General features: G+C 59.8%; 223 protein-coding genes and 5 tRNA genes (2 of these 228 cut by a window edge). 142 read left to right on the forward strand and 86 right to left on the reverse strand.

Annotated features, from left to right (window positions below; genetic code table 11):
• The 18 genes from ACZ5RT_RS05445 to ACZ5RT_RS05530 form a co-directional block, all read right to left on the reverse strand.
• Positions 1-1,606: the 5' portion of a hypothetical protein gene (locus tag ACZ5RT_RS05445; protein WP_464453777.1), read on the reverse strand. Its footprint begins 887 nt before the window's first position; only the first 1,606 of its 2,493 coding nucleotides appear in the window; it begins with the start codon at positions 1,604-1,606; its stop codon lies beyond the left edge, outside the window.
• Positions 1,607-2,059, reverse strand: a complete 453-nt coding sequence (locus ACZ5RT_RS05450; RefSeq protein ID WP_464453778.1) for a hypothetical protein — start codon at positions 2,057-2,059, stop codon at positions 1,607-1,609. It lies immediately after the preceding gene.
• A gap of 3 nt (positions 2,060-2,062) precedes the next feature.
• Entirely contained in the window at positions 2,063-2,353 is a 291-nt protein-coding gene (locus tag ACZ5RT_RS05455; RefSeq protein WP_464453779.1) for a hypothetical protein, read from the reverse strand.
• Positions 2,346-2,663: a hypothetical protein gene (locus ACZ5RT_RS05460; RefSeq protein WP_464453780.1), complete on the reverse strand. Its 318-nt coding sequence runs from the start codon at positions 2,661-2,663 to the stop codon at positions 2,346-2,348. The genes ACZ5RT_RS05455 and ACZ5RT_RS05460 overlap by 8 nt, the downstream gene beginning before the upstream one ends.
• Positions 2,664-2,667: 4 nt before the next feature.
• On the reverse strand, positions 2,668-3,042 hold the full coding sequence (locus ACZ5RT_RS05465; RefSeq protein ID WP_464453781.1) for a hypothetical protein: 375 nt from the start codon (positions 3,040-3,042) through the stop codon (positions 2,668-2,670).
• Between the two features lie 5 nt (positions 3,043-3,047).
• A complete protein-coding gene (locus tag ACZ5RT_RS05470; protein ID WP_464453782.1) occupies positions 3,048-4,949 on the reverse strand; it encodes a phage portal protein in 1,902 nt (633 codons plus the stop codon).
• Entirely contained in the window at positions 4,946-5,515 is a 570-nt protein-coding gene (locus ACZ5RT_RS05475; protein ID WP_464453783.1) for a hypothetical protein, read from the reverse strand. Before ACZ5RT_RS05475 ends, ACZ5RT_RS05470 begins: the two co-directional genes overlap by 4 nt.
• Before the next feature lie 74 nt (positions 5,516-5,589).
• Positions 5,590-5,781: a hypothetical protein gene (locus ACZ5RT_RS05480; protein ID WP_464453784.1), complete on the reverse strand. Its 192-nt coding sequence runs from the start codon at positions 5,779-5,781 to the stop codon at positions 5,590-5,592.
• Positions 5,778-6,047 (reverse strand): hypothetical protein, encoded by a 270-nt coding sequence (locus tag ACZ5RT_RS05485; RefSeq protein ID WP_464453785.1) that lies wholly within the window; start codon positions 6,045-6,047, stop codon positions 5,778-5,780. Before ACZ5RT_RS05485 ends, ACZ5RT_RS05480 begins: the two co-directional genes overlap by 4 nt.
• 3 nt (positions 6,048-6,050) lie before the next feature.
• Positions 6,051-6,455 carry a Mor transcription activator family protein gene (locus ACZ5RT_RS05490; protein WP_464453786.1) on the reverse strand — a complete coding sequence of 135 codons (405 nt, stop codon included), beginning with the start codon at positions 6,453-6,455 and terminating at the stop codon, positions 6,051-6,053.
• A complete protein-coding gene (locus ACZ5RT_RS05495) occupies positions 6,449-8,494 on the reverse strand; it encodes a phage terminase large subunit family protein (protein WP_464453787.1) in 2,046 nt (681 codons plus the stop codon). Before ACZ5RT_RS05495 ends, ACZ5RT_RS05490 begins: the two co-directional genes overlap by 7 nt.
• Positions 8,491-9,024: a hypothetical protein gene (locus ACZ5RT_RS05500; protein ID WP_464453788.1), complete on the reverse strand. Its 534-nt coding sequence runs from the start codon at positions 9,022-9,024 to the stop codon at positions 8,491-8,493. The genes ACZ5RT_RS05495 and ACZ5RT_RS05500 overlap by 4 nt, the downstream gene beginning before the upstream one ends.
• A gap of 116 nt (positions 9,025-9,140) precedes the next feature.
• On the reverse strand, positions 9,141-9,707 hold the full coding sequence (locus tag ACZ5RT_RS05505) for a phage tail protein (protein ID WP_464453789.1): 567 nt from the start codon (positions 9,705-9,707) through the stop codon (positions 9,141-9,143).
• Between the two features lie 4 nt (positions 9,708-9,711).
• Positions 9,712-9,933 (reverse strand): hypothetical protein, encoded by a 222-nt coding sequence (locus tag ACZ5RT_RS05510; protein WP_464453790.1) that lies wholly within the window; start codon positions 9,931-9,933, stop codon positions 9,712-9,714.
• A 173-nt stretch (positions 9,934-10,106) separates the two neighbouring features.
• Positions 10,107-10,559 carry a hypothetical protein gene (locus ACZ5RT_RS05515; RefSeq protein ID WP_464453791.1) on the reverse strand — a complete coding sequence of 151 codons (453 nt, stop codon included), beginning with the start codon at positions 10,557-10,559 and terminating at the stop codon, positions 10,107-10,109.
• Positions 10,556-11,539 (reverse strand): hypothetical protein, encoded by a 984-nt coding sequence (locus tag ACZ5RT_RS05520; RefSeq protein WP_464453792.1) that lies wholly within the window; start codon positions 11,537-11,539, stop codon positions 10,556-10,558. Before ACZ5RT_RS05520 ends, ACZ5RT_RS05515 begins: the two co-directional genes overlap by 4 nt.
• Positions 11,540-11,696: 157 nt before the next feature.
• A complete protein-coding gene (locus tag ACZ5RT_RS05525; protein WP_464453793.1) occupies positions 11,697-12,044 on the reverse strand; it encodes a hypothetical protein in 348 nt (115 codons plus the stop codon).
• A gap of 218 nt (positions 12,045-12,262) precedes the next feature.
• Positions 12,263-12,463 carry a hypothetical protein gene (locus ACZ5RT_RS05530; RefSeq protein ID WP_464453794.1) on the reverse strand — a complete coding sequence of 67 codons (201 nt, stop codon included), beginning with the start codon at positions 12,461-12,463 and terminating at the stop codon, positions 12,263-12,265.
• Between the two features lie 428 nt (positions 12,464-12,891).
• Between ACZ5RT_RS05530 and ACZ5RT_RS05535 the strand changes: the two genes are divergently transcribed.
• Positions 12,892-13,182 (forward strand): hypothetical protein, encoded by a 291-nt coding sequence (locus tag ACZ5RT_RS05535; RefSeq protein WP_464453795.1) that lies wholly within the window; start codon positions 12,892-12,894, stop codon positions 13,180-13,182.
• A gap of 110 nt (positions 13,183-13,292) precedes the next feature.
• On the opposite strand, the gene ACZ5RT_RS05540 is transcribed toward ACZ5RT_RS05535, so the two are convergent.
• On the reverse strand, positions 13,293-13,547 hold the full coding sequence (locus ACZ5RT_RS05540; RefSeq protein ID WP_464453796.1) for a YdaS family helix-turn-helix protein: 255 nt from the start codon (positions 13,545-13,547) through the stop codon (positions 13,293-13,295).
• An 85-nt stretch (positions 13,548-13,632) separates the two neighbouring features.
• Here ACZ5RT_RS05540 and ACZ5RT_RS05545 point away from each other — a divergent pair, with 85 nt between their 5' ends.
• Entirely contained in the window at positions 13,633-14,034 is a 402-nt protein-coding gene (locus ACZ5RT_RS05545) for a hypothetical protein (protein WP_464453797.1), read from the forward strand.
• A 121-nt stretch (positions 14,035-14,155) separates the two neighbouring features.
• Here the strand turns inward: ACZ5RT_RS05545 and ACZ5RT_RS05550 are convergent, their stop codons facing one another.
• Positions 14,156-14,719, reverse strand: a complete 564-nt coding sequence (locus ACZ5RT_RS05550; RefSeq protein ID WP_464453798.1) for a hypothetical protein — start codon at positions 14,717-14,719, stop codon at positions 14,156-14,158.
• A gap of 138 nt (positions 14,720-14,857) precedes the next feature.
• On the opposite strand from ACZ5RT_RS05550, the gene ACZ5RT_RS05555 reads away from it, so the two are divergent.
• The 13 genes from ACZ5RT_RS05555 to ACZ5RT_RS05615 all read left to right on the forward strand — a co-directional run bounded on the left by ACZ5RT_RS05555 (position 14,858) and on the right by ACZ5RT_RS05615 (position 19,649).
• The gene (locus tag ACZ5RT_RS05555; RefSeq protein ID WP_464453799.1) at positions 14,858-15,025 is read left to right on the forward strand and encodes a hypothetical protein; all 168 of its coding nucleotides are present in this window, start codon (positions 14,858-14,860) and stop codon (positions 15,023-15,025) included.
• Complete coding sequence (locus ACZ5RT_RS05560; RefSeq protein WP_464453800.1) at positions 15,022-15,495, forward strand: hypothetical protein; 474 nt, start codon at positions 15,022-15,024, stop codon at positions 15,493-15,495. Before ACZ5RT_RS05555 ends, ACZ5RT_RS05560 begins: the two co-directional genes overlap by 4 nt.
• Positions 15,492-15,776, forward strand: a complete 285-nt coding sequence (locus ACZ5RT_RS05565) for a hypothetical protein (RefSeq protein ID WP_464453801.1) — start codon at positions 15,492-15,494, stop codon at positions 15,774-15,776. The genes ACZ5RT_RS05560 and ACZ5RT_RS05565 overlap by 4 nt, the downstream gene beginning before the upstream one ends.
• Positions 15,773-16,132 (forward strand): hypothetical protein, encoded by a 360-nt coding sequence (locus ACZ5RT_RS05570; protein WP_464453802.1) that lies wholly within the window; start codon positions 15,773-15,775, stop codon positions 16,130-16,132. Before ACZ5RT_RS05565 ends, ACZ5RT_RS05570 begins: the two co-directional genes overlap by 4 nt.
• The gene (locus tag ACZ5RT_RS05575; protein WP_464453803.1) at positions 16,129-16,668 is read left to right on the forward strand and encodes a DUF7220 family protein; all 540 of its coding nucleotides are present in this window, start codon (positions 16,129-16,131) and stop codon (positions 16,666-16,668) included. Before ACZ5RT_RS05570 ends, ACZ5RT_RS05575 begins: the two co-directional genes overlap by 4 nt.
• On the forward strand, positions 16,665-17,036 hold the full coding sequence (locus ACZ5RT_RS05580; protein WP_464453804.1) for a hypothetical protein: 372 nt from the start codon (positions 16,665-16,667) through the stop codon (positions 17,034-17,036). Before ACZ5RT_RS05575 ends, ACZ5RT_RS05580 begins: the two co-directional genes overlap by 4 nt.
• A gap of 34 nt (positions 17,037-17,070) precedes the next feature.
• A complete protein-coding gene (locus ACZ5RT_RS05585) occupies positions 17,071-17,526 on the forward strand; it encodes a hypothetical protein (RefSeq protein ID WP_464453805.1) in 456 nt (151 codons plus the stop codon).
• Positions 17,523-18,035, forward strand: a complete 513-nt coding sequence (locus tag ACZ5RT_RS05590; protein WP_464453806.1) for a hypothetical protein — start codon at positions 17,523-17,525, stop codon at positions 18,033-18,035. The genes ACZ5RT_RS05585 and ACZ5RT_RS05590 overlap by 4 nt, the downstream gene beginning before the upstream one ends.
• Complete coding sequence (locus tag ACZ5RT_RS05595) at positions 18,032-18,268, forward strand: hypothetical protein (RefSeq protein ID WP_464453807.1); 237 nt, start codon at positions 18,032-18,034, stop codon at positions 18,266-18,268. Before ACZ5RT_RS05590 ends, ACZ5RT_RS05595 begins: the two co-directional genes overlap by 4 nt.
• 41 nt (positions 18,269-18,309) lie before the next feature.
• Entirely contained in the window at positions 18,310-18,504 is a 195-nt protein-coding gene (locus ACZ5RT_RS05600; RefSeq protein WP_464453808.1) for a hypothetical protein, read from the forward strand.
• A gap of 109 nt (positions 18,505-18,613) precedes the next feature.
• Positions 18,614-19,156: a hypothetical protein gene (locus tag ACZ5RT_RS05605; RefSeq protein WP_464453809.1), complete on the forward strand. Its 543-nt coding sequence runs from the start codon at positions 18,614-18,616 to the stop codon at positions 19,154-19,156.
• Complete coding sequence (locus ACZ5RT_RS05610) at positions 19,153-19,377, forward strand: helix-turn-helix transcriptional regulator (protein ID WP_464453810.1); 225 nt, start codon at positions 19,153-19,155, stop codon at positions 19,375-19,377. The genes ACZ5RT_RS05605 and ACZ5RT_RS05610 overlap by 4 nt, the downstream gene beginning before the upstream one ends.
• Positions 19,374-19,649, forward strand: coding sequence for a hypothetical protein (locus ACZ5RT_RS05615; RefSeq protein ID WP_464453811.1), 276 nt, complete (start codon positions 19,374-19,376; stop codon positions 19,647-19,649). The genes ACZ5RT_RS05610 and ACZ5RT_RS05615 overlap by 4 nt, the downstream gene beginning before the upstream one ends.
• On the opposite strand, the gene ACZ5RT_RS05620 is transcribed toward ACZ5RT_RS05615, so the two are convergent.
• Together ACZ5RT_RS05620 and ACZ5RT_RS05625 are read right to left on the reverse strand one after the other, a co-directional pair.
• Positions 19,646-20,656 (reverse strand): tyrosine-type recombinase/integrase, encoded by a 1,011-nt coding sequence (locus ACZ5RT_RS05620; RefSeq protein ID WP_464453812.1) that lies wholly within the window; start codon positions 20,654-20,656, stop codon positions 19,646-19,648. The two genes, ACZ5RT_RS05615 and ACZ5RT_RS05620, sit on opposite strands and share 4 nt — an antisense overlap.
• Positions 20,657-20,800: 144 nt before the next feature.
• A tRNA-Arg gene (locus ACZ5RT_RS05625) sits at positions 20,801-20,872 on the reverse strand.
• A gap of 57 nt (positions 20,873-20,929) precedes the next feature.
• Here ACZ5RT_RS05625 and ACZ5RT_RS05630 point away from each other — a divergent pair.
• Positions 20,930-22,591, forward strand: coding sequence for a PAS domain-containing hybrid sensor histidine kinase/response regulator (locus ACZ5RT_RS05630; protein ID WP_464453813.1), 1,662 nt, complete (start codon positions 20,930-20,932; stop codon positions 22,589-22,591).
• On the opposite strand, the gene ACZ5RT_RS05635 is transcribed toward ACZ5RT_RS05630, so the two are convergent.
• The 4 genes from ACZ5RT_RS05635 to ACZ5RT_RS05650 are packed head-to-tail and all read right to left on the reverse strand — an operon-like array spanning position 22,551 to position 25,443.
• On the reverse strand, positions 22,551-23,735 hold the full coding sequence (locus ACZ5RT_RS05635) for a vWA domain-containing protein (RefSeq protein WP_464453814.1): 1,185 nt from the start codon (positions 23,733-23,735) through the stop codon (positions 22,551-22,553). The genes ACZ5RT_RS05630 and ACZ5RT_RS05635 overlap by 41 nt on opposite strands.
• The gene (locus ACZ5RT_RS05640; protein ID WP_291923852.1) at positions 23,729-24,358 is read right to left on the reverse strand and encodes a GNAT family N-acetyltransferase; all 630 of its coding nucleotides are present in this window, start codon (positions 24,356-24,358) and stop codon (positions 23,729-23,731) included. Before ACZ5RT_RS05640 ends, ACZ5RT_RS05635 begins: the two co-directional genes overlap by 7 nt.
• Positions 24,355-24,591 carry a hypothetical protein gene (locus ACZ5RT_RS05645; protein WP_291923851.1) on the reverse strand — a complete coding sequence of 79 codons (237 nt, stop codon included), beginning with the start codon at positions 24,589-24,591 and terminating at the stop codon, positions 24,355-24,357. The genes ACZ5RT_RS05640 and ACZ5RT_RS05645 overlap by 4 nt, the downstream gene beginning before the upstream one ends.
• A 9-nt stretch (positions 24,592-24,600) precedes the next feature.
• Complete coding sequence (locus ACZ5RT_RS05650; RefSeq protein ID WP_291923849.1) at positions 24,601-25,443, reverse strand: AAA family ATPase; 843 nt, start codon at positions 25,441-25,443, stop codon at positions 24,601-24,603.
• Between the two features lie 106 nt (positions 25,444-25,549).
• Here ACZ5RT_RS05650 and ACZ5RT_RS05655 point away from each other — a divergent pair, with 106 nt between their 5' ends.
• Positions 25,550-26,209, forward strand: coding sequence for a c-type cytochrome (locus ACZ5RT_RS05655; protein WP_291923847.1), 660 nt, complete (start codon positions 25,550-25,552; stop codon positions 26,207-26,209).
• A 122-nt stretch (positions 26,210-26,331) separates the two neighbouring features.
• Here the strand turns inward: ACZ5RT_RS05655 and grxD are convergent, their stop codons facing one another.
• The 4 genes from grxD to hemA form a co-directional block, all read right to left on the reverse strand.
• Positions 26,332-26,655, reverse strand: a complete 324-nt coding sequence (gene grxD, locus ACZ5RT_RS05660; protein WP_108427560.1) for a Grx4 family monothiol glutaredoxin — start codon at positions 26,653-26,655, stop codon at positions 26,332-26,334.
• A 39-nt stretch (positions 26,656-26,694) separates the two neighbouring features.
• Positions 26,695-27,558 carry a peptide chain release factor N(5)-glutamine methyltransferase gene (prmC, locus tag ACZ5RT_RS05665; RefSeq protein WP_464453815.1) on the reverse strand — a complete coding sequence of 288 codons (864 nt, stop codon included), beginning with the start codon at positions 27,556-27,558 and terminating at the stop codon, positions 26,695-26,697.
• Positions 27,558-28,658 (reverse strand): peptide chain release factor 1, encoded by a 1,101-nt coding sequence (prfA, locus tag ACZ5RT_RS05670; protein ID WP_464453816.1) that lies wholly within the window; start codon positions 28,656-28,658, stop codon positions 27,558-27,560. The genes prmC and prfA overlap by 1 nt, the downstream gene beginning before the upstream one ends.
• 103 nt (positions 28,659-28,761) lie before the next feature.
• Entirely contained in the window at positions 28,762-30,033 is a 1,272-nt protein-coding gene (gene hemA / locus ACZ5RT_RS05675) for a glutamyl-tRNA reductase (protein ID WP_108427637.1), read from the reverse strand.
• A gap of 137 nt (positions 30,034-30,170) precedes the next feature.
• Here hemA and ACZ5RT_RS05680 point away from each other — a divergent pair, with 137 nt between their 5' ends.
• Together ACZ5RT_RS05680 and ACZ5RT_RS05685 are read left to right on the forward strand one after the other, a co-directional pair.
• Entirely contained in the window at positions 30,171-30,446 is a 276-nt protein-coding gene (locus ACZ5RT_RS05680; RefSeq protein WP_464453817.1) for a hypothetical protein, read from the forward strand.
• Positions 30,447-30,504: 58 nt separating this feature from the next.
• Positions 30,505-31,470, forward strand: coding sequence for a Bug family tripartite tricarboxylate transporter substrate binding protein (locus ACZ5RT_RS05685; protein WP_464454198.1), 966 nt, complete (start codon positions 30,505-30,507; stop codon positions 31,468-31,470).
• Between the two features lies 1 nt (position 31,471).
• Here ACZ5RT_RS05685 and ugpQ read toward each other — a convergent pair whose 3' ends face one another.
• From ugpQ to ugpB, 5 genes are all read right to left on the reverse strand, one after another.
• A complete protein-coding gene (gene ugpQ, locus ACZ5RT_RS05690) occupies positions 31,472-32,209 on the reverse strand; it encodes a glycerophosphodiester phosphodiesterase (protein ID WP_464453818.1) in 738 nt (245 codons plus the stop codon).
• 8 nt (positions 32,210-32,217) lie between these two features.
• Entirely contained in the window at positions 32,218-33,237 is a 1,020-nt protein-coding gene (gene ugpC / locus ACZ5RT_RS05695; protein ID WP_291923833.1) for a sn-glycerol-3-phosphate ABC transporter ATP-binding protein UgpC, read from the reverse strand.
• Positions 33,237-34,091, reverse strand: coding sequence for a sn-glycerol-3-phosphate ABC transporter permease UgpE (gene ugpE / locus ACZ5RT_RS05700; protein WP_108332447.1), 855 nt, complete (start codon positions 34,089-34,091; stop codon positions 33,237-33,239). The genes ugpC and ugpE overlap by 1 nt, the downstream gene beginning before the upstream one ends.
• A gap of 34 nt (positions 34,092-34,125) precedes the next feature.
• On the reverse strand, positions 34,126-35,007 hold the full coding sequence (gene ugpA, locus ACZ5RT_RS05705) for a sn-glycerol-3-phosphate ABC transporter permease UgpA (protein ID WP_422169809.1): 882 nt from the start codon (positions 35,005-35,007) through the stop codon (positions 34,126-34,128).
• A gap of 109 nt (positions 35,008-35,116) precedes the next feature.
• Complete coding sequence (gene ugpB, locus ACZ5RT_RS05710) at positions 35,117-36,421, reverse strand: sn-glycerol-3-phosphate ABC transporter substrate-binding protein UgpB (RefSeq protein WP_291923829.1); 1,305 nt, start codon at positions 36,419-36,421, stop codon at positions 35,117-35,119.
• 281 nt (positions 36,422-36,702) lie between these two features.
• Here ugpB and ACZ5RT_RS05715 point away from each other — a divergent pair, with 281 nt between their 5' ends.
• The 11 genes from ACZ5RT_RS05715 to ACZ5RT_RS05765 all read left to right on the forward strand — a co-directional run bounded on the left by ACZ5RT_RS05715 (position 36,703) and on the right by ACZ5RT_RS05765 (position 50,516).
• Positions 36,703-40,581, forward strand: coding sequence for a DUF3683 domain-containing protein (locus tag ACZ5RT_RS05715; RefSeq protein WP_464453819.1), 3,879 nt, complete (start codon positions 36,703-36,705; stop codon positions 40,579-40,581).
• Between the two features lie 38 nt (positions 40,582-40,619).
• Entirely contained in the window at positions 40,620-41,039 is a 420-nt protein-coding gene (locus tag ACZ5RT_RS05720) for a gamma-butyrobetaine hydroxylase family protein (protein ID WP_464453820.1), read from the forward strand.
• Positions 41,040-41,049: 10 nt separating this feature from the next.
• Complete coding sequence (gene ubiE, locus ACZ5RT_RS05725; RefSeq protein WP_108427570.1) at positions 41,050-41,781, forward strand: bifunctional demethylmenaquinone methyltransferase/2-methoxy-6-polyprenyl-1,4-benzoquinol methylase UbiE; 732 nt, start codon at positions 41,050-41,052, stop codon at positions 41,779-41,781.
• A 38-nt stretch (positions 41,782-41,819) separates the two neighbouring features.
• The gene (locus tag ACZ5RT_RS05730) at positions 41,820-42,812 is read left to right on the forward strand and encodes a Tim44 domain-containing protein (RefSeq protein ID WP_291923822.1); all 993 of its coding nucleotides are present in this window, start codon (positions 41,820-41,822) and stop codon (positions 42,810-42,812) included.
• Between the two features lie 48 nt (positions 42,813-42,860).
• Positions 42,861-43,409, forward strand: coding sequence for a hypothetical protein (locus ACZ5RT_RS05735; protein WP_291923820.1), 549 nt, complete (start codon positions 42,861-42,863; stop codon positions 43,407-43,409).
• Positions 43,406-44,983, forward strand: coding sequence for a ubiquinone biosynthesis regulatory protein kinase UbiB (gene ubiB, locus ACZ5RT_RS05740; RefSeq protein WP_464453821.1), 1,578 nt, complete (start codon positions 43,406-43,408; stop codon positions 44,981-44,983). Before ACZ5RT_RS05735 ends, ubiB begins: the two co-directional genes overlap by 4 nt.
• Before the next feature lie 24 nt (positions 44,984-45,007).
• A complete protein-coding gene (locus ACZ5RT_RS05745) occupies positions 45,008-46,483 on the forward strand; it encodes a high affinity choline transporter 1 (RefSeq protein ID WP_464453822.1) in 1,476 nt (491 codons plus the stop codon).
• 191 nt (positions 46,484-46,674) lie between these two features.
• A complete protein-coding gene (locus ACZ5RT_RS05750) occupies positions 46,675-46,986 on the forward strand; it encodes an FmdB family zinc ribbon protein (protein ID WP_464454199.1) in 312 nt (103 codons plus the stop codon).
• Positions 46,987-47,008: 22 nt separating this feature from the next.
• On the forward strand, positions 47,009-47,686 hold the full coding sequence (locus tag ACZ5RT_RS05755) for a DUF502 domain-containing protein (protein ID WP_464453823.1): 678 nt from the start codon (positions 47,009-47,011) through the stop codon (positions 47,684-47,686).
• A 47-nt stretch (positions 47,687-47,733) separates the two neighbouring features.
• Positions 47,734-49,545, forward strand: a complete 1,812-nt coding sequence (gene aspS / locus ACZ5RT_RS05760) for an aspartate--tRNA ligase (protein ID WP_464453824.1) — start codon at positions 47,734-47,736, stop codon at positions 49,543-49,545.
• Between the two features lie 65 nt (positions 49,546-49,610).
• Positions 49,611-50,516, forward strand: a complete 906-nt coding sequence (locus ACZ5RT_RS05765) for a restriction endonuclease (RefSeq protein ID WP_464453825.1) — start codon at positions 49,611-49,613, stop codon at positions 50,514-50,516.
• A 137-nt stretch (positions 50,517-50,653) separates the two neighbouring features.
• Here ACZ5RT_RS05765 and ACZ5RT_RS05770 read toward each other — a convergent pair whose 3' ends face one another.
• Positions 50,654-51,070, reverse strand: coding sequence for an RNA recognition motif domain-containing protein (locus ACZ5RT_RS05770; RefSeq protein ID WP_108427576.1), 417 nt, complete (start codon positions 51,068-51,070; stop codon positions 50,654-50,656).
• Positions 51,071-51,519: 449 nt separating this feature from the next.
• On the opposite strand from ACZ5RT_RS05770, the gene katG reads away from it, so the two are divergent.
• Positions 51,520-53,679 (forward strand): catalase/peroxidase HPI, encoded by a 2,160-nt coding sequence (gene katG, locus ACZ5RT_RS05775; RefSeq protein ID WP_464453826.1) that lies wholly within the window; start codon positions 51,520-51,522, stop codon positions 53,677-53,679.
• Between the two features lie 35 nt (positions 53,680-53,714).
• Here katG and ACZ5RT_RS05780 read toward each other — a convergent pair whose 3' ends face one another.
• Positions 53,715-54,332: an ABC transporter ATP-binding protein gene (locus ACZ5RT_RS05780; protein WP_464453827.1), complete on the reverse strand. Its 618-nt coding sequence runs from the start codon at positions 54,330-54,332 to the stop codon at positions 53,715-53,717.
• A 50-nt stretch (positions 54,333-54,382) separates the two neighbouring features.
• Between ACZ5RT_RS05780 and nudB the strand changes: the two genes are divergently transcribed.
• The 10 genes from nudB to ACZ5RT_RS05830 all read left to right on the forward strand — a co-directional run bounded on the left by nudB (position 54,383) and on the right by ACZ5RT_RS05830 (position 61,707).
• The gene (gene nudB / locus ACZ5RT_RS05785; protein WP_464454200.1) at positions 54,383-54,841 is read left to right on the forward strand and encodes a dihydroneopterin triphosphate diphosphatase; all 459 of its coding nucleotides are present in this window, start codon (positions 54,383-54,385) and stop codon (positions 54,839-54,841) included.
• Positions 54,838-55,593: an endonuclease/exonuclease/phosphatase family protein gene (locus ACZ5RT_RS05790; RefSeq protein WP_108427580.1), complete on the forward strand. Its 756-nt coding sequence runs from the start codon at positions 54,838-54,840 to the stop codon at positions 55,591-55,593. The genes nudB and ACZ5RT_RS05790 overlap by 4 nt, the downstream gene beginning before the upstream one ends.
• Positions 55,594-55,595: 2 nt before the next feature.
• On the forward strand, positions 55,596-56,822 hold the full coding sequence (clsB, locus tag ACZ5RT_RS05795) for a cardiolipin synthase ClsB (RefSeq protein WP_291923801.1): 1,227 nt from the start codon (positions 55,596-55,598) through the stop codon (positions 56,820-56,822).
• 85 nt (positions 56,823-56,907) lie between these two features.
• On the forward strand, positions 56,908-57,636 hold the full coding sequence (gene folE / locus ACZ5RT_RS05800; RefSeq protein ID WP_108427582.1) for a GTP cyclohydrolase I: 729 nt from the start codon (positions 56,908-56,910) through the stop codon (positions 57,634-57,636).
• Between the two features lie 2 nt (positions 57,637-57,638).
• Positions 57,639-58,061, forward strand: coding sequence for a BLUF domain-containing protein (locus ACZ5RT_RS05805; RefSeq protein ID WP_108427583.1), 423 nt, complete (start codon positions 57,639-57,641; stop codon positions 58,059-58,061).
• Positions 58,062-58,104: 43 nt separating this feature from the next.
• A complete protein-coding gene (locus ACZ5RT_RS05810) occupies positions 58,105-58,983 on the forward strand; it encodes an EamA family transporter (RefSeq protein ID WP_464453828.1) in 879 nt (292 codons plus the stop codon).
• Position 58,984: 1 nt separating this feature from the next.
• Complete coding sequence (locus ACZ5RT_RS05815) at positions 58,985-59,809, forward strand: DUF429 domain-containing protein (protein ID WP_464453829.1); 825 nt, start codon at positions 58,985-58,987, stop codon at positions 59,807-59,809.
• A 63-nt stretch (positions 59,810-59,872) separates the two neighbouring features.
• On the forward strand, positions 59,873-60,271 hold the full coding sequence (locus ACZ5RT_RS05820; protein WP_464453830.1) for a cupin domain-containing protein: 399 nt from the start codon (positions 59,873-59,875) through the stop codon (positions 60,269-60,271).
• 4 nt (positions 60,272-60,275) lie between these two features.
• Complete coding sequence (locus tag ACZ5RT_RS05825; RefSeq protein WP_464453831.1) at positions 60,276-61,244, forward strand: putative transporter; 969 nt, start codon at positions 60,276-60,278, stop codon at positions 61,242-61,244.
• 19 nt (positions 61,245-61,263) lie between these two features.
• Positions 61,264-61,707, forward strand: a complete 444-nt coding sequence (locus ACZ5RT_RS05830) for an SRPBCC family protein (protein ID WP_464453832.1) — start codon at positions 61,264-61,266, stop codon at positions 61,705-61,707.
• 6 nt (positions 61,708-61,713) lie between these two features.
• Here the strand turns inward: ACZ5RT_RS05830 and ACZ5RT_RS05835 are convergent, their stop codons facing one another.
• The 4 genes from ACZ5RT_RS05835 to ACZ5RT_RS05850 form a co-directional block, all read right to left on the reverse strand.
• Positions 61,714-63,399 (reverse strand): SulP family inorganic anion transporter, encoded by a 1,686-nt coding sequence (locus ACZ5RT_RS05835; RefSeq protein WP_291923788.1) that lies wholly within the window; start codon positions 63,397-63,399, stop codon positions 61,714-61,716.
• Positions 63,400-63,422: 23 nt separating this feature from the next.
• Positions 63,423-64,763, reverse strand: coding sequence for a sulfatase family protein (locus tag ACZ5RT_RS05840; protein ID WP_464453833.1), 1,341 nt, complete (start codon positions 64,761-64,763; stop codon positions 63,423-63,425).
• Positions 64,764-64,771: 8 nt separating this feature from the next.
• Positions 64,772-65,746: a Bug family tripartite tricarboxylate transporter substrate binding protein gene (locus ACZ5RT_RS05845; RefSeq protein WP_291923784.1), complete on the reverse strand. Its 975-nt coding sequence runs from the start codon at positions 65,744-65,746 to the stop codon at positions 64,772-64,774.
• Between the two features lie 65 nt (positions 65,747-65,811).
• Positions 65,812-66,789 carry a Bug family tripartite tricarboxylate transporter substrate binding protein gene (locus ACZ5RT_RS05850; protein ID WP_464453834.1) on the reverse strand — a complete coding sequence of 326 codons (978 nt, stop codon included), beginning with the start codon at positions 66,787-66,789 and terminating at the stop codon, positions 65,812-65,814.
• A 110-nt stretch (positions 66,790-66,899) separates the two neighbouring features.
• On the opposite strand from ACZ5RT_RS05850, the gene ACZ5RT_RS05855 reads away from it, so the two are divergent.
• Together ACZ5RT_RS05855 and ACZ5RT_RS05860 are read left to right on the forward strand one after the other, a co-directional pair.
• On the forward strand, positions 66,900-67,424 hold the full coding sequence (locus tag ACZ5RT_RS05855; RefSeq protein ID WP_464453835.1) for a MarR family winged helix-turn-helix transcriptional regulator: 525 nt from the start codon (positions 66,900-66,902) through the stop codon (positions 67,422-67,424).
• The gene (locus tag ACZ5RT_RS05860; protein ID WP_464453836.1) at positions 67,421-67,921 is read left to right on the forward strand and encodes a thermonuclease family protein; all 501 of its coding nucleotides are present in this window, start codon (positions 67,421-67,423) and stop codon (positions 67,919-67,921) included. Before ACZ5RT_RS05855 ends, ACZ5RT_RS05860 begins: the two co-directional genes overlap by 4 nt.
• Positions 67,922-68,025: 104 nt before the next feature.
• On the opposite strand, the gene ACZ5RT_RS05865 is transcribed toward ACZ5RT_RS05860, so the two are convergent.
• The 3 genes from ACZ5RT_RS05865 to gpmA all read right to left on the reverse strand — a co-directional run bounded on the left by ACZ5RT_RS05865 (position 68,026) and on the right by gpmA (position 71,108).
• Positions 68,026-68,784 (reverse strand): HesA/MoeB/ThiF family protein, encoded by a 759-nt coding sequence (locus ACZ5RT_RS05865; RefSeq protein ID WP_464453837.1) that lies wholly within the window; start codon positions 68,782-68,784, stop codon positions 68,026-68,028.
• Positions 68,785-68,814: 30 nt separating this feature from the next.
• The gene (locus ACZ5RT_RS05870) at positions 68,815-70,266 is read right to left on the reverse strand and encodes a S41 family peptidase (RefSeq protein WP_422172579.1); all 1,452 of its coding nucleotides are present in this window, start codon (positions 70,264-70,266) and stop codon (positions 68,815-68,817) included.
• A gap of 104 nt (positions 70,267-70,370) precedes the next feature.
• On the reverse strand, positions 70,371-71,108 hold the full coding sequence (gpmA, locus tag ACZ5RT_RS05875; RefSeq protein ID WP_422172578.1) for a 2,3-diphosphoglycerate-dependent phosphoglycerate mutase: 738 nt from the start codon (positions 71,106-71,108) through the stop codon (positions 70,371-70,373).
• Between the two features lie 114 nt (positions 71,109-71,222).
• Between gpmA and ACZ5RT_RS05880 the strand changes: the two genes are divergently transcribed.
• The 4 genes from ACZ5RT_RS05880 (at position 71,223) to ACZ5RT_RS05895 (ending at position 73,505) form a co-directional block, all read left to right on the forward strand.
• Complete coding sequence (locus ACZ5RT_RS05880) at positions 71,223-71,624, forward strand: rhodanese-like domain-containing protein (RefSeq protein ID WP_108427597.1); 402 nt, start codon at positions 71,223-71,225, stop codon at positions 71,622-71,624.
• Between the two features lie 17 nt (positions 71,625-71,641).
• Positions 71,642-71,902 carry a glutaredoxin 3 gene (gene grxC / locus ACZ5RT_RS05885; protein ID WP_090043552.1) on the forward strand — a complete coding sequence of 87 codons (261 nt, stop codon included), beginning with the start codon at positions 71,642-71,644 and terminating at the stop codon, positions 71,900-71,902.
• A gap of 125 nt (positions 71,903-72,027) precedes the next feature.
• Complete coding sequence (gene secB / locus ACZ5RT_RS05890) at positions 72,028-72,489, forward strand: protein-export chaperone SecB (protein WP_108286004.1); 462 nt, start codon at positions 72,028-72,030, stop codon at positions 72,487-72,489.
• 17 nt (positions 72,490-72,506) lie between these two features.
• A complete protein-coding gene (locus tag ACZ5RT_RS05895; protein WP_464453838.1) occupies positions 72,507-73,505 on the forward strand; it encodes an NAD(P)H-dependent glycerol-3-phosphate dehydrogenase in 999 nt (332 codons plus the stop codon).
• Between the two features lie 19 nt (positions 73,506-73,524).
• Here the strand turns inward: ACZ5RT_RS05895 and ACZ5RT_RS05900 are convergent, their stop codons facing one another.
• The 4 genes from ACZ5RT_RS05900 to metG all read right to left on the reverse strand — a co-directional run bounded on the left by ACZ5RT_RS05900 (position 73,525) and on the right by metG (position 78,496).
• Positions 73,525-74,382, reverse strand: coding sequence for a segregation and condensation protein A (locus tag ACZ5RT_RS05900; protein ID WP_108427601.1), 858 nt, complete (start codon positions 74,380-74,382; stop codon positions 73,525-73,527).
• A 63-nt stretch (positions 74,383-74,445) separates the two neighbouring features.
• Positions 74,446-74,652: a DUF3460 family protein gene (locus ACZ5RT_RS05905; protein ID WP_108427602.1), complete on the reverse strand. Its 207-nt coding sequence runs from the start codon at positions 74,650-74,652 to the stop codon at positions 74,446-74,448.
• Positions 74,653-74,693: 41 nt separating this feature from the next.
• The gene (locus ACZ5RT_RS05910) at positions 74,694-76,367 is read right to left on the reverse strand and encodes a SulP family inorganic anion transporter (protein ID WP_464453839.1); all 1,674 of its coding nucleotides are present in this window, start codon (positions 76,365-76,367) and stop codon (positions 74,694-74,696) included.
• A gap of 35 nt (positions 76,368-76,402) precedes the next feature.
• The gene (metG, locus tag ACZ5RT_RS05915; protein WP_464453840.1) at positions 76,403-78,496 is read right to left on the reverse strand and encodes a methionine--tRNA ligase; all 2,094 of its coding nucleotides are present in this window, start codon (positions 78,494-78,496) and stop codon (positions 76,403-76,405) included.
• A 142-nt stretch (positions 78,497-78,638) separates the two neighbouring features.
• Between metG and ACZ5RT_RS05920 the strand changes: the two genes are divergently transcribed.
• From ACZ5RT_RS05920 to ACZ5RT_RS05940, 5 genes are all read left to right on the forward strand, one after another.
• Complete coding sequence (locus ACZ5RT_RS05920) at positions 78,639-80,540, forward strand: site-specific DNA-methyltransferase (protein ID WP_464453841.1); 1,902 nt, start codon at positions 78,639-78,641, stop codon at positions 80,538-80,540.
• Position 80,541: 1 nt separating this feature from the next.
• Complete coding sequence (locus tag ACZ5RT_RS05925; RefSeq protein WP_464453842.1) at positions 80,542-80,940, forward strand: HI0074 family nucleotidyltransferase substrate-binding subunit; 399 nt, start codon at positions 80,542-80,544, stop codon at positions 80,938-80,940.
• Positions 80,937-84,005: a DEAD/DEAH box helicase family protein gene (locus tag ACZ5RT_RS05930; protein WP_464453843.1), complete on the forward strand. Its 3,069-nt coding sequence runs from the start codon at positions 80,937-80,939 to the stop codon at positions 84,003-84,005. Before ACZ5RT_RS05925 ends, ACZ5RT_RS05930 begins: the two co-directional genes overlap by 4 nt.
• Before the next feature lie 42 nt (positions 84,006-84,047).
• A complete protein-coding gene (gene apbC, locus ACZ5RT_RS05935) occupies positions 84,048-85,136 on the forward strand; it encodes an iron-sulfur cluster carrier protein ApbC (RefSeq protein WP_291923748.1) in 1,089 nt (362 codons plus the stop codon).
• A 116-nt stretch (positions 85,137-85,252) separates the two neighbouring features.
• Positions 85,253-87,649 carry a response regulator gene (locus ACZ5RT_RS05940; RefSeq protein ID WP_464453844.1) on the forward strand — a complete coding sequence of 799 codons (2,397 nt, stop codon included), beginning with the start codon at positions 85,253-85,255 and terminating at the stop codon, positions 87,647-87,649.
• 48 nt (positions 87,650-87,697) lie between these two features.
• On the opposite strand, the gene ACZ5RT_RS05945 is transcribed toward ACZ5RT_RS05940, so the two are convergent.
• Both ACZ5RT_RS05945 and ACZ5RT_RS05950 read right to left on the reverse strand, forming a co-directional pair.
• Positions 87,698-89,263, reverse strand: a complete 1,566-nt coding sequence (locus ACZ5RT_RS05945) for a benzoate-CoA ligase family protein (protein ID WP_464453845.1) — start codon at positions 89,261-89,263, stop codon at positions 87,698-87,700.
• 94 nt (positions 89,264-89,357) lie between these two features.
• Positions 89,358-90,926, reverse strand: coding sequence for a 3,4-dehydroadipyl-CoA semialdehyde dehydrogenase (locus tag ACZ5RT_RS05950; protein WP_464453846.1), 1,569 nt, complete (start codon positions 90,924-90,926; stop codon positions 89,358-89,360).
• Positions 90,927-91,135: 209 nt separating this feature from the next.
• Here ACZ5RT_RS05950 and ACZ5RT_RS05955 point away from each other — a divergent pair, with 209 nt between their 5' ends.
• The 21 genes from ACZ5RT_RS05955 (at position 91,136) to ACZ5RT_RS06055 (ending at position 118,149) form a co-directional block, all read left to right on the forward strand.
• Positions 91,136-92,050, forward strand: a complete 915-nt coding sequence (locus ACZ5RT_RS05955; RefSeq protein ID WP_291923740.1) for a helix-turn-helix transcriptional regulator — start codon at positions 91,136-91,138, stop codon at positions 92,048-92,050.
• 157 nt (positions 92,051-92,207) lie between these two features.
• Positions 92,208-93,866, forward strand: coding sequence for a 2,3-epoxybenzoyl-CoA dihydrolase (gene boxC / locus ACZ5RT_RS05960; RefSeq protein ID WP_464453847.1), 1,659 nt, complete (start codon positions 92,208-92,210; stop codon positions 93,864-93,866).
• An 89-nt stretch (positions 93,867-93,955) separates the two neighbouring features.
• On the forward strand, positions 93,956-95,383 hold the full coding sequence (gene boxB, locus ACZ5RT_RS05965) for a benzoyl-CoA 2,3-epoxidase subunit BoxB (protein ID WP_464453848.1): 1,428 nt from the start codon (positions 93,956-93,958) through the stop codon (positions 95,381-95,383).
• 313 nt (positions 95,384-95,696) lie between these two features.
• Positions 95,697-97,013, forward strand: coding sequence for a benzoyl-CoA 2,3-epoxidase subunit BoxA (boxA, locus tag ACZ5RT_RS05970; protein WP_464453849.1), 1,317 nt, complete (start codon positions 95,697-95,699; stop codon positions 97,011-97,013).
• 6 nt (positions 97,014-97,019) lie between these two features.
• Positions 97,020-98,738, forward strand: a complete 1,719-nt coding sequence (locus ACZ5RT_RS05975; RefSeq protein WP_464453850.1) for an NADH-ubiquinone oxidoreductase-F iron-sulfur binding region domain-containing protein — start codon at positions 97,020-97,022, stop codon at positions 98,736-98,738.
• 346 nt (positions 98,739-99,084) lie between these two features.
• Positions 99,085-101,877, forward strand: a complete 2,793-nt coding sequence (fdhF, locus tag ACZ5RT_RS05980) for a formate dehydrogenase subunit alpha (RefSeq protein ID WP_464453851.1) — start codon at positions 99,085-99,087, stop codon at positions 101,875-101,877.
• Between the two features lie 92 nt (positions 101,878-101,969).
• Positions 101,970-103,442: a sensor histidine kinase gene (locus ACZ5RT_RS05985; protein ID WP_464453852.1), complete on the forward strand. Its 1,473-nt coding sequence runs from the start codon at positions 101,970-101,972 to the stop codon at positions 103,440-103,442.
• A 24-nt stretch (positions 103,443-103,466) separates the two neighbouring features.
• The gene (locus ACZ5RT_RS05990) at positions 103,467-104,030 is read left to right on the forward strand and encodes a DUF3305 domain-containing protein (RefSeq protein ID WP_464453853.1); all 564 of its coding nucleotides are present in this window, start codon (positions 103,467-103,469) and stop codon (positions 104,028-104,030) included.
• Positions 104,027-104,716: a DUF3306 domain-containing protein gene (locus ACZ5RT_RS05995; protein WP_464453854.1), complete on the forward strand. Its 690-nt coding sequence runs from the start codon at positions 104,027-104,029 to the stop codon at positions 104,714-104,716. The genes ACZ5RT_RS05990 and ACZ5RT_RS05995 overlap by 4 nt, the downstream gene beginning before the upstream one ends.
• Complete coding sequence (locus ACZ5RT_RS06000; RefSeq protein ID WP_464454201.1) at positions 104,676-106,793, forward strand: 4Fe-4S binding protein; 2,118 nt, start codon at positions 104,676-104,678, stop codon at positions 106,791-106,793. The genes ACZ5RT_RS05995 and ACZ5RT_RS06000 overlap by 41 nt, the downstream gene beginning before the upstream one ends.
• A 9-nt stretch (positions 106,794-106,802) precedes the next feature.
• Positions 106,803-107,429, forward strand: coding sequence for a TorD/DmsD family molecular chaperone (locus tag ACZ5RT_RS06005; protein WP_464453855.1), 627 nt, complete (start codon positions 106,803-106,805; stop codon positions 107,427-107,429).
• A gap of 146 nt (positions 107,430-107,575) precedes the next feature.
• The gene (locus ACZ5RT_RS06010; protein ID WP_422172561.1) at positions 107,576-108,709 is read left to right on the forward strand and encodes a TRAP transporter substrate-binding protein; all 1,134 of its coding nucleotides are present in this window, start codon (positions 107,576-107,578) and stop codon (positions 108,707-108,709) included.
• 66 nt (positions 108,710-108,775) lie between these two features.
• Complete coding sequence (locus tag ACZ5RT_RS06015) at positions 108,776-109,402, forward strand: TRAP transporter small permease subunit (RefSeq protein ID WP_291925072.1); 627 nt, start codon at positions 108,776-108,778, stop codon at positions 109,400-109,402.
• Positions 109,399-111,351: a TRAP transporter large permease gene (locus tag ACZ5RT_RS06020; protein WP_464453856.1), complete on the forward strand. Its 1,953-nt coding sequence runs from the start codon at positions 109,399-109,401 to the stop codon at positions 111,349-111,351. The genes ACZ5RT_RS06015 and ACZ5RT_RS06020 overlap by 4 nt, the downstream gene beginning before the upstream one ends.
• Before the next feature lie 224 nt (positions 111,352-111,575).
• Complete coding sequence (locus ACZ5RT_RS06025) at positions 111,576-111,782, forward strand: formate dehydrogenase (RefSeq protein WP_416560434.1); 207 nt, start codon at positions 111,576-111,578, stop codon at positions 111,780-111,782.
• A 46-nt stretch (positions 111,783-111,828) separates the two neighbouring features.
• Positions 111,829-114,789, forward strand: a complete 2,961-nt coding sequence (locus tag ACZ5RT_RS06030; protein ID WP_464453857.1) for a formate dehydrogenase subunit alpha — start codon at positions 111,829-111,831, stop codon at positions 114,787-114,789.
• An 18-nt stretch (positions 114,790-114,807) separates the two neighbouring features.
• The gene (gene fdh3B / locus ACZ5RT_RS06035; RefSeq protein ID WP_108427624.1) at positions 114,808-115,410 is read left to right on the forward strand and encodes a formate dehydrogenase FDH3 subunit beta; all 603 of its coding nucleotides are present in this window, start codon (positions 114,808-114,810) and stop codon (positions 115,408-115,410) included.
• Positions 115,411-115,412: 2 nt separating this feature from the next.
• On the forward strand, positions 115,413-115,637 hold the full coding sequence (locus tag ACZ5RT_RS06040) for a hypothetical protein (RefSeq protein WP_291925063.1): 225 nt from the start codon (positions 115,413-115,415) through the stop codon (positions 115,635-115,637).
• A 17-nt stretch (positions 115,638-115,654) separates the two neighbouring features.
• The gene (locus tag ACZ5RT_RS06045) at positions 115,655-116,848 is read left to right on the forward strand and encodes a formate dehydrogenase subunit gamma (protein WP_464453858.1); all 1,194 of its coding nucleotides are present in this window, start codon (positions 115,655-115,657) and stop codon (positions 116,846-116,848) included.
• A 14-nt stretch (positions 116,849-116,862) separates the two neighbouring features.
• Positions 116,863-117,198, forward strand: a complete 336-nt coding sequence (locus tag ACZ5RT_RS06050) for a hypothetical protein (protein ID WP_464453859.1) — start codon at positions 116,863-116,865, stop codon at positions 117,196-117,198.
• 69 nt (positions 117,199-117,267) lie between these two features.
• Positions 117,268-118,149: a formate dehydrogenase accessory sulfurtransferase FdhD gene (locus tag ACZ5RT_RS06055; RefSeq protein ID WP_464453860.1), complete on the forward strand. Its 882-nt coding sequence runs from the start codon at positions 117,268-117,270 to the stop codon at positions 118,147-118,149.
• 230 nt (positions 118,150-118,379) lie between these two features.
• On the opposite strand, the gene ACZ5RT_RS06060 is transcribed toward ACZ5RT_RS06055, so the two are convergent.
• Entirely contained in the window at positions 118,380-118,823 is a 444-nt protein-coding gene (locus ACZ5RT_RS06060) for an REP-associated tyrosine transposase (protein WP_464453861.1), read from the reverse strand.
• Between the two features lie 347 nt (positions 118,824-119,170).
• On the opposite strand from ACZ5RT_RS06060, the gene ACZ5RT_RS06065 reads away from it, so the two are divergent.
• Positions 119,171-121,711 (forward strand): ABC transporter permease, encoded by a 2,541-nt coding sequence (locus ACZ5RT_RS06065; protein WP_464453862.1) that lies wholly within the window; start codon positions 119,171-119,173, stop codon positions 121,709-121,711.
• Positions 121,712-121,949: 238 nt separating this feature from the next.
• A complete protein-coding gene (locus tag ACZ5RT_RS06070) occupies positions 121,950-122,354 on the forward strand; it encodes a group II truncated hemoglobin (protein ID WP_108427630.1) in 405 nt (134 codons plus the stop codon).
• Positions 122,355-122,619: 265 nt separating this feature from the next.
• On the opposite strand, the gene ACZ5RT_RS06075 is transcribed toward ACZ5RT_RS06070, so the two are convergent.
• Positions 122,620-123,258: a Smr/MutS family protein gene (locus tag ACZ5RT_RS06075; protein WP_464453863.1), complete on the reverse strand. Its 639-nt coding sequence runs from the start codon at positions 123,256-123,258 to the stop codon at positions 122,620-122,622.
• A 401-nt stretch (positions 123,259-123,659) separates the two neighbouring features.
• Positions 123,660-124,487 (reverse strand): symmetrical bis(5'-nucleosyl)-tetraphosphatase, encoded by an 828-nt coding sequence (locus ACZ5RT_RS06080; protein WP_464453864.1) that lies wholly within the window; start codon positions 124,485-124,487, stop codon positions 123,660-123,662.
• An 820-nt stretch (positions 124,488-125,307) separates the two neighbouring features.
• On the opposite strand from ACZ5RT_RS06080, the gene ACZ5RT_RS06085 reads away from it, so the two are divergent.
• The 29 genes from ACZ5RT_RS06085 to ACZ5RT_RS06225 all read left to right on the forward strand — a co-directional run bounded on the left by ACZ5RT_RS06085 (position 125,308) and on the right by ACZ5RT_RS06225 (position 155,353).
• The gene (locus ACZ5RT_RS06085; RefSeq protein WP_464453865.1) at positions 125,308-126,612 is read left to right on the forward strand and encodes a hemolysin family protein; all 1,305 of its coding nucleotides are present in this window, start codon (positions 125,308-125,310) and stop codon (positions 126,610-126,612) included.
• 481 nt (positions 126,613-127,093) lie between these two features.
• Complete coding sequence (locus ACZ5RT_RS06090) at positions 127,094-127,378, forward strand: GIY-YIG nuclease family protein (RefSeq protein WP_464453866.1); 285 nt, start codon at positions 127,094-127,096, stop codon at positions 127,376-127,378.
• Between the two features lie 467 nt (positions 127,379-127,845).
• Positions 127,846-128,145, forward strand: a complete 300-nt coding sequence (locus tag ACZ5RT_RS06095) for an H-NS histone family protein (RefSeq protein ID WP_108428786.1) — start codon at positions 127,846-127,848, stop codon at positions 128,143-128,145.
• 161 nt (positions 128,146-128,306) lie between these two features.
• Positions 128,307-128,822 (forward strand): transcription termination/antitermination protein NusG, encoded by a 516-nt coding sequence (gene nusG, locus ACZ5RT_RS06100; RefSeq protein WP_464453867.1) that lies wholly within the window; start codon positions 128,307-128,309, stop codon positions 128,820-128,822.
• A 621-nt stretch (positions 128,823-129,443) separates the two neighbouring features.
• Entirely contained in the window at positions 129,444-130,139 is a 696-nt protein-coding gene (uppS, locus tag ACZ5RT_RS06105; protein ID WP_464454202.1) for a polyprenyl diphosphate synthase, read from the forward strand.
• Positions 130,140-130,817: 678 nt separating this feature from the next.
• The gene (gene rfbA / locus ACZ5RT_RS06110) at positions 130,818-131,690 is read left to right on the forward strand and encodes a glucose-1-phosphate thymidylyltransferase RfbA (protein ID WP_464453868.1); all 873 of its coding nucleotides are present in this window, start codon (positions 130,818-130,820) and stop codon (positions 131,688-131,690) included.
• A gap of 373 nt (positions 131,691-132,063) precedes the next feature.
• Positions 132,064-132,549: a helix-turn-helix domain-containing protein gene (locus tag ACZ5RT_RS06115; RefSeq protein WP_464453869.1), complete on the forward strand. Its 486-nt coding sequence runs from the start codon at positions 132,064-132,066 to the stop codon at positions 132,547-132,549.
• Positions 132,542-133,255, forward strand: coding sequence for a nucleotidyl transferase AbiEii/AbiGii toxin family protein (locus tag ACZ5RT_RS06120; protein WP_464453870.1), 714 nt, complete (start codon positions 132,542-132,544; stop codon positions 133,253-133,255). The genes ACZ5RT_RS06115 and ACZ5RT_RS06120 overlap by 8 nt, the downstream gene beginning before the upstream one ends.
• Before the next feature lie 146 nt (positions 133,256-133,401).
• A complete protein-coding gene (gene rfbC / locus ACZ5RT_RS06125; protein WP_464453871.1) occupies positions 133,402-133,950 on the forward strand; it encodes a dTDP-4-dehydrorhamnose 3,5-epimerase in 549 nt (182 codons plus the stop codon).
• Between the two features lie 190 nt (positions 133,951-134,140).
• On the forward strand, positions 134,141-135,601 hold the full coding sequence (locus ACZ5RT_RS06130; protein WP_464453872.1) for a phosphomannomutase: 1,461 nt from the start codon (positions 134,141-134,143) through the stop codon (positions 135,599-135,601).
• 6 nt (positions 135,602-135,607) lie between these two features.
• Positions 135,608-137,074, forward strand: coding sequence for a mannose-1-phosphate guanylyltransferase/mannose-6-phosphate isomerase (locus ACZ5RT_RS06135; RefSeq protein WP_464453873.1), 1,467 nt, complete (start codon positions 135,608-135,610; stop codon positions 137,072-137,074).
• A complete protein-coding gene (locus ACZ5RT_RS06140; RefSeq protein WP_464453874.1) occupies positions 137,075-137,866 on the forward strand; it encodes an ABC transporter permease in 792 nt (263 codons plus the stop codon).
• Positions 137,866-139,083, forward strand: a complete 1,218-nt coding sequence (locus ACZ5RT_RS06145; protein ID WP_464453875.1) for an ABC transporter ATP-binding protein — start codon at positions 137,866-137,868, stop codon at positions 139,081-139,083. Before ACZ5RT_RS06140 ends, ACZ5RT_RS06145 begins: the two co-directional genes overlap by 1 nt.
• Positions 139,080-140,354 (forward strand): class I SAM-dependent methyltransferase, encoded by a 1,275-nt coding sequence (locus tag ACZ5RT_RS06150; RefSeq protein ID WP_464453876.1) that lies wholly within the window; start codon positions 139,080-139,082, stop codon positions 140,352-140,354. Before ACZ5RT_RS06145 ends, ACZ5RT_RS06150 begins: the two co-directional genes overlap by 4 nt.
• On the forward strand, positions 140,351-142,900 hold the full coding sequence (locus tag ACZ5RT_RS06155; protein ID WP_464453877.1) for a glycosyltransferase family 4 protein: 2,550 nt from the start codon (positions 140,351-140,353) through the stop codon (positions 142,898-142,900). The genes ACZ5RT_RS06150 and ACZ5RT_RS06155 overlap by 4 nt, the downstream gene beginning before the upstream one ends.
• Positions 142,901-143,935 (forward strand): GDP-mannose 4,6-dehydratase, encoded by a 1,035-nt coding sequence (gene gmd, locus ACZ5RT_RS06160; protein ID WP_464453878.1) that lies wholly within the window; start codon positions 142,901-142,903, stop codon positions 143,933-143,935.
• Between the two features lie 13 nt (positions 143,936-143,948).
• Positions 143,949-144,902, forward strand: a complete 954-nt coding sequence (locus ACZ5RT_RS06165; RefSeq protein ID WP_464453879.1) for a UDP-glucuronic acid decarboxylase family protein — start codon at positions 143,949-143,951, stop codon at positions 144,900-144,902.
• Positions 144,899-145,861, forward strand: coding sequence for a glycosyltransferase (locus ACZ5RT_RS06170; RefSeq protein ID WP_464453880.1), 963 nt, complete (start codon positions 144,899-144,901; stop codon positions 145,859-145,861). The genes ACZ5RT_RS06165 and ACZ5RT_RS06170 overlap by 4 nt, the downstream gene beginning before the upstream one ends.
• The gene (locus ACZ5RT_RS06175; RefSeq protein WP_464453881.1) at positions 145,858-146,244 is read left to right on the forward strand and encodes a GtrA family protein; all 387 of its coding nucleotides are present in this window, start codon (positions 145,858-145,860) and stop codon (positions 146,242-146,244) included. Before ACZ5RT_RS06170 ends, ACZ5RT_RS06175 begins: the two co-directional genes overlap by 4 nt.
• Positions 146,241-146,843, forward strand: a complete 603-nt coding sequence (locus ACZ5RT_RS06180; RefSeq protein ID WP_464453882.1) for a hypothetical protein — start codon at positions 146,241-146,243, stop codon at positions 146,841-146,843. Before ACZ5RT_RS06175 ends, ACZ5RT_RS06180 begins: the two co-directional genes overlap by 4 nt.
• Positions 146,840-148,513 (forward strand): hypothetical protein, encoded by a 1,674-nt coding sequence (locus ACZ5RT_RS06185; RefSeq protein ID WP_464453883.1) that lies wholly within the window; start codon positions 146,840-146,842, stop codon positions 148,511-148,513. The genes ACZ5RT_RS06180 and ACZ5RT_RS06185 overlap by 4 nt, the downstream gene beginning before the upstream one ends.
• 37 nt (positions 148,514-148,550) lie before the next feature.
• Positions 148,551-149,717: a nucleotide sugar dehydrogenase gene (locus tag ACZ5RT_RS06190; protein WP_464453884.1), complete on the forward strand. Its 1,167-nt coding sequence runs from the start codon at positions 148,551-148,553 to the stop codon at positions 149,715-149,717.
• Positions 149,718-149,742: 25 nt separating this feature from the next.
• Complete coding sequence (gene gmd / locus ACZ5RT_RS06195; RefSeq protein WP_464453885.1) at positions 149,743-150,777, forward strand: GDP-mannose 4,6-dehydratase; 1,035 nt, start codon at positions 149,743-149,745, stop codon at positions 150,775-150,777.
• A gap of 41 nt (positions 150,778-150,818) precedes the next feature.
• Positions 150,819-151,241, forward strand: coding sequence for a hypothetical protein (locus ACZ5RT_RS06200; RefSeq protein ID WP_464453886.1), 423 nt, complete (start codon positions 150,819-150,821; stop codon positions 151,239-151,241).
• Between the two features lies 1 nt (position 151,242).
• Complete coding sequence (locus ACZ5RT_RS06205) at positions 151,243-151,677, forward strand: helix-turn-helix transcriptional regulator (RefSeq protein ID WP_464453887.1); 435 nt, start codon at positions 151,243-151,245, stop codon at positions 151,675-151,677.
• Entirely contained in the window at positions 151,670-152,116 is a 447-nt protein-coding gene (locus tag ACZ5RT_RS06210) for a DUF6941 family protein (RefSeq protein WP_464453888.1), read from the forward strand. The genes ACZ5RT_RS06205 and ACZ5RT_RS06210 overlap by 8 nt, the downstream gene beginning before the upstream one ends.
• Before the next feature lie 7 nt (positions 152,117-152,123).
• Positions 152,124-152,996, forward strand: a complete 873-nt coding sequence (locus ACZ5RT_RS06215) for a GDP-mannose 4,6-dehydratase (protein ID WP_464453889.1) — start codon at positions 152,124-152,126, stop codon at positions 152,994-152,996.
• A complete protein-coding gene (locus ACZ5RT_RS06220) occupies positions 152,980-154,173 on the forward strand; it encodes a glycosyltransferase family 4 protein (protein WP_464453890.1) in 1,194 nt (397 codons plus the stop codon). The genes ACZ5RT_RS06215 and ACZ5RT_RS06220 overlap by 17 nt, the downstream gene beginning before the upstream one ends.
• Complete coding sequence (locus tag ACZ5RT_RS06225) at positions 154,094-155,353, forward strand: glycosyltransferase family 4 protein (protein WP_464453891.1); 1,260 nt, start codon at positions 154,094-154,096, stop codon at positions 155,351-155,353. The genes ACZ5RT_RS06220 and ACZ5RT_RS06225 overlap by 80 nt, the downstream gene beginning before the upstream one ends.
• On the opposite strand, the gene ACZ5RT_RS06230 is transcribed toward ACZ5RT_RS06225, so the two are convergent.
• Positions 155,326-156,462, reverse strand: coding sequence for a glycosyltransferase (locus tag ACZ5RT_RS06230; protein WP_464453892.1), 1,137 nt, complete (start codon positions 156,460-156,462; stop codon positions 155,326-155,328). The two genes, ACZ5RT_RS06225 and ACZ5RT_RS06230, sit on opposite strands and share 28 nt — an antisense overlap.
• Before the next feature lie 183 nt (positions 156,463-156,645).
• Here ACZ5RT_RS06230 and ACZ5RT_RS06235 point away from each other — a divergent pair, with 183 nt between their 5' ends.
• From ACZ5RT_RS06235 to ACZ5RT_RS06290, 12 genes are all read left to right on the forward strand, one after another.
• Positions 156,646-157,755: a DegT/DnrJ/EryC1/StrS family aminotransferase gene (locus ACZ5RT_RS06235; protein ID WP_464453893.1), complete on the forward strand. Its 1,110-nt coding sequence runs from the start codon at positions 156,646-156,648 to the stop codon at positions 157,753-157,755.
• 1 nt (position 157,756) lies between these two features.
• A complete protein-coding gene (locus tag ACZ5RT_RS06240) occupies positions 157,757-158,338 on the forward strand; it encodes an acyltransferase (protein ID WP_464453894.1) in 582 nt (193 codons plus the stop codon).
• On the forward strand, positions 158,335-159,819 hold the full coding sequence (locus tag ACZ5RT_RS06245; protein ID WP_464453895.1) for a lipopolysaccharide biosynthesis protein: 1,485 nt from the start codon (positions 158,335-158,337) through the stop codon (positions 159,817-159,819). Before ACZ5RT_RS06240 ends, ACZ5RT_RS06245 begins: the two co-directional genes overlap by 4 nt.
• A complete protein-coding gene (locus ACZ5RT_RS06250) occupies positions 159,816-160,787 on the forward strand; it encodes a glycosyltransferase family 2 protein (RefSeq protein WP_464453896.1) in 972 nt (323 codons plus the stop codon). Before ACZ5RT_RS06245 ends, ACZ5RT_RS06250 begins: the two co-directional genes overlap by 4 nt.
• Before the next feature lie 6 nt (positions 160,788-160,793).
• On the forward strand, positions 160,794-161,810 hold the full coding sequence (locus ACZ5RT_RS06255; protein ID WP_464453897.1) for an acyltransferase family protein: 1,017 nt from the start codon (positions 160,794-160,796) through the stop codon (positions 161,808-161,810).
• The gene (locus tag ACZ5RT_RS06260) at positions 161,807-162,634 is read left to right on the forward strand and encodes a glycosyltransferase family 2 protein (RefSeq protein WP_464453898.1); all 828 of its coding nucleotides are present in this window, start codon (positions 161,807-161,809) and stop codon (positions 162,632-162,634) included. The genes ACZ5RT_RS06255 and ACZ5RT_RS06260 overlap by 4 nt, the downstream gene beginning before the upstream one ends.
• Complete coding sequence (locus ACZ5RT_RS06265) at positions 162,631-163,458, forward strand: glycosyltransferase family 2 protein (protein ID WP_464453899.1); 828 nt, start codon at positions 162,631-162,633, stop codon at positions 163,456-163,458. Before ACZ5RT_RS06260 ends, ACZ5RT_RS06265 begins: the two co-directional genes overlap by 4 nt.
• Positions 163,455-164,240 (forward strand): glycosyltransferase, encoded by a 786-nt coding sequence (locus tag ACZ5RT_RS06270; RefSeq protein ID WP_464453900.1) that lies wholly within the window; start codon positions 163,455-163,457, stop codon positions 164,238-164,240. Before ACZ5RT_RS06265 ends, ACZ5RT_RS06270 begins: the two co-directional genes overlap by 4 nt.
• A 60-nt stretch (positions 164,241-164,300) precedes the next feature.
• On the forward strand, positions 164,301-165,404 hold the full coding sequence (locus tag ACZ5RT_RS06275; RefSeq protein ID WP_464453901.1) for a glycosyltransferase family 4 protein: 1,104 nt from the start codon (positions 164,301-164,303) through the stop codon (positions 165,402-165,404).
• A 330-nt stretch (positions 165,405-165,734) separates the two neighbouring features.
• Positions 165,735-166,505, forward strand: coding sequence for a YdcF family protein (locus ACZ5RT_RS06280; RefSeq protein ID WP_464453902.1), 771 nt, complete (start codon positions 165,735-165,737; stop codon positions 166,503-166,505).
• A gap of 401 nt (positions 166,506-166,906) precedes the next feature.
• A complete protein-coding gene (locus ACZ5RT_RS06285; protein WP_464453903.1) occupies positions 166,907-167,185 on the forward strand; it encodes a type II toxin-antitoxin system RelE/ParE family toxin in 279 nt (92 codons plus the stop codon).
• A gap of 13 nt (positions 167,186-167,198) precedes the next feature.
• Positions 167,199-167,510, forward strand: coding sequence for a HigA family addiction module antitoxin (locus ACZ5RT_RS06290; protein ID WP_464453904.1), 312 nt, complete (start codon positions 167,199-167,201; stop codon positions 167,508-167,510).
• A gap of 376 nt (positions 167,511-167,886) precedes the next feature.
• On the opposite strand, the gene ACZ5RT_RS06295 is transcribed toward ACZ5RT_RS06290, so the two are convergent.
• Positions 167,887-169,017 carry a hypothetical protein gene (locus ACZ5RT_RS06295; protein ID WP_464453905.1) on the reverse strand — a complete coding sequence of 377 codons (1,131 nt, stop codon included), beginning with the start codon at positions 169,015-169,017 and terminating at the stop codon, positions 167,887-167,889.
• Complete coding sequence (locus ACZ5RT_RS06300; RefSeq protein ID WP_464453906.1) at positions 169,014-169,811, reverse strand: hypothetical protein; 798 nt, start codon at positions 169,809-169,811, stop codon at positions 169,014-169,016. The genes ACZ5RT_RS06295 and ACZ5RT_RS06300 overlap by 4 nt, the downstream gene beginning before the upstream one ends.
• 480 nt (positions 169,812-170,291) lie before the next feature.
• Here ACZ5RT_RS06300 and ACZ5RT_RS06305 point away from each other — a divergent pair, with 480 nt between their 5' ends.
• The 3 genes from ACZ5RT_RS06305 (at position 170,292) to ACZ5RT_RS06315 (ending at position 174,085) form a co-directional block, all read left to right on the forward strand.
• The gene (locus tag ACZ5RT_RS06305; RefSeq protein ID WP_464453907.1) at positions 170,292-170,897 is read left to right on the forward strand and encodes a YdcF family protein; all 606 of its coding nucleotides are present in this window, start codon (positions 170,292-170,294) and stop codon (positions 170,895-170,897) included.
• A 566-nt stretch (positions 170,898-171,463) separates the two neighbouring features.
• Complete coding sequence (locus tag ACZ5RT_RS06310; protein WP_464453908.1) at positions 171,464-172,618, forward strand: ATP-binding protein; 1,155 nt, start codon at positions 171,464-171,466, stop codon at positions 172,616-172,618.
• Positions 172,619-172,873: 255 nt separating this feature from the next.
• Complete coding sequence (locus tag ACZ5RT_RS06315; RefSeq protein ID WP_464453909.1) at positions 172,874-174,085, forward strand: O-antigen ligase family protein; 1,212 nt, start codon at positions 172,874-172,876, stop codon at positions 174,083-174,085.
• A 694-nt stretch (positions 174,086-174,779) separates the two neighbouring features.
• On the opposite strand, the gene purT is transcribed toward ACZ5RT_RS06315, so the two are convergent.
• From purT to radC, 3 genes are all read right to left on the reverse strand, one after another.
• Positions 174,780-175,916: a formate-dependent phosphoribosylglycinamide formyltransferase gene (purT, locus tag ACZ5RT_RS06320; RefSeq protein ID WP_464453910.1), complete on the reverse strand. Its 1,137-nt coding sequence runs from the start codon at positions 175,914-175,916 to the stop codon at positions 174,780-174,782.
• Entirely contained in the window at positions 175,913-176,917 is a 1,005-nt protein-coding gene (locus tag ACZ5RT_RS06325) for an adenosine kinase (protein ID WP_464453911.1), read from the reverse strand. Before ACZ5RT_RS06325 ends, purT begins: the two co-directional genes overlap by 4 nt.
• A 399-nt stretch (positions 176,918-177,316) precedes the next feature.
• Positions 177,317-177,988, reverse strand: a complete 672-nt coding sequence (gene radC, locus ACZ5RT_RS06330) for a RadC family protein (protein WP_464453912.1) — start codon at positions 177,986-177,988, stop codon at positions 177,317-177,319.
• Positions 177,989-178,118: 130 nt separating this feature from the next.
• Between radC and ACZ5RT_RS06335 the strand changes: the two genes are divergently transcribed.
• From ACZ5RT_RS06335 to ACZ5RT_RS06360, 6 genes are all read left to right on the forward strand, one after another.
• The gene (locus ACZ5RT_RS06335; protein ID WP_464453913.1) at positions 178,119-178,562 is read left to right on the forward strand and encodes an FKBP-type peptidyl-prolyl cis-trans isomerase; all 444 of its coding nucleotides are present in this window, start codon (positions 178,119-178,121) and stop codon (positions 178,560-178,562) included.
• The gene (ispH, locus tag ACZ5RT_RS06340; protein ID WP_464453914.1) at positions 178,562-179,491 is read left to right on the forward strand and encodes a 4-hydroxy-3-methylbut-2-enyl diphosphate reductase; all 930 of its coding nucleotides are present in this window, start codon (positions 178,562-178,564) and stop codon (positions 179,489-179,491) included. The genes ACZ5RT_RS06335 and ispH overlap by 1 nt, the downstream gene beginning before the upstream one ends.
• A 532-nt stretch (positions 179,492-180,023) precedes the next feature.
• A complete protein-coding gene (gene serS / locus ACZ5RT_RS06345; protein ID WP_464453915.1) occupies positions 180,024-181,331 on the forward strand; it encodes a serine--tRNA ligase in 1,308 nt (435 codons plus the stop codon).
• Positions 181,332-181,360: 29 nt separating this feature from the next.
• Positions 181,361-181,825 (forward strand): hypothetical protein, encoded by a 465-nt coding sequence (locus tag ACZ5RT_RS06350; protein WP_108428741.1) that lies wholly within the window; start codon positions 181,361-181,363, stop codon positions 181,823-181,825.
• Positions 181,826-181,862: 37 nt separating this feature from the next.
• Positions 181,863-181,952, forward strand: a tRNA-Ser gene (locus ACZ5RT_RS06355).
• A gap of 99 nt (positions 181,953-182,051) precedes the next feature.
• The gene (locus ACZ5RT_RS06360) at positions 182,052-182,225 is read left to right on the forward strand and encodes a hypothetical protein (RefSeq protein ID WP_422169849.1); all 174 of its coding nucleotides are present in this window, start codon (positions 182,052-182,054) and stop codon (positions 182,223-182,225) included.
• Between the two features lie 106 nt (positions 182,226-182,331).
• On the opposite strand, the gene ACZ5RT_RS06365 is transcribed toward ACZ5RT_RS06360, so the two are convergent.
• From ACZ5RT_RS06365 to ACZ5RT_RS06390, 6 genes are all read right to left on the reverse strand, one after another.
• Positions 182,332-182,934, reverse strand: coding sequence for a response regulator transcription factor (locus ACZ5RT_RS06365; RefSeq protein WP_422169848.1), 603 nt, complete (start codon positions 182,932-182,934; stop codon positions 182,332-182,334).
• Positions 182,935-183,019: 85 nt separating this feature from the next.
• Positions 183,020-184,336, reverse strand: a complete 1,317-nt coding sequence (locus ACZ5RT_RS06370; RefSeq protein ID WP_464453916.1) for a tryptophan--tRNA ligase — start codon at positions 184,334-184,336, stop codon at positions 183,020-183,022.
• A 37-nt stretch (positions 184,337-184,373) separates the two neighbouring features.
• Positions 184,374-185,042 (reverse strand): site-2 protease family protein, encoded by a 669-nt coding sequence (locus tag ACZ5RT_RS06375; protein ID WP_422169846.1) that lies wholly within the window; start codon positions 185,040-185,042, stop codon positions 184,374-184,376.
• A gap of 162 nt (positions 185,043-185,204) precedes the next feature.
• Positions 185,205-185,828 (reverse strand): L-threonylcarbamoyladenylate synthase, encoded by a 624-nt coding sequence (locus ACZ5RT_RS06380; protein ID WP_291925999.1) that lies wholly within the window; start codon positions 185,826-185,828, stop codon positions 185,205-185,207.
• A gap of 78 nt (positions 185,829-185,906) precedes the next feature.
• Positions 185,907-186,806 carry a DMT family transporter gene (locus tag ACZ5RT_RS06385; RefSeq protein WP_108428746.1) on the reverse strand — a complete coding sequence of 300 codons (900 nt, stop codon included), beginning with the start codon at positions 186,804-186,806 and terminating at the stop codon, positions 185,907-185,909.
• Positions 186,803-187,657 carry a 3',5'-nucleoside bisphosphate phosphatase gene (locus tag ACZ5RT_RS06390; protein ID WP_464453917.1) on the reverse strand — a complete coding sequence of 285 codons (855 nt, stop codon included), beginning with the start codon at positions 187,655-187,657 and terminating at the stop codon, positions 186,803-186,805. The genes ACZ5RT_RS06385 and ACZ5RT_RS06390 overlap by 4 nt, the downstream gene beginning before the upstream one ends.
• Positions 187,658-187,808: 151 nt before the next feature.
• Here ACZ5RT_RS06390 and ACZ5RT_RS06395 point away from each other — a divergent pair, with 151 nt between their 5' ends.
• The gene (locus ACZ5RT_RS06395) at positions 187,809-188,057 is read left to right on the forward strand and encodes a YfhL family 4Fe-4S dicluster ferredoxin (RefSeq protein ID WP_019430476.1); all 249 of its coding nucleotides are present in this window, start codon (positions 187,809-187,811) and stop codon (positions 188,055-188,057) included.
• Positions 188,058-188,072: 15 nt separating this feature from the next.
• Here ACZ5RT_RS06395 and pth read toward each other — a convergent pair whose 3' ends face one another.
• From pth to ACZ5RT_RS06430, 7 genes are all read right to left on the reverse strand, one after another.
• Positions 188,073-188,708 carry an aminoacyl-tRNA hydrolase gene (pth, locus tag ACZ5RT_RS06400; RefSeq protein ID WP_464453918.1) on the reverse strand — a complete coding sequence of 212 codons (636 nt, stop codon included), beginning with the start codon at positions 188,706-188,708 and terminating at the stop codon, positions 188,073-188,075.
• 115 nt (positions 188,709-188,823) lie between these two features.
• On the reverse strand, positions 188,824-189,453 hold the full coding sequence (locus ACZ5RT_RS06405; protein WP_464453919.1) for a 50S ribosomal protein L25/general stress protein Ctc: 630 nt from the start codon (positions 189,451-189,453) through the stop codon (positions 188,824-188,826).
• A 99-nt stretch (positions 189,454-189,552) separates the two neighbouring features.
• Entirely contained in the window at positions 189,553-190,530 is a 978-nt protein-coding gene (locus tag ACZ5RT_RS06410) for a ribose-phosphate pyrophosphokinase (protein ID WP_291925988.1), read from the reverse strand.
• Between the two features lie 41 nt (positions 190,531-190,571).
• Positions 190,572-190,648 (reverse strand) — tRNA-Gln (locus tag ACZ5RT_RS06415).
• Between the two features lie 34 nt (positions 190,649-190,682).
• Complete coding sequence (gene ispE, locus ACZ5RT_RS06420; RefSeq protein ID WP_464453920.1) at positions 190,683-191,528, reverse strand: 4-(cytidine 5'-diphospho)-2-C-methyl-D-erythritol kinase; 846 nt, start codon at positions 191,526-191,528, stop codon at positions 190,683-190,685.
• 37 nt (positions 191,529-191,565) lie between these two features.
• Complete coding sequence (locus tag ACZ5RT_RS06425; protein WP_464453921.1) at positions 191,566-192,084, reverse strand: lipoprotein insertase outer membrane protein LolB; 519 nt, start codon at positions 192,082-192,084, stop codon at positions 191,566-191,568.
• On the reverse strand, positions 192,081-193,802 hold the full coding sequence (locus ACZ5RT_RS06430; RefSeq protein ID WP_422169841.1) for a tetratricopeptide repeat protein: 1,722 nt from the start codon (positions 193,800-193,802) through the stop codon (positions 192,081-192,083). The genes ACZ5RT_RS06425 and ACZ5RT_RS06430 overlap by 4 nt, the downstream gene beginning before the upstream one ends.
• Positions 193,803-193,879: 77 nt before the next feature.
• On the opposite strand from ACZ5RT_RS06430, the gene mutM reads away from it, so the two are divergent.
• Positions 193,880-194,695, forward strand: coding sequence for a bifunctional DNA-formamidopyrimidine glycosylase/DNA-(apurinic or apyrimidinic site) lyase (gene mutM, locus ACZ5RT_RS06435; protein WP_464453922.1), 816 nt, complete (start codon positions 193,880-193,882; stop codon positions 194,693-194,695).
• A complete protein-coding gene (gene mutY, locus ACZ5RT_RS06440; protein ID WP_464453923.1) occupies positions 194,695-195,720 on the forward strand; it encodes an A/G-specific adenine glycosylase in 1,026 nt (341 codons plus the stop codon). The genes mutM and mutY overlap by 1 nt, the downstream gene beginning before the upstream one ends.
• 41 nt (positions 195,721-195,761) lie before the next feature.
• Here mutY and rapZ read toward each other — a convergent pair whose 3' ends face one another.
• Genes rapZ through ACZ5RT_RS06455 form a run of 3 tightly spaced genes read right to left on the reverse strand, consistent with a single transcriptional unit; the run spans position 195,762 to position 199,210 of the window.
• A complete protein-coding gene (rapZ, locus tag ACZ5RT_RS06445) occupies positions 195,762-196,625 on the reverse strand; it encodes an RNase adapter RapZ (RefSeq protein ID WP_291926052.1) in 864 nt (287 codons plus the stop codon).
• The gene (gene recN / locus ACZ5RT_RS06450) at positions 196,622-198,313 is read right to left on the reverse strand and encodes a DNA repair protein RecN (RefSeq protein WP_464453924.1); all 1,692 of its coding nucleotides are present in this window, start codon (positions 198,311-198,313) and stop codon (positions 196,622-196,624) included. The genes rapZ and recN overlap by 4 nt, the downstream gene beginning before the upstream one ends.
• 3 nt (positions 198,314-198,316) lie before the next feature.
• The gene (locus tag ACZ5RT_RS06455) at positions 198,317-199,210 is read right to left on the reverse strand and encodes an NAD kinase (RefSeq protein ID WP_422169837.1); all 894 of its coding nucleotides are present in this window, start codon (positions 199,208-199,210) and stop codon (positions 198,317-198,319) included.
• A 28-nt stretch (positions 199,211-199,238) separates the two neighbouring features.
• Here ACZ5RT_RS06455 and hrcA point away from each other — a divergent pair, with 28 nt between their 5' ends.
• A complete protein-coding gene (hrcA, locus tag ACZ5RT_RS06460; protein ID WP_291925963.1) occupies positions 199,239-200,243 on the forward strand; it encodes a heat-inducible transcriptional repressor HrcA in 1,005 nt (334 codons plus the stop codon).
• Between the two features lie 628 nt (positions 200,244-200,871).
• A complete protein-coding gene (locus ACZ5RT_RS06465) occupies positions 200,872-201,930 on the forward strand; it encodes a hypothetical protein (protein ID WP_464453925.1) in 1,059 nt (352 codons plus the stop codon).
• A gap of 61 nt (positions 201,931-201,991) precedes the next feature.
• On the opposite strand, the gene istB is transcribed toward ACZ5RT_RS06465, so the two are convergent.
• Together istB and istA are read right to left on the reverse strand one after the other, a co-directional pair.
• Positions 201,992-202,795, reverse strand: coding sequence for an IS21-like element helper ATPase IstB (istB, locus tag ACZ5RT_RS06470; RefSeq protein WP_422170718.1), 804 nt, complete (start codon positions 202,793-202,795; stop codon positions 201,992-201,994).
• The gene (gene istA / locus ACZ5RT_RS06475; protein WP_422170720.1) at positions 202,788-204,296 is read right to left on the reverse strand and encodes an IS21 family transposase; all 1,509 of its coding nucleotides are present in this window, start codon (positions 204,294-204,296) and stop codon (positions 202,788-202,790) included. The genes istB and istA overlap by 8 nt, the downstream gene beginning before the upstream one ends.
• Positions 204,297-204,676: 380 nt before the next feature.
• Here istA and ACZ5RT_RS06480 point away from each other — a divergent pair, with 380 nt between their 5' ends.
• Positions 204,677-204,865 (forward strand): hypothetical protein, encoded by a 189-nt coding sequence (locus tag ACZ5RT_RS06480; protein ID WP_464453926.1) that lies wholly within the window; start codon positions 204,677-204,679, stop codon positions 204,863-204,865.
• A 363-nt stretch (positions 204,866-205,228) separates the two neighbouring features.
• Here ACZ5RT_RS06480 and ACZ5RT_RS06485 read toward each other — a convergent pair whose 3' ends face one another.
• Positions 205,229-206,260 carry a P1 family peptidase gene (locus tag ACZ5RT_RS06485; RefSeq protein ID WP_464453927.1) on the reverse strand — a complete coding sequence of 344 codons (1,032 nt, stop codon included), beginning with the start codon at positions 206,258-206,260 and terminating at the stop codon, positions 205,229-205,231.
• Between the two features lie 43 nt (positions 206,261-206,303).
• Here ACZ5RT_RS06485 and ACZ5RT_RS06490 point away from each other — a divergent pair, with 43 nt between their 5' ends.
• The 7 genes from ACZ5RT_RS06490 (at position 206,304) to greB (ending at position 212,230) form a co-directional block, all read left to right on the forward strand.
• Positions 206,304-207,269, forward strand: a complete 966-nt coding sequence (locus ACZ5RT_RS06490; protein ID WP_464453928.1) for an ABC transporter permease — start codon at positions 206,304-206,306, stop codon at positions 207,267-207,269.
• Positions 207,259-208,104, forward strand: a complete 846-nt coding sequence (locus ACZ5RT_RS06495; protein WP_464453929.1) for an ABC transporter permease — start codon at positions 207,259-207,261, stop codon at positions 208,102-208,104. Before ACZ5RT_RS06490 ends, ACZ5RT_RS06495 begins: the two co-directional genes overlap by 11 nt.
• A gap of 2 nt (positions 208,105-208,106) precedes the next feature.
• Positions 208,107-209,111: an ABC transporter ATP-binding protein gene (locus ACZ5RT_RS06500; protein ID WP_291925953.1), complete on the forward strand. Its 1,005-nt coding sequence runs from the start codon at positions 208,107-208,109 to the stop codon at positions 209,109-209,111.
• Positions 209,108-209,947 (forward strand): ATP-binding cassette domain-containing protein, encoded by an 840-nt coding sequence (locus tag ACZ5RT_RS06505; RefSeq protein WP_464453930.1) that lies wholly within the window; start codon positions 209,108-209,110, stop codon positions 209,945-209,947. The genes ACZ5RT_RS06500 and ACZ5RT_RS06505 overlap by 4 nt, the downstream gene beginning before the upstream one ends.
• Positions 209,944-211,461, forward strand: coding sequence for an ABC transporter substrate-binding protein (locus ACZ5RT_RS06510; protein ID WP_464453931.1), 1,518 nt, complete (start codon positions 209,944-209,946; stop codon positions 211,459-211,461). Before ACZ5RT_RS06505 ends, ACZ5RT_RS06510 begins: the two co-directional genes overlap by 4 nt.
• Before the next feature lie 55 nt (positions 211,462-211,516).
• Positions 211,517-211,593 (forward strand) — tRNA-Arg (locus tag ACZ5RT_RS06515).
• A 64-nt stretch (positions 211,594-211,657) separates the two neighbouring features.
• Positions 211,658-212,230 carry a transcription elongation factor GreB gene (gene greB, locus ACZ5RT_RS06520; protein WP_283224675.1) on the forward strand — a complete coding sequence of 191 codons (573 nt, stop codon included), beginning with the start codon at positions 211,658-211,660 and terminating at the stop codon, positions 212,228-212,230.
• Between the two features lie 5 nt (positions 212,231-212,235).
• Here the strand turns inward: greB and ACZ5RT_RS06525 are convergent, their stop codons facing one another.
• From ACZ5RT_RS06525 to ACZ5RT_RS06540, 4 genes are all read right to left on the reverse strand, one after another.
• Positions 212,236-214,506, reverse strand: coding sequence for a RelA/SpoT family protein (locus ACZ5RT_RS06525; RefSeq protein WP_464453932.1), 2,271 nt, complete (start codon positions 214,504-214,506; stop codon positions 212,236-212,238).
• Positions 214,507-214,609: 103 nt separating this feature from the next.
• On the reverse strand, positions 214,610-214,810 hold the full coding sequence (rpoZ, locus tag ACZ5RT_RS06530) for a DNA-directed RNA polymerase subunit omega (RefSeq protein WP_108322400.1): 201 nt from the start codon (positions 214,808-214,810) through the stop codon (positions 214,610-214,612).
• Between the two features lie 30 nt (positions 214,811-214,840).
• On the reverse strand, positions 214,841-215,461 hold the full coding sequence (gene gmk / locus ACZ5RT_RS06535) for a guanylate kinase (protein WP_108428363.1): 621 nt from the start codon (positions 215,459-215,461) through the stop codon (positions 214,841-214,843).
• Between the two features lie 11 nt (positions 215,462-215,472).
• Entirely contained in the window at positions 215,473-216,375 is a 903-nt protein-coding gene (locus ACZ5RT_RS06540) for a YicC/YloC family endoribonuclease (protein ID WP_464454203.1), read from the reverse strand.
• Positions 216,376-216,551: 176 nt separating this feature from the next.
• Between ACZ5RT_RS06540 and rph the strand changes: the two genes are divergently transcribed.
• Genes rph through hemW form a run of 3 tightly spaced genes read left to right on the forward strand, consistent with a single transcriptional unit; the run spans position 216,552 to position 219,151 of the window.
• Positions 216,552-217,310 (forward strand): ribonuclease PH, encoded by a 759-nt coding sequence (gene rph, locus ACZ5RT_RS06545; protein WP_464453933.1) that lies wholly within the window; start codon positions 216,552-216,554, stop codon positions 217,308-217,310.
• An 18-nt stretch (positions 217,311-217,328) separates the two neighbouring features.
• On the forward strand, positions 217,329-217,943 hold the full coding sequence (rdgB, locus tag ACZ5RT_RS06550; protein ID WP_464453934.1) for an RdgB/HAM1 family non-canonical purine NTP pyrophosphatase: 615 nt from the start codon (positions 217,329-217,331) through the stop codon (positions 217,941-217,943).
• Entirely contained in the window at positions 217,940-219,151 is a 1,212-nt protein-coding gene (hemW, locus tag ACZ5RT_RS06555; protein ID WP_464453935.1) for a radical SAM family heme chaperone HemW, read from the forward strand. The genes rdgB and hemW overlap by 4 nt, the downstream gene beginning before the upstream one ends.
• Positions 219,152-219,175: 24 nt before the next feature.
• Here hemW and ACZ5RT_RS06560 read toward each other — a convergent pair whose 3' ends face one another.
• Entirely contained in the window at positions 219,176-219,733 is a 558-nt protein-coding gene (locus tag ACZ5RT_RS06560) for a hypothetical protein (protein WP_464453936.1), read from the reverse strand.
• Positions 219,730-220,098: a hypothetical protein gene (locus ACZ5RT_RS06565; protein WP_464453937.1), complete on the reverse strand. Its 369-nt coding sequence runs from the start codon at positions 220,096-220,098 to the stop codon at positions 219,730-219,732. The genes ACZ5RT_RS06560 and ACZ5RT_RS06565 overlap by 4 nt, the downstream gene beginning before the upstream one ends.
• An 83-nt stretch (positions 220,099-220,181) precedes the next feature.
• On the opposite strand from ACZ5RT_RS06565, the gene ACZ5RT_RS06570 reads away from it, so the two are divergent.
• The gene (locus ACZ5RT_RS06570; protein WP_464453938.1) at positions 220,182-221,147 is read left to right on the forward strand and encodes a Gfo/Idh/MocA family protein; all 966 of its coding nucleotides are present in this window, start codon (positions 220,182-220,184) and stop codon (positions 221,145-221,147) included.
• Between the two features lie 53 nt (positions 221,148-221,200).
• On the opposite strand, the gene ACZ5RT_RS06575 is transcribed toward ACZ5RT_RS06570, so the two are convergent.
• Both ACZ5RT_RS06575 and ureG read right to left on the reverse strand, forming a co-directional pair.
• Positions 221,201-221,288, reverse strand: a tRNA-Ser gene (locus ACZ5RT_RS06575).
• Positions 221,289-221,320: 32 nt separating this feature from the next.
• On the reverse strand, positions 221,321-221,727 hold the 3' portion of the coding sequence (gene ureG, locus ACZ5RT_RS06580) for an urease accessory protein UreG (protein ID WP_422171048.1). It continues 265 nt past the right edge of the window; only the last 407 of its 672 coding nucleotides appear in the window; its start codon lies off the right edge, out of view; it ends in the stop codon at positions 221,321-221,323.

The following is a 221,727-nucleotide window of genomic DNA, read 5'->3' on the forward strand; positions in this document are numbered from 1 at the left end:
CCACCAAATTCCAGCCAGAATAGCCAGTCAGGCGGTCGCCAGAGCCGGTGTAGATCTGCGCGTCCTTTACCGGTGTCTCGAAAGCCGCAGCCGTGCCCTGATACTTGTAGGCTTTTGTGACGTCGTACAGCTCCGACAGCGTGGCGTTGGCCAGCGCTGTGATCGTCTGGGTAGCCGGGTCAATGCTGAACTTGCTGCCGATCATCGCAAGTGCGTCGGTGCGCGAAAGTGTGACGTTCGTGTCAGAAAACAGCGTCCATCCAACCGTTTTGCCCACGTTGCCAAGCAGGGTCTGACGAGTGATGGCCGAATTGAACTCATAACCGCCAAGGTACACATTAAAGTCAACGGACGCGCTGCCGTAGTTGCCGCGATAGTCCTGCTTCACTGTGTTAGTGGCAGAGGGGTTCCGCATCTGCACGTTGACGAGAATGTCACCCAAGGACAGCACACCACCAGAGGTGGACGTTGCTACATACACCTGATCGCTGGTGTATGCGGTTAGTTGGTTCTCGTTTGTACGTGCGCCGTTGTTACTATCCTTAACGTAACCCACCACATTACCCGCTGAAACGCCACCAGCGTCTGACACGTTAAATGTCAGAGTTTCACGGGTTTCAACCACACCGTAAGCTCCAGTGTTTAACTGAGAGACACGAGGTACTACGTCAGGGTTTTTGACAATGGAAAGCGTTGAATTCGCCCCGCTTAACTGGTTGATGTAGAAGTCGGCGGGCGCTTGGTTGTTCGCAAATACAAAGTTGTCATAGGACTGCGTTGCCGACAAACCAGCGGGTGTTTGAATTGCCCCGTTCTCCAGCGCGGCTGAGATCGCGCCGTATGTCTGGGTTGTCCAGAAAAACACTTGGTTGACACCGGCCAGCTTGATCTTCTCGTAGCGCATGTTTGCGGGTGGAAGAATTGTCCGAAGCTGGATTTGTGTGCCTGTGTTGTTGTTGAAGGCAACAGACGTGTCGCCCTTTTGGATGAATGACCCGTTCGTGATCGACCATGCACCCCCAAAGCGCACGATGCCGCCTTTCCAGTTGAAAGTGCCGCCCGTCTGCTGAATTGGGAAGTTTGACGCGATGCCGCCGGAATAAGTCAGCTCAAGGCCGCAGCCTTTTGAAAAGCTGGACTTGCCGTTGACAACAGTTTCAATGCCGTAGTTATAGGTGCCGCTTTCAAGGCGGATAGCCATCTGCAACCCTGACATGATCGTGTGCTGATCGGGGTCGTGGGTGAACGTGCCTTGAATACGAAGCTGGTTTGTACCCAAGTCGTAGATGCCTTTCAGGCGCGTGCCAGTGCCAGAGGTGCTGGTCGTGACGCCAGTCATGGCGCTTAGTCCAGAGGGGTCGGCGTCTGTTCCAGTCTGCGTGATGTACTGGCCCGTGATGGTCACGCCTGTGCCTGTGGCGCTGGCCGTTTGACTCATGGTCACGGTCGTACCGGCAATGGCCGTAATAATTGTGTCGGCCTTAACACCCGTGCCGTAAACGCACATTCCAGTGAACAACTGCGCCGTGTTGCTGACGTTCAGAATCTGGTTGTTGTTCAGCGTCAGGTTGCCGGTGACACTTACGGCTGTTCTTGCAAATGACATTTATTTTTTCTCCAAGCTGCTTACCACAGCGTGCAGCACCCCAGGGTGCATGCGCCACGCTTCTTTGTGGCCGATCACGGTGGCGCACACTTCAGAGCAAAACCACTTGGTCTCATGCTCGCGGCTGACAAACGGCAGCACAGAGCGCACGCAGCCCACCAGGTCGTAAGGGCGGCCACGGTTGTCAAAGACAAAGCTCCAAAACGCACCTTCGCTCACATGCGGCAGCGCGATCACGTCCCACTTGGCCGGGTCCAGCTGCATGCGCTTGATGCGCACACCGCCCTCGGTGCCCACGCTGCTCAGGCAGTCCACTTCGGCCTCAAACGGGTTTCCCAGGCAGATTTCGCTGTGGCTGTATTGGCTCTTGGTGAAAAACCGGATCGCCCGGTTCACCAGGCCATGCCAGCCGGGGCGGGTGCCTTTGTACGATGCGAGGTGCAAGACAGTCATGGGTCAGTCCTTTTTGCAGCGAATGTCGAGCCAGGGCTTCGATGAAAACCGGCTGGCCACCAGGGCGTACAGCAGGGCCACGCTGATGGCGAATGTCACGTCCAGCAGGTAGGGCGCATACGCGCCCATCAAGATGGCCACGGGCGCAAACATGCCGATGACGGCGGGCGCCATGACGATGAGTCGCACCCAGCAGGGGTGGTCCCCGGTCAAGTGGTGGGCGCAATACGCGCCTGTGATGGCCATGGCCAACATGGCGGCGATGAATGCGGCTTGGGTGGGGTTGTCAAACATGGGGAGCAGTCCTTATCAGCTTCAAACCGAGGCGAATCACACAAAAAATGATGATGGACAGGCCCACATCCTTGAGGACCCAAACCGGGAACCATTCGTCGATCGGGTAGACGTTGAACTTGAGGTAATGGTTGGTGCGCCCCACCTGGGCGATCAGGCCGATGGTGGACAGGTAGATGCCCACAGCCATGAGCCGCCCAAAGCCAATGGCCCGCAGCAGCTTCATCAGCGGTGCGTGCAGCACCACCATGGCAATGGCGGGCACCTCGATCAGCAAAACGAGTACAAGCCAGATCTTGATCTCGAGCATGAGGTCAGATCCCGATCTTGGCTTTGAACTTGCCCGACAGCGCCGAAAACAGCGCGGGCAGCTGGTTGCTCATAAAGCCGATGCCCATGGCGATGATGCTGGGGGTGTAAGGCGTGTTCAGCTGCGGGATGACGCTGACCACCATGTTCATGGCACCCCAGCTCAGCACCAGCGACACGGTGACGCCGATGACCACAAAGCCGATGCTTTGCAGCACAGACTGGTTTTTGGTGCTGGACAGTGCAATGAAGCACCCGGCCAAGGCGCTGATGACGACCAGCATGACGTCGGCAGCCACAGGGCCAAACGCGCCGATCAGCAGCGCAAGGAAGCCAACGCTGGCCGCGCCGGTGGTGGTGGTGGAAATGGGCTCTGGCATGGTGCTTACTCTCTGGTTTCAATGGTGTATTCGGTGACGGTGCTGACGATTTCGTCAGCGCTGTCGCGTTTGACGGTTTGCACCGCTTTGGTGGGGTGCTGCACGACCACTTGGGCGGGCGGCACGGTGGCTTCAAAGGCGACTTGTGGCGCGGCCACGTTGATGGTCTGGGCAGGCACGGTGACGTTGACGACCGGAGCGGCTTGCTCTGGCACGTTGATGACGATGGGCATTTCGTTGGCCACTTCTTTGATGTGTGCTTGCATGGTGCCCACCAGGCCGCGCATTTGGGCCTCGATGTCGGCAGTGGACAGTTGCACGGTGGTGGATCGGTTCATGCCGGTCAGGGCAGCCATGAGCTCGGCGTGTTGGCGTTGGGCCTGGGCGGCGCGGTCTTCGGCGTCCAGGCTGCGGCCACCGTTGGGCTGGGCAGGCTGTGCGCCTGCGTTGGCGGCGGTTTGTGCGCCGGGTGCGCCTTCGTAGGCGGTCAGAGACACGCCAAATTCGGCGGCCAGTGCTTGCGCTTGGCCGATGGCTTTGATGGTGTCTTCGTAGTCGTAGCCCATGCTGGCGCACAGGTCTTGCGGGGCCATCAGGCCTGCTTTGACGGCCAGCACCTTGGCGTTCATGTCGCTTTGTGGGTCCACCCATTCCCAGCGTCGGGCCTGCCATTCGTGGCGGGCAAATTTGGCGGCTTTGCTGGCGGGCAGGGCCGAGCCGTTGGGCATGGTGATGGCGCCCGACAGCAGAGCCATTTGCAGCCACTGGCGGTAGACCGGCTCCACAAAGCAGCCGATGAACCATTCTTGGTCTTTGGTCCAGCGGTCGCGCTCTTCAAGTGTGCCGCTGCGGATGCTGCTGAAGCTGACGCCTTCCAGGTCGTTGGCCAGCGAGTGGTAGGCCACACCCCAGCCTGTGGCGATGCGCTGCAGGCAGGTTTTGGCAAAGGGGCCAAAGACTTCGTTGGGGTATTTGCTTTCGTGCGGCTGAAAGCTCACGCCCTGGGGCAGCGTGTCGTAAATACCGGGCTGGCTGGGGCTGATCTGCTGGCCGTTGTCTTGCTGGCCGATGGGGGCCATGCCGTCTGGCGTGGTGAAAAACCCGTAATGGTTGGCCCCGTGTTCGGCAGCCAGCAGGGCTGACAGCATGAACCCGCCCAGGTGGTGCAGGCTCAGCATGCCGGGGGCCATCCAGGGGATGCCGCGCACTTGTTCGGCGCGGGTGACTTTGAAGCGGTGCAGCGTTTCGTCGGTGCTGACGCGCACGCGGCGGCGGCTGCTGCGTGCGCCGTCGCTGGGGTGGGCCTCAAACAGGTGCAGGGCCACGGGGCGGCGGTAGTCGTTCACCTCCACGCCCATGATGACTGTGTTGCCGTTGTGGCTGCCGTTAAAGGTGGTGTCGATGCGGTCCACATCGATGACTTGCAGCGCAAAATTGAAGCGGTTGCCCGCGTCTGCGCCTTTGACGATGCGTACCAAAAACTCGCCATCGCTGGGCAGGCTGCCCATGATGCTGCGGCACAGGTCGGGAAAGCTCATTTGGCCGGTGACGTCGGCGGCTTGGCTCCATTCGGCCCAGGCGGTTTCGATGGCGGCGTTGGCCATGCGGTCTGGCTTGCCGGGGCTGTCCTCCACCCGCGCTTGCAGGCGTACGCCCACGGGGCCGACCACGTTGTTTTGCACCATGTCGACAAACTTGGCGGCATAGTCGTTGTTGTGCACCAGCTCGCGGCCACGGCGGCGCAGCAGGTCCAGGTCGGTTTGCAGCTCTTGGTTGATGCTGTTGGCAGTGGCAAACCAGTCGGCGGTGAGCCGGTCCACACGGGCAGCAGCAAAGCGGCGCACTTGCTGGCCGCTGGTTTTGCGCGTGAGCCAGTTGGCGGCGCGTTGGAAGATGGTGGGTTTCATGCGCCGAATCTCACAAAAATGCGGCCCGGCACACCGCCTGGTCTGCCGGTGCCGTTGGCGGCTTGCTGGGCGGCTTCTTCGCGGGCCACTTCGCCTTTGAGCCGGTCGCGCAGTTGCAGCAGTTCGCCCATGCTGTAGTGCTTGAGCCTGCGGCCTGCGATTTCGTATTCCTGCACGTTGGTGCTGGCGGTTTTGAGCATGACGGCCTCAACAGCGTCGAGCATCACGCGGCTGGGGCTGCGGCTGTCGAGTTTGGTGACGGCATCAAACGATGGGGCGATGGTGATGCGGCCAGTGCTTACGGTGTAGACCTCGCCCGCGTTGGTGGCTTGCGCCCGCCAGTCGTAGGCGCCCGCGTGCCAGGCGGTGGTGGTGGTGGCCGCCACGTTGACCAGGTGGTCATCGCCTTGCGCAGCGCTGGTGATGACGATTTTGTGGTCAGCGTTTATGAGGGTGTAGACCAAGGCCCACCCGGCGCTGGCCGGGTAGTCGGCCAAGGTCTTGAGCCACTTGGCGGTGTCGCCAGCGACGATGCTGGCCGGTTCGGTAGTGGGGATGGTGGTCACGGTGGTTTCGGGTTGTTGCCCGAAATGTCACCGAGGTCATGTTCACTTGTTAAGACAAACGAGTGAACAGTTTTTTATTTTGGCGTTTGCCCGTGAAAGTAGCGCATGGGCAGGGGTGTCAATTTGTCGGCATTGACCCGCTTGACCTCGCTCAACCCCCAGCCGTCAGCAGTGAGCACACGCACCCGCACCAACCCCGTGCCGTTTTGCATGGCCAACACGCGTGCCTGGTGGAATTGGTAAAGGTGGCCTTGTTGGGCGGTCACGGCTTGGTCACGACCTTAAACATGCCAGGTGGTATGGTTTCGTCGATGACCACGGGCAAGCCTGCAATAAGCATGGGCGCAAGCGGTTTTGGCATAAGTTGCCACGCCGTCACTTCTTTTTGGAAGTCTTCCCAGGTGTCATCGTTGCCCCACCCGCCAACGCTCGATTTTCGAGACACCGCCGGCCAAACCTCTGAGCCATCGGTCACCCAATACCAAGCGCCCTCCACGCGTTCGCCATTCGACTGCCAATCGAAAGATTTCATGCCTCACCCCTTGCTGTTGATGATTTTCCAAATTGCCGTGCGGCTCAAACTATACCGCCGCTCCAGCAGGGCCATGCGCTCACCGGCTTGGTGGTCGCGCTGGATGGCGCGGTTGCGGGCGCTGCGTTCGCGGCGGGCGCTTTCGGTGGTGCCGGGTATGTAAACCCGGTCGCCCGCATATTCCCGGTGCTTTTGGTCGCTGATGGCCAGGGCCATGGCGGCCAGCTGGTCGCGGTGCTCGGCCAGGGCGGCGCAAAAGCTGGGGGCCATTTGCAACACGGCGTCGAGCACGTCATCGATCAGGTCATCGGGCGCGGGTGCGAACGTGGTGGCGGGCTCGGCAGCCAGCAGGTCTGGCGCGGGGGCGGCAACTTGGGTGGCGGCTGGGGCGGCGGCTTTTTTCACCATGTTCGGGCGGGTCCTTGTTGGCGCGATGGGCGGCGCATGAGTGGGCGGGCGGGCGGTGTCTGGATCGCGCTGGGCGTGGCGTCCAAACTTTCAAATTTATCTGGTGTTGGCGTGTTTGTGTCGGTGTTTGTGATCGGGGACGCAAACAAATCCCCGCTGCGGGGTTGCACGGCCTCTTCCAGCTTGTCCCACATGGCGGTGGTGTAGGTGTGCAGGCCCAGCGCGTGGGTCACAAAGATGGCGTAGACCGAGCAGTCGAGCACTTCGTTGCGTGCCCGCTTGGTGTTTACCCACTTGTATTCAATGCCCCGGCTGGTCTTTTGCGGCACGCGGCTTTCGGCGGTCAGCTGCACATAAAACTCGGGCGGTAGGTCTTTGCTGAAGTGCACGTAGCCGGGGCCGGGCTGGGTGACCATGAGGCGGCCATAAACCAGGTCTTTGGCGGTGTCGGTGCCCACGTACCACAGGCGCACACCGCGCTTGAGCACTTGGCCGCGCCAGTTCACGTCTTGGATGGTGGCTTTGCCCTTGACCATCTTGCTGGGCTGGGGATCCCCGCGCACGGCAAACACGCGCTGGCGTTCGCGCAGGCGGCAGTAGTTGTACGCCTGGTGCGTGAAGTGGCCGCCCGTGTCCACGGCCATGGCCTCGATCTTCATGCCTCGCCCGTTGGCGTGGGTGAAGATGGTTTCGCGGTAGGCGTCCAGCTTGTCCCATTCGCGTTCGTCGGCAGGGTTGGCCATGATGATGGTGTAGTCCACCGCCCACATTTCCTCGCCCCGGCCAATGGCCCAGGTGACGCACTCGAACCGGTTGTCTTGCACGTCGCACCCGGTCACCAGCACCAGGCCGCCATAGGGCACGGTGAATCGGCGGTAGGCTTCGGCGCGGCGGCTCAGGGCGTTTTCGTCGGCTTTTTCGAGCGTTTCTTCCCAGCACTCGCCCAGCGTTTCGTTGACAAAGCCTTCCAGCGGCCCCGTCTCGCCCGCCTTGGCTTTGGTGCTGGCCTCGATGAATTCTCGCACGATGTCTGACCATTCGCGCTGCGGGCTGTAGGCCGTCCAGATGTGGAAGGCCACGTGGCGCGGTGCGCTGCGCTTGGCCCCGGTGGCATCGCGCCAGACGGCGTCATGGCCGTAGCGGTAGTCGCCGCAGCTGCTGACCCAGCAGGCACCCTGCTCCCAAAGGCGCAGGTAGTCGGCCTGGGTGATGCTGGCCCGGCAGTGCGGGCACACGTGGCGCACTGTGGCCGGGTCGGCCCCGTCCCACTTAAAGCCGTGGTCCACCTTGCGGCCACCCCACAAAATGGGGTGCTCGGCATCGCAGTGCGGGCAGGTGATGTGGTAGGTCACGCGGGCGTCGGCGTGGTCTTCTCGGTATTCCACATGGCTCAGCCCGTGCACACGTGGCGTGCTGCCTGCAATCAGTTTGGGGAACGGTGCCCCCTCCAGCCGCCCACGCGCCAGGGTGATGGGGTCTGACGACTTCTCAACCTTTTGGTCAAAGCCATCAGCTTCGTCCAGCATGGCCACGGCCACCGTGATGCGTCGATAAGCCCGCGCCGCCTTGCCGCCCAAGATGTGCAGCACCGACCCCAAAAAGCTCTTGAGCTTCATGGTGTCTTCCTTGCCCGACAATAGCACCGGCTTGATCGCGTCCACATCGCGCAGCATCGGGTCGACCTCAGACTTCACAAACGAGTCACGGTCATCGTCGGTCGGCTGCCACAGCGCCTGCTTGCGGCGGCGGTGCACGGCGTTGTAAGCAATGAAGGCCAGCAGCGTCTTGGTGTACCCAACCCGCTTGGCCTTGCGCACCGTCACCTCCTCGATGTCGTCATTGCTGAAGGCATCCATCCACCCGCGCTGAAACGGATAAGCCTGCCACCGCCCCTGCGTGTGACTGGACTCGGCCGACAAGAAAAAGTTTTCTTCGGCCCACTTGCTCAGCGACTGCGGCACCACCGCCTGCAACGGCGACAGCCCCGATGTGATGGCAGCCAACACTGCCCGCAAGGTTTCGCTGGGGGCTTTGCTCATTCGTCGTCTCCAATCGGCTCGTCATCCACATCCTCAGCTGGCGCCAGCGACTTGGCCACCAGGTCGGCCGTGGCCCGCACCCACTCATTGCGGGCGTTGGCCAGCAGCGACATGACCTGATCACGCGCAGCCTCGGGCAAGTCGGGACAGGTTTTGCGCAGGGCGGCGGGCAGCTGGTCAAAGCGCTCCACCACCGACATGCTGGCCGTGGCCAACACCTCGGCCAGCAGCGCGATCGGGGCGAACTCGCCCCGCGCCACCGCGTTCTTGATCTCGATGCCGTGGCGCTGCTCACGCGCCAGCGCGGCCCGCTCTTGCACCAGGTCAAGCCCGCCCATTTCCTCAGACTGGCGACCAGCGGCCACCTCGCGCAGCCAGGCGCAGTACTGGCGCAGCTGCAGGGCCAGCGGCTGGCCACGCTCCACCACGCTATCACTCACCAGCTGGCTCACCCGCGCCTCGCTCACGCCGATCAATTCGGCCAGCTCAGCCTGAGAGCCCTGCCGATCCAATGACTCAGCGGCCCTCACTTAAGCCCCTTAGCAAAACCATGAAACAGTCGGATTTCGCGCTCGTTTCGACCCGTGGTGACTGGGCTTGGGGAGGACCCAACACGGGGGTGGTGGTGTGTGCGTGCATGCCCATGTCATCCAGCCCGGTTAAACTTTTCGGTGTAGTACTTCACCTCACGATCGAACAAGCTCGGGAACTTGTCGACCATGAAACGCTGCACCTTGGAGTTGATGCGCTTGGTGTTGAACATCTGCGCCACGTCAATCGTTTGAATGGCTTTGATCGGTAGGCGCTTGGGGCCGACGCGGATCATCACGGTTTTGCCATCGTTGATCATGAATGCGCCAGGGATAAGGTGGCGTGGCCCGTTGCGCTTGATCTTGATGCTGACGCCTTTCTTGGTTTGGCGTGCACCAAAGGCGGCCACGTTCAGTGATCGCCCACGCTTGGCTGGCGACTCCAATGACGCTTGCATGCGCACCTCGCCCTTGAACGAATTGGCTTTGTTGATGCGCAATGACTGGTTGATCTTGCTGGCCGTGATCATGAACTCCTGACGAATCTCACGGCTCATGGACGTTTTGGCTTGGGCAATGGTAGTGTTGAGCGCACGTGCCGTGGCCTGACGTGCAATGTCATCACGCAAGGTGTCGAGCTTCTTGATCACCTCAGGGAAATTGTGGCGAATGTCGATCCTCATGCCATCACCTCGCAGGCGTTGCGCTGTCCTGGTCCTTGATGGCCTGCAGGATGGCCGCCTTGGTGGGTGCACCGTGATGCCGCGCAATGCTGGCGAACATGGCCTGCTGCGCGTGCTTGAGTGGCCGCGCTGATCGGATCAAGCGGGCGCAGCATTGGGCGCAGGTCATGGTGTAAAGACCACTGAGCGGCTGTTGTTTGGAGTATTCGCAGGATGGGCATGTCATAGGTTCTCTTGTTCATGTAGTCCACTTGCCGCCAGTCGAGCGAATGCGTCCTGACTCGGACAGCCATGAAACGGTTTTGCGGGCGGCCCGGGCGGGCCATCCAGTGATGGCTATGATTTCAGCCATAGTTAGGGCGCCATGGGACAGCAGCTGGATCAGGGCGTAGGTGCGAGTCATACCGCCTCCATTCGTAGCGCTTCTCTGGCAAACCGCAGCGCAACAGGTCGCACCTGATCGCCGGACTGGTGACGGTCGATGATTCTCTTGGCCCAGTCTTTTGCACCGGGTACATCTTTCGCCCGGTTTTTAAGCTCAATGATCTTGGCGATTTCGACGGTCAGCTTTTGACCCGAAAGGGTTGGCGCGGGCAACTCTTGCCACTGTGGTAATGGGGCTTTGAGCGCAATGGCTCGAAACTCCAGCACCGTGGGTGGCTTTCCGGGTGTGAGGTTTTGCAGGGCATAGGCGATGGCCTCGGGGTGAGGCTCAAAGCCGCCCAGCTCATGCGCCCAGTCGGTCTTGACGTCGGCGAGGTTCAAGCCCTCCCAACGGCCCAAAAAGTCGCGGCCATAGACCAATGTCATTTTGGTAAAAATCATGTCCACCAGTGCGGTTTGCAGGCTCATTGCGTGATCTCCAGGCGTGGTGGGTGTTGGTTTTTGCGGGCAAGGTCAAGGAAGTATTCGGCTGCATGAGCCGGGTGAATGGGCTGCGCTGCGCCCGGGGCTGGACGGGCAAACATGGGCGCGGCCTCGGTCATTCGCTCCCGCATTGATCGCTGGTAGGTCGTCTCAGCGGCGGGCATCTCCCCCCGGTGCAGCTTGTCGGCCATGGCGGCGGCTTGCTCTCGGTCTCGCTTGACGATGCCAAGGGCGTAAGCAAACCCCTTACCTCCCTCGATGGCCTTGGCCGCAGCCCCTGTGAACTCGTCCAGAGTGGCCCCGGCGTCGATCAGGGCTTTTAGGGTTTGGTTTCCGGGATTCACATCTCCAACCCCTGCCCGCTTCATGGCCTTGCAGACATCGCCTGACGACAATTCGCACGCACTCGCGCAGTGTGTGCTTGATCTACTACTGTCTAATCCGGTTCCGGTTCCGGTTCCGGTAGCGTCAATCCCATGGGACTCCCATGTCCGTCCCATGTCTGTCCCATGGGACATTGGTGGGACAAATTCGGGTTTTGATGACTGCATGTTTGCATCGCGCAACTTCTCTTCGGCCTCTTTTCTGGCTCGGTATTCGGCTTTTCTGTTGCGCTCACCATTCTTTTGACCAAGCATGTTTTGCACACGGTTGACGATGGTGTCGTGATAGAGGCGGCCATCATCAGCAAGCCACCAGCCGCGCAAAAGCACCTCTTTTGATTTCTCAAACTGCTTGACCGACATGCCAAGACGAGCGCAAATCAGGCGCGGGTCAGATGGCATAGAGCCGCATGGGGTTTGCTGCCATGCTGTTGTCCACAACATGAACAACCACGGACGCTCATCAGCAGAGGCAAGCGCCCAAGTGTCAGACTGGGTGATCTGCTCCAGGTCGAGCTCAAATCGCCAGCCTTTCGCCTTTGTGTCGCCTGGATAAGGTGCTGGACGAATGGCTTCACTCATTACAGCACCTCGTTTTGAAAGTTAAACATGGGTCCATCCTTCGCTCTCCAAAAAATAGGCGTCCCGTGGCGCTGGGAGGCTCAGTTTTCAACCCGGTGATCAAGCCAGGTCTAGCCACGGGACAAAACATGTTCAAAGCCTTCGGGTATCTAAAGGCTCAAACAAAAGAGGCCTGCTTTTGGGCAGGGAAAACGGGGTGCACCATGCGGCCGGTGACCATGCAGGGGCGCGGCTCTGCGCGGCGGCGCAGCTGGCCGCCCGCAATCATGTTGCTCACGCGGGCACTCACGCGGCCCACATCGATGCGGGTGTTGTAGGTGCGCTCATAGGCGCGTTGAATCTCGGTCAGGCTCATGTCGCCTACCATGGGGGCGCAGCCGCCGATCACCACGTCCAGAATCTCCTGCTGCTGGCGGGCCAACTTCTTGGCGCCAATGGCGCGGAAAGAATCGGATTGGGTATCTAGCGAACTCACGCGCTCAGGCGTCATCACGGCATCGGTCATTTGGGGAACCTCACAATGTTGTTGATTCGTTTGCTGGTCACATACCGGGCCTGCAGCTGCTGGCTCACGGCGTGGGTGGCTGCCTGGTCAAGCGTCATGCCATGCGCCTGGGCGAATCGCGTGAGCGCTTCAATCTCAGCATCTGACAGGCAGACGCTGACGGTTATGGGTGGTGGCGGGGCGCTCATTGGCGTAACTTAAAAAGCGGCCAAGTGGGCTTAATGTGTGGCTCGCTTTGCCGCCTCTGTGTGCGCAGAATCACTGACGTGAGAGCGCAAGAACTCGATCATCAAATCACGCACCAGGACGGCGGGCTGTGTGCCATTCAGGTCAGCAATGGCCTCGATGGCGCGGCGCTCGGTGTCAGTCACCGACAGGTTGATGCGGTTGTTTCGGATGTGGCGTGGATCTGCGTACATGACAGGGACCCTTTCAAAAGAAGCGAGAAAACGAAATGACGGACACGGAACAGCTGACCGCCCGACTGGTAAAAACAGAGGCCAGAGTGCTGGCCCTGATGAATGCGGTGGCGGCCATACTCAAGCACCACCCCGCACGCGCCGATGTGCAAGCAAGCCTCGGGCAACTTGTAGAGCTGCACGAGTGCGCTTTGCTGCCAAAAACACAGCCGGACGCTGTGGCAGGCGCGATTCGGTTGACAGTCGGCCAAGTGCTGCAGCTGTCAAACATTGAGACTGGTCCCGCAGACGGGCCAGTGCAAACACGGAAGACAAAGTGGGGTTGATCAAGTCCATGTCAGCCCCTCACCAAGCCAGAAAAGGCGGGCGCGTCCAGTTGGGCACAATTGAGATTCTCAATTCCAAACTGAACACAAAAGGACGCGCCCATGGAAAACAGGGAAGTTGCAGAACTCAAGATGCAAGTCATGATTCTGGAAAGCCTGGTGGCAAGCATGTTTGCGGCGCAACAGCGCGGCACATCCGTGAATACAGACTCTCTGAGGATGGAGATTTCTTCAAAAATCATGGGCATTACTCAGGCCTATTACCAGACGGACCAGACGGCAAGTCAGGCGAATTCGGAGGCAGAGGCCCTGGCCCTTTGGGTGGAGGTAACGGGCACCCATCACATCGACCGCATGTTCGACCTGATTCGGGCATGTCTACAAAGAGATTAGTAGAACCGCTGGCAATACCTTCAGCAAGCGAGTCCTGGATGCGCTTGAGCAACATGCCCAACACATCGGGCTTTCGGGCCTGCGCCTTGCGCACACGGCGAGATACACGCTTAGGCATTGGCCACCCCCTGCCCAGCGGCTTGTTGATCGGCCAGCTCGGGCCAGATGCGCTGCCAGTCGTTGGGGCGCAGGTCTTTGCGGGTGACTTCGCCTTTGGTAATTTGCTCAATCGCAACAGCTGCTTTGATGCTCGGCGACTTGAGGCCCGAAACCCATTGGCAAACATTTGTGGCGGGTACGCCAAGCTGCAGCGCAAGCACTGCCTGCCTTCCGCGTACCTGTTGAGTCCAGTCTTTTAGGTTCATGACCAAGACTTTACCTCAAGGTATTGATAAAAGCAATACCCAAAGATCATTTACTTGCAGGTAACAACCTGCTGCAATCAAAAAAATGGATAAGTACGAATTTAGACGCACAAAACTGCTGGAGCTCATCAACAAGATGGGCAGGGGTGGTCGTGTGCGTGTGTCTGAAGCGATCGGTAAATCACCCGACTACATTTCGCGCATGCTTTATCCGAAAGACAAGGCGGGCCACAAAGGAATTGGCGAGGATTCCGTCGAGCTGATTGAACGAGCATTTCCGGGCTGGCTTGGAAATATTGAGACCAGCTTTTTAGAAGCCCGAGAGAGCAACGGAGAGTACAAAGTTTTTCGCAATGACTGGCCCTTTAAGACAATCACGCATAGCGAGTGGAACGCCATTCCCGAGCCTGTCCGGGAAATGTTGGAGCGCCAAATCAAAGCTGTGTTACCTTTGCAGGAAACGAATGTCAAGTTGGCCGCAGCGTAGCCAAAATTTTACAATTTCAAGACTATTCAAAACGAAAAAAAATTTAATCAGCCTATAAGGTATTATTTTTGGTATTAGTTATTGCATTATTTAACATAGCGACAAAAATTTAGCCTACTTGCTAGATGTCTTTTTTGCCTTGCTCGCTTTTTTGCTTCATTCGCTCAAAGACTTTTTTTGCGGTGACATCAAGCGCACCCCTGTTTTTGTCGGATGAATATCGCCTGATCGAAAGGACGGATGTGTCATCCTCCACTATGCACGTCTCTTGCTGAAACTGCGCCCCAAATCCATTAACCAGCACCGACTCTGAACAGACTGCAGAAGGGTACTTCTCTTTAACTGCCGCCTTGATTTGACTGAATTGCAACGAAGCAAACGAAAAACGCCAGTACTCTAGCCCGCCATTGTCATCGAATCTAATTGAAAGCGGCTTTGCGCCAACCTCAGAATAACATCTGTCCATACATATCGAACGCAACCCTGGCGCCATAACATACCTGATGTGATAGCCACGCACGCCAGCAATTGTGAATTCGTCAAAGTTGGAAAATTTTTGCGCTATCTCTATCTCAGACATCCCAATTTTTAAGCCTTTGATTTCGACCGTGATTGGCTCAGCGCCAACCACCAAAAAAGAGGCCGCCGTTAGCGCCATTGAGGCAAAAATTGCTTTTAATTTCATCGAGTCTCCTGCTTGTAGGGCTTTAATTATCCATAAGTATACGTTTGCAATCGTTCGCCCGTCTAAAAAAATTACCCGAGGGTATTGACAAAAGTTTCCCTTGGGGTAAAGATAGACCTCACCAACAACGGAGGGGTCATGCAAACCACATCAACACCCATCGGCATCAAGTGCCGCATCACCATCAAGACCGCAGCGGGCACGCGCAGCTACAGCGGCATTTTTCCAAGCACCTTTGACGCCACCATTGATGCGATGGACCAGCTGGGCGAGGCCGGGGGCAAGATCAGCGTGGTGGCGGCATGAAAGTCACACCTTACGCCCCTGCAGGCACTTACGTGCTGACAGCCGAAACCCCTGTCGACGTGGATTTTTTGAGCGACTTGGATTTCCGCAGAACAGCCAAGGCCATGGGCATGAGCATCAAAGCGCCATGCAACGACGGCACCTTTGAGGTGGTGAGCATGCAGCTGTCAACAGTTCCGGCTGATGATTTGCTGCAAACCATTTTGAAGCTGGACCGCTTGCTGCGGGGTCAGCCGCATGGTCAGGGCCATGTCGGAGCCGATGCCGTTGGTCCAAACGCGCAAGAACATGCAGTGGCCATCATCAAAAAGCTCAACGTCGTGCTGGACGCCCTCGGTGCGGTTGTCAGCGAGGGTGAGCCCTTGCAGGTGGTGATTGAAACCCATATTGCCTCTCCTGGTGCCGAAAAAGCCATTATCGACACCGTGCAGCGCTTGGCCACCGACGACACGGAAGGCGGTGCCGCATGACCTGCGACACCTACTGCTGCAACCATGGATGCAATCAGGGCCGCTCATGCCCCGCACGCCGCGCACCCATCACCCGCGTGGATCTGTCTCGCGTGCAGCTGGATGGCACACAGCCCGCACGCCGCGCACCGAGCGCAGCGGCGCACTTGGTAAAGCGCTTGGCGCAGTGGCTGGGCGCAGCGGCTGTGGTGGCCATTTGGATGCTGGCTTGCGCCGCCACCGACCAGGACGCGCGGCGCACTGCCCCAACCCACCAACCGACGCAATGGGAGGCCGCATGATCACCATCAACGGCCCCATGACCCTGTGCGACAGCGTCAGCCTGGCCATGACGTCGGGCGGCACTGCGCAGCTGACGTTGAGCGCCACGGTGCCCAGCCCCACCAGCCCCAACGGCGTGATGTACCTGCTGGTCTGGACGGGTGACCGCGCTGCCTGCTTTTTTCAGGACCATGCGCACGTTCTCAAGCTGGGTGTGGGCCTGTCGGTCATCGCCACCGACCCCCGGCCCATGATCGACCGGGGCGGCCTTTGCCTCATGTGCACCGTGGTGGATATCCAAATCACCAAGCCGGGCGAACGCTCTGTCACCAACAGCAAGCCCGTCACGCGATGGGTCGACATGGAGCTTGCATGATGGCCCTGAAGCTCAAGCGCTACGGCGTCATCAAGATCACCCGCTGCAGCGACGCGCAGCTGTGGTACGCCAAGCTGGTCGGCCAGTACGTGCCCAACCTGGGCTTCAGCCCGCGCGACGGTTACCGCAGCCGCGAGGCCACGGGCTTCACCAACTTTGTGCGCGAGTGCGATGCGGTGCCCATGACAGTGCTGGTCAGCAACCACCAGCAGGGCCAGTGGCCCTACATCAGGCCCATGGGCTTCACCGAGCTGTGCCAGCACGCGCCCAGCCCGATCGGCACCCCCAAAGCCGCCAAGGCAGCGCCCGCCAACGGCCAAAGCCATGCGCACAGCTGGGCCGAGTCGGCCACAAACATCGCCATCGGTTTTGGCGTGAGCGTGGTCATCACCGCCGTGGCGCTGCCCGCATACGGCCACCACGTCACGCTGGCCGACAACCTGCAAATTACCGCCATCTTTACGGCGGCCAGCCTGCTGCGCAGCTATGCACTGCGCCGATTTTTTAACCGCATCACCACCAGGGAGTCCGCATGAACATCGCACACGCCACCAACAAACTGGGCGTTGTCAAAGCCAACATCTTGCACCACCTGCAACGCAACGGGCGCAGCAAAGTGCTCGACATGGAAATGCTCATGAGCCGGGGCAACCTGCGGGCCGCAGTGTCCAGCCTGGTCGGCCAGGGCTACGTCACCAGGGTCAAAGACTTGGCATTTGAAGGCGTTGCCATCACCAACGCAGGCCGCGCCGCCATCGGCGTGGAAGTGCCGGACACACCATCAGGCCGACCACCCCGCATCTGCAACGCATCGATGACCGCGCCCCTGCAATACGAAGCCCACACCACCATGGGCCGGGTGGGTCTGGCGCGGTTTGGGGCGGCCGGGCGGGTTACCGCTTAAAGACAAAACAAGGTCAACACCATGGAGCTGTTCAATGAACTTATCAATTTTTTCGCGGGCGCAGCGCTCGGACTCATCGCAGGCCACTGGCTCTGCAAACGCACGGACGTTCCACTCGCAAGAGAGCAAGGACGACTTGACGGGATCAATGAAATTTGGCCCCACCTGGTCAGCGCATGGCTCGACAACATACGAGCTGGTCGCGTCACAGCTGCCGGAAGTCAAGCGCATGGTGGTGCTGACAGCGACCAAAAAGCTATTCACTGAACGGTATTTTTCGATCAGCAAACTGCGTGAAATTGCCCAAATTTTGGGCGCACCAGAAAAGGGCAGGCCGTGGCAGCTGCTGCAGCCTTTGCACTGCGTCGACTATGACGACATGCAGCCAGAGCTGCGAGAAGCCATCCCCCGCCTGGTCAACGAATGCCTGACCAGCCACATTCAAGCTGCACACGATACGTGCATTGCACTCAAGGGAGTTGAGATATGAACCGCTCACAACGCCGAGCCAGCCAATTCAAACGCGGCCAACGCTGGGACCGCAATGCCGTGCTGTCGCAACCCGCCGCTGCGCTGAACCGCATACGCCTGGCGCAACCCTACACGCCAGACGATGCAGCCCGCCTGAGCGTGGACGCCCGACTGGCCTGGCACAAACTGACCAACGGCCTGGGCACCATGAGCGACTTTGACGTGCTGGCCGGGATGATCAACACCACCTACGTCATTGCCATGGACAGCGATGCCGACGAAATCGTGCAAGACATCTTCGACCGCGCCATGCTGTCGATGGCGGGCATTCGTGCCAGGTACGAACGGATCGGCAAATTCGGCGCAGACGCCCACGCGCTGGAACACGTGCCCGCCGTGCTGGACGCCATCGACCAGCTGCTGGCCAACATCACCCCCCTGCAAGCCGTGGACGCCCTGCAGCGCAGCATGAAGCTGGTGGAGCGCGGCCATGTGATCGTGCCCGCTTGCTTTGGGGAGGCGGCATGAGCAACGCACAAATGACGCCGTGGTTCCCGGCAAGCGTGAAGCCAGTGCGCACTGGTGTTTATGAGGTTCAACTTGCACGCGGACCTGTTTTCAATACTTTTGCCTTTTGGACTGGTGATCGATGGGGAGCCATGTCATCCGTGCCGGAAATGGCCTCGACGCAAAAATATGCGCTTGCCGACTGGTCAAGCCAAAACAAACGGTGGCGCGGCTTTACCGAGGAGCAGAAATGACCCAGCAAGCCTGCCAATGGCGCCAGACAAATGACCCATACATGCCCGACACCTGGGAGGCCGACTGCGGAGCCATGTGGACATTCACAGACGGCGGCCCCAAAGACAACCACATGCGGTTCTGCCCACAGTGCGGCAACCCGCTCCAACAAATTGACAACGCCATGAACCACAAAAGCAACCCCTACATCCCCGCCATCCACAACACTTCACGCATTGGAGTTGCACGCGCATGAAAAAGATCATCAAAACCATTTTGAAGCGCATGGCCTTTGCCATGCTTTCTTTTTTCGTCGTGCTGATGATGTGCGCGGCAGTTGTTGCAATTTTTAACGGATCGAAGCCATGAGCAAAGAAGCAATAGACGAACTCAAACGCATTCGGTCAATTCTGAGTGGAATAACTGGCCTTGAGGACGATGACCAAGAGTACATCGAAGACGCCCGAAAATCTGTTGATCGGATTATTGAAGCACTGGCAGAGCAGCCAGCACAGCAGGAGCCTTTGGAACTTTTGCCTGTGGTTGATGTTTGTATGCGTGCTGAGGCGCATGGAATCGACCCGCAAACAAAAGGCTTGTACGGCTTTTACGTTGATTGCATCAGCTCATCCACGCAGCCAGAACAGCACAGATCAACTGGTAAGCAGTCCTTACAAGTTGAGCATCCAGCATGGCCCGCTCCGCTGTTGCAGTCAAAGCAAAACTTTGAGCGCAATTTTGGCCAACACTGGCAGGCTGACTGGATTTACAGCGACCTTGCAGAATTGATTGATTCGCCGCCACCAGAACAGCCAGCCACCACCAAATGCTGGAAATGTGGCGATGCTGACCCGGCCTTCACCGATGTGTGCCAAGTCCCCGCATGCGGCATGAGGGAGCAGCCATGACCGAAGCAGCAATGATGCAACGCATCGAACAACTGACCACGGCGGTGCAGTCGCTCACGGCCATGATGGGCACCCGGCTGTCGCGGCAGCAGCTTTGCGATCGGCTGGGCATCCACCGCAACACGCTGGCCCGGCGCATGACTGAGCCGGGGTTTCCGCTGCCTGGCAGCGATGGCAAGTGGTTGTTGAGTGAGGTGATTGAATGGGAGCGGGGGCGGTGAAGCCGCTTGATTTGGCCGCAATGGCGGCAAAGGCAATGGCCGAGCCGGGCGCACACGGTGTTTTGATCACCATCCCCAAAGGCTCAATGCCTCGCGGCTTTCCAAGGGGCGAGTTATTGAACGAATTTGAGCGGGGCGGTCGAATTGAGCGCACTTATCATTTTGATCCAGCGAAGGTTATCGCTTGGCTTATAAAAAATCAGCTTGTTGAAATGGAGCGCACCGGCGACAACGTGCTGTCCTTTCGGGAGCCAACTGCAAACACCAATTAACCAGCCATCCGCTTTGCAATGTCCGAGGCTGAGGCGTTGTAGTAGGTCAACGATCGAGTGGTTGACCGCCACCCAAAGACGCGACAAAGGTCCAGCACATGCAGCCGCTGCGCCAAGCGCGTGGCGGCTGTATGGCGACTGTCGTGGAATACAAACCCCGCCAACCCCGCCTTGTCCCGTGCCTGCCTGAAAAACGCATCGAGCGTTTGGGCTTTGATGCCCAGCAGGGTGTCGCCGCTCCAACCGTCGAGCATGTCCACCACCCGGCGCGTGGTGGGCGTCATGGGCACATCGCGCCGCCCGGTCTTGCCAGCGCGGATCTTGAGGTGATCGGCCATCACATCGGCGGGCGTCAGGCCGCAAAGCTCGCCCGCCCGCATGCCCGTTTGCAGGGCCAGCATGAAACACACCGCCGCTGCTTGCTTGACTGAGCGCACGCGCCGCCGCCCGTCGGCTTGACGCGCTGGCCAGCCCAGCGCCCGCAGCATGCCCCGCACCTCTGGCCCGGTGATCACGCGCTCTCGGTGCTCGGGCTGGGCGGGGCGGCGCACGTTTTTGGCGGGGTTGACATCGAGCCAGCCCCATTCGCGCCGCGCATGTTCAAGCACCGACGCCAGCAGCGTGAGGTCGCGCAGCACGGTGCCCCGCGTCACACGGTCCAGCCGGGAATCGCGCCACAGGGCCAAGTCACCCACCGTCAGGTCGATCAGCTTTTTGGTGACGGGCAGGGGCGCGTGGTCGGGCGACTCAAAGGCGGCGAGGCGAATCACCTCCCACCGCTCGCCCTTTTTGCTTGGGCTGACTTCTTCGGCATAGCGGCGCAGCGCATCGCGCAGGGTCTTGGTGCTGCCAGGGCTGGCGCCGCGCAAAGCCCGCAGCTCGGTCGACCGCTGAGCCGCCCAGGCGTTGGCTTGGGCCTTGGTGTCGAAGGTTCCGCTGTCACGCTGGCCAGCCACGGCGATCTGGATGGACCAGCGACCAGTGGCCGTTTTTTTGGGTGTCGCCATTTGGTGATTTTGATGGGGATTTTTTGGGGTTTGCTTTGTGCAAACTGGTGCAATGGCTGCACTTTACCAAAACCCCCGCAAGCCTGAAACCCTTGTTTTGTGCGGGGTGCAGCGTTGGCTGCACTGCGTTGCACTTTTCACTGATGCCCCCGACAGGAATCGAACCTGTATCACTCCCTTAGGAGGGGAGAGTTCTATCCATTGAACTACGGTGGCCAGCGTGCATTTTACAGGCCGTGGGTGCCTCATCGTGTCTGATTGATAATCCCCCAAATGCGCCATTTCATCCTCAAGAGCCTACGCCGTTTCTTCGCTGCCACGCATGACGAAGAGCAGCTGCGCGTGAGTGAACAACGGCTTCGCTTGTTGGCGGACAGCGCACGCGATGTGGTCTGGACCATGAGCCCTTTGGGTGCTGTGACCTATATCAGCCCCGCGGTGGAAGTGCTGCGCGGCATCACGCCCGAGCAGGCCATGCAGCAAAGCATTGACGAGACCCTCACCCCTGAGTCGCGCGATGTGGTGCTGCAGTACTTTGCCGATGTGGGGGCGGCTGTTTTGCAGGGCAAAACGCCACCGCAGTTCAGGGGTGACCTGGAATACTGGCGCAACGATGGTTCCCGTTTCTGGACCGAAGTGCTGGCGTTTCCACTGATGAGCGCCAATGGGGAGTTGGTAGAAATTTTGGGGGTGACGCGGGACATCAGCCAGCGCCGACAGTACGAAGACAGTTTGCGCGAAGCTCGGCAAATGGCCGAAAAATCCAATGCGGCCAAGACCGAATTCCTGGCGCACATCAGCCATGAAATCCGCACGCCCATGAGCGCCATTCTGGCGTCTACGGAGCTGGCGCTGAGCACATCGCTCACGCCGCAGCAACGCACCTTGCTGCAAAAAAGCAAAAGCGCGGGGCGCTTGTTGCTGGGCATCATCAACGACATCCTGGATTTGTCGAAGCTCGAGCACGGCAAACTGGTGCTGCACAGTGCGCCCCTCGATGTGTACGAGGTCTTGCAGCAAGTCGGTGACCTCGTCAGTGACAGCTGCGCCCGCAAAGGATTGCACTACAGCGCCGAGATCGCGCCCGGCGTGATGACGCTGCGCCTGGGCGATGCACAGCGCTTGGCGCAGGCGCTCTTGAACCTGGTGAGCAATGCGGTCAAGTTCACTGAACGTGGGCATGTCCGGGTGACTGTGAGCGGCGTTGAGGGGGATGACTCGGGGGAGCGTCTGCGCTTTGAGGTGCAAGACACGGGTGCTGGCCTGTCGCCTGAACTTCAGGCCAAGGTGTTTGAGGGGTTTGTGCAAGGCGATAACGAGCAAACGCGCTTTCACGGTGGGACGGGTTTGGGGCTGTCCATTTGCAAAAGCCTGGCCCAACTGATGAACGGCGGTGTCGGGGTCTTGTCTCAGGAGGGGGTGGGGGCGACTTTCTGGTTCACGGTGCAATTGCCATGCGCCCCCGAGGGCCTGCGCATGCCTTCTGGCGATGTGTCAGCGGCCGAGCTGCCCCGGCTGGCGCAGGGGCTGCACGTGTTGCTGGTCGAAGACAACGTCTCCATGCGCGATGTGCTGCGGCAGTTGCTGGAGCTGGCGGGGGCGCGTGTGGTCACCGCAGAAAACGGTCAAGTGGCGGTTGAGCGCGTCAAGTCGACGCGTTACGACCTGGTGCTGATGGACATGCAGATGCCTGTGCTGGGAGGCCTGGAGGCGACCCAAATCATCCGCCAGGACCCGGCTTTGCAGGACTTGCCGATTGTGGCCTTGACCGCAGGGGGCTTCAACGAAGACCGTGACCGTTTTTATGCGGCTGGCGTGAACGACTATTTGACGAAGCCGTTCGAATACAAAGACCTGATTGCAGCGCTGGAGCGCAACCTGCCCAGTGACGGGGTCACTTGCTCAACAGACGCATCGCATCTTCCAGCCCCTTGAGGGTCAGCGGGAACATGCGGTTGCTCATCAGCTGCTGAATGATCGAGATGCTCTGGCGGTATTGCCACACGCCTTGCGGCTCGGGGTTGATCCAGGCAAATTTGGGGAAGGTGTGCGTCAGCCGCTGCAGCCACTCGGCCCCGGCTTCCTCGTTGTTGTATTCGACGCTGCCGCCTTTTTGCAGGATTTCATAGGGGCTCATGGTCGCGTCCCCGATGAAGATCAGCTTGTAGTCCTTGTTGTATTTGCGCAGGATGTCCCAGGTCGGGAACTTCTCGGCGTAGCGGCGCTTGTTGTTCTTCCACATGAAGTCATAGACGCAGTTGTGGAAGTAATAAAAGTCCAGGTGCTTGAACTCGGCCTTGACGGCAGAAAACATCTCTTCGACCCGGGTGATGTGCTCGTCCATGGTGCCGCCCACGTCCATGAGCAGCAGCACCTTCACGTTGTTGTGCCGCTCCGGGCGCATCAAAATGTCCAGATAGCCCGCGTTGGCCGCTGTCTTGCGGATGGTGCCGTCCAAGTCCAGCTCGTCTTGCGAGCCTTCCCGCGCAAAGCGGCGCAGGCGGCGCAGCGCGACCTTGATGTTGCGCGTGCCCAGCTCTTGGCTGTCGTCGTAATCCTTGTAGGCGCGTTGGTCCCACACCTTGACGGCGCTCTTGTTGCCGCCCTTGCCACCAATGCGGATGCCCTGTGGGTTGTAGCCACCGTTGCCAAAAGGCGAGGTGCCGCCGGTGCCGATCCACTTGTTGCCACCCTCGTGGCGTTCTTTTTGCTCTTCGAGGCGCTTTTTGAGCGTCTCCATCAACTCGTCCCAGCCCATCTTCTCGATGGCGGCCTTTTGCTCGGGCGTGAGTTCCTTTTGCAGGATTTTTTCGAGCCACTCCAGCGGGACTTCCTTGGTGAAGTCGGTCAGCATCTCCACGCCCTTGAAGTAAGCGCCAAAGGCCTTGTCGAACTTGTCGAAGTGCTTTTCGTCCTTGACCATCACGGTGCGGGCCAGGTGATAGAAGTCATCGATGCTGCAGGCGTCTGACGCCGGGCCCACCACGTTGGCTTGCAGCGCTTCCAGCAGTGTCAGGTATTCGCGCACCGAGACCGGCAGTTTGGCGGCACGCAGGGTGTAGAAGAAGTCGATCAGCATGCGCGGGGCTCCTGGGGTCTGGCGCGGCTCAACTGGAAGTCGAGGTGGGCGCGCACATTGGGCCATTCGGTGGCAATGATGCTGTACACGCAGGTGTCCCGCAGGTTGCCTGCTGCCATTGGGTGCGGGTTGATCTGGTGGCTGCGCAGCACGCCGTCGAGTTTGGCTCCCAGGCGCTCGATGGCGCGGCGGCTGGTCTGGTTGAAGAAATGCGTGCGGAACTCGACTGCGATGCAGTGGAGCTGTTCAAAGGCATGGGCCAGCAGCAAGCGCTTGGCTTCGGTATTGAGTGGGGTGCGCTGCACGCTACGGCGGTACCAGGTCGAGCCGATTTCAACCCGTCGGTTGGCCGCGTCGATGTTCATGTAGGTGGTCATGCCCACGGCGCGACCCGATGCGGGGTCGATCACGGCAAAGGGGCACATGCTGCCTGCCGCCTGCAAATTCAGACGGCGCTCGATTTCTGCCGCCATGCCTTCGGGCGTGGGGATGGCGGTGTACCAAAGTTGCCAAAGCTCGCCATCGCGCACGGCGTCAAGCAGGTCGTCGTGGTGTGCCATCGACAGCGGCTCCAGGCGCACGTGTTGGCCTGACAGCGTGGTGGGCGCGATCCAGTGGCTCATGTGGGCTCGTCTGTGTCTTTGGCTTTTTGTCGGGCACGCCAGAAGCGGGCCAGGTGCAGGCCTGCGCCACCACCCAGACCGACCAGCAAGATGCCGCCCATGCTGGCGCTGTCATAACCCGCGCTGAAGATGTTCCAGCCGAGAAATTGGCCTGCCCAATAACCCGCCAAAGAGCCGCCCACGAAACCGACCGCGTCGGAAATGCCTTCCACAAAGGGGTTGGGTGAGGACATGGCCGTGGCTCAGCGGTTGCGCTGGTTCATGAAGACCAGCTTTTCAAACAAGGTCACGTCCTGCTCGTTCTTGAGCAGAGCGCCCACCAGGGGCGGCACCGAGACCTTCTGGTCAGCGCTTTGCAGGGCTTCGAGCGGGATGTCTTCGGCCACCAGCAATTTCAGCCAGTCCAGCAGTTCGCTGGTGGAGGGTTTTTTCTTCAGACCGGGCAGGCCGCGCACGTCGTAAAAGGTCTTGAGGGCCAAGGCCAGCAGGTCTTTCTTCAGCGTGGGGAAGTGCACATCCACGATCTGGCGCATGGTGTCCGCTTCGGGGAATTTGATGTAGTGGAAAAAGCAGCGGCGCAGGAAGGCGTCGGGCAGTTCTTTTTCGTTGTTGGAAGTGATGAACACCAGTGGGCGGGTTTTGGCCTTGATCAGCTGGCGCGTCTCGTAGCAATAAAACTCCATGCGGTCGATTTCGCGCAGCAGGTCGTTGGGGAATTCGATGTCGGCCTTGTCGATTTCATCGATCAGGATGGCCACAGGCGTCTCTGACGTGAAAGCCTGCCAGAGCACGCCTTTGACGATGTAGTTCTCGATGTCCTTGACTTTTTCATCGCCCAGTTGGCTGTCGCGCAAACGGCTCACGGCGTCGTATTCGTACAGGCCCTGCTGCGCTTTGGTGGTCGACTTGATGTGCCACTGCAGCAGCGGCAGACCCAAAGCCTGAGAGACTTCCTCGGCCAGCATGGTCTTGCCGGTACCGGGCTCGCCTTTCACCAAGAGGGGGCGTTTGAGGGTGATGGCGGCGTTGACGGCCAGCATCAGGTCCTGCGTGGCGACGTAGTTTTCGGTACCTTGGAATTTCATGGCGGACAGTTCTCAAAAACAGGAATGAAGCTTGTCAGGATTATGAGGGCCAGCCCGATATAATCCGCAGTTGATTTTTATCAATCAATTGGATTGTGTAAGCAAAATGAACAAGCTGTTGACCTCGATGTTTGCCTTGGCTGTCGCCTCTGTGACCGCTGTTTCCGTTCAAGCCCAGGAAATCAAGGGCGACGCCAAAGCCGCTGAGCAAAAGATTGCCATGTGCATCGGCTGCCACGGCATCCAAGGCTACCAAGCCAGCTTCCCCGAGGTGTACCGCGTGCCCATGATCTCGGGCCAAAACGCCAAATACATCGTGTCGGCCCTCAATGCCTACAAAAAAGGCGAGCGCAAGCACCCTACCATGCGCGGCATTGCCGACAGCCTGAGCGAGCAGGACATGGCCGATCTGGGCGCTTACTACGAGCAGCACGGTAAGACCGACAAAGTGGCCGCTACCCCCAAAGCGCCTGACGCCAAAGTGGCTGCCTTGCTTCAAAAGGGCGCTTGCATCTCCTGCCACGGCGACAATTTCGCCAAGCCTGTGGACCCCAGCTACCCCAAGATTGCAGGCCAGCACAAAGACTTCCTGTTTGTCGCGCTCAAGTCCTACAAAGTGGAAAACCAGTCGACCTGGGGCCGCAACAATGGCGTGATGGGTGGCATTGCCAAGCAATTCACCAACGCCGAACTCAAGGCCATGGCCAATTACATCGGCTCTCTGGAAGGCGACATGAAAGTGGTGCCCCAGTCCAAGTTCCGCTGAACCCGATCCAGGCCCAAGCAAAAAGCCAGTCGTCAGACTGGCTTTTTTCATGGTGGCGGGCCGATTTTGCGACCCACGGTGATGCCCAGGTGGCCGAATGGTTCGGCCCCCAAAGGCCGGTTTCAGGCCTGGCCGTTGATGACCTGTTGCAACTCGCCCGACTCGTACATGTCCATCATGATGTCCGAGCCGCCAATGAATTCGCCCTTGATGTAGAGCTGGGGAATGGTGGGCCAGTTGCTGTATTCCTTGATGCCTTGGCGGATTTCGGCATCGTCCAGCACGTTCACGGTCTTGACGGTCTTGGGGTCGACACCACAGGCCTTCAGGATCTGGATGGCGCGGCCGGAAAAACCGCACATCGGGAAGCTGGCGCTGCCCTTCATGAACAGGGTGATGTCGTTGCCTTTGACGAGTTCGTCGATGCGTTGCTGGGTATCGCTCATGGTCTTTCCTCCAAATGGGGCCGTTTCGAATGGGGTGAATTATCCCTCTGAATGCCAACACCCTCCGGTGCAGCGTTGTATTCCCGCCAGATCCTGACGCGATTGCACCTGGGCAAAACCAGCCGCCTGCAGCAGGGATTGCACCGCTGCGGCCTGGTCCCAGCCGTGTTCCAGCAGCAGCCAGCCGCCCGGGGCCAGATAGGCCGGGGCCTGGGCGATGATGCGGCGGATGTCTTCCAGGCCGTCCGCGCCACTGGTCAGGGCGCTCAAAGGTTCGTGGGTCAGGGCGGCCAGGTGCGGGTCGCCCTCGGCCACATAGGGCGGGTTGGAGACGATGAGGTCAAAACGGCCCGTGCGCTGGACATCGACGGCGCACAGCCAGTCGCTGGCCATGAATTGCACGCCCAGATGCAAGCGGGCGGCATTGGCGCGAGCCACGGCCAGCGCGTCTTCGCTGGCGTCCACGGCCCACACCTTGGCATCGGGGCGGGCGTGTTGCAGCGCCAGGGCCACTGCGCCGCTGCCAGTGCCCAGGTCCAATATGCGTGGCGAAGGTGTTTCTGGTGCGGATTCAGGCAGACACGCCAGTGCCCATTCCACCAAAGTTTCGGTGTCGGGGCGCGGGTCCAGAACACGAGCGTCCACGGCCAGCGTCAGGCCAAAAAAATCCTTGCGCCCGGTGATGTAGGCCACGGGTTCGCCACCCAGGCGGCGTTGCAGGGCGTCTTGCCAGGTGGCGGTTTGCACTGGCGTCAAGGTGTCGACGTCATGGGTCAGCAGCCAGGCGCGGTCGTGCAGCGGGCGTTGCAGGCTGTGCAGCAGCAAAATCTGTGCGTCCACCCGGGCCAATCCATGGGTTTGGGCTTGGCGCAGGCACTCGGCCACGGTGACGGCAGTGGGCATCAGGCGGTGGCTCCGATTTCCAGCGCGGCCAGCTGCTCGGCCGCTTCGTAGCTTTGCAGGGCATGGACCACGTCCCGCAAATCGCCTTCCATGATGCTGAGCAGCTTGTACGAAGTCAGGTTGATGCGGTGGTCGGTCAGGCGCCCCTGCGGGAAGTTGTAGGTGCGGATGCGGTCCGAGCGGTCGCCGCTGCCGATCAGGCTCTTGCGTTCGGCCGCGTCCTTGGCAGCGCGCTCGGCTCGGTCTTTTTCCTGGATGCGGGCTGTCAGCACCTTCAGCGCTTGCGCCTTGTTGCTGTGCTGGCTGCGGCCGTCCTGGCATTCGGCCACGATGCCGGTGGGCAAGTGGGTGATGCGCACGGCCGAATCGGTTTTGTTGATGTGCTGACCGCCCGCACCGCTGGCGCGGAACGTGTCGATGCGCAGGTCCGACGGGTTGATCTTGATCGCCTCGGCTTCGTCCGGCTCGGCCAGCACCGCCACGGTGCAGGCGCTGGTGTGGATGCGGCCTTGGGTTTCGGTGGCGGGCACGCGCTGCACCCGGTGACCGCCCGACTCGAACTTGAGCGCGCCATACACCTGGTCGCCCGATGTGCTGCTTTCAATGCGCACCACGACTTCCTTGTAGCCGCCCAGCTCGCTCACCGATTCCGAGACGATCTCGCACCGCCAGCCCTGGCTTTCGGCATAGCGCGTGTACATGCGCAGCAAATCGGCGGCAAACAGGGCCGACTCATCACCGCCAGTGCCGGCGCGGATTTCGACAAACGCCGGGCGGGCGTCGTCCGGGTCTTTGGGCAGCAGCATGCGCTGCAACTCCGCTTCCAGTGTTTGCAGCTCGGCGCTGGCGCTGGCCACTTCTTCTTCGGCCATCTCGCGCAGGTCGGCGTCATCCAGCATGGCTTGGGCAGCGGCCAGATCGGCGCTGCGCTGCTGAAAGCGGGCAAAGCGCGAGGCCACGGCGCTGACTTCGGCATGTTCCCGCGAGAGCTTCAGGAACTGCGTCATGTCGGCCATGATGTCTTCGCGCGACAGCAAAAAGTCCAGCTCGGTCAGCCGCAGCGCATAGCGTTCGAGTTGCTGGATGAGAAAGGGTTTCATGCGACCAAATTTTTGTAGATCGGAGCATCAGCGCCGACGGGCAGTGCACGCAGGGGCACCGGGATTTTGTCGGCGCTGAAGCGCCGACCTACAAGTTCAGTCGCTAACGCTCTTTGCGCAAGAAAACGCGCTGCACGGTGTGCATGGTTTGCTCGCGGTGTTCCGGGTCTGCGCCGCGCAATTCGGCCAAAGCGCCATGCAGCATTTTTTGCGTCAGGCCTTTGGACAGGGCTTCCATCACGGCGATCGGGTCATCGCCGCGGGCCAGCAGCTTGCGGGCACGGCCCAGCTCGGCTTCGCGCCAGGCATCGGCCTGGGTTTGCAATTGCTGAATCAGCGGGACGGTGTCACGTTGGCCCAGCCAGTGGTTGAAACTTTGCACCCCGGCATCGATGATGATTTCGGCCTCGGCCACGGCGGCCTGGCGATGCGCCTGGCCCGCCTGCACCACGCTGGCCAGGTCGTCCACGGTGTAGAGGTAGACGTCTTCGAGCGACTTGACTTCCGGCTCGATGTCACGCGGCACGGCCAGGTCGACCATGAACATGGGGCGGTATTTGCGTTTTTTCAGGGCCCGCTCGACCGCGCCCAAGCCGATCAGCGGCAAGGTGCTGGCGGTGCAGCTGATGACCGCATCGAACTCGTGCAGGCGCTCGGGCAAATCGGCCAGGCGCATGACTTCGGCCCCGAAACGGTTGGCCAGCAGTTCGCCCCGATCCAGACTGCGGTTGGCGATGGCCATGGCCTTGGGCTGTTTGGCTGCAAAGTGGGTGGCCACCAACTCGATCATTTCACCCGCACCGACAAACAGCACGCGGATGTCCTTGAGGTCTTCGAACAATTGGCTGGCCAGTCGCACCGAAGCAGCGGCCATGCTGATGGAGTGGGCACCGATTTCGGTGGCGCTGCGCACCTCTTTGGCCACGGCAAAACTGCGTTGGAACAACTGGTTCAGGGTGCTGCCCAATGCGCCCGCCTGCTCGGCAGCCCGCACGGCGTCTTTGAGTTGGCCCAGAATTTGGGCTTCACCCAGCACCATGGAGTCGAGGCCGCTGGCCACGCGAAAGGCGTGGCGGGCGGCTTCATTGCCTTCCAGCAAGTAAGTGTGGGCGTGCAATTCGGAGGCGCTCACCCCGCCGGTTTGGGCCAGCCAACGCAGGGTGTCGTTGGTGGCGGCCTGGTCGGCAGCGCAATAGATTTCGGTGCGGTTGCAGGTCGACAGGATGGCGGCTTCGGGTTCTTGCGAAATCCGGTGGGCCAGATCGCGCCGCAGGCCTTGCAGGGTGGGCACCAGTTTGTCCACGGCGAACGCAAACCGACCGCGCAGATCCAGCGGCGCAGTGGTGTGGTTCAAACCCAGGGTCCAGACAGCCATGAAGGTCATTATAGGCACGGTATGTCAACTTTGCTTGACACAATACGTTGGCCTGGAGCTTGACGCGACTTTCAAGGCACAATTTGCCGGGCTTGGACTGCCACAAGGGCAGGGACACCCGAAGACATCGAGGTTTCATGACGTTTGGCTTGTTGGTGCTGCACCTGTGGGGTTTTGTGTTGCCCGCCTTGGCCATGGCGCTTTTCATGCCTTGGGCGGGTCGCTGGGTCATGGGCCCCGGTCCCCGTCCAATGCGCCGCCAAATGGCGGTCCACGCTGTGGGGGGGATGCTGGTCTTGGTGGCCGGTTTGTGGTGGCATGGCCAGGACGGGAAAATGAGCACCTACATCGCCTTGGTGCTGGTGGCCGCCACGCTCGAATGGCTGATGCACCGGGGCTGGGCCCGTCGCTGACACCCATGTACGGGCTGCACATTGGAAAAATCCATCAAGGGAGATGAACATGCGAGGAATGAAACGCCGCCGTTGGCTGGTCTTGGGTGGTCTGGCTTTGGCCTTGGCCGGGGGCAGTGCCTGGGCCTTTCCCACCAAACCCATCCGTGTGGTGATGGGTTTCCCGGCAGGCGGACCGCTCGACCAGCATGCCCGTTTGCTGACCGATCGGCTGCAAGCCCAGCTGGGGCAGCCCATCCTCATCGATTACAAAGCCGGTGCTGGCGGCACCGTGGGCGCGCAAGAGGTGATGCGCGCCGCGCCCGATGGCCACACCCTGATGCTGGCCAACACCGGGGTGATGGTCATCAACCCGGCGCTGTACACCAAGCTGCCTTACAGCACACTGCGCGACTTTGTGCCAGTGGCCCGCACGGCCATGCAGCCGCTGGCCTTGCTGGTCAACCCCAAAGTGCCTGTGACCAACCTGCAGGAATTTGTGGCCTATGCCAAAGCCCGGCCCGGCCAGATCAATTACGGCTCGGCGGGCAACGGCGGCAGCAGCCACCTGGTGCCCGAGATGTTCAAGTCGGCCACGGGGCTGTTCATGGTGCACATCCCTTACCGGGGCAGCGCACCCGCCTTCACCGACCTGATGGCGGGGCAGGTGCAGTTCATGGCCGAGAGCATTCCGCAGGCCGCGCAGTACCACAAGCAGGGCAAGGTGCGGGCCTTGGCCGTGACCAGCCGCGAGCGCAACCCCGCGCTGCCCGACATCCCCACCGTGATGGAAACCGGCATCAAGAACTTCGAAGTGGTGGGTTTTTACGGTTTTCTGGCCCCGGCCGGCACACCCAAAGACGTGGTGAACAAGCTGAGCGACGCCTTCAAAGCCGTGATGAATCAGCCTGACATCAAGTCGCGCATGGTCGCGCAGGGGGCCGATCCGGCGTTTTTGGGGGCCGATGACTTTGCGAAATTCCTGACGACTGAAATGCCCCGCTGGGCGGCAGTGGTTCAGAAATCGGGCGCCAAGCTCGATTGATTCAAGCCGGGCTGAACAGGTCCACCCGGTCGGTGATGATGCCGTCGGTGCCGAGCGCGAGCAGGTGCTGGGCGGCCCAGTCGTCGTTGACGGTGTAGCTCAGGCATTTCAGGCCCGCACCGTGCACTTGGGCCACGGTGGTGGCGTCCCACAGCGCGTAGTTGGCCACCACGGCCACCGCATCGAGCGCCAAAGCTTTCTCCAGCCAGCCTTGCCACAGCGTGTCGACCAGCAGGCCGCGGGGCAGCTCGGGCGCTGCTTGCTGTGCGGCGGCCAAGGCTTCGGGTTTGAACGAGGTCAAGAGCGGCGGCACTTCGGCCTCCGCCCACAGCCGGGTGGCCAGACGCGCCACGGCTTCGCCTGTGGCCGTTTCGGTGCCCGGTGTGGGTTTGATCTCGATGTTCAGCAGGTAGCGGTTGGCCAGGCAAAACCGTGCCAGCGCTTCGAGGGTGGGCAAGGCTTCGCCCGCAAAGCGGCGTGAATGCCAGCTGCCCGCGTCGAGTTGCGACAAGGCTTGCCAGGGCAGGTCGCCACCGATGCCTTGGCCATTGGTGGTGCGCTCCAGCCTGGCGTCGTGCATCAAGAACACCACACCGTCGGCACTGAGCTTGGCGTCGCACTCGAACATGCGGTACCCGTGCTCGGCCCCCATGCGGAAGGCGGCCAGGGTGTTTTCGGGGGCGAGCTTGCCTGCGCCCCGGTGGGCGATCCAGCGCGGGTAGGGCCAGTGTGGGGACATGGGCATGTTCAGGCGATGCGTTTTTGGGTTTGCGCGTCAAACCAGTGCAGGCGGTCAGCGCGGGGCGTGGCGTGAAAGCTTTGGCCCGCTTGCGGCGGCACCACCGATTCGTCCAGCCGCAGTGTCAGGATTTCATCGCCCAGCCGGGCGTGCACCAGGCGCTCGGCGCCCAGCAGCTCCACCGTGTCGGCGGTCAAGGTCCAGCCCCCTTCGCCCGGCGTGGGCGTGATGTCCAGGTGCTCGGGCCGGATGCCCAGGATGTGTCCGGCTGGTGTGCCCGGTGCGCGCTTGAGCAGGTTCATGGGCGGTGAGCCGATGAAGCTGGCCACAAAGGTGCTGGCCGGGCGGTTGTAGACCTCTTCGGGCGTGCCGAATTGCTCCATGTGGCCGCCGTTCATCACGATCATGCGCTGGGCCAGCGTCATGGCTTCGACCTGGTCGTGTGTGACGAACAGGCTGGTGATGCCGAGTTCGCGGTGCAGTTTTTGAATCTCCAGCCGGGTCTGGGCGCGCAGCTTGGCGTCGAGGTTGGACAGCGGCTCGTCAAACAAAAACACTTGCGGCTGGCGCACGATGGCCCGGCCCATGGCCACGCGCTGGCGCTGGCCACCGGACAGTTCGCGGGGTTTGCGTTGCAGCAGGTGGGACAGTTCCAGAATACCCGCCGCCTTGTCCACGCGTGCCTTGATTTCCTCCATGGGGCGTTTGGCGATCTTCAGGCCATAGGCCATGTTGTCGAACACGCTCATGTGGGGGTAGAGCGCATAGTTCTGGAACACCATGGCGATGTCGCGCTCGGCGGGCTCCAGGTCGTTGACCACCCGTTCGCCGATCGAGATGGTGCCGCCCGAGATGTCTTCGAGGCCCGCCACCATGCGCAGCAGGGTGGACTTGCCACAGCCCGAGGGCCCGACGATGACCACGAATTCGCCATCGGCAATGCTGGCGTTCAGGTCGTGGATGACGGTGTTGGCCTTGGCGCCCGCGCCATAGGTTTTGAGGATGTGAGAGAGGGTAATGGCAGCCATTATTTTTCAGTGTCTACTAGGCCCTTGACGAACCATTTTTGCATCAGGATCACGACCAGCGCCGGGGGCAGCATGGCCAGGATGGCGGCGGCCATGACCACGTTCCACTCGGTCCAGGACTCGCCAGAAATCAGGCGCTTGATGCCCAGCACCACCGGGTACATGTCTTCGCTGGTGGTCACCAGCAGCGGCCACAGGTACTGGTTCCAGCCATAGATGAACTGGATCACGAACAGCGCCGCGATGTTGGTGGCCGACAGGGGCAGCAACACGTCTTTGAAAAAGCGCATCGGTCCAGCCCCGTCCATGCGGGCGGCCTCGACCAGTTCGTCGGGGATGGTCAGGAAAAACTGCCGGAACAAAAAGGTGGCCGTGGCCGAGGCGATCAGCGGCACCGTCAGGCCCGCAAAACTGTTGAGCAGGCCCAGGCCCGCCACCACTTCGTAAGTGGGGCTGATCCGCACTTCGACCGGCAGCATCAGGGTGACAAAAATCATCCAGAACACCAGGTTGCGCAGCGGGAAGCGGAAATACACGATGGCAAAGGCCGACAGCAGCGAGATCGCGATCTTGCCAATGGCGATGCCCAGGGCGCTGATCAGGCTGATCTGCATCATGGGCCACATGGCGGGCAGGGGGCTGCCTTGCGAATTGGGGCCGCCAAACAGGGTCAGGCGGTAGGTCTCCCAAAAGTGGCTGCCCGGCACCAGCGACATGGGCACGCTCTGGTTGATCTGCTGGGCGGTTTGGGTGGAGCCGATGAAAGTCAGGTACAGCGGAAAGGCCACGATGGCCACACCGATGAGCAAAATGACATGCCGCAAAATTTGCAGGCCGGGGCGTCGTTCGATCATGACAGCCCTCCCAAGGGAATGTGTGGGTGCAACATCAGTACTGCACTTTCTTCTCGACAAATTTGAATTGCAAGACCGTGAGCGAGACCACGATCACCATCAGCACCACCGACTGCGCGGCCGAGCTGCCCATGTCCAGCGCCTTGAAACCGTCGTAGTACACCTTGTAGACCAGAATCGCCGTGTCCTTGCCGGGGCCGCCGTGCGTGGTGGCGTCCACGATGGCGAAGGTGTCAAAGAAGGCGTAGACGATGTTGATCACCAGCAAAAAGAAGGTGGTGGGCGACAGGAGCGGGAACACGATGGTCCAAAAGCGCTTCCAGGGGCTGGCCCCGTCGATGGCCGCCGCCTCGATGAGCGATTTGGGAATGGACTGCAGCCCAGCCAGAAAGAAGAGGAAGTTGTAGGAAATCTGCTTCCAGACCGCCGCCATCACGATCAGCGCCATGGCATGGTTGGGGTTGAGCAGGTGGTTCCAGTCGATGCCAACGGCCCTGAGCGCATAACCCACCACACCCATGGGCGAGGCAAACATGAACAGCCACAACACGCCCGCCACCACCGGGGCCACCGCATAGGGCCAGATCAGCAGGGTTTTGTACAGACCCGCGCCGCGCCCAACCCGGTCGGCCATCACGGCCAGCAGCAGCGACACCGACAGGCCAGTCACCGCCACCAAAAGGGAAAACACCGCGGTGGTCTTGAACGAGTCCAGGTAGCCACTGTCGTTCCACAGGCGGTCAAAATTGGCCAGCCCGACGAATTCACGCGAGGCGCCAAAGGCATCTTCCTGCAGCACGCTTTGGTACAGCGCTTGCCCAGCGGGCCAGAAAAAGAAGACCAGCACGATGCTCAGCTGCGGCGCGATCAGCAGCCAGGGCAGCCAGCGGGATTTGAAACGGACGCGTTTTTCCATAGGTTCTTTGCAAAGCCGGGGTGTGAAGTGTCACGCCAAAATGCGCAAAAGCAGAGGCGCTGCCTCTGCTTTTTCAAAGGCCCGCCGCTTCAGAGGGCGGCCAGGCACATCACTTGTTGGCTTTTTCGAAGCGTTCGAGCTGTTCGTTGCCCCGCTTGATGGCGATGTCCAGAGCCTCTTTGGGCTGCTTTTTGCCGCTCCACACGCCTTCGAGTTCCTCGTCAATGATGGTGCGGATCTGCACAAAGTTGCCCAAGCGCACGCCACGTGACTTGTCGGTGGTCTTGCGGATCATTTGTGTCACCGACACATCGGTACCAGGGTTCTTTTTGTAGAAGCCCGACTTCTCGGTCACTTCAAACGAAGACTTGGTCACGGGCAGGTAGCCGGTGCGCTGGTGGCTGGCGGCGGCCACGCTGTCTTTGGACAGGTGGGCGAAGAATTGCGCCACGCCTTTGTACTCAGGGGCTTTCTTGCCGCTCATGACCCACAGGCTCGCGCCACCGATCACGGTGTTTTGTGGGGCACCGTTCACATCGGGGTAGTAGGGCAGGGTGCCGATGCCGTAGCCGAATTTGCCGTTGCGCACCACGCTGCCGTAGAGTGCCGAGGAACCGGTGGCCATGGCGCATTCGCCCGACACAAAGGTGGCGTCGGCCGCATTGCCACGGCCTTTGTAAACAAACAGGCCCTGCTTGGCCATGTTGGCCAGGTTTTCAATGTGGCGCACGTGCAGCGGGGTGTTGAAGGACAGGCGGGCGTCCATGCCGCGCATGCCGTTGCCTTTGGTGGCGAACTCGGTGTTGTGCCAGGCCGAGAAGCTTTCGAGCTGCGTCCAGCTGATCCAGCTGGTGGTGAAGGGGCACTTGTGGCCGCTGGCTTTGAGCTTGGCGGCGGCCAGCGCCACTTCAGGCCAGGTGGTCGGCGGCTTTTCGGCGTCCAGGCCAGCGGCCTTGAAGGCGTCCTTGTTGTAGTGGAAGACCGGGGTGGAGCTGTTGAAAGGGAAGCTCAGCATTTGGCCATTGGGGGCGGTGTAGTACCCGGCCACGGCAGGCACATAGGCGTTTTGGTCGAACTTGAGGCCTGCGTCCTGCATGACCTTGCCTACGGGCACGATGGCGCCCTTGCTGGCCATCATGGTGGCGGTGCCCACTTCAAACACCTGCAGGATGTGGGGCGCATTGCCCGCCCGGTAGGCGGCGATGGCGGCGGTCATGGACTCGTCGTAGCTGCCCTTGAAGGTGGGCACGATTTTGTAGTCTTTTTGGCTGGCGTTGAAGTCCTTGGCGAGGTCGTTGACCCATTCGCCCAGGGCACCCCCCATGGAGTGCCACCACTGGATTTCGGTTTGGGCCTGGGCCGACAAGCTGGCCAGGCCCAGGGTCAGGGCGGACAGGGTGAGTTTGAGTTTCATGGCAGTTCCTGAAAAATTGGCTTTGAACGCGGAAAACGACCCATCGAAAGGTCATGGATGCACGCGGACTGTGCCTTTTGAAGATGACAGAAGTATTAAAACGGGGTGAATAAGGGGTGACAACCCGGACTTTCCATGAGTGCAGACCCTTGGGAGACAGGTGTCCCCACCCCCGGCGCGTGATTGTTGCACTGCGGTAACATTCAGCCTCAGCCGGGTTGACGCCTTTGTCCTGGTCTGGCTGAACGCGTTTTGACCAACGCATGTGACCGCGCCACCCCATGAATGCACCCACCACGCTCCAACATTTGATGCAGGCCGACGCTGATGCGCCGCGTCTGCGCGAGATCCCTTACAACTACACCAGCTTTTCTGACCGTGAAATCGTGGTGCGCTTGCTGGGGGAGCCCGCCTGGGATCTGTTGAACCAGTTGCGCCAGGAGCGCGGCACAGGCCGCTCGGCCCGCATGCTGTACGAAGTGCTGGGCGACATCTGGGTGGTCGAGCGCAACCCCTATTTGCAGGACGACCTGCTGGACAACCCCGCCCGCCGCAAACTGCTGGTCGAGGCCTTGCACCACCGCCTGGGCGAGGTGCAAAAGCGCCGCACCCCGAATGTGGACGCCGCCCGTGACGCCTTGGTGGGCCAGTTGCTCGCCATGGCCACCCAGGCCGTGACGCAGTTCAGCGAACGCTTCACCCGCATGGCCAAGCTGCGCGGCCAGGTGCAAAAGACCCTGGGGCGCCTCACCGCCAAGGACAACATCAAGTTCGATGGCCTATCGCGTGTCAGCCACGTGACCGACGCCACCGACTGGCGTGTGGAATACCCCTTTGTGGTGCTGACGCCCGATACCGAGACCGAGATGGCGGGTTTGGTCAAGGGCTGCATTGATTTGGGCCTGACCATCGTGCCCCGTGGCGGCGGCACGGGCTACACGGGCGGCGCGATCCCGCTGACCTGGAAGAGCGCGGTCATCAACACCGAAAAGCTCGAAGCCATGACCGAGGTCGAAATGGTCGACCTGCCCGGTATCGCGCACAAGATCCCGACCATCTGGACCGAAGCCGGTGTGGTGACCCAGCGCGTGGCCGATGCGGCCGAGCGTGGCGGTTTTGTTTTTGCGGTGGACCCGACGTCTGCCGAAGCCTCTTGCATTGGCGGCAACATCGCCATGAACGCGGGCGGCAAAAAAGCGGTGCTGTGGGGCACGGCGCTCGACAACCTGGCCAGCTGGCGCATGGTGACGCCCGACGCCGAATGGCTGGATGTGGTGCGCATGGACCACAACATGGGCAAGATCCACGACGCAGAAGTCGCCACGTTTGAGCTGCGCTACTTCAAGGCCGACGGCAAAACCCCGATCCGCACCGAAACCCTGGTGATCCCTGGCAAGACCTTCCGCAAGGAAGGCCTGGGCAAGGACGTGACCGACAAGTTCTTGAGCGGCCTGCCCGGCGTGCAAAAAGAAGGCTGCGATGGCCTCATCACCAGCGCCCGCTGGGTGGTGCACCGCATGCCCACCCACACCCGCACCGTGTGCCTGGAGTTCTTTGGTCATGCCCGCAACGCCGTGCCGAGCATCGTCGAGATCAAGGACTTCATGTTCGCCGAGCAAAAGCGCACCGGCACCGTGATGGCGGGTCTGGAGCACCTGGACGACCGTTACCTGCGCGCGGTGGGTTATTCCACCAAATCCAAGCGTGGCGGCTTTCCCAAGATGGTGCTGATCGGCGACATCGCGGGTGACAACGCCGACGACGTGGCCAAGGCGACCAGCGAGATTGTGCGCATCGCCAACTCGCGCAGCGGCGAAGGTTTCATCGCCATCAGCCCCGAAGCGCGCAAGAAGTTCTGGCTTGACCGCAAAAAGACCGCGGCCATCTCGCGCCACACCAATGCCTTCAAGGTCAACGAAGATGTGGTGATCCCCTTGCCGCGCATGGCCGAATACACCGATGGCATCGAGCGCATCAACATCGAGCTCTCCTTGCGCAACAAGCTCAAGCTCTGCCGCGAACTGGAAGATTTTTTGGAGAAGGGCAACTTGCCGCTGGGCAAGCAAGACGACGCCAACGAGATCGCTTCGGCCGAATTGCTCGAAGACCGCGTGGCGCAAGCCCTGGCGGTGGTGCGCGAGGTGCAGGCGCAGTGGCAAGGCTGGTTGACCGATGTCGATGCCTTGTTCCCCCAGCTGCAAGACCACACCCTGCGCGCCAGCTGGAAGACGCAAATCCGCCCGGCTTTCCAGAACATCTTCTCCGGCTCGGCCTTTTTGCCGATCCTGAACGAGGTCAACGCCATTCACCAGCGCGTGCTCAAAGGCCGCGTGTGGGTGGCGCTGCACATGCACGCCGGTGACGGCAATGTGCACACCAACATCCCGGTCAACTCCGACAACTACGAGATGCTGCAAACCGCGCATGAGGCGGTGGCCCGCATCATGGTCTTGGCCCGCAGCCTGGACGGCGTGATCTCGGGCGAGCACGGCATTGGCATCACCAAGCTGGAGTTTTTGACCGACGCCGAGCTGGCCAATTTCACCGCCTACAAGGCCAAGGTGGATCCGCAAGGCCGCTTCAACAAAGGCAAATTGCTGCGCGGCGCGGCCCTCACGGGTCTGGGCGACGATGTGCACGCCGCCGACCTGACGCACGCCTACACCCCCAGCTTTGGCCTGATGGGCCATGAGTCGCTGATCATGCAGCAGTCGGACATTGGCGAGATCGCCGCCAGCGTGAAAGACTGCCTGCGCTGCGGCAAGTGCAAGCCGGTGTGCTCCACCCACGTGCCACGCGCCAATTTGCTCTACAGCCCACGCAACAAGATTTTGGCGACCTCCTTGCTGGTTGAGGCCTTTCTGTACGAAGAGCAGACCCGCCGGGGCATCTCGGTCAAGCACTGGCAGGAGTTTGAAGACGTGGCCGACCATTGCACCGTCTGCCACAAGTGCCTGACACCTTGCCCGGTGAACATCGACTTTGGCGATGTGTCGATGAACATGCGCAACCTGCTGCGCAAAATGGGTCAAAAAAGCTTTCGCCCCGGCAATGCTGCGGCCATGTTCATGCTGAATGCCACCAATCCCGAGACCATCAAGCTGGCCCGCATGGCCATGGTGGGTGTAGGCATGAAAGCGCAGCGCTTTGTGGCCGGTTTGCTCAAAGGCGTGGCCCGCAAGCAAACCAGTGCACCACCCGCCACCGTGGGTGCCGCGCCGATCAAAGAGCAGGTGATCCACTTCATCAACAAGAAGATGCCGGGCAACCTGCCCAAGAAGACGGCACGCGCGCTGCTGGATATCGAAGACAACGATTACGTGCCCATCATCCGTAACCCGAAAGCCACCACTTCGGAGTCGGAAGCGGTGTTTTACTTCCCCGGTTGCGGCTCCGAGCGCCTGTTCAGCCAGGTGGGCTTGGCCACGCAGGCCATGCTCTGGCATGTGGGCGTGCAGACCGTGTTGCCACCAGGCTACCTGTGCTGCGGCTACCCGCAAAAGGGCTCGGGCCAGTTCGATAAGGCCGAGAAGATCATCACCGACAACCGGGTGCTGTTCCACCGCGTGGCCAACACGCTCAACTACCTGGACATCAAGACCGTGGTGGTGAGCTGCGGCACCTGCTACGACCAGCTGCAGGGCTACCAGTTCGACAAGATCTTCCCCGGCTGCCGCATCATCGACATCCACGAGTTCCTGCTGGAAAAAGGCATGAAGCTCGACGCGGGCGGGGCCTATCTGTACCACGACCCTTGCCACAGCCCCATGAAGCAGCAAGACCCGATGAAAACGGTCAAGGGTTTGCTGGGCGACCAGGTGCTCAAATCTGACCGTTGCTGCGGCGAATCGGGCACCTTGGGGGTTACCCGTCCGGACATCTCCACGCAGGTGCGTTTCCGCAAGGAAGAAGAGCTGCTCAAGGGCGAGGCCGCCTTGCGTGCCAGCGGCGCTTTGGCCCCGCAAGCCAACGTCAAAGTGCTGACCAGTTGCCCCAGCTGCCTGCAGGGCCTGTCTCGGTATGGCGACGACATGAAAAACGGCCTGCTCGAAGCCGACTACATCGTGGTCGAAATGGCCAAACACATCCTGGGTGAAGCCTGGATGCCCGAGTACGTGAGCGCCGCCAATGCGGGCGGCATTGAGCGCGTGCTGGTCTAAGCCTGCACATCCCGACAGCAAGATTTCGAAAGCAAAAGATGGCCGGATTGAAAAAAGACATGCCCACGCCCGAGTCGCTGACCGTGCACGGTCAGACCAAGGTGCTGGAAATCGGTTTTTCTGACGGGGCGCAGTTCCGCATCCCCTTCGAGCTGATGCGCGTGTACTCGCCTTCGGCCGAGGTGCAGGGCCACGGCCCGGGCCAGGAAGTGTTGCAAACCGGCAAACGCGAAGTCGGCATCGTCGAGATCGAACCCGTGGGCAACTACGCGGTCAAGCCCACGTTTTCAGACGGTCACGAGTCGGGCCTGTTCACTTGGGAGTACCTGTACTTTTTGGGCGATCAGCAAGAGGCGCTCTGGAAGCAGTACGAAGACCGCCTGCAAGCGGCGGGCATGAGCCGCGACGCACCCATGGACGAAGCCGCAGCCGGTGGCAGTTGCGGCCACAAGCATTGAGGGCATCGGCATGAGCACTACCCATTTCGGTTTCAAAACCGTCGACGAAAAAGAAAAAGCCAAGCACGTGCGCGGCGTGTTCGACTCGGTCGCGTCCAAATACGACGTGATGAACGACCTGATGTCCATGGGCCTGCACCGAGTCTGGAAGGCCTACACCGTGCAGGTGGCCAACCTCAAAGAGGGCGATCAGGTGCTGGACATCGCGGGCGGCACGGGCGATTTGTCGATGGCCTTTGCCAAAAAAGTCGGGGCCACCGGGCGCGTGGTGCACACCGACATCAACGAAGCCATGCTCACCACCGGGCGCGACCGCCTGGTCGACCACGGCCTGGCCCTGCCCACCCTGGTGTGCGATGCCGAAAAGCTGCCTTTTCCCGACAACCATTTCAACGTGGTCAGCGTGGCCTTTGGCCTGCGCAACATGACGCACAAGGATGTGGCGCTCAAGGAAATGTGCCGGGTGCTCAAGCCAGGCGGCAAGTTGCTGGTGCTGGAGTTTTCCAAAGTGGCCAAGCCGCTGGAAAAAGCCTACGACTGGTACAGCTTCAAGATCCTGCCCCGGCTGGGCCAGCTGGTGGCGGGTGACGCCGACAGCTACCGTTACCTGGCCGAATCCATCCGCATGCACCCCGGCCAGGAGGACTTGAAAACCCTTATGAAAAATGCCGGATTTGGCCATGTGGATTTTCACAATTTGTCGGCCGGGGTGGTAGCCTTGCACATGGGCATCAAGTGCTGAAGCCCACAAACCGCATTTTGATTTGAGTTGGAGACACCATGAACAAGTTGATGACACTGATGCTCGCGGGCGTGTTGGCCCTGGGCAGCTTGAACGCCGAGGCTGCTCGCCGCATGGGCGGTGGCAAGTCCATCGGTCAGCAATCGAATCAGGTCACCAAGCGCGATGCTGCGCCGCAAACGCCCGCGGCTCCCGCTCAAAACGCCGCACCCACCAATGCCGCCAAGCCTGCTGCTGCGCCTGCAGCGGCTGCGCCCAAGAAGCCTTGGGGCGCCATGTTGGGTGGCTTGGCTGCTGGTTTGGGGTTGGCCTGGCTGGCCAGCTCGCTGGGCTTGGGTGAAGCCTTTGGCAATATTTTGATGGCCTTGCTGATTGGTGTGGCCGTCCTGGCCGTCATCGGCATGATCATGCGGGCCCGCCGAGGTGGTGCTGCGCAGATGGGCGGCAACGGTGGCCTGGCCTACCAAGGCGCTGGTGCCTCGGCTGAAAACCCAGCCACGTTCAAACAATACAGCCCGCAAAATGTCGGCAACGACGCCTCGGCCCGCCCCTGGGAAGGCCAAAACACCCGCTTCGACAGCTCGGCTGCAGCGCAAACCAGTGGCTCCATGATTGGTGCGGCATTGGGTGGTTCGCAAAGCTGGGGCATCCCGGCCGGTTTTGATGTGGACGGTTTTGTGACCGCTGCCAAGCGCAACTTTGTGACCTTGCAGGACGCTTGGGACCGTTCGGACATCACGGCCTTGCGCTCGATGATGACCGACGCCATGGTGGTGGAAATCCGCAACCAGCTGTCCGAGCGCGAAGCGCAGTTCCCCGGTCAGCCCAACAAGACCGAAGTGGTCATGCTCGACGCCCAGCTGCTGGGCATTGAAGAGCAGGCCGATGCCTACCTGGCCAGTGTCGAGTTCAACGGCATGATCCGCGAAGACGCCTCTTCCGGCCCCAGCCCTTTCCGCGAAGTCTGGAACATGACCAAATCCAAGCAAGGCGGCGGTTGGCTGGTCGCTGGCGTGCAAGCGCTGCAATAAAGCCCAGGTCCCTCGGGGGACCTGCACTTTCGGGAATAATCGGGGACTATGGCAACACAGTCCCCTTTTTCATGGGCCGCCCAACTGGCCCAGCAGTTCGGCTCTTCGTTTCAGCTCCCCGCTTGGGTGGTCGATGAGACGGTCAACCGCTTGGTCTTGTTTCTCAACCATGTGCTGATGAGCGAACCCGAGGCCATGGCCCGCCTCGCCCGCCAAAAAGGCCAGCGCATCGAGCTGGTCTGGGACCGCATGCAACTGCAACTGAGCCCCACCCCCGCTGGCTTGTTGGAGCGTGGCCGCTTTGAGGGCTTTGACCTGCGGTTGACGGTGACCGAAGAATCGCCGGTTTCGCTCGCTTCGGCTTTGGCCCGGGGTGACAAACCCAAGGTGCGCATCGAAGGCGATGTGCAATTGGCCGCCGAGGTCAACTGGCTGATCGACCATGTGCGCTGGGATGCCGAAGAGGACTTGGCCCGCTTGATCGGGGATGCCCCCGCGCACACCCTGGCACAAGCTGCCCGTCAGGCCATGACGGCCTTGCGCAGTTTTGTCGCCCAGCGTCCAGGCACTGGGCTGCGCACCGGCAGCGCAGCATGATGCGCTGGGGCCGTTTCGGGCGCGGTGCCTTCATCGTCTTCATCGTCCTGCGCTACGGCCTGGACGAGTTGGTACTCTCCAGCTTTCAGAAACCCTGGATTCGCCTCTTGGCCCGCGTGCTGTCGGTGGGGCGTGACTTGCGTTCGCCCCGGGCGGTGCGTCTGCGCGAGGCGCTCGAACGATTGGGGCCGATTTTTGTGAAGTTTGGCCAGGTGCTGTCCACCCGGCGCGATTTGCTGGCCCCCGACATCGCTGAAGAACTGGCCAAGCTGCAAGACCGGGTGCCGCCTTTCAGTTCGGCCGTTGCCGTCGCCTCGATCGAGCGGGCCTTCAACCGCTCGGTGGACGACATTTTTGAAACCTTTGAGCGCGAACCCGTGGCCAGCGCCTCCATTGCGCAAGTGCACTTTGCCACTTTGCGCAGCAAAACGGGTGAGCTGCGCGAAGTGGCCGTGAAGGTCCTGCGTCCGGGCATGCTGCCCGTCATCGACAAAGACCTGAGCCTCATGCGCATGATGGCGGGCTGGGTGGAGAGCCTGAGCGCCGATGGCAAACGACTCAAGCCCCGCGAAGTGGTGGCCGAGTTCGACAAATACCTGCATGACGAGTTGGACCTGGTGCGCGAAGCGGCCAACGCCGCACAGCTGCGCCGCAACATGCAAGGCCTTGATCTGGTGCTGATCCCCGAAATGATCTGGGACTTTTGCCATCCCGAGGTCATCGTCATGGAGCGCATGCACGGTGTGCCCATCAGCCAGGTTGACCGTTTGCGCGAAGCGGGCGTGGACATCCCCAAGCTGGCCCGCGATGGCGTGACGCTGTTTTTCACGCAGGTGTTCCGCGACGGCTTTTTCCATGCCGACATGCACCCGGGCAACATCCAGGTGAGTCTCGCCCCAGAGACCTTTGGCCGCTACATCTCGCTGGACTTCGGCATCGTGGGCACGCTCACCGAGTACGACAAGGAGTACCTGGCGCAAAACTTCACGGCGTTCTTTCGTCGCGACTACAAGCGCGTGGCCGAACTGCACATCGAGTCCGGTTGGGTGCCGCCCGAGACACGGGTGGATGAGCTGGAGTCGGCCATTCGCGCGGTGTGCGAGCCTTACTTTGACCGCCCACTCAAGGAAATTTCGCTGGGCATGGTGTTGATGCGTTTGTTCCAGACCTCGCGCCGCTTTCAGGTCGAGATCCAGCCCCAGCTGGTGTTGTTGCAAAAAACACTGCTCAACATCGAAGGCCTGGGCCGCGACCTGGACCCGGAGCTGGACCTGTGGAGCACGGCCAAGCCCTTCCTCGAAAAGTGGATGCTGGAGCAAATCGGCCCCAAAAAGCTCTTGGAAGAACTCAAGGCCCAAGCTCCGCACTACGCCAAGCTGCTGCCGCAGTTGCCGCGCTTGCTGCACGACTACCTGCAGCAGCCGCGCACCAGCGATGCCAAGCAGATCGAGCTGCTGCTCGCCGAGCAACGCCGCACCAATAAACTGCTGCAAACCCTGATTTACGCCGGGCTGGGCTTTGTGGTTTCCTTGGTCGTTTTGCAGGTGGGCATGCACCTGCAACTTTTCATCTGAACCTGATATCTGGAGGAGCTGCAGGTGCTGCTGACTTTTGTGATCGCTTACTTGGCCGTGACCATCGGCATCGGTTTGTTGGCTGCACGCCGGGTCCATGGCGCCAAAGATTACCTGGTGGCAGGCCGCAGCTTGCCGCTCTACATGAACGTGGCCACCGTCTTTGCCACCTGGTTCGGGGCCGAGACGGTCCTGTCGGTGTCGGCCACCTTTGCCAAAGATGGCCTGAACGGCATCCCCGGCGATCCCTTTGGTGCCACCGTCTGCCTGGTGTTGGCCGCATTGCTTTTCGCCAAGCTGTTTTACCGTCTGAATCTGCTCACCATTGGCGACTTCTACAAGGTGCGTTACGGCAAGTCGGTGGAGGTGCTCACCAGCGTGGCGATCGTGTTGTCTTACCTGGGCTGGACCTCGGCGCAGTTGACGGCGCTGGGCCTGGTCATCCATGTGCTCTCGTCAGGAGCCATTGATCTGAACCACGCCATCATGATGGGCGCAGCCGTGGTGTTGGTCTACACCGTGTTTGGCGGCATGTGGTCAGTGGCCTTCACCGATTTGTTCCAGACCGTGGTCATTGTGGTGGGCCTGATCCTGGTGGCCACCCTGGTGGGCGGCAATGCAGGCGGCTTTGAGAAGGTGGTGGCGCAAGCGGCCGCAGACGGGAAGTTCGACATGTTCCCGGCCGACATGGATGCTGCCGCCTGGTGGGCCATGGCCGGTGCTTTCTTTGCATTTGCCTTTGGCTCCATTCCGCAGCAGGACGTCTTTCAGCGCATGACCAGTGCCAAGGATGAAAAAACCGCCGTGCGCGGCACGATCATTGGTGGCCTGATGTACTTTGTGATCGCTTTCATTCCCCTGTACATCGCTTATGCGGCACTGATCGCCCACCCCGAGCTCAAGGCCTTGTTCGAGTCGGAAGACGCCCGCACCATCCAGCGTATCCTGCCCGATCTGGTGCTGGGCAAGATGCCCATGTGGGCGCAGATTTTGTTTTTTGGTGCCTTGCTCTCGGCCATTTTGTCCACCGCCAGCGGCGCTTTGTTGGCCCCCACGGCGACCTTCACCGAGAACGTCCTCAAGCCTTTTGTGCCCCACATGAGCGACCGCCAGTTTTTGCTGCTGCTGCGCGTCATCCTGGTGACCTTCACCTCGTTCGCCTTGCTGTTTGCCCTCAACAGCACCAGCACCATGTACGAGATGGTGCAAAACGCCTACAACGTGACCCTGACGGGGGCTTTTGTGCCTTTGGTGGCCGGGGCCTTCTGGCGGCGTGCCAACACGCAAGGGGCCCTGTTCTCGGTGGTGTTGGGTGTGGGCACCTGGCTGGTCTTCAACTTCCTGGCACCGGAGACCCTGGTTCCGGCCAACTTGCTGGGCCTGATGGCGTCCATCGTGGGCATGCTCCTGGGTTCTTTGGCGCCCAGCGTGATCGCCAACCAAGGGCAGTCCATGGCCAGCGCCCTCAGCCACGCCGACCAAGACAGCGCCAAGCGCTGAGACAGCCGTCTACGCAGCAGCTGGGTTCACTGTTGTTGTCCTTTGAGGGTTGGTTCAGCGCAACCCTCAACCGCGATGGGTGCCCGGTACTGCTGCAGGAACAGGTGGGGCTCCTTTGAGCATGGGCCTTGAAGCTGGCTGCCAAGCCTATAATTGAAGGTTTTGTTGTATCACCTTCAAAGGCTCCTCACATGCCCATTTATGCCTACAAATGCGACGCCTGCGGCCATGCCAAGGATGTTCTGCAAAAAATCAGTGATGCACCCCTGACCGATTGCCCGGCCTGCGGTGCTCCCAAATTCAGCAAGCAACTGACAGCGCCCGGATTTCAGCTTAAGGGTTCTGGCTGGTATGTGACCGATTTCAAAGGCGGCGGAGGTGCCACAGGCGCTGCTGCCGCTTCAACCGCTGCCGCATCAGAGCCTTCTGCTTCGGCGTCCTCCGAGTCATCGGGCACCGCCGATACCGCTGGCGGTTGTGGCGCATCCTGCGCCTGCCATTGACATGCCCAACCTTGGCCCACCCATGAAACAACGCAGCTTCAAACAGTACTTCATCACCGGTCTGCTGGTGTGGCTGCCCATGGGTATCACCGTTTGGGTGCTCATGTGGTTGGTCGGCATGCTCGACGCCATCTTTTTGGCGGTGCTGCATGCGGCCGACACCTTGATCCCCGGCGTCCATGCCAGCGCCGAGTACCTGCGCGGCATCCCCGGCTTGGGCGTGGCGATTGTGGCGGTGGTCATTTTTGCCACGGGTGTGTTTGTGGCCAATATGTTTGGCCAGTGGTGGCTGCGCAAATGGCATGGCCTGATGAACCGCATCCCGGTGGTGCGCAGCATCTACACCAGCGTCAAGCAGGTGGCCGACACCTTGTTTTCGGGCAGTGGCAACGCGTTTTCCAAAGCCTTGTTGGTGCAGTACCCGCGCCAGGGCTCGTGGACCATCGCCTTCTTGACCGGCAGCCCCGGGGGGGAGGTGGCCAAACACCTGGGCCAGCCCATGGTGAGTGTCTATGTGCCCACCACGCCCAACCCGACTTCGGGCTTTTTCCTGATGATGCCCAAGGCCGATGTGATCGAACTTGAGATGAGTGTTGACGACGCCCTCAAGTACATCATTTCCATGGGCGTCGTGGCACCTCCCGCCACCGCTGCTCCGAAGCCTGCCGCAGCCGCACCGGTCTCATCCCATCCGGTTTGATACGGCCCTTTTGTCTCTATTTTTGCGAATCCTGAAAGTCCCACAACATGTCCATGCGTTCCCACTATTGCGGTCTGGTGACCGAAGCCCTGACCGGTCAAACCGTGAGCCTGTGCGGCTGGGTCAACCGTCGCCGAGATCACGGCGGCGTGATCTTCATTGACCTGCGTGACCGCGAAGGCTATGTGCAGGTGGTGTGCGACCCCGACCGTCCCGACATGTTCAAGGTGGCCGAAGACGTGCGCAACGAGTTTTGCGTGCAGATCAAAGGCGTGGTGCGTGCCCGCCCCGCAGGCACGACCAACGACAACCTCAAAAGCGGCAAGATCGAAGTGCTGTGCCATGAGCTGATCGTCCTCAACGCGTCGGTCACGCCGCCTTTCCAGATCGATGAAGACAACCTGTCCGAAACCACCCGCCTGACCCACCGCGTGCTGGACCTGCGCCGTCCGTACATGCAAAACAACCTGATGCTGCGCTACCGCGTGGCCATGGAAGTGCGCAAGTACCTCGATGAAAACGGCTTTGTGGACATCGAGACCCCCATGCTCACCAAGAGCACGCCCGAAGGCGCGCGTGATTATCTGGTGCCCAGCCGCGTGCACGACGGTCAGTTCTTTGCGCTGCCCCAGTCGCCCCAGCTGTTCAAGCAGCTCTTGATGGTGGCCGGTTATGACCGTTACTACCAGATCACCAAGTGCTTCCGCGACGAAGACCTGCGTGCGGACCGCCAGCCCGAATTCACCCAGATCGATATCGAAACCTCCTTCCTGACCGAAGAAGAAATCCGCGACATGTTCCAGGGCATGATCAAGCGCGTGTTCCAAAACACCATCGGCGTGGACCTGGGCGAGTTCCCGGTCATGACCTACCAGGATGCGATGCACCTGTACGGCTCCGACAAGCCCGATCTGCGCGTGAAGCTCCAGTTCACCGAAGTGACCGACGTCATGGGCGATGTGGACTTCAAGGTCTTCTCGGGCGCGGCCAACATGAAGGGTGGCCGCGTGGTGGCCCTGCGCGTGCCGGGCGGTTCGGTCGAAGGCGGCGGCATCAGCCGCGGCGAGATCGACGCCTACACCGAGTTCGTCAAGATCTACGGTGCCAAGGGCCTGGCCTACATCCGCGTCAACGACCTGTCCAAAGGCCGTGATGGTTTGCAGTCGCCCATCGTCAAGAACATCCACGACGCGGCATTGAATGCCGTGCTGGAGCGCTCGGGCGCGCAAAACGGCGACCTGATCTTCTTCGGTGCCGACAAGGCCAAGATCGTCAACGACGCCATCGGTGCCCTGCGCATCAAGATCGGCCACAGCGAGTTTGGCAAGAAAAACGGTTTGTTCGAAGACCGTTGGGCCCCGATGTGGGTGGTCGACTTCCCGATGTTCGAGTTCGACGACGAAAGCCAGCGCTACACCGCTGTGCACCACCCCTTCACCGCGCCCAAAGACGGTCACGAAGACTGGATGGTCACCGCGCCCGAGAAGTGCATCTCCAAGGGCTACGACATGGTGCTCAACGGCTGGGAAATGGGCGGTGGCTCGGTGCGTATCCACCGCGCGGACGTGCAACAAAAAGTGTTTGACGCCTTGAAGATCACACCCGAAGAAGCCCAGCTCAAGTTCGGTTTCCTGCTCGACGCGCTGCAATACGGCGCGCCACCGCACGGCGGCCTGGCTTTCGGTCTGGACCGTATCGTCACGCTCATGACCGGTGCCGAGTCGATCCGCGACGTGATCGCCTTCCCCAAAACACAGCGCGCCCAGTGCTTGCTGACCCAGGCCCCAAGCCCGGTCGACGAGAAGCAGTTGCGCGAATTGCACATCCGCTTGCGTAATGTGGATGCTGCTAAGCAGTAACTACTTTTAATGCAAAATTAAAGGGTGCGATTCTTGGAATCGCACCCTTTTTTACTGAGACAAACATGCCAATTCCTGATTTCCAGAGTTTGATGCTTCCGTTGATGAATTTGATAGCAGACGGCAAAGAATATGCAATCAGGGATGCCACGTTGACGATCGGTCAGCAATTTAATCTGTCGGAATCTGAATGGGCTGAGATGCTTCCAAGTGGACGTGCGCCGCTTTTTTACAACCGCTTGGCATGGGCAAAAACACACCTCAAAAAAGCCGGGCTCATCGATCAGCCGAGGAGGGGTGTGATTGTCATCTCCGAAAGAGGTCGACAAGTTTTGTCGACACACCCCATCAAAATTGATCTTCGTTTCCTTGAGCAATTCCCCCAGTCGGCTCAGCCAATCTTGACCACCAACACTACGGCGGTTGATGCGACTGAATCCGTGATCAGTGCATCCCCAGAAGAAGTTTTAGAGCGTGCGCATGCGGAGATATCGCAAGAGTTAGCGGATGAGTTGATTGAAACCATCAAGCAATGCAGCCCAGAATTTTTCGAAAGACTGGTGGTTAAGTTGCTTCTCAACATGGGTTACGGTGGCAGTCAAATCGAAGCTGGTAAAGCCGTGGGAAGATCTGGTGACGGCGGGATTGACGGTGTTATCAACGAGGATCGGCTTGGGTTGGATGCTATTTACATCCAAGCAAAACGCTGGGAAGGATCTGTTGGTGAAGGGCCAATTCGTGATTTCAAGGGTGCTCTTGATGCCAAAGGCGCAAGTAAAGGTGTATTCATCACAACGAGTACGTTCACACCAGCAGCAGTGGCTGCTGCCAAAAACAGTCGTTCCTATCGAATTGTTTTGATTGACGGTGTTCGATTGGCCCAATTGATGATCGAGCACGATCTTGGGGTTTCAATTACAGCCACTTATCAGCTAAAGAAAATTGACTCTGATTTCTTTGCAGACGAGTAAGCCAAAACTTAGCAAATAGGCCCACAAAAAAGGCCTCAAAACCGAAGTCTTGAAGCCTAGTCTCTCTTGGTTCAGCGCAGGGCCGAGTCAGAAATTTTTTGTCACGGCATCGCTGCCGTGAAAGGGATGCGCAGGGCTCAGTAGCCGCCGCGGCCACCGCCGTAGCCGCCACCGCCGGAGCGATCGCCGCCACCGTAGCCGCCGCCACCGGAGCGGTCACCGCCGCCGTAGCCGCCGCCACCCGAACGGCCGCCACCGCCGTAACCGCCACCACCACCGAAGCCGCCAGTGCGTGGAGGACGTGCCTCCATCGGACGGGCTTCGTTCACGGTGATGCTGCGGCCACCCAAAGACTGGCCATTCATGCCAGCAATGGCGGCTTGGGCTTCGGCATCGCTGCCCATTTCCACAAAACCGAAACCTTTGGAACGACCGGTGTCGCGCTCCATCATGACCTTGGCGCTGGTGATGGCGCCGAATTCGCCGAAGGCTTGTTGCAGGTCTTCGTCGCGAACGCTGTACGGCAAGTTGCCGACGTAAAGTTTATTGCCCATGGGGACTCCTCAGAAATACAAAAAAACAAAGCGATGGGGTCCCGAAAGCACAACAAACTGAAAACTGCCGCCGTAGCGCGCGAAACTGACCGATCACCTGACTTGTGCCGCTTTTCATGACGTACACGCACGCATTATGGGGCATAGCGCAGAAAAGGGGTGAACAGATCACATCGCTGGGCCGATGCCCTCATTTTTCAAAGGTGTCTCAGAGCCCTTTGTGCATGCATGCCTAAGAGGTCGCCACGCAAGCCGGGTGTTGTGTGGTCTGGCGAACATGGATGAGCTTTGACTATGGCGGGCATCAACAAATACTTGTGTTTTGTCACACAGGCATGCGTAAACTGAGTCGTCGGATGTGAAAGATGTTTTTCTTTCTGCAGCGGTTTCCACAAGACCGTGTTTGCCAACACCGAACCTCGATATACCCAACACGAAGGAAGCTCACCATGACCCCAACTCCCTCTACCGCAGGCCAATGCCCCGTCATGCACGGCGCTAACACTCACACCGACAAAGCCAATGCTGCCAAGGCGTGGTGGCCCAAGGCGCTGAACCTGGACATCCTGCACCAGCACGACACCAAGACCAACCCCATGGGGGCCGACTTCAATTACCGCGAAGAAGTCAAAAAGCTGGATGTACCCGCGCTCAAAAAAGACCTGACCGCGCTCATGACCGACAGCCAGGACTGGTGGCCTGCTGATTGGGGGCACTACGGCGGTTTGATGGTCCGCATGGCCTGGCATGCCGCAGGCACTTACCGCATCGCCGATGGCCGAGGCGGTGCGGGAACGGGCAACCAGCGTTTTGCACCCCTCAATTCATGGCCCGACAACGTCAACCTCGACAAAGCGCGCCGCTTGTTGTGGCCAATCAAGAAGAAATACGGCAACCGCATCAGCTGGGCCGACTTGATGGTGCTGGCGGGCAACGTGGCTTATGAATCGATGGGCCTCAAGACCTACGGTTTCTCTTTCGGGCGCGAAGACATCTGGCATCCCGAGCAAGACATTTATTGGGGTTCTGAAAAAGAATGGCTGGCCTCGACCCGTTACGCTGGCGACCAGCGTGAGACCTTGGAAAATCCTTTGGCTGCCGTACAAATGGGTCTGATTTATGTGAACCCTGAAGGCGTCAATGGACAACCCGATCCGCTGCGCACGGCGCAAGACGTGCGCTTGACGTTTGCCCGCATGGCCATGAACGACGAAGAAACCGTGGCCCTGACAGCCGGTGGTCACACCGTGGGCAAAGCCCATGGCAACGGCAAGGCGCAAAACCTCGGTCCAGTCCCTGAAGCCGCTGACGTGAACGAACAGGGGCTGGGCTGGATGAACCACAGCACTCGCAGCGTGGGCCGAGACACCGTCAGCAGCGGCATCGAAGGTGCCTGGACCACCCATCCCACGCAGTGGGACAACGGCTACTTCCATTTGCTGCTCAACTACGAGTGGGAACTGACCAAGAGCCCTGCGGGTGCGAACCAGTGGAAGCCGATCAACATCCAACCTGAAGACATGCCGGTCGATGTGGAAGACCCGACGATTCGCGTGCAACCCATGATGACCGATGCCGACATGGCCATGAAGATGGACCCGGCCTACCGTGTGATCTCGGAGCGTTTTCACAAAGACCCCGAATATTTCACCCGCGTGTTCGCCCGTGCCTGGTTCAAGCTGACCCACCGTGATCTGGGCCCCAAAGCCCGTTACATCGGCCCTGAAGTACCGCAAGAAGACCTGATCTGGCAGGACCCGGTGCCTGCGGGCAGACCCGATTACGACGTGACCGCTGTCAAAGCCAAAATTGCAGCCAGCGGCCTGAGCGTGAGCGAGATGGTGACCACCGCTTGGGACAGTGCCCGCACCTTCCGCCACTCCGACAAGCGTGGCGGTGCCAACGGTGCACGCATTCGCCTGGCTCCGCAAAAAGACTGGGAAGGCAACGAATCTGCCCGCCTGGCCAAAGTGTTGGGCATCCTCGAAGGCATTGCCAAGGACAGTGGTGCCAGCGTGGCCGATGTGATCGTGCTGGCCGGCAACGTGGGTGTAGAGCAGGCCATCCAAGCGGCGGGCTTTGACATTCCCGTGCCCTTCCAGCCCGGACGTGGCGACGCCAGCGAGGCCATGACCGATGCCGAATCGTTTGCGGTGCTCGAACCGATCCACGACGGTTTCCGCAATTGGCTCAAGCAACACTACGCTGTCAGCCCCGAAGAGTTGCTGCTCGATAGGGCCCAACTCATGGGTCTGACCGCTCACCAGATGACGGCCCTGATCGGCGGCATGCGCGTGCTGGGCACCAACCACGGCGGCAGCCAGCACGGGGTGTTCACCGAGCGGGTGGGGGTCTTGAGCAACGACTTCTTTGTGGCCCTGACCGACATGGCCTACCAGTGGAAGCCCACGGGCCGCAATTCGTACGAGATTTGCGACCGCAAAACTGGCCAGGCCAAGTGGACGGCATCACGCGTGGATTTGGTGTTTGGCTCCAACTCGGTCTTGCGGGCTTATGCCGAGGTCTACGCGCAAGACGACAACCGCGAGAAGTTGGCGCGGGACTTCGTGACCGCCTGGACCCAGGTCATGAACGCCGACCGCTTCTGAAGTGACGTTGACTTGAAGGCCGCAAGGCCTTCAAGTCATGGCGCTGCGCTCAGGTTCAGCACGCTGGTCAGCGGCAAATCGTCCGGCACTTCGTAATCGGCCACGATCCAGGCGCGGTCAGGTGCTTCGGCGGCTTCTCGCAAAAACGCCTTGATGGTCTTGACCGAGTGCTGGTCGAGTGAGACAAAGGGCTGGTCCAGCAGGGTCACCGTGGCCCCCGAGGCCAGGCCAGCGATCAGCATGACTTTGCGGCGGCTGCCAGTGGAGAGCATGTACAGCGGTTTGTTCCGATGCCTTTCCATGTCGAGCGCTTCGGACAGCTCTTGCAGCAGTGCGCTGTTCCATTGGGGGTAACGGGTGCGCCATTGTTCCCAGCAGGCTTGCACCGTGGTCTGGTCGTGTTCTGGGCCTTTCAGGTCGGCCCAAAACACCCCGCCTGGCGGCATGTGCACGCTTCCGCCGAGCGCTTGCAAATCTCCGGACAACAGACGCAACAGGCTGGTTTTGCCACAGCATTCGTCCCCGCATACCCAATGCAGGCCGGCAGACCATGTGAAACTCAGCCGTTGGATGACCGCATGGTCCGCTGGCCCGCCACTGAGGGCGTGGGTTTGCAGCAAAAAAGGTGCAGAGGGTGTGGGTGAAGACGACATGGCGCAATCCTAGCAAGACCCGAGCTGCCTAGAATGCCACCGTGACCTCCATGATTTACAAAATCCCCGAATCCGTGCTGGTGGTGATCTACACCCCGGGCGGTCAGGTCTTGCTCATTCGACGTGCCGATGCAGGCACCTGGCAGTCGGTCACGGGCAGCAAAGACCACCCCCAAGAGAGCTGGGCCGACACGGCCGTGCGCGAGGTGCAGGAAGAAACCGGCATCGATGCGCTGCACCCGGCTTGCCAACTGCAGGATTGGCAGCTGGAGAATGTGTACGAGATTTACCCGGCCTGGCGCTGGCGCTACCACCCCGAAGTGAGCCGCAACACCGAGTGGGTGTTTGGCTTGCGTGTGCCCGAGCCCACCTCCATCACCTTGAGCCCGACCGAACACACCGAGTGGCAGTGGCTTCATTGGCAGGCGGCGGCAGACCATTGCTTTTCAGCCTCCAACGCCGAGGCCATCCTCATGCTGCCACGCTTTGACCAGCAGGTGGGCCGATGATGCCCCAGCGCCACGAACACCCGGTCTTGCGGGTGGCCACTTACAACATCCACAAGGGTGTCCAAGGCTTGGGGCCAGCGCGGCGGCTGGAGATCCACAACCTGGGCCATGCGGTGGAGCAACTCGACGCCGACATCGTGTGCCTGCAAGAGGTGCGCCGCATGCACCGCCGCGAGGAGCGCTATTTTTCGCATTGGCCGAGCGTCCCGCAAGCCGACTACCTGGCCCCCGAAGGCTATGCGTCGGTGTACCGCACCAACGCCATCACCCGCCACGGCGAGCACGGCAATGCCTTGTTGTCGCGCTGGCCTGTGCTCTCACACCAGCACCAGGACATCTCGGACCACCGTTTTGAGCAGCGGGGTTTGTTGCACACCGAAGTTCAGGTGGTGGACCGCGTGGTGCATGTGATCGTGGTGCATCTGGGCTTGGTGCCTGCCAGCCGGGTGCGTCAGGTCCATCAGTTGCTGGCGTTCATCGACCAGACCATTCCGCCCGATGCACCTGTGCTGGTGGCAGGCGACTTCAACGATTGGGGGACCGGGCTGGGGCGGCGCATGGCCGGGGCAGGTTTTCGCGAATGGCGCGAGCAACCCACGCCCACCTACCCGTCGAGACTGCCCTTGAACCAGCTCGACCATGTGTATGCCCGTGGCTTGACGCCGGTTCATGCCATGGCCCCAACGGGGCGCATTTGGCAGCGCATGTCGGACCATCTGCCGCTGGTGGCCGAATTCGCCTGGATGGACTGACCATGCGCCACAGTGTGTCTTTGCGAGATGGCCATCAGATTCGCCTGATCGAGGGGGGACAGGCCTATTTTGAAGCGCTGGTGGCCGCCCTGGAGCAGGCCCGCTCTCAGGTGCACATCGAGACCTATATTTTTGACTTTCACGGTGCAGCCGTGCGGGTGGCCGAGGCACTGGAGCGCGCGGCTTTGCGGGGGGTCCGTGTCTGGGTGGTGGTCGATGGCGTGGGCACATTGGCGCTGCCCCCCGCATGGCGTGAACGCTTTGCGCGGGCAGGGGTCGATTGGCGGATTTACTCGCCCTTGGGCACTTTGGGCTTGTTGATCCCCAGCCGTTGGCGGCGGCTGCACCGCAAGTTGTGCGTGATCGATGGCCACCTGGCTTTTTGTGGTGGCATCAACATCCTGGACGATTGGTACGACCCGCACCACGGCGCCTTGCCTCAGCCCCGGCTGGACTTTGCCGTTTGCGCAAGGGGGGCTTTGGTGCAACAGATGCAGGAAACCATGGCGCAGCTGTGGTGGCGCATCGAGGGGGTGCGGCATGTGCGGCAGCAGCAGTTTCCGGAAGCTTTCAGTTCCTTTCGGGCAGCCGGGCTGCATGCGCCCTGGTTGCAGCACAGCGAAGCACCCGAGGGGCACCTGGTGGCCAAGGCCGGGCTGTTGCTGCGTGACAACGTGCTCAACCGCACCCAGATCGAGCGTGCCTATCTGAAGGCCATCGGCGCGGCCCGGCACGAAATCGTCATCGCCAACGCTTATTTCCTGCCCGGCAGGCGTTTGCGCAAGGCCCTGATCCATGCGGCGCAAAGAGGGGTGCGTGTGCGTTTGCTGCTGCAAGGGCGTTACGAATACTTCATGCAGTACCATGCCGCCCGCCCGGTTTATGGGGTCTTGCTGGATGCAGGTGTCGAAATCCACGAGTACACCGCCAGTTTTTTGCATGCCAAAGTGGCCGTGGTCGATCCGGACAACGACAGGCCCTGGGCCACCGTGGGTTCTTCCAACCTGGATCCGCTGAGCTTGCTGCTGGCGCGTGAGGCGAATGTGGTGGTGGCCGACAAAGCCTTTGCCAAGCAGCTGCACCAGCGCTTGCACTTGGCCATCGAGCAGCAAAGCACCGCGGTGGTGGCCGCCCATTACACCCAAAGGCCCTGGCACCAAAGGCTGCGCGACCGCATCGCCTTCGGTTTGATGCGCTTGGCCTTGTTTCTGACCGGCAACCGCTATTGAGCGGGTGATCCCCCCCGCCTGTCATGGGCGTTTTCTGGCCGTGGAGGGGCGCTTCCCAATCGCTGTTACGATCATTGCCATGTTAATGAAAGCCCCAGACGCCATGACTGCTTCTGCCGCCACGCCCGAAGACGAAGGCGTCCCTGTCTCCGTCAAGATCCGCGAGCGCATCCATGCTGCCCGCAAACGCTTCCACGCCAACGACAACATCGCCGAGTTCATCCAGCCCGGCGAGTTGGATAAGCTGCTCGACGAGGTCACCGACAAGATGGCGGGTGTGCTCGACAGTCTGGTCATCGACACCGTGAACGACCACAACACGGGCGACACCGCCCGCCGTGTGGCCAAAATGTATTTGAAGGAAGTCTTCAAGGGCCGCTATGTGGAAGGCCCCGAGATCACCGAGTTCCCCAACGCCGAGCACCTCAATGAGCTGATGATCGTCGGCCCCATCACCGTGCGCAGTGCCTGCAGCCACCACTTTTGCCCTGTCATCGGCAAAATTTGGATCGGTGTGTTGCCCAACGAGCACACCAACGTGATTGGTCTGTCCAAATACGCCCGCTTGGCCGAATGGATCATGGGCCGCCCCCAGATCCAGGAAGAAGCCGTGGTGCAACTGGCCGACCTGATTCAGCGCAAAACCCAGCCCGATGGTTTGGCCATCGTGATGGAAGCGAGCCACTACTGCATGGGCTGGCGCGGCGTGAAGGACATGGACAGCAAGATGATCAATTCGGTCATGCGCGGTGCCTTCCTGAAAGACCCGAACTTGCGTCGTGAATTTTTGTCTTTGATTCCTAAAAAGGACTGACCATGTTGGTACGCCTGCTTTACGCCAGCCGCACGGTGGATCCGCGCCCCGAGACCATCGAATCCATCCTGGCGCAATCGCGCCAGTTCAATCCCAGCAGTGGCATCACCGGCATTCTTTGTTATGGCGGGGGCATCTTTTTGCAGGCCATCGAAGGCGGTCGCAACGCCGTCAGCGATCTTTATGGCCACATCCAGAAAGATGTGCGCCACAAGGATGTGGTGCTGCTCCATTACGAAGAAATCTCGGAGCGGCGCTTTGGCGGCTGGACCATGGGCCAGGTCGATGCGTCCCGCGTGAACACCAACATCCTGCTCAAGTATTCCGAGCGGGCCGAGCTGGACCCGTACAACGTGTCCGGCAAAGTGTCGCTGGCGCTGCTCGAAGAGCTGATGGCCACGGCCTCCATCATCGGCCGGGCTTAAACGCCATTCACCCCCCAGCCCCGCAAGGGGCTTTTTCACGCCCATGCCCCTGAGTGCACTTGCCCTGGTTGTCCTGGCCGGGCTGATCCATGCCTGCTGGAACATTGCCGCCAAAAAAGCCGGGGGCGATGTGCGCTTTGTCGGCTTCACTTCGGTGGTGCTGATGGTGTTTTGGGCTCCCGTGGGTCTGTGGGCGGGTTGGCAGCAGGTGCCGCTGTGGGGGGCTTTGGAGTGGGCACTGGTGCTGGCCAGTGCGCTTTTGCATGTGGGTTATTTCATTGTGCTGTTGCGCGGCTATCGGAAGGCAGACCTGACGGTGGTGTACCCCTTGGCCCGAGGTTCGGGGCCGCTCTTGTCATCCATGGTGGCGATTGTTTTTCTCGGTGAACAGATTTCATCCCTGGGCCTGATGGGCATCCTGGGGGTGGTGTGTGGTGTGTTCCTGATCGCGGGTGGCCCGGGGCTCTGGCAAGCCGCGCACGACCCGCAGCAACAAGCGCGTGTGCGCACAGGCATTTTTTATGGCGGCGTCACGGGCCTGTTCATTGCGAGCTACACCGTGGTCGATGGCTACGCCGTCAAGGTCGCGCTGATGTCGCCCATCCTGGTGGATTATTTTGGCAACCTGGTGCGTCTGGTGTTCTTGTTGCCCACCTTGCTGCGCGACCGCACGGCCGTGTGGGCGCTGTGGCTGCAGCAGCGACGCTATGCGCTGGTGGTCGGCATTTTCAGCCCTGTGTCGTATGTGCTGGTGCTTTATGCGCTGCAGGTGGCGCCGCTGTCGCATGTGGCCCCGGCGCGGGAAGTGTCCATGCTGTTTGCGGCCTTGCTGGGCGGCCATTTGCTGGGTGAAAAAGACCGGGGACCGCGCATCGCCGGGGCCGTGCTGATCGCTGCAGGTGTGATGGCGCTGGGGTGGTGAGATGAACACGGTGTCCTTGATCGGTTGTGATTTTTCCAGCAGTCCCAGCAGGCGCAAACCCATCGTGCTGGCGCAGGGCCAGGCTCGGCAGGGCAGGGTGCAGCTGCAGGCTCTGCAGACCTTTGACACCTTGAACGCTTTTGGCCAATGGCTGGCACAGCCCGCCGACTGGGTGGGCGGTTTTGACTTGCCCTTTGGGCTGCCGCGTGAATTGGTCGAGAACTTGGGTTGGCCCACCGACTGGGCTGGCTGCATGGACCATTACTGCGCCTTGGAGCGCAGCGACATACGGGCGCAGTTTGCGGCGTTTTGCAATGCCCGCCCGGTGGGCGGCAAATTCGCCCACCGCGCTGCAGACAAACCCGCAGGCTCCAGCCCGTCCATGAAATGGGTCAACCCGCCTGTGGCCTACATGCTGCACGCGGGTGTGCCCTTGTTGCGCCAAGCAGGCGTGCACCTGCCCGGCCTGCACGCAGGAGACGCCCGCCGCGTGGCGCTGGAGGCCTACCCCGGCCTCTTGGCACGCGAGGTGCTGGGCAGCCGCAGCTACAAAAGTGACGACAAAGCCAAGCAAACCCCCGAGCGCCTGCTGGCCCGGCGAGAACTGCTGGGCGCACTGGAGCGTGGCCAGACCCGCTTGGGCCTGCGCCTGGTGGCCAGCAACGCGCTCTTGGGGCGTCTGGCCGATGACGCCAGCGGCGATGCCCTGGACGCCACCTTGTGCCTGATGCAAGCGGCCTGGGCGCAGCAGCAGCACGAGGCGGGGCACCCGCAATACGGCCTGCCACCGTGTGATCCGCTGGAGGGGTGGATCGTCACGGCGTGAGCTTGCTTGTAGGATGCTGTTGACCTTTTAAATGAATCAGACAACGTTTACGAGGAAATAACCATGACGACACAAGGTTTCGTGGTGACCCACGCCAAGGACGCGCAGTTCGACAAAGGGCTGCGCTCGTTTTTTGAATACCGCGATTTGGGCGTGCGTGAGGCGACGGGTGGGCGTGTCACGGCCAGCGTGATCCGCGCTGCCGAAGGAGGTGCTTTTTCAAGCCAGCCCCATTTTCACAAGACGCAGTTTCAGTTGGTTTATGTGCTCAAGGGCTGGATCGAGTTCGAGTACGAAGGCCAAGGCGTGGTGAGGCTGGAGGCAGGTTCGTGCGTGCACCAGCCGCCTGAAATTCGCCACCGCGAACTGGGGCACAGCCACGATGTGGAGTTGCTGGAGGTGGTGTTGCCTGCTGACTTCGAGACCGTGACGGTGGATGACGTGAACCCGAAAGAGGTCTGAGCCGATGTTTCGCAGTTTCTTTCTCTCGCGCCGCTGGGCCTTGTGGGCTTGGGGCGGTTTGCTGGTGTTGGTGGCGCTGGTGTTCATCACGGTGCAGCAGACCGTGAAGCTCAACACTTGGTACGGTGAGTTTTACGACCTGCTGCAAAAGCCCGAGCAGGCGGGCGGGTTGGACAAGTTCTGGGCCTTCATGCTGCAGTTTGCGTGGATTGCTTTTCCCTACATGCTGCTGCGCAGCCTGGAGACGTATCTGGCCTCGCATTACGCCTTTCGCTGGCGTCAGGCCATGACCGAGGTGTATTTGCCGCGCTGGCAACGCACGGCCCACACGGTCGAAGGCGCTTCGCAGCGCATTCAGGAAGACTGCATGCGTTTTGCCCGGCAGACCGAGAATTTGGGGCTGGGCCTGGTGCGGGCGCTGCTCACACTGGCTTCGTTCATTCCGATTTTGTGGGCTCTGTCCAGCGGAATGGCCATTGCGTGGTTGCAGTTCGAGGGCTCGCTGTTTTGGGTGGCCTTGGTCACGGCGGTGGGCGGCACGGTGCTGTCGTGGTTTGTGGGCATTCGCCTGCCGGGGCTGGAGTACAACAACCAGCGGACCGAGGCCGCGCTGCGCAAAGACCTGGTGTATGCCGAAGACGACCGCAGCCGCATGGATTTGCCCACGGTGATGGGCCTGTTTACAGGTGTGCGGTTGAACAACTTTCGCTTGTTCAACCACTACGCTTACTTCCATTTGTGGAGCAATTTCTACAGCCAGACCATGGTGATTTTTCCGTATCTGCTGATGGGGCCGTCGCTGTTCACCGGGTTGATCACACTGGGCGTGATCCAGCAGGTCAGCAACGCGTTTGGCAAGGTGAACGAGGCGTTTTCCTACCTGATCGAGCGCTGGACCGACATCACCGAGCTGCGCTCGATTTACAAGCGACTGACCGAGTTTGAAGAAAGCCTTGCTGCAGGCGCACAATGATTTTTTGGAGACAACAGCGATGCCACACACCGTCAAATTCCAGCGCGTTTTCCGTGCGCCTGCCGAGCGTGTCTTCCGCGCCTTTGTCGATCCGGACGCGATGTGCAAGTGGCTGCCCCCGCATGGTTTCACGGGCCGTGTGCATGAGATGGATGCCCGCATCGGCGGGCGTTATCGCATGTCGTTCACCCATTTCGGAAGCGGGCAGTCACACAGCTTCGGGGGTACGTTTCTGGAGCTGGTGCCCGGTGAGCGTTTGAGCCACACCGACAGTTTTGACGATGCCAATTTGCCCGGCCAGATGGTGACCAGCATCACTTTCAAGGCCGTGTCGGTGGGCACCGAGGTGAACATTGAGCAATCCGGTATTCCCGACATGATTCCGCCAGAGGCCTGCTGTCTGGGCTGGCAGGAGTCCTTGCAGCTCCTGGCGCTCTTGGTCGAGGCCGAGATCCCGACCTGACGGGGCTCAGATTGCCGCAGCGGCGATGTCGGGCGGCAGCGGGTCCAGCGCTCGCAGGGCCAGCAAGGCCTCGGCATCGGTGCGGTAGAGCCTGAGTTGGGGGCCGTCGTGCAGCTCCCCGGCCCGGCGCAAGGCGGTCTCCACGGGCAGCTTGATGCCGCTGATGTGCAAGGTGATGCCCCGACTGCTCAGTTGGCGGTGCAACTGACCAAAGGTTTCCACACCCGTGGCGTCGACCCGGTTGATGGGCTGGGCAAACAGGCAAACATGGCGCACCTGAGGGTGCTGGGCCAGGTGATCGGTGATGGCCCGCTCAAAATCACTCGAGGCCGCAAAGTCCAACTCGGCATCCATGCGCAAGGCATAGAGGTTTTGCGCCAGAGGCGGCAGCTGCCACAGGTGCCGGTCGCGCAGGCTGCCGTCGGGGTGCAGGCCCACTTCGATGATGCGCGGGTGCAAGCGGGTGTGCAGGAAGTGGCTCAGCCCCACCAGCACACCGGTCATCACCCCCCAGTAAATGCGCGGGGCGGTGGCCAGGGTGATGGCAAAGGTCACGCCCGCCGTGAGGGTCTCTACCCGGTCAATGCGCCAGAGTTTCAGAAACTGCCGGGGCTGGAACAGGTTGAGCACGGCCACGATGACGGCGGCCGCCATCACCGAGCGCGGCACGAACTGCAGCGCAGGCATGAGGATCAGCAAGGCCAGCAGCACGAAGCCGACGGAGGCTACCACCGCCCAGCCTGAGCGCGCACCCGCATACAGCATGAGCGCCGAGCGCGAAAACGAGGTGCTGGTCGGGAAGCTGCCCGAGAACGCCGAAGCGAGCTTGGCCAGGCCCTGGCTGAAAAGTTCGGTGCTGTCGTCCCAGCGTTTGCCGTCGCGCTGGCACTCGATGCGGGCGCTGGAGGCGGTCTCCAGAAAGCTCACCAGCGCAATCACCATGGCGGGCACCCACAGCTGATTGAGCATCTCCAGGCCTGGCCAATGCGGCCAGTAAAAGTCAGGCAATCCCGAGGGCAACAGCCCCACAATGGCGCCGTGCTCGGCATAGCCCGTGACATAACCCAGAGCCGAGGCAGCGCCCATCACCAGCATGATGCCCGGCCAGCGGGGCTTGAATTTGCGCAGCAAGAGCAGCACGGCCAGGCTGCCCAGCCCAAACAGGGCAGGCCAGCCTGTGAGCCAGTCGGACCAGGTGGACACATCCCAGCGCCAGGCTTTGACGCCCAGCAAGGCAGGCACCTGCGAGGCCATGATCAACAAGGACGCGGCTTGTGTGAAGCCCATCATCACCGGGGCGCTGACCAGGTTGATGAGCCAGCCGTAATGCCCCAGACCCAGCAGCAGCTGGATGCCCCCAGACAGCAGCGACAGCCACACGGCCAGCGAAACCCATTCGGCTGAGCCTGGCTCGGCCATGCCCGTGAGGGAGGCACCGATCAACACACAGGTGAGCGCTGCGGGACCCACCGACAAGCGGTTGGCACTGCCAAACAGCACGGCCAGCAGGGCCGGGATCAGGCAGGCATAAAGCCCCGTGACCAGGGGCATACCGGCCAAACCGGCATAGGCCACGGCTTGCGGCACCATCACCAAGGCCACCGTCAGGCCGGCCAGCACCTCGGTGCGGGCCAGTGCTGCGGTCAGACGGGGCCAGTCTCGGAAGGTGAGGAATTTTTTTATATAAGCCATGCCCGATCTTAGCCGCCCTTTTTTCAGCGCTGGGGCATGTCCTTGACCGAATAACCCAGGCTGATGGTGGCGTCTTCGGGGATGGCGGGCACGGTGCTGTCCCAGGCTTCCCATGCGGCGCGCAGGCTTTGCAGCTTCTCGGGTTGGTGCTTGGCCAGGTTGGCCCGCTCGCGCTCGTCGGCCGGGATGTTGAACAGGTAGTCGTTGCCGTCGACCCGCAGGTATTTGTAGTCGCCCATGCGCAGGGCGCGCTGACCGCGGTGGTTCATGCGCCAGTACAAAGGCCGCTCGAACTGGTGCTTGGCGTTGCGCAGCACCGGGGCCAGTGACACGCCATCAAACGGGTGCTCGGCATCGGCTTTTGCGCCTGCCAGCTCCACCAGGGTGGCCGACCAGTCCATGGTCATGCAGTGCTGGGTGGATGTGCCGCCGGGCGCGATGACGGCAGGCCAGTGCGCGATCCACGGCACGCGGATGCCGCCTTCGGTCAGGTCCATCTTGCCACCCACCAACGGCCAGTTGTCGCTGAAACGCTCGCCACCGTTGTCGCTGGTGAACACGATCAGCGTGTTGTCGAGTTGTCCGTTTTTTTTCAGGGCATGAACCACCCAGCCAATGCCTTCGTCCATGTGGTGGATCATGCGGTGGTAGGTGTGGATGTTGCCGCCGTGCAGGTGGAACAGGTTGTCCTTGACCTCTTGCGCCAGCGCGTGGTCCTCGCGTGTTTCCCAGGGCCAGTGCGGCGCGGTGTAGTGCAGGCTCAAAAAGAAGGGCGTGCCCTGCGCAGCGCCGGGTGCCATGCGGTTCACGTAGTCGACTGCACGCTGCGAGAGCAGGTCGGTCAGGTAGCCGTCTTCGTGCTTTTCTTCTTCGTTGCTGTAGAGGTCGTGCGTGCCGTTGTTGCTGGCATGGGTGAAGTAGTCCACGCCACCCGACATGGGGCCAAAGAATTCTTCGTAGCCCGACTTGATGGGGCTGAAGTGGGGCGGGTAGCCCAGGTGCCATTTGCCGATCAGGGCGGTGCGGTAGCCGCTGGCTTTCAGCAGCGAGGGCAGCGTGGGGTGCGCGGGTGGCAGGCCCAGCACGGCACTGCCTTTGCTCTTGCTGTTGATGGGCTCGTCGGCCCCGCCACGCAGGCGGTACTGGTAGCGGGCGGTCATGAGTGCAAAGCGGGTGGGCGAGCACACGGGCGAGTTGGAATAGCCTTGCGTGAACTTGAGGCCGTTGGCGGCCAGTTGATCGAGCACGGGCGAGACCTTGCCAAACTTCGCGTCGCGGCCGCCGTAGCAGCCCAGATCCGCAAAACCGAGGTCGTCTGCCACGATGAAGATGATGTTGGGGCGTTGGGGCATCTGGGTCGTCATGTGGAGAATCAATCGACTTTCATGCCCGTGGACTTGACCACGCGGCCATAACGCTGCGACTGGTCGCTCAGGCGTTTGACGGCGTCCGGACCGATCAGGCCTTCGTAGAACAGGTCCATGCCTGCCAGCTGGCCTTGTGTGTCAGGGCGCTTCAAGGCGTCGGTGAAGGCTTTTTGCAACAGCTGCACCACCGGCTCTGGGGTGGCGGCAGGCACCATGGCCACGTAGAGCACTTCGAGCTCCAGGTCTTTCAGGCCCAGTTCGGCCACGGTGGGGACATCGGCGGCCGAGCGGGAACGCTGGCGGCTGGTCACCGCCAGCGCGGTGATCTTGCCGGTCTTCACATGGGGCAGCATGCCCGGTGTGGCCAGCACGCCTGCATCCACCTCGCCCGCCAGCACTGCCGTGACGGCCGGGGTGTTGCCTTTGTAGGGCACATGCTGGATTTTGATGTTCGCGGCGTCCATGAAGATTTCAGCGGCCAGGTGACCGGGGCTGCCGCTGCCTGCGCTGCTGAAGTTCAGGCCCTTGCCTTTGCCCTGGGCGATCAGGTCTTTGAGCGTTTTGAAGCCGGTGCTGGGGTGCGCCCCCACCAGCAAGCCCGAAGAGACCATGACCATGATGGGCCGCAGGTCAGCTGGCTTGAAGGCCATGCCCTTGTAGATGTAGGGATTGACCGTGAACGTGGTGTCGATGCCGAACAGCACGGTGTAGCCATCGGCCGGGCTTTTGGCCACAAAGTCAGCGCCGATGTTGCCGCCTGCGCCGGGCTTGTTTTCCACCACCACGGGTTGCTTGGTCTGGCTGGTGATGAACTCCCCCACACTGCGGGCCAGAAAATCAGCCGGGCCACCTGCCGGGAAGTTGGTGACGAATTTGATGGGTTTGTTGGGGTAGCTTTGGGCCGATGCAGGAGTTGTCCAGGCGCAAGCGGCCAAAGCTAAACACAGCGCGGTGCGCCAAATGGGATTGGAGATGTTCATGGGAATTGAAGGAAGTGGATGCCCAGCTGCCGCAGCAGCTGGGGCGGGGGGAAACAGCCGATGCATCAGTCCAGTTGCACGCCCGTGGCCTTGATGGGTTTTTCCCAGCGGGCCAGATCGGTTTTTTGCGCTGCAGCCAGCTCGGCCGATGTGGAGCCAATCGGCTCGTAGCCCAGCTTGACCATTTTGTCTTTCATGGCCGCGCTGCGGGTGATCTTCATCATGGCTTTTTCCAGGCGTGCAAGGGCATCGCCTGTCAGGCCTGCGGGGCCGTACATGGCAAACCAGGCCGTGGCCTCCATGTTCACACCCGACTCCTTGAGGGTCGGCACTTCAGGCACTTGCGGGTCGCGCTGGCTGCCGGTCACGGCGATGATGCGGACCTTGCCCGCCCGGTGCATTTCGGCGGTTTCGGACACCACGTCAAATTTGTAGCCGATGTGGCCGCCCAGCAAGGCGTTGTTGGCGGGTGCACCGCCCTGGAAAGGCACATGGTTCAGGCTGATGCCGGCCGATTGCTCCATCAGCACCCCCATGAAGTGGGGCAAGGTGCCCGCGCCGGGCGTGCCATAGCTGGCATTGCCCGGGTCGCTCTTGGCCTTGGTCACCATCTCGGCCACATTCTTCGCGTTGCTGGCGGGGCCGGAGACCACGCCAAACTGGAAGCGGGCGATCTGCGAGACGGGGGTGAAGTCTTTCACCGGGTCGTAGTCGAGTTTTTTGTAGACGTGCGGAAACAGCACCATGGGACCGCTGGGCAAAACGATCACGGTCTGGCCATCGGGCTTGGCCGCCTTGACGGCGTTGAGCGCGATGCGCCCGCCTGCGCCGGGCTTGTTGTCCACGACGATGGTGCCAAAGTCCTCGCGCAGGGCGTCGGCCACCATGCGGGCCAGGATATCGGCAGAGCCACCCGGTGGAAAACCCACCACGATCTTGAGTGGTGGTTTGTCTTGTGCCTGCAATCCGGGCGAAAGCATGGCCAAAGACAGGGCGGCCAGCCCCAGAAGGCGGCGGGTGATTGGGCGGTGGGTTGATGGCATGAAAGTCTCCGAATAGGCGGGGCTCGGCTGTCCCCTGTTGAAAACGCAAGACAGAATGTAGTGCCCTGACCGACATTTGATCTAATCAATCAACCCCCGAGAAAACCCTGATGCCCTTGTCCCCGTCTCAACGTCTGGCTTCGATTGAGGACCTGCTTTTGTACAGGCTGGGTCGTTTGGCGAGCGTGGGCGGCGCCATGGTGGTGCGCCTGTGCGAAGGCGGTTATGGCATCACGCGGCGCGAGTGGGCCGTGATTGGTCAGCTGTACGAGGGCGGCAGCCTGCCCCCTTCGGTGCTGGCCGAACGCATGCACCGCGACCGCGCCCGCACCTCGCGGACCCTGACCGCTTTGGTGGCCAAACGCCTGGTCTTGCGCACCATCCCGGCCCATGACCGCCGCAGCGCCCTGGTCGGGCTGACCCCGGCGGGTCGGCAACTGTACGAAGCCCTGATGCCCCAGGTTCAGGCCATCAACAGCCAGATCCTGTCGGTGTTGCAGCCTCAAGAAGCGGTCCAATTGGACGAAGCGCTGGCGCGTTTGCAAGTGCGCGCCCAAGCCTTGCTGGCCGAGCGCAGCCCGGACCTGCCCAAAGCCAACCGCAGGCAGGGGCAGCGCCGCAAGGACGCTTTATGAGCCTTGGGTTTCGGTGGGGGCTGGCTTGCGTGGCTTGTCTGGCTTGCGTCACCCTTCATGCTGCTGAGACATGGACAGGCTGGGTCAGCTGGGTGATGGATGGTGACACCGTCTTGCTGGTGCGCGATGGGCAGCACGAGCCCGTCAAGCTGCGGGTGGACGGCATCGATGCGCCCGAGACGTGTCAGCCAGGCGGCGCCCAAGCCCGTGACGCGATGATCCGCCTGGCCTTGCGCAAGCCGGTTCAGGTGGTCGATCTGGGCCAAGACCATTACGGTCGGCAGCTGGGCCGTTTGTCGATGGACGGGTTGGACCTGGGGGCTGAAATGGTGCGCACCGGCATGGCTTGGGCTTACCGCTTTCGGACCGGAAAAGGGCCTTATGCCCGTTTGCAGCGCCAGGCACAAACTCAAAAAATCGGCTTGTTTGCAGCAGCTGAGACCGCCATGTCGCCACCTGTGTTCAGGAAATTCCATGGCACTTGCCATGGCCTCTGAAGGGGCTGGCATTCGCGAGCAGGCACTCGCTCCCACATCCATCTTGGTCTCGGTCTCTGTGGCAGGCCGCCCCTGCGGCCGAATGCTGGATTGCGCGCGTCTGTTCAGTCTTGGCGGTGCGCTGCGCACACCGGGCAGGCCGGGTTGCGTTGCATGCGGATGTCGGTCCAAGACAGCTCGCGCCCGTCGAGCATCAGCAAACGCCCGGCCATGTGGCTGCCCATGCCGCTCAAAATCTTGAGGGCTTCGGCCGCTTGCACCGTGCCGATGATGCCCACCAGCGGTGCGAACACGCCCATGGTGGCGCAGCGGGTTTCTTCGGGCTGGTGTTCTGGCGGGAAGATGCAGGCGTAGCAGGGCGCATCGGCCTGCGTGCTGTCAAACACCGAGACTTGCCCGTCCATGCGGATGGCCGCGCCCGAGACGAGCGGTTTGCGGTGCACCACGCAGGCCAGGTTCACGGCCTGGCGGGTTTCGAAGTTGTCGCAGCAGTCGACTACCACATCGGCCTGGGCCACCAGGGTGTCCAGCAGGGCCGCATCGGCCCGTTGCGTGATGGGGGTGACGTGAACGTCGGGGTTGATCTGGGCGATGGCCGTGCGCACCGACGCGGCTTTGGATTGGCCCACCCGGTCCAGTGTGTGGGCAATCTGGCGCTGCAAGTTGGTGGCGTCGACCTCGTCGTGGTCGACCACGGTGATGTGGCCCACGCCCGCACTGCCCAGGTACAGGCTGACCGGAGAGCCCAGGCCACCAGCCCCAATGATCAGGGCATGCGAGGCCAGCAATTTTTCCTGGCCGTCGATGCCCAATTCATTGAGCAGGATGTGCCGCGAGTAGCGCAGCAGCTGCGCGTCATCCATGCGCTTTGCCCATGGTCGTTTCCATGGCGCTCAGTCTTCTTTCTTCTCGACCTTGCGCTCGGCCAAGGTGGTGCTGGCCTTGACGGGCAGGCCTTTGAGTTGGTTCAAGGCCTGGATCAACTGGAAGTCCTTGTCCGAGCCGAACTCGGGCAGGCGCCGTTCGGCCGCAGGCTTTTTGGATTCCTCTTCCAGCTTCTTGATGGCTTCTTCGCGGGCTTTCTCGCGGGCCGGGTCTTTCTTCTCCTCGGCTTCCTTGCCGTTGGAGAGGTGTTTTTCCAGATCGGCTTCGCGCGTGCGCAAGGCCGAGAAGACGTTGCCGTTTTCGGTTTCGTCCAGCATCACCTCAGGCACGATGCCTTTGGCCTGAATGGCGCGGCCGTTCGGCGTGTAGTAACGGGCGGTGGTGATCTTGAGCGCGGTGTCCGGCCCCAGTTGGCGCACGGTTTGCACCGAGCCCTTGCCAAAGGTCTGGCTGCCCATCAGGGTGGCGCGTTTGTAGTCTTGCAAGGCACCGGCCACGATTTCACTGGCTGAAGCAGAGCCTTCGTTGACCAACACCACCAAAGGCACTTTTTTCAGCGCACCACCTGTGGCCGCTGTCATGCGGGTGATGGGGTCGTTGCTGCTGTTGCGACGCCAGAACTGGGGCGTGGCTTTGTAGGTGAATTTGCTTTCTTCGAGCTGGCCATTGGTGGTGACCACCGTGACGTTTTCAGGCAGGAAGGCGGCAGACAAGGCCACGGCCGCGTCCAGCAGACCCCCGGGGTCGTTGCGCAGGTCGAGCACCAAGCCTTTGAGCTGCGGCTCTTGCTTGTACATCTCTTCGATCTTGCGGGCAAAGTCGTCCACCGTGCGTTCCTGGAACTGGGACACGCGAATCCAGCCGTAACCCGGCTCGACGATTTTGGACTTGACCGATTGGGTCTTGATCTCTTCGCGCACGATGGTCACCGGGAAGGTGCGGTTCTCGGACTTGCGCAAGATCGTCAGCAGCACTTTGGTCTTGGGCTCACCGCGCATGCGCTTGACCGCCTCGTTCAGCGACAGGCCCTTGACGGCGGTGTCGTCGATCTTGGTGATCAGGTCATTGGGCTTGAGGCCGGCCCGGTCGGCGGGTGAGCCTTCAATGGGCGACACGATCTTGACCAGGCCATCTTCCTGGCTGATTTCGATGCCCACACCCACAAATTTGCCCGAGGTGCCTTCGGAAAATTCCTTGAAGCTTTTCTTGTCGAAATACTGGGAGTGGGGGTCCAGGCTGGCCACCATGCCGGAGATGGCTTCCGAGATCAGTTTTTTCTCGTCCACAGGCTCGACGTAGTCACTCTTGACCATGCCGAACACGGCGGCCAATTGCTGCAACTCTTCCAGTGGCAAAGGGGCCATGTTGCCGCGTGCCACGGTTTGCAGTGACACCGTGGTCAGCGCCCCGGCCAGTGCCCCGACGCTGATCCAGCCCGCGATCTTGAGTTTTTGTCCCATGTGCTTGAGTGTTCCCAGTCAGAAGCTGATCAATATACACCCGCCAGCAGGGGGTGCTGGGTGAACCGGTGTCAATTCCCTGTGACGCCTGTGCAGATCCAAAATCAGGCTTTGCCTTGGCTGGCCACCGCTGCAGCGGCCTGGGCTGCGGCTTCGGCGTCGCCCAGGTAGTAGTGGCGAATGGGCTTGAGGTTCTCGTCCAGCTCGTACACCAGGGGGATACCGTTGGGGATGTTCACACCCACGATGTCCTGGTCCGAGATGCCGTCCAGGTACTTGATCAGGGCGCGGATCGAGTTGCCGTGTGCGGCGATCAGCACACGTTTGCCCGCCTTGATGCTGGGGGCGATGCTGTCGTTCCAGGCGGGCAGCACGCGGGCCACGGTGTCCTTGAGGCACTCGGTCAGCGGCACAACATCGGGCCGGGGGTAGCGGCGGTCGTTGCGCTCGCAGCGGGGGTCGGTCGCTTCCAGGGCGGGTGGCGGGGTGTCGTAGCTGCGACGCCAGATCAGCACCTGCTCGTCGCCGTATTGCTTGGCCATGTCGGCCTTGTTCAGGCCCTGCAGGCCGCCGTAGTGGCGCTCGTTCAGGCGGTAGTCCTTGACCACGGGCAGCCAGGTGCGGTCCATTTCGTCCAGGGTGTACCAGAGGGTGTGGATGGCGCGTTTGAGCACCGAGGTGTAGCACAGGTCAAAGTCCCAGCCTTCGGCTTTGAGCAGCTTGCCGGCCGACATGGCCTGGCTCACGCCAGTGGGGGTCAGGTCCACATCGGTCCAGCCGGTGAAGCGGTTTTCAAGGTTCCAGGTGGATTCGCCGTGGCGGATGAGGACGATTTTGTACATGTTGGGGAAAGCAGCACGGGCTGCGAAAAACAGGGGGAAAGGCCCGCATTTTAGAATCTGGACTTGGCGGCTCGCTGACGGGCCGGTATTTTGTGGTTTACAAAGGTCTGATTCGTGAAATTTCTCCTCGACAACTGGATGCTCATCACCGTGGCCCTGGCCTCGGGTCTGGCATTGCTTTTCCCTGCTTTGAACAAAGGCCAAGGTCTCAGCCCCCAGGACATGGTGCAGCTGATGAACCGCGAAAAAGCCATCGTCATCGATGTGTGCGAGCCCGACGAATTCGCGCGTGGCCATGTGATCGGTGCCAAAAACCTGCCTTTGGGGCAGCTGGAAGAAAAATTGGCCCAAGTCGTCAAGAGCAAGTCGGCCCAAGTCGTCATGGTTTGCCAGGTGGGGGCCCGTTCGGCCCGCGCGGCAGCCACGGCCCGCAAACTCGGTTTTGAGAATGTGCAGTCTCTGGCCGGTGGCCTCAAAGCCTGGCAAGCGGCCAGCATGCCCGTCGAAAAAGCCTGATACCCAAGGAACTCCCCATGCAAAACGTCAAGATGTACACCACCGCCGTTTGCCCATACTGCGTGCGTGCCAAGCAGTTGCTCAAAGCCAAAGGCGTGGAGCAGATCGAAGAAATCCGCATCGACCTGGACCCCGCCCAGCGCGACCACATGATGCAGATCACGGGCCGCCGCACTGTGCCGCAAATTTATGTGGGTGACACCCACGTGGGCGGCTGTGACGACCTGATGGCGCTCGACGCCAAGGGCGGCTTGGTACCTTTGCTGCAGGCGGCCTGAAAACCCTTGGGGTTTTCACAGGCGGGGCAGCGCCCCTGGCCTGTTTCTGATCGCTGATAATTGACCTGTTTCATCCTTGGGCGGTCCCCTGTGGACTGCCCGTATTTTTTCTTCAAGAGAATTTCATGACCGATACCGCTGTCAACACCGAAGCCCAATCCCCTGTTTTCCAGATCCAGCGCGTTTACCTGAAAGAGGCTTCGCTGGAGCAGCCCAATTCGCCCGCCATCTTGCTGGAGCAGCAGCAACCCAGCGTAGACATCCAGCTGGGCGTGGAAGCCACCCCGGTGGCCGAAGGCGTGTTTGAAGTTTGTGTCACCGCCACCGTGCACACCAAGATCGCCGACAAGACCGTGTTCCTGGTCGAGTGCAAGCAAGGCGGCATCTTTGAAATCCGCAACGTGCCCGAAGACCAGATGGGCGCGATCATGGGCATCGCTTGCCCGCAAATCGTGTACCCCTACCTGCGAGGCAACGTGGCCGACGTGATCACCCGTGCAGGCTTCCCGCCCGTGCACTTGGCCGAGATCAACTTCCAGGCCATGTACGAGCAGCAGCAAGCCCAAGCTGCCGCCACACAGCAGTAAAACCGCACGCACTCGGCATGCAGATCACCGTCATCGGTGCAGGGGCCTGGGGCACCGCGCTGGCCATTGCGGCCAGCCGCCAGTCTGCGCACCGGGTGGTGTTGCATGCACGTGACGCGGCCCAAGCCCAGGCCCTGCAGCAGCAGCGCCGCAACGAGCGTTACCTCCCCGGCATTGAACTGCCTGCAGCGCTGGCCATCTCGTCAGGCCCGCTCGATGCCCTGCTGCAGTTTGCCCGTGCCGAAGACCTCTTCATCATCGCCACCCCCATGGCGGGCCTGCGCAGCACCTTGCTGGCGCTGCAGGGCGTGCCCGCCTCGGTGGCCTGGCTGTGCAAGGGTTTTGAAGCGGGCACGGGCCTCATGCCCCACGAAGTGCAAGCCCAAGTGGCCCCCCAATTGCGGGCCGGAGCGCTGAACGGCCCCAGTTTTGCCCAAGAAGTGGCCCGCACCCAACCCACCGCTTTGGTGGCGGCCAGCCCCCATGCCTCTGTGCGGGAGGCGCTGGTCAAGGCTTTTCATGGCGGGGCGCTGCGTGTGTATGCCAACGAAGACATCGTCGGCGTGGAAGTGGGGGGCGCCGTCAAAAACGTGTTGGCCATTGCCACGGGTCTGTGCGATGGTCTGGACTTGGGGCTGAACGCCCGCGCAGCCCTCATTACCCGAGGCCTGGCCGAAATGACCCGCCTGGGCGTCGCGCTGGGCGCCAAACCCGAGACCTTCATGGGCCTGTCGGGTCTGGGCGATCTGGTGCTGACGGCCACGGGTGACCTCAGCCGCAACCGCAAAGTGGGCTTGTTGTTGGCCCAAGGCATGAGCCTGCAGCAGGCCGTGACCTCGCTGGGCCACGTGGCCGAAGGTGTTTACAGCGCCCGCACCGTTTGGCAGCGCGCCCAAAGTCTGGGGGTGGACATGCCCATCACCGAAGCGGTGGTGGCTTTGCTCGATGGCCGTCTGCAAGCCCGCGAGGCGGTTCAGGTGCTGATGGGGCGCGGGCCTCGGGGCGAGGCGGTTTGACGCGCAAGGTCTGAGGCCTTCAGTTCGGCGTGTAAGCCAGCCGAACGTAAATGGGTGCAAAGGCTTCGGCCTGGGTGATTTCGATCAGGGTTTCCTTGGCCAGTTCCAGCAGGGCGATGAAGGTCACCACCAACACGGGCACGCCCAGGGTCGGGTCGAACAGGTGTTCAAACTCGACAAATTTACGGCCTTGCAGGTGCTTGAGCACGATGCTCATGTGCTCGCGCACACTCAGTTCTTCGCGGCTGATCTTGTGGTGCTGCACCAGGTTGGCGCGTTTGAGGATATCGCGCCAGGCCGATTGCAGCTCGTCCATGCTGACGTCCGGAAAGCGCGGTTGCAGGCTTTGCTCGATGTAGACCTGGGCCTGCAGAAAATCGCGGCCGTATTGTGGGATCTCGTTGAGCTGCATCGAGGCCAGCTTCATCTGCTCGTATTCGAGCAGGCGGCGCACCAGTTCGGCACGCGGGTCTTCGGCCTCTTCGCCTTCGGCCACCTTTTTGGGTGGCAGCAGCATGCGCGATTTGATCTCGATCAGCATGGCCGCCATCAGCAGGTATTCGGCGGCCAGCTCCAGGTTGCGTTGGCGGATCTCGTCGACATAGGCCAAATACTGGCGCGTGACTCCCGCCATCGGGATGTCGAGGATGTTGAAGTTCTGCTTGCGGATCAAATAAAGCAGCAAGTCCAGCGGCCCTTCGAAAGCCTCCAGAAACACCTCCAGCGCATCCGGCGGGATGTACAGGTCGGTGGGCATGGAAAACAGCGGCTCGCCATACAACCTTGCCACGGCCACATGGTCGACCACCAGCGGCATGGACGCGGGCGTGTCCTGCGCCGATGCAGGCAATTCAGTGGGTGAGCTGGGATGGGTCATGGATGGGCCGCAGCCAAACGGTGCAGCGGGCAGATTTCGCCCGGTGCGCGTTCAGCGCCAGATTCAGGACGCCTGGGTTTGGTAGACGTAGGGCTTTTGGGCCACGCGGGCGCTCTTGAACGCCTGTTGTTCGTCACGGCTCAGCTGCTTGTCCCACAACAGTGCGCGGCCCTGGCGTTGCTCGGCTTCCAGCTCGGGGCGCTGGGCCTTGAGTTGTTCGATGAACTGGGTGGTGTCGGACGTGTAATCAGGGCGGCGAAAAATGGACATGACGGGCTTTCAGGCGAGAAAAGGGTGGATTGCGGTGGATTTTACTGGTCTCGCCGTGCGGACACGCTGACAGCCCGCTGGATGCCTGCAGGCAGGTCCGGCGCCAAACGGCCTTCCAGGTGTTCCAGCAAGCCACTGCGCCGGGCAATGTCCAGCGGTTGGTGCAACAAACCGCAAACGATCAGCTGCACTTCTTTTTTGCGGCAGGTGTCGATCAGGTTCATCAAGGCGTCTGCACCCGACGAGTCGATGTAAATCACATTCTTGAGGTCCACCACCAGGACCGGGGTGCTGATTTTGTCTTCGATGTCTTCGACCAGCTTCACGGCACCGAAAAACAAGGCGCCATAGAGCCGCCAAGCCTGGATGGCGTGGTCGTGCCCGGCCAGGCCGGGGTGGTCCAGGCGGCTGACGGCCTCGCAGCGGCTCAGGCTGGAGATGCGGTAAATGAAAGTCAGGCAGGCTGCGACCAAGCCCACCTCGACAGCCACCGTCAGGTCAAACACCACAGTGAGGAAAAACACCGCCAGCAAGGTGACGCGGTAGGGCATGCGGTACTGGCGCAGGTGCAAAAATTCGCGCCACTCGCCCATGTTCCAGGCCACAAACATCAAGATGGCCGCCAGCGCCGCCAAAGGCACGTGCCCTGCCAGGGGCGCGGCCACCAGCACCACGGCAAGCAAGGTCAGCGCGTGCACCATGCCCGAAATCGGCGTGGTGCCGCCGCTTTTGATGTTGGTCACAGTGCGGGCAATGGTGCCGGTCGCGGGCATGCCGCCAAAGAAGGGCGTCACAAAGTTGGCCACGCCCTGCGCCATCAGCTCCTGGTTGGGGTTGTGGCGGTCACCGATCATGCCGTCGGCGATGCGGGCGCACAGCAGCGATTCAATCGCACCCAGCAGCGCCAGGGTCAGCGTGGGCATGAGCAAAAAGCGGGCGCTGTCCCAGCTGAATGCGGGCCACTGGAAGCCCGGCATGGCGGCCGGAATGCCCCCAAACTTGCTGCCAATGGTGTCTACCGGCAGGTTCAGCAGCCAGGTGACCAGGGTGGCGAAGACGAGCGCGATGATGGAGCCGGGGATCATGCTGAGTGCCCGGTAGGGTGTCTCGGCCAAACGGCGGCTCATGCGCAACCAGCCGACCACCAGGGACAAGGAGGCCAAAGCGAGCAGCAGTGCGGCCAGATTGGCGCTGTGCAGGTGGTGTCCGAGGGCGTTCAGGATGCCAAAAAAATCAGCGGGCATGCTCACGATTTTGAGACCCAGCAAATCCTTGATTTGCGACAGCATGATCAGCACCGCGATGCCGTTGGTGAAACCGATCACCACCGCCACCGGGATGAAGCGGATCAAGGAGCCGAGCCGGAACAGCCCCATCAGGAACAGCAGCACCCCCGACATGGCGGTGGCCAGGATCAAATTCGCCAGGCCATAGCGCTCGACGATGCCGTAAACGATGACGATGAAGGCCCCGGCTGGTCCGCCGATTTGCACGCGGCTGCCGCCCAGGGCAGAGATCAAAAAGCCCGCGATGATGGCGGTGAACAGGCCAGCCTCGGGTTTGAGTCCGGAGGCGATGGCAAAGGCCATGGCCAGCGGTAAAGCCACCACCCCGACCGTGAGGCCCGCGCCGATGTCCTGTCCCAGCCGCTGACGGTTGTAGCCCTGCAAGCAGTCCAGCAGCTTGGGGCGAAACAAGTGGGAATTGAACGTCATCCGAGCGGACCTTGCCGGGGGCTGTGACCTGCGTCTCAGTGGATCCGCATGCCGGGTTGGGCACCCGGCCAGGGCTGCAGCACATAAATGCCGGCATCGGTTTTGTCGTCGGCGTGGCTGGCGGCCAGCACCATGCCCTCACTCACACCAAACTTCATCTTGCGCGGGGCCAGGTTGGCCACCATCACCGTCAACTTGCCGATCAGGTCTTCGGGCTTGTACATGCTGGCAATGCCGGAAAAGACATTGCGCATGCGGCCTTCGCCCACGTCCAGCGTCAGGCGCAGCAACTTGACCGAGCCTTCCACGGGTTCGCAGTTGACGATCTGGGCGATGCGCAGGTCCACTTTGGCAAAGTCGTCGATGCCGATCGTCGGTGCGATTTCTTCACCGCCGGGGATGACTTTCTCTTCGACCACGGCGAGCGGCTCGAACAGGGCGTCGAGTTGCTCAGGGGTGACGCGCTGCATCAGGTGCTGGTAGGCGTTGATGCGGTGGCCTGCACCCAGCAGGCTTTGCGCCTGGGCAAAGCTGAAGGGCGCAACATTCAGGAAGGCCTCGACCTGCGCGGCCAGTGCGGGCAGCACGGGCTTGAGTTGCAGTGTGAGCAGGCGGAAGGCTTCGATGCAGGCGGTGCAGGCGTCGTGCAGGCGCGCTTCCTGGCCTTCTTGTTTGGCCAATTCCCAGGGTTTGTTCTGGTCCACGTAGGCGTTGACCTTGTCGGCCAGCAGCATGACCTCGCGCAGGGCCTTGGCGTATTCGCGCTCTTCGTACAAGGCGGCGATGCCGGGCGTGGCGCTTTGCAGCGCGGCCAGCAGGGCCTGGCCGTCGGCGCTCACCGTGCCGAGTTGGCCGTCAAAGCGCTTGGCGATGAAGCCGGCCGAGCGCGAAGCGATGTTGACGAACTTGCCGATCAAATCGCTGTTCACGCGCGCCATGAAGTCTTCGGCATTGAAGTCGATGTCCTCGTTGCGGGCCGAGAGTTTGGCCGCCAGGTAGTAGCGCAGCCACTCGGGGTTCATGCCCAGGCTCAGGTACTTGAGCGGGTCCAGACCCGTGCCCCGGCTCTTGCTCATCTTCTCGCCGTTGTTCACCGTGAGGAAGCCGTGCACGAACACGCTGTTGGGCGTTTTGCGGCCCGAGAAATGCAGCATGGCCGGCCAGAACAGCGTGTGGAAGGTGACGATGTCTTTGCCGATGAAGTGGTATTGCTCCAGATTCGGGTTGGCCATGTAGGCGTTGTAGTCCTCCCCGCGCTTGTCGAGCAGGTTTTTCAGCGACGCCAGATAGCCCACAGGCGCGTCCAGCCAGACGTAAAAGTACTTGCCCGGCGCGTCGGGGACTTCGATGCCGAAGTAAGGCGCGTCGCGCGAGATGTCCCAGTCGCCCAGGCCTTCGCTGGTGCTGCCGTCGGGGTTGGTGCGCACGCTGAACCACTCTTTGACTTTGTTGGCCACCTCGGGCTGCAGCTTGCCGTCTTGGGTCCACTGGCTCAAGAACTCGACGCAGCGGGGGTCGGACAGCTTGAAGAAAAAGTGTTCCGAGGTTTTGAGCTCGGGCTTGGCACCCGACAGGGCAGAAAACGGGTTGATCAGGTCGGTTGGGGCGTAGACCGCGCCGCAGCTCTCGCAGTTGTCGCCGTACTGGTCTTTGGCGTGGCACTTGGGGCACTCGCCTTTGATGAAGCGGTCGGGCAGGAACATGTTCTTCTCGGGGTCGAAGAACTGCTCTACGGCGCGCACTTCGATCAGCGAGCCACCGTCGGCCGCCGAAATGTCGCGCAGGTCGCGGTAAATCTGGCGGGCCAGCTCGTGGTTTTCAGGGGCGTCGGTGCTGTGCCAGTTGTCGAACTGGATGTGAAAACCGTCCAGATAGGGCTTGCGGCCCGCGGCGATGTCGGCCACGAACTGCTGGGGCGTTTTGCCCGCTTTTTCGGCAGCGATCATGATGGGCGCGCCGTGGGTGTCGTCTGCGCCCACAAAGTTGACCTGGCTGCCCTGCATGCGTTGGAACCGCACCCAAATGTCGGCCTGGATGTATTCCATGATGTGGCCGATGTGGAAATTGCCGTTGGCATACGGCAAGGCGGTGGTGACGAAGAGTTGGCGGGGCGCGTTGGGGGCAGACATGGGTGTAAACCTTCAAGACAAGGGGGCGATTTTATAGGGATGGCCCCAAGGAGCTGAAGCATGGGCAGGTGGCAGGCTCTGCGACAATGCCCGCCATGGGCGAATTGAGCCCGGTTAACCTCCAAAACTCAGAAATCCCGCCATGCCCGAAATCGTCTTCAAAGGCAAAGAATATGTGTACAACCACCACCTGACGGTGCCTTATCGGCCGCTGGTGGTGGACAAGGCCAAAGGGATCGGGCCGGGAGACTTGAACAGCAGTCTGGTCATTCATGGGGACAACCTGCATGCCCTCAAGGCTTTGCTGCCGCGCTACGCGGGCAAGGTGGATGTGGTGTTCATTGACCCGCCATACAACACCGGCAATGAAGGCTGGTGCTACAGCGATGGGGTGAACAGCCCGATCATGAAAGAGTGGCTGAGCACCAACCCGGTGGACGGCGAGGACATGCTGCGGCACGACAAGTGGCTGTGCATGATGTGGCCGCGCCTGGTGTTGCTGCGCGAGTTGATGGCTGACCAAGGTTCGATCTGGATCACGCTGGACGACAACGAGGTGCACCACGCCCGGGACATGCTGGACGAGATTTTTGGCGCTGAGAATTTTGTGGCGACTTGCATTTGGCAGAAGAACTTTTCGCCGAAAAATACGGCGCAGTTTTTCAGCGAAGACCATGACTATGTGCTGGTTTATGCCAAAGACAAAAAGGTTTGGCGGCCCAATTTGTTGGAGCGCACCCAAGAAATGGATGACAGGTTTGCAAACCCTGACAACGATAAGCGTGGCCCTTGGACTTCCGGTGATCTTTCAGCACGTAATTTTTACAGTGAGGGCACATATCCAATCACTTGCCCAAGCGGGCGAGTGATTGATGGTCCTCCGCCAGGTACTTTTTGGCGTGTCAAAGAGTCCAAATTCAAAGAAATGGATGCTGATGGACGGATTTGGTGGGGTGAAGATGGCGGGAATCAACCTCGTTTGAAGCGTTATCTTTCTGAAGTCAAACAAGGCCGCACGCCCCAAACCCTCTGGTTTTACGACGAAGTCGGTCACACGCAAGACGCCAAGAAAACCCTGATCGAAATGGGCATGCTCAAGGACGAAGAGTCCACCATCACCCCCAAACCGGTGGCTTTGTTGGAACGAATTTTGGAGCTGGCCAGCCATCCCGATTCCATCGTGCTCGACAGTTTTGCCGGCAGTGCCACCACGGCCCACGCCGTGCTCAAGGCCAACGCCAAAGACAACGGCCGCCGTCAATTCATCTTGGTCGAGGGCGAGGACTATGCCGACCGCTTGACCGCCGAGCGGGTGCGCCGCGCCATCCAAGGTTATGCCTGGGTGGGCACGCAGCGCGAGACGCTGCTGGAAGAAAAGATCAATTTCACCCAGTTCAAAAAAGCCGCCGACTGGCTGGCCAAGGTCGAGGCGATCAAGCAGCGCGAAGGTTTTGTGGAGGAATCGACACAACTCACACTGCTGCGACCTGGGGCCGAAATTCAAGTGGGCATCCCCAAACAAGACGCGACATTGAAAAATACAGGTCAAAAGCGTTTTGACAAGATCAACGTCGAGCTGAAAGACGGCGTGCTGCGGGTGGAGGGGGAAAAGAAAGTCTCCGAACGCGCCGAAGGGCTGGGCGGCGAGTTCACCTATTGCACGCTGGGCGAGCCGCTCAACATCGAGAAGATGCTGTCAGGCGAAATCTTGCCCACTTTCGAGGCTCTTGGGGCCTGGTTGTTTCATACCGCCACTGGCGGCACGCTGCCACCCACCCCCAAAAAAGCCCCGCGTTTTTATCTGGGCGAGGCGGCCGATGCGCATGTCTGGCTGGTGTACGAGCCGAGTCTGGCCTTCCTCAAGTCGACCGAGGCGGCGCTCAACCTGAGTCGTGCGCAGGCCTTTGCCCAGTGGGGCTTGGACAAGGGCGATGGCAAAAAGCACCTGGTGTTTGCACCGGCCAAGTATTTGAGCAACAAGCAATTGGCCGAGCACCGCATGGACTTTGCGGCGCTGCCGTTTGCTTTGTTAAGGGGGTGGTGAAATGGCTTTTTCTCACAGTACGAAGTTGCAGTTAGAGAAGTTTGCGCAAGCCCTTGCAACGCTGAAAGAGACAGCGCAAGACAGTGAAGACCGCAAGACGCGCGATTCGCTGTTGCTGCGCTTTGTCTACACGTTTGAAATGGCTTGGCAAGCCATGCGGGCCGTGCTGCAGGACAAGGGGGATGTGGAAACCCCAAGGGTGGCGTTTGCCGCGTTGGAGACGGCATTCAAGATGCGTTACATCACCGATGAGTCCTTGTGGGATCGCTTGCGCAAAGGTCGCAATGGGGTGAGCCATGCCTACGATGAAGACATGGCCATCAGTCTGGCCGCCATGGTGCGCCTGGATGCCATCCCGGAGTTTGAGCGCGTGCTGGCGCACCTGCAGGCGCAAGCATGATGGACGAGGTTTCCAACACGGTGATCGACTTTGGCTTGGCGCCAGAGCTCACGCGACAGCTGCATGCCGTGTTTGATCGCTTTGCAGGGCTGGAGCGCGTGTGGGTGTATGGGTCCCGCGCCCGGGGCGACCATCGCCCGGCGTCAGACGTTGATCTGATGGCGGATGCGCCCGATTGGAGCGCACAGGACTTCACGGCGCTTTGGGCGGCAGTGGACGATTTGCGTTCGCTCAGGGGCATTGATTTGAGCCATTGGCAATCGACTTTGAGCGATGGCTTCAGGCAGCAGGTGGAAAAAGATCGGCAGGTGTTTTGGCAGCCGCGCCAAGCGGCGGTGAGCTTGCCCCGTGCACTGGGGTTTGACGATCTGAAAGACTTTCAGGCCAAGTCGCTGCTCAAGTTGGATGCCTATTTGGCCGAGCTGCGCACGGCCCGCGCCGATTCCGAGCAGGCTTTGGCGGCCATGGCGCAGGTCAAGGCCATGGAGAAGATGAGCGATGCCAAGCAGTCCCTGGCTGATTTCCCCAAGTCGGCTTGGCAGGCCTTGCACGATGCGCGTGCTTTGCCAGAGGCCTATGCCGAGCGCCCGCATTCCAGCCGCTTTGACGGGGCTGGCCGGGCGATTCCGAATGTGTGCCTGAAGGTGCCCACGGGCGGCGGCAAGACGCTGCTGGCTGCGGCCAGCGTGGGCAAGGTGTTTGAAGGGTATTTGCGCAGGTCTACCGGCCTGGTGCTGTGGGTGGTACCCAACGAGGCGATTTACCGCCAGACCCTCAAGACACTGTCCAACCGCGACCACCCTTACCGGCAAATGCTCAACGTGGCCGGGGCAGGGCGCGTGAAGATTTTGGAAAAAGACTCGCCGCTGTCGCGCCTGGATGTGGAAAGCCATTTGTGCGTGATGGTGCTGATGCTGGCTTCAGCGGCGCGGCAGTCCAAGGAGACGCTGCGCTTTTTCCGGGACCGGGGCAATGTGCAGGGTTTTTTGCCGTTCGAGGACGACATTGAGGCCCATTGGGCTTTGCTGGCCGATGTGCCGAATCTGGATGTGTATGGCAGTGTTTGGGCTGACGGATCGAGCAACGATTCGGGAGGTATTCATGCACGCCAAAAGGGCAGTATTGTCAAAAGCTCGCTGGGCAATGTGATGCGGCTTGTGCGCCCGATGGTGGTGATTGACGAAGGGCACCACGGCTACACCGACAACGCTTTGCGCACCATTGACGGGTTCAACCCGTCCTTCATGCTGGAGTTGTCGGCCACGCCGCGTGTGGCCGAGGTGGGCGCGTCAGGCAGTAAAGCGACGGGCGCGGTGTCGGGTTCCAACATTTTGGTGGACGTGCGCGGCACCGATCTGGATGCCGCCGAGATGATCAAGCTGCCCATTCATGTGGACGTGCGCGCTTGGGCCGACTGGCAAAGCTGCTTATCTGCCAGCGTGGACCAACTCAATGCGCTGGCCCGACAGGCCGAGGTGCTGCAGGGCGAGACGGCGCGCTACATTCGGCCGATTTTGCTGGTGCAGGTGGAGCGCACGGGCAAAGACCAGATCGATTCGGGCTTCATCCACGCTCAGCATGTGCGCGAGTTTTTGGCGCAGATGGGCTTTGCCGAGACGCAAATCCGCGAAAAAACCAGCGACAAGGACGAATTGGGCGACGAGGATTTGCTCTCGCCCACCTCGCAGGTGCGGGTGATCATCACCAAGCAGGCCTTGCAAGAGGGCTGGGATTGCCCCTTTGCCTATGTGCTGTGTTCGCTGGCGGCCAGCAAGGGCAAGCGGGCGCTCACGCAATTGGTGGGGCGGATTTTGCGGCTGCCCCATGTGGCCAAAACCGGCCATGAGTCGCTGGACGCTTGTTATGTGTTTTGCCATGACATCCAGACGGGCGAGGTGGTCAAGGCCATCAAGCAGTCGCTGGAGACCGAGGGCATGGGGGACTTGGCCATGGCGGTGCGCGGCGATGGTGGCTCGGGGCCGGATGCCCCGCAGGTGCGCCAATTGACGCGGCGCGAGGGACTGGCGCATTTGCGTTTGTTTTTGCCCACCGTGACCTGGGCTGAGCCTGGCCAGCCCCGGCGCAAGCTGGTGTACGAGAGCGATGTGCTGGCCCGCTTGCCTTGGCAAGACCTGAACCCCGAGACTTTGGCGGTGGGCTGGAAACCTAGTCAGTCACTCCACACGTCAGACCGCATGTCGGGCAGCGAGGCCCGCTTGATGGTGGATTTGACGGTGCTGCAAGACGTGCAGGCTCCGCTGCGCCGTGCGCGCAATGAGTCCACCGAGCCCCTGACCCTGGACCGTGGGCAGTTGGTGCGGGCTTTGGTCGACATCGCTCCCAACCCTTGGCTGGTCTGGGGCTGGGTGGATGTGGTGGCCCAGCGCTGCTTGCAGAAGTGGGCTGAATCTGTGGTGGCGGCGTCGGCGGCCACCTTGATCGAGCAGTTGCGGGTAGACCTGGAAGCCTGGCGTGACGAGATGGCACAGCAGGTGTTTGAGGCTTTGACCAAGGAGGGGCGCATCGAGTTTCGCCTTCGTGCGGATGCCACCGATTACGAATTGCCCAGCCACGACGAATGGCTGCAAACCGGCAAGGCCCACAAACTCACCCGCAGTGATGGTTTGACCGATGTACAAAAGAGTCTGTTGGTGCCCGCTTTGCAAACGCCTGATATGAATGAATTTGAGGCCGCTTTTGCGGGTTATTTGGACGAGCAAGCTGCTTTGCGCTGGTGGCACCGCAATGTGGCCAAAACCCAATACGGCTTGCAAGGCTGGCGCAGGCACAAGGTGTACCCGGACTTTGTATTTGGCTTTTTGAGCGAGGGCAATGAGGCCCGCCTGGTACTCATGGAAACCAAGGGCCTGCACCTAGATAACGAGGACACCGATTACAAACAAGCGCTGTTGGCCCGTCTGACAGAGGCTTTTTGCGATGAACGCTTTGCGCAGGCGGGTGACTTGGCGCTGGAACAAGACGGTCGCACGCAATTGGAATGCGGCCTGGTCTTTGACCGCGCATGGCGTGCGGACATCGATCGACGCTTTTTTGGACAAAACTGAAGCCCGTTAGACTTCGAACCAAATTTTTTAACAAAGAAACCCATGGCGACCACCGAACAACTCCTCCAGGCCCTGCAAGCCGTCATTGACCCCAACACGGGCAAAGATTTCGTTTCCACCAAAGTCCTGAAAAACCTGCAAGTCGAAGGCGGTGATGTGTCCTTTGATGTGGAGCTGGGCTACCCGGCCAAGAGCCAGATTCCGGCCCTGCGCCAAGCCTTGATTGCCGCCGCCAAAGGCGTGGTGGGCGTGGCCAACGTCTCGGCCAACGTGACCAGCAAGATCACGGCGCACGCTGCTCAGCGCGGTGTGGCCCTGCTGCCGCAGGTGAAAAACATCGTGGCCGTGGCCTCGGGCAAGGGCGGCGTGGGCAAAAGCACCACTGCCGTGAATCTGGCGCTGGCCCTTGCCGCCGAAGGCGCCAAAGTGGGCCTGCTCGACGCCGACATCTACGGACCCAGCCAGCCCATGATGATGGGCATCGAAGGCCGTCCCGAGAGCGAAGACGGCCAGACCATGGAGCCGCTGGAAAACTACGGCGTGCAGGTCATGTCGATCGGTTTTCTGGTCAATCCCGACGAAGCCATGATCTGGCGCGGCCCCATGGCCACCCAGGCGCTGGAGCAGCTGCTGCGCCAGACCAACTGGAAAGAGCTCGACTATTTGATCGTGGACATGCCGCCCGGCACGGGCGACATCCAGCTGACGCTGAGCCAGCGCGTGCCCATGACCGGCGCGGTGATCGTGACCACGCCGCAGGACATTGCCCTCTTGGACGCCAAAAAAGGCGTGAAGATGTTCGAGAAAGTCGGCGTGCCGATTTTGGGCTTGGTAGAAAACATGGCGGTGCACGTGTGCACCAACTGTGGCCATGTGGAGCACATTTTTGGCGCAGATGGCGGCAAAAAAATGGCTGCCGAATACGGCATGGACTACCTGGGCGCACTGCCGCTGGACATGCAGATTCGCCTGCAAGCCGACAGCGGCAAGCCCACCGTGGTCTACGACCCCGATGGCGAAGTGGCCCAGATCTACAAGGCCGTGGCCCGCCAGGTGGCGGTCAAGATCGCGGCCAAAGCCAAGGACTTCTCGTCCAAGTTTCCGACCATCAAGGTCAGCAAGGACACTTGAGCGCAGACCGACAGGGGCACCTGTCGGTCTGGGTGAGCGCATGGATACCCGCGCCTTACTCTTGAATAAAACTTAGGTATTCGTTGCTATCATTCGCTTTGTCATCAGGATACAAAGTGAATGATCCCAAACGTTTGATCTACTGGATTCACCAGGCCCTGCTGCGCTGGCCCATGGAGTGGCTGGGCGGCGTGTTGATGGCCATGGGGCTTTGGGTGGTGGTCTACACCTACCAGTCGAGCGAGGCGATGGTGCAGCAGTACGCTGCCGAGAGCGCCCAGACCCATGCCGCTTCGGTCACGCAATTTCGCAATTTCTACACCCAGGAGCTGGTGCCCCGGGCTGTGAAGGGGGGCATGGTCGTCACCCACGATTACCAGTCGCGTGACAACGCCTTGCCGCTGCCCGCTACGCTCACGATCGATTTGGGGCATTACCTGTCCAAGGTCGATGGTGGCACCCAGGTGCGCCTGTACAGCGACCAGCCTTTTCCCTGGCGGGTGGCCGAGCGTTCGCTGGACGATTTCCAGAAACAGGCCCTGCAACACCTCAAGGAAAAACCCAACCAGCCCTTCGTGCGTGAAGAGATCATGAACGGCACCCGGGTGCTGCGTTTTGCGCAAGCCGACCGCATGCTGTCCAGTTGCGTGGCCTGCCACAACAGCTATCCAGGCTCGCCCCGAACCGATTGGCAGGTGGGGGATGTGCGCGGTGCTTTGGAAGTGGTGCTGCCTGTTTCGCAGTGGCAGCTGGCCAGCACCGGGGTGCTGAACCGCACCTTCGTGGTTTTGCTGGTGTTGTTGTTGCTGGGCTTTTTGTTGATCTGGTTTTCCGTCAAACGCATCCGCACGGCCTTGATGACCTCACGCCAGTTGTCCAACGAGCGGCAACTGGCGATCCGCCAGCTCAGCGAAGAGATTGCCGAGCGTGAGCAGGTGGAGCGCAATCTGCGCTTGAGCGAGAGCAAGCTGCACAGCATTTTCAAATCGGTGCCCGAGGCGATCGTGGTGGCCGATGCGCAGGGTCACATCGTTCAGTGCAACGATGCCACCGCCGCCATTTTTGACTACCCCATGCAGGCTTTGATGGGGCAGCGCGTGAACATGCTGATGGCCGATTCCGTGCAAGCGCGGCACGACCAGTACATGGCCCGGTACCTGAACACAGGCGAGAAAAAACTGATGAACCAGCCGCGTGTCCTGCAAGGCCGCAGGCGCGATGGCAGTCTGTTCCCGGTGCGCCTGACGATCAGTGAAACCCGACTCGACAACGGGCATTTCTTCATTGGGGTCATGCAGGACTTCACCGCCATCCAAAGTGCCCAGGACCTGCTGGTCGAGGCCAAGGAAAAAGCCGAACAAGCCAACCGCATGCGTGGGGAATTCCTGGCCAACATGAGCCATGAAATCCGCACGCCCATGAACGGCATTGTGGGCATGACCGAGCTGGCGCTGGACACCACCGACACCGAGCGGCAAAGGGAATACCTGGTACTGGCCCGCGACTCGGCCAACCACTTGCTGCAAATCATCAACGAGATCCTGGACTTTTCCAAAATTGAAGCCAAAGCCCTGGAGCTGGAGTTGCTGGAGGTCAGCCCCGTGCAGCTGGTGCGCCACACCGCCCGCTCCCTGGAGCAACTGGCCCGCGCCAAGGGTGTGGATTTGCGGCTGGAGACCGCCCCCGACATCCCCGAATTGCTGTGGATGGACCCGGTGCGCATGCGCCAGGTTCTGACCAACCTGATTGGCAACGCCATCAAATTCACCGACGAGGGCTCGGTCACCGTCAAGACCGAACTGGTGCCTGCGGTCGATGCCAAAACCGTTTTGCTGCGCATCAGCATCATCGACACGGGCATCGGTTTTGACCCCGAACGCACCGAGGCCTTGTTCAGCCCCTTCACCCAGGCCGATGGTTCGGTGACCCGTTCTTTTGGTGGCACGGGCCTGGGGCTGGCCATCACGCGCAGCCTGCTGCAGCTGATGGGCGGTTACATCACGGCCGAGGGGCGGCCCGGTGAAGGCGCGACTTTTGTGGCCACCTTGCCCGCCCGGAAGGTGGAGCAAGCCAGTGCGCAGGCGCTGGCACCCGCACCTGCCAAAGCACCGGTGCCGCCACCGATCGCCACTGAGGGTGTGCCGTGTTCGGTGCTTCTGGTGGAAGACCATGAGATCAACCGCAAGCTCGCCGAAATCATGCTGCAGCGCATGGGCTACCGCTACGCGGTGGCCGCAGACGGCCAGCAGGCGCTGGACCTGCTGGCACAAGAGCACTTCGATGTGGTTTTGATGGATGTGATGATGCCTGTGATGGACGGCTTGACCGCCTTGCGGGCCTTGCGTGCACGTGAGGCCGTGAGCGGCTTGCGCACCCCGGTGCTGATGGTCACGGCCCACGCCATGACCGGGGACAAGGAACGGTTCATCGCGGCGGGGGCCGACGGCTACGTGTCCAAGCCCATGTCGCAAGCGGCTTTGCAAAAAGAGATCTTGCGCGTGCTCAAGCCCTGAGCCAGACACCCGGCTGCCTGCTTCAGGGCTGGCCGGGTGCGCGCAGGTTCAAGCGCCCGTTTTTTCCAGCTCGCGCAGGCGAAAGCGCTGGATCTTGCCCGTGGCGGTCTTGGGCAACTCGGCCACAAAGTCAATGAAACGCGGGTATTTGTAAGGGGCCAGGCGCTCCTTCACAAAGGCTTTGACTTCGGCTTCGCTCAGGCTCTGGCCCGCCTTGAGCACGATGAAGGCCTTGGTCTTGGTCAGGCCGTCGGTGTCTTCCTTGCCGATCACGGCCGCTTCCAGAATGGCGGGGTGCTGCACCAGCGTGGCTTCGACCTCAAAGGGCGAGACGTAAATGCCGCTGACTTTGAGCATGTCGTCATTGCGGCCCGCATAGGTGTAGTAGCCGTCGGGGTCGCGGGTGTACTTGTCGCCGCTCTTGGTCCACACGCCCTGGAAGGTGTCGCGCGATTTTTCGCGGTTGTTCCAGTACATGAGGGCGCTGCTGGGGCCCTGGATGTACAGGTCGCCGATCTCGTTATGGCCCGTGACCACGCTGCCGTCTTCGTTGCGCAGCTGCACTTCGTAGCCGGGCACGGGCTTGCCGGTGGTGCCGTAGCGCACGTCGCCGGGGCGGTTGGACAGGAAGACGTGCAGCATTTCGGTCGAGCCGATGCCGTCGATGATTTCGCAGCCGAAGTGCTGCGTCCAGCGCTCGCCGATGTCGCGCGGCAGGGCTTCACCCGCCGACGAGCACAGGCGCAGCGCGACCTGGCTTTTGGCGGGCAGGTCCGGGCTGGCGAGCATGCCGCCGTAGCCGGTGGGCGCGCCATAAAACACGGTGGGCTGGTGGTCGACCAGGCGCTTGAAAGTGGCTTGCGGGGTGGGGCGCTCGGCCATCAGCACCACCGTGGCCCCCACGCTCAGCGGGAAGGTGAGCGCGTTGCCCAAGCCGTAGGCAAAGAACAGCTTGGCGGCCGAAAACACGGTGTCGCTTTCCTGCAGGTTCAGCACGCCTTGGCCATACAGCTGGGCGGTCCAGTACAGGTTGCCCTGGCTGTGCACCGTGCCCTTGGGTTTGCCGGTGGAGCCGGACGAGTAAAGCCAGAAAGCAGGTTCATCGGCCAGGGTCTGGGCCGGCAGCACCGGCTGGTTTTGGGCGACAAAGTCGGCCATGTCGAATTGACCCTGTGCCAAGGGGCCTGTGGGGCGCGAGACCACCACCTGGTGCACCTCGGTTTTGACCAGGCCCAAGGCGTTTTGCAAAGTGGGCAGCAGGGCGCCCGAAACCAGGGCGGCCTGCGCCCGGCTGTTGCTGAGCATGAAGGCATAGTCTTCGGCCGTGAGCAAGGTGTTCACCGCGACCGGCACCACGCCCGCATAGAGCGAGCCCAAAAAGGCCACGATCCAGTCGCTGCTGTCTTGCATGAGCAAGAGCACGCGCTCTTCGCGCTTGATCCCCATGGCCTGCAGGCCTGCGGCAAAGCGGCGGATCTGCTCGGTCAACTCGCCATAAGTCAATGAGCCGACGTCGTCAATCAGCGCGGTTTTGCCAGCACGACCGATGTTGGTGGCGATCAGGTGCTGAGCAAAGTTGAAGTCGGCGGATGGTGCATTCACGGTGCGTGTCATGTTTGTCTCCTCGGGATGTCTGTGATCTTGTCCAGTTTTGGGCTTCTGGCCATAGGGGTTTTGTAGGAGGCCGCCCCTGCGGCCTCCTGCAGGTTCATAGGGGCAGGGCAACGCCTTGTGCGGCCAGCTGGTCCAGGGCCAAGGCGCTGCCTTGCACGGCAGTACGGCGGTGGTAGAAGTTGAGCGCCCGCAAGCCGCCCAGCTCCTCGCCGCCGCCCGCACGGCCAGGGCCGCCGTGCAGACTCATGGGCATCACGTTACCGTGGCCGCTGTGCAGGGCCGCCACATCGGGCGAAATCGCGTGCACACGGCCGTGGCTGCTGGCCAGCTCGACCGAGGCTTGCGCGGTGAAGGCCGGGTCTTCGCTGTAGACCGAGCACACCAGCGAGCCTTCGCCGCGGCGGATCATGGCGTAGGCCTCGTCGATGCTGTCGTAAGGCATCAGGGTGGACACGGGGCCGAACACCTCGACCGCGTGCAGCACTTGCGCCGTCATGGGCGATTCGGTTCCCAGCAACACCGGGGCCACGCAGGCGCTCGATGCATCGGCATCGACCAGGGTGGTGCTGTTGCCGTCGTACAGCACGGTGGCTTCGGTCTTGAGTTGGGCCAGACCCGCCAGCACGCTGGCTTTCTGTTCCTGGCTGACCAGGGCGCCCATGCGCACCGTTTCATTGCGCGGGTTGCCCACGGTGGTTTTGGCCAGGCGCGCGCCAATGGCGTCTGCGGCCGCTTTGTACAAGGCGCGGGGCACGAAGATGCGGCGAATCGCCGTGCACTTCTGGCCCGATTTGACGGTCATCTCGCGGGCCACTTCAGCCACCAACAGCTTGAAGGCTTCGCTGTCGGCTGTGGCGGCGGGCGAGAGCAGGGCGGAATTCAGGCTGTCGGCCTCGATGTTGCAGCGCACCGACTGCTCGCTCACGGCGCGGTGGCTGCGGATGATCTTGCCGGTCTCGGCCGAGCCGGTGAAGCTGACCACGTCAAAGGCTTGCAGCTGGTCCATGAGGCCGGCCGAGGAGCCGCAGATGACCGACAGCGCGCCCACGGGCAGCACGCCCGCGTCGACCACGTCCTTGACCATGCGCTGGGTCAGCCAGGCGGTGGCCGTGGCGGGCTTGATGATGACGGGCACGCCCGAGAGCAGGGCTGGTGCGGCTTTTTCCCACAGGCCCCAGCTGGGAAAGTTGAAGGCATTGATGAACAGCGCCACACCCTGCGTGGGCACCTGGATGTGCTGGGTCTGGAAAGCCGGGTCCTTGGCCATGCGGATGCGCTGGCCGTCCAGCAGCAGCTTGGCATCGCCCAGGGCTGCGCCCTGCTTGGCGTAGTAGCCCAGAGTGAAGATGGCACCGTCGATGTCCACACCCGAGTCCTTGGCCACGGTGCCGCTGTTGGCAGTGGCGATCTCGTAGTACGCATCGCGGTTGGCCTGCAGCACTTCCACGATTTGGGTGAGCAATGCGGCGCGCTGGCCGTAGCTCAGGGCGCGCAGGGCCGCGCCGCCTTGCTCGCGTGCAAAGGCAAAGCCTTTGGCCAGGTCGATGCCGCTGCTGGACACGCGGGCCAGTTCGGTGCCCAGCACAGGATCAAACAGGGGCGTGCCTGCGCCCGTGCCGGTTTGCCAGCGGCCTGCGAAGAAGTTGGGAAGCAATGTGGTCATGGGTGTGGCTTTCAAAAATTCGTGGTCAGGCGGTGGATTCGCATGCGCCGACAGGGGCGTATCGGAAAAAAACTGTTCTTGCAGCCCGGTTGGCGGTATAAACAGCGGTTGATGCACTATTGTGCTTGCCCGTTAGTATGCATTAAAGTGCATGTTTTGGGTTTGTTGAAATTTAAGGGTTTTCCCTTGTCTGTGATCAAAGGTTGAGCATGACATCTCAAGAGTCCACCTTGATGGAGCCGTCCGAGCCCGAAACCCGGCGCAGTCCTTTTCTGGAAGCGCTGGGCGAGCGTGTGCGCACTTTGCGTTCGCGCAAAGGCATGACGCGCCGCGCCGTGGCGGTGGCGGCCGATGTGTCCGAGCGCCATTTGGCCAACCTCGAATACGGCACCGGCAATGTGTCGGTGCTGGTGCTCCTGCAGGTGGCGCAGGCCCTGCAATGCTCGCTGGCCGAGCTGCTGGGCGATGTGACCACCACTTCGCCCGAGTGGCTGCTGATCCGTGAATTGCTCTCCAAGCGCAGCGAGGCCGATTTGCGCCGTGCGCGTGTGCAGCTGAGTGACATGTTTGGCGAGGGCGGCAACGCGCAAGAGCGCAAGAACCGCATCGCCCTCATTGGCTTGCGCGGCGCGGGCAAGACCTCGCTGGGCCAGCGCCTGGCCGATGACCTGGGCTTTCCCTTCATTGAACTGAGCCGCGAGATCGAGCAGTTTGCCGGTTGCCAGATCAGCGAAATCCACAACCTGTATGGCGCCAACGCCTACCGCCGCTACGAACGCCGCGCCCTCGAAGAAGCCATCCAGATCTACCCCGAAGTGGTGATCGCCACGCCCGGTGGTTTGGTGTCCGACTCGGCCAATTTCAACCTGCTGTTGTCGCACTGCACGACCGTGTGGCTGCAGGCCGACGCGGCCGACCACATGGGGCGCGTGGCCGCACAAGGCGACATGCGCCCCATGGCGGCCAGTCGCGAGGCGATGGAAGACCTCAAGCGCATTCTGGAGGGGCGCTCGGCCTTCTATTCCAAAGCCGACCTGGCCATCAACACCAGTGGGCGCACCGAAGACCAGGCCTTCCAGGCTTTGCGTACTTCGGTTCGCCAGCATTTGAGCTTGGTGTCTTGAGGGGGTGCAGAAAACTTCATTTCCTAGGGTAAACACTGATGAAATGAATTAAAGTGCATGTTGCAGGTTGGGTGAGCATGCATTAAACTGCTATACAACATGCACTGAAATGCATTTTTTGACATCCATCAACCCTTCTACACCGACGGAGACAGCCATGAGCACTTCCCTTCAGGTCAATTACCAGACCAGCCCAGCCGAGTACAAGCACATCCAATTGGCCTTTGAGGGCGAGATCGCGACCTTGTCGATCAACATCAACGAAGACGCCGGCATCCGCCCTGGCTACAAACTCAAGCTCAACAGCTACGACCTGGGTGTGGACATCGAGCTGCACGACGCGCTGCAGCGCATCCGCTTTGAGCACCCTGAAGTGCGCACCGTGGTGGTGACCAGCTTGAAAGACCGCGTGTTCTGCTCTGGCGCCAACATCTTCATGTTGGGTGTCTCGACCCACGGCTGGAAAGTGAACTTCTGCAAGTTCACCAACGAAACCCGCAACGGCATCGAAGACTCCAGCAAGCACGACGGCCTGAAATTCGTTGCCGCCCTGAACGGCGCTTGCGCAGGTGGTGGCTACGAGCTGGCCCTGGCTTGCGACGACATCGTGCTGGTGGACGACCGCTCGTCTGCCGTGTCTTTGCCTGAAGTGCCCCTGCTGGGCGTGCTGCCCGGTACCGGCGGCCTGACCCGCGTGACCGACAAGCGCCATGTGCGCCACGACCTGGCCGACATCTTCTGCACCAGCGTCGAAGGTGTGCGCGGTCAAAAAGCCGTGGACTGGCGCTTGGTCGACGCGATCGCCAAGCCTGCCGCCTTCAAGGAGGTGGTCAAAGAGCGCGCCACCAAGCTGGCCGCTGGCAGCATCCGCCCCGTGGGCGCCAAAGGTGTGACCCTCACACCGATCAACCGCACCATTGCCGCTGACGCATTGACTTACACCAATGTCACAGTAGACATCGACCGCGCCAAGCGCATCGCCACCTTCACCGTCAAGGCGCCCGCCACGGCCCAGCCCACCGACATCGCCGGCATCGAAGCCGCAGGCGTGAACTGGTGGCCGCTGCAGATGGTGCGTGAACTCGACGACGCCATCCTGCACATGCGCACCAACGAACTCGACATTGGCACCTGGGTCATCAAGACTTCAGGCGACGCTGCCGCGGTGCTGGCCTCCGACGCCACCATGCTGGCGAACAAGGACCACTGGTTTGTGCGTGAAACCATCGGCCACCTGCGCCGCACCCTGGCCCGCATGGACGTGACCTCGCGCAGCCTGTTCGCCCTGATCGAAGAGGGGACATGTTTTGTCGGCACACTCGCCGAGCTGGCTTTCTGCGCCGACCGCGCCTACATGCTGGCGCTGCCGGACGATGCCGCCAAGGCCCCCAAGATCCAGCTGAACGAAATGAACTTCGGTTTCTTCCCCATGGTCAATGACCAGACCCGCCTGCAGCGCCGCTTCTACGAAGAAGCGCTCGCCATGGACGCCGCACGCGGCGCCATCGGCAAGGCCTTGGACGCCGACGCTGCACTGGCCTTGGGCTTGGTGACGGCTGCGCCTGACGACATCGACTGGGCCGACGAGATCCGTCTGGCCCTGGAAGAGCGTTCGTCCATGTCGCCTGACGCCCTGACCGGTCTGGAAGCCAACCTGCGTTTCGCTCAGCAAGAGAACATGCTGACCCGCATCTTCGGCCGCTTGACCGCCTGGCAGAACTGGATCTTCCAGCGCCCCAACGCCGTTGGCGAAAAAGGTGCCTTGAAGGTTTACGGCAAAGGCGAAAAAGTCAGCTTCGATCTGAACCGCGTTTGATGTTTTGACGTTGTGCAGCGTGGTTCCCGGTGGTCCGCGCTGCAACCGAAATTTGACCCCACCGTTGCTTTAATTTTCTGGAGACCCTCATGTCCGGTATCAACTACAGCGAAAAAATCCCCAACAACGTCAACCTGTCGGAAGACCGCACGTTGCAACGCGCGCTCGAGCACTGGCAGCCCAACTACCTGCAGTGGTGGAATGACATGGGTCCTGACGGCTCGCAAAACTTCGATGTCTATCTGCGTACCGCCGTGAGCGTCGATCCACAAGGCTGGGCCCAGTTTGGCCACGTCAAGATGCCCGACTACCGTTGGGGCATTTTCTTGAACCCCGGCGAGCAAGACCGCAAGATCCACTTCGGTGACCACATCGGCGAGAAAGCCTGGCAAGACGTGCCTGGCGAACACCGCGCCAACCTGCGCCGCATCATCGTGACACAAGGCGACACCGAGCCCGCATCGGTCGAGCAGCAGCGCCACCTGGGCCTGACCGCCCCCAGCCAGTACGACCTGCGCAACCTGTTCCAGGTGAACGTGGAAGAAGGCCGCCACCTGTGGGCCATGGTGTACCTGCTGCACAAGTACTTCGGCAAGGACGGCCGTGAAGAAGCCGAGGGCCTGCTCGAGCGCAACAGCGGCAACGCCGACAACCCCCGCATTCTGCAAGCCTTCAACGAGAAGACCCCTGACTGGTTGTCCTTCTTCATGTTCACCTACTTCACCGACCGTGACGGCAAGTTCCAGCTGTGCGCTTTGGCCGAGTCGGCTTTTGACCCATTGGCCCGCACCACCAAGTTCATGCTGACCGAAGAGGCACACCACATGTTCGTGGGCGAGTCCGGCGTGAGCCGCACCATCCAGCGTACCGTGGACGTGATGAACCAGCTGAAAACCGACGACGTGGGCAAGCTGCGCGCCGCCGGTGTGATCGACCTGCCGACCATCCAGCGTTACATCAACTTCCACTTCTCGGTGACCATCGACCTGTTCGGTGCCGACCAGTCGTCCAACGCCGCCACCTTCTACAGCTCGGGCCTGAAAGGCCGTTACGAAGAAGGCAAGCGGACCGATGACCACGTCTTGAAGGGCAACAGCTACAAGATCCTGTCGGTCGAAGACGGCAAGCTGGTCGAAAAAGAAGTGCCGATGCTCAACGCTTTGAACGAAGTGCTGCGCGACGACTACATCACCGATTCCAAAGGCGGTATCGACCGTTGGAACCGCGTGATCGAGAAGGCCGGCATCCCGTTCAAGCTGACCGCACCACACAAGGCTTTCCACCGCAACATCGGCTCTTTGTCGGGCGCCAAGATCAGTCCCGATGGCCGTGTGGTGTCTGAGGCCGAGTGGAACGCCAAAGTGGGCGAGTGGTTGCCAACCAACGAAGATCGCGCCTATGTAGCCAGCCTGATGGGCCGTGTCGTCGAGCCCGGCAAGTTCGCCAACTGGATCGCGCCACCCGTCATGGGCATCAACCGTCAGCCCGTGGACTTTGATTACGTCCGCTTCAACTGATGTTCTGATTTGACTGCTGCCCCTGTTTTGTTGCGGGGGCGGCAGTTGACAGAGGAAGGGGCGGGTTCCTCATACGGGGTACCGGAAAATCGTCTCCCACCCCTTCCTCTGTCAACTGTATGGTGTGCGCAAAGCACACCTGATGCCGTTAGACTGCCATGTCTGCAAAGGCGATGAGCGGCGGTATGGCTTGGGGCCGGGCACCGATTTTCCGGTACCCCGTATGAGGTGCCCGGCCCCAAGCCATAGCGTCGCGGACCCAGCAGACCCAAAACAAAAGCCAAAGACAAAGACACAACAAGAGAGCCAAGACATGAGCACAGAAGCGACCTTGATCAAACAACACCTGATCGACCCGGAAATCTGCATCCGCTGCAACACCTGCGAAGCGATCTGCCCGGTCGGCGCCATCACCCACGACTCGCTCAACTACGTGGTCAAGGCCGACATCTGCAACCTCTGCATGGACTGTATCTCGCCGTGCCCCACCGGCTCCATCGACAACTGGCGCATGATGCCCAAGGCCAAGGCCTACAGCATCGAAGAACAACTCAAGTGGGATGTGCTGCCTGCGGAGCTGAGCGCAGAAGAACTCGCTGCCGCTGGTGGCGGCGATGCGGGTGCTGCTCAGGAAGAAGCCCAAGCTGCTGTTCAAGCTGCAGCCTCTTCATCGGCATCGGCGGCCACAACCGCCGCAGCCTCGGGTTTCAACTCGGCTCAGTTCGGAGCGACCACCCCCCCCTGGTCGGCTGCCCACGCCTACACCAACCTCTATGGCCCCAAAGCGGCCGAGAAAACCATCACCGCCACCGTGACGGGCAACCTGCGTGTGACCGAGGTGGGCCAACAAGCAGGCCAACAAGACTACGACACCCACCACATCGTGCTCGACTTTGGCAGCATGCCTTTCCCGGTGCTCGAAGGCCAGTCGATCGGCATCATCCCGCCCGGTGTGGATGCCAAAGGCAAGCCGCACCATGCGCGCCAGTACTCGATCGCCAGCCCCCGCAACGGCGAGCGTCCGGGCCACAACAACCTGTCGCTGACCATCAAGCGTGTGCTCGAAGACCACGACGGCCAGCCGGTGCGCGGCGTCGGCTCCAACTACATGTGCGACTTGAAGGTCGGTGACAAGGTGCAGGTGATCGGGCCGTTTGGCGCGAGCTTCCTGATGCCCAACCACCCCAAGAGCAACATCGTCATGATCTGCACCGGCACGGGCTCGGCCCCCATGCGCGCCATGACCGAATGGCGTCGTCGCCTGCGCGCCAGCGGCAAGTTCGAGGGTGGCAAACTGATGCTGTTCTTTGGTGCCCGCACGCCTGCTGAGCTGCCGTACTTTGGTCCGCTGAACAACCTGCCCAAAGACTTCATCGACATCGAATTCGCCTTCTCGCGTGAAGTCGGCAAGCCCAAGCGCTATGTGCAGGACGCCATGCGCGAACGCGCGGCCGACCTCGCGGCCCAGCTCAAGGACCCGAACACCTGTTTCTATGTGTGTGGCTTGAAGAGCATGGAAGAGGGCGTGGTCATGGCCCTGCGCGACATCGCACAGAACGCCGGACTCGATTGGGATACCGTGGGCGCGGCGCTCAAGAAAGAAGGCCGTTTGCATCTCGAAACCTACTGATCCCGTATGGCGAACGCTACCCACATTGGCCTGGAACAGGTTCGCCAGCAACTGCGCCAACCGCGTTCGCAGCTCAAAGGCCGTCAGGCCAGCGATGAAGCGCGCGCCCAGGTGCGCGCCCTGATCGGCGCACCGCCCTCAGACGGTCACCGCCGGGATCTGTTGATCGAGCACCTGCATGTGCTCAACGACCATTTCCATGGTCTTTTCGAGCGCCACATCGTGGCGCTGGCGGCCGAGATGCGCTTGCCCGTGGTCGAGGTGTTCGAGGTGGCGTCGTTCTACCACCACTTCGAGATCCTGAGAGACGACGCCACCGCCCCGCGCATCACGGTGCGGGTGTGCGACAGCCTGAGCTGCAGCTTGGCCGGCAGCGACGGCTTGCTGCGCCAGTTGCAGCGCGAACTGCTGGATGTGAAAGTGGTCCCCGTGCCGTGCCTCGGCCGCTGCGAACAGGCCCCTGCCGCACAAGTGGGCCAGCAGGCCGTGGCGCAGGCCACGCTGCAGGCCGTGACCGAGCGGGTGGCGGCGCAGCAGACCGCACCGAACCCGCTGCCCGACGCCACGCGGCTGGCGGCTTACCGGCAGGCGGGCGGCTATCAGCTGGCGTTGCAGGTCGCGGCGGGCTTGAAAGACCACGAATCGGTCATCCAGTGTCTGGAGTCCTCGGGTTTGCGGGGTCTGGGCGGCGCGGGTTTTCCGGCCGGACGCAAATGGCGCATCGTGCGCAGCCAGCCCGGCCCGCGCCTGATGGCGGTGAACATCGACGAGGGCGAGCCCGGCACCTTCAAGGACCGCACCTGTCTGGAGGCCGATCCGCACCGATTTCTGGAAGGCGTGCTGATCGCGGCCAGCGTGGTCGGCTGCGAAGCGGTCTACATCTACCTGCGCGACGAATACCACGAGGCCCGTGTCCTGCTGACGGAAGAACTTGCGGCGCTGAAATTGAACCCGCCTTGCGCGTTGCCGCACATTGAGTTGCGCCGTGGCGCGGGCGCCTACATCTGCGGCGAAGAGTCGGCCATGATCGAGAGCATCGAAGGCAAACGCGGCGAGCCCCGCCTGCGCCCGCCCTACATCGCCGAGGTGGGCCTGTTTGGTCGCCCGACCCTGGAGCACAACTTTGAGACGCTGTTCTGGATTCGCGAGCTGATCGAACAAGGCGCGGACAGCTTTGCAGCGCATGGGCGTCATGGCCGCAAAGGCCTGAGGCGCTTCAGCGTGAGCGGGCGCGTGAAGCACCCGGGCGTCAAACTCGCGCCTGCGGGCATCACGCTGCGCGAACTGGTGGATGAATACTGCGGCGGCATGGCCGAGGGGCACACACTGTATGCCTATTTGCCCGGTGGTGCCAGCGGCGGCATCTTGCCCGCACGTCTGGCCGATGTGCCGCTCGACTTTGACACGCTGCAGCCGCACGGCTGCTTCATCGGCTCGGCCGCCGTGATGGTGCTCAGCCAACACGACAGCGCCCGCGAAGCGGCCCTGAACGTGATGCGCTTTTTTGCACACGAAAGCTGCGGCCAATGCACGCCTTGCCGTGTGGGCACCGACAAGGCCGCACAACTCATGGCCGCCCCCGTGTGGGATGCCGATACCCTGCAAGACCTGGCGCAGGTCATGGGCGACGCATCGATTTGTGGCCTGGGCCAGGCCGCACCCAACCCGATCCGGTGTGTGCTCGATTACTTTCCGCACGAAGTGGCTGTGGAGGTGAAAACATGAATGCGTGTGATTTGTCATCCTCGGGCTTGACCCGAGGATCCAGCGTTCTGAAGACATGGATGCCCGATCAAGTCGGGCATGACAGTTTCGCAGTGGTCGGGCGTGCCTATCTTTCTGTCATACCCGCGAAGGCGGGTATCCATGTCTCTGTCGTACCCGCGAAGGCGGATATCCATGTCTCTGTCATACCCGCGAAGGCGGATATCCATGTCTCTGTCATACCCGCGCACGCGGGTATCCATGCATGCAAACCATGGATGCCCGATCAAGTCGGGCATGACAGTGTTGAAGCGGTCGGGCATGACCGCTTTGAGGTTGTCGGGCATGACAGTCTTGGGGGCTGCGCATGAGCACCGTCCAATTCACCCTCAACGGCCAAAGCGTCGAGGCCCCCGCGGGCCAAAGCATTTTCAACATCGCCAAAGAACTGGGCATCGCCATCCCGCACCTGTGCCACAAGGAAGGCCTCGCGCCCGACGGCAATTGCCGCGCTTGCGTGGTCGAGGTGGCCGGTGAGCGCACGCTGGCCCCCAGTTGCTGCCGCAGCCCCACGCCCGGCATGCAGGTGCAGACGAACAGCGAACGCGCCGTCAAAAGCCAGAAGATGGTGCTGGAGATGCTGCTGGCCGACTTGCCCGAGCAGGGCCACAAGTGGCTCGATGACCGCGCAGAAGCCCCACACGGTGAGTTGAGCCAATGGGCCGAGCACCACGGCGTGCAGGTGCGCCCGGCCTTGGCCGCGCTCCAGCGCGAGGCGGTGCCCGCCGACCTCTCGCACCCGGCCATGGCCGTGAATCTGGATGCCTGCATCCAGTGCAACCGTTGCCAACGCGCTTGCCGCGACCTGCAGGTCAACGATGTGATCGGTCTGGCTTTTCGGGGCGCGCACACCCAGGTGGTGTTTGACCTGGCCGACCCGATGGGTGGCAGCAGCTGCGTGGGTTGTGGCGAATGTGTGCAGGCCTGCCCTACGGGGGCGCTCATGCCCAAGAGCCACATGGGGCCACAAAAAGTGGATCGCGAAGTCGACTCGGTGTGCCCGTTTTGCGGCGTGGGTTGCCTGGTCACCTACCAGGTGCGTGACGAAAAAATCATCAGCGTCAAAGGCCGCGAAGGCCCGGCCAACGAAGGGCGTTTGTGTGTCAAGGGCCGTTTTGGCATGGACTACATCCACAGCCCGGACCGCATCACGAAGCCGCTGATCCGCAAGCCTGGCGTGGCCAAAGACCTGAGCCTGATCGATGGCCACACCGACTGGCGCGAGGTCTTCCGCGAAGCCTCTTGGGAGGAAGCACTGGCACTGGCCACACAGCCGCTCAATGCGCTGCGCCAACAACACGGCCCCAAATCGCTTGCCGGCTTTGGCTCGGCCAAGGGCAGCAACGAAGAAGCCTACCTGTTCCAGAAGCTGGTGCGCACCGGCTTTGGCAGCAACAACGTGGACCACTGCACCCGCCTGTGCCATGCGTCCAGCGTCGCGGCTTTGCTCGAAGGTGTGGGCTCGGGCGCGGTGAGCAACCCGGTGCGCGATGTCGAGCATTCGGACCTGATCCTCGTCATCGGCTCCAACCCGACCGCCAACCACCCGGTGGCCGCCACCTGGATGAAGAACGCCGCCCAGCGCGGCACCCGCATCGTGCTGGCCGACCCGCGCATCACCGACATCGGGCGTCACGCCTGGCGCACCCTTCAGTTCAAGGCCGACACCGATGTGGCGCTGCTCAACGCGATGCTGCACGTCATCGTCCACGAAGGGCTGTGCAACGAAGCCTTTTTAAAAGAACGCGCCGACAACGTGGCCGAACTCAAGGCCCATGTGCAGGACTACACGCCCGAAGCCATGAGTGCGATCTGCGGCATCCCTGCCGAGACCATCCGTGAAGTGGCGCGGGCCTATGCCAGCGCCAAAGCCGCCATGATCTTGTGGGGCATGGGCGTGAGCCAGCACGTGCACGGCACCGACAACGTGCGCTGCCTGATCGCGCTGGCCAGCATCACCGGCCAGATCGGCCGCCCCGGCACGGGCTTGCACCCGCTGCGCGGCCAAAACAACGTGCAGGGTGCGAGCGACGCGGGCCTGATCCCGATGATGTACCCCAACTACCAGCGGGTCACCGACAAGTCCGCGCACGACTGGTTTGAGAAATTCTGGGGCACCCAACTGGACGACCAGCCCGGCTACACCGTGGTCGAGATCATGCACAAGGCGCTGGCCGATGACAGCGACCCACACAAGGTGCGCGGCATGTACATCATGGGCGAGAACCCGGCCATGAGCGACCCCGACCTGAACCACGCCCGCCACGCGCTGGCCAGCCTGCAGCACCTGGTGGTGCAAGACATCTTTTTGACGGAGACCGCCTGGCTGGCCGATGTGGTGCTGCCCGCCAGCGCCTGGCCCGAAAAAACCGGCACCGTCAGCAACACCGACCGCACGGTGCAAATGGGCCGCCAGGCGGTTCAGCCGCCGGGCGATGCCAAGCCTGACTTGTGGATCATCCAGCAGATCGCGCAGCGCCTGGGCCTGAACTGGGCCTACACAGGCGAACACGATGGCGTGGCCCAGGTCTATGAGGAAATGCGCCAGGCCATGGCCCCGGCCATTGGCGGCATCGACTGGGCGCGCCTGAACGCGGGCTCGGTCACTTATCCGTGCGTGAGCGCCGACGACCCGGGCCAGCCCATCGTCTTCCACGACCACTTCCCCACCAAGGACGGCCGCGTCTGGCTGGTGCCCGCCAGCCTGATCCCGGCCAATGAGCAACCCGATGCCGAGTACCCGCTGGTGCTCATCACCGGGCGGCAGTTGGAGCACTGGCACACCGGCAGCATGACGCGCCGCGCCACCGTGCTGGACGCCCTGGAGCCTGCAGCCACGGCGTCGATGTGCGGGGCCGATCTGCGGCGGCTGGGTTTGCAGGCCGGGCAGACGGTGCGGATCGCTTCGCGGCGGGGCGAGGTGCTGCTGCAGCTGCGCCAGGACGATGGCACGCCCGCAGGCTCGGTGTTCATCCCCTTTGCCTACCAGGAAGCGGCGGCCAACTTGCTGACCAATGCGGCGCTGGATCCGTTTGGCAAGATCCCGGAATTCAAATACTGCGCGGTGCGGATCGAAGCGGCAGCACGGGTCAACGCATAATCGGCGGCTGTCTTGAACCGGCGCGGTGGTGATTTGGCACTGCCCCCGGTTTGCCCTGCGACCAGGCCAAGGAGGCCGCTTTGAATGTGAATGTGCAAACCATCTTCTGGATGGATGCGTTTTTGTACCTGATGCTGCACGCCGCCATCTGGTATGGGCTGGCCCGTTTTCGCAGCCCGGTGGTGGTGTTGTGGAGTGCTTCGGGCATTTTCAGTGCGCTGGGTTTGTGTGTGCTGGGCAGCCGGGGGTGGCTCAGCACCGATGTCGTGGTGGTGGCCGGCCAATTCCTGATGGCTGCGGGCAATTGGGGCCGCCAGGTGGCTTTACGCTCACTCAATGGCCCGGCATCGCCCACGTGGCTGTGGGCATCGGGCGGGTCCAACATCGTCTTTTTGGCCCTCAGCTATGGTCTGCATTTTTCGGGCTCTCCCGAGCGCACCATCATGCTGGTGTTCTATGTGTTTTACACCTTCAACTGTCTCGAATACTTTTATGCAGGAAAACGCATTGCCCTGACGCACGACCCCAATGGCGCCAATTCGGTCAAGTGGGCGGGCATGATTTTGTCGGGCACGCTGGGCATCAAGGCGCTGGCCATGCTGGCAGGGGTGGGGGCCACCGATTTGTACGAAACCTCCTGGGACCAATTGCTGGTCTTTGCGGGCCAATTCATTGCGCTGGTCATGCTGTGCGTGGGCTTCATGCAGATCTTCATCGACCAGGACCACCGCAGCCGAATCGCGATGGAGCAGCAATTGGCCCGCGAGCAAGAGCGTGCGGCATTGGCCCTGCAGCACTCCGAGGACCTGGGTGTTTTGCTGATCGAGCGGCAGGAAATCATCCGACAGTTGACCCTGTCCAACAAGTCGGCGGGCATGGGGGCCTTGGTGGCCAGCATCGCCCATGAGTTGAACCAGCCGCTGACCACCATCGTGCTCAAGACCGAGCTGATCGAGTCGCACCTGCAGCGCAACCGGGACCCCCAAGCGGCCCTGGCCGAGGCCCACAAGCTGGCCGATCTGATCCGGGACGACACGCGCCACGCCGCGGCCATCATCCGCACTTTGCGCAGCATGTTTGCCACCGGCAAGGGCGAATACGCCCGCCTGGATCTGGCCCAACTGGTTCGGGATGTGCTCAACATCGTGGGCGCCCATGCCAAGCGCAGTGCCATTGAATTCGACGTGGACCTGAAAGTGCCTTTGATGTTGACGGGGGATCCCACCCAGTTGCAGCAGGTCGTGCTCAATTTGCTGAACAACGCGATCGATGCGCTGGTCGAAAAGTCAGGCCATGCCGCCCGCATTGCCATCTCCGGGCAAGTGCAATCCGACTGGGTTGAGCTGCGCATCGCCGACAACGGCTGCGGCATTGCCGAAGATGAAAAAGCCGATGTGTTTGCGCTTTTCAAAACCTCCAAATCCAAGGGCATGGGGGTGGGCTTGTGGCTCAGCCAGTCCATTGTGGCTTCGCACGGGGGGCGATTGAGCTTCGAGAGCGAGGCCGGCCAAGGTACGGTATTCTTGCTGGCTTTGCCCGCGCACGAGTACGTGCTGGGCAGCTGATGTTCCATCTCTCCAGGGGAAACTGTGTCCATGTCTTCACGTCCACAAATTGATGTGGCTGTTCTGATGCGCAAAGAGGCCGTGCAAGGGCCCATGGCGCGTTGGCAAGCTTGGCGCTGGGTGTTGGCCGATGTGGTGCCCAACGAAGCGGGTTTTGGCACAGCCCCCCGCAGCCTGCGCCAGAGCGAGACCGAGTCGCTCTGGCTTTACCCCGGCTGGCCCGTGGCACTGTTCACCGACGACGCGGAAGGCTACTGGCTCAATGCCACTTCGCCCACGCCTTGCTACTTTGTGATGTGGCGTTTGATCGATGCCGAAGACGGCAGCGAGCCGCTGGCCGTGCCGCAAGCCGTGAGCCTGAGTTACCACGATGCAGGCCGCTGGCTGGACGCACAGGAAACCGTGGAAACCGTGCCCGCGCCTGCCGACGTGGTGGCATGGATACAAGGGTTTGCCGAGCAGCATTACGTGCCCGAAGAGAAAAAGCGCCAACGCCCTCAGAGTTTTCAGCGCTTGACCGACCGTTTTGGTCAACCCGTTTCGGTCAGCACCGACAGCAAGCGCAAAGGCGCAAGGCCGGGGCCATGAGCGACAACTTTTTCAGCCGTTGGTCGCGCCGCAAGCAAGGCCTCGACCCGAGCGACGCGCCGAAGACCGCAACTGAGACCCCAAGCAGGGTGGCTTCGGCCGCCGTTTCGACGCCCAACTGGGCCGATGGCGAGTCGCAGCCCCATGCCGCAGGCCCTGTTACCCCGGGTGCCGCCACACCCCCAGGCGGTGAGCCAGAGCCCGCACTGCCGACCATGGCCGATGTGCAGGGCCTCACGCCGTCGTCTGATTTCCAGGCCTTCATGCGCCAAGGCGTGCCCGGCGAGGTGCGCAATGCCGCCATGAAGAAGCTCTTCACCGACCCGCACTTCAATGTGATGGACGGTTTGGACATTTACATCGGCGACTACAACACCCCCGACCCATTGCCTGCGGGTATGCTCGAAAAAATGGTCGGGGCCGAGTTGCTGAACCTGTTCCCTCAAAAAGATCCAGCCGACACACCGCAGACTGCGGAAAGCGAGGGGCAGGACAAGTTCGCGAAAAGTCCCGACGCGCCGCAAGGCTCGCCACTTGTGGCACAGTCGCCCTCCTCAACGACACCGACACTGCAGCCCACACCAGTGCTGCAGGCATCCGAACCGACTGAACATGACCACCCTGATTTGCAACTGCAACCAAACCATGCCCCTGCAAGCCCCAGCTCTGGGGCAAGCACTGGGTGAAGACCTGACGCTGCACACCACCTTGTGCCGGCGCGAGGCCGGGCATTTCCAGAAAGCCGTGAAAACCGGCGAGACGGTGGTGGTGGCCTGCACGCAAGAAAAACGCCTGTTCAGTGAACTGGCTGAGCAAACCGAAGGCGCGATTTCACCGATCCGTTTCGTCAACATCCGTGAAACCGGTGGCTGGGGCCAGGAAGCCGCGCACGCCACGCCCAAAATGGCCGCCTTGCTGGCGGCTGCTCGCCTGCCCGAGCCGGAGCCAGTGGCCACCGTCACTTACAAAAGCGAAGGCCGGCTGCTCATCATCGGGGCCATCGATGCCGCCGAACGCGCCGCCAGCTTCCTGGCCGACGCGATGCAGGTCACGATTTTTGCGCAAGGCCCCGGCAACGCCGGGGGCAGCCAGGAGCGCCGTTTCCCGGTGGTGGCCGGTCGCTTGCAAGGTCTCAAGGGCTGGTTGGGTGCGTTTGAGGTGTCGTGGGACGCCAGCAACCCGATTGATCTGGACCTGTGCACCCGCTGCAACGCCTGCGTGGCCGCTTGCCCCGAGCAGGCCATTGGCCTCGATTACCAGGTGGACCTGTCGCGCTGCACTTCGCACCGCGACTGCGTCAAGGTGTGCGAAGCCGCGGGCGCCATCGACTTTTCGCGTGATGCCCGCCCGCAAACCGAGCGCTTCGATGTGGTGCTGGACCTGCGCGGTGACAAGGCCTCGCCCACGTTCACCTCGCACGCCTTGCCGCAAGGCTATTTCCGATGGGACGGCCAAGACCTGCAAACCCTGCTCAAGGTGCGCGAGCTGGTGGGCGAGTTTGAAAAGCCACGCTTTTTTGCCTACAAGCAAAAGCTCTGCGCCCACAGCCGCAACGAGCAAGTCGGCTGCAGCGCCTGCATCGACATTTGCTCGGCCGAAGCCGTGCGCTCGGACAAAAGCCGTCAGCAAATCGTGGTCAATCCCAACCTGTGTGTGGGCTGCGGCGCGTGCACCACGGCTTGCCCCACGGGCGCGCTGACCTACGCCTACCCGCGCCCGGCAGAGCAGGGCGCCAAGATCCGCGCACTGCTGTCGGCCTACCAGGCCGCAGGCGGGCGTGATGCTGCGCTGCTGCTGCACAGCCAGGAAAAAGGCCAGGCTCTGATCGACGAGCTGGGCCGGGGTGCGCAGCTGGGCGTCATGCAAGGCGTGCCCGCCCGTGTGATGCCTGTGGCCTTGTGGCACACCGCCAGTGTCGGCATGGAGTTGTGGCTCTCGGCCGTGGCTTATGGTGCTCGCCAGGTCATGGTGCTGCTCACCCACGAAGAAGCGCCGCAATACCGCACCGCGCTCATGGAACAAATGGCCGTGGCCCAAAGCCTGCTCAATGGCCTGGGTTACACCGGCGTGCATTTCCAGCTCATCGAAGCCAAGACCGCGACCTCGCTGGACGCCGATTTGCAGCGCCTGTGTGCCCGCAGCCTCAAGGCCAGCAGCTTGCCCACCGGCCCCGCCACCGCTGCCCGCCACGCGGTGCAGGCCGAAAAGCGCAGCAATCTGGAGCTGGTCATCGACCACCTCATGGCCCAGTCCCCCGTCATGGCCATGGATGAAGCCACTCGCCCCAAGGCGCTCGATTTGCCCACTGCCGGTTCGCCTTTGGGCAGTATCGTGGTCGATGGCAACAAATGCACCTTGTGCATGAGCTGCGTGGGCGCTTGCCCCTCGTCGGCCCTGCAGGACAACCCGCTGCAGCCCGAAATCCGTTTCATCGAGAAAAACTGCGTGCAATGCGGCCTGTGTGCCAAGACCTGCCCGGAGAACGCGATCACCTTGCAGTCACGCCTGTCGCTGGTGTCCGAGCGCACGCAGCCCCGGGTGCTGCACGGCAGCCCGCCTTATGCCTGCATCCGCTGCAGCAAGCCTTTTGGCACGCTCAAAGGCATTGAAGCCATGCTGGGCCGTCTGGCCGGGCACAGCATGTTCCAGGGTGCGGCCCTGGAGCGGCTCAAAATGTGCGGCGACTGCCGCGTGGTGGACATGTTCACCGACGAGAACCAGGTGCGCGTTCCGGGTGCCGGCACGCCTTCCAAACCCCAATAATCTGTTGCCATGAGCCAAGAACTGAACCTGTCCGCCAGCAGCCACGCGCTGGACGAAGAAACCGCCCGTGCCGAAGTCTATGGCCTGCTGTCTCAGCTTTACTACCAGGCCCCGGGCGATGAACTGCTCGGCCAGTTGCAGGTCGCGGTGACCGAAGCCCCCGATGCCGGTGGCTTTCTGGAAGAGCCTTGGCGAGAGCTGGTGGCCTGCGCCCGCAGCTTGAGCCAGGCGCAAATCGCCGCCGAATACACCGCCCTCTTTGGCGGTGTGGGCAAACCCGAGGTGTATGTGTTTGGCTCGCATTACCTCAGCGGTTTCCTGAACGAAAAGCCCTTGGTGCGCCTGCGCGACGATTTGGCCGAGCTGGGCCTGGCCCGCAGCGAGGCCATGCCGGAAACCGAAGACCATGTGGCCTATGTGTTGGAGGTCATGCGCTTCCTGATCGCGGGCGACGATGTGGCGGTGTCCAACCTGACCCGCCAACAAGCCTTTTTCACGCAGCATGTACAACCCTGGCTGCCCGCTTTGTGCCAGACCTTGCAGGCCCATCCCCGCGCGGTGTTCTATGCTCGGCTGGCGGCTTTCACCGAAGCCTTCATCAGCGTGGAGTCGCAGGGTTTTGATCTGGTGGCGTGATTGAAAATTTTTGTGTTCTGAATTGAAAACATTGACGGCAAGGCTTCGGGTTTCTACTGAGGGGTATCGTTGGGGCTGATCGCATAATGATTGACCAAGCGGTAATTTTTTACGCTTGTAAGTTCAACAACGATTGGAGATCCACTTTGTCAGACAACAAAACCCCACGCCGTCGTAACCTTCTCAAAGGCGCAGCCCTGGCAGCAGGTGCTATTTCTGCCCCCATGATCGCCAAGGCCCAGACTGGCCCGATCTCCATGCGTTGGCAGAGCACATGGCCTGCCAAGGACATCTTCCACGAGTACGCCCTCGACTACGCCAAAAAAGTCAACGACATGACCGGTGGCGATCTGAAGATCGAAGTGCTGCCAGCAGGCGCTGTGGTGCCGGCTTTCGGCTTGCTCGAAGCGGTGTCCAAGGGCACTTTGGACGGCGGTCACGGCGTGTTGGGTTACCACTACGGCAAGCAAAACGCTTTGGCCCTGTGGAGCTCCGGTCCTGCTTTCGGCATGGACGCCAACATGATTCTGGCCTGGCACAAGTACGGCGGCGGCGCTGAGCTGCTGGCCAAGCTGTATGCCTCCATCGGCGGCAACGTGCAGTCCTTCCTGTACGGCCCCATGGCCACGCAGCCATTCGGCTGGTTCAAGAAGCCGATCACCAAGACATCGGACCTGAAAGGTCTGAAGTTCCGCACCAACGGTTTGGCCATTGACCTGTTCACCGCCATGGGCGCTGCCGTGAACGCCTTGCCAGGCGGCGAGATCGTGCCTGCGATGGACCGTGGTCTGCTCGACGGTGCCGAGTTCAACAACGCGACATCTGACCGCATCCTGGGCTTCCCTGACGTTTCCAAGGTCTGCATGCTGCAAAGCTACCACCAGGCTTCGGAAACCTTCGAGATCATGTTCAACAAGACCAAGTACGACGCACTGCCTGCGAAGTTGAAGTCTGTGATCGCGATCGCCACAGAAGCCGCTTCGGCCGACATGTCGTGGAAAGCCATCGACCGTTACTCCAAGGACTACGTTGAGTTGCAGACCAAGGACAAGGTCAAGTTCTACAAGACGCCTGATGCCATCCTGCAAGAGCAGCTCAAGGTCTGGTCTGAAATCCTCGAGAAGAAGTCTGCCGAGAACCCCATCTTCAAGGAAGTGGTGGCCTCGCAGAAAGCTTTCGCAGCCCGCGCTGTGAAGTGGGACCAAGACACCAACATCAGCCGTCGCATGGCTGTGAACCACTTCTTCGGGGCCAAAGCTGCCGCGCCGAAAAAAGGTTGATTTTTTAAGCGTTTCCATCAGCCATCCAGGTTTCCTGGATGGCTGATTTATTTATGTGGTTCCCTTATGCAAAACCTGTTGCTCTTTATTGACAAAGTCAGCACCTGGATTGGCCAGTTCTTTTCCTGGTTGATCGTGGCCTTGACTTTCATGATTTCCTGGGAGGTTTTCTCCCGTTATGTGCTGGACAGTCCTCATGCCTGGGCCTTTGACGTGATGAGCATGATGTACGGCTCGCTCTTCATGATGGCCGGTGCTTACACCTTGTCCAAAAATGGCCATGTGCGTGGCGATGTACTGTATGGTTTTTTCCCGCCCCGCCTGCAGGCCTGGCTGGACTTGATTCTTTACATCCTGTTCTTCATTCCCGGTGTGGTCGCGCTGGCTTGGGCGGGTTACGGTTTTGCCGCCGAGTCCTGGGCCATTCACGAGCACTCCAACATCACGGCCGATGGCCCCCCGGTTTATCCCTTCAAGACCATCTTGCCCATTGCAGGTGCTTTCTTGCTGGCGCAAGGCCTGGTTGAAATCGTGCGTTGCATTGTTTGCATCAAGCAGGGCGAGTGGCCCAAGCGCGGCGATGACGTGGACGAGGTCGACGTTGAAAAACTCAAGGAAATGGTCAACGTCAAAGACGAAGACATCGCGAAACTCGATGCGCTGGTGACGGCTGGCAAGGGAACCCACAAATGAAAAAAGAAGTCTGGTTCGGCCTGACGATCATGGCCTTGGTCGTGTTGTCGGCCTTTGTTTTGTTGCCTGCGCCCTCGGAGATGACCAACGGTCATTTGGGTTTGTTGATGCTGGCGCTGGTGGTGGTGGCGATCATGTTGGGCTTCCCGACCGCCTTTACGCTGATGGGCATGGGCATGATCTTCGCGTGGATCGCCTACCGCAGTCAGAACCCCGATCTGGCTGTGAACCAAACCCTGGATCTGATGGTCCAGCGTGCGTATTCGGTCATGTCCAACGATGTGCTGATCTCGATTCCTTTGTTCGTGTTCATGGGTTACCTCATTGAACGCGCCAACCTGATCGAAAAACTGTTCAAGAGCATGCACCTGGCCATGGCCCGCTTGCCAGGTTCTTTGGCCATCGCGACCATTGTGACCTGCGCTATTTTTGCCACGGCCACCGGCATCGTCGGCGCGGTGGTCACGCTCATGGGCCTGCTGGCGCTGCCCGCCATGCTGCGTGCAGGTTACAGCGTGCAATTGTCGGCCGGTGCCATCACCGCAGGCGGTTGCCTGGGTATTTTGATTCCACCTTCGGTCATGCTGATTGTGTATGGTGCGACCGCTGGCGTGTCGGTGGTCAAGCTGTACGCGGGTGCGTTTTTCCCGGGTGTGATGTTGGCGACCTTGTACGTGTTGTATGTCGTGATTCTGGCTAAAGTCAAGCCCAGCATGGCTCCGCCGATGTCGGCGGAAGACCGCATCGTGCCTTTGCCGGCCTTTGCGCAGGTGGTGTCCAAAGACGTCAGCAGCACCGTTTTGCCGGGTCTGATCGGTGCGATCAAAGGCAAGCGCAATGCGGCTGTGCCCATGCGCGAGTTGCTCAACCATTTGGGCATTGCCTTGCTGCCGGCTTTGGCCGTGGCAGCGATCATGGGCACCATTTACTTCAAGGTCACTGCACCTGTCGCTGTCGAGGCGGTGGAAGGCGTGGTGGCCATGGGTGGCGAATTGGCCGAGACTGCAGAAACCGAAGACGAAGCCGAAAGCGTGAGCGGCTTGTCCGAGCCCGAATCTGAAGGCGCGGAAACACCTGCCGCCCCGACCGAAATGGCCAAGGCCGACGCGGCACCTGCTGCAGAAGCTGCCAAAGAAGAAGCCCCTGTGGCCGCCAGTGCTGACGCTCAAGCGCCAGCGGCAGCCGCCGAGCGCGTGCCCGCGCCCATGTCTTTCTGGATTGGCTTGGCCAGCTGTGTGGTGGCTTTGACCATCTTCTACGCTTACTTCAGCTTCACGCGCCTTGAGATTTTCAAGATGCTGCTGGGCTCCTTCTTCCCCTTGGCCCTCATGATTTTGGCGGTGCTGGGCACCATCGTGTTTGGCTTGGCCACACCGACCGAAGCCGCAGCCATGGGCTCTCTGGGCGGCTTGTTGCTGGCAGCGGCTTACCGACGCCTGAACTACGTGGTGCTGCGCGAGTCGGTGTACCTCACGGCCAAGACCAGTGCCATGGTGTGCTGGCTGTTTGTGGGCTCCAGCATTTTCTCGGCCGCGTTCGCGCTGCTGGGCGGCCAGGAGATCATCAACGACTGGGTGCTGGGCATGGACCTGACGCCTGTGCAGTTCATGATCCTGGCGCAAGTGGTCATCTTCTTGCTGGGCTGGCCGCTGGAGTGGACCGAGATCATTGTGATTTTCATGCCGATCTTCATCCCTTTGCTGCCCCACTTCGGCATCGATCCCCTGTTCTTCGGCTTGTTGGTGGCCTTGAACCTGCAGACCGCGTTCCTCAGCCCACCCGTGGCGATGGCGGCGTTCTACTTGAAGGGTGTGAGCCCACCCCACGTCACGCTGAACCAGATCTTTGCAGGCATGCTGCCCTTCATGGCCATCCAGGTGTTTGCGATCGTGCTGCTCTACATGTTCCCGGCCATCGGCATGTGGTTGCCTGAGGTGCTTTACAAGTAAAAAAGAAGTTGTCCGCACACACCAAGCCGCGGCTTGGTGTGTGCTGGCGCACATTGTGTGCCTTTGCTTGCCTCCGCTGTCACCGGTTTGACGCGCAGCCAATCGAAGTAAGGGTTTTTACATGACAAAAGCGCCATTGAATCGCTAAGATCGCCTGTGCCAAACATTGCCTCAGTCGATTCTTCTGGTGAGCAGTTGCCTTGTTCTTCTTTCAGGAGTCTTTGATGTCTTCCAAAACTTCCTCTCTTTCACGTCGCAGCCTGTTTTCGGGCGCTGCCACGGTGGGCGCAGTGGCTGCAGCCACCGCCGTTTTGCCTGGCGTGGTCAAACAGGCCGCACCCGCTGCCGTGGCTTTGCCCAAGCCCACACGCGGCGGTGGTTACACCCTGAGCGAACACGTTCAGCAGTACTACAAGACCACGCGCGTCTGATTCACATTCCGTTTTCTTTCCTGTTCATCCCCAACTGGAGCCCTCCATGTTGCTGACCAAAAAACAAACCAGCACTTCCGGTGCTGTCTCGACCCCCTTCATCCACAGCCTGCGCCGTGGTTTGTCGCAGGCATTGCCCACCATGGACCGCCGCAGTTTCCTGCGCCGCTCGGGTCTGGGTGTCGGTGTGGGCCTGGCTGCATCGCAGCTGAGCCTGGTTCAAAAAGTCCAGGCCGCCACGGGCGCGTCCATCGTGGGCGCAGGCAAGGTCGAAGTCAAACGCACCGTCTGCACCCACTGCTCGGTGGGCTGTGCGGTCGATGCCGTCGTTGAAAACGGCGTTTGGGTGCGCCAGGAAGCCGTCTTCGATTCGCCCATCAACCTCGGTGCACATTGCGCCAAAGGTGCTGCGCTGCGCGAGCACGGCCACGGCGAATACCGCCTGCGCTACCCCATGAAGCTGGTCAACGGCAAATACGAGCGCATCAGCTGGGATGTGGCGCTCAACGAAATCAGCGCCAAGATGCTGGAGCTGAAAAAAGCCAGCGGCCCGGACAGCGTGTATTTCATCGGCTCGTCCAAGCACAACAACGAACAAGCCTATTTGCTGCGCAAGTTCGTGAGCTTCTGGGGCACCAACAACTGTGACCACCAGGCCCGTATTTGCCACTCCACCACCGTGGCCGGTGTGGCCAACACCTGGGGTTATGGCGCCATGACCAACTCGTACAACGACATGCAAAACAGCAAGGTCGCTTTGTACATTGGCTCCAACGCGGCCGAAGCCCACCCCGTGTCCATGCTGCACATGCTGCACGCCAAGGAAAACGGCTGCAAGATGATCGTGGTCGATCCGCGCTTCACCCGCACCGCCGCCAAGGCCGACGAGTACGTGCGCATCCGCTCGGGTACCGACATTCCTTTCCTGTTCGGTCTGGTCTATCACATCTTCAAGAACGGCTGGGAAGACAAAAAATACATCAGCGACCGTGTCTATGGCATGGAGGCTGTCAAGGCCGAAATCATGGCCAAATGGACACCCGACAAGGTCGAAGAAGCCTGCGGCGTCAAGGAAGACCAGATGTTCAAGGTCGCCAAGATGCTGCACGACAACAACCCCGGCACCATTGTCTGGTGCATGGGCCAGACCCAGCACACCATTGGCAACGCCATGGTGCGCGCCTCCTGCATCTTGCAGCTGGCTTTGGGCAACGTCGGCAAGTCCGGCGGCGGCACCAACATCTTCCGTGGCCACGACAACGTGCAGGGCGCGACCGACGTCGGCCCCAACCCCGACTCGCTGCCCGGCTACTACGGCCTGGCCGAAGGTTCGTGGAAGCACTTCGCCAACACCTGGGGTGTGGACTTCGAGTGGATCAAAAAGCAGTTTGCAACGCCCGCCATGATGGGCAAGAACGGCATCACCGTGTCCCGCTGGATCGACGGCGTGCTGGAGAACAACGAGCTGATCGACCAGGACAGCAACCTGCGCGGCGTGTTCTATTGGGGCCATGCCCCCAACTCGCAGACCCGAGGTCTGGACATGAAGCGCGCCATGGACAAGCTGGACCTGTTGGTGGTGGTGGATCCCTACCCATCGGCCACCGCTGCCATGGCCGCGATGCCCGGCAAGGCCGAAGACCTGAACCCCAACCGCGCGGTCTACCTGTTGCCCGCTGCGACACAGTTTGAAACCAGCGGTTCCTGCACCGCCTCCAACCGCTCTTTGCAGTGGCGCGAGAAGGTGATCGATCCTTTGTGGGAGAGCCGCTCAGACCACATGATCATGCACCAGCTGGCCGAAAAACTCGGCTTTGCCAAAGAGCTGTCCAAGAACTACAAGATGCAAAAGGTCAAGGGCATGGACGAGCCCATGCCCGAAGACATCCTGCGTGAAATCAACAAGTGCGTCTGGACCATTGGCTACACTGGCCAAAGCCCAGAGCGCCTGAAGGCCCACATGAAGAACATGAACGTGTTCGACGTGAAGACCTTGAAGGCCAAGGGCGGTAAAGACAAGGAAACCGGTTACGACTTCACGGGTGACTATTTCGGTCTGCCATGGCCTTGCTACGGCACGCCCGAGATGAAGCACCCTGGCACGTCCAACCTCTATGACACCTCCAAACACGTCATGGACGGCGGCGGTAACTTCCGCGCCAACTTTGGAGTGGAGCGCGAAGGCAAGAGCCTGCTGGCCGAAGACGGTTCGCATTCGTTGGGTGCCGACATCACGACCGGCTATCCCGAACTCGACCACATCCTGCTCAAGAAGCTGGGCTGGTGGGACGAGCTGACCGAGGCTGAAAAAGCCAAGGCCGAAGGCAAGAACTGGAAGACCGACTCGTCGGGCGGCATGATCCGTGTGTTCATGAAGAACCATGGCTGCCACCCGTTTGGCAATGCCAAGGCGCGAGCCGTGGTCTGGAACTTCCCCGACCCGATCCCGCAGCACCGCGAGCCGCTGTACGGCACACGTCCAGACCTCATGGCCAAGTACCCCACGCACGACGACAAGAAAGCCTTTTGGCGTCTGCCCACCCTGTACAAGACCGTGCAGGACAAGAACATCGCCGACAAGGTGCACGAGAAGTTCCCGCTCATCCTCACCTCCGGCCGTCTGGTCGAGTACGAAGGCGGTGGCGAGGAAACCCGCTCCAACCCCTGGCTGGCCGAGTTGCAGCAGGAAGCCTATGTCGAGATCAACCCCAAGACGGCGGCCGATCGCGGCATTCGCAACGGCGACCGCGTCTGGCTCAAGAGCCCAACGGGTGCCAAGCTCGATGTGCAGGCTTTGGTGACTGAGCGCGTCGACACCGGCACGGTCTGGATGCCTTTCCACTTCTCGGGCCGCTGGCAAGGCGTCGACATGCTGGCGTATTACCCCAAAGGTGCTGCGCCCGTGGTGCGCGGCGAGGCGGTCAACACCGCCACCACCTACGGTTATGACAGCGTCACCATGATGCAAGAGACCAAGACCACCATCTGCAACATCGAAAAAGCCTAAGCGCCCCAGGAGAACACGATGGCACGAATGAAATTCATCTGCGATGCAGAGCGCTGCATCGAATGCAACGGTTGCGTCACCGCTTGCAAAAACGAACACGAAGTCCCATGGGGCGTCAACCGCCGCCGCGTGGTCACCTTGAACGATGGCGTTCCTGGTGAAAAGTCGATCTCGGTCGCCTGCATGCACTGCTCGGATGCGCCTTGCATGGCCGTTTGCCCGGTCAACTGCTTCTACAAGACCGAAGAAGGCGTGGTCCTGCACGACAAGGACATCTGCATTGGCTGCGGCTACTGCTCCTACGCTTGCCCGTTTGGTGCGCCCCAGTTCCCATCCAGCGGCACCTTCGGTGTGCGCGGCAAGATGGACAAATGCACCTTCTGCGCGGGCGGCCCCGAAGAGCACGGCAGCCAGTCCGAGTTCGAAAAATACGGTCGCAACCGCCTGGCCGAAGGCAAGCTGCCCGCTTGCGCCGAGATGTGCTCGACCAAGGCCCTGTTGGCCGGTGACGGCGACGTCATCACCGACATCCTGCGCGGCCGCGTCATCCAGCGCGGCAAGGGCGCCGAAGTCTGGGGTTGGGGTACCGCCTACGGCAACCAAGCCAAACAAGGAGCCTGAACATGAAAGCAGCTTTCATTCTTTGCAGCGCAGCCTTGTTGGTGGCTTGCGGCGAAAAGCCGCAAGAGGTCAAGGGCGTGCGCACCGACAAGCCGGCCTACAGCGGCACGGGCGTGGCCCCGTTCACCGAACCTGGCTGGAAAGCCGGTGACAAAGACGGGTGGGCCAACCACCTCAAGGCCCGTGCCACTTACGGCCAAAACGACCACGTGCGCGCACCCAAGTGAGCGCCAAGGAGAAGTTCATGCGCCGCTTCTTATTGACCATCGGGCTCGCTGTGGCCGCGTGGGGTGTTGCCGCCCAGACGCAGTCCCCCAGCACAGCACCGACTGCAACCACCGCACCCGCTGCCGCTGCTGCCCCGGCTGACAACAGCCTGGGCGTGAAAAGCGCCAACATCTTCCAGATCGCGCCCGGTGCGGACGCCGATCCGAAGTACAAAGACCAGACCAACGCCGAACGTGCCCAGGTCCAGCCCGGCAACAACGCGCCCATGTGGCGTGCCGTGGGGCAGGGCGTGACGGGTTACACCAGCCTGCCCAAAAGCCAGGCCCCCGAAGCCGGCAACCTGATCCAGCCCTTTGTGCAGTACCCGGGTTCGCGCCTGGCTTCGGCCGGTGAGTCCTGGCGTCAGGTACGCAACAACATCATCATTCCTTATGGTGCTGCTTTGTTGCTGATCGCGGTGGGTGCCATGGCCCTGTTTTATTTCAGCAAGGGCACGATCGAATTGCATGGTCAGGAAACCGGTCGCAAGATCGAACGCTTCACGCCCTTCGAGCGCTCGGCCCACTGGGCCAATGCGATTGCCTTCGTGACCTTGGCCGTTTCGGGCATCGTCATGGCCTACGGCAAATACTTTTTGCTGCCCATCATCGGCCCCACGCTGTTTGGCTGGTTGAGCTATGTCCTGAAAAACGTGCACAACTTTGCAGGCCCCTTGTTTGCGGTGTCGCTGGTGGTGGTGTTTGTGACCTTCCTCAAGGACAACATGCCCAGCAAAGACGATCTGGTCTGGATCCTCAAAGGGGGCGGCCTGTTCTCGGGCACCGAAGTGCCTTCGCACCGCTTCAATGCGGGTGAGAAGGTGGTGTTCTGGGGCGGTGTGCTGTTCCTGGGCTTCATTGTGGTGGCATCGGGCCTGGTGCTTGACATGCTGATCCCCGGCCTGATTTATGAGCGCAGCACCATGCAGATTGCCAACATGATTCACGGTGTCGCCACCTTGTTCATGATGGCCATGTTCATCGGCCACATCTACATGGGCACCATCGGCATGCGCGGTGCCTACAAGGCCATGCGCGAAGGCTACGTCGACGAGACTTGGGCCAAAGAGCACCATGAGCTCTGGTACGACGACATCAAGGCAGGCAAGATCCCGGCCCAGCGCTCGGCCCCTGCCGCCTCTTCCCCCACGGCATCCACGGCTTCGGTTTGAGTCAGGAGAACACCATGAAAAAATACCTGCTTGTCATGTCTGCACTGGCCATCAGCTTCAGCGCTGCGGCCAAACTGCCCGCCCCCAGCGAAGAAGCCAAGGCCAAAGCGGCCGAAGCCGCTGCCAAAACTGCGCACGGCAACAAAGTGGCCGACTTCCAGCTGTGCAAGTCCCGCGAAAAAGTGGCGGCGCACTATTACAAAACCAATGGCAAAGGCAAAGCTGCACCCACCGCCACACCCGCCTGTGTGGACCCCGGAGCTTACAAGCCTGCTGACACCACGGCTGCAGCGCCTGCCGCCGCTCCCGCGGGTGCCAAGCCCGCGGCAGCACCTGCCAAAAAAGGCTGATCCTTTTTCAGCGTCACTGCAAAATCCCCCGTCGGCAACGGCGGGGGATTTTTACGTTAGGCTCAAGCCATGTCTGTTGTACTGAACGCCCCTGCGGCCGCACCGTCCCTGCCCAAGCCCCACATCACCCGAGCGCGTGCGCCCCTCACGCGCAGCGTGACCGTGCGCAACGAATTCGGCGAGGTGTCCGAGACGCAAATCCCGGCCGAGCGGGCGCTCACCATTTACCTCGACAAAAAAGAACTGGTCACGCTGATGACCCTGGGTGCAGAGCCCGAGTGGCTGGTGCTGGGCTTCTTGCGCAACCAGCGCCTCATTGATTCCGTGGACCAGATCGAGTCGATCACGGTGGACTGGAGCATTGGCGAAGACGAAGTGGGCGAGCCCGGTGTGGCCGCTGTCAAAACCCGCGCCAACGCGCAGGTGGTGATCGAGCGCAGCGCCGACCGCGTGGTCACCACCGGTTGTGGTCAAGGCAGCGTGTTTGGCGACTTGATGGCCCACATCGACGAGATCGTGTTGCCACCCGCCCAGATCACACAAGGCCAGCTCTATGGCTTGGTGAACGCCATCCGCTTGCAGGAAACCACCTACAAATCGTCCGGTTCGGTGCACGGCTGCGCCTTGTTTCAGGGAGACGAAATGCTCATGTTCGTCGAAGACGTGGGACGCCACAACGCGGTGGACACCATCGCGGGCTGGATGTGGATGAACGACATCAGTGGCCAGGACAAAGTGTTCTACACCACCGGCCGCTTGACCAGCGAGATGGTCATCAAGTCCGCGCAAATGGGCGTGCCCGTGGTGGTGTCACGCAGCGGCATCACACAAATGGGCCTGGACGTCGCCAAGCGCCTGGGCCTGTGCGCCATCGGCCGCGCCACCAACAAGCGGTTTTTGTGCTTCAGCGCCCCCGAGCGCTTGGTGTGGCAGCCCGAGCTGGCCCGTTAAACCTTCTCGAGCAGGGGCTCGCTACCACAGATACCCGGCCCCCTTTCACTGTGGGAGGCTGCCCCCGCAGCCGAATGGTTGATCTGGAGCTCAACCCTTGTGGGAGGTCGCCCCTGCGGCCGAATGCGTGGGTTGGCACTGGCAAAGATTCGCGAGCAGGGGCTCGCTCCCACAAAAAGCCAGAGGCTCTGTCCCAGTGCGAGGCCACCCCTGCGGCCGAAGGTTTCATATCAAAGCCACATCGCATCCCAATGCGGGTAATCGCCCACGCGCTTGACCAAATCTGCCCGCAAAGGATTGGCAACGATGTACCTTGCCAACGCCTGCAGGTCCTCCTCTTTGCGCATGGCCCGGTCATGAAACCCAGGCTGCCAAACTGTCTGGCCCAACTGACGCGAAACCAGCGACTTCACGCCGTGCACACACCTGGCCAAATCCACGTGTTCGCCCAGTTGCATCAACCAGTGCAGGTGGTCGGGCATCAGCACATAAGCCCACGTGCGGGCTCTGTCCAAACGGTCTTCGGCGTACAAAGTACGGATCAGACAGCGCGTAGCTTGAAACTCCGCAAAAACAGCCTGGCGGTTGAGCGTGACCATTGTCAGCAGATACACCTGGCCGGCTAGTGAATGGCGGCCAATTCGCAAGCGTTGTGACCCGGCTTTTTGTGCCATGTTGTGCTCCCTGAGGTGATGCTACTGACTACCCTCAGTGCTAGCAAGCCAGTTTTTCCATCATTCGCGAGCAGGGGCTCGCTCCCACAGATGCCCGGCTCCCTGTCCCTGTGGGAGGCTGCCCCTGCAGCCGAATGGCTGATCAGGCATAAATCCCTGTGGGAGGCTGCCCCTGCAGCCGAATCAGTGAATTGGCTCAGGCAAAGATTCGCGAGCAGGGGCTCGCTCCCACGAAATGCAGGATGCCCTGTCCCTGTGGGAGGCCGCCCCTGCGGCCGAATGGTTGAATGGGCACAAAAAAATGCCTTGCTCCGCGCCGTAAATGGCTTGTGCGGTAAGGTGGCGGGATGAATCAACAAGGATGGATGCACGGCCTGCGGCTGGGGGGGCGCAATTTGTGGCGCGATTTGCGTGCGGGCGAGTTGCGGTTGCTGATGTTGTCGGTTGCACTCGCGGTGGCCGCACTCACGGCGGTGGGTTTTTTGGCCGACCGTATGCAGTCAGGTTTGTGGCGTGATGCGCGTCAGTTGCTCGGTGGCGATGCGGTGGTGGTCAGCGACCAAAGCACCCCCGCTGCCTTTGTGCAACGGGCCCAAAGCCTGGGCTTGCAGACCAATACCAATGTGAGCTTTCCCACCATGGCCCGCGCCTTGGCAGAGCAAGGCGGTGCCAGTCGACTGGTCGCACTCAAGGCGGTGGAGCCCGGGTACCCCTTGCGCGGCAAGTTGCTCGTCTTGCCCGATGTGGGCCAACCAAGCGCTTCAGACTTCAAACCCGCCATCCCCCCCGCGGGCCAAGTGTGGGTGGACCCCGCGCTGCTCGACAACCTGGGCCTGAAAACCGGGCACATGCTGGGTTTGGGCGAACGCAGTTTCCTCATCACGGCCGTCATCGAACGCGAACCCGATCGGGGCGCAGGCTTCATGACCTTTGCCCCCCGCGTCATGATGAACGCGGCCGATTTGGCATCGACCGGCTTGGTGCAGCCCGCCAGCCGCGTCACTTGGCGCATGGCGGTGGCGGGCGATGCCGCGGCTGCTGAGCGCTTTGTGCAGTGGGCACGGCCTGAAGTGGACAAGCCCCATGTGCGCGGCGTGCAGATCGAGTCGCTCGACAGCGGGCGCCCTGAAATGCGCCAGACGCTGGACCGTGCTTCCCAGTTTCTGAACCTGGTGGCCTTGCTGGCCGCCTTGCTCTGCGCCGTGGCCGTGGCCTTGGCCGCCCGCAGTTTCGCCGAGAGGCAGCTCGATGCCTGTGCCTTGCTGCGCGTTTTGGGTCAAAGCCAGCGCACACTCACCTTGAGCTATGGCCTGGAGTTTTTGGGCGCAGGCCTTTTGGCCAGTGCCGTGGGCGTGCTGGCAGGCTACGCCGTGCACCTGGGCTTTGTGGTTTTGCTGGCGGGTCTGGTCGATGCACAACTGCCCAACGCCACCCTGCAACCGGCTTTGATGGGCATGGCCATGGGCCTGACCTTGCTGGTGGCTTTTGGTTTGCCCCCCGTGTTGCAGTTGGCGCAGGTGCCGCCTTTGCGTGTCATTCGGCGCGACCTGGGCAGCCTGCAAGTGCGTTCGGGGCTGGTGCTGGCCATGGGCCTGGTGGGCTTTGCTTTGACGCTGCTCATGGTCAGCCGCAACCTGACTTTGGGCTTGATCACTGTGGGTGGGTTTGCCGTGGCCTTGCTGGTGTTTGCCGGTTTGGCCGCTGCCGCGTTGTGGTTGCTGCGCCGCGCTGTGCCGGGCGAGCAAGCTCCGCGCTGGTTGCGCCTGGCCACGCGCCAAGTGGCGGCGCGCCCTGTGTTTGCGGTGGTGCAGGTCAGTGCCTTGTCGGTGGGTTTGCTGGCCTTGGCCCTGCTGGTGCTGCTGCGCACCGACCTGATTGCCAGCTGGCGGCTGGCCACGCCAGCCAATGCGCCTGACCGATTTGTCATCAATGTGCAGCCCGAGCAAGCCACCGACTTCTTGGCCAGCCTGAACAAAGCGGGCGTGCAGTCGCCCGACTGGTTCCCCATGATCCGGGGCAGATTGGTGGCCATCAACGGCCGCGAAGTCGGCCCCACCGACTTTGAAGCCGACCGTGCCAAACGCCTGATCGACCGCGAAATCAACCTGTCCCATTCGGCCACCTTGCCCGCACACAACCCCCTCACGGCAGGCCGCTGGGTGCCCGAAGAAGCCGATGGCGTGAGCGTGGAACAAGGCATTGCCGACACACTGGGTTTGAAGCTGGGCGATCAACTGCGCTTCGACATCGCAGGCCAGGCCCGCGAAGCCCGCATCACCAGCCTGCGCAAAGTGGACTGGACCTCCATGCGTGCCAACTTCTTCATGATGTTCCCCGTCTCGCAAATGCCCGACCTGCCCATGACCTACATGGCGGCCTTTCGCTCGCCACCAGGCCCGGCTGGTTTTGACAACGCGCTGGTCAACCAGTTCCCCAACATCACCAGCGTCGACATGCGCAGCACCCTGGCCCAGGTGCAACGCGTCATGGACCAGGTGATCCGTGCGGTGGAGTACCTCTTCGCCTTCACGCTGGCCGCAGGCCTGATGGTGCTGTTGGCCGCCGTGGGCGCCAGCCGCCAGGCGCGTGAGCGCGAATACGCCATCATGCGGTCGCTCGGGGCAGGGCGCACCTTGTTGGCCCAAGTGCAGCGCACAGAGCTTCTGGGCCTCGGTTGGTTGGCCGGCTTCATGGCCAGCAGCATGGCTTTGGTGGTAGGTTGGGCACTGGCCCGTTTCGCGTTCGAGTTTGCGTGGCAACCGCCCCTGTGGGCACCTTTGGCGGGCGGTGCCTTGGGCGCTGTGCTGGCCTGGACAGCCGGCAGCCTCAGCCTCTCAGGCGTGCTGCGCCAACCCGTCATGCAAACCTTAAGGCAAGCGGCAGAGTGAGACATGGATACCCGCATTCGCGGGTATGACAAGCCATGTGATCAATTGGGGTCAGATCCCATTTTTATGCGTGCCTGATGTTCTCTGTGGGAGGCCGCCCCTGCGGCCGAATGTTTGAAGTAGCTCCGGCGTTCATTCGCGAGCAGGGGCTCGCTCCCACACAAGACCGGTCCCTTTTACAAATGATCGCTCGCTCCCACACAAAACCTTGAACACCGCTTCCAGCAAAATACCTACCATGCAAATCGAAGACAAACCCCCGTTTGATACCCCGTTCGAGTGGATCGGAGGGGAAGCCCGCGTCAAGGCCCTGGCCGAGCGCTTTTATGACCTGATGGACATTGAGCCCGGCTACAAAGAGCTGCGAGCCGCTCATGGCAGCACCTTGCAAGACGCACGCGACAAACTGTTCTGGTTCTTGTGCGGCTGGCTCGGCGGGCCGGAGCATTACACCGAGCGCTTTGGCCACCCACGCCTGCGCATGCGGCACATGCCGTTTTCAATCGGTGTGTTGGAGCGTGACCAATGGCTCGCCTGCATGGACCAAGCCATGCAGGAAACCCAGGTGGATCCGGTGCTGCGCGAACGCCTGAATGCCAGCTTCTTCAAAACCGCCGACTGGATGCGCAACCGCGGGGTTTGATCTTTCGCCACTGCTGATCTCGTGACCAAATTTTTCTGCCGTTCCCGCGCATCTTTTTGTCAATTCATCATTTTTTTTGTCATTCCCGCGAAGGCGGGAATCTATGGTGTTGATGGCATGGATACCCGCCTTCGCGGGTATGACAAAAGGGGATTTGCTGGTGCAACTGGGTCAACAAGAATCACATGAATTCCCGCCTTCGCAGGAATGAGTAGACGGTATGACGAGACCGTACTCCAACTGAGAACGACAAAACGGAATCAGCTCAACTTGCTGGTTTGAGCAACACCAGCAAAGCCCCAGCACCGCCCTCTGCGGGTTTGGCCTGAACGAAAGCCATGACCTGGTTTTTTTGGATCAACCAGCTGTGGACCTTGGGTTTGAGCACCGAGGTTTTGCCCGGCGAACCCAGCCCTTTGCCATGCACCACGCGCAGGCACCGCAGGCCTTGTCGGTGGGCGATGCGGATGAATTCGGCCAGTGCCACACGGGCCTCGTCGCTGCGCAGGCCATGAAGGTCGATCTCGCGCTGAATGGACCAGCCGCCTTTGCGCAGCTTTTGCGTCACGTCGATGCCGATGCCGGGGCGCCGAAAACTCAGGGCGTCATCCGTGTCGAGCAAAGTACTCACATCAAAGCCATCGCTCAAGGCGTCGCGCAACACCGCTTCTTCGTCTTTTTTGCGCTGCAAGGCCACAGGCGCTGGGGCGGGTGGGCTGATGCGGGCTTGGTCGTGCGAGGGCAGCCGCTGGACAACGCCGACCGCACGCACAAACAAATTGGCCTCGGCATCGCGCTGGCGTGCAGCGGCAAGTCGAGCGGCCTCTTCGGCCTTGGCTTTTTGATGGGCCTCGGCGAGTTGTTTCTGGACCTTCTTGAGGTCTTGCAGGGCATTGATTTTCACCCGCTGATCGTGCCACAAAAAGTCCTGATCTGGCGAGCGGTGAGCCCGTTCACACCTTCGGCCGCAGGGGCAGCCTCTCACAGGGAACATCAGGCGGCATTGGATTTTTTGTAGGAGCGAGCCCCTGCTTGCGAATGGCGGCTAGAGCCACTTCACACCTTCGGCCGCAGGGGCGGCCTCCCACAGAGACAGGGCATCCATTCGGCCGCAGGGGCGGCCTCCCACAGGGACAGGGCATCCATTCGGCCGCAGGGGCGACCTCCCACAAGGAACTTCAAGCTGCATTGGATTTTTTGTAGGAGCGAGCCCCTGCTCGCGAATGTTGGCCGGAGCCACTTAGACATTCGGCCGCAGGGGCAGCCTCCTACAGAGAAAGGCCGCATGGGCGGCCACCTGTGCATTCACCCTGGCCGCTGTGCCTGCTCGCACTTCAACTGAATCAACTCGTGCTGTCCGTCAGCATCCAGCCGCATCGCGCTCAGGCAGCCGCCCCACACGCAACCCGTGTCCAGTGCCCACACGTCCTCGCGCTTGAGCAAACCCAAAGTCGACCAATGGCCAAAGGCCACCGTCACGTCGGCTGTCTGCCTGCCCGGCACGTCAAACCAGGGCATGAAACCCGCAGGGGCGGCATCGGCGCCTTCTTTGCTTGCGAACTCCATCACGCCTTGGACCGAACAAAAGCGCAGACGTGTCAAAGCATTCACGATCACCCGCAGACGGTTCACGCCCGTCAAATCCTCGCGCCAAGCCGCAGGCTCGTTGCCATACATCTGGTGCAAAAAATCACTCAAATCAGGTCCACGCAAAACCGACTCCACCTCGCCCGCCAAAGCCAAGGTCTGCGCCACCGTCCACGACGGCAATACGCCCGCATGTACCATCAGCACACCATGCTCCCAAATGGCCATGCGTTGGTGCCGCAGCCAGTCCAGCAGGGCAGGGCGGTCGACGGCGTGCAAGATGCCGTCCAGCGTGTCCATCGGCTTGAGCCGCCCAGCCCCGGCGGCCACGGCCAGCAAATGCAAATCGTGGTTGCCCAACACGCACTGCACAGCGCTGCCCATGGCCATCAAGCGCCGCAGCACCTGTTCTGAAGCGGGCCCCCGGTTCACCAAGTCGCCCAACACATACAAAGCGTCCCGGCTCGGCGAGAAATCCACCTCGTCCAGCAATCGCCCCAAAGGCGCATCGCAACCCTGCACGTCACCGACCCAATAAACAGACATAAGCACCTCTTTGGTGAATTGTCCCAAATCATGGACCCCCGATCAGGTCGGGGGTGACAAATACAGAAGGCATGGACCCCCGATCGAGTCGGGGGTGACAAATCCATGTCATACCCGCGCATGCGGGTATCCATGCGTATCGAAGGCATAGACCCCCGATCAGGTCGGGGGTGACCAATGCAGAAGCCATGGACCCCCGATCGAGCCGGGGGTGACAAATCCATGTCATACCCGCGCATGCGGGTATCCATGCGTATCGAAGGCATAGACCCCCGATCAGGTCGGGGGTGACGAATACAGAAGCCATGGACCCCCGATCGAGTCGGGGGTGACAAATCCATGTCATACCCGCGCATGCGGGTATCCATGCGCATCGAAGGCATAGACCCCCGATCAGGTCGGGGGTGACCAATGCAGAAGCCATGGACCCCCGATCGAGTCGGGGGTGACAAATACAGAAGGCAACGACCCCCGATCGAGCCGGGGGTGACAAATCCATGTCATATCCGCGCATGCGGGTATCCATGCGTATCGAAGGCATAGACCCCCGATCAGGTCGGGGGTGACGAATACAGAAGCCATGGACCCCCGATCGAGCCGGGGGTGACGAATACATAAGCCACGGACCCCCGATCGAGCCGGGGGTGACAAATCCATGTCATACCCGCGCATGCGGGTATCCATGCGTATCGAAGGCATAGACCCCCGATCAAGCCGGGGGTGACGAATACATAAGCCACGGACCCCCGATCGAGCCGGGGGTAACAAATCCATGTCATACCCGCGGATGCGGGTATCCACTCTTGGCACAATGGCGGTTATGGATTTCTTACTGATTGCTTTCCTCACCCTCCTCAATGGGGTGTTCGCCATGTCGGAGCTGGCGCTGGCCTCCAGCCGAAAAGCCCGGCTGGCCGCCATGGAGGAGGCGGGTGACAAAGGCGCGCACGCTGCGCTCAAACTGCTCGAGGAACCCACCCAGTTTTTGTCCACCGTGCAAGTGGGCATCACCTCGATCGGGGTGCTCAACGGCATCGTGGGAGAGGCGGCGTTCAGTGGTGGGTTGGCCTTGCACTTGATGCAGTGGGGCCTGACCGAGCCGGTCGCTGCCATCACCGCCACCGCCATCGTGGTCACCATCATCACCTTCACCACCATCATCTTTGGCGAGCTGGTGCCCAAGCGCATCGGTCAGCTCTACCCCGAGGCCGTGGCCCGCCTCGTGGCACGCCCCATGGCCTGGCTGGCCAAAGCGGCAGGGCCTTTTGTCAAGCTGCTCTCGCTGTCCACCCAAGGCGTACTCAAGCTCATGCGCATCGACAGCAAAGGCAACCGCGCTGTGACCGAAGAAGAAATCACGGCCAGCTTGGTCGAAGGTGTGGATGCCGGCTTGATCGAGGAGCACGAGCACCAAATGGTGCGCAACGTGTTCCACCTGGACGACCGCGCGCTCACCTCGATGATGACGCCGCGCAGCGACATCCAGTGGCTCGAGGGCAGCCTCACGCCCCAACAAGCCATGGACCGCATCAACCAGATGCGTGGCGAAGGCAACCACTCCTGGTACCCCGTGTGCCGCGACGGCCTGGGCCACATCATTGGCGTCATCAGCCTGTCGCATTTGCTGGCGCTGCCGCAGGGCGACGAACGCCCACTCGAAGACCACGCCCAAACAGCCCACTTTGTGCCCGAAACACTGACCGGCATGGAGCTGCTCGAGCAAATGCGCGACCAATCGAGTCGCATGCTTTTTGTGGTGGACGAATACGGCGAAGTGCAGGGCCTGCTCACCCCACTCGACCTGCTCGAAGCCATCACCGGAGAACTCAAGCCCGACACCAACGCCGATGCCTGGGCCACCCCAAACGACGATGGCAGCTGGCTGCTCGACGGCATCATGCCCGTCAACGAACTCAAGGCCCGGCTGGACATCAAGGAACTGCCCGCCGAAGACAAAAACCGCTACAACACCCTGGCAGGCTTGCTCATGTACGCCCTCGGCCAGCTGCCCGCCCAAGGCCAAGTGATCGAGTTGGCCGGCTGGCACTTCCAAGTCATCGACCTCGAAGGCCGCCGTATTGACAGAGTTTTGGCCACGCAGCAAACAGCTTCGCCTGAGCCGTAGCGGTCGTATACCCGCGCCCACCTCTGTCATACCCGCGCCTAACTTTGTCATACCCCCGCCCTACTTTGTCATACCCGCGAATGCGGGTATCCATCGCAGCCGAAGGCATAGACCCCCGATCATGTCGGGGGTGACGAAGTTTTTGTCATACCCGCGAATGCGGGTATCCATCGCAGCCGAAGGCATAGACCCCCGATCCAGTCGGGGGTGACGAAGTTTTTGTCATACCCGCGAATGCGGGTATCCATCGCAGCCGAAGGCATTGACCCCCGATCCAGTCGGGGGTGACGAAGTTTTTGTCATACCCGCGAATGCGGGTATCCATCGCAGCCGAAGGCAAGGACCCCCGATCAAGTCGGGGGTGACGAAGACAAAAGCCATGGACCCCCGATCAAGTCGGGGGTGACGAGGTTTTTGTCATACCCGCGCATGCGGGTATCCATCCCCTTGCCAACCACCAAAGCCTGCCATACGCTCACTTATGGCTTACTTTGTCTACATGCTCGCCAATCAGAAAAATGGCACTTTGTATGTCGGCGTCACCAACCATTTGATTCGCCGTGTCCATGAACACAAACAGCATGCGGTGGATGGATTTACTGCCCGGTATAACATGACCCAATTGGTCTGGTTTGACCAAACTGAAAGCATTCAAGAGGCCATTGCGTATGAGAAACGCTTGAAGCACTGGAAACGTGAATGGAAAATTGCCCTGATCGAAAAAGAAAATCCGGATTGGGTTGATTTGTATGAGTCTATTTTGTGATTTTCAAGCCATTTAAATGCATAGACCCCCGATCAAGTCGGGGGTGACAAAGTCAGGAGCCATTGACCCCCGATTAGGTCGGGGGTGACCAATTTTCTGTCATACCCGCGAATGCGGGTATCCATGACGGCCGAAGCCATGGACCCCCGATCAAGTCGGGGGTGACAAAGTCAGGAGCAATGGACGCCCAATGAAATCGGGGGTGACCAATTTTCTGTCATACCCGCGAATGCGGGTATCCATGACGACCGAAGGCATAGACCCCCGATCAAGTCGGGGGTGACGAATTAGGAGCCATGGACGCCCGATCAATCCGGCCTTGGCGAAAGATAATCGCATAACCCTAAGAATCCAAGTCCATAAAATTTATAAATACACCTAAAAATCCGTTGTATGTCCAAATCATCCTGTATCCAGGCAAACTCTGATGTATATTCAGCGCTCTTATCATTTAAACAGGATCTACCATGACCTCCAGCTACAAAGAATTATTGGCCCAACGCGACGCTTTGGAGCAAGCCATTGCCCAAGCCCGCCAAAATGAAATCTCCAGCGCCGTGACCAAAGTGCGCGAACTGGTGGCCGAATATGGCCTGACTGCGCAAGACATCTTCCCTGGTCGCGGCAGCAAATCCGGTGCACCCAAAGCCGCCAGCAAAGTCGCTGCCAAATACCGCGACCCTGCCACAGGCCAAACCTGGACAGGCCGTGGCAAAGCCCCCAAGTGGATCGAAGGCAAAGACCGCGCACCTTTCGTGATCGCCTGAAACACCTTTTTGGCCCAAGCACTCAACCCCGCGCAAGCGGGGTTTTGTTTTGGCGAACACCTTGCACGCAGATGGGCCAACATGCGGCCGCCTAAAATAGGCACAGATACAGCCGCAAAGACAGAATGACCCAAAACCCGCCAACGCCAGACAAGCTTTTTTTGGAAAGCACGCCACCCGACCGCTGGTACCTGGCCTACACCAAGCCCCGCGAAGAGAGAATCGCCGAGGCCAATCTGCAGCAGCAAGACTTTGAAGCCTATTTGCCGCTGTACAAAAAATTCAAAAAAACCGAGCAAGGCCCCGTTGCATTGTTCGAGCCCATGTTCCCGCGCTACATCTTGTTCAGGCCCAGCAAGCCTGAGCAAAGCATCTCGGCCGTGCGCAGCACCAAAGGCATCGCCACCATCGTGCGCTTTGGCTTCGAGCCCGCCACGCTCCACGACGACCTCGTGCAACGCATCCGCCAACTCGAACAAGACCGCAACCACGCCACCCTGCAAGAACTCAGCAACCTCAAGGCCGGCCAAACCGTGCGCCTCAAACACACGGCACTGGGCGGTGTTGAAGGTCTCATTCAAAGTGTCTCCAGCAAACGGGTCGCTGTCCTGCTGGAAATCCTGGGACGCCCCACTGTGGTTCAGTTGGAGCATCATCAAGTTGAAGTGAACACTTGACGGGGGATGGATGCCCGCATGCGCGGGCATGACGCAAGTGGGTGATGGATGCCCGCATGCGCGGGCATGACGCAAGTGGGTGATGGATGCCCGCATGCGCGGGCATGACGCAAGTGGGTGATGAATGCCCGCATGCGCGGGCATGACGCAAGCGGGTGATGGATGCCCGCATGCGCGGGCATGACGCAAGTGGGTGATGGATGCCCGCATGCGCGGGCATGACAAGATGGCTGTCATGCCCGCCTCCCTCTGTCATACCCGCGAATGCGGGTATCCATGACAGTCGAAGGCATAGACCCCCGATCGAGTCGGGCGTGACAATGACTAAATGGACGCCCGATCGAGTCGGGCATGACAAGATAGCTGTCATATCCGCTCCCCCTCTGTCATACCCGCGAATGCGGGTATCCATGTCAGCCGAAGCCATGGACCCCGGATCAAGTCCGGGGTGACAAAGTCACAAGCCATGCACCCCGGATCAAGCCCAGGGTGACAAAAACCTGAGGGATCTGGATCCGCTGCAACCACACCCCATTTCGCACCCCCCGCACATATGCCTCTAAAATCTGCAATCGTCCAGATTTGCCCCACGCTTTGACCAATCCAGCCCCCCGCAACCCCATGCCGCAGCACATCGCCATCATCATGGATGGCAACCGTCGCTGGGCCAAAAACCGCTTCATGCCGGCAGCGCTGGGGCATGCTGCTGGGGCCAAGCAAGTGCGTGACATCGTCAAAACCTGCGCCGAGCTGGGGGTGGCGCACCTGAGCCTGTTTGCCTTCAGCACCGAAAACTGGAAGCGCCCCGAAGAAGAAGTCTCCAGCCTCATGGGCCTGTTCATGACCTACCTGCAAAAGGAAGTGGACAACATGAACACCAACGGCGTGCGCCTCAAAGTGGTGGGCGACAAAAGCCGCTTCGCCCCTGTGCTGCAAGAACTCATTGTGCGGGCCGAGCAGCAAACCGCCCACAACACCCGCATCACCCTCACGGTCTGCGCCAACTACGGCGGCCGCTGGGACATGGTGCAAGCCGCCCAGGCCTGGCAGCAAGCCCACCCCGGTCAAAGCCTGCAAGACATGACCGAGGAAACACTGGCCCCTTACCTCAGCACAGCCTACGCCCCCGAAGTCGATTTGCTCATCCGCACGGGCGGCGAATCGCGCATCAGCAACTTCATGCTTTGGCAAGCGGCCTATGCCGAAATGTTCTTCACCGACGACCTCTGGCCCGAGTTCTCGCCAGCGCGTCTGAAAGAAGCCATCACCTGGTTCGCCACCCGCGACCGCCGTTTCGGTTCCTCGGCACCGCTTTGACACCCTGATGGGCTTGGCCCATTGCGGGTTAACCCGGGCAAAAATTCAAAAAATCCCCTGGAAAATTTCTTTCATGCACTCTTTTGGGGTAATTTCTGAAGAGCCCCTACTGTTCTTAACAATACAATCGTAGGCTGTCCGAAATACCCAATTCGCCAAGCTTCGCGTCAGAAACTGCGCCTAAGCTCTACGCGACGGGTATGGGCACAGTCTGCAAAATACCTTGCCGGACTGCGGTAGCCTGCCCGGGTCACTTGTCATGGCCGCGATAACTGCCACCCTGCGCAACCCTTGTCATACCCGCGTAGGCGGGTATCCATGGCAATCGAAGGCATGGACCCCCGATCAAGTCGGGGGTGACAGAGCATAGTTGTCATACCCGCGCAGGCGGGTATCCATGACAGTCGAAGGCATGGACCCCCGATCGAGTCGGGGGTGACAATGAAAAAATGGATGCCCGATCGAGTCGGGCATGACAAGATGGCTGTCATACCCGCGCAGGCGGGTATCCATGACAGTCGAAGGCATAGCCCCCCGATCGAGTCGGGGGTGACAATGAAGAAATGGATGCCCGATCAGGTCGGGCATGACGAACAAGAGATGGATGCCCGATCGAGTCGGGCATGACAGATAAGAGACAGTTGCCCGATCGAGTCGGGCGCACCAACACCTCAAACCATGACCCATCGCAAAGGCATCATCCTCGCTGGCGGCTCTGGCACGCGTCTGTACCCTGTCACACAGGCCGTGAGTAAACAGCTCATGCCCGTGTACGACAAGCCCATGGTCTATTACCCGCTGACCACGCTGATGCTGGCAGGTATCAAAGATGTGCTACTCATCAGCACGCCGCAAGACACCCCCCGCTTTGCCGACCTGCTGGGCGACGGCAGCCAATGGGGCATGAACATCCAATACGCCGTGCAGCCCAGCCCCGATGGTTTGGCGCAAGCCTTTCTCATCGGCAAAGACTTTGTGGGCAACAACCCCAGCGCCCTCGTGCTGGGCGACAACCTCTTTTATGGCCACGACCTGGTCAAGTTGCTGAACAACGCCAACCAGCGCAGCACGGGCGCCAGCGTGTTCGCGTACCACGTGCATGACCCAGAGCGTTACGGTGTGGTCGACTTCGACGATCAACAGCGCGCCCTCAGCATCGAAGAAAAACCCAAGGCCCCCAAAAGTAACTACGCCGTCACGGGTTTGTACTTTTATGACCAACAGGTGTGCGACATCGCCGCAGACATCAAACCCTCTGCTCGGGGCGAGCTGGAGATCACCGACGTCAACAAACGCTATCTGGCGCAAAACCAGTTGAATGTTGAAATCATGGGCCGTGGCTACGCCTGGCTCGACACCGGCACCCACGACAGCCTGCTGGAGGCCGCAGGCTTTATTGCCACCCTGCAAAAACGCCAAGGCCTCATGGTCGCCTGCCCCGAAGAAGTGGCCTTCCACCAAAAGTGGATCACCGCAGAAGCCCTGCAAAAACTGGCGCAGCCCCTGGCCAAAAATGGCTATGGGCAATATTTGTTGAACCTGCTCAAGTGATGGATGCCCGATCAAGTCGGGCATGACAAAAGAGATGTCATATCCGCCCTTAACTGTCATACCCGCGAATGCGGGTATCCATGACTCCAAAACCACAGATGCCCGATCAAGTCGGGCATGACAGAAGGGATTTCATACCCGCCCCTTAACTGTCATACCCGCGCATGCGGGTATCCATGACTCCAAAACCACAGATGCCCGATCAAGTCGGGCATGACGACTTTTCGTAATGCTTTACACAGTCACCCCCACCCATATCCCCGACCTGCTTATCCTCGAGCCCAAGGTCTTGGGTGATGCGCGGGTCTAAAGCTTCATTAAATTGTTTCTCATTGTTGACAAATGATGTATTTTGTAAATAATGAGATGCGCCATGCCTCAAAAATCGCCCCCACTGACCGAACTGACAACAGCCAAGCTTCAGAGTTTGGGCGCGAGCTTGGCCGCCAGGCGCAAAGCCTTGGGGGTCAGCGCCACGGTGGCGGCAGAGGCTGCAGGCATATCGCGGGTTACGCTTCACCGCATCGAAAAAGGCGAACCCTCGGTCACCATGGGGGCCTGGAGCAACGCCATCGCCGCATTGGGCATGCACTTGCAACTGCAAGACCACGAGGCAGCTAAGCCAACACCCGCAGACCGGTCAGGTTGGTGGCCTGTGCGCATCGCACTGGCAGACTATCCGCAGCTCAAAGCGCTGGCTTGGCAAGTGCATGGCACAGACCACTTAACCCCGGTAGAGGCCTTTGACATCTATGAACGCAACGCACGGCACCTCGACCTGCCGACCATGGCAGCGCAGGAACAAGCCCTTTGGCAAGCCCTGCAAGAAGCTTTTGGCAAGCGGACTGCGCATGTTTGAGCGGCCACACCATCAGCGCATCGCCCACGTTCTGGCAGCGTTGGACGGCGGCGCACTTGCACAACACGCCTGCTGGTTTGGCGGAGGCACCTGTATTGCACTGCGGTTTGGTGAATACCGTGAGTCGGTCGACATTGATTTTTTGGTGTCTGACCCAGCCGGTTACCGTGAATTGCGACAATTGCTCACGGGCCTCGATGGGCTTGCCCCCATCACGCGCCAAGGGGCCATGCCGCTGGAGCTCTTGCGCGAAGTGCGTGCAGACCAATACGGCATACGCACCCAAGTGCGCATGGACGGGCACGCCATCAAGTTTGAAATCGTGCGTGAAGCCCGAATCGCGTTGCAAACGCCCGGAGTACAAGACCAACTTTGTGGCGTAGGCACCTTGACGGTGTTGGACATGGCGGCAAGCAAACTACTGGCCAATGCAGACCGACAAGCAGATGCAGGTGTATTCAGCCGCGACATTATTGATCTGGCCATGATGGACCTGAGCCTGCCGCAACTGCGTGCCGCACTGGAGAAAGCCAGCGAAGCCTACGGCGGCGCCATCAGCCGGGACCTGGGCAAAGCTATCGACCGAATGGAAAACAAACCAGAATGGCTTGAGCGCTGCATGCAAGCCATGGCCATGCACATGCCCCGAGCCGTTCTCTGGAAAAAAATTCGAACTCTCAGACACGTTTTACCAGTGGCTACGTAACTGACCACGACAAGATGGATGCCCGTTCAAGTCGGGCATGACAAAAAAACTGTCATACCCGCCCCTCAACTGTCATACCCGCACCTCAACTGTCATACCCGCACCTCAACTGTCATACCCGCGCATGCGGGTATCCATCCCCAACAATGCCCTACACCGTCACCCCCACCCACATCCCCGACCTGCTCGTTCTCGAGCCCAAGGTCTTTGGCGATGCGCGGGGTTTCTTTTTTGAAAGTTTCAACCAGCAAGACTTGAACCAAGCCACGGGCCTGAACGTGCAGTTTGTGCAAGACAACCACAGCCGCAGCGCTCAAGGCGTGTTGCGTGGCCTGCACTACCAACTGCAACAACCCCAAGGCAAGCTGGTGCGTGTGGTGCGCGGCGCGGTGTTTGATGTGGCGGTCGACATCCGCCCAAACTCCCCCACCTTCGGCCAATGGGCCGGGGTCGAGCTGACCGAAGACAACCACAAACAACTCTGGGTGCCCCCCGGCTTTGCCCACGGCTTTGTGGTCTTGTCAGCCACCGCAGACTTCTTGTACAAAACCACCGACTACTACGCCCCCCAGCACGAACGCTGCATCGCCTGGAACGACCCCGCCATCGGCATCACCTGGCCCCCAGGCCTGCAACCCAAACTCTCCGCCAAAGACCAATCCGCCAAACCCCTGGCCGAGGCAGAACTTTTTTAGTTGTCATACCCGCCCCCTAACTGTCATACCCGCGAACGCGGGTATCCATGCCTTCAAAACCATGGATGCCCGATCAAGTCGGGCATGACGATGCAAAGGATGGATGCCCGATCAAGTCGGGCATGACAAAAGACAAGACAGATGCCCGATCAAGTCGGGCATGACAGAGCAAATAACAAACACTTCACACATGTTCCTCAAAGACCTGGCCCCAGCAGTCGGTTTTGGCACCAGCGGTGTACGCGCTTTGGTGTCAGACCTCACCGCGCCCGTGGTCGCCACCTATGTGCGCGTGTTCATTCAGCACCTGCGCCAAACAGGGCAACTGCAAGCCGACACCACCCAATGCGTCATTGGCTGGGACTTGCGCCCCAGCAGCCCCGACATTGCCGCCGCTGTTTGTGCTGGCCTTTTGGCAGAAGGTTTGCAAGCCGACTGGGCAGGCTGTTTGCCCACACCCGCTTTGGCATTGCGTGCCTTGCAAATGCGCTGCCCCGGCATCATGGTAACGGGCAGTCACATCCCGTTTGACCGCAACGGCATCAAGTTTTACACCGCCCAAGGCGAAATTTTGAAGGCCGACGAAGCCGCCATGGCGGTTGTGCCTGTTGCCCACCTGCTGCCGCAAAACGGCATGGTCCAACATTTGGCCGAGTGCTCGGCACAGGTCAAAGCCCAAACGGGCGAGAGTGCTGCTCTGCGGGCCTACATGCAGCGCTACACCCAGTTGTTGCCCGCACAGGCCTTGCAAGGCTTGCGCATTGGCGTTTACCAACACAGCGCTGTGGGCCGCGACATGCTGGCGCAGCTGCTCGGTCAATTGGGCGCACAGGTCATCAGCCTGGGCCGTAGCGACCAGTTTGTGCCCATCGACACCGAAGCCGTTTCCGCTGGAGACGAAGCCATGGCCGCGCAATGGTGCGCTCAGCACCAGCTGCATGCCGTGGTGTCTACCGACGGTGACGGCGACCGCCCCTGGGTGTGTGACGAGCAAGGCCGCTTTGTGCGTGGCGACGTGCTGGGCACCCTCACGGCCATGTGGCTGGGTGTGCAAACTGTGGTCACCCCGGTCAGCTCCAACACCGCTCTCGAAAAATCAGCGCAGTTCAAGCACACACGCCGCACCCGCATCGGCTCGCCTTATGTCATCGAGGCCATGCAAGCCCTGCAAGCGCAAGGCCACACCAGCGTGGCTGGGTTTGAAGCCAACGGTGGTTTCTTGCTTCAAACCGCACAAAACGGCCTGCAGCCCCTCCCCACGCGCGACAGCACCTTGCCCATCCTGGCCGTGCTGGCTATGGCCCAGCAACGCCAGCAGCCCCTGTCGGCTTTGCCCGGTTTGCTGCCTACGCGCTACACGCAGTCAGACCGCATTCAAAACTTGCCTACAGCCAAAAGCCTGCAACTCATCAAGCATCTGGCCAAAGAGGCAGACGCCTTGCAAGCCTTTTTCCAGTTCACCGGCAGCAGCGTGGCCAGCACAGACCAGACCGACGGCCTGCGCATCACACTGGCCAACCAAGATATCGTGCACCTGCGCCCATCGGGAAACGCCCCCGAATTACGTTGCTACACCGAGGCCGCCAGCGCACAACAGGCCCAGCAACTGTTAGCAGCCAGCCTTAACCAAATAAAAACCATCCTGAGCTAGACAAGCATGAAACTGATCTCAGTCGTACTCTCCGGCGGTGCCGGCACCCGCCTTTGGCCTGCATCGCGTCAGGCCTATCCCAAACCCTTTATGAAGCTGGGCGGCAGCGCACTGCTGGAGCAAGCCATTGCACGCGGCCAAGCCTGCGGCACTGACGACCTGCTCGTCGTCACCAACCAAGACCATCTGTTCCTCACGCAAAACCTGGTGGCTGAAATGGCCCAGCCACCCCGCGTGAGCTACTTGCTGGAACCCAAGGGCCGCAACACCGCGCCCGCCATTGCCCTGGCCGCACTGGCCGTGGCCCAGCAGCATGGGCGTGATGCCGTCATGCTGGTGCTGGCAGCAGACCACTTGATCCCTGACACCTCGGCCTTTGTGGCCAATGCCTTGCAAGCTGCCCGCCATGCCCAGCAAGGCCAGCTGGTCGTCTTTGGCATCCAGCCCACTGGCCCTGAGACAGGCTTTGGTTACATCGAAGTGGCCAAGGTCGGCGGCGAGGCTCAGCCCGCAATCAAGTTCGTAGAAAAACCCAACCTGGCCACAGCGCAAGAGTATTTGGCAACAGGCCGCTACTACTGGAACAGCGGCATGTTCTGCTTTAGCGCAGGCACCATGCTGGACGCCTTGGCCCAGCATTCACCCGAAGTGCTGGCCGCCGCACAAAACGCCATGGCCAGCAGCCAAGCCCAAGCCGGGCAGGGCACCACAGCAGGCATCACCCGCTTTGAAACCCACGCCTTTGGCCTGCAGCCCGACATCAGCATCGACTACGCCGTTATGGAGCGTGCCACCAACGTCACCCTGGTGCCTGCCAAATTTGGCTGGAGCGACGTAGGCGCCTGGCCCGCCGTGGCCGCAGCCCACACCGCAGACGGAAACGGCAACACCATGGCCTGTGATGACCACATCGACTGGATCGACGTGGACACCAGCAATACCCACATCCACATCGACACCCAAGGGCACAAACAAGTCGTGGCCACCATCGGCATTCATAACGCCGTCATCGTGCACACGCCCGATGCCCTGCTGATCGCCGACAAAGCCAAGGCCCAAGATGTGAAGAAAGTGGTCGACGCTCTCAAGCAACGCCACATCGACAGCGCGCAATACCAAAGCACGGTGCTGCCCTCTTCGGTCAATCGGCCTTGGGGCACCTACACCACGCTCAAAGAAGAAGGCGGCTACAAAGTCAAGCGGATCACGGTGCGCCCGGGCGAGAGCCTGAGCCTGCAATACCACCACCACAGGGCGGAGCACTGGACGGTGGTGCGCGGCCACGGCATCGTGCAAATTGGCGATGTGCAATACCCCACTGGGCCAGGTGAATACCGTTACATCCCCCTCAAAGAAACACACCGCTTGACCAATACAGGCGAAGAAGAACTGGTGCTGATTGAGGTGCAGGTGGGCGACTACTTGGGTGAAGACGACATCGTGCGCCTGCAAGACAACTACGGGCGCGCATAAATGAATATGCTCAAAGCCCTTTGGTCCTATCGCGGTTTCATCCGCGGCAGCGTCCAGCGCGAGTTTCAAAGCAAATACCGCAACTCCTTGCTGGGCGCTGCTTGGAACATCATCAACCCCCTTGCCATGATCGTGGTCTACACCGTCATCTTTGCCCAAGTCATGCGGGCCAAGCTGCCGGGGGTGGACAGCACCTTTGCTTACAGCATCTATTTGTGTGCGGGCTCGTTGACGTGGGGGCTGTTCGCAGAAATGGTGGGCCGTAGCCAAAACATGTTTTTGGACAACGCCAATTTGCTCAAAAAAATCAGCTTCCCCCGCATCACCCTGCCCATCATCGTGGTGGCCAATGCGGGGCTCAACTTTGCCATTGTGTTTGGCTTGTTTTTAGGCTTTTTGCTGGTCAGTGGCAATTTCCCTGGATGGGTCACGTTGGCCATCGTGCCAATTTTGGTTTTGCAAATCACCTTTGCCATGGGCCTGGGCATGGTGCTGGGTGTGCTGAATGTTTTCTTCAGAGACGTGGGCCAATTCTTTGGCATCTTTTTGCAGTTCTGGTTTTGGCTCACGCCCATCGTCTATCCGGCGAATATCCTGCCCGAATCCATCAAGCCCTATATGGCCATCAACCCCATGGCCGCTGTGATGGCTGCATACCAAGGAATTTTGGTCAATCAGCAATGGCCGCAATGGTCCAGCTTGTGGCCTACGGCCTTACTGGCTACAGTGTTGTGTCTTTTGGGTCTGCACCTGTTTAAAAAGAATGTTGGCGAAATGGTGGACGAACTCTGATGGGCACGATTGTTGTTTCCAACCTAGGCAAAGCCTACAAGCAATATCCCAATCGCTGGGATCGACTGCTGGAGTGGGTAACCCCCGGTAATGCCAAGCGACACCAACTTAAGTGGGTACTGCAAGACATCAACTTCACCGTCAACGCAGGTGAGGCCGTGGGCATCATCGGCATCAACGGTGCAGGCAAAAGCACCTTGCTCAAACTCATCACGGGCACCACCCAGCCCACCACCGGCAGCGTGCACATGACAGGCCGTGTGGCCGCCATGTTGGAGTTGGGCATGGGATTTCACTCTGACTTTACGGGACGGCAAAACGCCTTCATGGCAGGGCAGCTGCTGGGCATCAGTAGCGAAGAAATCGCCCGTCTCATGCCCGAAATAGAAGCCTTTGCCGAGATTGGCGATTACATCGATCAACCAGTGCGTGTGTATAGCAGTGGCATGCAAATGCGATTGGCCTTCAGTGTGGCCACGGCGATTCGGCCCGGCATCCTCATCGTTGACGAAGCTTTGTCTGTTGGGGATGCCTACTTCCAACATAAAAGTTTTGATCGCATACGTGAGTTTCGCAAGCAAGGCACCACATTGCTGATCGTGAGCCACGACAAACAAGCTATTCAGAGCATTTGTGATCGAGCTATTTTGCTGAAAGGTGGGCAGCTGGCCATGGAGGCTGAACCCGAAGTGGTGATGGACTATTACAACGCAATGTTGGCTGATCATCAAAACCAAGCGGTTACGCAAGAAACACGCGAAGATGGCAAAGTGCAAACCATTTCTGGGACCGGTGATGCACGTGCAACTAGCATAAGCCTTTGCGATGCCAATGGCAAAGTCATTGAAGCAGTTGCTGTTGGTCAAAAAGTTTGTCTTCGGGTTGCGGTCCGATGTCGAGCCAATATAGCTGATCTGGTCGTTGGCTACATGATCAAGGATCGATTGGGGCAACCAGTGTTTGGTACAAATACATACCACCATGACCGTGTATTGAAAAACCTCCCAAAAGGCACGGAGATTATCCAAGAATTTGAGTTTCAGGCTAATTTGGGTACAGGTGCCTATTCCGTCTCAGTTGCTCTTCATGCTGAAGATACCCATATTAGTAAGAATTACGAATGGCGTGACCATGCTTTGGTTTTTAGCGTAATTAATATTAATCACCCTTATTTTGTCGGTGTGGCTTGGATGCCGCCGAGGATTAACCAAAAATGACAGATCTTTTTTATAGAGTTTTTGAGGATAAACATCGCGGTTCGCGTGAATTGATAAAAGACAGGCTGCAAGTATATTTACCATTTGTGAGGCCACTTTTGGATATTTACCCAGAAGGTTGCGCGACTGATCTTGGCTGTGGCCGAGGTGAATGGCTTGAATTGTTGACTCAGTCGGGTTTTAACCCCAAAGGAGTAGATCTTGATGGCGGTATGTTGCAGGCTTGTGAGCTCATGGGTTTGTCTGCTATCAGGGCCGACGCTTTAGAGTTCTTGAAAAAAACTGAAAGTAACAGTCAACTTATAGTTTCAGCATTTCATGTAGTTGAACATATTGAGTTTAAGCAACTTAGGGTCTTGGTAAGTGAGGCCATGCGTGTGCTTAAACCGGGAGGACTACTTATTTTGGAAACACCTAATCCGGAAAATATTGCGGTTGCAACACGCAATTTTTACCTTGACCCAACGCATCGGCGTCCCATCCCCCCTGCATTGCTTGAATTCGTGGCAGAGTTTGCTGGTTTTGAGCGCGTAAAGACTTTGCGTCTTCAGGAGCCCGAGGGCATTTCTAGTAACGATAACATTGGCCTGACGGAGCTGATCAATTGCGTCAGCCCTGACTATGCTGTCATTGCACAAAAAAAAGCAGACGCTAATGTGATGGCTCAGAGCCAAGAGTTTTTTGATGCTAACTTTGGAGTCAGCATTGATACTTTGGCTACAAAACTAGACCAACGACTGGCACGCATTGAAGCAAAATCAGTTTATGTACTGCAGTTAGCCCAACAGGCTGAAGCTAAAGCCCAGCAAGCTGAAGCCAAAGCCCAGCAAGCTGAAGCCAAAGCCCAGCAAGCTGAAGTCGTTGCCAGTCAACATGTGGAGCAACTGACTGCTGTTTATTCGAGTAGGTCCTGGCGGATAACAGCATCATTTCGATGGTTTTTTTACCAAGTACATCGACTCAAGACAGAAGGCTTGCGGTCAAGGTTGAAAAGCTTTGTTAAAAAGGTCCTGCGGAAACTGAATCTAGCTCTTTTAGCAAGGCCAGCATTTCGACAAAGGCTAGTTAAATGGAGTCGACGTTGTGGATTTTACGGAGTCCTAAAAATAATGCGAGACAGGCTTCACGACCGACCATCAGAGATATTGACCTTGGCTGTTGTACCACACATGGCCATAGACATTGATGTCAGTAAGTTGTCTCCAAGAGCTAGAAAGATATACACAGACCTCAAGCAGGTTATCAAAGTACAAGAGGGGAGTCGTTCATGAAAATAGTGATCGACATGCAAGGTGCGCAAACCGCAAGCCGTTTTAGGGGAATTGGTCGCTATACCCTAGCCTTTACCCAAGGCGTTGTGCGTAACCGAGGCAATCACGAAATTATCCTTGCCTTAAGCGGCTTGTTTCCCGAAACCATTGAACCTATTCGTACCGCATTCGAAGGACTTTTACCGCAGGAAAATATCCGAGTGTGGCATACGCCAGGTGCGGTCGCCGGGCAGGACATGAGTAATGACGAACGACGGGAGATCGCCGAAATAATGCGAGAAGCCTTCCTTTCGAGCTTGCAACCGGACGTCATTCATATAAGCAGTCTGTTCGAGGGCTATGATGATGATGCGGTTAGTAGTATTGGTAATTTTGATGAGAAAACACCAGTCAGCGTTACTTTATATGATCTGATTCCATTGCTTAATCCAGATCACTACCTGAGCCCCAATCCGAGTTATAAAAAACATTACTTGCGAAAGCTTGAGTATCTTAATAAAGCGAAAAAATTTCTTGCTATTTCGGAATTCTCGCGCCAGGAAGGCTTGGTGCATCTTGATTTATTGGAATCAATGGTCGTTAATGTCTCGACTGCAATCGAGTCTGATTTTCATGCTTACACGCCGGATGAAAAAGCGGTGAATATTATTAATTCAAAATATCAGATAATTAGACCTTTTGTTCTTTATAGCGGTGCAACTGATGAGCGCAAAAACCTCCCTCGTTTAATTCGTGCCTACGCGGCATTGCCACTGGATATTCGAAATTCCCATCAAATTGTTTTGGCAGGGGGAATGCCGCAAATACATTTAATAGAATTACAAAATGTCGCTAAAGCAGCTGGCATTCGTAATGGCGAGTTGATCTTTACTCACCGTGTGACCGATGAGGAGCTAATTTCTCTTTATAAACTTTGCAAGTTATATGTTTTCCCATCATGGCATGAGGGGTTTGGTCTCCCTGTCCTCGAGGCCATGGCTTGCGGTGCACCCGTTATCTGCGCTAACTCTGCTAGCTTGCCAGAAGTAATCGGTCTGGATGAAGCAATGTTCGATCCGTTTGACGAGGCTGGAATTACCTCAAAAATGCAGCAAGCTTTGTTGGAAGAGCCTTTTCGACAAAGGCTTTGCAGTCATGGCGTACAGCAAGCGCAGCTATTCTCTTGGGATGAAACAGCAAAACGGGCAATATCCGCATGGGAAAGTATCCCATTAAGAAATAGATCTAACAGTTGTCTCGACGTTTGCAAGGCTGAAAAACGACTTTATGACTTGATTGCTCAAAATGTTAGTAAGCTAGGCGAATCTGGTTTATTGCAGACTTCCGTTTGTCTTGCATTGAACCAGCAAGAGGGCAACGAGAAGCAACTGCTAGTAGATATTTCCGAAATCGTTCAACGCAATGCCAAAAGCGGTATTCAGCGTGTTGTCCGAAGCATCCTAAAAGAGTGGCTAACAAATCCGCCCGAAGGTTATCGTGTGGAACCGGTTTATGCTACGCATGAAACAGGTTACCGTTATGCACGTCGTTTTGTAGCAGATTTTATGTGTATGCCCAAAGCGGGACTTTCTGACGAAACTATAGACTTTTCACAGGGCGATCTATTCTTTTGCCTTGACTTGCAGCCAGATGTGCAGTTAGTGCACCGTGAATTTTACCAGCATATGCGCAGGCAAGGAATTAAAGTAAAGTTTTTAGTGCATGACCTGTTATGCATCCATATGCCCCAGTATTTCGAGCCCGAAGTGCGTGAATGGTTTGTGCGTTGGCTTGATGTAGTTGCCGAAAGTGATGGCGCAATATGTGTTTCACAAACTGTTGCTGGTGAGTTAAATGAATGGGTAAAAGTTAATCATCCCGAAAAATTAAAATTATTTGATATTAAGTGGTCGCATAATGGCGCTGATATCGAGAAGTCCCTACCCAGTCAGGGATTTCCTCATGACACGCAAATGGTGCTATCCCAACTTAAGACATGTCCGAGTTTCTTGATGGTGGGAACCTTGGAGCCGCGCAAAGGCCATACCCAGGTTCTGGACGCATTCGATCTGTTGTGGCGGGCTGGCGTCGATGTGAATCTAGTAGTCGTCGGCAAGCAAGGCTGGCTGGTTGATGAGCTAGTGCAGAGATTGCGTAGCCATCAAGAGGTTAACAAAAGGCTGTTCTGGCTGGAAGGCGCCAGTGACCAATGCCTTGAAAAAATCTATGCTTCTAGTACATGTTTAATAGCGGCTTCCTACGGAGAAGGTTTTGGTTTGCCATTGATCGAAGCAGCACAACACAAGTTGCCTATCATCGTTCGAGACATACCTGTTTTTCGCGAAGTGGCAGGTACAAATGCGTATTACTTCAATGTCAAGCAGTCTGTTGAACTCGCGCAGGCCATCAAGTCGTGGCTTGCTCTGTACAAGAGACGTGAGCACCCCAATTCGGCCAATATGCATTGGCTAACTTGGAAGGAGAGCGCGGTTCAGCTTCTCAAAGAATTGAATCTCCCCGCTCCAATTAAAAGTTCCTTTAGCCATTTGCAATCGTCTCACTTATAAATGAAAACCACAATAATCACAGGCATCACAGGCCAAGACGGCGCATACCTTGCGCAACTCCTGCTCGACAAGGGCTACACCGTCTACGGAACTTATCGCCGCACCAGCTCGGTCAACTTTTGGCGTATCGAAGAGTTGGGCATTCAGAACAATCCCAATCTGCATTTGGTCGAATACGATCTGACCGACTTGGGCTCCAGCATTGCCTTGGTCCAAAAAGTCCAGCCCGACGAAATCTACAACCTGGCCGCACAAAGCTTTGTGGGCGTGTCTTTTGACCAGCCCAGCACTACCGCGCAGATCACTGGCGTTGGCTGCCTCAACCTGCTCGAAGCCATTCGCTTGGGCAACCCCAAGATCCGCTTCTACCAAGCCAGCACATCTGAGATGTTTGGCAAGGTGCAAGCCATTCCGCAGATTGAAAGCACACCTTTCTACCCCCGCAGTCCCTATGGCGTGGCCAAGCTCTATGCGCACTGGATGACGGTGAACTATCGCGAGAGTTACAACATCTTTGGCTCCAGCGGCATCTTGTTCAACCACGAAAGTCCGCTGCGCGGACGCGAGTTTGTGACCCGCAAGATCACCGACAGCGTGGCCAAGATCAAGCTCGGCCAGCTGGACTGCCTGGAGCTGGGCAACCTGGACGCCAAGCGCGACTGGGGCTTTGCCAAAGAATACGTGGAAGGCATGTGGCGCATGCTTCAAGCCGACGAGCCCGACACCTTTGTCCTGGCCACTAACCGCACCGAGACGGTGCGTGACTTTGTGCGCATGGCGTTCAAGGGTGCAGGCATTGCGGTTGACTTCAAGGGCAGCGAAGAAAAAGAAACCGCCATTGACGCCGCCACCGGCAAAACGGTGATGCGCATCAACCCCAAGTTTTACCGTCCAGCTGAGGTGGAGTTGCTGATTGGTGACCCGGCCAAGGCCAAAGCCAAGCTGGGCTGGGAGCCCAAAACCACACTGGAGCAGCTGTGCCAGATGATGGTGGACGCTGATTTGCGTCGCAATCAGGCTGGGTTCTCTTTTTAATTAAAGGTAAATAATGAAAGTAGCGAACCGTAAAAGAGTATTGGTCACTGGGGGCGCAGGCTTTCTGGGGTCGCATTTGTGTGAGCGCATGCTCAACGATGGAAATGAAGTTTTGTGCGTAGACAATTTCTACAGTGGCACCAAGGACAACATTGCTCACTTAATGGACAACCCGCATTTCGAGTTGATGCGCCATGATGTGTGTTTTCCTCTTCATGTTGAAGTGGATGAAATCTACAACCTGGCTTGCCCTGCATCCCCTGTGCACTATCAGCGTGATCCAGTGCAGACGACCAAGACAAGCGTTTTAGGTGCCATGAACATGCTGGGCTTGGCCAAGCGCACGGGGGCCAAAATTCTGCAAGCTTCTACCAGCGAGGTCTATGGCGACCCAGAAGTCCACCCCCAAAAGGAAAGTTATTGGGGACACGTCAACACCATTGGCATCCGATCTTGCTACGACGAAGGCAAGCGTTGTGCCGAAACGCTGTTCTTTGACTACAAGCGTCAACACGACGTAGCTATCAAGGTCGTGAGGATTTTCAACACCTATGGCCCGCGCATGCACCCCAACGATGGCCGTGTGGTCAGCAACTTCATCGTGCAAGCCTTGCGCGGCGAAGACATCACCATTTACGGCGACGGATCCCAAACCAGGAGCTTTTGCTATGCAGATGATTTGATCGAAGGCTTTGTGCGCATGATGGCCAGCTCGAAGGACGTCACAGGCCCTATCAACATGGGCAACCCGGGTGAGTTCACGATGATCGAGTTGGCTCAGGCGATCTTGAAGCAAGTGGGCGGTCCATCGCAACTGGTATTCAAGCCATTGCCACAAGACGATCCCAAGCAGCGCCGTCCAGACATCACGCTGGCCAAGCAACATCTTGACTGGGAGCCCAAGATCCACCTTGAAGCTGGATTGGAAAAGACCATCTCTTATTTCAAGACGTTTTTGTCCCTATGAGCATCCACAATCATTCACTCGTGGTTGTCACACCGGTCTATGAGGACGTGGAGGCCAGCAGCCGCTTGTTCAAAGAACTGGCCCAAGAATTCAAGCAAACAGTCTTTGTGGTCGCTGTCGATGATGGCTCCGTCAAGCAGCCTTTGTCCATCGCCAGTTTGGAGCAAGCAGGTGTGCAAGGGGTTGTCCTCAAACTTCGCCGCAATGTGGGGCATCAACGCGCCATTGCCATTGGTTTGGGCTATGCGTCAGAGCAGATCCAGCCAGACCAGCAGATCGTTGTCATGGACTCTGACGGTGAAGACTTACCTTCCACGATTCATGCGCTTCTTAAAAATCTCGAATCAGAAGATGTCGACGTGGTCGTCGCTCAACGCAAAAGCCGTGTCGAAACATGGCGATTCAAAGCTTTCTACCAAATCTATAAACGTTTCTTCAGCCTGATGACTGGCCGAGCCATCAGCTTTGGAAACTTCATGGCGATGAAGTCAAATGCTGTTAAGCGTTTGGTCGTCATGCAAGAGTTGTCAATTCATGTGGCCGGTGCAGTTTTGGCCTCCAAATTGAGAGCGGCAACATGCTCGCTGGACAGGGGGCCACGCTATGCCGGACAGTCCAAAATGAATTTTGTCGGCTTGGTGCTGCACGGATTCAAAGGATTGATGGTCTTTGCTGAGGACGTGTTGGTGCGGGTTGGCATCGCATGTGCAGCGATTGCCGGCTTCGCTGTCTTTGGGGCAGCAACAGCAGTCGTCCTCAAGCTGCTGGGCTACTCCACGCCAGGCTGGTTCTCAATTGCTTTGGGCATTTTGTTGCTCATGTTTTTGCAAACTGGCGCGCTGGCACTGATGACCTTGATGCTGACCGGCGTTGTGCGTGGCGGTACCGTGACCACTGCCATCGCGTACCACGACTTTGTGGAGCAGGTGATCGAAGCCCAGCCGAGCGGCGGCGCATGAGTCGTCCTGCTCAGGAGGTATTGCGCTACGGCATCAACGGAATCGTAGCCACTGCGGTGCATTACGCAGTACTCACATTCAATTTGCAGGTGTTGTCCATGCCATCGGCGGGGCTGGCCAACATGGTTGCAGCCGTCTTTGGCATCAGCACTTCATTTGTTGGAAGCCGCTACTTTGTCTTTCGCCAAACGGAGGAAGGCATTCTGGCTCAAGCTGCCAAATTTGGCGGGCTGTACGCTGTATTCGCTTTGGTGCACGGGGCAGTTCTGTTCCTCTGGTCTGACTGGATGGGTTACGACTACCGGCTAGGGTTTCTTTTGGCCACTGCGGTCCAGATCGCGGGAAGTTATCTGGGAAATAAATTTCTGGTTTTCAAGACATGATCAATAAATTCATCACGGCTTTACTGGCGACGACTTTGTTCGTAGTGGTTTTGCTGACTGTCTATGCACTACACATGACCATGTTTCGTGTCAACGTGGTGTTTTATGCAGCAATAGCCGATGCGCTGCTGGCGGCTGCTATCTGCGGCATAGGTGTTTTCTTTTTAGGTTATTTTCGAACACTCAGTGGCTTTGAGAAGTCCCAATTGATTGTGATTTGGCTGCTATCAGGCTATGCATTTGCCATCTCGGTGCCAACTGTGATCGACCGATCGCTGTCTTTTTATATTCTTGAAAAAATTCAGCAACGCGGAGGTGGTATTCGTCAAGATGCTTTTGAGCAGGTCTTTACACACGAATACGTCAAAGAGCATCGACTGGTTGATGTGCGGATCACCGAGCAACTAGAGTCGGGCACCATCGAAATTAAGAATGGTTGTGTCCTGTTGACCGCCAAAGGTGAGCGGATTGCTGCTTTCGGACGATATTACAGAACCCACTGGCTACCTAAGCAACGACTTCTGATGGGGCAGTACAGCGACGACTTGACTGATCCTTTCAAGAACAGCGCTATGAATCATGACTATGTGTGCAAATGAAAAAAATTAATGCCATTCGAAGTAATATTTGGCCACTGTTGGTCTTTGGTGTTTTCTTTCTGGCAGTGCCTGTTTCACAGCTTGGATTCGATTCTTACTTGCTGTTCAAGATGATGCCGGGGGATCTCGGCGATGCTCGGCTCAACAATTACTTCCTCGAGAATATCTACCAATTTCTGTTGGGTAATAGTGAATCCTTGTGGCATCTTGGATTTTTTTGGCCTTTCCCCTATGTGCTCGGGTTTTCAGATAATCTATTTGGTGCTGCTCCGATATATCTGGTCGCACGGTTTTTATCAGGTCAACCCGATACTGCATTTCAAATTTGGTTTGTTGCTGGCTATGCCGTTAACTTTTGGGCGGCATACTATACCTTAAAAAAGTTGGGCATAAGTCAATTGTCCGCATGCGTTGGGGCGACGATTTTTGCTTTCTCACTGCCTGTCACCGCTCACGCAGGGCACGCGCAACTGCATTACCGCTTTGGTGTGCCTCTTACCTTGTTGTACATGGTGCAGTTCCTCGAACGTAGACAGTTATGGATGTTGACAACGGCATTAGCTTGGTTGAGTTGGCAATTTTATTGTGGTGTTTACATTGGTTTTTTTACAGCCTTAATTTTGTTTGCTACATTTATAGGATATATCTTTAAATCAGAAAATAGTCCACGAGCTGCCTTACATGAGTTTTTTGCGGGGGTTTACAATTCTTGGTGTAAAACTGATAGGCGTCACAAGCGAAATTTAATCATCGCTTGGATAGGCATGCTACTGTTGCTCGTCCTGCTCTTCTATCCATATCTCCAAGCCAGTAAACTGTATGGCATAAAGCGCAGCTGGGGTGAAATATCTACAATGTTGCCTAGGCTACAAAGCTATTTCATCGCTGACTCCTCATGGTTCTGGGCTCAACCTGCTGGAAAGCTGTTTTCCAGTGTGCCAATGCGGCATGAACATCAAATGTTCCCTGGAATGGTCAGCTTTAGCCTACTGATCATGGGAATTTTCTATGGCGTACGTACATCTGATGTCGCTGGTCGTTTTTTCTCATTGATGGTGTTTACCTTAGGTCTACTGCTTATTTCCACACTTTATATTGGTGGATTTAGCTTGTGGTACTTTATCCATTGGCTGCCGTTGGCATCAGCGATTCGGGCTATGACCCGTATTGATTTAATCATGCTCTTGCCATTGGCCTTTGCTGTTGCTTATTTTTTAGATCAACTGCGTGTAAGTAAAAATTGGGGACGTGTTTTCATAATATTAATAGTGTTTCCATCTTTATTGATAGAGCTCTCATCATCTACAATGAATATGAGTTCAAAAATAGAGTGGCGTCAACGATTTGAGGCTAAATTCGGTCAGGTGCCAATAAATCTGACAAAAGATAGTGTTTTATTTTTTGCGGCTCCAAATGAAGACGGACCATACAAGGCAGAAATAGACGCGATGTTGGTTTCTCAAAAATTAGGTATGAAATCAATGAACGGTTACTCGGGATCGCACCCTCAAGAACCAAGTTATGCTATTCCATATGGAAATGATTGCACCGTTGTCAGTAAAAGAGTGACTGAGTATTTGGATTTCTTGAAGAGAGGCTCAGTGAATAAATCTAAGTCTGAAGAAATGATGTTGAAAATAATTCCAATTGGTTTTACTGGTTGTAATTAATCCTGTTTTCCTGATTAATTTAATATCAAATAGAAAAATGAAAATTGCTATCGCCGGCACAGGTTACGTGGGCCTATCTAATGGTGTGTTGCTGTCGCAGCATCATGAGGTCGTTGCTTTGGATATCGTTGCTCAAAAAGTTGAGATGCTCAATCGCAAGCAATCGCCGATTCAGGATGTTGAGCTTGAGGATTACATCCAAAACAAGTCGCTCAACTTCAGGGCGACCTTGGTCAAGCAAGATGCGTATGAGGGTGCAGACTTTGTCATCATTGCCACGCCAACTGACTACGATCCTAAGACTGACTACTTCGACACCAAATCCATTGAAGCGGTAATTCGGGATGTGATGTCCATCAACCCCGATGCAGTCATGGTCATCAAGTCAACGATTCCTGTGGGTTACACCGCCAAGACACGTGCAGCTTTCAAGACTGACAATCTAATTTTTTCACCTGAATTCCTCCGTGAAGGGCGTGCCCTTTACGACAATTTGCATCCTTCACGGATCGTTGTTGGCGAGCGCTCCAAAAGGGCTGAAGTTTTTGCGGGGTTGCTCAAAGAAGGTGCAATTAAGGCAGACATCCCCGTTCTTTTCACGGACTCGACCGAGGCGGAAGCCGTGAAACTCTTTGCCAATACCTACTTGGCCATGCGGGTGTCGTACTTCAATGAACTCGACACCTACGCCGCAGCTCAAGGGTTGGACAGTCAGCAAATCATTCAGGGTATAGGTCTGGATCCTCGCATCGGCACACATTACAACAACCCTAGTTTTGGCTATGGTGGCTATTGCCTTCCGAAGGACACCAAGCAGTTGCTGGCCAATTACCGCGGCGTTCCTCAAAACCTGATTCAAGCCATTGTCGAATCGAACGCCACACGCAAAGATTTCATTGCGGAGGAGATTCTTAGGCGCAAGCCCAAGGTGGTCGGTGTCTACCGACTGATCATGAAATCGGGTTCTGACAATTTCCGAGCCTCCAGCATCCAGGGGATCATGAAAAGAATCAAGGCCAAGGGTATTCCTGTCGTGATTTACGAGCCTGCAATAAGTGATGAGCAGTTCTTCGACTCCAAAGTAATGAACAACTTGGAGGCATTCAAGAAAATTGCCGACGTCATCATCGCCAACAGAAGCACCGACGTGCTTTCGGACGTCGCAGACAAGGTCTACACACGAGATCTATTTGGCAGCGACTGATTCACAAAAGTTAATTTTTTGATTTATGAAAACATCCATCATCACCGGCATCACTGGACAAGATGGCGCTTACCTTGCGCAACTCCTGCTCGACAAGGGCTACACCGTGTACGGCACCTACCGCCGCACCAGCTCTGTCAACTTCTGGCGCATCGAAGAGCTGGGCATCCAAAACCACCCCCATCTGCATTTGGTGGAATACGACTTGACCGATTTGGGCTCCAGCATCGCCTTGGTGCAAAAAGTCCAGCCCGACGAAATCTACAACCTGGCCGCCCAAAGCTTTGTGGGCGTGTCTTTTGACCAGCCCAGCACCACAGCGCAGATCACCGGCATTGGCTGCCTCAACCTGCTCGAAGCCATTCGCCTGGTCAACCCCAAGATCCGCTTCTACCAAGCAAGCACGTCTGAGATGTTTGGCAAGGTGCAAGCGATTCCCCAGATTGAAAGCACACCTTTTTACCCCCGCAGCCCCTATGGTGTGGCCAAGCTCTATGCGCACTGGATGACAGTGAACTACCGCGAGAGCTACAACATCTTTGGCTCCAGCGGCATCTTGTTCAACCACGAAAGCCCGCTGCGCGGACGCGAGTTTGTGACCCGCAAGATCACCGACAGTGTGGCTAAGATTAAGCTGGGTCAGCTGGACTGCCTGGAGCTGGGCAACCTGGACGCCAAGCGCGACTGGGGCTTTGCCAAAGAGTATGTGGAAGGCATGTGGCGCATGCTGCAGGCCGACGAGCCAGACACCTTTGTGCTGGCCACTAACCGCACAGAGACGGTGCGCGACTTTGTGCGTATGGCATTCAAGGGTGCGGGCATCACGGTGGACTTCAAAGGCAGCGAAGAGCAAGAAACCGCCGTTGACACCGCCACCGGCAAGACGGTGATGCGCATCAACCCGAAGTTCTACCGCCCTGCCGAGGTGGAGCTGCTGATTGGCGACCCGGCCAAGGCCAAGGCCAAGCTGGGCTGGGAGCCTAAGACCACGCTGGAGCAGTTGTGCCAGATGATGGTGGAGGCTGATCTGCGCCGCAATCAGGTCGGGTTCTCTTTCTAACGTTGGCCGTAGAACAGTTGGTATAACGGTATTGATATAAAATGCCTCGCTTGCTGGTTACCGATGCATTTGAGTCTGATTTGGATGCCTTGGAGGCAACGGGCATGCAGTCTGATCTGGATGCGGTTGATGCAGCAGATGTGCTCATTGATGAAGTGGCTGGTAACTTGGATGTGCTTGATGTTTTGTTCAAGCCGGGTTTGCGTGATGGCCACAATCCTCTTTTTGAAGTCAAACGCTTTGAAGAGGCTTGGCAAGGCGGCTACAACATCTTGATCCTGAAGTTTTGGGATTTTTTAGGAGCCTTGGCCGATTACCGGATTTTTGTGGGCTATCACGCCCAAAAGGAAACCTACTATGTCTTGGCAATCACTCACCGTTCAATCGCCTACGACACTGGGCACGATGCCTACAACCGTTTATTGGTGCGATACCGCTCGTGCGACATTCCAGCATGGCGTTGACATGGGGTCAGTTGTCACCGGGGTGTTGTCGGTTCAGGCCACCATGCTAAGAGCTGATCAATGGGTGGCGATGGAAGTGCAGCATGCACCAGACGAGCATGGGCAAGATGCCAAGGCATTTGCAGAGAGGCGTGCACGCGACCCGCAACGGGCTGCAAGGCTCAAAACCATGCGCCAACGCATGGGCCACGCCTTGGAGCAGAACAGCCAACCGCTTGGTTTGGTGGGTTTGCGTTTGCGTGCGGGCTTGTCACAGCAGCAATTGGCGCACTTGATGGATACGCAGCAACCCAGTGTGGCTCGCTGGGAGCGTGATCCCACAAGCATGCGCGTGGGCACCATGTTGCGCTTGGCCAAGGTTTTGGGGGTGGATGAAGGCACCATGGCAGCAGCCATCAGCGCTCAACAGTCAAATGAAGAGCTGTCGCATGCATGAGGGGGACAACATGGTTTTAACTTGCCTGTATTGCGATGATGTGCGTTTAGAGGCCGATGGGCGTTCATCTATCCTGGGATGGCATGCCCAAGATGTTCTGGTGGCGCCTTCCAGTGCCTTTCCGCTTGTATTGCACAGTCTTGCTGTGGTTCTGCTGTTACGCTTGCCGGCTGGTAATTCGGTTACTGACTTGACGTTGAAAATGCTTGTCGGTGATGAAGTTCTCTATTCAGTGACGGCTTCTGAACAAGACTTGCAAGCCATGTTGGAGGATGCACAAAAGGCAATTGATGCTCAGGGTGCGCAGACCATACGTGTGGTCATGAAATTTCCCAATTTGACGATACCTATCCTTGGGGCATTGTGTTATGTGGCCAAAGTGGGGGAGTCTGAGGTCCGTAGCAATCCCTTGCATATTCAATTGCAACGTGATGACTGAAAAAAGTATGAAGCAAAAAATTCTTCTCACAGGTGCGGCCGGTTTTACCGGCCTTTTTTTTAAGTCTGCAGCAGAGGCCGCTGGGCACCATGTGGTGGCTTTGCAGGCCGACCTGACCGACAAGGCTGCTGTGTCAGCCGAGGTCTTGCAAGCGGCCCCTGATGCCGTGGTGCACTTGGCGGCCATCAGTTTTGTGGGGCATGCAGACGACACAGCGTTTTATGGCGTCAATGTGGTGGGCACCATGAATTTGTTGGCGGGCTTGGCGGCCTTGCCGGTCAAGCCGTCCAAGGTGTTGTTGGCCAGCAGTGCCAATGTGTATGGTAATTGCGATGCATCTCCCATCACCGAAGACCAGCCCGCCGCGCCGGTCAACCACTACGCTATGAGCAAGTTGGCCATGGAGCACATGGCGCGTACGTATCTGGACCGCTTTCCAGTCGTGTTCACCCGGCCATTCAATTACACGGGGCCTGGTCAGGCACCTAACTTTTTGATTCCCAAACTCATCAGCCATTTTGCACAGCGTGCGCCAGCTATTGAGCTGGGCAATTTGCATGTGGAACGTGAATTCAACGACGTGCGCATGGTGTGCGATGCGTATTTGGCTTTGCTGGCGCATGGCGAACCGGGCGAGGTCTACAACGTGTGTTCAGGCAAGCCCTATACCTTGCAGCATGTGATTGATCTGTTAAGTGGCATCACGGGACACGCCATGGATGTGCAGGTGAATCCGGCTTTTGTACGGGCCAACGAGGTGCATCGCTTGTGTGGCAGCCCCGCTAAGTTGTTGCGTGCAACGGGGACTTTGCCAGCTTATGGTTTGGAACAAACCTTGTCATGGATGCTGGAGATGGCGGGCAATGGCCATGCTGTTTAAGGCCAATGGCGATCCTTGTCAGGTTGCAGTCAATGCAGGGGCTTTGCTGACCCCTTTGACGGGTATTGGTCAATACGTCAAAAACTTATTGCTGGAACTAGAGCACGCTGAAGATGTTCGCGTAAATAAGTTTTATGCGGGCCATTGGTCGCGCGAGATTCGTGATGTGGGGGCTGTTCAACAGTCCCATCACAAGGCTCAAACGTGGAAGGCTTGGTTGCGCAACAACGTGCCTTTGCTGACGCGTTCGTACCGTTATTTGCAGCAGCAGCGGTTCTCGGCGGGTGTGCGGGCGGGCCGTGCAGATGTTTATCATGAGCCGAATTTTTTGGCATATCGATTTGATGGGCCAACGGTCATCACGGTGCATGACCTGTCGTGGATCCGCTATCCACAGACGCATCCGGCTGATCGTGTGGCCACAATGAGCAAAAATTTTGAGCCTTCGCTCAGGCGTGCGACACGCATCATCACGGATTCTGCGTTTGTGAAGCAAGAGTTGATCGATGTATTTGGTGTGCGGCCCGAGATCATTCATCCTGTGTTGTTGGGGGTAGGAGAAAATTTTCGACCGCACGCACCAGACGAAACGGTCGATGTGTTGCAGGCCAATGGCCTTGGACATGGGCAGTACATGCTGGCTTTGGGGACGCTGGAGCCTCGCAAGAATTTGCAGTTGGCCTTGACGGCGTTTGAACGTTTGCCCGCGGCTATGCAGCAGCGTTGCCCCTTGGTACTGGTGGGTATGACGGGATGGAACAACGACGCTCTGGCGCAAAGGTTGGCTCCGCTGCTGCACCGGGGTGTGGTCAGGCAGTCGGGGTATTTGTCGCGTCAGGATTTGGTCAAGGTGGTCGCTGGGGCGCGTTGCATGGTGTATCCGTCGGTTTACGAGGGTTTTGGGTTACCTCCCTTGGAGTCTATGGCTTGCGGGGTGCCTGTCATCACGTCGAACGTATCTTCTTTGCCAGAGGTGGTGGCAGACGTTGGTTTGCAGGTGTCGCCTATGGATGATGTGGGGTTGGCGGTGGCCATGCAGTCGTTGCTGGACGACGATGCTTTGCACGCGCGTTTGGCGCAGGCTGCATTGGTGCGCAGTGCCGGTTTTACTTGGGCCGAGTGTGCACGTCAGACCCGTGAGGTGTATGGTTTGGCCATGGCGGACGCGGGAGTGTGATGATGTTGCTGCAGACATGGGCTTGTATGACTGGGGCGCCATGATCAGAGTTGGATTTGGAGCGACCGCTTGGAGCCGAGGGCTTTCGGGTCATCAGCTTGATGGGATTGGCTATTACACGCAAGAGGTTTTTCGCCGTCTTGATCTGCAGGCCAGGCTGCAGATGCGTCCTGTGGTGTTTGGTGCTGTGGGGCCAGACAAATTAGACGGTCATGTTCCGATTCGTTTGGGGCGCTATGACGCCGCAGCTGCCTTGGCCACTGTGTCGGGTTTGCCTTTTGCAGGCAATAGTTTGCTGGCCCAAGAGCTGGATATTTTTCATGCCACAGATCACTACACGCCCAAGTTGAAGGGGCTACCAGTCGTGGCAACTTTGATGGATGCGATTCCGCTGTCGCACCCGCATTGGGTGAGAAGCGGTTTGCGTGGTTTGAAGAACTGGCTTTGGCGCACGTCCGGTCAATGGGCGGACCATGTGATCACGATTTCGGATTTCTCGCGCACCGAGGTGGCCAGGCATTTCCGCATTCCGGAGTCACGTATCACGGTGACGCCTTTGGGGGTGGATGACCGGTATTTCGAGCGTTTGTCGGGTGATGCTGCTGAGGCTGTGCTGAATAAGTATGGTGTGCCTGAGCGCTTTTTTGTTTTTGTAGGCACTTTGCAGCCCCGCAAAAATGTGGAGCGCATTGTGCAGGCTCACGAGGCGTTGCCTGCAGCATTGCGTGCGCAGTGTCCGCTCTTGATTGTGGGTCGCAATGGTTGGGGTTGTGACGATCTGGTGGCCAAGCTCAATGCGTGCGATGTTGACGGGCCTGTACGCTGGTTACTGAGCGTGAATGATTTCGAGAAGCGTGTTTTGATGCAGCGTTCCACGGCCTTGGTGTTCCCGTCTCTGTTTGAGGGGTTTGGTTTGCCGGTGCTGGAGGGCTTTGCCAGCCAGACGCCTGTGATCACGTCCAACACCACGTCTTTGCCAGAGGTGGCTGCCGACGCCGCATGGATGCTGAACCCGATGGATGTGCACGCAATGGCCGATGCGATGGCCACTTTGGCCACCGATCAGGCTTTGGCAGGGGCGTTTGTGGCCAAGGGCTTGGAACGCGCCCGCAGCTTTACTTGGGATGCTTGCGCAGCGCAGACCTTAAAGGTTTACGAGCGGGTGTTAAGCAGGTCTTGATAAAGCTGGATGTGCAGGTCACTCATGACCAGCATTGAATAATTACGCAATGCATGTGATCGGGCTTGTTGTCCTAGCTTTTCACGCAGTGCTGGGTCAATTTTTAGGGTGTTGATTGCTTGGGCTAGAGCCCGAGCATCTTTCGCAGGCACGGTGAGCCCAGTAATGCCGTGCGGGTTGACGGCGTTGACCCCATTGTTCAGATGGGTGCAAATGACAGGTTTGCCACAGGCCATGGCTTCCAGTTGCACCAGGCCAAAGGCTTCATTGGGCGTGACCGATGGCAGGCAAAAAACATCGCACGCCTGATAGCAGGCCGCCATGTCTGCCGCAGACAGCCGACCGCTGAACCACACGCGGTCTGCAAGGCCCAGTTGCTGGGCTTGCGCTTGCAGCTCGCCCCTTAGTGGGCCATCCCCCCCCAACACCAAATAGGCGTCAGTGTGCTGCAGGGCCTCGAGCAGGACATCGAACCCTTTGTAGCCTACATGTCTGCCAAGGGCAAAAACCACAAATTTACCTTGCGCACGCTGGCGAATGGCTTCGGTCGTATCTGCGATTGCGTTGGTATTGGTGTGTTGGGTGTAGTCAAGCCCATAAGGGATGATGTGTCGTTTGGCCAATGGGTAGTTGGCTGGAATCTGCGTGCTGCTGGAAAAGTGCGCTGCCGTGGGCACGATGATGGCAGCGGCCTGCATGATTTGCCTGTATTGCCAAGGTCGGTACAGCTTGAGCAGTTGTTTTTGCTTGACGATGTCGCTGTGCCAGCTGATGACACGGGGGATGGATCTGGGCAAGACCATCGAGGCCAGGTGGCTCATGGGGTCCGGGAAGTGCAGGTGCACCACATCAACTGGCTTTTCTTTGTGTAGGCGGCGTGCCGCAGCCACCATGCTTGGGCTGATGGAGGTGCTGAAGTGAATGCCCAGTGTAGGGGCCTCGACCACGCGAAAGCCATCGGTCACAAAATCAGAGGCGGTCTTGTCCATGGACGAAACAAGGTCAACCACCTCAACGCCAAGCTCAGCAAGCCCACGGCACAGGGTTTTGACGTGCGTTTCAATGCCGCCGTCTTGTCGCCAATATTTTCCGAAGTGCAGTGCGCGCATTAAAAGTCTTTGATTCGGGGAGGATACTTATAGTGTTTACTATTGTCGCTGATTATGGGGGGTCATCAGTTGGATGATGCAGACAGTAGCGTACGCAATAGACAGATCCATGATGCGACCGACTGTCTAAAATAGCAGAGATATGCTGCCAGCCCGGCAGGCGGCTTTTTGTTTGAATTGGCCATGGCAAATCAACCTGTTTTTGTAACCCAGCCTTATTTGCCACCACTAGAGGAATTCATCCCTTATCTGCAAGCGATTTGGGACAGCAAGATCCTCACCAATGGTGGGGCGTTTCACCAGCAGTTGGAGCAGACCTTGTGCAGCCACCTGGGGGTGGAGCAGGTCGCGCTTTTTTCCAACGGCACCTTGGGGCTGATCACAGCCTTGCAGGCGTTGCGCGTCACGGGCGATGTGATCACCACGCCGTATTCCTTTGTGGCGACTTCGCATGCTCTGCTCTGGCATGGCAATCGGCCGGTGTTTGTGGATGTGGAGCCCAACACGCTCAACATGGACCCGGCACGCATCGAGGCGGCCATTACCCCGCAGACCACAGCCATTTTGGCGGTGCATTGTTACGGCAACCCGTGCGATGTGCAGGCGATCCAGAAGATTGCCGACAACTACAACTTGCGTGTGATTTATGACGCGTGTCACGCCTTTGGCGTGGAAGATGCTGGGGGCAGTGTGCTGCGGCATGGCGATTTGTCGGTGTTGAGTTTTCACGCGACCAAGGTGTTCAATACCTTTGAAGGTGGGGCCATTGTTTGCCCCGATGCCAAAACCAAGCAACGCATTGACCATCTCAAAAACTTTGGGTTTGTGGACGAGGTCACTGTGGTGGCGCCGGGCATCAACGGCAAGATGAGCGAAGTCAATGCTGCGTTTGGTTTGCTGCAGCTCAAGCACATGGGCACGGTCATGCAGCGCCGTGCAGAAGTGGATGCGATTTACCGTTCACAGTTGTCGGCTGTGCCAGGCTTGCACATCTTGCCCAAGGGCAATCAGACGGTGGCGAACCATTCGTATTTTCCGGTGATGGTGACGCCTGAATTCAAAGTTTCTCGTGATGCCTTGTACCAGCACCTCAAAGTCAATGGTGTCAATGCCCGCCGATATTTCTATCCTTTGATTTCTGATTTTCCGATGTACCGTGGTTTGCCATCAGCCGGTCGGGACAACTTGCCTGTGGCCGCCAGAGCGGCAGACCAAGTGTTGTGTTTGCCGATTTACCCTGCTTTGACTGCAGAGCAGCAGCAACGTGTGATCGATCTGATCAAGAGCGCCTGAGATGGCGACGCTGAGCCGCGAACAGATAGAGGCCATGGGGTTTGCCCATGTGGGCGCAGGTGTTCAGATATCTGACCGGGCGAGCTTTTATGGGGCAGACAAGATAACGATCGGCGACAACAGCCGGATTGATGATTTTTGTGTCTTGTCTGCGGGCGTGGGCGGCATTCATATCGGTCAGCATGTGCATGTGGCCGTGTTCAGTTCTTTGATCGGTGCTGGGCAGATTACGCTGGCTGATTTTTGCAATTTGTCTTCGCGCGTGTCGATCTATTCCAGCAGCGATGACTATTCGGGGCAGCACATGACGAACCCCACGGTGCCGACCGCATACACAGGGGTGGTGCATGCCGATGTGATGCTGGATCGGCATGTGATTGTGGGTTGCGGGAGTGTGATCTTGCCTGGCGTGCGGCTACACGAGGGTGTGGCGATCGGTGCGCTGAGTTTGGTGGCTGAGTCGTGTGAGGCTTTTGGCATTTATGCGGGCAATCCGCTGAGGCGTATCAAGGCACGTCGCCGTGATTTGCTGTTGCAAGAAGCCGCCTTCATGGCCGCCAAGATGGGCAAGGGCGCAGTTTGAAATCGGTCAAGCATACGTTTCTGGTCAACAGCCTGAGTCAGGTGTTGGTGACCTTGCTGGCTGTTCTGCTGGTGCCGGTTTATTTGCGATGGATGGGGCCGGAGGCCTATGGCCTGGTGGGCTTGTTTGCCACATTGCAGGCTTGGTTCAATTTGCTGGACATGGGCCTAACGCCGACTTTGGCCCGCGAGGCGAGCCGTTTTCATGTGGGTGCAGTGGGGGCGCAGGCTTTTCGGCAATTGTTTCGCGCCATGGGTGTGGTGTTTGGTGGCATGGCGCTGTTGGGTGCCGTGTTGCTGTGGAACTTGGCCCCTTGGGCTGAGGCGCATTGGTTGCAGCGCCAGGCTTTGTCTGCCGACGAGGTCTTGTGGGCCTTGCGTGCCATGGCCATGGCGGTGGTGTTGCGCTGGGTGGCGGGTTTGTACCGAGGTGTATTGACCGGAACAGACCGTCAGCTGGGGCTTGCCGCTGTGACGGTGGTGATGGCGTGTGTTCGTTACCTGGGTGTGCTGGCTGTGATGGCCATCTGGGGGGCCACGGTCGAGGTCTTTTTTGCTTTCCAGTTGGCGGTTGCGCTGTTAGAGACATGGGTGTTGATGGGCTGGACGCATGGGGTTTTGCCTAGGGCGCCCCAGCCCTTGAGCTGGTCTTTGTCTGCCGTGCGTCCGTTGGTGGGCATGGGTTTGTCGCTGGCCTTTGCCTCAAGTGTGTGGGTGCTGGTCAATCAGGCGGACAAGTTGCTGCTTTCGGGTTTGTTGCCTTTGTCGGACTATGGCTTGTTTTCCTTGGCGGTGGTGTTGGCCAGTGGGGTGATGGTGCTGAGCGCGGCACTCAGTCAGGCGCTGATGCCTCGGTTGGCGGCTTTGCATGCCCAGGGTGAGCAGGTGGCCATGATGGCCTTGTATCGCCGCGGCACACGTTGGATGAGTGCGATGGGTCTAGGGGGGGCCTTGGTTTTGGCGCTGCTGGCCGAACCGGTGTTGTGGGCTTGGACAGGCCAACACGATATAGCGACTCGGCTGTCTGGTGTGCTGGGTGTGTATGCCTTGGGGTATGGGCTGGCTTGCTTGGCCGCTTTCCCTTATTACTTGCAATATGCAATAGGCGAGATGCGTTTGCATGTTTGGGGGAACGTTTTGATGTTGTTGGTGTTGGTGCCTGCCGTTTGGTGGGTTGCGCCGCGCTGGGGTGCCTGGGGCACGGCTTGGGTGTGGGTGTTGCTGAATTTTTCTTTTGGTGCTTTGTGGGGGGCTGTGGTGCATCGCCGCTACTGGCCTGGGGCGCACCTGCGGTGGCTTTGGCAAGATGTGGTTTTGCCCACGGCGCCTGCATTGTTGGGGGTGATGGCGTTGGCCTTTTGGTCACCTCTTTTGCTAGACCGATGGTCTGCGTTCATTTGGGTTGCATTGGCAGGCGGCGCTTTGCTTGGGCTGAATGTATGGGTTTTGCTCTGGCGCGAGCGCAAAGGTGAGTTTGTATGAGCCAAGCTGAGCAACAGCCTGTGGTGTCTGTTTGCATTGCAACCTATCACCAGGATCAATACATCGAGGCTTGTGTGCGCAGTGTGTTGGCGCAGCAGCCTGATGTGTCGCTGGAGATTTTGATTGGGGATGATGGTGATTCGCCGAAGACGCCGGACATCGTGGCGCGTTTGTCTTCTGAGTTTCCGGGGTGTATCCAGTATTTTCGTCATCCTCAGAACTTGGGGGCTTCGGCCAATTACCAGTTCTTGATTGCGCGTGCAAAGGGTGAATTCATTGCGCATCTGGATGGTGACGACTTTTGGTTGCCTGGCAAGTTGGTGGCCCAGTTAGCGGTGTTGCGTGAGCAGCCAGATTTGGCGGCTTGTTATACCAATGCCTTGGTCGTAGAAGATGACTTGTCTTTGCGGATGCTGTTCACGGCGGTGGGGCAGTCGCGTTTTGATTTGGCCTTTATGCTGGCGGGGGGGAATTTTCTCAACCACAGTTCGATGGTTTACCGCAGCCAATTCAAAGGTGTTTTGCTGGGGTTTGAAGGCCCCTTCATCGACTACAAAATGCATTTGCATTTGGCCTGTAAGGGCGATCTGTACATGTTGCCGGGCGCTTTTGTGGGGTATCGCTGGGCTACGCCGCAGTCGATGGTTCAGCGTTCGCCCAACAAAGTGCAGCAATGGTATTGGGAGGCCATGGTGTCGGTATTGACGCTCCCTAACGTGACACCCGAGATGCGCAGCGCCGCGTTGCTGCATTATTGGGGCATGGCGGCAACGGAGTGTTTGGCCAAGGGGCGTTGGGGCTGGGCGCAGCATTGGTCACGAGAGATGTCTTTGCGTTTCCCGGTTGATTTTCGCAAGGTGTATTGGGGCGGGTGGCGGTTTGCTGTGGCCCGCTTTGTCAGTTTGTTTTTGGCCGCATGGGGGCGCAAGTGGGCAGCGCCTTTGGTGCGGGTGTTGCATCCCCGTTGAATGACGATGTCTGCTGCTCACACCACCAATTCTCTGGATCTGCTGCGCTTGGTTGCGGCGTGGCTGGTGCTTTATAGCCACCAATATGCTTTGCTGGGCTTTCCTGAGCCATCGTTTTTGGGGCTCAATACCTTTGGTGGTGCGGGCGTTGCCATATTTTTCTTTTTGAGTGGCAGCTTGGTGTGGGGCAGTTGGCGGCGTGACCCGCATTGGGGGCGCTACTTGGCGCGGCGGGCATTGCGCATTTTCCCGGCGCTGTGGGTGGTGGTATTCCTGTCCGTTTTGGTGTTGGGGCCAGTCTTGACCACTTGGGCGCTTGCAGATTATTGGCAGGGGCGTGACACGGCACGTTATATGGCCAATTTGCTGCTGTTCATCAAATACAACTTGCCGGGCGTTTTTGAAACGAATGCCCTGCGGGCTGTGAACGGATCGCTGTGGACTTTGCCTGCAGAATTCTTGTCTTATTTGCTGGTGGGTGTTTGGGGGGTGGCTCGTTGGCGTGGTTGGGATTTGCGCGTGGCATTGGGTGTGCTGTTGATGGTGCTGGCTTCTTATGCTGTTTGGTTTGTGGGTGGGCGAGTCAAACCAGCCATGGAGGTGGTGGTGTTGTTTGCTTGGGGTGCCGTTTATGGCGAGTACCGTTGGATGCGTCAACAGGGGCAGCGTTGGGGTTGGCCCGCTTTGGGGTTTTTGGTTTTGGCGTTTGTGCTTTTTGCCGGGACGACTGACCGGGGGCCAGAGCGTGCAGTTTTGATGTTGTTGGCGGCGGCAGTGGTTCATGCAGCCATGCAGGTGGCTTGGGGGGATGTGTTGACTCGCCGTTTGGGGGATGTCTCTTACGGGGTTTACATCTACGCTTTCCCGGTGCAACAAACGTGGGTGTATCTGCAGCCTGAATTGTCTTTTGCGGCGCATTTGGGGTTGTCGACTATGACGACGATGGCGCTGGCCTGGCTGTCTTGGCATGGCGTCGAAAAAGTGGCTTTGCGTTGGAAGCCCAAAGGGCCCGTGACGTCATGAAATCTGTTGCCGTGGTGGTGTTGAACTGGAATGGCTGGCGGGATACCGTTGAGTGCATTCAATCGCTCAAGCAGATGGATTACCCAGACTGCAGCATTGTGCTTGTCGACAACGCGTCGACGGATGATTCTGTGCAGCAGATTCGCAAGACTTTTAATGACTTGGATATTTTGCAGTCGGGTGCCAACTTGGGGTTTGGTGGTGGTTGCAATGTGGGCATCCGCAAGGCGCTTGCACTGGGCGTTGATTACATTTGGTTGATCAACAGCGATACCCGGGTTGCACCTGACGCTTTGTCATGCTTGGTTGCGGTGGCCGAGGCCTCTTCTCAGGTGGGGGCTGTGGGCTCTGTCATTTATGAAATGCATGACCCCGACCGTGTGCAGGTTTGGGGTGGCGGTCTGGTGAATGTGTGGTTGGGGCGGTCACACCATCGGCTCACTGCTGGGCCCGTGGATTTTGTGTCCGGTGCCTCGATGTTGTTGCGGGCTGATGCGGTTCGTGATGTGGGGATGTTTGATGAGCAAACATTCTTCATGTATTGGGAAGACACGGATTTGGGATTTCGTCTGCGCAAGCGGGGTTGGCAGCTGGCCGTGAGTGCGCACTCAAGGGTTTGGCACAAGCAGTCGGCCAGCTTGGGGCTGGAGAGTCCGTTGTTGGTCGAGTATGGGACGTCCTCTGCGGTCCGATTTTTGCGACGGCATGCGCCGTGGCCCCTGATTTCAGTCACGTTGATGTTGTCTTTGCGGCTTGGTAAAAGGTTGCTGCGCGGTGACTGGCTTCGGCTGCGGGCTTTGTTGCGCGGGTGGGCCAAAGCATGAAGCCTGTTGTTGATGTGTCGGTGGTGGTGCCTTGTTTTGCTTGTGCAGGCACCATTGAGCGAGCAGTTGCATCGGTTGCAGCGCAAACTTGCAGGCCTTTGGAATTGATCTTGGTGAACGACGCGAGTCTGGATGAGACGGCCGCTTGTTTGCAACGCCTGCATGACCAATACCCGCAATGGGTGCATGTGGTTCATTTGGCTGTGAATGTGGGCGCAGGTGAGGCCAGGAATGCAGGCTGGTCCATGGCCAAAGGCAAGTACATTGCGTTTTTGGATGCGGACGATTCGTGGCATCCACGCAAGCTGGAGTGGCAATTTGCTTTCATGCAGGCGCACCCAGAAATTGCCTTGTCGGGGCATGCGCATGTGATCGGTTCGGGTGCTGCAGATTTAACGCAAATGCACCTGGAAAGCAGCTTGGTCGGCAAGTGGGCTGTGTTGGCCAGCAACCCCTTTGTGACGCCTTCTGTGATGTTGCGCAAGGAGATTGCGCAGCGCTTTCGTTTGGGCCAAAGGCACATGGAAGACCATTTGCTTTGGATGAATTTGGTTTGTGATGGGCTTAAGATCGCTCGGCTCAATTTGCCGATGGTCACCGTTCACAAGCCGTTGGTTGGCGTCTCTGGTTTGAGTAGCCAGATTGGGGCCATGTCCAAAGCAGACTGGCGCAACTATGGACTGTTGTTTCAAGCACGACGATTGCATTGGCATGAGCTGACCTTGGCTTGGATTTGGGTCACGCTTAAATTTATTCGCAGAATGGTGTTGATTTTTGTGCGTCGATTTGCAGGGCGCAAAGGTCTTGGAATGGATCAGAAGTGACTGCAAATTATTCAATTGATATTTCTCTGGTGAGTCATGGACACGGCCTATTGGTCATGCAGGCGCTGGAGTCGTTGGCTTCTTCGTTGGATGGAAGTTGCGTCACAGTTCGTGTTTTGTTGACCCTGAATGTGCCGGAGCCTCATCTTGAACAGATGGTGCAAAACAAGGCATGGCCATTCACTTTGCAGTTGATTGAAAACTCTGTGCCATTGGGTTTTGGAGCCAACCACAATCAGGCGTTTCGGCATTGCACTGCGCCTTGGTTTGCCGTGGTCAATCCGGATGTTTTTTGGCCGACAGAAGACGCTTCCTTTTGGAATGCCTTAACCCTGGATCCTTGGCCAGCCCGTGTTGGTGTGGTGTGTCCAGATCAGTACGATGCCAATGGTCATCGACAAGATTTCACACGTGTCTTGATGACGCCACTGGCCTTGTTCAGTCGTGAACTGCGCCGTCGGCTTGGCGCTGCACCTTCCAGTGTGGTTGCGACGGTGGAGCACGCTGATTGGGTCAACGGCGCATGCATGTTCTTTCGTGCTCAGACCTTTGCTGCTCTGAAGGGTTTTGACGAGCGCTATTTCATGTATTGCGAAGACGCCGATATTTGTTTGCGTTTGCAGTTGGCGGGGTGGTCTATGCAGGGTGCGGATTGGGCCGTGGTGCACGATGCGCGTCGCAATACTGGACGCAGTTGGCGGCATTTAGGCTGGCATCTTCGCAGTCTGTTGCGGTTATGGACTTCAAGCGCATTTTGGCGTTTTGTGATCCGTGCCCGTTAATGGGTGATGCTGTCGCTCTGCTCATTTAAAATTCTTTCAAACTTTTGATCGGCTGAAGTCGTGCTTCTTCTTGCATTTTTGAGCTTTGTGGTGTCGTGGGTGGCGGTGCGCTTGGTGCGTCGCTGGTTCCGTCGGCACGCTGAAAACTATGCAAGTGATGCACCACAGCGCTTTCACCGTGGTGCTGTGCCGCGCTTGGGTGGCCTGGGCATGGTGATGGGGTGGCTGGCAGGCTTGACAGCAGCGGTGTTGTTGCCACACCTGGGTGTTTATCCGGGAGTTTCGCTGACTTGGGCCGAGTTTGCAGGTTTTGCACTGGTGGTTTTGTCTGCTGTTTTTGTGGGCTCGGCCGAAGACGCCACTCAACGTGTCTCGGTGGGCTGGCGTTTGTTGGCCACAGGCTTGTCTGGCTTGCTGGCTGTTTGGCTTTTGGATATTTCTGTGCCGCGCTTGGGCTTGGGCTGGTTAGATGTGTGGTGGTCGGCATGGCCTGTATTGGGCATGGCTTTGGCTGTGCTGGCCATCATGGGGTTGCCGCATGCGTTCAACATCATTGATGGCTACAACGGTTTGGCAGGTTCGGTTGCAGTGTTGATGGGTTTAGCGCTGGCACACATTTCATTGCAGGTGGGGGACAGGCAGTTAGCGGCGTTGTCTTTGTGCATGGTGGCGACCACATTGGGTTTTCTGTTTTGGAATTACCCTAAGGGATTGATTTTTGCGGGTGACGGGGGCGCTTACCTGTGGGGCGTTGTCATTGCGCTGATTTGTATTTTGTTGGTGCAGCGGCACCCGTTGGTATCGCCCTGGTTTGCCGTTTTGTTGTTGATTTATCCAGTTTGGGAAACGCTGTTTTCCATTTACCGCAAGTGGGTGCGGGGCGATTCTCCCGGCATGGCCGATGCGCTGCATTTGCACCAGTTGGTTTACCGCCGTTTGGTTGGCGTGGTGTTTGACGACGATGAGGCTGGCAGCTTGCTGTCGCGCAACAACCGCACCAGCCCTTATTTGATGGCCTTTACCCTGATGTCGGTTGCGCCAGCGGTGTTTTTCTGGTCCAACACGCCAGTGTTGATCGGCTTTTCTGCGCTGTTTGTGGTGACCTATGTGGGCGCTTATTTGATGATTGTCCGGTTCAAGATTCCGGAGTGGCTTAAGCGCTGAGTTGGTTGGCAAATGCAGAAGGCATGGACCCCGATCAAGTCGGTGGTAACAGTTATTTGTCATACCCCTTCATCTTTGTCATGCCCGAGCCCTCTTTGTCATACCCGCGCATGCGGGTATCCATGGCGGTTGAAGGCGGTACGCATGGACCCCCGATCAAGTCGGGGGTGACGGGTGCAGGGGGCGGGGGTGACAAGTGTAGGAGTCGGGGCTGACAAGTGGGCAAGTTCGGAGTGACAGGTGCACAAGTCGGGAGTGAATGCAGAGGTCAGGGTGAAAAAAGAGAGTCGAAAGGCTCTTTTTTCGTTTTAGAGCTTTGAAAAGGTCCAGATGTTTGTTTTGTCCAAGTTGATGTCGGCCATCACGCAGCCCATGTTTTGGTTGGCTGTGTGGTGGTGTGTGGCGCTGGGGTTGCTGAGTGGTGCTGCACGTTGGCGGCGGGCTGCTGTTCGCATGCTGTGGGGCGGTTTGGCGGTGTTGGGGCTGCTGGGTTTTGAGGCTTTGCCGCATGTGCTGCTGCGCCCGCTGGAAAACCGATACCCCGTGCCGCCCCCAGAGGTTGTCGGTCGGCATGTGGGCGTGATCGTGTTGGGCGGTGCCATTGAGCACCCAGGAATTTATCAGGCGTATGGGCAGGTGCCTCTGGGCCAAGCGGCTGAGCGCATGTCTGTGCCGGTGGGGCTGATGCGGCAGCACCCTCAATTGCAATTGGTTTTTTCTGGCGGTGAAGGGCGCTTGCTGGCCACGGGCGTGAGCGAGGCCGAATTGGCCAAGGCGTTTTATGAGCAGCAGGGCGTGGACATGCGGCGTGTGATTCTTGAAAGCGGCTCGCGTACCACCCGAGAAAATGCTTTGCAGGTGGCCGCTTTGCTGGGCAAGCGTTGCGAAGAGCCTTGGCTGCTGGTGACATCGGCCTGGCACATGCCCCGGTCTGTGCCCGAGTTTGAGGCGGTGGGGTGCCAGGTGACGCCATACCCGGTGGACTTCAGAACAGGCGATGAAACGCTGTGGGCTGAGTATTCGTTAGCCCGCAGTTTGCTACTGTGGCAAACTGCTTTGCATGAGTGGTTGGGGTTGGGGGTTTATCGGGTGACGCGGTGAGCAGACATGGACCCCCGATCGGGTCGGGGGTGACGAATACAGGATGCGGGGCCAACGATTGTTTGTTATGCCCGCGCATGCGGGTATCCATGTGTTCGAGGGCGGCAGACATGGACCCCCGATCGAGTCGGGGGTGACGAATGCAGGGGGCGGGGGTGACCGGTGCAGGAGTCGGGGGTGACAGGTGCAGGAGTTGGGGTGACGGACAGTTGTCATACCCGCGGCCCTTTTTGTCATACCCGCGCATGCGGGTATCCATGGTCGTCGAAGCCGGCAGATATGGACCCCCGATCGAGTCGGGGGTGACAAATGAAGGGGTCGGGGATGACGAATGAAGGGGTCGGGGATGACGAATGCAGGAGTCTATAGCCGCTTACCGGGCATCGGTATAAAATTCAGACATGATCATCTCATTTGCCTGCGCTGACACCCGGTCGCTTTTTGAGGGCGCAAGGGTCAAGCGGTTCAATGCGATGAAAACGTTTGTTGAGCGAAAGCTACAAATGCTTGACAGTGCCGCTACGCTGGATTTTTTGCGGTCACCACCCGGTAACAGGTTAGAGGCCTTACGCGGTGATCGTGCGGGTCAGCACAGCATCAGGGTGAACGATCAGTTCCGAATTTGTTTTGTTTGGACTGAACGTGGGCCGATGAGTGTCGAAATCGTGGACTACCATTAAATTTGGAGTTTTTATGAAAAATCAAATGCGCGCCATTCACCCGGGCGAAGTCCTCAAGGAGGAGTACCTCGCGCCCTTGGGCTTGAGTGTCAATGCATTGGCCAAGGCCTTGCATGTGACGCCGTCTCGCGTCAACGACATTGTCTTGTGTCGGCGCGGCGTCACCCCAGATACGGCATTGCGCTTGGCACGCTACTTTGGCGGAGATGCACAGTCGTGGCTCAATTTGCAGCAAAGTTATGACCTGAAAGTAGCCGAGCAGTCTGCCCTTAAAACGATCATGAAAACGGTGATGCCGATGAGCGCAGTGGCCTTGGCCCATTAATTGGCATTAATTGGGGTCAGATCTCGATTGTTTGGAGACAAAAGAGCCGAAAGGCTCTTTTGTCGTTTAAGAGCTTTGAAAGGGTCCAGATGTTTGTTTTGTCCAAGTTGATGTCGGCCGAGTATTCATTGGCCCGCAGCTTACTGCTATGGCAAATGGCTTTGCATGAGTGTTTGGGGTTGGGGGTTTATCGGGTGACGCGATGAAGGGGTATGGACCATCGATCGTCGAGTGCGAAGAATTCAGAGATCGGTGGTGACGGATTGCGCAGCTATATCTAGAACTCGGGTGTTGAAATGCAAAAAAGAAGCCTTAGGCTCCTTTTTTGCATGGACCAGCAGTGATTGTGGCTTTAGCCGCTGGTCATTATGGAAACTCAGCGCTCAGCTGAAGTATTGGCGATTTCGAGAGATGTGCCTTCCATCACCGAAATCGAGAACTGCAAGTCGCCAACAGTCATCATGGTGATTTCGTGGGATGGTGAGCCATTTTTCTGAAGTGACAGCGCGTTGTTACTCATGGGGTTGAGCAGCAAGCCCACGGCTTTTGTGAGGTCCCAAGTCAGGGTAACCGCTTGAGCCTTGGTCGCATCAATGGTGATAGGGGTGCGCAACTTGGAGGCGATGGTTGCTCGGCGCGCGTCTGTATAGGGATTTGAAAAACTGGAGCATTGCGCACCAGTGATGTCTGAGCAATTGAGTGGTTTGATCCAGGGGCAGTTGTAGTTGGGGTTGAGTGCGATGGGGTCGTTGTTAGCGTCCCTGTCGATGGCATGGGTCAGTGTTGTGACAGGGCCACTGTTGTAGCTGTAAGACACTTTCATTGGGTAACCACCTGCACGACTGCCGTTGTAGTAGCAAGGGTAGTCTTTGTTCTCGGTGTTGGCGTTGCTGGGCAGTGCCAGGAATGAGCCATGCCTGTAAGGAACAGCAACTGCAGGTTTGTCCATATTCACCGCAAAGACGGCGCCTTGGTAGTCTGAAGCGCTGCTGTTGGCTGAATAACTGGAATTTCCGTTGCCGCTCGAGCTGGTAGGTTCTATAACGAAATTCGGGTCTTTGGCGAGTCGGTCTCCTACGGATCTGACACGCCATTCTCCATAGATGTCTTTTATGGTTTGGTCGACTTTGACCATGTAGATGGTATCAACTACCAGTCGAATTTCTTTGTAGGTACCCGATTCAATGGATTCGACGCTGTCGAGCAACGATTTCTCGCCGTTAACGATGTCGATATATTCAGGCGCATCTTTGACGTATACGTCGACTTCGGTGTCGTCGGATTTGATCAAAGTGACTTTATAGACTTTGATCTTGAATTCTTCGGGTTTGGTAAAACATGTCCACATGCGACCAAACGCCCAATCGAAGGCAGACGCACCTTCAGAGCATTGCTGATAGCTGGATGGCGTTGCCATGCGGATCAGCGCATCACCGTTGCTGGCCAGTAGGGCACTTGCCGCAACAATGGGGCTGAGCGTGAGGAGGAATTTTTTGGTAATGTTCATTTGGCATTCACCTTGAGTGTGAAGCCCTTGTTGGTCAGGATCACGTTTTGGTCAAGTTTGGTTTTGGCAAAACTCAGAGCCGCAGCGGGCGTGGCACTGTTCTTGATGGCCGTTGCGTTGGGTACGATGGTTTGCGCGTAGTTGCTTCTGAGTGTTGCTATTTTTTGATCCAGTGTGGTGCTGCCAGAGCTTGTGGCCTCTACACGTTGAAGGACTTCTGCAAGTGATGTCGCTAGGTTGTGGATTTGGGCATAGCGGCTGTCTTGCCCTTTTTCGGCTACAAAGTCTTTCATGATGTCGATGTCGCTGGCCAGTCCTAGTTCTGTGCGAACGGATGCTTGCGCATCAGCCAATGAAGCGCCTTGTGCAACCTTGGCTGCCACCAGTGTTGTGATGGGAGAGATAACGGCAGTAAGACCCACTGGCGCTGTGAGCGTGAAGGCAGCAGTGATGGGACTGTTAGGGTTGTCTTGGTCGATGGTTGTGCCAGCTACCGCCATGACACGTATGGGGTAGGTCGTGAGCTGTGCACTTGTTGCATCCAAGGTGAAGCGGCCCAAGGCATCGGTGATGCTCTGTGGCTCATTCGTGTCGAGATTACCGTTATTGTTCAAGTCGAGATACGCCGTGGCTTTGTAAAGATAACCGTCGAGCGCGACCCCTGAGTTGGAGATTTGGCTGACGCTTTTATCATCACTTGCACCTCCACCTCCACCTCCACAAGCGCTAAGGAGGGCGAATGCGGCAATGGCAACGAGGCGGTAGAACAGTGAGGGATTTTGTATGTTACTCATAAACATAAATTTATCATATTTAAAGATTGTTTTTCAATGGCGTCAAAATATACAAAATTGCATTTTTGGCACTCCTGATCCGCACCATGTGCCGGGATTTGGTGCCGGGCTAATAGCCCTATGGCGAGGTGGTGATTGGGTGTGGATGGAGAACGCACGCACGGCTTGATGAGGGGGCTAGGTGATGATGTCTTTGCTGTCTTTGCTGTCTTTGCTGTCTTTGCTGTCTTTGCTGTCTTTGCTGTCTTTGCTGTCTTTGTGGGAGCGAGCCCCTGCTCGCGAGTGTCTGCTAGAGCCAAAGCACACATTTGGCCGCAGGAGCGGCCTCCCACAGGGTATGGGCAGCCAATAGGGCATTGGCCTCCATTAGGGGATGGGCCTCCCTTAGGGGCTGTGTTTAATAGGGGGCAGATCCCAATTGTTTGACGACATAAGAGCCGAAAGGCTCTTTTGTCGTTTAAGAGCTTTGAAAAGGTTCAGATGTTTGTTTTGTCTAAGTTGATGTCAGCCATCACGCAGCCCATGTTTTGGCTGGCTGTGTGGTGGTGTGTGGCGCTGGGGTTGCTGAGTGGTGCCGCGCGTTGGCGGCGGGCGGCTGTTCGCATGCTGTGGAGCGGTTTGGCGGTGTTGGGGCTTCTAGGTTTTGAGGCTTTGCCTCATGCGCTGCTGCGCCCGCTGGAAAACCGATTCCCCGTGCCGCCAACAGAGTCTGTGGGCCGCCATGTGGGCGTGATTGTGCTGGGCGGTGCCCTTGAGCACCCTGGCATTTATCAGGCACATGGCCAGGTGCCTTTGGGCCAAGCCGCTGAGCGCATGTCTGTGCCGGTGGGGCTGATGCGGCAGCACCCTCAATTGCAATTGGTTTTTTCTGGCGGTGAGGGGCGCTTCCTGGCCACGGGCGTGAGCGAGGCCGAATTGGCCAAGGTGTTTTATGAGCAACAGGGCGTGGACATGCGCCGAGTCATTCTGGAAAGCGGCTCGCGCACAACCCGAGAAAATGCTCTGCAGGTGGCCGCTTTGCTGGGCAAGCGTTGCCAAGAGCCTTGGCTTCTGGTGACGTCGGCCTGGCACATGCCCGGTCTGTGAACGAGTTTGAGGCGGTGGGGTGCCAGGTGACGCCATACCCGGTGGACTTCAGAACAGGCGATACCACGCTGTGGACTGAGTATTCATTGGCGCGCAGTTTGCTTTTGTGGCAAACGGCTTTGCATGAGTGGTTGGGGTTGGGGGTTTATCGGGTGACGCGATGAGCAGACATGGACCCCCGATCGGGTCGGGGGTGACGAATACAGGATGCGGGGCCAACGATTGTTTGTTATGCCCGCGCCCCCTTTCTGTCATGCCCGCGCATGCGGGTATCCATGGTTTTCGAGGGCGGCAGACATGGACCCCCGATCGAGTCGGGGGTGACGAATGCAGGGGTCGGGGATGACGAGTGTAGGGGGCGGGGTTAACGAATACAGGGGGCGGGGGTTGCGAATGAAGTGGGAGCGAGCCCCTGCTCGCGAATGGTGGCTGGAGCCAGTGCAGGCATTCGGCCGCAGGGGCGGCCTCCCACAGAGGCAGCCTCCCCTCAGGGAATGTGGTGGTTGTCGATAAACTAGAATAACCTAGTGATTTCAATAGTAACGTCTAGTAAAATGTAAACCACCATGCCTGAAATCTACCAACGTCCTTTTGTCGCCACTTTGGCACAACGCTTTGCGGCTGATCACCCGCTGATCCAAGTATTGGCTGGGCCGCGACAGGTGGGCAAGACCACGGGTGTGCGGCAGTTGATGGCGCAAGGGGCTTGGCGGCACCATTACGCCAATGCCGACGATGTGCTGGTGAGTGACCGCAATTGGTTGTTGGAGCATTGGCAGCAGGCGCTTTTGCTGGGCGATGGCGCATTGTTGGTGATCGATGAAATCCAGAAGGTAGCCAATTGGCCCGAAACGATCAAGGCGCTGTGGGATGCCAAGCCGGGGCGTTTGCGTTTGTTGCTGTTGGGCTCTAGTGCCTTGCAAATTCAGGCCGGGGTGACCGAGAGCCTTGCCGGTCGGTTTGAGCTGCTGCGTGTGCACCACTGGACGTTTGCCGAACTGCAAGCCGCTTTTGACTATGACTTGCCGCGCTACTTGGCGTTTGGCGGTTATCCGGGTGCGGTGGCTCTGGAGCATGACCCGGACCGTTGGTATGCCTACATGAAAGACGCGATTGTGGAGGCGGTGATTGGCAAAGACATTTTGCAGAGCCACAAGGTGGCCAATCCCGCGCTGTTTCGCCAGGCGTTTCAGATTTTGTGTGCTTACCCAGCCCAAGAGATCAGTTACACCAAGTTGCTGGGGCAGTTGCAAGACAAGGGCAACACCGACTTGATCAAGCATTACATCGACTTGTATGGCGGCGCTTTTTTGTTGCATGCATTGCAAAAATATTCGCCCAAGGCTTGGTTGGCCCGCAGCTCTAGCCCGAAGATGCTGCCTGCTTGCCCCGCGCTTTTCAGCATGGCTGCTGGCGTGAATGTGTTGCAAAACGCCGAGCAGCGCGGACGGGCCTTTGAGCTGGCGGTGGGCGCTGAACTGGTGCAACAACCGGGGCAGGTGTTTTATTGGCGCGAGCGCAATGACGAGGTGGATTTTGTTTACCAGTACCGCGATGCGCTGTATGCGATCGAGGTGAAGTCGGGGCGCAAAAAGTCGGCCAAAGGCTTGGAGGTGTTTTGTGCACTGTCCCCCCAAGCCTTGCGTGTGATCATCACGCCCGATAACTTTGCACAGTTTTCAAGCAACCCCCGTAGGTTTTTGGAGCAGGTGGCGGTTTAACGTGCAGGCATTCGGCCGCAGGGGCGGCTTGCCGCAGTAAGGGCGGACCACGATCTTGTCATACCCGCGCATGCGGGTATCCATGGTGTTTGAGGGCTGCAGACATGGACCCCCGATCGAGTCGGGGGTGACGAATACAGGGGTCGGGGGAGACAGGAGATTTGTCATACCCGCGCATGCGGGTATCCATGCCAGTAGAAGGCAGAAGCGCTTGGCCACAGGTTGATAATCGGGTGTTGATAAAAAGGATATCGAATGTTCGCGATCAGGCAAAAGACAACGGTGGCTTTGGGGTGGCTGGTGCCTGCGCTGTTTTTGTTGTTCCCGGTGGCCATGGCGCTGTCGAATGTGGTGTTGCTGTTGGTGTTGATCGGGTTTGCAGTCACTTTCAGCAGCGTTTATTTGAAGCGTGATGCCTGGAGCTGGCCGGCGATTTGGCTGATGGCATTGTTTGGCATGGTGCTGGTCGGCATGCTTTACACCCCTGCGCCTTGGCATTGGGTGTCGGTCAATTTGGGCAAATACGCCAAGTTTGCTTATGCCGTTGTGTTGATGCTGTTGTTGGCACGGTTTCCGCTGTGGCAAAAAAGAGCTTTGTGGGCGTTTGTGGGGGCCATGTTGTTTATTGTGGCTTCCACTTGGCTGAATGTGTGGTTTGTGTTGCCTTGGTCAACGACCAAGACGCCTGGCTGGGGTTTGTCGCACCATGTGTTTGGTGACTACATCACGCAAAACGTGATGGTGTCTTTTTTGGTGGTGTTTGCCTTGACCAAAGTGCAGCGCCAGTGGCTTAGCCGAATGAGTCTGGTTTGGTTGCTTGTGGCGGTTTTGGGGGTGATCAGCATTACCCATTTGTCTTCGGGTCGAACAGGGGTGGTGTTGCTGTTGGCGGGCCTGGTGTCCTGGATGCTGGTGCACTGGGGCGGCAAAAAGCTGTGGATCGGTTTGCCTGTTCTGGTGTTGTTGGTAGCTGGGGTGTTGGCCTCGTCGAGCGTGATGCGTGAGCGCATTGCTTTGGGTTGGACAGAGTTTGCCAAGCGCGATGTGGATGTGATGTCGTCCATTGGGCACCGGACTTACAACTACCGCACCGTGCCGAAGATGATGGCAGAGAGCCCGATCGTGGGGCACGGCACAGGCGCGTACCACACCGAGGTGTGCCGATTTTTGGAGAAGCCGGAGTGGTGCGACACTTTCCGTTGGCATCCACACAACCAGTTTTTGTTCTTTGGTGCAGATCATGGCCTGATCGGGGTGCTGTTGTATGCGGCGCTGCTGCTGTCGCTTTACAGGGTGGCCATGCGCTCTGACCATGCCCAGGCCAAAGTGTTGCTGGTATCTCTGACCAGTATTTTGCTGGTGGACAGCATGATCAATTCGCCTTTGTTCAGTTCAAGAGAAAGTCATTTCTTCTTGTTCATGATGGCGCTGCTGGTCGCGATGAACCGCCGACCTGATCCAGAGTGACAAGTGATGGTCATACCCGTATCCCTTTCAGTCATACCCGCGTCCCCTTCTGTCATAACAGCGGCCCCTTCTGCCATACCCGCGAATGCGGGTATCCATGGCTGTCGAAGGTAGCAGACATGGACCCCCGATCAAGTCGGGGGTGACATGTCCAGGTGGCGGGGGTGACAAGAGATTTGTCATACCCGCGAATGCGGGTATCCATGGCTGTCGAAGGTAGCAGACATGGACCCCCGATCAAGTCGGGGGTGACAAATAAGGCAGGCGGGGGTGACAGGAGATTTGTCATACCCGCGCATGCGGGTATCCATGGCAGTCGAAGGCTGCAGTCATGGACCCCCGATCAAGTCGGGGGTGACAAATAAGGCAGGCGGGGGTGACAAGAGATTTGTCATACCCGCGCATGCGGGTATCCATGGCAGTCGAAGGCAGCAGGTATGGACCCCCGATCAAGTCGGGGGTGACAAATCAGGGAGTCGGGGGTGACAAATGCAAATGGCGGGAGTGACAAGAGATTTGTCATACCCGCTCATGCGGGTATCCATGGCAGTCGAAGGCAGCAGGTATGGACCCCCGATCAAGTCGGGGGTGACAAATCAGGGAGTCGGGGGGGACAAATGCAAATGGCGGGAGTGACAAGAGATCTGTCATACCCGCGCATGCGGGTATCCATGGCAGTCGAAAGCAGGAGCGCTTAAACCACCACCTTGATCTTCCCCGCCGCGTCCCTTGCGCGTTGCAGCGCATGGGGGCCTTTGGCCAGGGCCACGGCCATGCGGCGATAAGGGCGAGTAGTGGGTTTGCCGAAGATGCGCACGTCCACGCCCGGCTCGCTCAGGGCTTCGGCCACGCCTGTGAAGCTGGGGTTTGTGCCTTCTTTGTCGGCCAACACCACGGCGCTGGCACCCTCCACACATTCAATAACGGGAATGGGTAGGCCCAAAATGGCGCGGGCGTGCAGATCGAACTCGCTCAGGTTCTGGCTGACCATCGTCACCATGCCCGTGTCGTGCGGCCTGGGGCTCAGTTCGCTGAAGATCACTTCGTCTTTCGTCACGAAGAATTCCACGCCAAACAGACCAGCGCCGCCTAAGTCGGTGGTGACTTTTTCGGCCATGTCTTGTGCGGCCTTCACTTGCTCGGGCTTCATGTCCTGGGGCTGCCAGCTGTATTGGTAGTCGCCGCGCTCTTGCACGTGGCCAATCGGCGGGCAAAACAGCGTAGGCCCCTTGCGCTGGCGCACGGTGAGCAGGGTGATTTCAAACTCGAAGTGGATGAATTCTTCGACGATGACTTTTTGGCGGTCGCCACGCATGCCTGCACAGGCATAGTCCCAGCTGGCTTGCACATCGGCCGCCGTCTTGGCCACGCTCTGGCCTTTGCCCGATGAACTCATGACCGGTTTGATGACGACCGGGAAACCGATCTCGGTGGCGCGGGCCAGCAGTTCGGCGGCGGAGTCGGCGTAGCTGAACTTCGCGGTGCGCACACCCAGGCCCACGGCCACGTCGCGGATGCGGTCGCGGTTCATGGTCAGGTTGGCGGCGCGGGCGCTGGGGATGACTTCAAAGCCTTGTTTTTCCACATCGAGCAGCACCTCGGTGCGGATGGCTTCGATCTCGGGGACGATCAGGTCGGGCTGGTGTTTGGCAATGGCGGCCCGCAGCGGGGCTTCGTCGAGCATGCTGAAGACTTCTGATTCATCAGCCACTTGCATGGCGGGGGCCCCCGCATAGCTGTCGCAGGCAATCACGTGGCAGCCCAGGCGCTTGGCGCTGATGACGAATTCTTTGCCCAGCTCACCCGAGCCGAGGAGGAGGATTTTTTTCATGACGAGGCCTTTTGGAAGTCGGTGTAAATCGCTTGCATTTGCGCTTGGGTCAGGCGGTTGCCGTGCTGGCTGACCACCGCTGCCGCTGTGCGGTTGGCCAAAGCTGCGGCTTGCGCAGGCGAGTGTCCGTGGGTGATGCCGTACAAAAAGGTGCCGGCAAACATGTCGCCTGCGCCGTTGGTGTCGACTGCTTTCGTTGGCACGGCGGGTACCTCGGTGCGCTGGCCGCCTTGCAGCACGATGCAACCCTTGGGGCCACGCGTGAGGCACACGGTTTTGGCTAGGGGGGACAACTGGGCCAGGATGGTGTCCAGGTCGTTACTGCCGCACCAGGTTTGCGCTTCTTCTTCGTTGGCAAACAGATAGTCCAGCCCGTTACCGATCATGGCTTCGAGGCCTGCTTTGCAGAAGTTGATCATGCTCACATCGCTGAGCGTGAGCGCGGTTTGCACCTGGTGATCGATGGCGATCTGGCGGCCTTTCACTGCGGCTTCGAGGCCGGTGGGGGATGCGGCCAAATAGCCTTCCATGTAATAAATTTGGGACTTGGCGATGTCTTGCGGGTGCAGGGCGCTGGCGTCGAGCTGGGATGTCGCGCCTAAAAAGGTGCACATGCTGCGCTCGGCGTCGGGTGTGACCAGCACCATGCAGCTGCCAGTCTGGCCTTCGGTGGGGCGGGTGTGGGTGAGGTTGGTGGACACGCCGTTGGTTTGCAGGTCTTGCGTGTAAAACGCACCCAGCTCGTCGTCGGCCACGCGGCACGAGTAAAAGGCATGGCCGCCCAATTGCGCCAGCGCCACCACGGTGTTGCCCGCCGAGCCACCACCTGTGCGGCGTGCGTGCAGGCCTTGCACATGGCGCAGCAGTTCGGCGCGTTGGGGCATGTCGATCAGCGTCATGTGCCGCTTGCTCACGCCCATGGCGCTCAGCAGTTCGTCGGAGACTTCGTATTCGGTATCAACCAGGGCGTTGCCGATGGCGTAGAGGTGGTAGTGGGACATGCCGTTAGGGTAAGAGGGAAAACAAGGAGTTTAGCGGCTGCTCCCACTGGGCCTGTGGATCACTGTGGGAGGCCGCCCCTGCGGCCGAATGCATGCCGTGGCTTCGTCCACCATTCGCGAGCAGGGGCTCGCTCCCACAAAAGCCCGAAGCGCTGTCCCTTGTGGGCGGCTGCCCCTGCGGCCGAATGCATGGCCCCCCGATCGAGTCGAGGATGACTTAGGAGGGCGGTCATATCCGCGCTCCTTTCCGTCATACCCGCGCACGCGGGTATCCATGGCCAGCGGAGGCACAAGGCATGGACCCCCGATCAGGTCGGGGGTGACGGAGGAAAGTTGTCATACCCGCGCAGGCGGGTATCCATGGCGGGCGCAGGCACAAGGCTTGGCCCCCCGATCCGCTCACATCAACCCCTGCTCCGCCATCGACAAGGCCTGCCCTTGCCCCACGATGATGTGGTCGAGCACCCGCACATCGACCAGCGCCAAAGAAGCCTTGAGGGTTTGGGTCAGGTGTTCGTCGGCGCGGCTGGGCTGAACCGAGCCGCTGGGGTGGTTGTGGCTGAGGACCACGGCAGCCGCCTGGTGATGCAGGGCGCGCATGACCACTTCGCGCGGGTAAACCGAGGTTTGACTGAGCGTGCCCCGGAAAAGCTCTTCCATGGCCAGCATGCGGTTTTGGTTGTCCAGAAACAGCACGGCGAAGACCTCGTGGTTTTTGTGGGCCAGTTGCAGCTGCAGGTATTGCTTGACCGCGCCCGGCGTGTGGAAAGCCTCACGCTCTTTGAGGCGTTGGCTGAGCGCCCGGCGGGCCATCTCAAAGACGGCCAGCAGCTCGGCCTGTTTGGCGGGGCCCAGGCCTTTGACCATTTGGAGCGATTGCACGGTGGCGTTCAGCAAGCCCGCAATGCCGTCTGGCCCCAGCAGTTCTTCGGACAGCTGGAACACGTTTTTGCCCGCCATGCCCGTACGCAGCAAGATGGCCAAGAGCTCCACATCGCTCAGGGCCTGCGGGCCACGGGCGAGCAGTTTTTCGCGCGGACGCGCGTCAAGCGGCAAGTCCTTGATGCTCATGTCGTGCCCCTCCCTGGAGCGGCCTTCGGTCCGTTTTATCCCTTGTGAAAGGGCAGCTTGGCCGGGCTTTTTACAATAGTGCTTTCTTTATGCCCGTTTGCCCGCTTGGGCGGCACCCACGAAAACCCTTATGTCCATTGTCGAACCTGGTTCTTTCTTGACGCTTCACTACCGCCTGGCCGGGCCGCAGGGGGACATCATCAACACCTTCAACGAAAAACCTGCCACCTTATCGCTGGGTTCGGGCGCCTTGTCGCCCGCCGTGGAGCAGCGCTTGCTGGGCCTGGCTGAGGGCACGCGGGTGGTGATGGAGATTCCGGCGGGTGAGGCCTTTGGCGAGCGCATTGCCGACATGCAGCAGTGGGTGGCGCGCAAGCTGCTCAACGAGCTGGGCGATCCGAACGAAAAATACGCGGCGGGCGATGTGGTGCAGTTCCCCACGCCCGATGGCCTGGGCTCTTATGCGGGCACGGTGGTGCAAGTGAACGAAGAGGGCGCGGTGTTGTTTGACTTCAACCACCCGCTGGCCGGTCAGCCTGTGACCTTTGAAGTCGAACTGATTGGGGTGCTGTGATGACGTCTGAAGTGCTTTTGGCCGAACCCCGTGGCTTTTGCGCCGGGGTGGACCGGGCGATCGACATCGTGGAGCACGCGCTCACCAAGTTTGGCCGCCCGATTTATGTGCGCCACGAGATCGTGCACAACACCTATGTGGTCAACGACCTCAAGGAAAAAGGCGCGATCTTCATCGAAGAGTTGGCCGATGTGCCACCCGGCGCCACACTGATTTTCAGCGCCCACGGGGTGAGCCGGGCGATTCAGGATGAAGCCGAGCGACGCGGTTTCCGGATTTTTGATGCCACCTGCCCGCTGGTGACCAAGGTGCATGTGGAGCTGGCCAAGCTGCACAAAGAGGGCTACGAATTCATCATGATCGGCCACAAGGGCCACCCCGAGGTGGAAGGCACCATGGGCCAGCTCGACAGCGGCATCCACCTGGTGGAAGACGTGGAAGACGTGGCCAAGGTGCAGCCCGGCCAAACCGAGTTGCTGGCGGTGGTGACACAAACCACGCTGAGCGTGGACGATGCCGCCGAGATTGTGGCCGCTGTCAAAGCCCGTTTCCCGAAGGTGCGCGAGCCCAAACAACAGGACATTTGCTACGCCACCCAGAACCGCCAGGACGCCGTCAAGCTGATGAGCCCGCTGGTGGACGTGGTGATCGTGGTGGGCAGCCCCACCAGCTCCAACAGCAACCGCCTGCGCGAGCTGGCCGACCGTTTGGGCACGCCCGCCTACATGGTGGACAGCGCGGCTGATTTGCAGGAGGCCTGGTTTGAAGGAGCCCAAAAAGTGGGTTTGACGGCGGGCGCTTCGGCGCCGGACGTGCTGGTGAAAGAGGTGATTGCTCGCCTGCGTGCCATGGGCGCGGTGTCGGTGCGCACGCTGGATGGCATCCAGGAGACCATCAAGTTCCCCCTGCCCAAGGGTTTGAAATTGTGATGGGTTGACTGGCTGGTTTCCCGTCGCACGGAGCCCGGGCGCACCACTGTCATACCCGTGATCCCTTCTGTCATACCCGCGCACGCGGGTATCCATGGCTGGCGAAGGCACAAGGCATGGACCCCCGATCGAGTCGGGGGTGACGAAAGTGGGCGGCCTGCCCTGTGCTTGTAACGGTCATACCCGCGTCACCCTCTGTCATACCCGCGCATGCGGGTATCCATGGCAGACGAAGGCACAAGGCATGGACCCCCGATCGAGTCGGGGGTGACGAAGCTTAGTTGTCATACCCGCGTATGCGGGTATCCATGGTTGGCGAAGGTACAAGGCATGGTCCCCCGATCGAGTCGGGGGTGACGAAGCTTAGTTGTCATACCCGCGCATGCGGGTATCCATGGCTGGCGAAGGCACAAGGCATGGACCCCCGATCGAGTCGGGGGTGACAAAAGTGGGCTGCATGCCCCCCGATCAGCTCTGCAGTGACCAAAGGTTTACCAAGCCTGACCCATTTCCGGGTCACTACAATGTCAGGATGCTTGATATTGTTCTTCTCCGCAAAGATCTGGACGCCGTTGTCGCGCGTCTGCAGACCCGTAAAAATCCCCAGCCTTTCCTGAATGTCGAGGCGTTTCGCGCTTTGGAGGGCGAGCGCAAAACGTTGCAGACCCGCACCGAAGAGCTGCAAAGCCAGCGCAACAGCCTGTCCAAACAGATTGGCATGCTCAAGGGCAAGGGCCAGCATGCCGAGGCCGATGCGGTCATGGCGCAAGTGGGCGCGATCAAGGATGAGCTCGACGCTTCGGCCCAGCGGCTGGAGGTGATTCAGGCCGAATTGCAAACCCTGTTGCTGGCCGTGCCCAACTTGCCGCACGAATCGGTCCCTGTTGGCGAGGGCGAAGAAGGCAACATCGAGGTGCGCCGCTGGGGCACTGTGCGTAGTTTCGATTTCGAGCTCAAGGACCATGTGGACATCGGCGGCCCGCTGGGGCTCGACTTTGAGACCGGCACCAAGCTGACCGGCTCGCGTTTTACCTTCATGCGTGGCCCGGTGGCCCGTTTGCACCGGGCGCTGGCGCAGTTCATGCTGGATGTGCAGACGCAAGAGCACGGCTACACCGAGTGCTACACGCCCTACATCGTGAATGCCGACACGCTGCGCGGCACGGGCCAGCTGCCCAAGTTTGAAGCCGATCTGTTTGCCGCCAACAAGGGTGGCCAAGAGGGGGAAGAAAGCCAGGCGCTGTACCTGATCCCCACGTCCGAGGTGACGCTGACCAACGTGGTGCGTGACGAGGTGCTGGCCGAGAGCGATTTGCCCATCAAGCTCACGGCACACACCCCATGCTTCCGATCCGAGGCAGGCAGTGGCGGGCGCGATGTGCGCGGCCTGATCCGCCAGCACCAGTTTGACAAGGTCGAGATGGTGCAGATCGTGCACCCGGACCAGAGCTACGAGGCGCTGGAGGACATGACCGGCCACGCCGAAGCCATTTTGCAAAAGTTGGGCCTGCCTTACCGCGTGATGAGCCTGTGCACCGGCGACATGGGCTTTGGCGCAAGCAAGACCTATGACCTGGAGGTCTGGGTGCCCGCGCAAAACACTTACCGCGAGATCAGCTCGGTCTCCAACTGCGAGGCCTTTCAGGCTCGCCGTCTGCAGGCACGCTTTAAAAACGCGCAAGGCAAGAACGAGTTGGTGCACACCCTGAACGGCTCTGGTCTGGCCGTGGGCCGTGCGCTGGTCGCGGTTTTGGAGAACTACCAAAACGCCGACGGCTCGGTCACGGTGCCCGAGGTGCTGCGCCCTTACATGGGTGGTGTGGCGTTGCTCAGCGTTTGATGTTTTTGGCTTTCACCAGGAGTGCGTTGATGAATGGCATGCATCGTGTTTATGGGGCTCTCTTGGTGGCGGTCGGTTTGGCCGCTGGTTTGTCAGGTTGTGCCAACACGGGCAGCTCGACCTCGGTGGCCGTGGGGCCGGATGGCAAAGTGCAAAACCCTGTGCAATTGCTCGGGCAGCTGCCTTTGCCGCCGGGTGCGGCCATACGGGCTGAACAGTCCCTGATCATTGGCGCAGGTGACAATTGGGTGGGCCGCGTGGTGCTGGATGTGGGGCGTGACTTTGACGCCGCATACCGCTTTTTCCTGGAAACCTATCCGGCACAGGGCTGGACCGTGGTGTCGGCGGTGCGCGGCAAAAACAGTTTTCTGGTCATGACGCGGCAAGAACGCACCGCGACGTTCGAGATGGTGGATGGCGGCATGATGGGCAGCAGCGTGTCTTTGACGATGGCCCCGCGCAACGCGGCGGTCATGGTGCCGAAAAAGCCCTGAGGGGCTCTGCTAGAATCACAGCTTCGACAAATACTCAGGAGGGGTGGCAGAGTGGTCGAATGTACCTGACTCGAAATCAGGCGTAGTGGCAACATTACCGAGGGTTCGAATCCCTCCTCCTCCGCCAGTTGAAAACCCCGCAGTGGTTCACCATTGCGGGGTTTTTTTATGACTTTCGCGGCGTTCAGTTTCGCTGACACCCTTCTCCAAACTTCAGGCAGTGGCCATGAAATCCTTGTTTTTGTTGTTATTGGCGGGTGTGGCGAGCGCATGCCTGTCGGGCTGCACCGTGTTGGCGATTGCCGATGCCGCAGGCTCTGCGGTGGTTTACGGGGTCAAGACCACCGTCAATGTGCTGGATGCGGTGACGCCAGACATTGTGAACAAGAAGAAGGATTGAAACGTTCAGCCAAGGCTGTATGGGTGCTGAAGACCCACCATGCAAAACCGGCACAGAGGTGCCGGTTTCCAAGAACAAAACAGGCACTTCAAGTGCCTGTTGTTTTTTAAATACCCAGCCAGCCGTTGGTGCGGGCGAAGTGCAGCGCTTGCGTGCGGCTGTTGACGCCCAAGCGGCGGAACAGACGCCAGAAGTGCACCTTGACGGTGTGCTCGCTGATGTCGAGTTTCTCGGCGATTTCGCGGTTGGACAGGCCTTGGTCCAGCATCAAGATCAGTTGCTTTTGGCGCTTGGACAGTTTGGTCGGACCGGCAGGCGTGGCTTCTTCCTCTGCCTCTTCTTCTTCGGTGATCAACAGGCTGCGCAGGGCTGCAATGATTTGCGCAGGGCTGTTGGATTTTTCGATGAAGGCATTGGCACCGGCTTCGAGGCAGCGCGATTCGAATTCGCTGGCGCTGGCACTGGTGACGACTGCCAAGGGCACGTTCGGGAATTTGGCTTTCAGCACCTGAACGCCGGACATGCCCAGGGTGTCGGGCAACTGCAGATCCAGGCAGAAAAGTTCGGGCACGCCGTTCTTCTCAACCGTCGATTCCACCACGTTCAATTTGTGGATGGGGATGATCTTGAGTCCTGGCTTGACACGGTGGACCAGCATGGTGAGCGCATCGCGCATCAGGGGGTGGTCATCGATGACATATACAGTCATGTTTTAGATCTCTGCAGTAGGCTTAAAGTTTAAGGATACACCTAATTGTGAGTTTGCGCAATATAAATTGGCAAATTTGGAAAAGTTATTTAATTGTTTTTTGCGAATTAGCGATTTCTGACAGAGCAAGGCCCACGGTTTGTGCTTTTTCGGGTGTCAATGCTTCCAGCACAGAAGCCATGTCTGTCAGGCCAGCCAGCCCCTCGGCTTGCAGGCGCGCGATGGTCTGCCCGGCTTCCTTGGGTGACGCGAAGCCGCGGCTTTGCAAGAGCAGCTGGCCTTGTGCGTCGACCAGCTTGAAGTAGAACTGGCCGTCTTTTTCGCGGTATTGCTTGAAGCTGGGGAGCGCGGTCTTGGCTTCCTTGGCCACGGGTGCCGTGCTGCCGGATGACAGGGCACGCAAGCCCACGGCGTGGCGCAACTCGCGGATGAAAGGCGTGGCCAGCTGGCGGGCTTTGTCGGCCCCGGCCAGCAAAATTTGGTCCATTTGCGCAGGGTTGTCGATCAGGGCTTGGTAGTGCTCGCGCATGGGCGCGATCTCGCGGTCGATGCGCTCGAACAGCATTTGTTTGGCGTCGCCCCAGCCGATGCCGTCGGCATAGGCGCGGGCCATGGCTGCAGTCTCTTCGGCGCTGGCAAAGGCCTGGTAAATCTGGAACAGGGCCGAGCCTTCGGTGGCCTTGGGCTCGCCCGGTGCTTTGGAGTCGGTCACGATGGCCGCGATTTGCTTGCGCATTTGGGCGGCGGGGGCGAACAGCGGGATGGTGTTGTCGTAGCTCTTGCTCATCTTGCGGCCATCGAGGCCTGGCAAGAGGGCCACCGATTCTTCGACCACGGCTTCGGGCAGCACGAAATGCTCGCCATACAAATGGTTGAAGCTCGACGCCATGTCGCGCGCCATCTCGATGTGCTGGATCTGGTCGCGGCCCACGGGCACCTTGTGCGCCTTGAACATCAAGATGTCCGCGCCCATGAGCACCGGGTACATGAACAGGCCCGCCGACACATCGCTGTCCGGGTCATGGCCTGCGGCGTTGTTTTTGTCGACTGCCGCTTTGTAGGCGTGGGCACGGTTGAGCACGCCCTTGCCAGTCACGCAGGTGAGCAGCCAGGTGAGTTCGGGGATTTCAGGAATGTCGGACTGGCGGTAGAAGGTGACTTTGTCCGGGTCCAGTCCCGAGGCGATCCAGCTCGCAGCGATCTCGAGCGTGGAGCGCTGGATGCGGGCGGGCTCGTCGCACTTGATGAGCGCGTGGTAGTCGGCCAAGAAGTAAAAACCATCGGTGCTGGTGTCGCGGCTGGCTTGTACCGTGGGGCGGATGGCGCCCACGTAGTTGCCCAGGTGGGGGGTGCCTGTGGTGGTGATGCCGGTGAGGACGCGGGTGCGGGTTTTGGAGTTCATGAGAAAAGCAGACGGGGAATGATCAGCGCCACTGAATTTATCGCAACAGAGCGGCCAGTGGACTGAGGGTAAGTTTCAGGAAGTCAAAGGTCAGACCCATCAGGGGCTGCATCCACCAGGCGCTGATGAGGCCGGTGAGCACCAGGGCCATGACGATGAAAAAGCCCCAGGGCTCGATGCGCGACACCAGCACGGCCTGACGCCAGGGCAACAGACCCACCAAAATGCGCCCGCCATCCAGCGGAGGCAGGGGGAAGAGGTTGAAGGCGAACATGACCACGTTGGTCAACATGCCGGCTTTGCACATTTCGAGGAAAAAGCGCTCGGTCACGCCACTGCCTGCCAGCGCGTAAAGCAGAACGCCCCAGAGCACAGCCTGAACCAGATTGGAGGCAGGACCCGCCAGTGCCACCCAGACCATGTCGCGCTTGGGGTGGCGCAGCAAGTCAAATCGCACCGGGACCGGCTTGGCATAGCCGAACAGGAAAGCACCACTGGTGCTGAAGTACAGCAGCAGCGGCAGCAAGATGGTGCCCAGCGGGTCGATGTGCGGCAGGGGGTTGAGCGTGACGCGACCCAGCATGGCGGCGGTGTTGTCACCCAGACGCTGCGCGGCATAGCCGTGGGCGGCCTCGTGCAGCGTGATGGCGAAGATCACGGGCAGGGCATAAATCAGGACGGTCTGGATGAGGTCGGACATAAGCATCAGATTGTCTCAGACCTGGCCAGCGCCTGGGTCTGGGGGGCTCAGTGGCTATGTGGGAGAGTGCTCACAGTTTTATGTGGGAGCGAGCCTCTGCTCGGGAATGGTGCTGGTGGCAGTGCGCACATTCGGCCGCGGGGGCGGCCTCCCACTGCACAAAAGATTTCAGAGGCCCAGGCGCGCGGGGTCGCCCTGGCCTTGGCGCAGCACTTGGGGCTCGTCGCTGCTCATGTCGATCACGGTGGTGGGCTCGAGCGAGCAAGCCCCGGCGTCGATGACCGCGCCCACCTGGTGCTCCAGGCGTTCGCGGATCTCTTCGGGGTCGTTGAGGGGCTGTTCTTCGCCGGGCATGATGAGGGTGGCCGCCAGCAGCGGGGCGCCATGCAGGACCAGCAGTTCTTGCAGCACCTGATGCTCGGGCACGCGCAGGCCAATGGTTTTGCGTTGGGGGTGGCTCACGCGGCGCGGCACTTCCTTGGTGGCCTCCAGAATGAAGGTGAAAGGGCCGGGCGTGGCCTGCTTGATGGCCCGAAATTGGCGGTTGTCCACCCGCGCGTAGTTGGCCAGTTCGCTCAGGTCGCGGCACAGCAGCGTCAGGTGGTGCTTGTCGTCCACGCCACGGATGCGGCGCAGCTGGTCGGCGGCGTTTTTGTCGTCGAGGTGGCAGACCAGGGCGTAGCTGGAGTCGGTGGGCACGGCCAGCACGCTGCCCTGGTTGAGCAGCTGCACGGCTTGCTTGAGCAGGCGCGCTTGCGGGTTGTCGGGGTGAACAGTGAAAAACTGGGCCATGGGTGGGGACAGTCGGTTGCCGGTGGTGATCGTATGTCGGTAGATGGGGGCGAAATCCCGCAGCGGAAGGGCGTTGCCTCAGGATTCAGGGGGCTGGATGGCAATGCGGTTTTCGCGCACGGTGAGCCAGGCCCCCAAAGCGCCGCACAGGGCCACCAGGCCCATGCCGACAAAGGTCCACTGGTCGGGCAGGTGGTTGAACACCAGCCAGCCCCCCAGCACCGCAAAGCCGATCTGGGTGTACATGTAGGGCGTGAGGGTGGCGGCCGGGGTTCGGCCATAGGCCAGGATCAGCAAGAAATGCCCGATCGAGGCCAGCACGCCCATGATCAGCAGCTGCAACCAGACGGTCCAGTCTGCGGGCATTTCCCAGACAAAGGGCAGCAGCAGTGTGGCCATGCCCGTGCCGATCCAGCCGGTGTAAAAGTGCGTGGTGATCGGGTCTTCGGTCTTGGCCATCTTGCTGGTCAGCAGCTGAAAGCCGGAGTTGGTGCCTACCAACATCAAGGGCAGGATCACCGTCCAGTCAAAGTGCTGGCTGCCGGGGCGGATGATGACCATCGTGCCCAGGAAGCCGCCCACCACCAGCAGCCAGCGCAGGGGGCGGATTTTTTCCTTGAGCATCCATGCCGCCAGCAAGGTGATGACCAAGGGGGCCAGCAGCGAGATGGCGGTGAACTCGCCCACGGGCATGTATTTGAGGCTCAAAAAAGCCAGGATGCTGCAGGCAAACAGCAGCAGGCCACGGGCCAGCTGAAAGCGCGGGTGCTCGGTGCGCAAAACGCGCCTGCCGCGCCCCGGCCAGACCACCACCGTGGTGATGAGCGCCTGAATGGCGTAGCGGAACCACAGCGCCACCATCACCGACAAACCGGCACTGACATGCCGGGTGGTGGTGTCCAGGGTGGCGAAGCAGGCGGTGGCCAGGACCGCAAAGCCGATGCCCTGAAGGCTGGCGTGTCGGTGCGTCGGATTCACTGGATGCGGTCGGCCAGCAATTCCCAAACCGGGGTGAGTTGGCCAGGCAGGTAGGGCAGGGTGCCCAGGTCGATGCGGCTTTCGTCGGGGCTGTGAAAGTCACTGCCGCGCGAAGCCACCAGGTCGAATTCGAGGGCGGTTTCGGCGTAGCGCACCGCTTCTTGCGAGGAATGGCTGCCGGTGATGACCTCCACCCCGCGACCGCCGTGGGCCTTGAATTCGCTGAACAGCGCGTACTCTTCGTTGGGCGTGAAGCCGTAACGGGCCGGGTGGGCAATGACGGCGATGCCGCCCGCTTCGGTGATCCACTGCACGGCTTCCTGCAGCCGTGCCCAGCGGTGTGGCACGTAGCCGGGTTTGCCTTCGGTCAGGTATTTGCGAAACACCTCCGAGGTGTCGCTGCATACACCCGTTTCGACCAAATGACGGGCAAAGTGGGTGCGCGAAATCAGCTCGGGGTTGCCCACGTATTGCAGGGCGCCTTCGTAAGCGTTTTTGATGCCGACCTTGGCCAGGCCGTCCGACATCTCCTGGGCGCGTTCGCTGCGCCCGCCCCGGGTGCGGCGCAAGCCGGTCACCAGGGCGCTGTTGTGGGGGTCAAAGCCCAGGCCCACGATGTGCACCGTTTGGTGGGCAAAGGTGACCGAAATTTCTGTGCCCGTGAGGTAGGGCATGCCCAGTGCCTTGGCCGCAGCCAGGGCGCGGTCTTGGCCGCCCACTTCGTCGTGGTCGGTCAGTGCCCACAGTTCCACGCCGTTGGCTTTGGCGCGTTCAGCCAGGGCTTCGGGGGTGAGGGTGCCGTCGGAGATGACGGAGTGGCAATGCAGGTCGGCGTTCATCATCGGGTCCATTTTAGGCGCATGCCGCTGGGTCAGCGCCACTCGTGGGGACTGGCCTGTTTCAAGCCCCGGGGCAGGCAACAGCCCTGCAGTTCTTCGGGCTGATGCCTGTGGTCGATAATTCGGGCATGACCACGATGCAGACTTTTGCGGAGCCCCAGCCATGGCACTGATGATCACCGATGAATGCATCAACTGCGATGTGTGTGAGCCCGAGTGCCCGAACCAGGCGATTTATCTGGGCGAAGAAATTTACGAAATCGACCCGTCCAAGTGCACCGAGTGTGTCGGGCATTTTGACGAGCCCCAGTGTGTGCAGGTCTGCCCCGTGGCTTGCATTCCCGTCAACCCCCAACACGTCGAAAACCAGGAGTCGCTCTGGGCCAAATACCGCCGCTTGCAGGGGCAGTGAGGCGGGTGGCCTGCATCACTCGGCTGCAGGGGCGTCTGGCGCAGGTGTTTTGACGGGGCGGGGTGGTTTGGGGCGTGGCGGCTTGCTGGTGTGGATGCGGGCCATGGCCTTTTCCATGTCGCCCGCCAGGAGCAGGGGCAAGGCGTTTACCGCGCGGTGGATGCTGTCGTCGATGGCTTTGCGGTGCTCCAGCATCGGCTTTTTCAAGACCCAGCTGACCACCTCGGCCTTGTCGCCCGGGTGGCCGACGCCAATGCGTAGCCGCCAGTAGTCGGCTGTGCCCAGTTGGGCATGGATGTCGCGCAAGCCGTTGTGCCCGGCGTGGCTGCCGCCGAGCTTGAGCTTGGCTTCGCCGGGCGGGATGTCCAGTTCGTCGTGCGCCACCAGAATCTCTTGCGGCTGGATTTTGAAGAACCGCGCCAGTGCGCTGACCGATTTGCCCGACAGGTTCATGAAGGTCTGGGGCTCGAGCAACCACACGTTGTGGCCGTTGACGGTGGTGCGGGCCACCAGGCCGTGGTAGCTGCGCTCGGGCACCAGCGACACCTTGAGTTCGCGGGCCACGGCATCGATCCACCAGAAACCGGCGTTGTGGCGGGTGTCTTCGTATTCGTTGCCCGGGTTGCCCAGGCCGACAAGCAGTTTGATCATGGTGCGAGATTATCCTTGGCGCAGGCGGCCTTGCGGGGGGAGCCGCTGGCCCCAAAGCAAAAGGCCCGCTTGCGCGGGCCTTGCAGAGCGGGGCTTTGCAGCCCCAGGCAGAAGATCACTTCTTGCCTTTGCCCTTGCCTTTGGCGTCTGCAGGGGCAGCGGCCACAGGGGCTGCAACCACTTCTTCCACGGGAGCCACCACGGACACGAGGACCGGGTTTTTCTTGCCATGGGTGACGGCTTTGCAGCCAGCAGGCAGGGTGATGTCGTTCAGGTGCAGCGAATTGCCCTTGGTCAGGCCCTTCAGATCCACCGCGATGAACTCGGGCAGGTTGGCGGGCAGGCAAGCCACTTCGATTTCGGTCGCCACGTGGGTGACGGTGCACTTGTCGGTCTTGACGGCTTCGGACTCTTCTTCACCGCTGAAGTGCAATGGCACCTTCATGTGCAAAGTGGTGTTGGCGTCCACGCGCTGGAAGTCGATGTGTTGCACCAACTGCTTGAACGGGTGCATCTGGTAGTCACGCAGCAAGACTTTGCTGGTCTGACCGTTCAGTTCCACGTCCAGGATGGAAGCGTGGAAAGCTTCCTTTTTCAGGGCGTGCCACAAAGCGTTGTGGTCCAGCTCGATCAGTTGGGGGGCCGATGTGGAACCGTAAACGATGCCAGGCGTGCGGCCGGAATTGCGGAGACGGCGGCTCGCACCCGTGCCCTGCTTAGCGCGCTCAAAAGCGACGAATTTCATACATTTCTCCTTCTAGGGCCCACCGCGACCAGTGCGGCCCTGACTTAAAAAAGCCAGCCAGTCCACAAGGACGGCTGGCCACTGGTGGCCTCTTCCCGATCAGGCTTGATCGGAGAACAGGCTCATCACCGACTCGCCGTGCGCAATCCGGTTGATCGTTTCGGCGATCAGCGGTGCCACTGAGAGTTGGCGAATCTTGGAACACGCTGCGGCTTCGGCCGTCAGCGGGATGGTGTTGGTGACCACGACTTCGTCGAGGGCCTCGCCCTTGGCAATGCGGTCGATGGCCGGACCCGAAAAAATCGGGTGTGTGCAATAGGCGTAGACTTTTTTGGCGCCGCGCTCTTTGAGCACCTCGGCCGCTTTGACCAAGGTGCCAGCGGTGTCGATCATGTCGTCCATGATCACGCAGTTGCGGCCGTCGATCTCGCCGATGACGTGCATGACTTCGCTCACGTTGGCTTTGGGGCGGCGCTTGTCGATGATGGCCAGGTCGCAGCCGAGCTGTTTGGCCAAGGCACGGGCACGCACCACGCCGCCCACATCGGGCGACACGACGATCAGGTCGTCGTAGTTTTGCTGGCGCAGGTCACCCAACAGAACAGGGGAGGCGTAAATGTTGTCCACCGGGATGTCGAAGAAGCCCTGGATCTGGTCGGCGTGCAAGTCCATGGTCAGCACGCGGTCCACACCCACAGCTTGGAGCATGTTGGCGACCACTTTGGCCGAAATCGGCACGCGGGTCGAGCGGGGGCGGCGGTCCTGGCGGGCGTATCCGAAATAAGGAATGACGGCGCTGATGCGGCCAGCCGAGGCGCGTTTGAGCGCGTCGACCATGATCAGCAGTTCCATCAGGTTTTCGTTGGTGGGTGCGCAGGTGGACTGCACCACGAACACTTCGCGTGCACGAACGTTTTGCTTGAGTTCGACAGTGACTTCGCCGTCAGAGAAACGGCCCACATCGACCGCGCCGAGCTGTGTGCCCAGGTGCTTGGCGATCTCGGCAGCCAAAACGGGATTGGCGTTGCCGGTGAACAGCATGAATTCGGGGGGGAGTGAAGCAGGCTGCATGTGCATTCCAGCGATCAGATAAAGGGGCCTGTACGATTGAACGTATTTGGCAGGGGAAGAAGGACTCGAACCTTCGAATGCCGGAATCAAAATCCGGTGCCTTAACCAACTTGGCGACTCCCCTACACGGGTTGACCGCTGAAACAGCGGCCGACCGATCAACTATCGCTGGATGCCCAACCCTGTAAAGGGTGAACCTCCAAATTGCTGCATTGGCGTCCTTGCCATCGGTCTGGGACCTGAATTGGCGCGGTGCCTGAGGTGCAATGTGCGAACACTGCACTGCCAGAACCTGTCATTTTGCCGTTCATGCCTGCGTTGCCAAACACTTGGAGTGCGAGGGAAACGTCTGGGCAGATCGTTTGAGCAACAGGTTGCAGATCATTGTGACCAAAGTCATATGGCGCTGCAGCGAAGACCGAAATTGTAGCAGGCTTTGTGGCCCGTTGAAGCGCCGGGTGCGTAAAAATTTGCGCGGTTTCGACGCCCGAAGGGGGTTTGAGGACCCAAAACCGCGCCGCAGGCAGTGCGATGGGGGTGATTTGCTCGCCAATGCCTTCCACCCAGGCGTTGTGGCCGCGCAGGAAAAAAGGCACGTCTGCGCCCAGTTGCAGGCCCAGTTGTTCGAGCGCAGGCCGCTTCAGTTTCAGGTCCCAAAGCCGGTTGAGTGCGAGCAGGCAGCTGGCCGCGTCTGACGAGCCGCCGCCCATACCTGCCTGGGCTGGGATCTGTTTTTCGACCGCGATGTGCACGCCTTGTGTGCAGCCTGTGTGTTGTTGCAGCAATTTGGCGGCGCGGGTGATCAGGTCGTCGGCAGGCAGCTGGACAGTCAGGTCTTCGCGGCTGATGCCGCCGCCGGGGCGTTTTTCAAAGTGCAGGGTGTCGCACCAGTCGATGAGCATGAACACCGATTGCAGCAGGTGGTAACCGTCGGGGCGCTGGCCTGTGATGTGCAGGAACAGGTTGAGCTTGGCCGGGGCCGGAACGTCGTGCAGCAGTTTCATGGGGCAGATTATCGTCAGACCAGAGGCGCGAGCGGCTTCAGCGGTCGAGCAGGATGCGCAACACGGCTTCGGGGCCCGGGGCGTTTTTGCGGGCGGTCAGGCGACCTTCGCGGTGGGTCGTCAGATCCACTTGCCAGCCCGGTACGTCAGCGGCTTTGCCCGCCAGCCATTCAAACAGCGCGGCAATGGGCAGCTCGGTGCCCGTCAGGCGCTGGCTCAGGCTTTGCAGGTTGGCGCTTTCGGTTTTGTCCTGGCCTTGCTCCAGCACGGCGGCTTGGGGTGTCCAGCTCAGGCGTGCCAGTGTCGTGCCAATCGGGCTGAGCAAGACCAGTTGGCCTTGGTCGGCCGAGCCTTGCAGCTCAAAGCTGGCACTCCAGTTTTGCGGTGGCGTGCTTTGCAACTGCAAGGCCAGACGCCCCGACCAGAAGGCAGCCGGGTCAGCGGGCGTGGGGCGGGGGGTGGCACACCCGGCCAGGCTGAGCAGGCCCAGACTCAGCAGGCCCAGCCAGGCACGTCGCTCAGGCGGAGATGGCAGGGGCTGCCGGGGCGGCTTCATGGTTTGAAGTTGAAGCGTTTGAGGGTTTCGACCAGGGTTTCGTTGTCGGCCTTGAGCAGCAGGCCTTCGCGCCAGATGGTGCCGGCTTCGCGTTGCTGGCCGGTCACCCAGAGCACCTCGCCCAAGTGCGCGGCGATCTCGGCATCGGGCTTGGCTTTGTAGGCGGCTTTGAGGATGGTCAGGGCTTCCTGGTGCAGGCCTTGGCGGTACTTCACCCAGCCCAGGCTGTCCTGGATGTAGGCGTCTTTGGGCGACAGTTGCACGGCTTTTTCAATCAGTTGCTGCGCTTCTTCCAGGCGGATGTTGCGGTCTGCGAGGGAATAGCCCAAGGCATTGAAGGCATGTGCTTCTTGCGGTGCCTTGGCCATGAGCTGGCGCAGCAGGGCCTCCATTTCGTCGTAGCGTTTGAGCTTTTCGCAAACCATCGACAACTCGGTCAGCAACTCGGTGTCGTCGGGTTTTTTGTCCAGGGCAGCCCGCACCAAGGGGTAGGCCGCGGCCGCGTCGCGGTGCTCACGCAGCCAAAAGGACTGGGCCAGCACCTTGCGGCGTGCCTGTTCGGCGTTGGCCGGTTTGACTTGGGCCAACACGCGGCGCGCCTCGTCCATGCGGCCTTGCTGCGCCAGCAGGTCGGCTTGGCGGCTGGCCAGCTTGATCGGGTCGGCCCCGGCGGGCATGCGGCCGAGCCATTGGTTGGCGCGGTCCAGTTGCCCTTGCTTTTGCGCGATTTGTGCCAGGCTCATCAAGGCTTCGGCCAATCCGGCCTGCTGCTCTGGCGTGGGGTTGTTGGCCACCAGCCGGGTGTATTGTTCGAGGCGTTTTTCAGCTTCAGGCAGCTGGCCGTTTTCCTGCAAGACCAGGCCGTGGATCAGCCAGCCATCGGCAAATTCCGGGTGCTTGGCGTTGAGCACCGCCAGTTGTGTCAAGGCTTCAGGGTAGAGCTGCAGGCCCACCAAAGTGCGTGCATAGCCCAGACGCAGTTCGGGCACCACATCGGTTTTCATGGCCGCATCGACCATGGGTTTGAGGGTGCTGTTGGCGTTGACCAGCAGGCTGAGCGCCAACACCAAAGGCCCCGTGGCCTTCGGGTCGGCGGCGTGGCCTTGCGTCGAGGCTTCGACCGCCCGCGAGATCTGGCCCGCATCCCGGCGCATGCGGCCCACGGTGGTCCAGGCTGTCGCGGCGGTGGTTTTTTGGGTGAAGGCCTGGGCCAGGGCTTTTTCCACCACATCGGCCGCCAGGGGCTTGTCTTGCACCACGCTGAACAAACGCGGCACGGAAGCAATGGCGCCGGGCTGCTCGTCCAAGGGCAGCTCGTTGATGGAGACCGCCAGGGCTTTGCCCGCTTCTTCCACCCGGTTCAGGGCCAGCAAAATCTGGAGCACGTAGCGACTGGCCTCGATGGCGGAGGGGATTTCCCTTTTCCAGGTTTGCGCCGCTTGCAGTGCGGCCTCGCCAGAGCGGGCTTGCAGGGCCATGTCGACCGCGCGCTGGAACAGCGCCGGGTCGCGGGTTTTGCGTGCCGCGTCGAGCATGATGGAAAAACCGCTGCCCGGCGAGCCCATGCGGGTGTTGAGTTCGCCCAGCAGGATTTGGTAGAACAGGGCCGCGTCCAGCGCCGATTGTCGGGGTGCCGTTTCGGCTTTGGGGGCGACAGACTGCGCCCAAGCACCGACGACGCACGAGGACAAGAGGGCAAGTCGAAACCAGAATTTCATGCCGACCATCATAATCCAGCCACCTTTTTAACCAGGGCGCTGCAGGCCAATGGCCATTGCGGGCGCCGGACCCTTGCATGCCCGAACTCCCGGAAGTTGAAGTCACCCGCCGCAGTTTTGCCGACCGCATCGCCTCGGCCCACATCTTGGCCATGCACTTGGGCAAGCCTCTGCGCTGGCCGCTGGGTGTGCCCGCCGCCAGTTTGGTGGGGCGGCAAATCTGGGGCGTGCGCAGGCGTGGCAAATACCTGCTGCTCGATTTGGACCAAGGCATGCTGCTGGTGCATTTGGGCATGTCGGGCAGCTTGAACTTTGCCCCCACCCAGCCCGAAGCCGGCCCGCACGACCACATGGACCTGGTGACCGACCGGGGGGTGCTGCGGCTGCACGATCCGCGCCGGTTCGGGGCGGTGGTCTGGGCCCCGGGTGAAGATTCGCCCCAGGCGCAAAAACTGCTGGGGCGTTTGGGCGTGGAGCCTTTGAGCGCCCAGTTCGATGAGACGGCTTTTGCCCAAGCCCTCAAAAAACGCCAGTCGGCCATCAAGCAGGTCTTGCTGGCGGGTGACGAAGTGGTGGGCGTGGGCAACATTTATGCATCCGAAGCCTTGTTCATGGCGGGCATACGACCCACCACCAAGGCCTCGCGTTTGTCCAAACCGCGTGTGGCCCGGCTGCACGCGGCCATCGTGCAGGTGTTGACCCGTGCGGTGGAGCAGGGCGGCAGCTCGCTCAAGGACTTTGTGAACGCCGAAGGCCGCACCGGGTATTTCCAGCTGGAAGCGGCGGTGTACGGTCGCGCGGGTGAGCCTTGCCGGGTGTGCGCCACACCCATCCGGTCCATGCTGCAGGGCCAGCGCACCACTTTTTATTGCCCGACATGTCAGAAACCGTGATGACTTTGCCCCCAGAGTTTGCCCGCCGCATGGTGGACTGGCAGCGCCTGCACGGCCGCCAAAGCCTGCCGTGGCAAAACACCCAGGACCCTTACCGCGTTTGGTTGTCCGAGATCATGCTGCAGCAAACGCAGGTGAGCACGGTGCTGGACTACTTTCCCCGGTTTTTGGGGCGTTTCCCGGACGTGGCGGCTTTGGCTGCTGCGCCGCAAGACGATGTGCTGGCGCTGTGGAGCGGCCTGGGCTATTACAGCCGCGCCCGCAACCTGCACCAATGCGCCCAAGAGGTGATGACGCGGTTTGGCGGGGCTTTTCCGCGCCGAGCCGAAGACCTGCAAACCCTGCCCGGCATTGGCCGATCGACGGCAGCAGCCATCGCGGCGTTTTGCTTTGGCGAGCGTGCCGCCATTCTGGACGGCAACGTCAAGCGCGTGCTGACCCGGGTGCTGGGCTACAGCGCAGATTTGGCGGTGGCCAAAAACGAAAAAGCGCTGTGGGCGCTGGCCCAAGACCTGTTGCCAGCGCAAGCGGCTGACATGCCCCGCTACACCCAGGCCTTGATGGACTTGGGTGCCACCGTCTGTTTGCCGCGCAAGGCGCAATGCGAGGCCTGCCCCGTCAGCACCGTGTGCCAGGCCCAAGCGCAGCGCGAGCCGCTGGCCTACCCCGTCAAAACCCGCAAGCTCAAGCGCAGCAGCGCCACCTTGTGGCTGTTGTGGGCGGTCAATGCGCAAGGCCAGGTGTGGCTGCAAAAGCGGCCAGACACGGGCATCTGGGCGGGCTTGTTCAGCTTGCCCGTGTTTGAGTCCGAGGCGGATTTGCTGGCCGCTTGGGCGAAGGGTGGAGACCCGCAGTACATCGCACCCTGGAAGCATGTGCTGACACACCGCGATTTGCACCTGCACCCGGTGCGCATGCTCGGGGTCGGAAGAAGTGCCCCGTCTTGTGAGGGGCAGTGGGTGGATGCCGATGCCTGGCCCGCGATGGGCTTGCCAGCGCCGATTCGGGCTTTGTTAGCAGCGTGAAAAAGATGGATCCCGCATCAAGTGCGGGATGACAGGGTGGGTCAGACCGCGTCCAGCTCCCGGTGCCGTTTCAGGGTGAGCCAGCGTGTGCCGAAATTTTGGGCCAGCTGCTCGACCATGAACACCGAGCGGTGCTGGCCGCCGGTGCAGCCGATGGCCACGGTAACGTAGCTGCGGTGGTCGCGCTCGATGGCGGGTATCCAGTGCTTCAAAAATCCTTCGATCTGCAGCTGCATTTGCACGAACTCTTCGGACTGGCGCAAGTAGTCCTGAACGGGTTCGTCACGACCTGTCAAAGGGCGCAGGGCGCTTTCGTAATGCGGGTTGGGCAGCATGCGCACGTCAAACACATAATCGGCGTCGGTGGGGATGCCACGCTTGAAGCCAAACGACTCAAACACCAGTGTCAGTTGCGCTGAAGGGGCGCTGACCAGGGTCTTGATGTAGGTTTGCAGCTGGGCCGAGCGCAGCAAGCTGGTGTCGATGACATGCGCGCGCTCACGCAACTCGGACAGCAGTTCGCGCTCGAACTGGATGGTCTCCAGCAGCGCCTTGTCGCTTTGCGGCTTGCTGCCGCCCGACAAAGGGTGTTTGCGCCGTGTTTCGGAGTAACGCCGCTGCAAGGTGTCGCTGGTGGCGTCCAGAAAAACCGACTTCACCGTCATGCCCATGTCGCGCAGCAAGGCCATTTGTTCGGGCATCAGGTGCAGCGAATTGGCGCTGCGCACGTCGATCGCAATCGCCAGCCGTTGCTCTTTTTGCTGTTCTTCGAGTTTGACGAAGGGGATCAACAACTCGGGCGGCAGGTTGTCCACGCAGTAATAGCCCGCGTCTTCGAGCGCGTGCAGCGCCACCGATTTGCCGGAGCCGGACATGCCGGTGATCAGGATGATGTCCATGCTCAGCTTTGGGCGGCTTTGCGGCCAGTGGGTTTGGAAGGAGCGCCCAGCATTTCGCGGGCGTGGGCCAGGGTGGTGGCGGACAACTTTTCGCCACCCAGCATGCGGGCGATTTCGCTCACGCGCTCTTCGCCGCTCACGGGGCGCACCTGGCTGCTGACCTGGCCTTGGGCTGCGGCCTTGCTCACCAGCAGGTGGTGGTCAGCGCAGGCGGCCACCTGGGGCAGGTGGGTCACGGCCAGCACCTGGCGGTGTTGGCCCAGTTGTTTCATCAGGCGCCCCACGGTTTCGGCCACAGCGCCGCCGACACCCGAATCCACCTCGTCAAAGATCAAGGTACCGGCTTCGCCCAGTTCGCTGGTGGTGACCGCGATGGCCAGCGCAATGCGCGAGAGCTCACCGCCCGAGGCCACTTTGCCCACGGGCCGGGGCGTGCTGCCTTCGTGCCCGGCCACCAGAAAGCTCACTTCTTCGAGGCCATGTTGTGCGGGCTCGTCCAGGGTTTGGAGCTGCACCTCAAAGCGGCCGCCTTGCATGCCCAGCTGCTGCATGGCGCTGCTGACGGCTTGAGCCAAGGGTTTGGCTGCCTTTTGGCGTTGCTGAGAGACGGCTTTGGCTGCTTGCAGACAGGCTTTGTGGGCAGCTTGTTCGGCTTTTTGCAAAGCGTCCAGGTCGGCAGCAGCATCGAGCTGGGCCAGCTCTTTGCGCCAAGCCTGCAGCGACAAGGGCAGCTCGTCAGGGGTTTTTTTGTAACGCCGGGCCAGCGACAACCACAGGCCCATGCGCTCGTCCAGTTGCGCCAGTTGGGCCGGGTCCAGATCGGTCTTGCGCAAATAAGTGTGCAGGCTGTGGGCCACGTCTTCGGCCTGGGCCTGGGCAGAGGCCAGCACCTCGGCCAGGGCGTTGAATTCGGGCTCAAATTGCCCCAGAGACTGCAGGGTCTGGATGGCACGGGACAGCTGGCGCAGCGCGCCGCCATCGCTCTCGTTGTCTCCGCCTTCAAGCAGCAGCGTGCTTTGGTTGGCCCCGTCGATCAGGGCTTGCGCGTTGGCCAGGCGGCTGTGCTGGGTGCTCAGCTCTTGCCATTCGTCCACCTGCGGGTTGAGCTTTTCCAGCTCGCCGATTTGCCAGGCCAGGCGTTCGCGTTCGTTGGCCAAGGTGCTTTGCGCTTGCTGCGCGTCGGTCAGGGTTTGCTGGGCTTGCCGCCAGCTGTGCCAAGCGGTTTTGAGGGGGCGGGTGTCGATGCCCGCGTAGGCGTCAAGCAGGCCGCGCACCGCGTCAGGCCGGGTCAGGCTTTGCCAGGCGTGCTGGCCATGGATGTCCAGCAGTTGTTCGCCCAGCTCGCGCAATTGGGTGGCGGTGGCGGGGCTCCCGTTGATCCAGGCGCGGCTTTTGCCTGCGGTGTCGACGGTGCGGCGCAGCAGCAAGTCGGCGCTGGCTTCAAAACCGGCTTCTTCGAGCCAGGCCGCAATGGCAGAGGTGGGCTCGAATTCGGCGCAAACCTCGCAGCGGCTGGCGCCTTCGCGCACCACACCCGAGTCGGCACGCGCGCCCAAGGCCAGCTGCAAGGCATCGATCAAAATCGATTTGCCCGCCCCGGTTTCGCCCGTCAACACGCTGAAGCCCGTGCTCAGGTCCAGCTCCAGTTCGTGCACGATCACGAAATCGCGCAGGGTGATGTGCGTCAGTGCCACGGCTCAAGCGCCCTCATTCCAGTGCATTTTTTTGCGCAAAGTGTCGAAGTAATTCCAGCCCGCAGGGTGCAAAAACCGCACCGTGTGCTCCGAGCGCTTGACCACGATCCGGTCCCCCAAAATCAGGTCGGCCAGCGACTGCATGTCAAAGTTGGCGCTGACGTAGCGCCCGGCCACGATCTCGATGCTGACCTCGCTGGACTCGGGCAGCACGATGGGCCGGTTGGACAAGGTGTGCGGCGCAATGGGCGCCATGACCCAGCCGCCAATGCCCGGGTGCATCAAAGGCCCGCCGACCGACAGGGAATAAGCGGTGGAGCCCGTGGGCGTGGCGATGATCAGGCCGTCGGCGCGCTGGTTGGACACAAAGTGGCCATCGACCTCAACGCGCAGCTCGACCATGCCCGAGGTGCCGCCCCGGTTGACCACCACATCGTTCATCGCCAGGGCGCTGAACACGCTGCGCTGGTCGCGCATGACGTGGGCCTGCAGCAAGCTGCGGTCTTCGGCCTGGTAGTGGCCTTGCAGCATGGGCTGCAGCACATCCTGGTAGCTTTGCAAGGGAATGTCGGTGATGAAGCCCAGCCGACCCTGGTTGATGCCCATCAAAGGCAGGCCGTAGCGGGCCATCTGGCGCCCAATGCCCAGCATGGTGCCGTCGCCCCCGATCACCAGGCCCAGGTCGCACTGGGTGCCAACCTCGGTCATCTCCAGCACCGGGTAGGTCGACAGCCCGGTGTGCGAGGCGGTTTCCTTGTCCAGCACCACGTCGCAGCCTTGCCGCGTCAGGAACTGGGCCACGTCGTCCAAAGCGCGGCGTGAACTCTCCAGTGCCCCGCCGTGGGCGGTGGTGTGGTACTTGCCAAAGAGCGCAACGTGACGGAACTTGGATCTCATTTGCAAATTACATCATTAAAATGGCCGGATGCTAGACGATCGTGCCAAGTTATTGCTCAAAGCGCTGGTGGAACGCTACATCGCCGACGGCCAACCCGTGGGCTCGCGCACGCTCTCCAAAGCCTCGGGCCTGGACCTGTCACCCGCGACCATCCGCAACGTGATGTCCGACCTGGAAGAGCTGGGCCTGATTGCCAGCCCCCACACCTCGGCCGGGCGCATCCCCACCAGCCGGGGCTACCGCCTGTTTGTGGACACCATGCTTACGGTGCAGCGCGATGGCCTGGACACCCCGGCGCTCACGCCCGACCAGCCGCAAAAGGTGATCGCCAACGCCGCCAACCTGCTGTCCAACCTGTCGCATTTTGTGGGCGTGGTCATGACGCCCCGCCGGGCCTCGGTGTTCCGGCACATCGAATTTCTGCGTTTGTCGGAACGGCGCTTGCTCGTCATCATCGTCTCGCCCGAAGGCGATGTGCAAAACCGCATCCTGTTCACCGAGACCGATTACTCGCAAAGCCAGCTGGTCGAAACGTCCAATTTCCTCAACACCCACTACGCGGGCATGGCCATCGAGCAGGTGCGCAGCCGGGTGCAGCAAGAGCTGGTGAGCCTGCAAAGCGAGATCGCCACCCTCATGCAAGCGGCTGTGCAGGTCAGCACCGAAGCCCTGGCTGAAGACCAGAACGAGGTGGTGATTGCCGGTGAACGCAATTTGCTGTCGGTGAGCGACTTTTCCAGTGACATGGGTCATTTGCGCCGGGCGTTTGAACTGTTCGAGCAAAAAACGCAACTCATGCGCCTGCTGGACGTGTCCAGCCAGGCCGAAGGCGTGCGCATCTATATTGGCGGTGAAAGCCAGATCGTGCCCATGCAGGAGCTGTCGGTCGTCAGCTCACCCTATGAGGTGGACGGCCAGGTGGTGGGCACCCTGGGCGTGATCGGCCCGACCCGCATGCCTTACGACCGCATGATCCAGATCGTCAACATCACCTCGCGCCTGGTCAGCAATGCGCTGAGCCAGTCCAAATAAGCCCCTGCGGCCCACTACAATCACCGCTTCGGTTGGGGCGTTAGCTCAGTTGGTTAGAGCAGAGGACTCATAATCTATTAAAATAGTTCTCAAATTGTCAAAAAGTCTATATGCGACAACAGGTTACGTGAGAAAAATTGGTGCGTAAAACACTACACACCAGCTACACACTTTTTGACTGTTTTGAACCCGAGTTTTGGTCTGTTTTTCGCCCCTAAAACCGACCCACGTACAATCTATTTTTGAGGGGCGTTAGCTCAGTTGGTTAGAGCAGAGGACTCATAGAAATTTGTGCACCGAGATAGGAAACTTCTCGCGTGAATGGCGTCAAATTCGGTGAAAGCTACGTGCAGTGATGCATACGCCAATGCCGAGCCAAGCTTCGATGTGAAAGCATCGTTGAAGGTGTAGAGACTAGACGGCGCCCACCTACGGCGAAAGCTATGGTGAAGGCATAGTCCAGGGAGTGGCGAAAGTCACACAAACCGGAATCCTTTGGTCGACAGTTCAAGTCTGTCACGCCCTACCAACACTAAAGAGGACTGTGTAAAAGCAGTCCTCTTTTTTTATCTCCACACTGCACACTCACTTGGTTGCTCTTTTCACAAGTTGAATTTAAAGTGCGGCTATGTCGGCAAAAAAAGAGACTACACACATCCTCAGCGAAGGTGAACTCGTCCTGTACAGGCGGGAGCGCAGCTCTATCTGGCAATGCCGTTACAAGGTGGGTGGTGTTTGGCAAAGGGCTTCGACCAAAGAGCGAAAGCTCAAAGACGCCAAAGAGGTCGCCAAAGAACTCCGGATCACGGCTGAAATCCGCAAGCGTGACAACCTGCCTGTCATCACACGCAAATTCCGAGACGTCGCCAAGCTGGCTGTGCAGCGGATGGAGCAGAAGCTTGCCAACGGTGACGGCAAGGTTTCGTACAAGGACTACATCCGCATCATCAATGAGTACCTGATCCCGATATTGGGCAACAGGTTGATCACGAACATTGACAGCGCAGCACTGGATCACTTGGACGCGGAACGCATTCGGATGATGGAGCGACAGCCAAGCCACAGCACCTTGCTGAGCCATAACGCGGCCTTGAATCTCATTTTCGATGAAGGTGTGCTGCGGAACTTCCTCACCGAACTAAATCGTCCAAAGCTGGAGTCGAAGGGCAAGAAAAGCAACCGTCACCCTGCATTTGAGCTGAATGAAATCCAAGCTGTCATCAACAACTTTGACAGCTGGATTGAAAGGGCACGCAACGACCACAGCAGGGAGATGCGCCAAATAATGCGTGACTATGTGGTGATGCTGATCGACACCGGTGCTAGGCCCGGCAAAGAGTTGATGAACCTGAAATGGAAGCAAATCAGGTTCTCAATGAATCCCACGCTCACACTCACCGGCGAAAAAGAATTTCTGGACGATGGCACTGAACAAGATGTCGTACATCCGAACTTGAACAGGATTGTCGAGATGACGGTCTCAGGCAAGACCGGTACACGCCAAATCATTGGGCGCGAGCCAACTGTGAAGGTGTTGGAGCGGATATCCCGCCGTGTGTATGGCGTACGCAATAACGTCGCCGATCCATTGAAGGACATCGCCATCCCCAGCAATGATGACTATGTGTTGCGGACCAAAGACAAGAAGCAGGATGTGAGCTCATCTTTTCAGCATATTGTTGATTAGCCAGACAAACTGAGCCAGTGTTTGCAACCAATATTGAGCCACTGGTTTTTAAAGAATTGGCTTATTCGGTTGTGGATAAGTTTAGCTGTTCTGTGCTTTTACCCCCTTTCGTTTTGGATTGTTTGACCTTCTGGCTGACCGCCTGAGAGTGCTTGAAGCGCCAACTTTCGTTGCCCGTCTCCACAATATGGCAGTGATGGGTGAGCCGGTCCAGCAGCGCCGTCGTCATCTTGGCGTCGCCAAACACGTTGGCCCACTCCGAGAAGTTCAGGTTGGTCGTGATCACCACACTGGTGCGCTCATACAGCTTGGAGAGCAAGTGAAACAGCAACGCGCCACCCGACTGGGTGAAGGGCAAATAGCCCATCTCATCCAAGATCACCAGGTCAACGTACATCAAGCGGTTGGCCAACTGCCCGTGCTTGTTCTGGGATTTCTCAAGCTCCAAGGCATTGACCAGTTCCACCGTCGAGAAGAAACGCACCCGCTTGCCCTTGGCGCGAATGGCATGCACCCCAAGGCTGGTGGCCAAGTGCGTCTTGCCCGTTCCCGGCCCGCCCACAAACACCACGTTGTGCGCCGAGTCCACGAATTGCAGCTCATGCAACTGCTTGACCAGATTCGCGTCCACATGCGCCTGCGCGAAGTCAAACCCCGTCAAATCCCGGTGCGTGGGGAAGCGGGCCACCCGCATCTGATAGGCCATGGAGCGCACCTCGCGCTGCGCAGCCTCTGACTTGATCAACTGGTGCAGCACCACCTCATGATCCAACGCTTTGAGCCTGGCCGTTCCCAGCACCTCCGGCCAAGCGCTGGCCATGCCATGCAGGCTCAGTGCCTTGAGCCCATCGATCACATCACTCATGGCGCGCCTCCTGCTCATCTCTCAAAGCGTCATAGCGCTCCAAATTGGCCAACGCCGGCGTGCTCAGTTGCAAGGGCGTGCTGATTTCTACGCGAGCTGGCATGGGCTCTTTGAGCCGGGCAATCACATTGAGCACATGCTCGGCACTCACTCGACCCGTTTGCAGCGCCAACTCGGTGGCCACCAACACCGCTTCGAGCCCGTGCAAATTCACCGCCGACAGCACCTGTGACATCACCCGGTCGCCCCCTGGGTGTTTGAGCAGTTGACGCTGCAACTCCACTAAAGGCTCGGGCATGTCCCTAAAGGGGGCACCATTGCGCAGCGCCCCTGGCTTGCGCTCGACCAAAGCGATGTAGTGCTGCCAGTCGTATATGGTTTGATCGCGCCCAAAGTGGCGCTCTAGCCGGGCGGCCTGCCCATCAGGCCCCACCACCAGCAAGTACTCTGGGTAAGCGCGCAAACTCACCACCCCATGCACCCATTCGCAGGGCACGCTGTAGCGGTTGCGTTGGTATTGGATCAGCGAGGTCGATGACACCCGAACCGGTTGTTCCACATACCCATCAAAGGGCTTGGGGCAAGGCATCAAGCGGCTCGCCTCGTCTTGCCACACATCGGCAACGCTCAGCTCGGACCACTCTGGGTGTGCCAACTCATCCCACGCTTGACGGCAGGCACTGTGCAGCCACTCATTGAGCTCGGCCAAACTGCCCCAGCGCCGCTCAGTGACCTCGCGCACCACGCCTCGCCTGCGGTCTTGCACGTTCTTCTCAACGATGCCCTTCTCCCATCCCGCCGCCCGGTTACAGAACTCGTGATCAAACAAGTAATGCCCCGTCATCGCCTCAAACCGCGCGTTGACGCTGCGCTGCTTGCCCTGGCCCACCTTGTCCACCGCCGTCTTCATGTTGTCGTAGATACCCCGCTTGGGCACGCCGCCAAACGCTGCAAAGCCCCGGGCATGGGCGTCAAACAGCATTTCATGGGTTTGCGTGAAGTACGCCACCAGCAAGAACGCACGGCTGGCGGCCAGCTTGATGTGCGCCACCTCCAGTCGGCGGCGCAAACCGCCAATGAAGGCGTACTCACAGCTCCAGTCAAACTGAAACGCCTCTCCCAGCTCAAAGTGCAGCGGCACAAACCCCACGCTCTTGGGCGCATGGCTTTGCTCGAGCTTCCACCTCTTGGCAAACCGGTACACGGGGCTTGCGCTACCGCTGTAGCCCATGGCGCGCAATGCCTCAAACAAGGCCTTGACCCCCCGGCGCTCGCGCTTGTTGCGGTGGCTGTCCGCTTTGAGCCAGGTGACAAGCTGCTCCTTGTACGGCTCCAGCACGCTGGCTGTGGCCTGCCGAACAGGGTATTTGGGCTCCACCATCTCCGGCTCGCCCAGCCACTTGGCAGCCGTGTTTCTCGATATCCCAAGCCTGCGGCTGGCTTGGCGCACTGACATGCCGTCTCGCAAGACAAGGCGGCGCAATTTACTCAAAGTTCCCACGTTGATCACTCCTGACCACCCTTGCTCAAAAAATAAGCAGGATAGGCCAATGAAGTGGCTCAAATTTGGATGCAAATCCCCGTCAAAGTGGCTCAGTTTTCATTGACAGTCAACAGGCTATGGTTATCAGTTCTGGCTGCGCGAAAAGCCTGGCCGCTACTTTATGCAAGGTGTGTATGGGCAGTACGTTGGCATTGACCGAGATACGAAAACGGTGATGATCATCAACTCTGCCGACAACGCCGAGGCAGCAGGTTTACGCTCACTCAACACTTTTCGACTATTTCAAGGCGTGATTGCCGCTACAAACCCGTAGCAGTCAGCTAGCGCAGTCCCCACACTCCTTGCTCCTGTGTAAATACTGGACAAGGAGTTTTTTTATGAAGATCGCAGAAATAACGACCGTCAAACCCGTCAAGCCACTTACACCCGATCAGGCGCGCATTGACAGCCTGAAGAAGCAAAAAGATGCCGCAGCGCAGCGCCTCAAGTCAGAACGTGACAGACAGAAGCGGCAGAAGGCGGTGCAGCAGCTAGCCAGTCTTAATGGCCCCCTAAAAACTGCATAACGGGCTTATGCAGCGTCGTTTTGAATTCCGTGAATGGGGCGGATTGGTGGCCTGTCTCCGCAGCGCTGTAGGGTTGAACCTGTAAACTAAGCGCTGAGGTAGGGTACGGAAGATGTGCCTAGACGGACGTGATGCCAGTGCTGGCACGATCTTGAAGAAATTTTTTAACTAAAAAATTCTCAAAACACTACACACTTTGCTGCACACCACAGAAATGTTGCTGTAAGTTGTTGTTGTATAACAACTTTTTTAGAATTTCTGTTCTCATAATCCTTTGGTCGCGGGTTCAAGTCCCTCACGCCCTACCATTCACACCAACAACCAGGCCCGCTCATCACCCAGCGGGCTTTTTTGTTTCTGGGCTCAATTGGCCCAGTCGAAGGCCGCAGGCACATTGCCCCAGCTTGTGGCAATTCCCCGCGCCTGCCTAATCGCATCCACCGTCGCCAGTGCTGTGGCCTCGGCCGCCATCACGGTGAGCAGCATCAAATCCACCGGGCCTGCTTCGGTGCCGGTAGCCATGGCAAACAGGGTATCGCCGTCCAAGGTGGTGTGGGCCGGGCGGATGCTGCGGGCCAGGCCGTCGTGGGCGCTCATGGCCAGGCGCTTGGCCTGGGCTTTGGTGAGGGTGGCGTTGGTGGCGACCACGCCAATGGTGGTGTTGGTGCCGGGCAGGGGGCGGCTGCCGCGCTCGCCCGCGAGCAAGGCGCGTTGGGTGTCCAGCAAGCTGTGTCCATCGGCCGTGCGGGCACCCGCCAGCACCTGGCCTGTGGCCGGGTCGATCACATCGCCCACCGCGTTGCAGGCCACCAAGGCGCCGACCACCCAGGGCCCCACGCGCACGCTGGCGTTGCCGATGCCGCCTTTCATGCAGCGGTCCAGGCCAAACAGTTTGCCCACGCAGGCACCTGCGCCTGCGCCCACATTGCCTGCGGCGGGTGTGGCTGTGGACGCCGCTTTGCAGGCGGCATAGCCTGCTTCTGCGCCGGGCCGGGCCTTGGGGTCGTCACCCGGGCGCACCACGGGCAAATCGAACAACACGGCCGCAGGCACGATGGGCACGCGGCCGTAGCCGGTTTCAAAACCGATGCCCTGCTCATCGAGCCAGCGCACCACGCCCGTGGCGGCGTCCAGCCCGAAAGCGCTGCCGCCGCTGAGCACCACGGCATGCACTTTGTCGACCAGATTGGCCGGGTCCAGCAAATCGGTCTCGCGGGTGCCCGGGGCGGCGCCGCGCACATCCACCGCGCCCACCGCGCCTTGGGGGGCCAGCACCACCGAGCAGCCGGTCAGGCGCTCGCTCAGTGTGAAGTGACCGACCTGCAGGCCGGGGACATCCACGATGGAGCCCACAAGGGCGTTTTGGGCGCTGTTTACAATCGTTTGCGATGCCATCTCAAGTCTTTTCATCGTTGCTCACAGACCCCAAGGATAGCGCGTGCCCCTGTTCTTTTTGAGACGGATGCTGAGCTTTGTGCTGACCCTGCTGGCCACTTCGGTGGTGGTGTTTGCGGTGCTGGAGTTGCTGCCCGGCAATGCCGCGCAGGTGATCTTGGGCGAAACGGCCACGCCGGAGTCGATTGCCGCGATGGAAGACAAGCTGGGCCTGAACCAGCCCGCGGCCACCCGTTACCTGAGCTGGATGGGCGGCATGCTGCAGGGCCAGACAGGCCTGAGCATTTCTTACGACACCCCCACCGCCCAGTTGATGGCCGAGCGCATGCAGGTGACGCTGCCACTGGCTGTGATGGCCATGGGCCTGACCGTGGCGCTGGCGTTGGCGCTGGGCATTTACGCCGCCTCGCAGCAAAACAAGGCGGGTGATGTGGGCGTGATGACGCTCAGCCAGCTGGGCCTGGCCTTGCCCAATTTCTGGCTGGCCATTCTTTTGATTTTGCTGTTTGCGGTGCACCTGGAGTGGGTGAGTGCGGGTGGTTTTCCGGGGTGGTCCGAAGACGATGGCGGCGGGGTGATGGAGGGCATCAAGGCCTTGCTCTTGCCCGCCATGGCGCTGGCGGCGGTGCAAACGGCGATTCTGACGCGGGTGACCCGCTCGGCCGTGCTTGACACCTTGCGCGAGGATTTTGTGCGCACCGCCCGGGCCAAGGGTCTGTCACGCCGTCAAGTGCTGTGGGGCCATGTGCTGCGCAACGCCATGATCCCGGTGCTCACGGTGATGGGCTTGCAGTTTGGCAACCTGATCACCAGCGCCATCGTGATTGAAAACGTGTTTGTGCTGCCGGGCATTGGGCGGCTGATTTTTCAGGCCATTGCCAACCGCGACCTGATCGTGGTGCGCGACGTGGTCATGTTGTTGGCGGCCTTGGTCATCCTCATCAACTTTTGCATTGACGTGCTGTATGCGTGGATCGATCCGCGATTGAAGGCGGGCCATGCGGGATAACAACACATTTTGGCGACGCGCCTTGCGCCACCCGAGTTTTGTGGCGGGCGGGGCCATGGTGCTGCTGATGGTGCTGTGCGCGGTGCTGTCCTTGTTTTGGTCGCCTTACCCGGTGGGGGACATCGACATCCCCAACAAATTGACCTCGCCCAGCGCGGCGCATTGGCTGGGCACCGACAGCCTGGGGCGCGACATCGGTTCTTTGCTCCTGGTGGGCAGTCAAAATTCCTTGCTGGTCGGCTTTATTGCAGTGGGCATTGGCTTGGGTGTGGGCGTGCCTTTGGGCTTGCTGGCCTCGGCGCGGCGCGGCTGGGTGGAGGAGCTCATCATGCGGGCCTCGGACTTCACCTTCGCCTTCCCGGCCTTGTTGTCGGCCATCATGCTCACGGCCATTTACGGGCCGGGCCTGGTGGTGAGCATCGTGGCGATTGGCATTTTCAACATCCCGGTGTTTGCCCGCATTTCGCGCGGCGCCGCCAATGCGGTCTGGGCGCGGGACTACACGGCCGCTGCCCGCGCCGCAGGCCAGGGCCCGCTGGCCATCACACTCACGCATGTGCTGCCCAACATCGCGAGCGTGCTGATCGTGCAGGCCACCATCCAGTTCGCCATCGCCATCCTGGCCGAGGCGGCTTTGTCTTATTTGGGTTTGGGCACGCAGCCGCCGCAACCCAGCTGGGGCCGCATGCTCAACGAGGCGCAGTCGCAGATGTTTCAAGCCCCCATGCTGGCGGTGTACCCAGGTGCGGCCATTGCGCTGGCGGTGTTGGGTCTGAATTTGTTGGGTGATGGTTTGCGCGACGTGCTCGACCCCCGGCTGGCGCGGCAAAGGTGAGCATGAACGATCTATCAAGCGCCAAGCCGTTGCTGCAAGTCGATGATTTGCGCGTGAGCCTGCCCACGGCCCGGGGCTGGGCGCAGGCCCTGCGTGGCGTGTCCTGGCGCATGGAGCGGGGCCAGACGGTAGGCCTGATTGGCGAGAGTGGCAGTGGCAAATCGCTCACCGCATTGGCCCTGATGGGCTTGTTGCCCGAACGCGCCCGTGTGAGCGGTTCCATCGTGTTCAAGGAGCAGGAGTTGGTGGGCCTGCCCGAGCCGCAGATGTGCCAGCTGCGCGGTGCCCGCATGGCCATGATCTTCCAGGAGCCGATGACGGCGCTCAACCCCTTGCATCCGATCTGGAAGCAGATCGCCGAGCCCTTGCGCCTGCACCAGCACATGAGCGCCAGCGACGCGAAAGCCCGCGCCCTGCAACTGCTCGAACGCGTGCAGTTGCCCCGTGCGCGTGAACGGCTGGATGCCTATCCGCACGAGTTGTCGGGCGGGCAACGCCAGCGCGTGATGATCTCGATCGCGCTGGCCTGCAGTCCCGACCTGCTGATTGCCGACGAGCCCACCACCGCGCTGGATGTGACGGTGCAAAAAGAGGTGTTGCGGCTCATCCAGCAACTGGTGCGTGAAGATGGCATGGGCTTGCTCTTGATCAGCCACGACCTGGGCCTGATGCAGGACCAGGTGGACCGTGTGATGGTGATGTACGGTGGCGCGGTGGTCGAGAGCGCGGCCACGCCCGAGCTGTTTGCGCACCGGGCGCACCCCTACACGCGGGGCTTATTTGCGGCGCGGCCGCGTCTGGGCTTGGCCCGCGGCACGCGCCTCACCACCATCCCCGGCAGCGTGCCCGAGCTGATGGATTTTCCGGCAGGTTGTGCGTTTGCCGACCGCTGCAGCTTGGCGGTGGAGGATTGCCGCCAGACACCGCCGCAGGCTGAAAGCATCGACCGCGAAACCAAGGGTGATGAGCCCCATGTGGTCAGTTGCCCGCGCTGGAGGCTGTCATGAACGCGATGTCCATATCAGCGCCTCTGCTGCAGGTGAAGCACTTGGGACGGCGCTTTGCCTTGCCCCGCACGGGTTTGTTTCAACCCGCAGGCGCTTTGCAGGCTTTGTCTGACGTCAGCTTCACGCTGCAGCCGGGCAAAAGCTTGGGGGTGGTGGGCGAATCGGGTTCGGGCAAGTCCACGTTGGCGCGTCTGGTCATGGCCCTGGACACGCCCACCGAAGGGCAGGTGGTGTTCAAAGGGGTGGACGTGCACCAGACCCATGGCCCAGCCTTGCGCCAATTGCGCAGTGGTTTTCAGATGGTGTTTCAGGACCCGTATGGCTCGCTGGACCCGCGCCAAAAAGTGCTGGCCATCGTGACCGAGCCGATCAAGACCTTGGTCGAACCTGCGGATGGCCGAACGCAGCTGCGCGACCGTGCTGCCCAGGCTTTGAGCGAGGTAGGCCTCAGAAGCGCAGACCTTGACAAATACCCGCATGAGTTTTCCGGTGGGCAACGCCAGCGCATTGCCATTGCCCGCGCCTTGATCACGCGCCCTGCATTGATCGTGGCCGATGAGCCGGTCAGTGCGCTCGATGTGTCGGTGCAGGCCCAGGTGCTGAACCTGATGATGGACCTGCAAGACCGCTACGGCCTGAGTTATCTGTTCGTCAGCCACGATCTGGCGGTGGTGAATTTGATGTGCGACGATGCGCTGGTCTTGCAGTCAGGCCGTGTGGTGGAACAAGGCCCCGCAAGCCAAATTTTTCAGCAGGCCGAGCACCCTTACACTCGCAAGTTATTGGCCGCCATTCCGGGCCAGCCCCCTTCTTTTTTGACGCAGGAGACCCCATGAAAAACGTCTTTTCTCTGACCCGCCGCACCCTCGCTTTGAGCTCGGTCGCCGTGTTGGTCGCCAGTGGGGTGGCTGCCCCTTTGCAGGCGCAAGCCCAGTCGCGCAAGGACACCGTCACGCTGGGCATGATCCTGGAGCCCACCAGCCTCGACCCGACCATGGCCCCGGCGGCGGCCATCGGTGAGGTGGTCCACTACAACATCCTCGAGGGCCTGACCAAAATCAACGTCGATGGCAGCATCAGCCCCTTGCTGGCCGAGAGCTGGAAAATGGATGCCGACGGCAAAGCCTACACCTTCAAGCTGCGCAAGGGCGTGAAGTTTTCTGATGGTGCGCCATTCGACTCTGCCGCTGTCAAGTTCAGCTTCGAGCGTGCCAAAGACGCCAAGAGCACCAACAAGGCCAAAGGCGCGGTGTTCAACAACATCAGCCACATCTCGACCCCCGACGCACACACCGTGGTGCTGGTGCTGAGCAACCCGGACGGCAACTTCCTGTTCCGCATGGGTGAGAACACCGCCGTGATCTTGCACCCGGACAGCGCCGCCAACGCCGCCACCAAGCCCGTGGGCACAGGCCCTTACAAACTCGACAGCTGGGCCAAAGGCTCTGCGGTGACTTTGTCCAAATGGGATGGCTTTCGCGATGCCGCTTCTGTCAAAGTGAAGAAAGTCACTTTCCGTTTCATCAACGATTCGGCTGCCCAGGTGGCCGCCTTGCTGGCGGGCGACATCGACGGCATGCCGCGTTTCCAGTCGCCGCAAAGCTTGGCACAGTTTCAGAAAGACAAACGCTTTGTGGTTGAAATGGGCAGCACGGCCGGCAAAGGCATCATGACCATCAACAACCGCAAGAAGCCGTTCGACGATGTGCGCGTGCGCCGCGCGCTGTCGCATGCGATCGACAAGAAAGCCTTCATTGACGGCGTGTTTGAAGGTCTGGCCAAGCCCATCGGCAGCCACATGGCACCCACCGATGCGGGCTATGTGGAGTTGAGCAACACCTACGCTTACGACCCCGAAAAAGCCAAGGCCCTGCTCAAGGAAGCCGGGGTGCAAACCCCGCTGAACGTGACCCTGACCTTGCCCCCACCGCCTTACGCACGCAAGGGGGGTGAGATTTTGGCTGCGCAGCTGGCCAAAGTGGGCATCGTGGCCAAAATTGAAAACGTCGAATGGGCGCAGTGGCTGGGCGGCACCTTCAAGGGCAACTTTGACCTGACGGTGATCAACCACGTTGAACCACTGGACTACATGGCTTATGCCAACCCGCAGTACTACTGGGGTTACGACAGCAAGGCTTTCCGCGACTTGGCGGCCAAACACGCGGCCACCACGGCGGCCAAAGAGCGCACGCAGCTGTTTGGCGACATGCAGCGCATGATCGCCAAGGATGCGGTCAACGTGTTCCTGTTCAACGCCACCAACACCGCGGTGTACCGCAAAGGCCTCAAAGGTCTGTGGTCGAGCTCGCCGATTTTTGCCAACGACATGTCGGCCGTGTCCTGGCAATAAATTGAGGGGCCGCCCAAAACTGCCCTGAAAAGCTTGCTATAATTCGATGCATGATGCGGCTGTAGCTCAGCTGGATAGAGTACTTGGCTACGAACCAAGGGGTCGTGGGTTCGATTCCTGCCAGCCGCACCAAAAATTAGAAAGCCCACAACGCAAGTTGTGGGCTTTTTCTATTTTTGCCCTTGAACATCAGGACATGAGCAAAGCCTTCACCAAAGAGACCGACGGCGACGATGACGACGAGCTGGGTTTGCCGGCTTTGCCTTCAGGTGCACGCAACTACATGACGCCAGGCGGCTACGCCCGACTGCGCGCCGAGCTGTTCACCCTGATCGATGACGAGCGGCCCAAGGTGGTCGAGATCGTGCATTGGGCCGCGAGCAACGGGGACCGCTCAGAAAACGGCGATTACCTCTACGGCAAAAAGCGTTTGCGCGAGATCGACCGCCGCATCCGTTTCCTGACCAAGCGGCTCGAAATCGCCGAAGTGGTGGACCCGGCCGTGCACCATGGCAGCGATCAGGTGTTCTTTGGGGCCACGGTCACCTACGCCGAGGCCTCAGGCGTCGAGCGCACAGTCACCATTTTGGGCATCGACGAAGCCGACAGCTTGCAAGGCCAGGTCAGTTGGGTCTCGCCGATCGCACGCACCTTGCTCAAATCACGCGAGGGCGATGAACTCAAGTTGGTCACGCCTGCAGGCGTGCTGGACATCGAGGTGTTGCAGGTCCGCTATCCGGCCCCTGCTGGATCTGGGCTGGCAGGCTAGGCTTTTCAGGCGGGGGCGTTGCCTTTGTGGGTCTGGCGCTCAGCCCGGACCACCGAGGGGGTGCGCTTGAGGTGACGCAGCACTTGCTCAAGATGCGCCACATCCCGCACCGCAATGACAAATTTCAACTCGGCCATGTCTTGCGGTGAATCGCTGCCCATGTCCACGTGAACGATGTCGGTCTCGGCGACGGCCAGTGCACCCGCCACACGGGCCAGCACACCCTTGCCGTTGACCACGCTGACGTTGATGGCAGTCTCGAAGCTGCGGCTCAGTTCGTCCGACCACTCCACACCAATGAAGCGCTCGCTGTCCTTGTGTTCCAGCTTACGCGCGGTGGCGCAGTCGCGGGTGTGCACAGCCAGGCCTTCACCACGGCCCAGGTAGCCCACGATGTCGTCACCGGGCAGTGGGCGGCAGCAGCGGGAATAGACCACCGACGCGTTTTCGCTGCCGTCCAGGGTGATAGCCCCTTGCGAGATGGATTCGTGCGCCGTGAATCGTTCCCGCGTCATCAGCAGGGCATCGGGTTTTTGGCCCCGCTCGGACAGCAAAGCGGTCAGACGTTTGGCCACAATGCTGGCGATGCGTTTGCCCAGGCCAATGTCCATCAACAAATCTGCGCGGTTGCGGTTACCCGTGAAGCGCAGCAATTTGTCCCAAATGATCTGGTCGTTCTCCTCGTCAGAAGGGAGCTTGTCGATGCCTTCGGCACGCAAGGCTTGGGACAGCAGTTTTTCGCCCAGCTCGACCGATTCGGTTTGCGCCATGGTCTTGAGGTGGTGGCGGATCTTGGAGCGGGCGCGCCCGGTGCGCACAAAGCCCAGCCAGGCTGGGTTGGGGGCCGACACGGGCGCGGTGATGACTTCGACCACATCACCGTTTTTGAGCTCGGTGCGCAGGGGTACTTGGTCGCCGTTGATGCGAGCGGCCATGGCGTGGTCGCCCACCCGGCTGTGGATGGCATAAGCAAAGTCCACCACCGTGGCGCCGCGTGGCAAAGCCATGATCTGGCTCTTGGGGGTGAACACATAGACGGCATCCGGGAACAGGTCGACTTTGACGTGGTCCCAGAACTCGGCCGCGTCGCGTGTTTCGGTCTGGATGTCCAAAAGCGATTGCAGCCACTGTGTGCCCAGGCGCTCCGACTGGGCGCTGGCCGATTCGTGCTCTTTGTAAAGCCAGTGCGCTGCCACGCCGGACTCGGCCACCAGGTGCATGGCCTCGGTGCGCATCTGAAACTCGACGTTCACGCCCGATGGCCCCACCAAGGTGGTGTGCAGCGACTGGTAGCCGTTGACCTTGGCAATGGCGATGTGGTCCTTGAACTTGCCGGGCACGGGCTTGTAGATCTGGTGCAACCAGCCCAGGGCCGTGTAGCAGTCAATTACCGAAGGCACGATGACCCGGAAGCCGTAAATGTCGGTCACCTGGGCAAAGCTCAGGTGCTTTTCATCCATCTTCTTGTAGATGGAGTAGAGGGTTTTTTCGCGGCCACTGATGCGCACATCCATCTTGGCCTGTGCAAAAACGGCTTCGACATCGGCCTGCACCTTTTGAATCAAATCGCGGCGGCGGTTGCGTGCGCGCGAGACCGCCTTGGTCAAAACCGCATAACGCCAGGGCAGCAGGTGCTTGAAGGCCAGGTCTTGCAGTTCGCGGTAGATCTGGTTCAGGCCCAGGCGGTGCGCAATCGGGGCATAAATTTCGAGGGTTTCCGAGGCGATGCGGCCCCACTTGCTGCGCGGCATGTCGCCCATGGTGCGCATGTTGTGGGTGCGGTCGGCCAGCTTGATGAGGATGACCCGCACATCGCGGGCCATGGCCAGCAGCATCTTGCGAAACGACTCGGCCTGGTTTTCTTCGCGGGTGTTGAACTCCAGCTTGTCCAACTTGGTCAGGCCGTCCACCAATTCGGCCACCTGGGAGCCGAAGCGCTCGATCAACTCGATCTTGGTGACGCCGCAGTCTTCCATCGCATCGTGCAACAGGGCTGCTGCCAATGCCTGGGCGTCCAGCTTCCATTCGGTGCACAAACCGGCCACCGCGATCGGGTGGGTGATGTAGGGCTCGCCACTTTTGCGCATCTGGCCCAAATGGGCTTCGTCGGCAAATTTGTAGGCTTTGCGCACCATGTCGGTTTCGGCTTCGCTCAGGTAACCGAGTTGGGCCTCCAGCACCGCAAAGCTGGCCGCTGCCGCGTTGGCCGCAGCAGGCGGCACGGCCTTGTGGCGGCTGTGACCTGCTGGGGTGGACGGGGGCATGGCGGTGCTCATGACGTCAATGTAACGCAAGCGTTGGCGGGTGTTTCTGGCGGGCACAAAAAAGCCCCATGACTGGGGCTTGATGGGATCCGGCCACGGCCGGATGGGGCGCGCTTCAGGCCACTCGCTTGAGCATCTCGATGCCGACTTTGCCAGCAGCGATTTCGCGCAAGGCGGTCACGCCGGGCTTGTTTTTGCTCTCGATGCGGGGCGTGTGGCCTTGGCTCAGCATGCGGGCGCGGTAAGTGGCGGCCAAAACCAGCTGAAAGCGGTTGGGGATCTGTTCCAGGCAATCTTCAACAGTGATGCGGGCCATGTGTGTTCCTTGAAAATGTCTGTACGGGGTTCAAGCCATCTTGAGGGCTTGAAAGGTGTCAGGCCGGGCACGGCGCTGGACGTGGTATTTGAGCCGCTGGGCGTGAACAACCGCTTTGAGGTCAAACAGGGCACGGTCAAATACTTCATTGATTATAACGAAGTCGAATTCTTTGGCTTGTGCCATCTCCACCGCCGCATTCTGCAGGCGCAGCTCGATGATCTCGGGCGCATCCTCGCCCCGGCGCTCCAGGCGCGAGCGCAACTCTTCCCAGCTGGGCGGCAGGATGAAGATCAGTACCGCGTTGGCGTACATCTTCTTGATCTGCAAGGCACCCTGGTAATCGATTTCCAGCACCACATCGGCCCCCTGGGCCATGCGGTCTTCGATCATCTTTTTGGAGGTGCCGTAGCGCTGGCCGTGCACATGGGCCCACTCGACAAAGGCGTCGGCCAGCACCATGGCATCGAACTCCTGCGCCGAGGCGAAAAAGTATTCGCGGCCGTGCTTTTCCTGGCCTCGGGGGGCGCGGGTGGTGTGCGACACAGTGGGCTGCACGCGCGAATCCAGCTCCATCAAGGCCTTGACCAGACTGGATTTGCCAGCCCCGCTGGGGGCGGCCACGACAAACAGGTTTCCTGGGTAATCCATGTTCAGGCTCTTTATTCGATGTTTTGGACTTGTTCGCGCATTTGCTCAATCAGCACCTTCATGTCCACCGAGATGCGGGTCATCTCCAGCACGGCCGATTTGGAGCCCAGGGTGTTGGCCTCGCGGTGCAGCTCCTGGATCAAAAAGTCCAGGCGCTTGCCGATGTCGCCGCCCTTGTCCAGCAAGCGGCTGATTTCGTCCAGGTGCGAGCGCAGGCGGGTCAGCTCTTCGGCGACATCGATGCGGATGGCAAACGCGGTCGCCTCGGTGAGGGCCCGGTCTTGCGCAGATTCGGGCAGGTGGCTGCCGTCGGCCAGGGCCATGGCGTCTTTCCAGCGCTCCAAAAAGCGCTGGCGCTGTTGTTCCACCAACTGCGGCACCAGCGGCACGGCCAGATCGGCCAAGCTGCGCAGCTGGGCAATGTGGCCTTGCAGCATCTCGGTCAGGCGGGCGCCTTCGCGGGCGCGGGCTTCGCGCAGGGCGTCCACGGCTTGGGCAGCCAGTTGCATCCAGGCGGCTTCGTCGGGTGCGGCCTGGCCAGAGCTGCCTGCGGTCATGCGCAACACGTCGGCCACACTCAAAGCGCGGGCATCGGGCAGCCAATCCTGAATCTTGCCTTGCAAGGCGGCGATTTTTTGCAGGGCCTGGTGGTTGGGGGCTTGCAAGGCCGCGCCGTCACCGGCATCCTGGCTGGCCCGCACCTCCACTTTGCCGCGTTTGATCTGGCGTGTGATCAGCTCGCGCAGGCCGGGTTCGAGCTGGCGCAGTTCTTCGGGCAGGCGAAAAGACAGGTCCAGAAAACGGCTGTTGACCGAGCGGATTTCCAGGCCCATCCGGGCTGTCGGGGCCAAGGGGGCAGGGGTGTCACCGCCTGCACCCAGCGGGCTGTGCTGCACGCTGGCGTACCCGGTCATACTGTAAACTGGCATCGATCAAGTTCCTTGTGACAGCGCCAAGCCAGACTGGCCGCGATGCGCTGCAAATGCCCAGCCTGACAGCTGAACATGAAACGAGGCATTATCTCAAACTCTTGGGCCCGCCCCGCCTGCGCATGGCCGGGCTCAGCAGACAACCCCCTTTCAGTGCCAACATGAACACCACCGTCTCTTACGTCCGAACCGGTCGCGCCAGCGACGCTTTGCGCGCTGTGCGCATCACCCGCGGTTACACCGTGCACGCAGAAGGCTCGGTGCTCATTGAGTTTGGCCAGACCCGCGTGCTGTGCACCGCTTCGGTCGAAGAAAAGGTGCCGGGCCACAAAAAAGGCAGCGGCGAAGGCTGGGTGACCGCCGAATATGGCATGCTGCCCCGCGCCACCCACACCCGGGGTGACCGCGAAGCCGCACGCGGCAAGCAGAGCGGCCGCACTCAAGAGATTCAGCGCCTGATTGGCCGCTCGCTGCGGGCCGTGTTTGACCTGAAAAAACTGGGCGAGCGCACCATTCACCTCGACTGCGATGTGCTGCAGGCCGATGGCGGCACGCGCACCGCCAGCATCACGGGCGCTTTTGTGGCGGCGCAAGACGCCGTCAACTGGCTCATGGCCACGGGCAAACTGAGCGAGTCGCCCATCATCGACCGTGTGGCTGCCATCTCGGTGGGCCTGAAAAACGGCACCGCCTTGCTGGACCTGGATTACCCCGAAGACTCGGCCTGTGACACCGACATGAACGTGGTCATGACCGGCGCGGGCCATTTTGTGGAAGTGCAGGGCACGGCCGAAGGCGTGGCCTTCACCCGCGTCGAGATGGACCGTATGCTGGCTCTGGCTGAAAAAGGCATTGCACAACTCGTGCAGCTGCAAAAGCAGGCGCACGATGAGCCCAAGACCCTGACTTTCAGCGCCTGAAGCGCGGTGGGTGGCTTCATGAAAATTGTTCTGGCTTCCAACAACGCGGGCAAACTGGCCGAGCTGCAAACTCTTTTTGCGCCGCTGGGCATGACGCTGGTGCGCCAGTCCGAGCTGAACATCCCCGAAGCGGCAGAGCCCTTCAAGACCTTCGTTGAAAACGCTTTGGCCAAAGCCCGCCATGCCGCGCAGTTGAGCGGCTTGCCCGCCCTGGCCGATGACGCGGGTCTGTGCGTGGATGCTTTTGGCGGGCAGCCGGGCGTGGACACGGCGTATTACGCCACCCGCTTTGGCTACCCCAAAGGCGATGACACCAATGTCACCGCGCTGCTGGCGCAAATGCAGGGTGTCACCAACCGCCGCGCCGCCATGGTCAGCACCTTGGTGGCCGTGCGCAGTGCCGACGACCCGGAGCCCCTGATTGCCGTCGGCCGGGTGGTGGTGCAGATCGCGCCTGAGCGCCGGGGCAGCCATGGATTTGGCTTCGATCCGGTGTTGTTCTTGCCGGAATTTGGCAAGACCTTTGCCGAGCTGCCCACCGAAGTCAAAAACGCCAACAGCCACAGGGGCCGTGCCGCGCAAGCCATGCTGGCGCTGATGCGCGAGCGTTGGCTGGATGGTTCTGCCGCATGAGTCCACACCTTGACCCGGTGCACGCCATGCGCCCCGGCGTGCTGCAGCTGAACGCTTTGCCGCCGCTGTCGCTGTATGTGCACCTGCCCTGGTGCATCAAGAAGTGCCCGTATTGCGACTTCAATTCGCACGAATTCCGGGCCGGGGCCGACGCGCCGTCCACACAAGACGCCTACATCGACGCCTTGTTCGCCGACCTGGAAGCAAGCCTGCCCCTGATTTGGGGTCGCAGCATCCAGACCGTGTTTTTGGGCGGTGGCACACCCAGCCTGTTTTCGCCCGAAGCGATAGACCGTTTGGTGGGTGGCATTCGCGCCCGTGTGCGCCTGGCGCCAGACGCCGAGATCACCATGGAGGCCAACCCCGGCACCTTCGAGAAAGACCGCTTCAAGGCTTTCCGTCAGGCGGGTATCACCCGCTTGTCGATTGGCGTGCAGAGTTTTGACAATGCGCACCTCAAGGCCCTGGGCCGGGTGCACGACCGCGACCAGGCCCTGGCCGCCGTGACCGAAGCCGCGCAGGTGTTTGACACCTTCAATCTGGACCTGATGTACGCCTTGCCGGGCCAGACGTTGCAAGGCCTGACGCAAGACATCCAGACTGCATTGGCCTTTGCGCCGCCGCACATCTCGATCTACCACCTGACCATCGAGCCCAACACGGTGTTCGCCAAGTTCCCGCCCACCTTGCCCGAAGACGATCTGGCCTACGAGATGATGGACCGCATCACCGAGCTGACCGCATCGGCGGGTTTGGCGCGGTACGAAGTGTCGGCCTATGCCAAGCCAGGGCACCAGTGCGCCCACAACCTGAACTACTGGCAGTTTGGGGACTATCTGGGCATTGGCGCCGGGGCGCACAGCAAGCTCAGTTTTGCGCACCGAGTGCTTCGGCAAGTGCGTTACCGTGAACCTGCGCTCTACATGCAGCAGGCCATGAAAGGCGAGCCCGTCACCCAAAGCACCGAGGTGTCACGCCAGGACTTGCCCTTTGAGTTCATGCTCAACGCCTTGCGTTTGCGCGGTGGTTTTGATCTGGCCGATTACGTGGACCGCACGGGCCTGGCCATGACCAGCATCCAGCAGGGTTTGCAAGAGGCGGAAAAACAAGGGCTGATTGGCCGAGACCTGCACCGGGTCTGGCCGACCGACAGGGGCTTTGATTTTTTGAGCGATTTGCAGGCGCTGTTTTTGGCCGAGGCCGATTGAGGCCAGCAATTGGCCCGGTGTGCGTCAGGTTTTGATGCGCAGTCGGTCCAGGGCGAACTTGAAGCTGTAGAGCATCAGCAAGGCGCCTGTCACGTTGCCAAAAAACATGGGCCAAACATCCACCCACACGTTGATGTTGGGTCGATCCATCAAGAGCCAGACCAGTTGGTGGGCCACAGCGCTGGCGGCCGAAGAAATCAGCGTCAAATTCAGCAATTGCAAGGGGTCCAGTTTTTGCAGTTGTTCGCTGAGCCAGTGGTGTTTGTGCAGGTATTTCATCACCACCCAAGGGGTCAATCCGCCGGCCACCCCGTTCAACAAGCCCAGCAAGGGATTGGAGCCATCAATCACCTCCCAATCGATGAACCAGCTGCCCAGCATCAGGCCCAGCGCACCGGGCAAGCCCAGCACCAACACCAGAATCACCCAGAAACCCGCGGGCAAGAACACCCAGTTCACCCCCTTGCTGTGCTCCAGGGTGTGGAAAATCCAGTCATTGAATTTGAAGAAGCCCACAAACAAAACAGCACTGATCAGAGTCAGTGCTGTTTTTTGTAAGGTTCTTTGGATCAAAGGGTTCATGCAGGCAAATCTTGGTGTGCCACTTGCATGGACTGCCCCAGATGACTGAAGTAATCCAAGGTCCGCTGTGTCGGAATCAAGAACTTGGCGCGGCGATCGCCTTCCAGGTTCAAGGTGCTCAGCATGTCTTTTTCACGCAGCCGGGTGATGCGTTTGTGCAGCGTGGCAGGAGATCCCAAATCAGCCAAGGCGATGGCCTCGCGCACCGTCATCGGCTGGTTTTCGTACCAGTGCAAAACCACGGCTTGCAACAAGGCTTTCTCGTTGGCGTCCATCTCCATGCCGTCTGGCAGGGCCTGGATGACTCTGGCCAACTGCAAAAAGCGCAGGTAGGCAGATACAAAAGGACTGTTGGTTTTTTCCATAAATTTGATTTTATCGAATTTTTGTAAAACCCAAAACCGACCTGGCCGCAGAATCGTTAAGCTTGCTACAAAAGGAGAAACGCATGACACATCGATTGGCCATCATCGGCTTGGGCATCATGGGCCGCCGAATGCTCGAAAACGCCTTACAGCACCGGGCTTTTGAAGTTTGCGGGGTCTGGGATCCATCGCCTCTTTCGGTGGCCAAAACCCTCGAAATGGCGCCGAACGTCCCTGTCGCGCAAAGCGCAGAGGCGGCCATGGCCGGGGCCGATGCGGTCTATCTGGCCTGTCCGCCCGGACCCCGCAAAACCTACGCCTTGCAGGCCGCAGCCGCCGGGCAGGGCGTTTTCATGGAAAAACCCTTGGGCACCGACAACGCGCAAAGCCGCGATCTGGTCGACCAACTGCGCCGAGCGCGTTTGCCAGGCGTGGTCAATTTCACCCAGGCCGCGTCGCGGGGCTTTGAGGAGCTCAACCGCGCCATCGCTGCAGGTGAAACGGGTGAGCTGCTCGGCATCGACATTGTGGTGAACTACCCGGCGTGGCCCCGCGCCTGGCAAAAAGACGCCGATTGGCTGCGCCTGCGCCATGAAGGCGGCTACACCCGCGAAGTGATCTCGCATTTTCTGTTTTTGGCCGGGCGTTTTCTCGGGCCACTGACCTTGCAGCAGGCCTTGCCGCGCTATCCGCAAGACCCCGATCTGTGTGAGCTGGACATGTTGGCCCGTTTGACCACCGCAGACGGCAAACCCGTCACGGTCATGGCCACCACCGGGGGGCGGCAACCGGATCGGCAGGAGGTCACCGTGCGCGGCAGCCGCATGAACTACCAATTCAGGGAGTTTTATCAACTCTGGCGCTCGGACGGCGGCCCATGGGTCGAAGCGTTGGACTGGTCCACCGAAGACCCGCGCACCAGTGCATTGCAGCGTCAGTTGAGCGAGGCGGACTTGTGGTTGCGTGGCCAGCCGCACAAACTCGCCACTGCGCAAGAGGCTTTGGCGGTGCAGGAGTTGGTGGAGGCCATGCTGGTGGGCAAGGTCTGAAGGGCTTGCCCCATGCAAAACGCCCCTGAAGAGGGGCGTTTTGCCTTGTGTCTTGGCGGAAGCGGTGAGATTCGAACTCACGGACCCTTTCGAGTCGCCGGTTTTCAAGACCGGTGCAATCGACCACTCTGCCACGCTTCCTTGGGGATGAATTGTAGCGACTTAAAAGGTCTTCAAGCTTGGCCCAGCATGCCGCGCTTTTCGATGAAGGCCACCACCTCGGCCAGTCCGTCCAGGGTTTTCAGGTTGGTCATGACCCAGGGGCGTGTTTCGGGGTTGGGGCGCATGCGCTGGGTGTCGTCGCGCATCACTTGCAGGTCGGCCCCCACATGCGGGGCCAGGTCGGTTTTGTTGATCACGAACAAATCGCTCTTGGTGATGCCGGGGCCGCCTTTGCGTGGGATCTTTTCACCTGCCGCCACGTCGATCACGTAGATCGTGAGGTCACTCAGCTCGGGGCTGAAGGTGGCGGCCAGGTTGTCGCCACCGCTCTCGATGAAGACCACGTCGGCGTTCGGAAATTTTTCGAGCATGCGGTCAATCGCTTCGAGGTTGATCGACGCGTCTTCGCGGATGGCGG

This window comes from Limnohabitans sp. TEGF003, assembly GCF_055395455.1.

What these genes read in the sequence shown, in the direction of transcription:
- ACZ5RT_RS05450 (WP_464453778.1), bottom strand. Translation starts at nt 2,059, where the DNA reads ATGACTGTCTTGCACCTCGCATCGTACAAAGGCACCCGCCCCGGCTGG.
- ACZ5RT_RS05455 (WP_464453779.1), bottom strand. Translation starts at nt 2,353, where the DNA reads ATGTTTGACAACCCCACCCAAGCCGCATTCATCGCCGCCATGTTGGCC.
- ACZ5RT_RS05460 (WP_464453780.1), bottom strand. Translation starts at nt 2,663, where the DNA reads ATGCTCGAGATCAAGATCTGGCTTGTACTCGTTTTGCTGATCGAGGTG.
- ACZ5RT_RS05465 (WP_464453781.1), bottom strand. Translation starts at nt 3,042, where the DNA reads ATGCCAGAGCCCATTTCCACCACCACCACCGGCGCGGCCAGCGTTGGC.
- ACZ5RT_RS05470 (WP_464453782.1), bottom strand. Translation starts at nt 4,949, where the DNA reads ATGAAACCCACCATCTTCCAACGCGCCGCCAACTGGCTCACGCGCAAA.
- ACZ5RT_RS05485 (WP_464453785.1), bottom strand. Translation starts at nt 6,047, where the DNA reads ATGAAATCTTTCGATTGGCAGTCGAATGGCGAACGCGTGGAGGGCGCT.
- ACZ5RT_RS05490 (WP_464453786.1), bottom strand. Translation starts at nt 6,455, where the DNA reads ATGGTGAAAAAAGCCGCCGCCCCAGCCGCCACCCAAGTTGCCGCCCCC.
- ACZ5RT_RS05495 (WP_464453787.1), bottom strand. Translation starts at nt 8,494, where the DNA reads ATGAGCAAAGCCCCCAGCGAAACCTTGCGGGCAGTGTTGGCTGCCATC.
- ACZ5RT_RS05505 (WP_464453789.1), bottom strand. Translation starts at nt 9,707, where the DNA reads ATGAGGATCGACATTCGCCACAATTTCCCTGAGGTGATCAAGAAGCTC.
- ACZ5RT_RS05510 (WP_464453790.1), bottom strand. Translation starts at nt 9,933, where the DNA reads ATGACATGCCCATCCTGCGAATACTCCAAACAACAGCCGCTCAGTGGT.
- ACZ5RT_RS05515 (WP_464453791.1), bottom strand. Translation starts at nt 10,559, where the DNA reads ATGAGCCTGCAAACCGCACTGGTGGACATGATTTTTACCAAAATGACA.
- ACZ5RT_RS05520 (WP_464453792.1), bottom strand. Translation starts at nt 11,539, where the DNA reads ATGAGTGAAGCCATTCGTCCAGCACCTTATCCAGGCGACACAAAGGCG.
- ACZ5RT_RS05525 (WP_464453793.1), bottom strand. Translation starts at nt 12,044, where the DNA reads ATGACCGATGCCGTGATGACGCCTGAGCGCGTGAGTTCGCTAGATACC.
- ACZ5RT_RS05530 (WP_464453794.1), bottom strand. Translation starts at nt 12,463, where the DNA reads ATGTACGCAGATCCACGCCACATCCGAAACAACCGCATCAACCTGTCG.
- ACZ5RT_RS05535 (WP_464453795.1), top strand. Translation starts at nt 12,892, where the DNA reads ATGGAAAACAGGGAAGTTGCAGAACTCAAGATGCAAGTCATGATTCTG.
- ACZ5RT_RS05540 (WP_464453796.1), bottom strand. Translation starts at nt 13,547, where the DNA reads ATGAACCTAAAAGACTGGACTCAACAGGTACGCGGAAGGCAGGCAGTG.
- ACZ5RT_RS05545 (WP_464453797.1), top strand. Translation starts at nt 13,633, where the DNA reads ATGGATAAGTACGAATTTAGACGCACAAAACTGCTGGAGCTCATCAAC.
- ACZ5RT_RS05550 (WP_464453798.1), bottom strand. Translation starts at nt 14,719, where the DNA reads ATGAAATTAAAAGCAATTTTTGCCTCAATGGCGCTAACGGCGGCCTCT.
- ACZ5RT_RS05555 (WP_464453799.1), top strand. Translation starts at nt 14,858, where the DNA reads ATGCAAACCACATCAACACCCATCGGCATCAAGTGCCGCATCACCATC.
- ACZ5RT_RS05560 (WP_464453800.1), top strand. Translation starts at nt 15,022, where the DNA reads ATGAAAGTCACACCTTACGCCCCTGCAGGCACTTACGTGCTGACAGCC.
- ACZ5RT_RS05565 (WP_464453801.1), top strand. Translation starts at nt 15,492, where the DNA reads ATGACCTGCGACACCTACTGCTGCAACCATGGATGCAATCAGGGCCGC.
- ACZ5RT_RS05570 (WP_464453802.1), top strand. Translation starts at nt 15,773, where the DNA reads ATGATCACCATCAACGGCCCCATGACCCTGTGCGACAGCGTCAGCCTG.
- ACZ5RT_RS05575 (WP_464453803.1), top strand. Translation starts at nt 16,129, where the DNA reads ATGATGGCCCTGAAGCTCAAGCGCTACGGCGTCATCAAGATCACCCGC.
- ACZ5RT_RS05580 (WP_464453804.1), top strand. Translation starts at nt 16,665, where the DNA reads ATGAACATCGCACACGCCACCAACAAACTGGGCGTTGTCAAAGCCAAC.
- ACZ5RT_RS05585 (WP_464453805.1), top strand. Translation starts at nt 17,071, where the DNA reads ATGAACTTATCAATTTTTTCGCGGGCGCAGCGCTCGGACTCATCGCAG.
- ACZ5RT_RS05590 (WP_464453806.1), top strand. Translation starts at nt 17,523, where the DNA reads ATGAACCGCTCACAACGCCGAGCCAGCCAATTCAAACGCGGCCAACGC.
- ACZ5RT_RS05595 (WP_464453807.1), top strand. Translation starts at nt 18,032, where the DNA reads ATGAGCAACGCACAAATGACGCCGTGGTTCCCGGCAAGCGTGAAGCCA.
- ACZ5RT_RS05600 (WP_464453808.1), top strand. Translation starts at nt 18,310, where the DNA reads ATGCCCGACACCTGGGAGGCCGACTGCGGAGCCATGTGGACATTCACA.
- ACZ5RT_RS05605 (WP_464453809.1), top strand. Translation starts at nt 18,614, where the DNA reads ATGAGCAAAGAAGCAATAGACGAACTCAAACGCATTCGGTCAATTCTG.
- ACZ5RT_RS05610 (WP_464453810.1), top strand. Translation starts at nt 19,153, where the DNA reads ATGACCGAAGCAGCAATGATGCAACGCATCGAACAACTGACCACGGCG.
- ACZ5RT_RS05620 (WP_464453812.1), bottom strand. Translation starts at nt 20,656, where the DNA reads ATGGCGACACCCAAAAAAACGGCCACTGGTCGCTGGTCCATCCAGATC.
- ACZ5RT_RS05630 (WP_464453813.1), top strand. Translation starts at nt 20,930, where the DNA reads ATGCGCCATTTCATCCTCAAGAGCCTACGCCGTTTCTTCGCTGCCACG.
- ACZ5RT_RS05635 (WP_464453814.1), bottom strand. Translation starts at nt 23,735, where the DNA reads ATGCTGATCGACTTCTTCTACACCCTGCGTGCCGCCAAACTGCCGGTC.
- ACZ5RT_RS05640 (WP_291923852.1), bottom strand. Translation starts at nt 24,358, where the DNA reads ATGAGCCACTGGATCGCGCCCACCACGCTGTCAGGCCAACACGTGCGC.
- ACZ5RT_RS05645 (WP_291923851.1), bottom strand. Translation starts at nt 24,591, where the DNA reads ATGTCCTCACCCAACCCCTTTGTGGAAGGCATTTCCGACGCGGTCGGT.
- ACZ5RT_RS05650 (WP_291923849.1), bottom strand. Translation starts at nt 25,443, where the DNA reads ATGAAATTCCAAGGTACCGAAAACTACGTCGCCACGCAGGACCTGATG.
- ACZ5RT_RS05655 (WP_291923847.1), top strand. Translation starts at nt 25,550, where the DNA reads ATGAACAAGCTGTTGACCTCGATGTTTGCCTTGGCTGTCGCCTCTGTG.
- grxD (WP_108427560.1), bottom strand. Translation starts at nt 26,655, where the DNA reads ATGAGCGATACCCAGCAACGCATCGACGAACTCGTCAAAGGCAACGAC.
- prmC (WP_464453815.1), bottom strand. Translation starts at nt 27,558, where the DNA reads ATGCCCACTGCCGTCACCGTGGCCGAGTGCCTGCGCCAAGCCCAAACC.
- prfA (WP_464453816.1), bottom strand. Translation starts at nt 28,658, where the DNA reads ATGAAACCCTTTCTCATCCAGCAACTCGAACGCTATGCGCTGCGGCTG.
- hemA (WP_108427637.1), bottom strand. Translation starts at nt 30,033, where the DNA reads ATGGCTGTCTGGACCCTGGGTTTGAACCACACCACTGCGCCGCTGGAT.
- ACZ5RT_RS05680 (WP_464453817.1), top strand. Translation starts at nt 30,171, where the DNA reads ATGACGTTTGGCTTGTTGGTGCTGCACCTGTGGGGTTTTGTGTTGCCC.
- ACZ5RT_RS05685 (WP_464454198.1), top strand. Translation starts at nt 30,505, where the DNA reads ATGAAACGCCGCCGTTGGCTGGTCTTGGGTGGTCTGGCTTTGGCCTTG.
- ugpQ (WP_464453818.1), bottom strand. Translation starts at nt 32,209, where the DNA reads ATGTCCCCACACTGGCCCTACCCGCGCTGGATCGCCCACCGGGGCGCA.
- ugpC (WP_291923833.1), bottom strand. Translation starts at nt 33,237, where the DNA reads ATGGCTGCCATTACCCTCTCTCACATCCTCAAAACCTATGGCGCGGGC.
- ugpE (WP_108332447.1), bottom strand. Translation starts at nt 34,091, where the DNA reads ATGATCGAACGACGCCCCGGCCTGCAAATTTTGCGGCATGTCATTTTG.
- ugpA (WP_422169809.1), bottom strand. Translation starts at nt 35,007, where the DNA reads ATGGAAAAACGCGTCCGTTTCAAATCCCGCTGGCTGCCCTGGCTGCTG.
- ugpB (WP_291923829.1), bottom strand. Translation starts at nt 36,421, where the DNA reads ATGAAACTCAAACTCACCCTGTCCGCCCTGACCCTGGGCCTGGCCAGC.
- ACZ5RT_RS05715 (WP_464453819.1), top strand. Translation starts at nt 36,703, where the DNA reads ATGAATGCACCCACCACGCTCCAACATTTGATGCAGGCCGACGCTGAT.
- ACZ5RT_RS05720 (WP_464453820.1), top strand. Translation starts at nt 40,620, where the DNA reads ATGGCCGGATTGAAAAAAGACATGCCCACGCCCGAGTCGCTGACCGTG.
- ubiE (WP_108427570.1), top strand. Translation starts at nt 41,050, where the DNA reads ATGAGCACTACCCATTTCGGTTTCAAAACCGTCGACGAAAAAGAAAAA.
- ACZ5RT_RS05730 (WP_291923822.1), top strand. Translation starts at nt 41,820, where the DNA reads ATGAACAAGTTGATGACACTGATGCTCGCGGGCGTGTTGGCCCTGGGC.
- ACZ5RT_RS05735 (WP_291923820.1), top strand. Translation starts at nt 42,861, where the DNA reads ATGGCAACACAGTCCCCTTTTTCATGGGCCGCCCAACTGGCCCAGCAG.
- ubiB (WP_464453821.1), top strand. Translation starts at nt 43,406, where the DNA reads ATGATGCGCTGGGGCCGTTTCGGGCGCGGTGCCTTCATCGTCTTCATC.
- ACZ5RT_RS05750 (WP_464454199.1), top strand. Translation starts at nt 46,675, where the DNA reads ATGCCCATTTATGCCTACAAATGCGACGCCTGCGGCCATGCCAAGGAT.
- ACZ5RT_RS05755 (WP_464453823.1), top strand. Translation starts at nt 47,009, where the DNA reads ATGAAACAACGCAGCTTCAAACAGTACTTCATCACCGGTCTGCTGGTG.
- aspS (WP_464453824.1), top strand. Translation starts at nt 47,734, where the DNA reads ATGTCCATGCGTTCCCACTATTGCGGTCTGGTGACCGAAGCCCTGACC.
- ACZ5RT_RS05765 (WP_464453825.1), top strand. Translation starts at nt 49,611, where the DNA reads ATGCCAATTCCTGATTTCCAGAGTTTGATGCTTCCGTTGATGAATTTG.
- ACZ5RT_RS05770 (WP_108427576.1), bottom strand. Translation starts at nt 51,070, where the DNA reads ATGGGCAATAAACTTTACGTCGGCAACTTGCCGTACAGCGTTCGCGAC.
- katG (WP_464453826.1), top strand. Translation starts at nt 51,520, where the DNA reads ATGACCCCAACTCCCTCTACCGCAGGCCAATGCCCCGTCATGCACGGC.
- ACZ5RT_RS05780 (WP_464453827.1), bottom strand. Translation starts at nt 54,332, where the DNA reads ATGTCGTCTTCACCCACACCCTCTGCACCTTTTTTGCTGCAAACCCAC.
- nudB (WP_464454200.1), top strand. Translation starts at nt 54,383, where the DNA reads ATGATTTACAAAATCCCCGAATCCGTGCTGGTGGTGATCTACACCCCG.
- ACZ5RT_RS05790 (WP_108427580.1), top strand. Translation starts at nt 54,838, where the DNA reads ATGATGCCCCAGCGCCACGAACACCCGGTCTTGCGGGTGGCCACTTAC.
- clsB (WP_291923801.1), top strand. Translation starts at nt 55,596, where the DNA reads ATGCGCCACAGTGTGTCTTTGCGAGATGGCCATCAGATTCGCCTGATC.
- folE (WP_108427582.1), top strand. Translation starts at nt 56,908, where the DNA reads ATGAAAGCCCCAGACGCCATGACTGCTTCTGCCGCCACGCCCGAAGAC.
- ACZ5RT_RS05805 (WP_108427583.1), top strand. Translation starts at nt 57,639, where the DNA reads ATGTTGGTACGCCTGCTTTACGCCAGCCGCACGGTGGATCCGCGCCCC.
- ACZ5RT_RS05810 (WP_464453828.1), top strand. Translation starts at nt 58,105, where the DNA reads ATGCCCCTGAGTGCACTTGCCCTGGTTGTCCTGGCCGGGCTGATCCAT.
- ACZ5RT_RS05815 (WP_464453829.1), top strand. Translation starts at nt 58,985, where the DNA reads ATGAACACGGTGTCCTTGATCGGTTGTGATTTTTCCAGCAGTCCCAGC.
- ACZ5RT_RS05820 (WP_464453830.1), top strand. Translation starts at nt 59,873, where the DNA reads ATGACGACACAAGGTTTCGTGGTGACCCACGCCAAGGACGCGCAGTTC.
- ACZ5RT_RS05825 (WP_464453831.1), top strand. Translation starts at nt 60,276, where the DNA reads ATGTTTCGCAGTTTCTTTCTCTCGCGCCGCTGGGCCTTGTGGGCTTGG.
- ACZ5RT_RS05830 (WP_464453832.1), top strand. Translation starts at nt 61,264, where the DNA reads ATGCCACACACCGTCAAATTCCAGCGCGTTTTCCGTGCGCCTGCCGAG.
- ACZ5RT_RS05835 (WP_291923788.1), bottom strand. Translation starts at nt 63,399, where the DNA reads ATGGCTTATATAAAAAAATTCCTCACCTTCCGAGACTGGCCCCGTCTG.
- ACZ5RT_RS05840 (WP_464453833.1), bottom strand. Translation starts at nt 64,763, where the DNA reads ATGACGACCCAGATGCCCCAACGCCCCAACATCATCTTCATCGTGGCA.
- ACZ5RT_RS05845 (WP_291923784.1), bottom strand. Translation starts at nt 65,746, where the DNA reads ATGAACATCTCCAATCCCATTTGGCGCACCGCGCTGTGTTTAGCTTTG.
- ACZ5RT_RS05850 (WP_464453834.1), bottom strand. Translation starts at nt 66,789, where the DNA reads ATGCCATCAACCCACCGCCCAATCACCCGCCGCCTTCTGGGGCTGGCC.
- ACZ5RT_RS05855 (WP_464453835.1), top strand. Translation starts at nt 66,900, where the DNA reads ATGCCCTTGTCCCCGTCTCAACGTCTGGCTTCGATTGAGGACCTGCTT.
- ACZ5RT_RS05860 (WP_464453836.1), top strand. Translation starts at nt 67,421, where the DNA reads ATGAGCCTTGGGTTTCGGTGGGGGCTGGCTTGCGTGGCTTGTCTGGCT.
- ACZ5RT_RS05865 (WP_464453837.1), bottom strand. Translation starts at nt 68,784, where the DNA reads ATGGATGACGCGCAGCTGCTGCGCTACTCGCGGCACATCCTGCTCAAT.
- ACZ5RT_RS05870 (WP_422172579.1), bottom strand. Translation starts at nt 70,266, where the DNA reads ATGGGACAAAAACTCAAGATCGCGGGCTGGATCAGCGTCGGGGCACTG.
- gpmA (WP_422172578.1), bottom strand. Translation starts at nt 71,108, where the DNA reads ATGTACAAAATCGTCCTCATCCGCCACGGCGAATCCACCTGGAACCTT.
- grxC (WP_090043552.1), top strand. Translation starts at nt 71,642, where the DNA reads ATGCAAAACGTCAAGATGTACACCACCGCCGTTTGCCCATACTGCGTG.
- secB (WP_108286004.1), top strand. Translation starts at nt 72,028, where the DNA reads ATGACCGATACCGCTGTCAACACCGAAGCCCAATCCCCTGTTTTCCAG.
- ACZ5RT_RS05895 (WP_464453838.1), top strand. Translation starts at nt 72,507, where the DNA reads ATGCAGATCACCGTCATCGGTGCAGGGGCCTGGGGCACCGCGCTGGCC.
- ACZ5RT_RS05900 (WP_108427601.1), bottom strand. Translation starts at nt 74,382, where the DNA reads ATGACCCATCCCAGCTCACCCACTGAATTGCCTGCATCGGCGCAGGAC.
- ACZ5RT_RS05905 (WP_108427602.1), bottom strand. Translation starts at nt 74,652, where the DNA reads ATGTCCATTTTTCGCCGCCCTGATTACACGTCCGACACCACCCAGTTC.
- ACZ5RT_RS05910 (WP_464453839.1), bottom strand. Translation starts at nt 76,367, where the DNA reads ATGACGTTCAATTCCCACTTGTTTCGCCCCAAGCTGCTGGACTGCTTG.
- metG (WP_464453840.1), bottom strand. Translation starts at nt 78,496, where the DNA reads ATGTCTGCCCCCAACGCGCCCCGCCAACTCTTCGTCACCACCGCCTTG.
- ACZ5RT_RS05920 (WP_464453841.1), top strand. Translation starts at nt 78,639, where the DNA reads ATGCCCGAAATCGTCTTCAAAGGCAAAGAATATGTGTACAACCACCAC.
- ACZ5RT_RS05925 (WP_464453842.1), top strand. Translation starts at nt 80,542, where the DNA reads ATGGCTTTTTCTCACAGTACGAAGTTGCAGTTAGAGAAGTTTGCGCAA.
- ACZ5RT_RS05930 (WP_464453843.1), top strand. Translation starts at nt 80,937, where the DNA reads ATGATGGACGAGGTTTCCAACACGGTGATCGACTTTGGCTTGGCGCCA.
- apbC (WP_291923748.1), top strand. Translation starts at nt 84,048, where the DNA reads ATGGCGACCACCGAACAACTCCTCCAGGCCCTGCAAGCCGTCATTGAC.
- ACZ5RT_RS05945 (WP_464453845.1), bottom strand. Translation starts at nt 89,263, where the DNA reads ATGACACGCACCGTGAATGCACCATCCGCCGACTTCAACTTTGCTCAG.
- ACZ5RT_RS05950 (WP_464453846.1), bottom strand. Translation starts at nt 90,926, where the DNA reads ATGACCACATTGCTTCCCAACTTCTTCGCAGGCCGCTGGCAAACCGGC.
- ACZ5RT_RS05955 (WP_291923740.1), top strand. Translation starts at nt 91,136, where the DNA reads ATGACATCTCAAGAGTCCACCTTGATGGAGCCGTCCGAGCCCGAAACC.
- boxC (WP_464453847.1), top strand. Translation starts at nt 92,208, where the DNA reads ATGAGCACTTCCCTTCAGGTCAATTACCAGACCAGCCCAGCCGAGTAC.
- boxB (WP_464453848.1), top strand. Translation starts at nt 93,956, where the DNA reads ATGTCCGGTATCAACTACAGCGAAAAAATCCCCAACAACGTCAACCTG.
- boxA (WP_464453849.1), top strand. Translation starts at nt 95,697, where the DNA reads ATGAGCACAGAAGCGACCTTGATCAAACAACACCTGATCGACCCGGAA.
- ACZ5RT_RS05975 (WP_464453850.1), top strand. Translation starts at nt 97,020, where the DNA reads ATGGCGAACGCTACCCACATTGGCCTGGAACAGGTTCGCCAGCAACTG.
- fdhF (WP_464453851.1), top strand. Translation starts at nt 99,085, where the DNA reads ATGAGCACCGTCCAATTCACCCTCAACGGCCAAAGCGTCGAGGCCCCC.
- ACZ5RT_RS05995 (WP_464453854.1), top strand. Translation starts at nt 104,027, where the DNA reads ATGAGCGACAACTTTTTCAGCCGTTGGTCGCGCCGCAAGCAAGGCCTC.
- ACZ5RT_RS06000 (WP_464454201.1), top strand. Translation starts at nt 104,676, where the DNA reads ATGCCCCTGCAAGCCCCAGCTCTGGGGCAAGCACTGGGTGAAGACCTG.
- ACZ5RT_RS06005 (WP_464453855.1), top strand. Translation starts at nt 106,803, where the DNA reads ATGAGCCAAGAACTGAACCTGTCCGCCAGCAGCCACGCGCTGGACGAA.
- ACZ5RT_RS06015 (WP_291925072.1), top strand. Translation starts at nt 108,776, where the DNA reads ATGCAAAACCTGTTGCTCTTTATTGACAAAGTCAGCACCTGGATTGGC.
- ACZ5RT_RS06020 (WP_464453856.1), top strand. Translation starts at nt 109,399, where the DNA reads ATGAAAAAAGAAGTCTGGTTCGGCCTGACGATCATGGCCTTGGTCGTG.
- ACZ5RT_RS06025 (WP_416560434.1), top strand. Translation starts at nt 111,576, where the DNA reads ATGTCTTCCAAAACTTCCTCTCTTTCACGTCGCAGCCTGTTTTCGGGC.
- ACZ5RT_RS06030 (WP_464453857.1), top strand. Translation starts at nt 111,829, where the DNA reads ATGTTGCTGACCAAAAAACAAACCAGCACTTCCGGTGCTGTCTCGACC.
- fdh3B (WP_108427624.1), top strand. Translation starts at nt 114,808, where the DNA reads ATGGCACGAATGAAATTCATCTGCGATGCAGAGCGCTGCATCGAATGC.
- ACZ5RT_RS06040 (WP_291925063.1), top strand. Translation starts at nt 115,413, where the DNA reads ATGAAAGCAGCTTTCATTCTTTGCAGCGCAGCCTTGTTGGTGGCTTGC.
- ACZ5RT_RS06045 (WP_464453858.1), top strand. Translation starts at nt 115,655, where the DNA reads ATGCGCCGCTTCTTATTGACCATCGGGCTCGCTGTGGCCGCGTGGGGT.
- ACZ5RT_RS06050 (WP_464453859.1), top strand. Translation starts at nt 116,863, where the DNA reads ATGAAAAAATACCTGCTTGTCATGTCTGCACTGGCCATCAGCTTCAGC.
- ACZ5RT_RS06055 (WP_464453860.1), top strand. Translation starts at nt 117,268, where the DNA reads ATGTCTGTTGTACTGAACGCCCCTGCGGCCGCACCGTCCCTGCCCAAG.
- ACZ5RT_RS06060 (WP_464453861.1), bottom strand. Translation starts at nt 118,823, where the DNA reads ATGGCACAAAAAGCCGGGTCACAACGCTTGCGAATTGGCCGCCATTCA.
- ACZ5RT_RS06065 (WP_464453862.1), top strand. Translation starts at nt 119,171, where the DNA reads ATGAATCAACAAGGATGGATGCACGGCCTGCGGCTGGGGGGGCGCAAT.
- ACZ5RT_RS06070 (WP_108427630.1), top strand. Translation starts at nt 121,950, where the DNA reads ATGCAAATCGAAGACAAACCCCCGTTTGATACCCCGTTCGAGTGGATC.
- ACZ5RT_RS06080 (WP_464453864.1), bottom strand. Translation starts at nt 124,487, where the DNA reads ATGTCTGTTTATTGGGTCGGTGACGTGCAGGGTTGCGATGCGCCTTTG.
- ACZ5RT_RS06085 (WP_464453865.1), top strand. Translation starts at nt 125,308, where the DNA reads ATGGATTTCTTACTGATTGCTTTCCTCACCCTCCTCAATGGGGTGTTC.
- ACZ5RT_RS06090 (WP_464453866.1), top strand. Translation starts at nt 127,094, where the DNA reads ATGGCTTACTTTGTCTACATGCTCGCCAATCAGAAAAATGGCACTTTG.
- ACZ5RT_RS06095 (WP_108428786.1), top strand. Translation starts at nt 127,846, where the DNA reads ATGACCTCCAGCTACAAAGAATTATTGGCCCAACGCGACGCTTTGGAG.
- uppS (WP_464454202.1), top strand. Translation starts at nt 129,444, where the DNA reads ATGCCGCAGCACATCGCCATCATCATGGATGGCAACCGTCGCTGGGCC.
- rfbA (WP_464453868.1), top strand. Translation starts at nt 130,818, where the DNA reads ATGACCCATCGCAAAGGCATCATCCTCGCTGGCGGCTCTGGCACGCGT.
- ACZ5RT_RS06115 (WP_464453869.1), top strand. Translation starts at nt 132,064, where the DNA reads ATGCCTCAAAAATCGCCCCCACTGACCGAACTGACAACAGCCAAGCTT.
- ACZ5RT_RS06120 (WP_464453870.1), top strand. Translation starts at nt 132,542, where the DNA reads ATGTTTGAGCGGCCACACCATCAGCGCATCGCCCACGTTCTGGCAGCG.
- rfbC (WP_464453871.1), top strand. Translation starts at nt 133,402, where the DNA reads ATGCCCTACACCGTCACCCCCACCCACATCCCCGACCTGCTCGTTCTC.
- ACZ5RT_RS06130 (WP_464453872.1), top strand. Translation starts at nt 134,141, where the DNA reads ATGTTCCTCAAAGACCTGGCCCCAGCAGTCGGTTTTGGCACCAGCGGT.
- ACZ5RT_RS06135 (WP_464453873.1), top strand. Translation starts at nt 135,608, where the DNA reads ATGAAACTGATCTCAGTCGTACTCTCCGGCGGTGCCGGCACCCGCCTT.
- ACZ5RT_RS06140 (WP_464453874.1), top strand. Translation starts at nt 137,075, where the DNA reads ATGAATATGCTCAAAGCCCTTTGGTCCTATCGCGGTTTCATCCGCGGC.
- ACZ5RT_RS06145 (WP_464453875.1), top strand. Translation starts at nt 137,866, where the DNA reads ATGGGCACGATTGTTGTTTCCAACCTAGGCAAAGCCTACAAGCAATAT.
- ACZ5RT_RS06150 (WP_464453876.1), top strand. Translation starts at nt 139,080, where the DNA reads ATGACAGATCTTTTTTATAGAGTTTTTGAGGATAAACATCGCGGTTCG.
- ACZ5RT_RS06155 (WP_464453877.1), top strand. Translation starts at nt 140,351, where the DNA reads ATGAAAATAGTGATCGACATGCAAGGTGCGCAAACCGCAAGCCGTTTT.
- gmd (WP_464453878.1), top strand. Translation starts at nt 142,901, where the DNA reads ATGAAAACCACAATAATCACAGGCATCACAGGCCAAGACGGCGCATAC.
- ACZ5RT_RS06165 (WP_464453879.1), top strand. Translation starts at nt 143,949, where the DNA reads ATGAAAGTAGCGAACCGTAAAAGAGTATTGGTCACTGGGGGCGCAGGC.
- ACZ5RT_RS06170 (WP_464453880.1), top strand. Translation starts at nt 144,899, where the DNA reads ATGAGCATCCACAATCATTCACTCGTGGTTGTCACACCGGTCTATGAG.
- ACZ5RT_RS06175 (WP_464453881.1), top strand. Translation starts at nt 145,858, where the DNA reads ATGAGTCGTCCTGCTCAGGAGGTATTGCGCTACGGCATCAACGGAATC.
- ACZ5RT_RS06180 (WP_464453882.1), top strand. Translation starts at nt 146,241, where the DNA reads ATGATCAATAAATTCATCACGGCTTTACTGGCGACGACTTTGTTCGTA.
- ACZ5RT_RS06185 (WP_464453883.1), top strand. Translation starts at nt 146,840, where the DNA reads ATGAAAAAAATTAATGCCATTCGAAGTAATATTTGGCCACTGTTGGTC.
- ACZ5RT_RS06190 (WP_464453884.1), top strand. Translation starts at nt 148,551, where the DNA reads ATGAAAATTGCTATCGCCGGCACAGGTTACGTGGGCCTATCTAATGGT.
- gmd (WP_464453885.1), top strand. Translation starts at nt 149,743, where the DNA reads ATGAAAACATCCATCATCACCGGCATCACTGGACAAGATGGCGCTTAC.
- ACZ5RT_RS06200 (WP_464453886.1), top strand. Translation starts at nt 150,819, where the DNA reads ATGCCTCGCTTGCTGGTTACCGATGCATTTGAGTCTGATTTGGATGCC.
- ACZ5RT_RS06205 (WP_464453887.1), top strand. Translation starts at nt 151,243, where the DNA reads ATGGGGTCAGTTGTCACCGGGGTGTTGTCGGTTCAGGCCACCATGCTA.
- ACZ5RT_RS06210 (WP_464453888.1), top strand. Translation starts at nt 151,670, where the DNA reads ATGCATGAGGGGGACAACATGGTTTTAACTTGCCTGTATTGCGATGAT.
- ACZ5RT_RS06215 (WP_464453889.1), top strand. Translation starts at nt 152,124, where the DNA reads ATGAAGCAAAAAATTCTTCTCACAGGTGCGGCCGGTTTTACCGGCCTT.
- ACZ5RT_RS06220 (WP_464453890.1), top strand. Translation starts at nt 152,980, where the DNA reads ATGGCCATGCTGTTTAAGGCCAATGGCGATCCTTGTCAGGTTGCAGTC.
- ACZ5RT_RS06230 (WP_464453892.1), bottom strand. Translation starts at nt 156,462, where the DNA reads ATGCGCGCACTGCACTTCGGAAAATATTGGCGACAAGACGGCGGCATT.
- ACZ5RT_RS06235 (WP_464453893.1), top strand. Translation starts at nt 156,646, where the DNA reads ATGGCAAATCAACCTGTTTTTGTAACCCAGCCTTATTTGCCACCACTA.
- ACZ5RT_RS06240 (WP_464453894.1), top strand. Translation starts at nt 157,757, where the DNA reads ATGGCGACGCTGAGCCGCGAACAGATAGAGGCCATGGGGTTTGCCCAT.
- ACZ5RT_RS06250 (WP_464453896.1), top strand. Translation starts at nt 159,816, where the DNA reads ATGAGCCAAGCTGAGCAACAGCCTGTGGTGTCTGTTTGCATTGCAACC.
- ACZ5RT_RS06255 (WP_464453897.1), top strand. Translation starts at nt 160,794, where the DNA reads ATGTCTGCTGCTCACACCACCAATTCTCTGGATCTGCTGCGCTTGGTT.
- ACZ5RT_RS06260 (WP_464453898.1), top strand. Translation starts at nt 161,807, where the DNA reads ATGAAATCTGTTGCCGTGGTGGTGTTGAACTGGAATGGCTGGCGGGAT.
- ACZ5RT_RS06265 (WP_464453899.1), top strand. Translation starts at nt 162,631, where the DNA reads ATGAAGCCTGTTGTTGATGTGTCGGTGGTGGTGCCTTGTTTTGCTTGT.
- ACZ5RT_RS06280 (WP_464453902.1), top strand. Translation starts at nt 165,735, where the DNA reads ATGTTTGTTTTGTCCAAGTTGATGTCGGCCATCACGCAGCCCATGTTT.
- ACZ5RT_RS06285 (WP_464453903.1), top strand. Translation starts at nt 166,907, where the DNA reads ATGATCATCTCATTTGCCTGCGCTGACACCCGGTCGCTTTTTGAGGGC.
- ACZ5RT_RS06290 (WP_464453904.1), top strand. Translation starts at nt 167,199, where the DNA reads ATGAAAAATCAAATGCGCGCCATTCACCCGGGCGAAGTCCTCAAGGAG.
- ACZ5RT_RS06295 (WP_464453905.1), bottom strand. Translation starts at nt 169,017, where the DNA reads ATGAACATTACCAAAAAATTCCTCCTCACGCTCAGCCCCATTGTTGCG.
- ACZ5RT_RS06300 (WP_464453906.1), bottom strand. Translation starts at nt 169,811, where the DNA reads ATGAGTAACATACAAAATCCCTCACTGTTCTACCGCCTCGTTGCCATT.
- ACZ5RT_RS06305 (WP_464453907.1), top strand. Translation starts at nt 170,292, where the DNA reads ATGTTTGTTTTGTCTAAGTTGATGTCAGCCATCACGCAGCCCATGTTT.
- ACZ5RT_RS06310 (WP_464453908.1), top strand. Translation starts at nt 171,464, where the DNA reads ATGCCTGAAATCTACCAACGTCCTTTTGTCGCCACTTTGGCACAACGC.
- ACZ5RT_RS06315 (WP_464453909.1), top strand. Translation starts at nt 172,874, where the DNA reads ATGTTCGCGATCAGGCAAAAGACAACGGTGGCTTTGGGGTGGCTGGTG.
- purT (WP_464453910.1), bottom strand. Translation starts at nt 175,916, where the DNA reads ATGAAAAAAATCCTCCTCCTCGGCTCGGGTGAGCTGGGCAAAGAATTC.
- ACZ5RT_RS06325 (WP_464453911.1), bottom strand. Translation starts at nt 176,917, where the DNA reads ATGTCCCACTACCACCTCTACGCCATCGGCAACGCCCTGGTTGATACC.
- radC (WP_464453912.1), bottom strand. Translation starts at nt 177,988, where the DNA reads ATGAGCATCAAGGACTTGCCGCTTGACGCGCGTCCGCGCGAAAAACTG.
- ACZ5RT_RS06335 (WP_464453913.1), top strand. Translation starts at nt 178,119, where the DNA reads ATGTCCATTGTCGAACCTGGTTCTTTCTTGACGCTTCACTACCGCCTG.
- ispH (WP_464453914.1), top strand. Translation starts at nt 178,562, where the DNA reads ATGACGTCTGAAGTGCTTTTGGCCGAACCCCGTGGCTTTTGCGCCGGG.
- serS (WP_464453915.1), top strand. Translation starts at nt 180,024, where the DNA reads ATGCTTGATATTGTTCTTCTCCGCAAAGATCTGGACGCCGTTGTCGCG.
- ACZ5RT_RS06350 (WP_108428741.1), top strand. Translation starts at nt 181,361, where the DNA reads ATGAATGGCATGCATCGTGTTTATGGGGCTCTCTTGGTGGCGGTCGGT.
- ACZ5RT_RS06360 (WP_422169849.1), top strand. Translation starts at nt 182,052, where the DNA reads ATGAAATCCTTGTTTTTGTTGTTATTGGCGGGTGTGGCGAGCGCATGC.
- ACZ5RT_RS06365 (WP_422169848.1), bottom strand. Translation starts at nt 182,934, where the DNA reads ATGACTGTATATGTCATCGATGACCACCCCCTGATGCGCGATGCGCTC.
- ACZ5RT_RS06370 (WP_464453916.1), bottom strand. Translation starts at nt 184,336, where the DNA reads ATGAACTCCAAAACCCGCACCCGCGTCCTCACCGGCATCACCACCACA.
- ACZ5RT_RS06375 (WP_422169846.1), bottom strand. Translation starts at nt 185,042, where the DNA reads ATGCTTATGTCCGACCTCATCCAGACCGTCCTGATTTATGCCCTGCCC.
- ACZ5RT_RS06380 (WP_291925999.1), bottom strand. Translation starts at nt 185,828, where the DNA reads ATGGCCCAGTTTTTCACTGTTCACCCCGACAACCCGCAAGCGCGCCTG.
- ACZ5RT_RS06390 (WP_464453917.1), bottom strand. Translation starts at nt 187,657, where the DNA reads ATGGACCCGATGATGAACGCCGACCTGCATTGCCACTCCGTCATCTCC.
- ACZ5RT_RS06395 (WP_019430476.1), top strand. Translation starts at nt 187,809, where the DNA reads ATGGCACTGATGATCACCGATGAATGCATCAACTGCGATGTGTGTGAG.
- pth (WP_464453918.1), bottom strand. Translation starts at nt 188,708, where the DNA reads ATGATCAAACTGCTTGTCGGCCTGGGCAACCCGGGCAACGAATACGAA.
- ACZ5RT_RS06405 (WP_464453919.1), bottom strand. Translation starts at nt 189,453, where the DNA reads ATGAAATTCGTCGCTTTTGAGCGCGCTAAGCAGGGCACGGGTGCGAGC.
- ACZ5RT_RS06410 (WP_291925988.1), bottom strand. Translation starts at nt 190,530, where the DNA reads ATGCACATGCAGCCTGCTTCACTCCCCCCCGAATTCATGCTGTTCACC.
- ispE (WP_464453920.1), bottom strand. Translation starts at nt 191,528, where the DNA reads ATGAAACTGCTGCACGACGTTCCGGCCCCGGCCAAGCTCAACCTGTTC.
- ACZ5RT_RS06425 (WP_464453921.1), bottom strand. Translation starts at nt 192,084, where the DNA reads ATGAAGCCGCCCCGGCAGCCCCTGCCATCTCCGCCTGAGCGACGTGCC.
- ACZ5RT_RS06430 (WP_422169841.1), bottom strand. Translation starts at nt 193,802, where the DNA reads ATGAAATTCTGGTTTCGACTTGCCCTCTTGTCCTCGTGCGTCGTCGGT.
- mutM (WP_464453922.1), top strand. Translation starts at nt 193,880, where the DNA reads ATGCCCGAACTCCCGGAAGTTGAAGTCACCCGCCGCAGTTTTGCCGAC.
- mutY (WP_464453923.1), top strand. Translation starts at nt 194,695, where the DNA reads ATGACTTTGCCCCCAGAGTTTGCCCGCCGCATGGTGGACTGGCAGCGC.
- ACZ5RT_RS06455 (WP_422169837.1), bottom strand. Translation starts at nt 199,210, where the DNA reads ATGAGATCCAAGTTCCGTCACGTTGCGCTCTTTGGCAAGTACCACACC.
- hrcA (WP_291925963.1), top strand. Translation starts at nt 199,239, where the DNA reads ATGCTAGACGATCGTGCCAAGTTATTGCTCAAAGCGCTGGTGGAACGC.
- ACZ5RT_RS06465 (WP_464453925.1), top strand. Translation starts at nt 200,872, where the DNA reads ATGTCGGCAAAAAAAGAGACTACACACATCCTCAGCGAAGGTGAACTC.
- istB (WP_422170718.1), bottom strand. Translation starts at nt 202,795, where the DNA reads ATGAGTGATGTGATCGATGGGCTCAAGGCACTGAGCCTGCATGGCATG.
- ACZ5RT_RS06480 (WP_464453926.1), top strand. Translation starts at nt 204,677, where the DNA reads ATGAAGATCGCAGAAATAACGACCGTCAAACCCGTCAAGCCACTTACA.
- ACZ5RT_RS06485 (WP_464453927.1), bottom strand. Translation starts at nt 206,260, where the DNA reads ATGGCATCGCAAACGATTGTAAACAGCGCCCAAAACGCCCTTGTGGGC.
- ACZ5RT_RS06495 (WP_464453929.1), top strand. Translation starts at nt 207,259, where the DNA reads ATGCGGGATAACAACACATTTTGGCGACGCGCCTTGCGCCACCCGAGT.
- ACZ5RT_RS06500 (WP_291925953.1), top strand. Translation starts at nt 208,107, where the DNA reads ATGAACGATCTATCAAGCGCCAAGCCGTTGCTGCAAGTCGATGATTTG.
- ACZ5RT_RS06505 (WP_464453930.1), top strand. Translation starts at nt 209,108, where the DNA reads ATGAACGCGATGTCCATATCAGCGCCTCTGCTGCAGGTGAAGCACTTG.
- ACZ5RT_RS06510 (WP_464453931.1), top strand. Translation starts at nt 209,944, where the DNA reads ATGAAAAACGTCTTTTCTCTGACCCGCCGCACCCTCGCTTTGAGCTCG.
- greB (WP_283224675.1), top strand. Translation starts at nt 211,658, where the DNA reads ATGAGCAAAGCCTTCACCAAAGAGACCGACGGCGACGATGACGACGAG.
- ACZ5RT_RS06525 (WP_464453932.1), bottom strand. Translation starts at nt 214,506, where the DNA reads ATGAGCACCGCCATGCCCCCGTCCACCCCAGCAGGTCACAGCCGCCAC.
- rpoZ (WP_108322400.1), bottom strand. Translation starts at nt 214,810, where the DNA reads ATGGCCCGCATCACTGTTGAAGATTGCCTGGAACAGATCCCCAACCGC.
- gmk (WP_108428363.1), bottom strand. Translation starts at nt 215,461, where the DNA reads ATGGATTACCCAGGAAACCTGTTTGTCGTGGCCGCCCCCAGCGGGGCT.
- ACZ5RT_RS06540 (WP_464454203.1), bottom strand. Translation starts at nt 216,375, where the DNA reads ATGACCGGGTACGCCAGCGTGCAGCACAGCCCGCTGGGTGCAGGCGGT.
- rph (WP_464453933.1), top strand. Translation starts at nt 216,552, where the DNA reads ATGAACACCACCGTCTCTTACGTCCGAACCGGTCGCGCCAGCGACGCT.
- rdgB (WP_464453934.1), top strand. Translation starts at nt 217,329, where the DNA reads ATGAAAATTGTTCTGGCTTCCAACAACGCGGGCAAACTGGCCGAGCTG.
- hemW (WP_464453935.1), top strand. Translation starts at nt 217,940, where the DNA reads ATGAGTCCACACCTTGACCCGGTGCACGCCATGCGCCCCGGCGTGCTG.
- ACZ5RT_RS06560 (WP_464453936.1), bottom strand. Translation starts at nt 219,733, where the DNA reads ATGAACCCTTTGATCCAAAGAACCTTACAAAAAACAGCACTGACTCTG.
- ACZ5RT_RS06565 (WP_464453937.1), bottom strand. Translation starts at nt 220,098, where the DNA reads ATGGAAAAAACCAACAGTCCTTTTGTATCTGCCTACCTGCGCTTTTTG.
- ACZ5RT_RS06570 (WP_464453938.1), top strand. Translation starts at nt 220,182, where the DNA reads ATGACACATCGATTGGCCATCATCGGCTTGGGCATCATGGGCCGCCGA.